This is a genomic window from Marinobacter sp. RI1 (assembly GCF_041155085.1).
Taxonomy (GTDB): domain Bacteria; phylum Pseudomonadota; class Gammaproteobacteria; order Pseudomonadales; family Oleiphilaceae; genus Marinobacter; species Marinobacter nauticus.
Genome location: NZ_AP031605.1, coordinates 2922948 through 3153633, shown reverse-complemented (window position 1 = coordinate 3153633; position 230686 = coordinate 2922948). Strand labels below are relative to the sequence as shown.

Here is a 230686-nt window from a genome sequence, read left to right as displayed (position 1 = left end):
AGTCTTCCGATACCGAGTACGTGTTCCTTGTGATGGCTCTGTTTGCGCTGGTCTCGGGCGTTGTAACACTCCGCCTGACCGGGCAGGCGAGGGAGCGTATTCACGTTACCCGAAAGCAGGCGGGTTTCCGGGCGCAATGGCAGCTTGTCGGCAGTAACCGTGGGGTGCAGTTGTCGATTCTGGTCACGGTATTGGGGATGTTCGCACTCGGGGTCTACGGAAGCTATTTGCCAGTGTACCTGGAGAGCCTGGCCATCAGCCCGTTGATTATTGGAGTTCTGGTCAGTCTTCGAGCCGGTGTGTCCATGCTGGTTCGGCCGTTTATGGCGCGCATTATTGCACTTGCCGGAGGCCGCGTGCCGACAGTGTTACTCTCGCTCGGTACCCTTGCCGCTGGCCTGGCTTTTCTGGGGGCGTCTGAGCAGTTGCTGCTGATGGCTGCCCTGGCCATGCTGGTCGGTATCGGTTCAGGTCTTACCCAGCCTTTATCCATGGTGATCCTGGCGGAATCTGTGGAACGTGAGCGGCGTGCAGGGGCATTGGGTATGCGTTTGATGGCAAACCGGGCGGTGCACTTTCTGGCGCCCCTGTTCTTTGGTCTGCTACTTGAACTGAGCGGCTTTACACTGGCTTTCGCTGCTTCAGGTATACTGATTGGCTTCGCGCTTATCGTGGCGCACCGACTGTTCAGCTCCGGGAATCTGTAACCATGTCTGGCACGGCCTCCGGCACCTATGATCGACTGATCAACCCTGTACTTGTCGCAGGCTGTATTATTATTCTGGTTGGTTTTTCCGTGCGGGCCTCTTTTGGTCTGTTTCAACTGCCGATTGCCCTGGAATTTGCCTGGCCAAGGGAGTCGTTTTCTCTGGCCATCGCCATTCAGAACCTGTTCTGGGGCATCGGGCAGCCGATCTTTGGAGCTTTTGCCGAACGCTACGGTGATCGCAAAGCTATCCTGGTGGGCGGTATCTGTTACGTGGTCGGGCTGGTTGCCTCGGCATTCGCCATTACCCCGGGCCAGCACCAGCTTCTGGAAATGCTGGTTGGGTTCGGGATTGCCGGAACCGGATTCGGGGTCATCCTCGCTGTCGTAGGGCGCTCTGCCCCGGAAAAGCATCGCTCCATGGCGCTGGGCATTGCAACCGCAGCCGGTTCTGCAGGGCAGATCATTGGCCCGCCCGTCGCGCAGGCGCTGCTGAGCCAGATGCCCTGGCAAAGCGTGTTCATGGTGCTGGCCGGTTTCATTACGGTGTCGATGCTTGCCCTTCTGTTCATGCGGGCACCCAAGGCGGCACCCTCGGTCTCGACCGATGAACCGATGGGAGTGGTGCTGAAGCGAGCGGTGAAAGACCCCTCGTTCCTGTTCATTTTTATCGGCTTTTTCTCTTGCGGGTACCAACTGGCGTTCATCACCGCGCATTTTCCGGCGTTTATTACGGAAATGTGTGGGCCAATTACGCCGGACAGCCTGATCTACGTGCTGGGGGTAACGTCAGCGTCCGGGCTCGGCGCCATCTCAATTGCCCTGATCGGTCTGTTCAATATCGGTGGCACACTGATGGCCGGCTGGTTGGGTAACCGATACTCGCGCAAGTACCTTCTGGCGACGATTTACCTGTTACGAACAATCGTCTCTGCCGCCTTTATCATGGCGCCAATCACTCCTGAAAGCGTTGTGCTCTTCTCGGTGGCGATGGGTTCGTTGTGGTTGGCAACGGTACCGCTGACGTCTGGCCTGGTTGCGCACATCTACGGGTTGAAGTACATGGGCACGCTCTATGGCCTGGTATTCTTTTCGCACCAGCTTGGCGGTTTTCTTGGTGTCTGGCTGGGTGGAGCCCTGTACGACCTCTACCATAACTACACGCTGGTGTGGTGGATCGGTGTTGGCGTCGGGGCCTTGTCGGCACTGATTCACCTGCCGATTCGGGAATACCCCTGGGAGAAGCGCGGGCAGGCGGTCGCTGCCTGATAGAACGACAAAGCCCGGACCTTTCGGCCCGGGCTTTGTGTAGGGAATTCTGGTCGGGACGGTAGGATTTGAACCTACGACCCCTTGCACCCCATGCGCTTAAAAAGTGGATTTCGCAAGACATTAAAAGACCGCCAAAGACTCATAAAATAATAGAATAAATAATGGGTTACGGTTATTATTCATCCATAGTTGTCCATTAAGAAACACTGAGAGCTAGCCGATCCGGTGGGGCAAAAAGTGGGGCAAAAATGGACTTTGGTGAATATGACCTTGGGGTGGATAGATAATGGCCAAGCTGACTGTTCGGCAGTTGGAGTCCCTGACTGAGGCTGACGATGGAAAGACATTGCGCGAGGACGGAGGAATTGTCGGGAAGGTTCGCGCAGGAGTTCGCGGCATCACGGTGTTGTTCCGTTACGAATTCAAACTCGATGGCCACAAGCATGACCACCGGCTAGGTTCCTGGCCAAAGAAGTCCCTGGCTGAACTGCGGGCTGAGCGTGATGTAGCCAAAACGACAGTTGCCAAAGGCATTGACCCCACCAAAGCAAACAAAGCCGCAAAAATCGAAGCCCAGGCTGCTATAGCGGCCACCATTGCCGAGGCTGAGCGCCAGGCTACCGACAACCTGACCGTAGCGGATCTTTTCGCGGAGTGGGTGAAAGACGGTGTTGCCCGGCAAGATGGCAATGCCGAATTGAAGCGCACCTTTAACAAGGATGTGCTGCCAAAGATCGGCAAGAAAAAGATCCGGGAACTCTCCGAGAAAGACCTTCTCTCCGTCTTGCGCGCAGTTAGGGCGCGAGGCCTGAATCGAACGGTCGTGATTCTGAACAACGATATGGGCCAGATGTTGCGCTGGGGAGAGAAACGGAAGCCGTGGCGTGGCCTCATGGTTGATGGTAACCCGGCTGATTTAGTGGACGTTGAGAAACTGCTGGACGCGGACTACCACGAAGAACGTGATCGCATTCTATCCGCTGATGAGATTCGGGAGCTGCGCGATGCCTTCGCCAAACTCGAGTCCGATTATTCTGAATTGCCCGCCGGGGAGAAGTATTCTGGTATACGCCCCGTCACTACCAGGGTTCAATGTGCTATATGGCTTTGCCTGAGCACCCTCTGCCGGATTGGAGAGCTCCTGAAAGCCGAGTGGAAGCATGTTGATTTGGATGCTGGCACCTGGTTTATTCCGGCAGAGAACACCAAGGGCAAGCGCGGAAAGCGTCAGGATCACCATGTGTTCCTATCCCCCTTCGCTCTGTCCCAGTTCAAGCAGCTTCATGCTGAAACCGGGGACACCCCATTCTGTTTCCCGTCAAAGTCCAAAACTAGCCATGTATGCGTCAAAACGGTCAGTAAACAGATCGGTGACCGTCAATCCCAGTTCAAGAACCGCAAAAAGCCACTGCCAGGGCGCCAGCATAACGACACGCTGGTTCTTGCCGGGGGCAACAATGGAGAGTGGACACCACACGACCTGAGACGCACAGGCGCCACGATGATGCAAAGCCTGGGTGTCGCCCTGGATATTATTGATCGCTGCCAGAATCACGTTATGAAAGGCAAGGTGCGTCGTCATTACCTTCACCATGATTATGCCACGGAAAAAGCCGAGGCCTGGCGACTGCTAGGGGAGAGGATCGAGGCGATTTTGACAGCTGACAATGTTGTTCAAGGGCAATTTAGGCGAGCTTAGATTGAATCGTATGGTTCGTCTGATGATTTTATGTCCAAAGGGTGGCGCGGGCCACCGCAAGGTGCGACTGAATGGGGCATTACCGGAGAGATAAAGGATTTCCTGACTGGTTCCAGCTGGAGAAGTATTCGGAAACTCTGCAATTTAAGGCCTCTGACTGGTTGGCTGCTCTTCGTATTCGCAAGAGCATCCTGGATGCGCTCTCGGGGCTTGAGAAAGCCGGGTTGGAGCCCTGCTATGCGTATCAAATCATGCCCGAAACTCAAGCCGAACTGACCGCATTGAGGGAAGCGCCTCTGGATAACATGGGCTGTGGTAGTTGGGCTGTTATTGCCGGGGAATTCTCTGATGCCAGTCTCTCATTGCCAGTACGTGAGATGAAGTTTGTCGATATTGCCCGGCTCAAGCAGGAAGCTGCTCTGAATGCTGAGAATGGCGAATGCCCATTTGACCCGTGGAAAGAATTGGAAAAATGGCCGAACCTGCCGGATGAGATCATGAGAGTGCCGCTTCGAGGCAAAGAACAATCATTCGAGCCCCTTCTGGTAGACATGAGGGCGACCAATGCTGTGCTAATCAAATCATTTGAGGCTTGGCTGAAAAAGGCGAGGTCTGAGCAACGGGGGCGGAGCAAACAGAAGAGGCCGAACTACACCTCTTGGTCAGGATATGGGCTGCTTCCTTATCTTGATCTCTTGATCTGGCGAAAGGAAGAGCGAGTTCGGAGATCAAGCGAGGAAATGGCTCAAGCTGTTGGTTACGATCAGACTGACGAAAATTTTCAGGCAACGGTTATGGCGTTAGCCAGGCGGTTGATGAATGACTTGGGTGAGCTTGAGGCTTTGGCTGCCGAGGAAGAATATAGGCTTTGAGCATTTCGAGGGTAACTATTCTAACCAGAAATCGTTGTGTTCAATTGCCGCTTTCCGATCTAAATAATAGCTAGCGAAATCCATAAAGCGCCAGGGTGCGCAAAGGAGATTTTGCTATGTATGCCTCAGATAAAACCCGCCGCATCATGCGCCTACCTGAAGTCAAAGCCGCCACTGGCTTTGGTCGGGCGCATATCTACAACCTGATGAAAGAAGGCAGATTCCCCAAAGCCCGTAAGATCGGTGCCCGTGCCGTTGGCTGGGACAGTCAGCAGGTAGAAAGCTGGGTGGCCGCTCAGCTGGATGGGGAGGCCTGATATGAAAATGGCGACCCATTCCGAAGAACAAAGCCGCCTTCGTAAGGCCAATATCAACGCGAGGCCGATTAGCAAGATTGCCCGGATACTGTCCGTATTTCTGACCGGTGCCAGCTTCAATCGGTTTGAAGCCGAGCGCATTGGCGATCACTGCTTGCACAGCACCATTTCAGATCTCACGAATCGACACGGTCTGAATTTCAAACGCCAGAATGAGCGAGTTCCAAATCATTGGGGCAAGCCTTGTACCGTGGTTCGCTACAGCCTCCCGGAATCCGAGCGCCAGAAGGCCATGGCCGTGATGAAGTGGCTCACCCGCAAAAGCGATATCAGCGATGGGGAAGAAGGCGATGAATAAGAAACCTTCAACCCGAAATCTGCTTATTAAAGCTGCCGCCTGGCTCCAAAGCCGGCCCGCAATTATGGATCTTTTAGTAGTCGTGGCTGCCGTTGCCTTGATTCTGGTGGGGGGCTACCTATGAGCGCTTCTGTCACTGCGTTTGCCGATGTACTCCAAGAAGCGTTCGGCCCGCTTGGATGGATGCCAATCCCAGATGGAGAGCTTCACCGGTTTTATGTGCCGGGCGATAGCCGTGGGACCATTAACGGTTGGTATGTTCTGTTCCTGGATGGTATCCCGGCTGGGGTTTATGGAACCTGGAAGGATGGTGAAACCAAAAAATGGTGCGCGCGACAGCCTGCTAGCCGGGGTGAGGCCAGGCAAGTTTCTAAGCTAGTACGCCAGGCCATTCGTTTTCGTGAAGCGGCGAAGGCGAGGGAACAGCGGCTTGCGGCGGAGCGTGCCAATCGACTGTGGAGTGAAGCCCGGAAGGCAAATAGCCAACACCGCTACCTCGCTCGAAAACGGATCGAGCCCTACACCCTGCGCCAAACTGGCGAGACTCTGTATGTACCGCTTTACGGTGAGGGTTTGTTGATCAACCTCCAACAGATCCCGCCATACGGGAAAAAGCGCTTTCTGAAGGGAGGCCGAATAAAGGGGTGTTACTCACCCCTCGGCCAACCAGAACCCGGAAAACCGCTTTACGTCTGCGAGGGCTTTGCCACTGGGGCCACCATCCATGCGGAGACAGGTGCGACGGTAGCGTGCGCTATGAGTGCGTACAACCTGTTGAGTGTGGGGCGTTATCTTCAGCACCGTTACCCAAGAAGCTCACTGATTATCGCCGGTGATGACGACCGTAAAACGGCTTCGGAGGGCAAGAGTAACGCTGGTGTTGAATACGCTACCAAAGCTGCTCAGGAGCTGGGATGCGCCATGGTATTCCCCGACTTTCCGCCGGAGGCCCCGCTGGATCTCTCGGACTTTAACGACCTGGCGGTTTGGAGGGCGACAAAGTGAACGCAGTGACGATGCCGCCTTTGATACCAACGCCCATGTATCCACAACCGGAGACTCCCTTTAGCTTTGTGGCGGCTGCCAATATGGCGGTAAACCCCATCGCCTGGTTGGTTGAGGGGTATATCGAAGAAGATGCGATTGCCGTGATGTATGGGGCTCCGGGCAAGGGGAAGTCATTCCTTGCCTTGGATGTCTCCTGCTGTATCGCCAGCAAAACGCAGTTCCATGGGCGCCAAGTGAAGCCTGGGGCGGTGTTCTATATCGCGGGTGAAGGCCACAACGGCCTGGCACGAAGGCTGCGGGCCTGGGCCCAGCTCAACCAGCAAGAGATGCCAGAGCTGTTATTCATCTCAGAGGCTGCTGCTGAGCTTTCCAGTAGCACCAGCGCCGCAATCGTGGCCCAGGCTGTCCAACAGCTGGCGGACGCGACGGGTGAAACTCCAGTACTGATTGTTATCGACACGCTGGCCCGGAACTTTGGAGGGGATGAGAACAGCGCGACCGATATGGGTCAGTTTGTTCGCAACGCAGACACGCTGCGCCGGCGCTGGAACGCCACAGTGCTCATAGTTCATCACAGCGGGAAGGATGGCGACAGAGGAGCCCGGGGTTCTTCCGCCTTGAAAGGTGCTGCGGATGCCGAGTATGAGGTGAATCGCGGTAATGAGGACAAACTGATCCGCCTGATCCCCAGGAAGATGAAAGATGCGGAGGAGCCGGAGCCGCTTGCCTTTGAGTTAGTCGGTGTGCCAATTCAGGATGATTCGGGGAACCCCATCATGGGAGCGGCCTTGAAGTCCGCTGAATACACAATGCCAGAGCCAGATACCGTAAAGCTCGGTAAGCAGCAGAAGGCTGCCCTGGATGTTCTGAAACGGCTCCACAATGACATAGCGGAGAGGCTTGCGAGCCAGGGCAGGGAGGATCACCCAGTCAACGTCACCACCAAGCAATGGAAACAGGCTTGCGAAGACGAGGGCGTGCCCCGGCAACGGTTCCACGATGCCAAGAATACCCTGGTTGAGAGGGGGAAGATTCGGATTGATGGGCCACATGTCTACCTTGTCCGTCCGGATTGGAGCCCCTTAGGGACACCGGACAGGACGGACAGTACGAATAGCTCCAAAAACGGACAAAGCGGACGGGAACCGGACAATATCCGGACAGTGACCGGACAAAATACCCAGCCAGGAAAACAGGGGAGGGAATGACCATGGCAGACCTTATGCCCCAGAAACAGCAGGAAGTGGTGTCTGACCAGAGGCGTGCGGAACAGTCTCTCGCTCAAACCATAACCACCCCGGAATGTCTCAGCGCCTCAGTGCTGACCATCTGCCAGAACGTAGATCACTCCAACGTGACTGAACTGGTGGCTGAGCTCAAAAGGCAGTCGAGTGCCATTAACGCGGATGACCTATCCCGGGCTGAAGCTATGTTAATCGCCCAGTCGCACACCCTGGATGGTCTGTTTGCCAAGTTAACCACCGACGCGCTCGCAAGCGGCAACCTTGAGAAACTGGAACGCTATATGAAGCTGGCGCTCAAAGCCCAGAACCAGGCCAGGGCGACCCTGCAAACACTGGTTGAGCTGAAGGCACCAAAGAGAGTTGCCTTCGTTCAGCAGGCCAACATTGGTAACCAGGTACAGGTTAACAACGAAGGACAACGCGCGCGCACGCGGAAAAAACGAAAAGCGCCAAACAAACTATTGGAGGCAAACCATGGCGAATGGCTGGACACCAGAGCGGCGGGCAAAACAGGCGGAGCTGATCCGGCAATGGCAACCTTGGAGAGGCAGCACCGGCCCCACAAGCGATGACGGCAAAGCACGGGTCTCACGCAATGCCTGGAAAGGCGGTGTTAGGCCGCAGCTTAGGGAGCTGTCGAAGGCGCTCAGGGAGGTGGAACAACAGCGGCGGGAGCTTTTATAGGCCCCGCCGGCCTTGTTGGTGGTTGGCATTTTAGTGTTGTTCGTGGTTTCTAATGGCCATAGGGCGCGTCATCGCGGGCAGGTCGATATCCGAGCAAACTAATCGTGCGCCCTACGATGTTCATGTAGTTTGAGCGTAAACGCCTGTTGGATAGGTCAGTGGCGGCACTTAGAACGGGCATCCAGTAGTCCACTTCGTCCTGCGGGGTGTCGTCCTGCTCTACGCGCTGCTTGGCGCTCTGCTGGAGGCTTGATATGCCTGTTTGTCCTTCGAGTAAGAGCGTCAGCACCGCCCTGAAATAACCTTCCTCATGGAAAGACTCACCGAAAATCAGTTTTGCATGAGGGCGGATAAGCTCCCAGGCTTCCGTTGCTGGCACCTTCTGCTTGAGAAGAGATTCAAAAACGCTGGTGTCTCTTTGCTTTTGTACCAACAACCATAGAATTGCTCGGGAGAGTAACGGTGCGAGTTCGGAGTTCGCGGAGTAAACAGCTCCAGCCTCTAGTAAAAGACGTTCAATCTCGCGCAGTGAAAGGTTGTAGGATATAGCCAGTCGGGCAATAAAATCTGCTGAGAATGCGTTCCGTTCAGAATTGGAAAGGCCGCGCCCCTCGAAAACACCCTCCATTCCAAGGCGTTTGATCGTATTCAGGCAAAACGCCATAAGGTCGGGCTCGGGTAGCTTCAGTTGAAGGTGGAAGAACTTATTGAGATATCGGTGTCCATCATAACCCTGGCCATAGTGGCCCTTAATCGTTTCTCCCAGCTGGTCGATATCCACACCGATCACGAAGACGACGCCATCGACGTTGAAGAAGTGTTTGATTGATTCTAGGAGTTCCACCGCATAGTTCGGGCGGCAGCGATCCAGCTCATCCACGATTATGACGAGAGGAAACTCGTTGCCTTCATCCTCAAGCTTCTTGGCGAACTCGGTGAGCGAGTCCCTGAATCGGGCTGCCGAGTGTTTAGCATTCTCGTGATCTGCCAGTTTCTTCTCGACCAGCTTTGCTGCGAGATCGTCAACGCCGTTGAGGTCTACTATCCCACCAGTCAGAGCCCTCACTGCGAGTGGAGCCACGTGCCGCAGAAGTTCTCCGCCCTTGGCCTTAATCTGTTCGATCGACGCGGACTGGCGTTCGTCATCGTCGATTAGTTGCCCGCTCAATTCCTGAATCAGAGCAACAAGCGCATCGTGGGTGTAATCAACCTCCCAGGCGCTGAACTTGACCACCTTGGCGCCCTGTAACCGGAGCGATGCTGACCACATATCCAGAAAGCTGGTCTTTCCCGTTCCCCACGGGGCTGTGAGGGAAATTACAGCTGGCCCCTCAGCTTGCTTAACGAGATTGGTAAGCCGTTCCCCGGTATCGCTGAGCTGGAAAGCACTGGAGGCCCAGGGGTCGCTGTCGTCAATTACCAGTTTCTGTGGCTCGAATCGCATTAGTCCATATGCTCCGTAATGGTGGGTTTCTAATAGCTGGTGCCGAGCTAAACGCCGGTGGTTAGGTAGGTTGCTCGTTTGTCTTGGCCCTTTTCTATCACTTCTCCGGAGCGGCTGGTAGACTTTCCTGTTGATCACTTTTCTGGTTTCAATTAAATCAGCACCTTACGAGATTGTTGAAGGCGTATAGTCAATGAACGCAGTAGAAATCGAAGAAGCAATATCCGATCTCGCCCTGGAGGCATTCGATAAAGACGAATTCCCCTTCGCCTTCCTGCGCGCCTTTGGCAATAAAGAAACCACCATCAAGCGGCTGAAAGCTGGCACCACCAACAAGTCGGACGCTGGTGGCGTGTTACAGACCAACAACATCCACATTGCAGTGGCCGATGCCGGAGAGGTTGCTCATAAGCTGGGTGAGCTCAGGGAGAGCCCAGCGACTGCCCGGGCTAAGGCCCGGTTCATACTATCTACGGATGGCGCGGATTTTGAAGCTGAGGATTTGGAGACGGGTGAAACGGTTGCCTGTGAGTACCAACAGTTCCCTGACCATTTCGGTTTCTTTCTGCCTCTGGCCGGCATTTCTACCATTAAGCAGCTGCGTGACAGCTCCTTTGATATACGGGCCACCAGCCGCCTGAACCGCCTTTATGTTGAGCTGCTGAAAGACAATCCGGACTGGGGTGGCAGTGAGCAGCGCCATGAAATGAACCATTTCATGGCCAGGCTGATCTTCTGCTTCTTTGCTGAGGACACCGATATCTTTGCCGGCGAAAGCCTTTTTACAGACACTGTCGAGCAGATGAGTGCCCGGGATTCCTCCAATACCCATGAAGTGATTAGCGAAGTCTTCCGGGCTATGAATACCCGGGCGGCTGACCGACAGGCTGAGAGGCTGCCAAGGTGGACAGAGCGGTTCCCCTATGTGAATGGCGGTTTGTTCTCTGGCAGTGTTCAGGTGCCGAGGTTCAGCAAGATCGCCCGCTCCTACCTCCTTCACATCGGCAAACTGGATTGGACTCAGATTAACCCAGATATCTTCGGTTCGATGATCCAGGCCGTTGCCGATGATGAGGAGCGGGGCTCGCTGGGAATGCATTACACCAGCGTTCCAAACATCCTCAAGGTACTAAACCCGCTGTTTTTGGATGACCTTCGAGAGAAGCTGGAGGAGGCTGGTGATAGCCCTCGCAAGCTTCTGAATCTCCGTAATCGAATGGCCCGGATTCGGGTGTTTGATCCGGCCTGTGGCTCCGGAAACTTCCTGGTCATCGCGTACAAGCAGATGCGCGCGATTGAGAATGATATTAATGAGCGACGGGGTGAGCCGGGGCGGAAAAGCGATATTCCACTCACGAATTTCCGGGGTATAGAGCTGCGCGATTTCTCGGCAGAAATTGCCCGCTTGGCACTGATTATTGCGGAGTATCAGTGCGATGTCCTATACAGGGGGCAGAAAGAGGCTCTTCAGGAATTTCTCCCGCTCGACGCAGAGAACTGGATTACTTGCGGCAATGCGCTGAGATTAGACTGGCTGACGGTGTGCTCTCCCACCGGTAGCGGCATCAAGCTCAGTTCGGACGATCTTTTTGAGACGCCCCTGGATCAAGCGGTAATTGATTTCGAGAATGAGGGGGGCGAAACATACCTCTGTGGCAACCCCCCGTATCTGGGGTCAACGTGGCAGAGTAAGGAGCAGAAAGAAGATCTGCGAAGACTTTTTGACGGTCGAGTGAAAGGTTGGAAATCGCTTGATTATGTGGCTGGATGGTTTGTCAAAGCAGCGGACTACGGGCGCCATACTCCCAGTGCCGCAGCATTTGTATCGACAAATTCAATCTGCCAAGGACAGCAGGTGCCAATCCTCTGGCCTTTGATTTTTGATACCGGCCATCGAATTACCTTCGCTCATACGAGTTTTAAATGGGCAAACCTGGCGAGTCACAATGCTGGGGTAACCGTTGCTATTGTGGGTATCTCCAATCTCATAAGCCCAAAATGCCAGTTGTATACACAGTCCACAGAAGATCTGACCAGCAATAGTGATCCGCTTGAGTCGGTGGCATATGACGGTACAGTCTGTCGAACAGTGCCGAACATAAATGCCTATTTGATTGCGGCACCTGATGTCATTGTAAATAAATCCTCTAAGCCCTTGTCTGGTTTGCCTGAAATGAGTTTTGGTAATAAGCCAGTGGATGGAGGTCATTTGCTTTTGACGAAGTCTGAGGTCAATCAGCTTGGGTTGACAGCTCAACAACGTGAAACATTCATTCGCAAGATATACGGCTCAGCTGAGTTTATTCGTGGACTGGAGCGTTATTGCCTGTGGATTGATGATCAAAATCTGGATGAAGCCTTGGCTATTGGCCCCATCCGATTGCGGATAGAGGGTGTCCGCTCTGTTCGGGAGGCAAGTCGGGACAAGAGTGCAAATGAGATGGCGAAACGTGCTCATCAAATGCGAGAGATGAATATTGGTAAATCACACGCAGTTGCATTGCCATGTGTTTCGTCAGAGAACAGAAGATACCTACCTGTTGGCCTCATAGATGGAAGGTCTACAGTGACAAACCTTTGTTTTGCAATTTACGATGCCCCCGTTTGGACTTTGGCGCTTTTGGCTTCTCGTCTTCATTTGGTATGGATTACCACTATCTGCGGGAAGTTAGAGACTCGCTATCGTTACTCAAATACTATGGGCTGGAATACTTTCCCGCTGCCTCCGTTGACAGAGAAAAACAGGATTGATCTGACGAAATGCGCAGAAGAAATCCTTTTGGCCCGTGAGTCTCATTTCCCCGCCACTATTGCTGAGCTTTACAACCCGAAAAGCATGCCTACTGACTTGCGGGAGGCTCATGAGCGCAATGATGAAGTTCTTGAGCGTATCTACATAGGTCGCCGGTTTAAAAACGACACTGAGCGGCTGGAAAAATTGTTCGATCTCTACACAAAGATGACATCAAAACAGCTTGGTCAAGCAAAAGGCGTGAAGCCTAAACAAGGACGTAACCAGTGAGCGAACTGATCCTCTATACCTCTGATGATGGCCGAACCCAACTCCACCTGCGAGCAGAGAGTGGCAGCGTTTGGCTGAGCCAGCTTGAGACAGCCGAGTTGTTCCAAACCACAAAACAGAATGTGTCACTCCATGCCAAGAACATCTTTGAAGATGGTGAGTTAACTCCGGAGGCAACTGTCAAGGAATCCTTGACAGTTCGAACCGAGGGGCCCCGGCAGGTTCAACGCAAAATAGCTCATTACAATCTGGATCTGATTCTGGCTATTGGCTACCGCGTGCGCTCTCCTCGAGGCGTTCAGTTCCGCCAGTGGGCAAGTACCCATCTGAAAGAGTTCTTGCTGAAAGGCTTCGTTATGGACGACGAACGCCTGAAGAATCCCGGCGGCTGGGATTACTTCGATGAACTGCTCGAGCGTATCCGCGAGATTCGGGCGTCGGAGAAGCGCTTCTACCAAAAGGTGCGTGATCTCTTTGCGCTCAGTTCGGATTACCGGGTTCGGGAGCGGGAAACCTCGATCTTCTTTGCCGAGGTTCAGAACAAGCTGATTTACGCCGTAACCGGTTACACAGCCGCTGAGCTGGTGTTGAAGCGTTCAGATCCGGATCAGCCGAACATGGCGCTAACTAGCTGGACAGGCTCCCGGGTGCGCAAGAAGGATGTGCTCACGGCGAAAAACTACCTGACCGCCGATGAAATGGACAGCCTCAATCGGCTGGTGGTGATCTTCCTCGAGCAGGCGGAGCTGCGGGTGAAGAATCAGAAAGAGCTTACGTTGGATTTCTGGCGGAACAACGTAGACCGAATGTTGGCGTTCAACGATCACCCGATTCTGCAAGGGGCGGGCTCTGTAAGTCACGACAGGATGGAGAAGATCGCTCACCAGCGTTATGACGAGTTCGACCAGAAGCGTAAGACCAACGAAGCCAGGTTGGCTGATGAGGAGGATCTGAAGGAGCTTGAGCAGCTCGAGGAACAGATAAAGCGCCAGGCCCGCACACCAGATAACCGTCCAGATAACCCCACAGACCGGGATTAAAGCAGGAAGTACCCAATGACCAAAACCGTTCCGTCCGTTTCAGTCTCTTATGCCAGCAACGGCAGCTCTACTAAGTCCAATGAGCTGGGTATGCGGCCAATGCAAGAGCGTGCCTTTGAGCGGCGCGGAGAGCAGTACCTGCTGATTAAATCGCCACCGGCTTCAGGTAAAAGCCGAGCGTTGATGTTCATCGCGTTGGACAAGCTACACAACCAGGGCCTGAAACAGGCCATTATTGTGGTGCCGGAGAAGTCCATAGGCTCCAGTTTCGCCGATGAGCCCCTGAGTAAGTTTGGTTTCTGGGCTGATTGGCACGTAGAGCCGAAGTGGAACCTGTGTAACGCACCTGGTTCAGACAACGGCGGCAAGGTGAAGTCGGTGGGTGCCTTCCTGGCCAGCGATGACCGGGTGTTGGTGTGTACTCACGCCACGTTCCGCTTTGCCGTGGATCAGTTTGGTATCGAGGCGTTCGATGACCGGCTGATTGCGGTGGATGAGTTCCATCATGTTTCTTCAAATCCGGATAACCGGCTGGGTGCCCAGTTGGGCCAGTTCATTGCCCGGGACAAGGTTCACATTGTAGCCATGACGGGCTCTTACTTCCGGGGCGATGCGGAGGCAGTGCTGGCTCCCACCGATGAATCACGGTTCGATACCGTCACCTACACCTACTATGAGCAGCTAAATGGCTACGAGTACCTGAAGCAGCTCGATATCGGGTACTTCTTCTATTCCGGCCCTTACTCGGAAAGCATTCTGGAAGTGTTAGATCCGAATGAGAAAACCATCGTTCACATTCCCAACGTGAATTCCCGGGAAAGCACCAAAGACAAGATCCGGGAGGTTGAGCACATCATTGAAGAGCTGGGGGAGTGGCAGGGCACAGACCCGGATACCGGGTTCCAGTTGGTGAAAACGTCAGCCGGGAAGGTGTTGCGCATTGCTGACTTGGTGGATGACGATTCTGCCAAACGAGACCGTGTATCCGCGGCTCTGAAAGATCCTGCTCAGAAGAACAACCATGACCATGTGGATATCATCATTGCCCTGGGCATGGCCAAAGAGGGCTTTGACTGGATCTGGTGCGAACACGCGCTGACGGTTGGCTACCGCTCGAGCCTTACGGAAATTGTTCAGATCATTGGCCGTTCTACCCGCGATGCGCCGGGCAAAACCCGGGCGCGCTTTACCAACCTGATTGCTGAGCCGGATGCTTCGGAGCAGGCTGTAGCGGAGGCGGTTAACGATACCTTGAAAGCGATTGCTGCCAGTTTGTTGATGGAGCAAGTATTGGCACCCCGCTTTGAGTTCAAGCCCAAGGCAGAGGCCACAGGCCCGGTCGAAGGCTATGACTACGGTGAGGGCGGCTATGATCCTGAGAAATGTAACGTCGGGATTAACGAAGAAACCGGCCAGTTCCAGATTGAGATCAAAGGCCTGGCAGAGCCCAAAAGCGATGAAGCCAGCCGAATCTGTACCGAAGATCTGAATGAAGTGATCGCCAGCTTTGTCCAAGACAAGACCACGATAGAGCGGGGGCTGTTCGATGAGGAGATGATTCCCGAGGAGCTGACTCAGGTTCGTATGGGCAAAATCATCAAAGACCGTTACCCGGAGTTGGATGCCGAGGATCAGGAGGCGGTTCGCCAGCACGCGATTGCCGCTCTCAATATGACTCAGCAAGCAAAGCAGGCGCTGCTTGAGACCATCGGTGGTGAGGAAGGTGATGGCACAGGTGCTGGCGGTGAACCCAGCTTGAAGCCGAACACGGCGTTAATTGCCGGCGTGCGCAAGTTCGCCATGGATGTGACAGAGCTGGATATCGATCTGATCGACCGAATCAACCCGTTCAGCGAAGCCTACGCCATCCTGGCCAAAACCATGAGTGAGGACAGCCTGAAACAGATTGCCTCCATCATCTCCGCCAAGCGCACCACGCTTTCACCAGAGGAAGCCAAGGAGCTGGCGGTTCGCGCAGTGAAGTTCAAGCGTGAGCGTGGCCGGGCACCCTCCGATACGTCTCAGGATGCCTGGGAGCGTCGAATGGCCGAGGGAGCGGCTGCTTTTATGAGATACAAAGAAGAGGGCCGTTACGATGGATCTTGATGAGCTGAGTGCTGAGCTACAGGAATTTGCCCAGCCCAAGACAGAAAAGACTCTGACCGCCCGGGAAGAACGGATTATTGCCGGCTTTGAGGAGATCCAGCGCTTCGTAGAAGAGCATGGTCGAATCCCTGAGCACGGCGAAGACCGGGATATCTTTGAGCGTTTGTATGCTGTTCGTCTGGATCGCATTCGTGCGCTCGAGGAATGCCGGGAACTTGTCGCTGAGTTGGATCATCAGGGGCTACTGGAGGGCGGTGCTGGTATTCAGGATGAGTCTGCGGAGGCCATGGATGATGATGAGCTTCTGGCGGAGCTCAGTGATATGGCGCCAGGTGGTGAGCTGACAGAATTGCGCCACGTTCGTTCTACCGCTGAAAAGCGGGCTGTGGATGAGATTGCGAACCGAACCCTCTGTGAAGACTTTGAACAGTTCAGGCCGCTGTTCCGCCAGGTAGAGGCGGAGCTCAAGGCTGGCATTCGCGAAACCCGGCGCTTTGGCCAGGATGCCAGCATCGAGCAGGGTAACTTCTTTATCCTGAATGGCCAGATGGTGTACGTCGCGGAAGTAGGGGAGGCATTCAAGGCGCCCAATGGCGAGAGAGATGCCAGGCTGCGGGTGATCTACTCCAATGAAACGGAGAGTGACATCCTGCTGCGTTCTCTTCAGCGCGCTCTATATAAAGACGAAACCGGCCGCAGGATTACTGAGCACGATGCCGGGCCGCTGTTTCGGGATACCTGGGAGGAGGATGACGTAGAGACGGGCACTATCTATGTGCTCCGGAGCAAGTCCCAGAACCCGTTTGTGGCTGAGCACCGGGAACTGATCCATAAGATCGGGGTGACTGGCGGCAAAGTGGAGACCCGCATAGCGAATGCCGAGCACGATGCCACGTATCTGCTGGCAGAAGTGGAAGTGGTTGCCACCTACAAACTGGCAGGGATCAACCGCACAAAACTTGAGGCGCTACTCCACAGAGTGTTTGCCCCCGCCCAGCTGGATCTTCAGATCAAAGACCGATTCGGGCACCCCGTTAAGCCCAGGGAATGGTTTCTGGTTCCGTTGTCGGCGATTGATGAGGCCGTTGATCGGATTCGGGATGGTTCCATCACTCAGGCAGCATACGATCCGGAAACCGCTTCCCTGGTTAACCTATCTTCCTGAATTCTTGGGAAGGTAGGTTTCGAATTCGGTGGGGCAAAAAGTGGGGCAAAAACGAAGAGCCGGAAAAATCTCCAGACATAAAAAAATCCAACCACCGCTAAGTGATTGGATTTTTAGGGGAATTCTGGTCGGGACGGTAGGATTTGAACCTACGACCCCTTGCACCCCATGCAAGTGCGCTACCAAGCTGCGCTACGCCCCGTAAACTGCAAACCGCCGAGAAACAAGGTTTATCTCAGTGGCTTAGCGGGAGCGAAGTCTACACCAGCCCAAACTAAAAATAAACACCGGGCTGGCGAATTTCTCTCGAAATCAACGTAACTTGGTCTCCCGCAGCGCCAGGATGAATTCCGGCGGCTCGAAGGTATCCGGTTGGGCGCTTTCCCAGTACTTATCGAACACCCGAAGGCCGGTTTTGCCTTCCAGTAGTGCTCCCGGTTCGAGGATCGGAAACAGGTCCAGATAGCTATGCACTTCGGTTTTGGAGATGCGGCGAACTATGTGCTCCGGGCCAAGCTCAGAGGGATGCCGGAGACCCGAGGCCTCAAGCAGATTCTGCAGGGCATCCAGAGTGTTCTTGTGGAAGTTGAATACCCGCTCGCTTTTCAAGGGCACGTCCAGTTTATTGCCACGACGGGGATCTTGCGTTGCGACCCCGCTGGGACAGCGGCCGGTATGACAATTCAATGCCTGGATGCAGCCCAGGGAAAACATGTAGCCCCTGGCGGAATTACACCAGTCCGCTCCCAGAGCAAGGGTGCGGGCAATATTGAACGCCGACGTAATCTTGCCTGCGGCGCCAATGGCGATGTCTTCGCGCAGGTGAGTGCCCACCAGTGTGTTATGAACCAGAAGCAGAGCCTCTGTCATCGGCATGCCAAGGCGATTGATGAACTCCAGTGGCGCCGCACCGGTGCCGCCTTCGCCGCCATCAACCACGATGAAATCGGGCTTTTTGCCTGTCTTCAGCATGGCCTTAACGATGGCGAACCATTCCCAGGGGTGGCCAATGGCGAGCTTGAAGCCGACCGGTTTGCCGCCGGAGAGGCTTCGCAGCTGTTCGAGGAATTCCAGCAGTTCAATGGGGGTGGAAAAGGCGGAATGGCTGGCGGGTGAAATGCAGTCTTCGCCAACCTGAACGCCTCGGGCTTCAGCGATTTCGGGGGTCACTTTTGCACCAGGCAAAATGCCACCGTGGCCTGGTTTTGCCCCTTGAGATAGTTTGACCTCTATCATTTTGACCTGGTCCAGGGTGGCATTCCTTTCGAACATCTCGGCATTGAAGGAGCCGTCGGGATGCCGGCAACCGAAATAGCCGGAACCGATTTCCCAGACCAGATCTCCGCCGGGTTCCCGGTGGTAGCGGGAGATCGATCCTTCCCCTGTGTCGTGGTAGAAGCCTCCTTTTTTTGCGCCGGTATTCAGGCTCAGAATGGCGTTGGCGGAAAGTGAGCCAAAGCTCATGGCGGAGATGTTGAAAACGCTGGCACTGTAAGGTTTCTCGCAGTTTTTGCCGATCAGAATCCGGAAGTTACTGCTGTCGAGTCGGGTTGGGGTGAGCGAGTGGTTCATCCATTCAAAGCCCTCGTCGTACATGCCTAACTGTGAGCCGAATGGTCGCTTGTCGAGCACGTTCTTCGCCCGCTGGTAGATAATAGTGCGCTGTTCCCGCGAGAACGGCCGCTCCTCCGTATCGGACTGGATAAAGTACTGCCTGATCTCCGGGCCGATCGACTCAAACAGATACCGCAAGTTGGCCATGATGGGATAGTTTCGGCTAACAGTATGCTTTCGCTGCAGTAAATCCCAGGTGCCGAGGGCTGTGAGCGCACCAAAAATCACCGGAAACAGATAGCCTGCTCCAAGCCAAAGCGTTACCGGTAAAGACACCAGCAGCCCGGCGATGCTGAGCACATAAGCGGAATAGCGCAAAGGGAAGGTGGTGGTTTTTTCCATGAATACCTCTGGGTGCTGTCGGGCGGGTGTCGGCGAAACCTTGTAGTATAACTACGTCACTTGTTCGGGTAGTAGACCTGTTTCAGGAAACAATCGTTGCCTCTGCAAAATCTGGACTATGCTGATGTAGATAAAAAAGGCATTTTTTTTGCTTTTGATGTTTTGAGTTCAAAGTAATAAAATGACCGGCTTGTAACGTATGAATGATTGTTCATTGCGTTATCCATTCACTCAGCATATTCAGTGATCACACCAGACCAGGAGGCGCCAACGTGGGCGAGGTAGTGAAAGACGAATATCAGACGGATTACGTCGCAGGCCAGGATAATATCAATCCGTTCGGCCTGGATCTTCATAACTGGGTTTTCCCGGTAGCGGCCATCATTGTGGTTCTGTTTGTTATCGGAACATTGATGTTTCCGGTAGCGGCGAAGGAGACTCTTGATGGGGCCAAGTGGGACATTATTGCCAGTTTTGACTGGTTCTTCCTGCTCAGCGCCAACATTTTCGTGGTTGTCAGCCTTGCGCTGATCTTCATGCCGGTAGGCAAGATCCGGCTGGGTGGACAGGATGCAACGCCCGAATTCTCAACCATGTCATGGTTTGCCATGCTGTTCGCAGCCGGGATGGGGATCGGCCTGATGTTCTGGGCCGTGGCCGAGCCGGTGGCCTACTACACAGGCTGGTACGAAACCCCGTTCAATGTGGCTGCCAACTCTCCCGAAGCGCGTGATCTGGCGATGGGGGCAACCCTTTATCACTGGGGGCTGCACCCCTGGGCAATCTACGCCATTGTGGCTCTGTCTCTGGCGTTCTTTGCGTTTAACAAGAACATGCCACTGACCATCCGTTCCGCGTTTTTCCCACTGCTGAAAGACAAGGTGTGGGGCTGGCCGGGGCACATCATTGATGTCCTCGCGGTTGTGGCCACTATCTTTGGTCTGGCCACGTCACTTGGCTTTGGTGCCCAACAGGCTGCCTCCGGCCTGGATTACCTGTTTCAGGTAGGTTCTGGCACCAATGTGCAGATGGCTATCATTGTTGGCGTTACGGCCTTGGCGCTCATTTCCGTGCTGCGAGGTCTGGACGGCGGCGTTAAGGTGCTCAGTAACATCAACATGGCGACTGCGGGCATCGTGTTGTTCTTCGTGATCTTCGCCGGTCCGACCATGACCATTCTGGAGACCATCTGGGTAACCTCTTCCACCTACGTGGCCAACATTGTGCCGCTGAGTAATCCGTTTGGTCGTGAAGACGAGGCGTGGTTCCAGGGCTGGACTGTATTCTACTGGGCCTGGTGGATTTCCTGGTCACCGTTCGTAGGTATGTTTATCGCGCGGGTTTCAAAAGGCCGGACAGTACGTGAGTTCGTCACTGCGGTTCTGATTATCCCGACCTTGATCACCACCGTATGGATGAGTGGTTTCGGTGGCACGGCACTGGAACAGATCCAGCAAGGCGTTGGTGTGCTCGCAGACAAAGGGCTGACCGAGGTTTCTCTGGCGACCTTCCAGATGTTTGAGCAGCTGCCCTGGACCGGCATTGTCTCGTTCGTCGGTATTATCCTGGTGCTGGTGTTCTTCGTAACCTCGTCGGATTCCGGCTCGCTGGTGATCGACAGCATCACCGCTGGCGGCAAAACCGATGCCCCGACGGCTCAGCGTGTATTCTGGGTGGTCATGGAAGGTGCCATTGCGGCGGCGTTGATCTTCGGCGGTGGCGAAGACGCTCTGGGCGCGATCCAGGCCGTGGCCATCAGTGCCGGGTTGCCCTTCACGGCAATACTTCTGCTGATGACCTGGGGCTTGTTGAAAGGCCTCACCCATGAGAGGAAGTTGCTCCTGCAAAGGGGTGAGCTGACCTCCTGATCAGCGGGTCTGAACAAAAAACCGGAGCTACACCAGCTCCGGTTTTTTTATGCCCAAACACTGATTGTCAGCGCCGGGCAAAGCTTTCCATGGCAAACAGCGCTCGCTCTCTGGGGCTGAAATGTGGGCGCTTGAGGCTCTCGATCGCGTTGAGCCTGGGCAGCAGGCCGCAGCCGTTGGCCATCTGAATGGCCAGACCGGGTCGGGCGTTCAGTTCGAGCAGCAGTGGGCCTTCGTTGGCGTCCACCACCAGGTCTACCCCCATATATCCCAGGCCGGTGGCCTCATAGCATCGGGCTGCCATTTCCAGCATGTTTTCCCAGTCTTCAATCCGGATATTCTCCAGAGCCAGTCCGGTGTCCGGGTGCAGGGTAATCGGCCGATTGAACTGAACTGCGTTCAGGCTCTGGCCAGAGCCGATATCCAGCCCGACGCCAACAGCCCCCTGGTGCAGGTTGGCTTTACCGTCGGACGCGGTGGTTGCCAGCCGGAGCATAGCCATGACGGGATATCCCTGAAACACCACGATCCGGATGTCGGGTACGCCCTGGAAGGAGTACTTGGCGAGTGCCGGGGAGGACTGAACCAGGTTTTCAACAATGGCAACATCCGGGGTACCGGCAAGGGAATACAGGCCAGCCAGAATGTTGGTGAGGTGACGCTCCAGCATGGCGACGGAAATGCGGGCGCTGGAGGCCTTGATAAAGTCGTCGCCGTCTCGCCCCGTAATCACGGTAATGCCCTTGCCGCCAGAGCCTTTTGCTGGCTTGATGGCGAAACCGGCCAGATCCTCTGCCATTTCCCGAAAATGGGAGATTTCGTGTTGTTGGCGAACCACCTGCAGCAGCTTGGGGGTTTTTACGCCGTATTCGCTGACCGCCAGCTTGGTTTTCAGCTTGTTGTCCACCAGCGGGTAGGAGGTGCGATCATTGTACCGGGCAATGTAATCTACATTGCGCCGGTTCATGTTCAGCATCCCGAGATTTTTCAGCCTGCGTGGAGAGATCCAGTCCATATCAGTCGTAGGCCTTCATCGGGGTAAACCGCTTGAGCTCGCTGAGCTTGTAGCCGGTGTACTGACCCATCAGCAGGATCAGCCCGAGAATAACCAGATGTAACTCCGGGAAGTTGAAGGTGAGGTGGCCAGCCAGCGGTGTACTCATGGCCAGGTAGGCGCAGATGGCCACAAACAGACTGCCTGACCCCTGCACAAGCACTTCGCGGGCGCCTTCCTCTTCCCAGAGAATGGACATACGTTCGATGGTCCAGGCGATGATCACCATGGGGAAGAAGGTGACGGTCATGCCGGTGTTAAAGCCCATCTGGTAGCCAATGATGCTGAGCCCTGCGGTGATGAAGATCACCAGAATGATCAACGCCGATATGCGTGATACCAGCAGCAGGTTCAGGCTGGAAAGATAGCCGCGCAACAGCAGGCCAATGGCTACAACGGACAGAAAGGCGATCAGCCCTGGCACCAGAGTGGTCTGTACAAAGGCCACGGCGATCAGGACCGGCATGAAGGTGCCCGATGTCCGGATGCCAATGACAATCCGCATGAAGGCGACAATGAGAGCGCCGATGGGGAGCAACAGCAGCATTCGGAACATGCTCTGTTCTTCGATGGGTAGCTGGTAGAAACCGAGCACACTCAGCCCATTGGCGTTGGACTCCAGCGTTGCCAGTTGCAGCGCCGGCACGGTCTGCCGCAGCATGGAAAAGCTTACCTGGGAGTCGTCGCCACCCACCACGTCGAGGAGGGAATCTGCCCCCTGTCTCCAGAGCAACAGGTTTTCCGGTACACCTTGTTCTGCGGTGCGCGGGTCGAAGGTAAGCCAGCGCTTGCCGTTGTATATCTGTAGAAATGGAACCAGTTGTTGGCGACGGCGGGCATCCTCAAGCTTCAGGGCATCTGCGGTGCGCGCAGCGATGCCAGCGTGGTTCAGCATCTTCACCAGCAGTTGCAGATAGTTGTCGTCAGATACCAGTAATGTTGTGTTCTGGGTGCGATTGTCTGGCTGCATCAGGCGGATCAGCTCGCGGGTCATGCTCTCCGGGGAACTGGATCGCTCGGAAGCCTGGGTCAGGAGCTCTCTTACGGCGGTGGCCTGGGGCTCTTCCCAGAAAACCGTCAATGCCCGGGGTTTACGCACTGGCGGAGTGTGAATCACGTCTTCATCGGGCACAAACTGTGCTTTGAAATAGAGAGTCTGAGGACCGGCGACGTCTCGTTTTGTCCACTGGGCCCTGCGCCCGCTGTTGCTATCCAGAATTGAGAAGCCGTAGCCGGGCGAGGCGGCCTGCTCCGTCAGGATACGGAAGCCGGGCGGTTGCTCCGGGATGTGCAGGCTCACTTCAGCCGGGCTGTTCTGGCCCTCAAAATCGACTCGCGCCTCAATCATCCAGACCGGACGTTGTTCACCGGTCATCCACGGAATACCCAGTTCCAGATGGCGCCAGGTGGCGATCGCTATCCCTGCCGCAATCAACAGGAAGACAAACACGTAAAACGGGACCCGGGAGCGTACCGTCATTCTTCCTCTCCGTTTGCCGCTTGTTCAAGGTAGGATTCGGGCAACTCGGTTGCGAATTCCTTGCCGACATCGATCAACATGACGTCTCGCAATACGTTGCGGCCAATCAGGACTTCGTAAGTCAGATTTGTCCGGTCGGCCAACGTAAACTCAGCCACCTGCTGGTGGTCGCCGATGGCAAACTGAAGCTCCACCACCACCCGGCGCTCTGACTCATCGGCACTGGACTGGATAATCTTCACTCGCCTGGAGATTTCTTTCTCCATGGCTACCCACTCGGCATCCTCAGTACCGGGAACGGGCACTTCAAAGCGTACCCAGTTGCTGCCATCCCGTTCAAAACGCTGAACGTTACGGGCGTGTATGGAAGAGGTTTCCGCGCCACTGTCGATTCGGGCGGTATAGACATGGTCGGGGCCAGCCAGGAAAAACTTTTCGACCTCACCGACAACGACTTTGCCTTTGAGGCGATCCGCCCGGCCTTTATCTTCGCGGGAAGCGGGGCAGGTAGGTGCCGCCTTTGGTGGTGGGCACGATGGCTTTTCAACCTGAGTGGCAATGGCCTGGAGAATGGTCTGGGTAGAATCCTGATTCTGCTGCAGGAGCTTTTCGTGCCTTACACCGGCATTCTGCTCCATGGTAACAAGGGTCGCACGCTGGCTTTGGACCGAGGCTCGCACCTCTTCAATATTCTCTTTCGGTACCATGAAATAACGATCGGAAGCGCAACCAGAAAGTGCGACTGCCAGCCCTGTTAAGGCAACTGCGAACAATGAGCGGGTTTGCGAAACACTGGACCCCATGAATATCCCCTGAACCGGCCGTGAGAATTATTGGCACTGGATGCCTCAGCCATTGGATGTGTTGTCAATCAGGCGGGAGAGTATACTACAACGTACCTGTGTGGTGACTTTACAGATGGTTAAGGCGCATCTTTACCGGCCCAGGAAAGGCCCCTGGCCCAGTGGCGTCTCGGATCTCAGGTACTCCTGGATGACCGGGGAACAATTCAGGTAGAACAGTAGCAGCTCCCGCTGAATATCCTGGTCCTGAATGCGCGCAGCAAAGGAAATGACTTCTTTGAGCGCACGGTCGCTGGAGGTGGTGTCTGTCGGCACCGTGAAGCTCTTTCCATAACGGCTTTTCAGCAACTGGGTCAGTCGCTCAAGGTGAAACTCGCCCGTATGGGTGATGTGAGGCAAAACCCGCACATGCTTTTCCGCCGAGCGCTGATTTTCCGAAGACAATGTCTGTTCGTCTTCCACACAGGTAGCCTGCAGGAAATCGGACCCGAATTTTCTCCACAATTCCTTGAACATGCTCCGACCTGCCAGTCAGCTTTCCGTTTACGGCTTTAGCACTCCGGTTGGGTGCTTTTTAACCGTTGTAGAGCAATTTACGCTCTGCGTCCATAGGTGGATTGACGCAATGTTGATAAATGCCAAACAGTCGAGGCCGGCCTGGTGGCACCGTTCCGCCAACAAGAAAAAAGGGTGAGCATTGCGGTAGACTGTCAGGCTTTGATCCCGGGGCCATGCCCTGAACTGACCAACGAAGACCAAGGAGAATATGCTGGTGCTAGATGCGCTTACCCTCACCATGGCTGAACGTCCGGAATGGCTGGCAGGTTGGTTCCTTGCTCTGGTGGCGAGTGCCGCCTTGTGTCTGGCGGGCATGATCTGGCTGCTGTGGCGTCGGCGTCAGGATAGAGCCACCGAGTCTGCCTTGCGCGAGGAACTGGACGCCCGGGACAGGCAGCTGAGAGATAGCGAGCAGGTGCGGGCGTTGCATGAACAGGAAGTTGAACATCTGCAGACCGCACTCGAGGAGCAGAAAGCCCGCTCCGGGCAGCTGGAGCAGAGCATCGAACACTGGCGACAACAGTCTGCGGCCCTGGAAAACCGATTGGCGGCACTGGCCTCGGAGTTGACAGCAAAACAGGATCGGGTTGCGCAACTGGCAAGTGAGAGCAGTCAATACCAGCAGCGGGCTGAAACGCTCTCAGAAGAGCTAGGCCAGTTGAAGGTCGAGTTACGCGAGCAGCAGGTCACTCTGGATAAAGAGCGCCGTAGTGCCTCGGAAAAACTGGAGTTGCTGGAAAAGAATCGAGATGCACTGAAACAGGAATTCGAGAACCTGGCGAACCGGATTTTCGAGCAGAAAAGTGAGCGCTTCAGCCAGCAATCCAAAACCAGCCTGGACTCCTTGCTTAACCCCTTCCGCGACCAGCTGCAGGATTTCCGCAAACGGGTTGAGGATGTCTACACCACGGAAACCCGGGATCGTCAGGCGCTTCGCAGCGAAATAAAATCGTTGCAGGAGCTGAACCGGCAAATTACCGAAGAAGCCGCCAATCTGACCCGCGCTCTCAAAGGTGACAAGAAAATTCAGGGCAACTGGGGTGAGTTGATCCTGGAGCGGGTGCTGGAACGGTCGGGCCTGCGCAAAGGGGTCGAGTACGAAACCCAGGGGAGTTACCGGGACGAAGATAATCAGTTGCTGAGGCCCGATGTCATCGTGCATTTGCCGGACCAGCGAAATCTGGTGATTGATTCCAAAGTATCGTTGGTGGCCTATCAGCAGTGGGTGACCGCAGATCAGGAGGAAGAACGCGCTGCGGCGCTGAAGCAGCATGTTGAGGCGGTTCGCAATCACATCCGTGCATTGAGCGAGAAAGATTACAGTCAGCTTAACGGGCTGCATTCTCCCGATTTCGTGCTGCTGTTCATGCCCATTGAGCCGGCATTTGTGGCAGCATTCCAGCAGGACGAGAATCTCTTCGCAGAAGCATTTGAGCGGAAGATTATTGTGGTGACGCCTACCACCCTGCTGGCGACACTGAGAACCATTGAGAATATCTGGCGTTATGAACGCCAGAGCCAGAATGCCCGCCGCATTGCCGATCGCGCCGGCGCGGTCTACGACAAGCTGCGGGTGTTTGTCGAGGCTATGGAAAAGCTGGGAAGCCAGTTACACACGGCCCAGGGCACCTACGATAATGCCATGAATACCCTGACCCGGGGCCGTGGTAATCTGATTTCCCAGGCCAATCGGTTTGTGGAGCTGGGGGTCAGGGTTAAAAAAGAGTTGCCCAAGTCGATAGTGGATCAGGCCGAGGTCGATTCTGAAGACGCCGATGAGCCGGGAGATACGCCCGCCATCGACAGGGAGCCTACGGACGCCGGGGAAGCCCGTGCAGAGGACCAACAGGAGTAGCGGTATGTTGTCATCCATGAAAAAAAGGCGTTTGCCTGGTCACAAGGCATTTGCGGGCCTGGTGTTGTCTTCTGTTCTTGCCCTGCAGGCGGGGTTCGCCCAGGCATTGGCTCCGGAACACGAGATTCGCCGCTTGATGCTGGCGACCGAAGAAGCCGTTGCAGCAGAGAACTGGAGTGAGGCAGGGGAGTACCTGAACCGCCTTCAGGCCATGGAGGGAGATAAGCCCGCCGAGTATTACTACTATCGCGGCCGGGCCATGTTGCAGGCCAATCATCTGAATGAGGCACGTTCAGCACTGGAGCAATACATTACCCGGGCCGGGGCAGAGGGCACGCATTACCAGCAAAGCCTGAAGCTGATTACCGACATAGAGAAGGCCAGCCGTGCCAGTGTTCGCGCTCTGGCCGAAGGGCAGGCCAATGCCAACGAGCCCGTGGCCGTGATTGAGCCGGCGAATGAACAGGATATGAAGACGCTGCGCCAGCTGTATCTGGCAGGCTCGGACAGGGAGGCTCTGGTCATCCATCTGAATACTCTGCTTGAGACCGCTGGCTGGCGGCGTGACAAAACGGTGGTGCGCCTGGACAGGCCAGCAGATCGCCAGTACCAGGTGGCTCTGGATGATGGCAATATCAGTATTCAGGACATCGAGCGCAATCCCGATGGCACCACCGTTCGCAGAACCCTGTCTCTGTCGGTATTCGGTGTGAATCCTCAGTTGCGTTGGGATTGTGAACCGGTGGTCGGAGCCTGCTGGGTTTATGATCCGCGGGACGGCTCCCGGCTTTTCCAGTTGGCGGAGAATCGCGATCAGGCCCGGGACATTGCCCGAACTCTGGGGCGCTTGATCCGGAACCTGCAGCAGGGAAGTTCGTAAGGCCGGGTGTTCAGACCAGATCGCCCCGTTCGCCTTCCCGCCAGGCGCCCGGGGTGACCCCCGTCCACTTCTTGAAGGCCCGATGGAAAGTGGATGGTTCGGTAAAGCCTACCCGTTCGGCAATATCGTTGATGGGCATCTCCGGATGGGCCAGATAGTAGATGGCCATATCCCGCCGCAATAGATCCTTGATCTCCTGAAACGACGTGTTCTCCTGCTTCAGGCGGCGCCTGAGGGTTTGCGGGCTGGTGTGCAGCTCTTGTGCTATCCAGTCGAAATCCGGCATGGGTTTGGAGAAGTCTCGGCCAATCAGGCCCCGAATACGACCGGTCCAGGTGTTGCTCTCATCCGGTCGTGACAGCAGGTCTGCCGGGGAGGTTTTCAGGAATTGTCGCATTTCCGGTTTGTCCCGAATCACCGGGGCGGAGAGGAAACGTTTGCTGAAGGTCAATGCCGTACAGTCGGACTCGAACGCCAGCGGACAATGAAAAATGTGCCGGTATTCGTCCCCGTGATCTGGCCTCGGGTAATCGAACTCAGCTTTCTCCAGTTCCACGGGCTGGCCAATGAGCCAGCTGCCCAGCCGGTGCCAGATCACCAGAATGCTCTCGCGCAGAAAATAGTCCGGGTCGTGGATGCTGCCTTCAATTCGCGTGACCAGGCGCACACGGTCATCGAGGATTTCAAGCTCCATGGACACCATCGGTTCGAACAGCCGAGAGAACCGGAAGGCCTGTTGATATACCTCTTCCAGCGTCTGGCAACCGACCACCAACGCACACATGGTGGCGAACGTTCCGGAGCGGGCACGGCGTGGCCCCATGCCCATAAACTCATCGCCAGTGCGCTGCCAGATTACCTGCATCAGCTTGCTGAACTGATCACTGCTCACCCTTGCCATTTCAATGCGAAGAAGATCTGGAGAGATCCCGGCTTCCTGGAGCAACGCACGGCTGTCCAGGCCCAGGCGTTCGGCGCCTGACAGGGAAGCTTCAACAAAATGTCGTGAGACTGTCAGTGTTGACATAGAGGCAGCCAGAAGAAAGAACGAACTTCATCATAAGTACCCGGCTCAACATTGCAAGCCCATGATTTGCCAACGGATGGAAGAAACGGTCAATAGGAATGAAGGAACCGGTAGTTGGCCCGGGCTGCAAAACCCGTCAGCATGAGTCAGAGTCATTGCCGCCGATCAAAAACAAGGAGATGCTTTATGGCAGCCCCGCTCGCCAACCTGAAAATTCTGGATTTCAGTACCTTGCTGCCCGGACCCTACGCCACCATGATGCTCGCCGATATGGGCGCGGAAGTGCTCAGAATTGAAGCCCCGGATCGCGTGGATCTGGCCAAGGTAATGCCACCTTTTGATGGTAAATTCAGCACCACTTTTTCCTACCTCGGTCGCGGCAAGCAAACCTTGCAACTGAACCTGAAGCAGCCCGAGAGTGTTGAAAAGGTCAAGCAGCTGGTTCAGGACTATGACATTGTGGTGGAGCAGTTTCGCCCGGGCGTCATGGATCGCCTCGGGATAGGCTATGAGGTACTCAAAGCCATCAATTCCAAGCTGATTTACTGTGCCATTACGGGCTATGGCCAGACCGGTCCCTACAAGGACAGGGCAGGCCACGATATCAACTATCTTGCTATTTCCGGTGTTGCCAGCCACTGCGGTCGCGCTGACAGCGGTCCATCACCCATGGGCATTCAGATTGCCGACGTGGCCGGAGGCTCCCATCACGCCGTGATGGGCATCCTCGCTGCCGTCATCAAACGCCAGGAAACCGGAGAGGGCGCCTTTATCGACATCAGCATGACCGATGCCGCCTTCGCCCTGAATGCCATGGCGGGTGCTGCTGCCCTGGCAGGCGGACAGCCTCAGAAGCCCGAAAGCGGCATGCTCAATGGTGGCACCTTCTACGACTATTACCAGACCAGAGATGGCCGCTGGTTGTCTGTCGGGAGCCTGGAGCCGCAGTTCTCTTCGCGCCTGTGTGACACCCTTGAGTTGGGCGAACTGAAAAGCTATGCCCTGAGTCAGAAGCCCGAACATCAGCAGGAGCTGAAAGCCGCTATCAAACAGAAGATCGCGGAGCGTTCACTGGCTGAGTGGCGGGAGGTGTTTGCCGATGTGGATGCCTGTGTAGAGCCGGTATTGACGATTGAGGAGGCGGCAGAGCATCCGCAGTTGAAGGCCAGGGGGATGGTTGTTGAAAGGGATCGAGGGGATGGAAATCTGCAGAAGCAGATTGGTTCCGTTTTCAGCTAGAGGCACAGACAAAAAAGGGCTCCCGTTGAGGGAGCCCTTTGTCATTCTGCCTGCCTGAGTTTATCAGGGCGCGGTGCAGAATGCGGGCAGTTCCGCCAAAGTAACACCGAAGGTCACCAGTGTCTCGCAGACCATGCCGCCAAATACGGCATTATTATTAGCCGATACCGGGGTTCCGTGATCACCTGCCTGATAAGTCGTCAACAGATCATCGCCGAGTCCAATGGTCAGCGGTTTTGTGCCGGCCAATGGTGCACTGAAGCTGTTCACAGTGACTGGTACAGGCAGACCTGTAACTTCTGGTCCGAATGTGCCGGACAGTGCGTCAATACCCCACTGTTCCTGGTCAGCAGCATTCGGGATAACGGTATCTCCTGCAACCTCGGACAGCAGGATAGGCGTTCCACCCGCTGCAAGGGAGGCGGTGAAGTTCACAGGATCTGCTGAGTCGATCGCAGCCTGGAAAATATTAAAGAACGTCTCGAGATTGGCGTCGCCTTGTTCCAGTCCAGCAGCTTGCTGCAGGCCAAACAGAATGCGAGGCGCGAACGACGGTGAGTTCTCCAGCAGTCGAACCACGCCACCGCCCGGCGTCAGCAGGCTGGCAGACTGGATATTGTTGAACGCTGATGGCAATGAGCTGCTGCCGTCAGGTGCGGTGAAGATGGTATCCGCGATCTGATCCTCGTTGGCGGCAGCCAGGAACGGCATACCGGTGATGGTGCCGAGCGAGTGGCCAACAAAGTAGACCGGATCATTGATGTCGATGGTCAGCGTGCCGTCATCTCCGCCCGCTGCCGCCGGTTTCTGAAGCGTCATGCCTGCACGACCTGCCGCCGGACTGCCGGCCAGGGTGGCGCGAAGGTTCAACTGGTCAACAACGCTCTGACGGATATTGTCCCTGCCAGCCAGGAAATTCTGAAGGTTGATGAAGAAACTGCCGGAGCCATCGGTACCGGCGGCGTTAGCTGGATCGAAAACCATTGGCGCCGGTGTGCCTGCGGGGGTGGCGTACAGGCCGTAATGGCGTTCAAACGTATCCGGCGCGAGGCCGGGGATGGTACTGCCAGCATTCGCTACGGTGTTGACGAGCGACTGAGCGGTTGCTGCAGACAAGCCCAGCTCGTTAACGAGACGTGTAGTATCGCCCGCTACAACGACCGGGGCATATACGGGAATTGCCGCTTCCGGAGCTCCGCCGGCTGCCAGCAGGTCACCTGCCAGCTCGAGCTGAGCCTCCTCGGAGAATGGCGTGATGCCATGCAGTGGCTGGTCGATAGCGACTACAACGTAACCCTGAGCCGCCAACGCCGTGCCAAAGGTCAGGGCTGCGCTACGATCCGTGGTGATGCCGTGCTGGTACATGACCACACCGCGTTCGTTGCCGCTGTTCGGGTAGAGAACGAGCATCGGGACTTCCTGAGTGCTCTGTTCCAGCGGGAAAGGGAAGATGTAGTTGACCGCTGTCGATACGGAAGCATCGGCCTGCGGCAGGCTCAGGCCAAGCGCCGAGAAGGTGGTATTCAGAGATTCGGCCAGGGGTTGGTCTGCAACCCAGTTCACTGCGTTGCCGCCTGCGATGCCCGCGGGAGTATTGCCCAGATAGTAGGGGAGCGAGATGCTGCCCTGAACGGCCAGCACACCGGAAGCTCCGGGAATGCTTCCAGCAACTGCTGATACCAGGCCAACAGGCTGAATGGTGCCGTTGTCGATGGTGATCGCATCCGTAAAGCCGGCGCCATCGAATACGTTACGGTTAACACCAGGCAACGGTGTTGGGAGTTCCTCCCGGAACTGCGATGCGAGGGAGGTTGCCAGGCAGTCGATGGCTCCTGAGCCCAGATCCCCGGCGCCTGCGATCGGGCAGGGCCCAGTGGGCGCGAATACGGCGTTCAGAGGCGAGGCCGGATTCTCGGGAAGCGATTGTGGGAACTGTGCGACGGCAGCGTCCGCAGCGGCTGCAAGATCCGCGTACGCGGAGGCGCCCCCTTGACGAGCGGCCGTCACCGCACTGGTGCGTACGAACGTAGTGATCTGATCCGCGAACCAGGCCGCTGGCTCAGCAATGTATTGCAGTACTTTCGCATCATTTGACGTTGTGAAGCTGTAGGTCAGAGCTATCTCGCTTTCATTCAGCGAGCCACCCAGCGCCTTGATGTAGTTGGTAGCGATTGGCTCCCAAAGGTTGTTAACGAGAGTTCTGACAGGCAGAAGAGCCCCGTTGACGAGCCCTTTGCCGGGATCATCCTCTGTTCCCTCGCCGGTGATGTTCGTATACAGCGGATCCTGAATGATCGAATCGCCATTGATGTCCTTGACCCCTGTCGTGACAAGAACCACGTAGCGCTTCTGCGGGTTCAGGGGTTCGAGCGGCAGGATTCGAATGGCCGAATTGCCGTCGAGAGATTCAACCTCTGCGCGAATCTTCGGCATGTTCTGGGGGCCGCTGATTGCGAGTTCGAGAGTTGGTGGCTCTCCAGCAGACAGCGCCCGTACCGGGTCGCCGCTGGCGTAAGCCAATTCAATGAGGTGAACTGTTTTTCCGGCAATAACGGTTGACGCATCAAGCTGCCCGCTGGTCTGAATTACAGCAGGGGCAATGGTAGAAGCACCGGACAGCTCATTGAGCGCTGTGGTAACCGGCGGAGTAGTGTCATCAACACCAAAGGTTCCGTCTTTCTGCGTGGAGTCAAAAATCAAATCGTTGGGCAGAGGCAACTGGCCCTTCGCAGGGTTAAAGATGGGGTAGGTTTTTCCCAGTGAATCAGCAGAATACTGGGGCTTGGGATTATCATTACCCCCACTGTTAGAGCCACTGAAACAGCCCGTCAACCCAAGGGAAGAAGCCACGGCAAGACTTATTAGAGTTTTCTTGAACATGGGTGGAACCTTTTCCTGTTGTTGTGTCGTTATATCCGGCGTTGACGGAACCGGTCGGCCCCAGGATTCCGCGCACAGCCTTTTCTGATTTGTTGGTTGTCTGAAATTGTAGCCAGCACTTAAAAGCCAATTTCTGTAGCTTCGACTATAGCGACAGAGTAGCAAGTGTTGATCAGCCAAAAGTGTGATTCTGCGTCTGGAAACCCTCCTCGCACCCTTGGAGTGGCCCTCAATCAAAAATAGTGGTCGGTCCGCGGTTTGTCGAGTTCCAGTGGCCGGGTAATGCCTGTTTTAACAAATTGTTGCGAATTGGTTTTACCGTCATAGCTAATTTCGCTGGCGTACATAGCATTTGCGCCTTCTGTCGCATCAACCGCTGTGTCGAATTTCTGGTAAACTCTCGCTTCCTTATATAAGCAGGGGGCTGCTTTGGTGGCTCCGCATACTTCCGATAATCAGAAAGCTGATGAGGCCACTATGACCACCGTGATCCGCCAGGACGACCTGATCGAAAGCGTAGCCGATGCGCTGCAGTTCATTTCCTACTATCACCCGAAGGATTTCATTCAGGCCGTGTACGAGGCCTACCAGAAGGAAGAGTCCCAGGCGGCCAAGGATGCCATGGCCCAGATTCTGATTAACTCCCGTATGTGTGCCCAGGGCCACCGTCCGATCTGTCAGGACACCGGTATCGTCACCGTGTTCGTGAACATCGGTATGGACGTGAAGTTCGAGTGCGACATGGCGCTGGACGACGTGATCAACGAAGGTGTACGCCGCGCCTACACCCATCCGGACAACGTGCTGCGGGCCTCTGTGCTGGCAGATCCGGACGGCAAACGCCAGAACACCAAAGACAACACCCCCGCCATCATTCACTACAAGATGGTGCCGGGTAACACCGTAGACGTGCACGTGGCAGCCAAGGGCGGCGGCTCTGAAGCCAAGTCCAAGTTTGCCATGCTGAACCCGTCCGACTCGGTTGTGGACTGGGTGTTGAAGATGGTGCCGCAGATGGGTGCCGGCTGGTGTCCGCCTGGCATGCTGGGTATTGGTATTGGTGGTACCGCTGAGAAGGCGATGGAGCTGGCGAAAGAGGCTCTGTTGGATCCAATCGATATTCACGATCTGCAGGCCCGCGGTGCCTCCAATCGTGCCGAGGAATTGCGCCTGGAGCTGTTCGAGAAGGTGAACGAGCTGGGCATCGGCGCTCAGGGGCTGGGTGGCCTGACCACCGTTCTGGATGTAAAAGTCAAGGATTACCCCACCCACGCGGCCAACAAGCCGGTGGCGATCATCCCGAACTGCGCAGCAACCCGCCACGCACACTTTGTGCTGGATGGTACGGGCCCGTCCCTGCAGACCCCGCCGAGCCTGGACGACTGGCCGGAAATCACCTGGGAAGTAGGCGAGAATGTTCGCCGTGTGAATCTGGACACTGTAACTCCGGAAGACGTGAAAGACTGGCAACCGGGTGAAACCGTTCTGCTGTCCGGCAAGATGCTGACCGGCCGTGATGCTGCCCACAAGAAGATGGTGGATATGATCGAGCGCGGCGAAGAGCTGCCGGTAGATCTGAAAGGCCGCTTCATTTACTACGTGGGCCCGGTTGATCCGGTACGCGAAGAAGTGGTTGGCCCCGCTGGCCCTACTACTGCAACCCGCATGGACAAGTTCACTGACACCATGCTGGAAAAAACCGGCCTGACTGGCATGATCGGCAAAGCCGAGCGTGGCCAGGTTGCCATCGACGCCATCAAGAAGCACGGCGCGGTGTATCTGATGGCGGTGGGCGGTGCGGCCTACCTGGTCTCCAAGGCCATCAAGGGCGCCAAGGTGGTGGCCTTTGAAGAGCTGGGTATGGAAGCCATTTACGAGTTTGAAGTGCAGGATATGCCGGTAACTGTAGCGGTGGATTCCCGTGGCAGTTCCGTGCACCAGACCGGCCCGGTGGAGTGGCACGACAAGATCATTGCTGCCAAGGCGGTTTGATCTGAGTCTTTGTTAGTCCGGTGGCAGCCTTGGGTGTTCGGCTCAAGGCTGCCACTGAAAGTCCTTCATCTTTACCTTTCCTTTATACACTTCCACCCCTTCCAGCCTCAGTTTCTCTGTTTGAAGCTGGCATGTTTCCGTGCCTTCAGGAAAGGCGATCTGGCCGTTGCTCCGGATAACCCGATACCAGGGAATGCAGTGGCCGGCGGGCAGTTTGCCCAGGGCCCGGCCAACGAAACGCGCCTGGCGTCCGAGGCCGGCCATGGCGGCTACCTGACCGTAGCTGGCCACTTTCCCTTTCGGAATCGCGGCCACTACCTGCCAGATTTTCTGCTCCTTTGTCGGTTCCTTTTCGGACTCGTTCATTCAGAGCTCCGGTATTGGCCGGGTTACAGGCGCAGGGCGCCGTCCACCTCGATCATGCGGCCAGAAACGTAGTCGTTCTCGAAGATAAACGCTACCGCTGAGGCGATTTCCTCTGGCTTGCCCATGCGTTTCAGGGGGATGCCGGCGGTCATTTTCTCCAGGGCTTCCGGTTTCATGGAAGCCGTCATTTCGGTTTCGATAAACCCTGGGGCGATGCCCATGCAGCGGATGCCGTAGCGGGCGAGTTCTTTGGCCCACACTGGCACCAGGGCAGATACGCCGGCTTTGGCGGCGGAGTAGTTGCTCTGGCCCATGTTTCCGGCGCGGGAGATAGAGGCGATGTTGATGATCGCGCCCTGGTCGCCGTTTTCGATCATGCGGGTGGCCGCTTCACGGCCGCACAGGAAAACGCCGGTGAGGTTAACGTCGATCACGGACTGCCACTGGGCCAGCTCCATGCGCTTCTCGAGCTTGCCGTCCTTGAATTTCACCATCAGGCCGTCGCGCAGGATGCCGGCGTTGTTCACCAGGCCGTTGAGGTGGCCAAAGTCATTGATGATTGCCTGAAAGGTTGCCTCAACGTCTTCTTCTTTGGCGACGTTGCAGACATAGGTTTTGGCGTCGCCACCGGCCAGTTTGCAGGCCTCAGCGGCTTCAGCCAGCTTGTCTTCCATCAGGTCGATGAGTGCCAGCCTGGCGCCTTTGGCTGCCAGGTATTCAGCCATTGCGCGGCCGAGGCCCTGGCCGCCACCAGTGATTGCGATAACAGAATCTTGAAGTTTCATGGTTTGCCCTAATTAAGTTCAGAGGTGTTTTACGTTCTCTGTGTGTCTGCATCGTTTTTATGGGGAGGCATTTTGCCCGTTTTCTTTTTTCTTTTCATCGTTATGCCCATTGCCGAACTGGCGGTATTGATTCAGGTCGGTAGCGTTATCGGCGTGTTGAATACGGTAGGGCTGGTGTTTCTGACGGCTGTAATCGGGGCCTGGTTGCTGCGCCAGCAGGGGCTGGCGACCTTGTTGCGGGCGAATGAACGGCTCAACAGCGGTGAGTTGCCGGCGAAAGAAGTGGCCGAGGGGCTGATTCTTGCGGTCGGCGGCGCCATGTTGCTCACGCCGGGGTTTATCACCGACACCTTCGGCTTTCTGTGTTTGTTGCCGGGCTCGCGACATTGGCTGGCATCGCAGGCGCTGAAGAGAATGACGGTGGCGGGGCAGAATCGCGGCCGGAGTTTCTTTTTCAGCGCTGGAGGCGGTGCAGGGCCCTTCGGACAAGGCCCATTTGGCCAGCAGCGACCATTCGATCGTGATGCCAACGGCAACATCATTGAAGGCGAGTACCAGGATCAGACCCGGAATGATCGGGGCCAGCTCCAGCAGGGGCAGTCTGATCAGGATGAGCAGGAAAAAAAGTGAAATTTTTTTCGTTGCGGGTGTTGAAAACCTTTCGCTCAACCCCATTAACACAGCACAGATTCGCTTCAGGCTGAAAATCGCTGTCTATCAGTGGCTTGGATGCCGGGGCAATTTGTCGGGTCCGGGTCTCCGGCCAGACATTTTTAACATGCAATTGTCATTGCCACATTAATCTGACTATTGGAGAAACAGAGCAATGAAAATTCGTCCGCTACACGATCGTGTTGTCGTACGCCGTAAGGAAGAAGAAGAGAAAACTGCGGGTGGCATCGTGCTGCCGGGTAATGCCAAAGAAAAGCCTTCCCAGGGCGAAGTGATCGCTGTGGGTAATGGCCGCATTCTGGATAACGGCGAAACCCGTGCACTGGCGGTCAAGGTGGGTGACACCGTGGTCTTCGGTCAGTACGCCGGTAACACCGTTAAGGTTGACGGTGAAGAGCTGCTCATCATGAGTGAGAACGATATTTACGGCGTGCTTGAGTGATCGCAACAGCGATAGGCACGAACGCTCATTAATCCGATTGGTTCAATTTTCGGTTTAACGAACAGGAATAGAAGACATGGCAGCAAAAGACGTTAAATTCGGTGATAGCGCCCGTAAGCGCATGGTAGCAGGTGTTAACATCCTGGCGGACGCGGTCAAGGTAACACTGGGCCCCAAAGGTCGTAACGTGGTTCTGGAGAAGTCTTTCGGCGCTCCGACTGTGACCAAGGACGGCGTGTCTGTGGCCAAGGAAATCGAGCTGAAAGACAAGTTCGAGAACATGGGCGCGCAGATGGTGAAGGAAGTCGCTTCCCAGGCCAACGAAACTGCTGGTGACGGTACCACGACGGCGACCGTACTGGCCCAGTCCATCGTGAATGAGGGTATCAAGGCCGTGACTGCCGGCATGAACCCGATGGACCTGAAGCGTGGTATCGACAAAGGTACCGCCGAAGCTGTTAAAGCCATCCGTGAAATGGCCAAGCCCTGCGACGACAGCCGCATGATCGCCCAGGTTGGCACTATCTCCGCCAACGGTGACGAAACCATCGGTAAGATCATCGCAGACGCGATGGAAAAAGTGGGTAAAGAAGGCGTCATTACCGTTGAGGAAGGCCGTGGCCTGGAAGACGAGCTGGACGTGGTTGAAGGCATGCAGTTTGACCGCGGTTTCCTGAGCCCGTACTTCATCAACAACCAGGACAACATGTCTGCCGAGCTGGAAGACCCGTACATCCTGTTGGTCGACAAGAAGATCTCCAACATCCGCGAACTGCTGCCGGTGCTGGAAGCAGTTGCCAAGGCTGGCAAACCGCTCCAGATCATTGCTGAAGACATCGAAGGCGAAGCCCTGGCTACTCTGGTGGTCAACAACATGCGCGGCATTGTGAAAGTCAACGCTGTGAAGGCGCCTGGCTTTGGTGACCGTCGCAAGGAAATGCTGCAGGATATCGCCATTCTGACTGGCGGTACGGTGATTTCCGAAGAAGTCGGCCTGACCCTGGAAAACACCACTCTGGATGACCTGGGTACTGCCAAGCGTGTCAACGTGACCAAGGAAAACACCACGATCATCGGTGGCGCTGGTGCCGAGGCTGATATCAGCGCTCGCGTTGAGCAGATTCGCAAGCAGATCGAAGACAGCAGCTCTGATTACGACAAAGAGAAGCTGCAAGAGCGCGTCGCCAAGCTGGCTGGCGGTGTCGCCGTCATCAAAGTGGGCGCCGGCTCTGAAGTTGAAATGAAAGAGAAGAAGGCCCGCGTTGAAGACGCTCTTCACTCCACCCGCGCTGCCGTTGAAGAAGGCATCGTAGCTGGTGGTGGTGTTACCCTCATCCGCGCCATTGCGGCTCTGGACAAGGTAGACGCCATCAACGACGAGCAGAAAGCCGGTGTGAACATTCTGCGTCGCGCCATGGAAGCTCCCCTGCGTCAGATTGTATTCAACGCAGGCGGTGAGTCTTCTGTGGTGGTTGCCAAGGTAAAAGAAGGCGAAGGCTCCTTCGGCTTCAACGCTGCTACCGAGCAGTACGGCGACATGCTGGAAATGGGTATCCTGGATCCCGCCAAGGTAACCCGTTCTTCCCTGCAGGCAGCGGCTTCTGTCGCTTCTCTGATCATCACCACCGAGGCGATGGTTGCAGACGAGCCGGAAGACGAGAAAGCCGGCGGTGGTATGCCGGATATGGGTGGCATGGGCGGAATGGGAGGCATGGGCGGCATGATGTAATGCCGGCCAGATCCCGAACAGGTCTCAGTTTCTGAGGCTTGGCCCGATCTACCCCTGAAAACCCCGCGCTGGTTCACACTGGTGCGGGGTTTTTCGTTTTTTTGTCATGAACTTGCCCAATGGCTTTGTTAGACTCGGCTACCGGTTTTTAAATGTGCCAATTGCAATGACTGAATCCCGACCAAAATCCTTTCTCGGCCCTGGCAAAGTGGTTCTGCTGCTGTTGCTCGGTCTGCTGGTTTACGGGATCACGCTGATTGTTCTGGTTCCGGCTGGCTGGCTCTGGCAGCAGGCCTCGGCCCAGGTGCAGCTGCCAGAGCAGGTTCGGGTGCAGCAGGTATCCGGGCGTCTCTGGAATGGGGCCGCAGGGGTTGTTGTGGCTGGTTTTCCGGCGCGCCTGGAATGGCAATTTGGCTGGCCATCGCTGTCCGGGGTGACATTACCGCTGCAATTTTCTGTGTCTTCATCACAATCCCGCGTGGAAGGGGTTGCCCGTGCCGGTTGGCAGGGTAATTTTGAGGTCAGTGCCAATGGGGTGGTAGCGGTTGCCGAGTTCGAGCAACTGATACGCCAGAGCGGTGGCGCCATGATTGAGGGAACCGTGTCTGTGGATCGCTTCGAGATGTCCTGGGCAGACGGTCGCCTGAAGTCAGCAGACGGGCTCGGGCGCTGGGATGGTGGCAGGGTTACCTGGCCTATGGGCAATCAGGTGGGCCAGGCCGTGTTTCCACCCATGCAGGCAGATCTGGACACCGTGGACGGAGGCGTTTCACTGGTAGTGGCAGAGCAGGGTGCAAGCGGGCCGGCGGCTGATGCCAGCATACTCTGGGATGGCATGATGGAACTGCGGGTGTACAAGCGCATGGTCGATCTGGCGCAACAGCCCTGGCCAGATTCTGCAAGGCCGGGTGACGTAGTGTTCCGGGTCCGGCAGCCATTGCTGCCCGGAGGCCTGTAATATGATGAAGCTGTCGGTGGGGCGTCAGGAGCGGTTCTCGCGTACATTGGCGAATCTGCTGTTGCTTGCGCTGGTGCTGTACCTTGCGGTCGAGCTGGCGAAACTAACCTGGTTGGTTGCCTGGAACGACCGGCCTGTGACGGAAATCTTCGGGCAGACGGCCGCCGGCGCTGAAGTCCGTAGCCGAGTATCGGGGGCTCCGATCGCCGGTTATGAATTCTTCGGGAGACCGGATAATCAGAAGGGTGTGGCCGACGTGGTGCGCCGCTCTGCACCGGAAACCGGGCTGCGCCTGAGGCTGGAGGGTGTGCTTGTCGGGCAGCGTCCGGAGGACTCCGGTGCTATAGTTGCCGGAAGTAACGGCGAAACCGAATACTATCGGGTTGGCGACCAGTTACCGGGCAACGCTGAGCTGGCGGAGGTCGAGGCTGGAAGAATTCTGCTACGCAGGGGGGGGAGGTACGAATCCCTGGCGTTTGAGGAACAGATAGAGACCGGAGCGCTGGTTGCGGAAGAGCCGGTGCAAACGGCAGAATCGCCGGATACCTACCTGGAAGACGCCAGAGCGCGGTTGGACAGTGAAGGCGTGGCTGCACTGGCAACCTACGGTCTGCAGCCTGCAGAGGATCGCAGTGGGTATGTGTATGATGGCTCCAACGCCATGCTGAACGCCGTGAATCTGCGTCCGGGAGATATCATTACCTCGGTGAACGGTCAGCCTCTGGGCGACATCGAGCAGGACAAGCAGTTGCTGGACAGTTGGCGCAGCCAGCCGCAGCTGGATATAGAAATTGAACGTGACGGAACCCTGCTGACGGTCAGTTACGCCATACCCGAACAATGGCGCTGACAGGGTACTCAAAATAACAGGACGATATCGCCAGATGTATAACCACAAGATCAACCTCCTCCAGGCAATCATGTTCGCGCTTTTATTGCCGCTGGCTTCGCTGGCGCAGGCGCAGGAAGAAACCTGGAGGCTGAACCTCAAGGATGCGGACATTCGGGCCTTTGTCACCCAGGTGGCAGACATAACTGGCTACAGCTTTGTGGTGGATCCCCGGGTTAAAGGGAAAGTGACGGTATTGTCCAGTGCCCCCATGAACAAGGACGAAATATACGATCTTTTCCTGGCAGTGCTGAATGTGCACGGTTTTACTGCGATCCCCGGAGAGGAAGTCGTCAAAATTGTCCAGCAGGTCGATGCCAAACAGTCTGCAGAGAACCTGAACAGGTTTCCGCAAACGCCTTCCGAGCAATTGATTACCCGTGTTATCCAGATTGATAATGCCAACGCCCTGGAACTGGTTCCGATTCTGCGTCCCCTGGTCGCCAAATACGGCCATCTGGCGGGTGTGGCTGCGGCAAACGCCCTGATTGTCAGTGATCATGCCTCTAACATCGCTCGCATTGAACAGATCGTGCGGGAACTGGACAGCCCCTCTAAATACGAAGTGGAAGTGATTCAGCTGCAGGAAGCCTGGGTTGGTGACATGGTGACCCTGCTGCAGGAGCTGGCACCGGAAGAGCTTGGCCGCGCTGGCGGTGAGAATGCCGCACGCAAATACAGCGTGACAGCCGACGAGCGCAGCAATCGATTGATTCTGCGGGGCGACGAAACCTTTCGGGACAAGATGCGCGGTTTGATTCTCCAACTGGACCAACCGTCTGCCAGTGGCGGAACCACCAAGGTGATTCGTCTTCGTCATGCCGATGCCAAGACCCTGACCGAAATACTCAAAGGTGTGATGGGTGAGGTAGTGAAAGAGGGTAGCGCTGGCGGCAGTTCGGGTGGCTCTGCCGGGAATCCGGGCAGCAGCTTTTCAGTTTTTGCCGACGAAGGGCTGAATGCTCTCGTCGTCCGGGGGGACCCCTCCCTGATGCAGGAAGCCGAGCAGATTGTGGCACAGCTGGATGTGCGCCGTGCCCAGGTTATGATTGAAGCGGCCATTGTGGAAATCAGTGATGAGCTGGGCGATCAGCTCGGGGTGCAATTGGCGGCTGGCGATGAGTCTGCAGGTTCATTTCCGGTGCTGGGTACAAACCTGACCAGTGGCCAGGGTATGGTTGGCCTGAACTCCGTGATTGGAGCTCTGGTGGGTGACACTATTCCGCAGCTAGCCGGCGGGTTGACCGTCGGTGCCGGGCAGCGTGATGAGGATGGTGTTACCTGGGGCTTACTGATTCAGGCACTGTCCTCTTCTTCCGCGGCGAACCTGTTGTCTACGCCCAGCATTATTACCCTCGACAATCAGGAATCTGAAATTATCGTTGGCCAGAACGTACCGTTCCGTACTGGCCAGTCTACCGTGACCGGAGACGGGACCACCAACCCGTTTACCACCATCGAGCGGCGCGATGTGGGGTTGTCGCTGAAAGTCACGCCTACGATCAGTGCCGATGGCCTGGTGCGTCTGGTGGTTGAGCAAACGACCGAGGACATTTCCACAACCAGCGTTGATGGTGCATCCGATCTGATCACCAACAAACGTGAGATTAAAACCACCGTGCTGGCGGATGACGGTGAGACCGTGGTACTGGGCGGTCTGATCAAGGACGATTACCAGGTCAGCAAGAGCAAGGTGCCGCTGCTGGGCGATATCCCGGTGCTTGGTCGCTTGTTCTCTTCTGAATCCGAGACCCGCGTTAAGCGCAACCTGCTGGTTTTCCTGCGCCCCACGATTATGCTGGGCAAGGCAGATGCTGTGGCGGCGACCACTGAAAAGTTCAACCGCCTCTGGGATGTGAACCTGGAAGTGCGGGAAAAGCTTGGCTTGCCGCAGGAAGAATCTGATCCGTCGGTTGATATGCTGTTTGAAGGGCGCCGGCAGTAGGGAGTTGTGCTGGCGAGACAGCGTGGATAACCGCGCTGTCTGATCATCGCCCTGGCGAGCAGGACTGGGGCGGTGCTTCGAGTGCTCTCAGAGTGGCGGCATCGGGCAGTCCAGCTGATCCGCCACCAGCCTCATTAATTCGTATTCCTTAACTTCCACCTTTCCGTCGTGACTGATGCAATGTCCGCAGGCATCAATAATGGCAGGCTTCAGCAGTGGAGAGAGCTTGCTGAGAACATTCAGAGCAGCTCTCAGGTTCTGCATGGTGATCTTGCTGTGCATGGTTTCGTCGTTTCCGTTGCCAAACCCGGAAATAGCTTCCTGATAGAGCGCTTGAGCCTTTTCCGGTGCTTCGGTGCCGGCCCGGGCGAACAGGCTCAGCACCTGTTCAATGGCGGGTTTGACTTGCCGGAAGCTTCGGTATTTCACGGGCACCACCTGCCCGGAGCCACGGCCTAGATGCCGCCACAGGAAGGTGGTGAGTGCGAGCTCGAAGAGGGTCACCCGGTTGTCCGCCTGAACCAGCGTCTGAATGTTTGCGAGAAGGGTATCCCGCTCCTCCGGGTCGAGCTTTCGCAACGCCGGCATGGCCAGTTCAAGCATTGGAAAACGTGCGCGTTCGCCAAGTTCTTTTAGGGATGGCAGTAGTTTGCCAAGCAACTCGGGTTGGGCGCCCAGCACGGAGTGCTCTGGTATGAGAGCAAGCCTCTCGGTTTGCTCGGGGTCCGTCAGTTCGTAAATCACCAGGCCATAGCAAAGCTGAACGGCCCCAGCCCGGGTATATAACAGGTTGCGAAAGGTCGATGGCAGTTTCTTCAGGAGACTGCTGGCGAAGCGCTCGCTGTCCGCGGAAACCGTGCCAACGCGGCTGGACAGCGCAGGGGTTGCCGTCGGAGATTCGTTGGTCAGGGAGCTCGCCAGAGGCGATAGGCTGTACTTTCGGGTGCCTTGAGCGGGTTCGACTACCTGGCTCACCAGGTCTCCAATGGCTGCCTTATCCGGATTGCGGCCTTGTCCCTGCAAGCGTGAGCCCGGTTCGGTATCCCGTAGCCTGCTGCGCAGGCGTGCCATCAGCCCTGGCTGGATGGCGTTGATTCGTTCGTCAATGGGAGGGTGGGATGCCAGCAGGGAGGTGAATTTCATCCTTGCTGCCTCGCCGAAACACATGTGGTTCATGTCGCTGGCATGGCTGGTAGTGTCCAGATACCCGCCTTTCATCCCGATTTTGAACAGGGCGGCGCCAATGCCTTCGGGGTTACGAGTGAACTGAACGGATGACGCGTCGGCCAGCATCTCCCGCTGACGTGAGACGGCCGACTGAATGAGCCGGCCAAAGAACACGCCGACATAACCGATCACCATCAAGGCCAGCCCGATCAGCCCCATGGCGGCCTGTGCCCGGCCGTCCCGGTTTCGGCTACGACCGCTGCTGTAGAAGCCGGCCCTCAGGAGAAACTGGCCAATCTGGCCGATCATCAGTATACCGGCCAGCAGGGCGATCAACCTGACATTGATGCGCATATCGCCGTTGAGGATGTGGCTGAATTCGTGGCCTACCACGCCCTGGAGTTCGTCCCGGTTCAATTGGGTCAGGGCTCCGTGGGTAACCACCATCACCGCTTCACCAGGGGTGTAACCGGCCACAAAGGCGTTGATGCCGGTTTCATGGTCCATCACGTAGAGCTCCGGTACCGGAACACCACTGGCAATTGACATTTCCTCGACGATATTGCGCAGTTTGCGTTCTTCCGGGTCGCGGGTGTCCGGATCGATAGCCCTGGCACCAACCATTCGCGCGACGCGGGTGCCGCCTCCGGCGAGGTCCACCCAGCGTACCAGGGAGCCGATGCCAATCAGCGCGACCACCGCACCGGCGGTTGTCAGGCCATGGCTGGACAGTAGCCAGTAATGAAATGGCAGGGCCGAGGTCTGGCTGCGGGTCACCATGTAACCCACCAGACAGACCGCCAGAGTAATCAGGGTGACTGCGGTGAGAAACAGCACAACCAACAAGCCAGTGTTGCGCCGGGCACTGGCCTGGCGCTGGAAGAATCCGGGGCTCGCCATGAATCAGGCCTCAGAAACTGACTTTCGGAGCCTGGCGGGCCTCTGGAGATTCAAGCTGGAGCTGGGCGGTTTCCTTGAACGCAAACAGGCCAGCGACCAGATTGTTGGGGAACTTCTCGCGGAAGATGTTGTAGTTCATCACGCCATCGTTATACGCCTGGCGCGCGAACGCGACACGGTTCTCGGTGCTGGAGAGTTCTTCCATCAGTTGCTGGATGGTCTCGTTGGCTTTCAGCTCAGGGTAGTTCTCGGCCACGGCGTAGAAATTGGCGAGGGCTTTGGTCAGCAGGTTCTCGGCGCTGCCAAGGCGTTGGATCTTGGTGCTGTCGCCTGGGTCACGGGCTGCATCTTTCTGAGCACTGACCGCGTTATTGCGTGCTTCCATTACCTGGGTCAGGGTGGACTTTTCATGGTCCAGATAGGCTTTGGCGGACTCCACCAGGTTGGGGATCAGATCGTGGCGGCGCTGAAGCTGGACATCAATCTGGGCGAAGCCATTCTTGAACTGGTTGCGCAAAGAAACAAGCTGGTTGTAGATAAACACCAGATAGAGGATGACAACGGCAATTACTACAAGACCGATGACAGTCGTTCCCATGACTACTCCTAAGGGCTAAAGGTTCAGGCGTTATTTTCCACGATCCGGGCGTGGAAAGTCTGTACGAAATTCTCAAAATCTCTGGGTAACAGGGGTTTGGAGAAGAAATACCCCTGAGCAAGCGCACAGCCACGCTGGCTGAGGTAATACTCCTGCTCTGCTGTTTCCACACCTTCTGCGACGACGGTCAGATTCAGGCTCTTGCCAAGGTCGATGATGGTGTTGGCAATTCGGGTATCTTCCTCGTTGATCAGCAGGTCCCGAATGAACTGCTTGTCGATCTTCAGATGCTGTACCGGCATCTGCTTCAGATAGGTCAGCGATGAATAGCCCGTGCCGAAATCATCAACCGCAATACTGATGCCGGCCCGATGCAGCCGATGCAGCTTGGCGACCGCATCGGTGAGGTTGGTCATAAAGCTGGTTTCGGTCACTTCCAGTTCCAGGCGTCCCGCCGGAATATTATGACGTTTCAGGGTGTTGAGAATATCGTCAACAATGGATTCCTGGCGTAGCTGAACGGCGGAAAGGTTCACGGCGATTCTGAGGTGAGTACCTTCGGATGCCCAGCGAGCGGCCTGCCAGCAAGCCTGATCCAGGACCCATTGACCAATCTCGACGATGGAACCATTCGCTTCCGCTACCGGAATGAAAAGGTCCGGGGGAATCATGCCGTGTTCAGGGTGTTCCCACCGCAGCAGTGCTTCTGCACCAATAACGCGCCGTGTCTCCAGATTGATCTGTGGCTGGTAGACCAGATGGAATTCGTGGTTTGCGAGGGCCTGGGCCAGGTCCTTTTCCATCTGTTTGCGTTCGCGAATTTCCTTATCGATGCTGGCCACATAGAACTGGAAGTGGTTGTGCCCGGTCTGCTTCGCCAGTGCCATGGTTTGTTCGGCGCTCTGGAGCAAGCGATCGGCCTGGTCGGCATCTGACGGAAACAGGGAAATCCCCAGGGTGGCGGTCATGGAAATCCGGTGGTTGCCCGAATTGATGGGAGAGCCGATGGTAGCGAGTACCTTCTCGGCGGTTTCCGCCGCCTGGAATCCATCGCGCAGATGTTTCTCAACAATGACGAACTGGTCGCTGCCCAGCCGCGCGACATTGAATCTGTCGGATGAGAGGTTGGCGGTCAGGCGACTGGCCACCGTTTGAAGGATGGTGTCGCCGGTGCGGAAACCGCACTGCTCATTGACGGATTTGAAGTCGTCAATACCGCAGACCATCAGAGCGATAGAGCTGTGGCCTTCCTGGGCTCGTTCAATAGCGCCCTGAAGATCTTCCATAAAGGCATCGCGGCTGGGCAGGCCTGTCAGTGTGTCGTAACGGGCCAGTCGGGTGACCCGGTCTTCTGCTTCCCGATGTTTTTTCTGGGTATCTCCGATGGCTACGAGCAGATTGTTGGTGGCGTTAACCCAGAGGCCAAGTTCGTCGGCCCGGTGTCCTTCCGGGATCGAAACCAGGCGATCGTCCGGGTGTGCCGGGTCTACCTTTTTGACCGACTGCACAATGCGCAGCAGCGGGCGGGTCAGCAGCAAATGGAACACCACGAACAGTACGATGCCAAGAATGAGTGCCAGGGCAATGCCTGATGCAAACGTCACCAGTGCTCGGCCGAGCCAGGTTCGAGCATAGGGGGCGGTGTCGTAGTGAACCTCAAGATAGCCGTAGACAAGATCCGGATTGCTGCCTCGCGTGAGACTCTCGCGATATTCGCGAACCTGGCCGAATATCGGATCAGTTAAAGGGCGAAACGGGGAGTCCTGCAGAGGCCGTAGCCGATCACCCAGTTCATCACCGTCGGGATGGGTGATTTTGGCCATGTGAATGGGTTCCAGGGCGAACAGTCCATCCACCACCTGTTGGGCGAGCGTGTCATCAATGCTGAAAACGGCCTGGGTGGCAGAGTCTTCTACCATGGCAAGGGTCTGGGCTGCATCACGCTCCAGTTCAGCGGATACCCTCTTTGCATCCAGCACCACCTGTACCGCGCTCATCAGAATACCGCTCAGCAACGCGACGAGCAGTACCCATCGGAGAATGCGGTATCCGAGGTGGTTCTCTACTTCAAAGGTTTTTTGCATCCGCTGTTCTTGGCTCATCTGTCTGATTGGTTCTGTCGGACCCTGCGACAGGATCTATCACGCGGCACATGACAGTATGGTTCAGATTCCTTTCAACTTCATGGAGTATGGACGATTTTTTCAGAGTTTCTTGTGGATGCGTGTGTCGATTTGTTTCGGTTTCGTCGCATTCAGATACAGAAACGCCCGCAGGGGTTCCCGTGCGGGCGTTTGGTCATCGGTCAGGTTGTTGCTACCTACCGTTGTTCCGGCTGGATCAGGCCAGGTTTTCGTTCACGAAATCCCAGTTGACCAGGTTCCAGAATGCTTCCAGGTAATTCGGACGGCTGTTCCGGTAGTCGATGTAGTAGGCGTGCTCCCATACATCAACGGTCAGTACCGGCTTGTCGGCGCCGGTCAGCGGAGTTTCGGCGTTGCTGGTATTGGCGATGGCAACACTGCCGTCAGCTTTTTTCACCAGCCAGGTCCAGCCAGAACCAAAGTTGTTGGCGGCCTTGTCGTTGAATTCTTTCTTGAAGTCTTCGAAGGAGCCAAAGGCCTTCTCGATGGCTTCTTTGGCGGCGCCGGTGGGTTCACCACCACCGTTCGGGCTCAGGCAGTGCCAGTAGAAGGTGTGGTTCCATACCTGGGCTGCGTTGTTGAACAGCGGGCCGCTGGCGCTCTTGATGATGTCTTCCAGAGACTTGTTGGCATTCTCAGTACCTTCAACCAGACCGTTCAGCTTGGTTACGTAGGTGTTGTGATGTTTGCCGTAGTGGTACTCAAGGGTTTCCTGAGAGATATGCGGTTCCAGTGCGTTTTTTTCGTAAGGCAGTGCGGGAAGTTCAAATGCCATGAGGTCGTTCTCCCTGGTTCTCTCTGTTTATGTGAGTTGACACTCTCGCAATATAAGGGCGGTTTGAGTTAAATCAACCCTTTGTTGTGAGAGAGCTTTTAAACTCGGGGCTGCCGGGCAGAAACTGAGCGCAGTTCCGGACCCGCCAGACCAGCTCTTCATAACTGTCTGCCAGAATGTTCACATGCCCGAGCTTGCGCCCTGGGCGCTCCCCTTTATTGTAGAGGTGAAGGTGAGCGTAGGGCAGTTCCAGTATCCGTTCAATGTCGCCGTGCTCGCCGATGATATTAATCATGCAGCTCAGGCCGCGTGCCTGAACATTGCCCAGAGCGTGTCCGCTGACCGCGCGAATGTGATTCTCGAACTGGCTGGTCATGGAACCCTCAATGGTCCAGTGCCCGGAATTGTGGACCCGTGGAGCCATCTCGTTTGCTACCAGGCCGTCCCCGGTCTCAAACAGTTCCAGAGTCAGTACGCCCACATAGTTCAATTCGTTCAATAGTGCTTTGATGTACTTTTCAGCATCTTGCTGGATGTGGAGTTGCAGTCCGGGTGCCGGGGCAATGGAGTAGCGCAGAATGCCCTCGTGGTGGGTGTTCTCGGCAATGGGGTAAAAGGCGACATCGCCATCCTCACCGCGAACAGCGATTATGGACACTTCGCGTTTGAAGTTAACGAACTTCTCCACGATTACCCTGGGGTGGCCGATGGCGGTCCAGGCTTCTTCTGCCTGTTCCGGATCTCTCAGGACAGCCTGGCCTTTGCCGTCGTAGCCCTCAGTGATGGATTTGGCTACCACCGGACAGCCAAGTGCCTCGGCAGCGGCTTTCAGGGAAGCAGCGCTATCGGCGATTTTCCATTCCGGCGTTGGAATGCCAAGCTGGCCGAACAGGGTTTTCTCTGCCTCCCGGTTCTGGCAAACCTGAAGCGCCCGGGGGCAGGGGTGAACCGGCTTGTGTTGGGCCAGCTTCTCCGCCACTTCAACGGGCAGGTGCTCGAATTCGTAGGTTACGCGGTCGACGCGGGAGAGGAAGTCGTCCAGGTAGCTGCCGTCGCGATCCACAATGACTTCCCCCAGACCGGCGCTGGGGCTGCCGGACATGTCGTAGAAGACAAATTCCTTTGCGAGGGGGTATCCGGCAAGGGCCAGCATGCGCCCGAGTTGGCCGGCTCCTAGTACACCGATTCTCATCTGGTTCTCCTGATCAAAAGAAAGCTGCTTCGGTGCCTGAGCGGGCCGGGGAAGACTTTCCAAAACACGCTACGGGCACATCCCTGTGCGCTTGTTTCGGGCCGTCCTTGGCCCTCAACAGTTTTGGAAAGTCTTCCCCGGCCCGCTCACCTGGCTTTGGCTTGGTGCTACTGATCCCTGGGATCAGGGTTATCCAGAATCGTCTGGGTCTGGTTTTTCCTGAAGTCTTCCACCGCCTGGCGAACCTTGTCGTCGAACGTGCCAACGATCTGTGCTGCCAGCAGGCCTGCGTTGGTGGCGCCAGCCTTGCCAATCGCCAATGTGCCAACAGCAATGCCGCCTGGCATCTGCACGATGGAAAGCAGCGAATCCAGGCCATTCAGTGCTTTTGATTGTACGGGCACGCCCAGCACCGGCAAAGACGTTTGTGAGGCAACCATGCCCGGCAGGTGCGCCGCGCCGCCGGCGCCACCGATGATGACTTTCAGGCCGCGATCGGCCGCGGTCTTGGCGTAATCAAAAAGCAGATCCGGTGTGCGATGGGCGGAGACAACCCGGGTTTCGTAGGGCACGCCGAGTTTGTCGAGCATATCGGCAGCGTGTTCCATGGTGGGCCAGTCAGATTTGGAGCCCATGATGAGTCCAACAAGCGGCTGCATAAGCAACAGTCCTGTGATAATTGGAAAGCCGGCCATTGTATGTTCTGGCCAGTTGCCGTGCAACACGGCAAGCCCGGGCGTCCGGGTGCCGGAGCGCTTTCTTTAAAAGCCTTCATTTTAACCTGTCCGTAACTGCAGGTATTATCGTCGGTTATACAATTAAACCATCCATTTCCAGGAGCTGTAATGGAATCCATCCGCCCGGACGAAGATGAGCTGAGAGCAGACCCCCCGATCGGCGCCGGGGAAGCGCGAACCCCTCGTGCCAGTAAAGAGCGTGAGACTGGGCGTGGGGCTCCCAAAGCCAGGCCGCCAGGTGCAGCTGCGGGCTCTGGCGGAGGCGGTGGTCGTGGTGGACGAGTTCTTGTCTGGGGAGCGATTTTCGGGCTTGCGGTGGCTGCTGGCGCAGGGTGGTATAGCCAGAGTCAGCGCATCGCGGCGCTGGAGAGTCAACTGGAAGAGGCGGATTACTGGGCGCGGCAAAGTAAGCTGGCGCTGGCCCGTTTTGAGGGCGAGCTTTCGGAAACCGGGGAATCCTTGCAGGAGCGGGGTGCCTCTCTGGAGGAAAAGATAGCGGCCAATGCGGAAAAGGTTGAGACCGCCAACAGTGAAATCCGCAAGCTCTGGGTGGTTGCCAATGAGCGTAACCGGAAACAGCTTGAAGAGCATGGTCAGCGGCTCTCGGTGCTGGATCAGAATCTGGCCGAGACCGGCAAATCGGTGTCAGATCTGGAAACCACGCTCGAGCAGGTTCGTACCACGTTTGCTGGAGATATCGCCCAACTGAGCCAGAAGCTGGAGACGTCTGTGGCTGCGCTGGAGCAGGCAAATAGTGAGGCGACGTCGCAACTGACCAGGCTGAGTCGGCAGATCGGTGATATCGATCAGGTGGTAGAGAGCCGTATCCGTCGGTTTGAGCAGGAGCAGAAACTGGGGATCGATGGTATTGAAAGCCGGCTGTCCTCCGTTGAGGCTCGAACGGACGGCCTCGCAGGAGCCGGTGATGTTCAGGCGCTGCGGAATCGGCTGGCAGAACTGGCCCGGACCGTGGAATCCATCGATGCTTCCCGTGCCCAACTTACCTCGCGCCTCGTGCGCCTGTCGGAGGAGGTCAATCAGCTCAGGGCGTCGAACTCAGGGCAGTAACGGTTGCCGGGGGTGAATGTAACGGTTTGTATTCATCCCTTGCGGTAGCTCTCATTTCTTGTGGTGGCCAGTTGTTATGATCGTCCCTACTCGATAAGGGATGAAGAGTGCATAACAATGAAAATCCGAGTGCCTTTCGTTAAGAGTGTCGCCGTTGTGGCATGCTTTCTGGTGTTGTCTGGTTGCACCGTTTATCAGTCTATCGGCAAGAGTGTGGGTGGCTTTCTGCATCCGGTGTCGGGCCATGATTTCGTGCATATCGACACCGATCAGTGGGACCAGAGCAATGCCTTGTTGTATTTCTACCGTACCCACTCCCAGTGGGCGGCGGATGAGATCGAGTCTCCCAGCGTCTATATTGACGACAAGCACTATTTCAACATCCGCAATAACAGCTTTACCTGGCTGGAAGTGAGCCCCGGTGAACGGCACATCGCCATGCGTCGGCCTTTGCTTGGGCTTGAAGGCCTGAACTCCTTCAGTTTGAGCCTGATTGCGGATGCCTCTCTGAAGGTGGAGCCTGGCAAGATCTACTACCTGAGATACAACGAACTGGAGGAGCCCTCGCGTCCTCATCCGGACCTGGACCCGGAGCACCCGCTGGCCTCCGGCGAGCTGCAGCTGGTTACCCGTGAATACGCCATGCAGTCGGACGAAATTGTGTCCACGCTGTTCCTGAACAGCGATCTACTGGCGCCGAACCATGCCGCAACGTCGATTGTCGAAGTTAACGAAGATACCGACTACGAGAAGCGGAAGCTGGCTCTTGAGCAGGAGCGCGAGCTGGAGATTGAGCGCCTGCAGCAGCAGGGTAAATATGAGGAGACCTCCTGGTTCTGGCCATTCGGGGGTGGGCCAACGGTGCCGCTGGAAGCCGATCGCAAGCTGAAGGCGCTGGAGCAGGAGTATGCCCAACTGGAACTTGAGCGCGAGCGCAGGGAAGAGGCGGAATCGGGAGGCTGGTGGATATTCTAGGCAATGTCTACACTGGGATTGGTGTAGTGAAGAGAGATAAAAATAATGTCCTTCAAAGATACGTTCCGGCTGCGTATTGACAGGCTGGCCAGGCAGGTTGGTCCGTTGCTTGAAGAGTCCTGGCGGGAGGCTCGGCAACGCCTTGATGACCTTAACCAGGCGCTTGCCAGTCAGGCGGTGCCTGGCGAGCGCCGGGCGCGAGTGAGTGAGCTGGCTCTGAAGCGAAAGTGGCAGCAGGCAGGTCAGAAGTCTGCGGAAATACGGCCCTTCCCTGAACAGGGTAAAACAGTACAACGTTCTGATTTTGATCAATAAATGTTCGCCTGAGAGCGTCTCGGAAAAAAGTTCAGTATTTTTCGGAAAAACATTTGACACAGTGAGCGAAATGCTTAAAATGCGCGTCTCACTTGGTTGAGACAGCAACGCTGACTCAGCAGGCGCCAAGCGCAGCAAGTGACTGTTTTGAGCCTGAAATAAAGTAAGGCAGCGAAAGTGGGTGGTTAGCTCAGCTGGGAGAGCATCGCCCTTACAAGGCGAGGGTCGCAGGTTCGATCCCTGCACCACCCACCACTTTCAAAACAGAGTTCAGATTCGGCAAAGCTGAATCGATGCGGAGCGGTAGTTCAGTTGGTTAGAATACCGGCCTGTCACGCCGGGGGTCGCGGGTTCGAGTCCCGTCCGCTCCGCCACCTTACCCTGGGTGGTTAGCTCAGCTGGGAGAGCATCGCCCTTACAAGGCGAGGGTCGCAGGTTCGATCCCTGCACCACCCACCAGATTCTAAAAAGCAGACCAATCTGGTCTGCTTTTTTTATGCCCTCAGAAAACGCCAAGCTCCTTTGGTGAGCCGCAAAAAGGCCGGGCAGGGTTACCCTGACCGGCCTCTTCCTGTAGTGCCTTTTCTGAATTACTTGCCGATCAGGGACTGGCCACATACCCTAACCACGTTCCCGTTCACGCCCGCAGACGCTGGGTTGCAGTACCAGGCGATAGCCTCGGCCACATCAACCGGTTGCCCGCCCTGAGACAGGCTGTTCATGCGTCGACCGGCCTCACGGATGGTAAACGGCATGGCGGCGGTCATCTGGGTCTCAATAAAGCCCGGGGCAATGGCATTGATGGTGATGCCGTTCTTCAGATGACGGGCCATGGCTTCGACATAGCCGATCACGCCGCTTTTGGCGCAGGAGTAGTTGGTCTGGCCGAAATTGCCTGCGATGCCGCTGATCGAAGAAATGCAGACGATGCGGCCGTTTTCCCGCATCAGTTTGCGCTCCGCCAGTTCCTCGTCAATCAGCTCTTCTGCAGTCAGGTTGACGGCAATGGTCATATCCCAGAAATGTTCGGGCATGTTGCCTAGGGTTTTGTCTCTGGTGATGCCGGCGTTGTGGATGACGAAGTCGACACCGCCGGTTTCCTTTTCGATAAAGTCTGCGATCAGCTTTGGCGCCTTTTCATCGGTGATGTCGCAGGCGAGCGCCTTGCCTTTCAGAGCGCCGGTTACTTTCTCCAATTCCTCGAGTGCCGGCGGAATGTCGAGCCCGATGACGGTTGCCCCATCTCTGGCGAGGGTTGCAGCGATAGCGGCGCCAATGCCTCGGGACGCGCCGGTCACCAGGGCCACTTTGCCTGCCAATGGTGCGACCGGATTGGTGGCTTTGGCTTCGTCGGCTTTGCCGATGCGAACCACCTGCCCGGAGACGTAGGCTGAGCGTGGCGACAGGAAGAACCGAACCGAGGAATCCAGCTGGTTTTCAGCATTGGGTGCTATCCAGACCAGGTTCGCGGTAGCGCCCTTTTTGCCGATCTCTTTGCCAACGGCTCGTACGAAGCCTTCCAGTGCCTGTTGTGCAGCGGCCTGGGGCGCCTTACGGCAGGTGTGCGGGTCCTGGCCAATCACCAGAACCCGGCCATTCGTCGCCAGTTTTCGGATAGTGGGGTGGAAAAAGTCATACAGGGCGCGCAATTCATCCGGTTTCTGCAGGCCGGACGCATCGAAAATCAGTGCCGAGAACTTGCCGGAGACCTCGCCGGTGATATCCAGTGCCTGAGCCTTGTTGCTTGTCTTGGCCGATTCGGCCAGGGTTTCCGGCCCGGTGGCGTGGTGCAGGGTGGCCGGGCTGGCGCCAACAATGCTGCCAAGGGTGGCGATGGCGCGGGCACCATTGCCGGCTCCAATGAGGACGTCGCCCTCAATAAAAGGCTGATCCACTCGCTTGAGGCGTTTCAGCGGGGCCGGTGACGGCAAGCCAAGAGACTGGGCGGCGGTTTTTCCCACCGGGGTATTCACGAGTTTGAGGTAGAGGTCAGACATGTTTTCTTCCTTGTGCATCTGGTTGATTGCAAATTAGCCTAAAGGGTAAGGAATCTTCCAGCTATTGTATTGACTGAACGCAGGTTGTGCGTTGTCAGAGTTGCCAATGAGAGACTGCCGTCAGGCGCTAGACTCATCAACAGTATCGGTGAACCGAAACAGAATCATCTGACTCACAAGGAAACACAGCGATGGCACAGGCAAAGAAAACCTCAGCACCCGTGAAAGGGGCAAGCCAGGGCATTCGACGGGTTGCCGTTATTGGCGGTAACCGTATTCCGTTTGCCCGCTCCAATACTGCCTACAGCAAGATCAGTAACCAGGAATTGTTGACTTCGGCGCTTCGTGGGCTGGTGGATCGCTTTAATCTGGACGGCATGAAAATGGGCGAAGTGGTCGCGGGCGCCGTGATCAAGCATTCCAGGGACTTCAACCTGACTCGTGAATCGGTTCTCAGCTGTGGTCTGGCACCTGAAACACCGGCCTACGATATCCAGCAAGCCTGCGGAACCGGCCTGGAAGCCGCGATTCTGGTGGCGAACAAAATCGCGTTGGGACAGATCGAGTGCGGCATTGCCGGCGGCACCGATACCACGTCTGATGCGCCGATCGGGGTGGGCGAAGGGCTCCGGGAAATCCTGCTGGACCTCAACCGTGCCAAGACCACCAAGGAGCGCCTGAAAATTCTTGGCCGTTTCCGGCCGAGCCATCTGGTGCCGGAGATTCCGGAGAACGGCGAGCCCCGTACAGGCATGTCCATGGGGGACCACTGCCAGGTGACTGCCAAAGAATGGAGTATCGCCCGTGAAGATCAGGATCGCCTGGCCTGGGAGAGTCATCAGAAGCTGGCAAAGGCCTACGAGGAGGGCTTTTTCGACGATCTGATGACTCCCATGGCCGGTCTCGATAAAGATAATATCCTGCGTCCGGACACCACGCTGGAAAAACTGGCCACCCTCAAGCCCTGTTTTGATCGGGAAAACGGCACCATGACTGCAGCCAACAGCACGGCGCTGACCGATGGCGCGTCGGCAGTGCTGTTGGCCAGCGAAGAGTGGGCAAAGGCCCATAACATGGATGTCAAAGCCTGGCTGACCTTCTCCGAAGTGGCTGCTGTGGATTTCGTCGACAAGAAAGAGGGCCTGCTGATGGCGCCAGCCTATGCCGTACCCCGGATGCTGGAAAGGGCCGGCCTGACCCTTCAGGATTTCGACTTCTATGAGATTCACGAGGCATTTGCGGCACAGGTTTTATCTACCCTGAAAGCCTGGGAAGATCCGGGATTCTGCAGGGAGCGCCTCGGGCTGGAAAAACCATTGGGCACCATTGATCGCGACAAGCTGAACGTGAAGGGTTCGAGTCTGGCCACGGGGCATCCGTTTGCCGCGACCGGAGGCCGTATTGTCGCCACGCTGGCCAAGCTGCTGGAGCAGAAAGGTAGTGGTCGTGGCCTGATCTCAATCTGCGCCGCTGGCGGCCAGGGCGTGACGGCAATTCTGGAGCGCTGATCCGGGCGGGATAGGTAATAACCGAAATGCGCTTTGACAGCTGGCGGCCAGAGCTATAGTATTCGCGCCACGTTGATCGGGCCTCTACCTGATTGATGAAAAGTTTGATGCGGGATGGAGCAGTCTGGTAGCTCGTCGGGCTCATAACCCGAAGGTCGTTGGTTCGAATCCAGCTCCCGCTACCAAAAAAGAAAAAGGCAGGTCAGTTACCTTCACTGATCTGCCTTTTTTGCTTTCTGGGCGGCAGATTATTCCCATGGCCATTATTGCCGGGTGATGCCCCTTTCTGACCAAGCAAAAGGAGCCCAAAGATGTCTTCCCGGCGACTTGGCGTTGTACGCCCCCTGCTGCAGATGGGGTTGATACCCCAGATTACCATCGGAATCATTGCCGGCGTTTTGCTGGCCGTGATTTGGCCTGATACTGCCCAATCGGTTTCTCTGCTTGGCCAACTGTTTATATCCGCCCTGAAAGCGGTTGCGCCTATCCTGGTGTTTGCGCTGGTGACGGCAGCCATTGCCAATCACCAGCAGGGACAGCCAACCCACATTCGTGGGGTGTTGCTGCTCTATGTGATCGGTACGCTGGTGGCGGCTGTGGTAGCGGTGATCGCCAGCTTTGTCTTCCCCACGGAACTCACTCTGGAGCTTCCGGAAGTCAGCGGCAACCCGCCTGGCGGGGTCGTCGAGATCCTGCGCAATCTTCTGCTGAGCGCGGTGACGAATCCGGTCAGCGCCCTGATGGAGGGGAACTTCATTGCTATTCTGGCCTGGGCCGTTGGTCTGGGATTAATGCTGCGCCAGGGCCGTGACGCCACCCGGCAAGTGGTGAACGACCTGTCCGATGCAATTTCCGGCATTGTCCGGGCCGTTATCCGGTTTGCGCCCCTGGGAATCTTCGGGCTGGTTGCCAATACCCTGGCCGATGCCGGCATCGGCGCGCTGCTGGAATACGGCCGCCTTCTGGCCGTCATTGTTGGCTGTATGCTGTTTGTGGCTCTGGTGACCAATCCGTTGATTGTCTTCCTCCACACCCGCCAGAATCCTTACCCCCTGGTATTCGCCTGTTTAAGGGGCAGTGCCATCACCGCCTTTTTTACCCGCAGTTCCGCTGCCAATATCCCGGTTAACCTTAACCTGTGTGACCGGCTGGGGCTGGACCCGGATACTTACGCTATTTCCATCCCGCTTGGTGCCACTATCAATATGGCCGGTGCCGCCATCACCATCTCCGTGATTACCCTGGCGGCTGCGAATACCCTGGGTATTCCGGTGGATTTCCCGACCGCACTGCTGCTTTGTGTGGTGTCGTCTATTGCGGCCTGCGGGGTTTCCGGCGTGGCTGGAGGTTCACTGCTGCTTATTCCGCTGGCGACCAGTCTGTTTGGTATCTCCACGGAAGTGGCCATGCAGGTGGTTGCCATTGGTTTTGTCATCAGCGTGGTTCAGGATTCCACCGAAACCGCATTGAACTCATCAACCGATGTTCTGTTCACCGCGGCGGCCTGTCGTTCGGCAGAGGCTCGTGAATCAGCATGACCACCGGGCGCAGAAATCTGGTGTTTATCGGCATGCCTGGCAGCGGCAAAAGCACCGTCGGGGTGTTGGTGGCAAAACGCCTGGGCCTGGGGTTTATCGATACCGATCTGCTGATACAGGAGCAGGCCGGGCGAACGCTGCAGGAGATCGTTGACCAGGACGGCTATCTGGCCCTGCGCCGGATTGAAGAGCAGGTACTGCTGGCTCTTGAGGTTGAAGGTCAGGTCATCAGCACCGGTGGTAGCGCGGTGTACAGTGAGGCCGCGATGACACACCTGAGGCAGAAGGGCACCGTAGTGTTTCTCGACATTTCTCTGGATGAGGTGCGCAGACGTATCGGCAATTACAGCCTCCGCGGTATCTCCCGTCGGCCCGACCAGTCGCTGGAAGCGTTATTTGAAGAGCGTTTCGCCCTTTATACCCGCTACGCGGACCTGGCCATCAAGGGCCAGGGGTTGAACCAGGAACAGGTCTGTCAGGCGGTCATCGATGGGTTGCCACAGTAACGAGCAATTCCTGTCAGGGCAGATTCTCGCGCCAGTGTTTGACCCGGACCTGGTCCTTGATGGCGTCGACCACCTCCAGTATCAGGTTGATTAGCGCTTCGTTTTCGGCCTCTTCCTGTTGTTGGCCAGGTTCGGGCAGGAACACGTTGACGATATCTTCAATAAACGCATGGTTAGAAGTGGAGGCCAGGTCTTCGAGAATCTGGTGAATCACATTGGCGACAATGTCACCCACCGCATTCTCCAGTGTGTCCTGGATGGTTGGCCCCACCACAGGCAGGTATTTCAACCGGGACAGCTCAAGATTCTGCTTCAAGGCCTGGTCCACCCGGTTTTCCAGGTAGGCCCTCAATGCGCCGCGATTTGGTACGTAACCCTCCTTGGCTGCCACTGCCACCCGCTCTGAAATCCAGTCTGACAGCATTTCCCGCCGCGGATAAAGAATATCCTGCTGGATACGCTCAAACAGAGGCGAGCCCCGTCGAACTTCTTCCTGAACACCGCTGAGTACTTTCAGGACAATCCGGTCAGACAACTCCTCCATGAAAGCTTCGTAGTAGAAATTAACGAACCGGAACAGCCGGGTGTTGGTGAAATCGATGATCTTGTACTGATGCAGCCGGTAGATAATAGAGATCACCCTCAGGATTCTCAGAAACCGGAGGCTGCCAACCGGAATGCAGCCCACCAGATCGTACCAGTGGATGAACGGATAGAAGTACCAGCGGTCATAGACTTTTGCCCTGATTGAATAACCCCAGCGCAGTACAAATTCGCTCAGGAAAATGGCCACGAAGATCAGGTCGTAGAAGATGAAGCGTTCATGAATGGGGTGGTAGGCAGATTGCAGTGCCGGCGCGTAGTCTTTTAGGAGATTCTGCACAGCCACAAAGTTGTAGATGGAATCCCAGATGATGAACGAAAGGTTGATGATCAACAGGCCAAGCATCAGAAAGTCGATCAGGAACCAGATCAACTGATGACTGGATTTCAGGTTTTCGCGGTTTACATGAAGCATCCGTAGGACCTGTCTATGACTCTATAAGTGTCTGACAGGTTAGCCTATTTCTGGATCAGGTACGAGGCTGACGGTGGCAACGGCGATGGCGTTATGCTGCTAATCTTAATACGGCGGGCATGGATAGCGCCCCGGTCTTGCGGGTAAACTCTCGCCCCTGTGACAGGGAATACTCACTTTATCTGGTCAGGGCAGCCATCCTTTGATGCGGTTATTCGGCACTCACATTCAAACAGCGATCAGGCCGATGATATGGCTGCTGTTATGGCAGGCGAGTTCAGGATTGGCCAACCAGGTACGGGTGGAGGTCGAGGGGGATTACGACCAATTGCAGGAGAACGCGGAAATCCTGCTGGGCGAGGTTGAGGACAGAACCGCCGACGGTCTGCGCCGCTATGCCTCCAGCGCCGTCTCCCAGGTGGAAGAAGCGGTCCGGGCCCTCGGATACTACAATCCGACCATACGCTGGCAAGTGAATGAACAGGATGAAGCGCCAGCGGAGCTGGTGCTGACCATCGTTCCCGGCGAGCCCGTGCGCGTGCGATCCCGGCAGGTGGATATCCAGGGGCCCGGGGCCGACGATCCGGACCTGGTGCAAAGCCTCCCGGAGCGTCCCCGGGAAGGTGATATTCTGAATCATGGTGAATATGACGGTTTGCGGCAGGCGATCCAGAACCGGGCAGGGCGCCTGGGCTACTTTGACGGCGAGTATGAGACCCGAAAGCTGAAGGTCGACCCGGACGCCAACGCCGCGGATATCCTGCTTACCTATCGCACCGGTGAACGCTACCAACTGGGTGAAGTCACCTTTCTGGAAGGCCATGGTTTTGATGAGCAGTTGCTGCGGCAATTTGTAACCACAGAGCCGGGCGAGCCGTTTCATGCCGATAAGGTGGCCCGGTTGAACCGGGATCTCTCCAACAGCGGCTATTTTTCTGGCGTCGACATTGATGCCTCTCCTTCCCAGGCAGAGGATCGTGTTATTCCAGTGACAATCGGTCTCACTCCCAGGCCTCCCAGATCGGTGTCTGCGGGCGTCGGGTTCTCGACCGATGTGGGGCCGCGTTTCCGCGGCAACTGGCGTGAGCACTATATTAACTCCATGGGGCACAAGAGAGGGGCAGATACCGAGCTCTCTGAACTGCGCCAGAGTGTCAGTGGTTGGTACGAACTGCCTCTTGACCCGCCCATGACCGATTCCATCCGCCTGGGCACCGGGTATCAGCGGGAACATGTGGAAGACGTTGAGTCCGAACGCCTGACCTTCGGTCAGCAATGGAACCATCAATTGGACAACGGTTGGATGCAGGTGTTGTCGATGCGCTGGGAAGGCGAGCGCTTTCGCATTGGTGACGGTGAGCGAGGGACCTCCAGCCTGCTTCTGCCGGGTGTGAGCTATTCGAAGCTGCAGGCGGATTCGCCACTGGATCCGTCCCGGGGATTTCGTTTACAGCTGGATGTCACCGGGGCCCACCGGGCGGTGCTTTCAGATGCGGATATTCTGCATGTCAATCTGCTTGCCAAGGGTCTGTATACCCTGGCCGACAACCATCGTTTTCTTGCCCGGTTCAACTTTGGCGGTGTAGCCACCAACAATTTTTCCGATGTGCCGCCCTCTCTGCGGTTCTTTGCCGGCGGTGACCAGAGCGTACGAGGGTATGGTTATGAGACGCTTTCACCGGAGGACAGCGATGGTGTGGCCGTTGGCGGTCGATATCTCATTGTGGGGAGTGCTGAGTACCAGTATGAGTTTGCCAGGAACTGGCGTGTGGCTGCCTTTGTGGATGAGGGTAATGCCGTGAACGATGTCTTTGATCCGCTGGCGACCGGTGTTGGGGTGGGGATTCGTTGGGTCAGCCCCGTGGGGCCGCTTCGCCTGGATGTTGCCAGGGGGTTGAATGAGGAGCTTGGCGGTGGCTGGCGGATTCACTTTTCCATGGGGCCGGAACTGTGACCGAGGTGCAATCCAGAAATACACAGGCCCCGGATGCCGAACCGGAAACCCGAAAATCCCTGCATTGGTGGTTCTGGCCGCTGGTGATTGTCCTGGTACTGCTGCTGGTGCCCCTGTTGCTGGTGGTTGCAGTTCTGCTGGCCCTGCGCAGTGAGACGGGAACCGCCTGGGTCATTGAACAGGTACCAGGCCTGCGGACGGAAGCTGCCGAGGGCTCGATGCTGGGGCAGTGGCGGGCCGATGGCCTGGTCTGGCAGGGCTATGGTGTTGGCGTTCAGGTGAGCGAACCGGAAATTGACTGGTCACCGTCGTGCCTTCTTGAGCTGACGGTATGTCTGGACACGCTCAAGGCGGCCAGTATCGCGGTTACTGTGCAAGAAACCCCCGGCCAGGCTGATCAGCCACGAGGTGATATCCGGTTGCCTTCCGTCAATCTGCCCCTGGGTGTGAATATCCGTGAAGTCCGGCTCGGGGCACTAACGGTAAATGACAACCTGGTCTGGAATCGGGTCGAGCTGGATTCCCGGGCGTCGGGTGCCACCCTGAACATTGACCACCTTCTGTATGAACGCGGTGATATTCTGGTGACCGCCGATGGCCGAGCCGAGATGCGTCGGGACTGGCCATTGAATCTTTCAGTCAACGTTACCTTGCCACCACCGAGCGGAGACGACTGGCAGATTGCCCTGGATCTGTCCGGCAGCGCCCGGGATCTTCGTGTGGCAGGCGCCAGCAGCGGCTACCTCGATGCCCGCCTTGAGGGGGAGATGGATCCGCTTGATGCCGATTTGCCGGCTACCCTGAAGCTTCAGTCGCCGGAATTTCGGCCGCACAGCGCCGTGCCTGAAACCCTGACGCTGGACCAATGGCGGCTGGAACTCGATGGTAGCCTGGCTCGGGGCTTCGATACCCGAACCCGGGCGATGCTCCCGGCGTCCACCGGGCCGGTGGAGGCGTCAGTTCAGGGCCTGGTGACCCTCCAAGGTGCTTCCGGCGTCGAGGTTACGATGATCGCGCGGGATCGGGAGGGCAATTCCGATGGCCGCTTCGGTGCGAACGGCAAGGTATCCTGGCGTGACGGTATTGATGCCAGCGCAGACATAACCCTGGAGGAGTTTCCCTGGTACGGCCTGATTCCGGGCCTGGAGCCGCCACCGGTTGTGCTGAAACGTCTGGATGGCCAGGTTCAGTATGGTAATGGTCGTTATCAGGCAGCGCTGGATGCTTCAGTGGCGGGGCCCCTGGGTGAAGCCGAACTGACATCCCGGCTGATAGGGGATCTGCAATCGGTGAGCCTTAGCCAGCTGGACATGACCACCGGTGCCGGCGCGCTTTCCGGACAGGCAGAACTGGTGTTTTCCGGGCCGCTGAGCTGGGAGGCGCAGTTTGAGCTCGATCGATTCAATCCGGGCTTTTGGGTGCCGCAACTGGAAGCGCGTTTGAATGGAACGGCGGCTACCCGAGGCCAGTTGCGGGAGGGGGCGCTGCCCGAATTATTCGCAGATCTGGATCTCAGCGGCCAATGGCGGCAGCAGCCGGCACAGGCAAAAGGAACCTTGTCCACCCAGGGGCGAGACTGGGTTGTGCAAAACTTCAACCTGTCCGTCGGGGATAACCGGCTTGAGGGCAGTGGACGGTATGGCGAATCTCTGGCGGGCGACCTGCGCTTTGATCTTGCCGCACCGCAACAACTGTTGGCTGGTCTGGGTGGGGAGGCTGCCGGACGGCTTCGGCTGGCTGGCTCGCCGGAAGCTCCGGAAGCTGAGCTCTCACTGACGGCGGGCAATCTGGCCTGGCAGGATCAATTCCTGGTTACCGAGGCGCAGCTTGAGGCGGGACTTGATAGTGACGGGGTGCTGGACCTTGATCTGTCGGGCACTGAGCTGCGTCTCGCTGGCCAGGAACTCGACAAGGTTGTAGCGTCCCTCAGCGGTACCCGGGAGCGCCACACCCTGGCTTTGCAAGTCGATCATCCTGAAGCTTCGGTTGAGCTGGAATTCGCGGGCGGGCTGGGAGAGAAACTACCGGATTGGCGCGGACAGCTGACCCGGGGCCGGATTTCCGTACCAGAGCCAGGGCAGATCTGGCAGCTGGATACGAGAGCGGATCTCACCTACGTGGCCGGGACTCTTGAACTTGGCAGTCACTGCTGGCGCTGGCAGCAAAGCTCGGTCTGTGCGGCTGACCAGAGACTGTGGCCAGACTCCCGCATTGCTTATGAAGTGCGAGGTTTCCCGGCCAGTGCTTTGGCACCGTTGTTTCCAGAGACTTTTCGGTGGCAATCGACTATAGACGCAGACATTGCCGTAGCACTCACGGATGCGGGTCCTGATGGCACTATCCGGATTGATGCTGGCGCCGGCGAGTTCGGGGTTCTGGTGCTGGACGACTGGCAGCCCATCACTCATGACCAGCTAGTGGTTGAGGCTAATCTTAAACCGGATGAGGCCAATGTCAGCCTGGATTTCAGCGGCCCGGAACTTGGCCAGTTTGACCTGGATCTTGCTGTGGATCCTCTGGCCAGTGACCGCACGGTTGATGGTGAATTCCGGCTCCAGGCCCTTAATCTTGCCTTCCTCTCGGCATTTACCGGTATTGAAGACATTCAGGGGCGGGTTAATGGCAGTGGTCGTTTGAACGGTCCCTTGATGAAGCCTGACGTCACCGGCGAGCTGGTGCTTAGTGAAGGGCGAGTGTTTGATCCTGGCCTTCCCCTGCCACTGGAGGAATTGCTTGTAGTGCTTGAGTTTAGGGGGCAGTCGGCCGATATCAGCGGGCGCTGGAAAAGCAATGATCGCAGTAAGGGCCAGGTCTCCGGGAGCTTGGAGTGGGCACAGTCGCCGCAAGTCGCGATCAACCTGAAAGGCGAACGGCTGCCGGTGACGCTGGAACCTTATGCCCGGTTGGAGGTGGCGCCGGATCTGGATATTGCCTTCAAATCTGGAGAGCTGTCGGTCTCCGGCCGCGTTGAGGTGCCCAGAGGCGAAATCGAAGTCCAGAGCGTCCCCCCATCGGCGGTATCGGTTTCCGAGGATGAAGTCATCGTGGGTGTCGAACGGGAAGAACCTGCCATTCGGTCGATGCTGATGGATGTGACTGTGGTGGTCGGTGAGGATGAGGTGTCGTTTGCCGCGTTTGGTGTCACCGGCAACCTCGAAGGCACGTTGCGCATTGGCAACAACATGGATACGCGGGGTGCGCTGCAGTTAGTGAATGGTCGCTATGAAGCCTTTGGCCAGGAACTGGACCTGCGCCGGGCACGGATTCTCTTTGTAGGTGCGCTGACCCGACCGTATTTGGACATTGAGGCAGTCCGTGAAGTTGATACGGTGGTCGCCGGGATCCGGTTGTCCGGCCCGGTGGATGAGCCGGAAACGGAAGTGTTCTCGGAACCGTCGATGCCGCAGAGTGATGCCTTGTCGTACGTTATTCTTGGCCGTCCGCCCCGGGGCCAGGGGGATGAGGGGCAGATGAGCCGGGCTGCGTTGTCACTGGGTCTTACCCAGGCCAGCAAGATCACACAAGGTATTGGAAACGAGCTGGGTATCCGTAACCTGACATTGGAGGCGGAGGGTTCAGGGGAGCAGGCCTCCGTGGTGGCGAGCGGCTATATCACAGACGAACTAAGCCTCCGTTATGGTGTTGGCATATTTGAACCCATTACCACGGTAGCTCTGCGCTACGATTTGGGCCGCTACTTCTATCTGGAGGCCGCCAGTGGTCTGGCGGCCTCACTGGATATTTTCTATACACGGAACTTCTGAGTGGCCAGGTCAGTCCAGCTCGAAGGTGGCGCTGACGGTGGCCTGGATTTCCCTGGGGCCCACGCTTGAAACGGCGTCACCGACCATTTTCGATTCCGCTTGCATCATCGGTACCGGACGATGGCCGCCGTTCACATTCAGACTGACCACTTCGCCACAACGTTGCTCGAGTTGCTTGGCGACAAACTCGCAGCGGCTTCTGGCATCGGCGATGGCCCTTGCCAGAGCTTCGCGTTCGAGCCCCTGCTCGTCTGAGTGGAAAAACTGGTGGCTGCCAAGATGATATTGCAGCCCCAGCTTGTTGGCTTCACCAATCAACGGATTCAGCAGCTCCAGATCGTTGATCGAGAAGCTGACGGTCTGGCTTGCCACCGATACTCGCTTGGGATCCTGGCCTTGTTCCCGTACAGGAAGCATGCGAGTGTAAACACTGAGATCGGCATCAGAATAGTCGTCCAGCTCATTACGATAGGCCGCAATGGCCTGGCGCCATTCGTCCATGGTGTCGGACACCTGTTCAGAGGCCTTGGCGGCATCCGGGTGCTCGGCCGTGACTGAGAACTGCAGTCTGGCGCTGTCTGGTTCGTAACGAACAATACCTTCACCATTCAGGCTCACTTCTCCGGCACTGGCTGCCGCGGGTATCACGGTGATGGCGGCGGCGAGCGCAAGTGGCAGTCGACGTTTGATCATGGTCATTCTCCTTATGAGTGGAACTCCGGGCCTTCCCGGTTATCCAGTCGTTCCAGTTTCCGAGCCCGGGCGGCGTGCACAAAGTGGCTGAAGATGCGACGGTGCCCGGTGTGGTAAAGCAGGTATTCGGGGTGCCATTGCACTCCCATCAACCATTGTCGGCCGGTGTTTTCGATGGCCTGCACAAACAGGTCGTTGTCCACGGCCGTCACTCTGAGATTCTGTCCAAGGCGCTTGATGGCCTGGCTGTGAATGCGGTTGGCGCCAATCACGTGGCTGTACATCAGGCCTCCCAGACGGCTGTCCCGGACCAGGCGAACCGTTTGGAGGGGTAATAACAAAGGTCGATGTCGGGTATGTACCCGCAACGGGGTAACGTTCTGGCACAGGGACCCGCCGTGAAAGACGTTGATAAACTGTGCACCGCGGCAGATACCCAGCACCGGAATGTTAATCGCCTCCGCCTGGCGGAGAAGCTCGGTGTCGGTAGCATCCCGTTTTAGGTCATACCTGGCCGTCACCTGGGGTTGTTGACCATAGCGGCCCGGATGCACGTGGGTGCCGCCCGAGAGTACCAGCCCGTCCAGTAGTTCGACGTTGGTTCGGTCGCCCGGGCGGATGTAGTGTGTTCTGGCGCCATGCAGGCGCAGGCCCAGGCTGATCAGCCGATGGGCCATACTTCGCCGGGCCGGGCCACTGATGCCGATGGTGAGGCCGGGGATGTCCGTTTCGCTTTCCCAGTCAGACATAACCGTGCTGATGCAGCCATTCATCAGTGGTCTCACGCCAGGAGCGGGTGAGATTGCGGAAGCTGAACTTCCGGGAGTCGTGGAATTCGCCCCGCAGGGCATCAAGATCCTGACGGTTGTTGGCAAGCTGCTCCAGCACTACCCAATCGTTCCAGACTGTGGAGAAGTGCCAATTGGGATTGTCGATATCACAATCCGGCAGCCGGTAGTGCAGAGTAGGACGACTTTTGATCCTGGGATCCTGAACGTATTCGGACAACAGCGATTCGTTCAGATGAGCGAACAGTGGCAGAAGATCCAATGCCTTGTTCCGGGTAGGGTTGTAGTGCAGATAGTCCCTCATCAGTGTGTCCAGGTCAGGACGGTAATCGTCCGCCATCAGCTTGTCTGTGTAGCGGCTGCTCCAGGGCTCGATGTAGGTGGTGAACTTCCGGCTGATATCCAGCTGATGCCGGGACTTGAGCCAGTCATACAGCAGTGCGAACGCCTGCAGATAACGTACCAGGGTCTCGGGTTCAAGATCGGGTAGTTCCGGGTTAAGTTGAAGCCCGAACGCAAAGTAGATGGCCTCCCGGCTGCCTTCAGCACCCAGGTCTCGCAGCTCGTCTACCAGATTCTCGATCATGCCCAGAGCCGACATTGCGAGCGGTGGTCCCACAATCTCTAATGGCACAATCTTCTCGGCGGCAAAATCAATGACGTCCATGGCGTGGTTGCCGAGTTCCCGAATGGATTCCGGGAGCCGCTCGTCGGCAAGATCCAGGTCTTTGATAGGATCAGAGTCCAGCTCAATGGTGAAAGCCCCGGCGTCCGTATCCAGTCGGGTGACATAACGGGATGTCAGCTCCGGCTCTCCCCCAAGCAGTCGGGCAGCATGCTGGACCAGGGCCTCGTAGGTCAGGCCGGACAGTTCAATCTCAACCCCGACTTTTCGTTCCTGGCCGTCCCGGTTTGTCGTTTGTTCCGGCATCTTGCAGCGGTCGTGTGCGGTCATGGTTGTGTGTGGCTTCCCTGTGTCTGGTTTGCGTCACCATAACATACAGGCTGTTGGTCGCCCGTTACAGGAAGGAAACGAAACGGAGAGGGCTTTACACTGGATAAAACACTGTATATAGTCAGTTCACTGTATAAAAAAACAGGATCGAAATTCCGGAGCCCGACTGATGAAACTGACTGCAAGACAATCCCAGGTGCTGGACATTATCCGACGTTACGTGGATGAAACCGGCTACCCGCCCACCAGGGCTGAAATTGCCGCAGAGCTGGGATTCCGTTCCGCCAACGCGGCGGAAGAACATCTGAGGGCTCTGGCAAGGAAAGGCGCCATCGAGATGGTCCCGGGAGCCAGTCGGGGCATTCGCCTGCCGGAGGCCGAAGAAGATCTGGGCCTCCCTGTCATCGGGCAGGTTGCCGCCGGTAGCCCGATTCTGGCGCAGGAACATATTGAAGATCACTGCACGCTGCAGCCGGGCTTCTTCTCTCCTTCAGCAGATTACCTTTTGCGGGTACGGGGGATGAGCATGAGAGACATCGGGATTCTGGATGGTGATTTACTGGCGGTGCACAGTACCCAGGATGTCCATAACGGTCAGATCGTTGTCGCTCGTGTCGGAGAGGAGGTCACCGTCAAGCGTTTCCGCAGGGAAGGCAACAAGGTCTGGCTGATTGCAGAGAATGAGGAGTTTGCTCCGATTGAGGTCGATCTTGCGGAGCAGGAATTGTTTATTGAAGGTCTCGGCGTAGGCGTTATCCGCCGCTCCGATCTTCACTGAGTACCGTATTCGGCAGCGCATGGCGCAGGTAGGTGAGTAATGGAACAGTTGAGCTTCACTCAGAACATGGCATTTCAGCCGGCAGCTGTTGTTGCGGCTGGCGCGGTTTCTTCCTCTGGCCCAAAGGTGCCGGCGGCCAGGGCGACAGCGTCCGGTTCGGAGCGACGTTCAGCGTCTGGCTTCGGTGGCAATGTTACCGAGATTATTCTTCCGGAGGAGCAGGTGGAGAATTTCCAGTTGCTACTGCCAATGCTCACACAACTCAACCAGGAGAAACGTTGGCTGGCGTGGATTGATCCTCCCCAGTCCCTGGTGGCCAAGTGGCAGAAAATGCACGGCATTGTGGCCAGTGAGATTCTGGTATTGCGGTCAACGGCAGAATTCCCGGCACAAGAGTTGGCTGAGCGAGCGCTGGGCGCAGGCACCTGCCATGCCGTTGTGCTCTGGACTCACAAGCTGGGCCGTGCGGCGCTGGAAACGTTGCAAAAGGCATCTGCCAAGGGTAATAGCCACGGTGTGGTGTTGCGCCAGAGATAACGGGTGCTCAATGCAAGGTGTAGTGGGGCTGATTGTCGGCGAACTCGCCTTCGTCCTCTTCCCAGTCAATGTCGTGGCTGATGTTGCCAGCGGCCTCGATGCCAGCGGCAATCATCGCCTTGGCGACGTTCATGTCCCGGTCTTCCAGCATTTCTCTGGCCTCGTCAGAGAATGAGATGCGCACAAGTGGAGCTGCGTCGTCATCAATCCGGCGAAGCGCGTAGTCGCCGTCGGCGAGTTGTACAATTTCAAAAAACGAAGGTGACATTCATTCAACCTATATCTGCTGTCAGCGTATGTTAATGGATTGGCTCCGGCAGGCGGATTACCACTCGCTGTGTTGCTCGTCTATCTCTCTGGTCAATACGGTCATGGCAGCCAGTATCTTGTTCAGAGCCTGAATGGACCGATCTGGCCCCTGATCCGCCGAAACCGCAATGATGTTTTCTTCCGTCACGGTTTTCCGTGTCTTGGGCGGTTCTCCAGCGGCAGCCTCCAACTGATTCAGCTGTTGCCACCAGCTCCCTGGTGTTTCAGCCAGTTCCTTCAACATCCCGCCTTCCGCAATCGCATAGGGAAACAGCGCCTCCAGCTCGTCAATGGAGGCCGGTCTGTCGACCTTGTTCTGGTGACATCGGGCAATCATTACCAGCAGGAGTCCGCGAGCCCGCAGCAACAACTCAATGGCACCTTGCAGTTGGGCTTCTCGTTCTGGCGCAGTCGCCGCTTCGTCTTGCTCAACCCGGACTAGTAACGTTTTGGCCAGAAACAGCTTTTGCGAAACCAGGGTGTGCCATTGTGATGCCATGAGGAAACCTGCGAACGAAAAACCAGAGAAACAGGGCCGGTAAAACTTTGGGAGTTTATCATTTTTGGCTGTTTATTTCTCGCTCTATCCGCTTTGTGGAAATGCTCTTGTCACAAGAAACTACAAACAACCACTTGAAACGGGCGTTTGAAACTGGCACAAAGAGCGTCAAATTGGGTGAGTATTGACCACTCATGTGACTCACGCTGGAGGTTGAGGATGCGAAACCGATTTATTGCTGCCATCGCAGTTGCTGTTATGGGGGCGTCCAGTCCGCTGCTGGCAAAGGTAACACAGGCTGAAGCCGCGCGCCTGAACAATGAGCTGACACCGGTTGGTGCCGAGCGCGCGGGCAACGCGGCGGGCACCATTCCAGCCTGGGATGGCGGGCTTGCCACGCCACCGGCGAATTGGCGCGAGGGGTCTGTAGAAATCAATCCGTTCCCTGGCGATGACGCCCTGTATGTGGTGACGGGGGATAACCTTGATCTTTACCGGGATAAGTTGTCGGACGGCCACATCCGGATGCTGGAGCAATATGGTCCGGCATTTTTCATGCCGGTGTATGAAACCCGTCGGACAGCGGCGTTTCCCGAACATGTATACGAGAAGTTTCGCCAGAATGCCCTGACCGCCGAGCTTTTGGATAATGGTAACGGGGTAAGAGACACCATCATGACCAGCCCGTTCCCCATTCCACAGAATGGTCTGGAAGCGATCTGGAACCACATTCTCCGGTATCGCGGTGAGGAAGTGTCCTTCCGAAGTGCTTCAGCCACCCCTCAGGAAGACGGTTCTTTCAACCCGGTGGTCAACCACTACGATTATTTTTTCGCGTACAGTCAGGTAGGCGCGGATCTTGCCGATATCGACAACAAGATCTTCTACCTGAAAACCGAGACGATCGCCCCAACCACGCTGGCGGGCACCATCACCCTGGTGCACGAGACTCTGGATCAGGTTCGTTCACCTCGCCTTGCATGGCGTTATGACGCCGGCTCCCGACGCCTGCGCCGTTCTCCGAACCTGGCCTACGAGACAGACCTGCCGAATTCGTCCTCTCTGCGTTCGGTAGACCAGAAAGATATGTATAACGGCGCTCCAAACCAGTATGACTGGGAACTCAAAGGTAAACGGGAGCTGCTGGTTCCCTACAACGGATACAAGCTTCACGATTCCAGTGTTCGCCCTGAGGACGTCATCCGCCCCAACCACATCAACCAGAGTCTTGCTCGCTATGAGCTGCATCGGGTGTGGGTGGTAGAGGCCAAGCGTCGTACCGGTATCGGCCACATTTATGAGCGCCGTGTATTCTACATTGACGAAGATAGCTGGCAGATTCTGGTTTCTGAGGAGTACAACGAGAAGGGCGAGCTATGGCGCGTTTCCGAGGCTCACAATATCAGCTACTACAGCGAGCCGGTCTTCTGGACCACCATGGAAATGACGTATGATCTGAAGGCAAATCGTTATTACATTGATGGTCTGGACAATGGTTACCCCGCCTATGATTTCGCGCCGGGGTATCGTGGTAACGAGTTTACCGCCTCTGCGGCCCGTCGCGCTGCACGGCGTTAACCGTCCGCTTGCGGGGCGCCATTGTTTCCGGTGGCGCCCTTTCGTTGGCCAGTCTGTCCCGCAGACCACGGAGATTGCTGATGGCCAACCCTGAAAACCTCCTTTCCGATCTGGATCAGCTTCAAGACGAATTAACCCTGGCCCTGGACAACCAGGATTGGGAACGATTGGGCCAGCTTAATGCCCGGGTTCGACCGACGGTGGAACCGTTGATGGCTGAGCTCGAGAAGGGCTGCCTTGATGCCACACTGGTGCGAGAGCGACTGGAAGCGCTGAATCGTTTTGTGGCCGAGGCCGATGCCGCCGCTGTGAAGGCCCGCGACGAGGCGAAAGCCTCATTGAAGGGGGTCAGCCAGAACCGTAACGCCGCCAAAACCTATCAGAACGTCTCCTCGAATCGTCAAAGATAGCGTCATAAAATTGACTCGGGCCGACATACGGTCTTAAATACCGCACAAATCCATGAAGAGATTCCTGTGAATGTCCAAAAATAACAAAGTGCTGGTGCTGAGTGAGGATGAAACCAGACGGCGAGATCTGGTCACCATTCTGGAGTTTGTCGGTGAAGAGCAGGTGATTTCCGGCGACGAGGCTTTGGCGCTTTTGGCGAGTGACGATGATCAGGCCTGGGATAGTGTTTCGGTAGCGGTCGTCAACGGCACCGAATCCGGCGCCTGTTCCGCCATAGAGCAGGTGTGCCGGGCCATGACCGGTGTACCAGTGTTGCTGGTTGGCGACCCTGAGCTCAAGGGTTTGTCAGAGGACGATGCGGCACGAGTGATTGCGCGGATGGAATGGCCGCTGAACTACACCAAGTTCGTGGATTCCCTGTACCGCGCACAGATCTATCGGGACCAGTTCAGCCGCAACCAGCAGCGCGGCCAGCAGCGTGGTGTGCAGCTGTTCCGCAGCCTTGTGGGAACCAGTCGTAAAGTCCAGCAAGTGCGCCAGTTGATGGAGCAGGTGGCCGACAAGGATGTGAGCGTGCTGATTACCGGAGAGTCCGGTACTGGGAAGGAAGTAGTTGCTCGCAATCTGCATTACCATTCTTCCCGCCGCGATAAGCCCTTCGTGCCGGTGAACTGTGGTGCTATTCCGGCAGAGCTGCTGGAGAGCGAGCTCTTTGGCCATGAGAAAGGCGCGTTTACCGGTGCCATTACGGCGAGGGTAGGGCGCTTTGAGATGGCGGAAGGCGGCACCTTGTTCCTGGATGAAATTGGCGATATGCCCCTGAACATGCAGGTGAAGATACTGCGGGTACTGCAGGAACGCACCTTTGAAAAAGTGGGCAGTAACCGCACCCAGACCGCTGACGTACGGGTGATTGCGGCGACCCACAAGCATCTTGAGGACATGATTGAATCCGGTGATTTCCGGGAGGACCTGTACTACCGGCTGAACGTGTTCCCCATCGAAATGCCGGCACTCCGGGAGCGAGTCGAAGACATTCCACTGCTGATCAACGAGCTGATTTCCCGGATGGAAAAAGAGAAGCGTGGTTCATTGCGGATGAACTCGGCGGCCATCATGAGCCTGTGTCGTCATGATTGGCCGGGCAATGTCCGTGAGCTGGCGAACCTGGTGGAGCGTCTTGCCATCATGCATCCTTATGGCGTGATCGGAGTGCAGGAATTGCCGAAGAAGTTCCGCTATGTGGATGATTACGACGAGAATCGCCCGGTAGAGGATTCAGGTATGCCCTCTTCCATACCAGGCCTGGTGGGGCTGGATGCGCCAGCGTTGCTTCCGGTGAACGGCATTGATCTGAAGGATTATCTCTCCAATCTCGAAAAGCAATTGATTCAGCAGGCTCTCGATGAAGCCAGCGGCGTAGTCGCCCGCGCCGCCGAGAAGCTGCGGATACGGCGCACGACGCTGGTGGAGAAAGTGCGAAAGTATGGTCTGAGGGACGACTCAGAAGAAGCCTGATGACACCGGGGTTGCCGGTAAAAGGTGGCGTCAAAGGTTTGTAACCTGCGACGCCATTGTTGTTTCTGGCCGACGGTAATTCGTCACCCTGGGTATCGTTGATTTCGTTACTATCTGAAAATAAACAATAAATACTAATTGGCACGCTGTTAGCTTTAACCTTTCCGAACAAAAGTATTGATGGCCCCGCCGGGCCTGTCAGGGGGAAAGGTTATGAGCCACGCACATGTCGTTATGGAGTCCCGCCACCAGCCGGATGCCAACGCTGCGGCTGATGTCAACGACAAGGTGACAGCACTGTTTCCACAGCAGGACGATGAGGCTGTAGATTCTGCGCTGGAACTGTTCAATCGCATGTCTCGTCAGATTACCGATTCCTATCGCACACTCGAGTCTCGGGTGAACCAGCTGTCCGGTGAGCTGTCTTATGAATCGCGACAGCGCCAGCAGGAGCTGGAGCAGAAAGAGCAGCTGGCAGATCGCCTGTCTACCTTGCTCAATGCCCTGCCTGCGGGTGTGGTGGTGCTGGACAAACATGGCACTGTCAGTCAGAGCAACCCGGCCGCCATTGCCTTGCTGGGCGAGCCGCTTGAGGGCGAGCGCTGGATCGACGTTATCCGCCGCTGTTTCGCGCCCCGTAACGATGATGGCCATGAGGTGTCCCTGAAGGATGGTCGCCGGGTCAGCATTGAGATTCGTACCATGGAGAATCAGCCGGGTCAGTTGATCCTGCTGACCGATCTGACTGAAACGCGCCAGCTCCAGTCGCAACTGGCTCATGCCCAGCGCCTCTCTGCCATGGGTAAGATGGTTGCGTCCCTGGCCCACCAGATTCGCACACCGCTGTCCGCCGCCATTCTCTATGGTGGTCATCTGAGCCAGCCGGATCTCGATGAGGAGCTACGTCAACGTTGCGCTTCCCGGCTGATGTCCCGCCTGACCCATCTGGAACAGCAGGTTCGCGACATGTTGATCTTCGCCCGCGGTGAAACCCGACTGGCGGAAGAGCTGGATTCGTCGCGCCTGGTGGAAGCGCTCGAGTCTGCTGTTGATGGACTCAAGCTTGCGCCAGGTGTGCAGGTGACCCTGGACAACCAGGTGCAGACGCCTTGCCGGCTGATGTGCAATCGCGATGCCCTGGTCGGCGCCTGTACCAATCTTGTGAATAACAGTCTGGAGGCGGGGGCAGCCGACGTTTCAATCGTCGTTTCCGCTACCTCTGGCCGCCTGGAAATCCGGGTTTCCGATAATGGACCCGGGTTCGAGCCTGGTGAGGCAGGTCGGATTATGGAAGCCTTCTACACCACCAAGTCCCATGGCACCGGCCTCGGGCTGGCCGTGGTGCAGGCTGTGGTCAAGGCCCATCAGGGCGAGTTTTCGATTTCATCCCCCGGACAGCAAGGCGCCGACGCGATAGTTCGGCTGCCTATTCTGACAGCCCGGTTTTAAAGAACAGGTTGGAGGTGCATAGCATGGCAAAGGCCCAGATTCTGATTGTGGAAGATGACCACGACCTGCGCGAAGCTTTGGTAACGACGCTGGAACTGGCGAAATTCCAGGTGCGGGAAGCGGCCAGCGCTGAAGATGCGCTGGCAAGCCTGGCCCGGGCGCCGGTCGATATGGTGGTCAGCGATGTCAATATGCCCGGCATGTCCGGCCATGATTTGTTGGCGGAAGTTCAGCGCTTGTATCCGGGGCTGCCCATGATGCTGATTACCGCGTACGGCCAGATCAGCCACGCGGTGTCTGCCATGCAATCTGGTGCCATCGATTATCTGGTCAAGCCGTTTGAGCCTCAGGTTCTGGTGGAAGCGGTCAGTCGGGTCGTGGGCGGAAGCCGCCAGAAGGCTGGCGATGAGCCGGTGGCTGAGGATCCTGTCAGCAAACGCATGTTCCAGTTGGCCGCGAAAGTGGCGGCCAGTGATTCCACAGTGATGATTTCCGGTGAGAGTGGTACCGGTAAAGAAGTGTTGGCCCGCTATATCCATCAGCAGTCACCCCGAGCGGATGAGCCGTTTGTCGCGATCAACTGTGCCGCTATTCCGGAGAATATGTTGGAAGCCATTCTGTTCGGTCACGAGAAAGGTGCATTCACGGGTGCCGTTGCAGCCTCCCCAGGTAAATTCGAGCAGGCCAATGGCGGAACCATCCTGTTGGACGAGATTTCCGAAATGGATCTTGGTTTGCAGTCCAAGCTGCTGCGAGTGTTGCAGGAGCGGGAAGTGGAGCGCGTCGGTGGTCGCAAGACCATTCAGCTGGATGTTCGTGTGCTGGCGACCACAAACCGTGATCTGGCGGACTACGTGCGCGAGGGCAAGTTCCGCGAAGACCTTTATTATCGATTGACGGTGTTCCCGATGCGGTGGCAGCCCCTGCGGGAGCGGCCGCTGGATATTCTGCCCCTGGCCCGCTCACTGCTGAAAAAACATTGCCGCAAGATGAAGCTGACCGGCATCACCCTGGCCGAGGATGCCCGTAAGGCACTGATGGCTCATGCCTGGCCGGGTAATGTCCGGGAACTGGACAATGCCATTCAGCGGGCGCTGGTGTTGCATCAGGGTAATGTAATCCACGCCGGCGACCTTTGTCTGGAGCTTGGGATTACCGGTGCCGCTGACTTTGGTGCACCCGCCGAGCCGGCCATTTCCGCCAGGTCCATGGAGGTCCCTGCGGCTGACGTGCCAGACCCCGAGGCCGGGCTGGAAGCGGATTCAGCGGCTGATGAGGCGATTGGCTCACTCGGAGATGATCTGCGCCAACAGGAGTTCCGTATTATTATCCAGACCCTCAAGAAAGAGCGTGGCAGGCGCAACCGGGCAGCGGAGCAGTTGGGCATCAGCCCGCGAACGCTTCGTTACAAACTGGCCCAGATGCGAGATGCCGGTATCGATCTTGATGCGGAGCTGGCCATGGCCTGAGTCAGGGCCTTTGTTGTCGACCTTATACTCCTTCGGGCACCCTTCGGGGTGCCGTTTTTTTACCCGCCTGCCTGGTCTTCTTTTTCGGTCTGGTTTCACTCCTGTCAATTCTTTGTCACGTAGACGCCTTCCACTGTAAAATGCTTTATTAACCCGTTGAAATAAATGGTTTAATTGTTTCTGGCCTGTTGCTTGCTTTCAGTTCATTTGAGTTAGCAACAAGTACAGGCCCGACTGGGCCGCCGGGAGAGTGTGATGGTTCAACGTGCCGACATAAACAATGTTCTGTCTGAGATCCGGAATCTGCGTACCCAGATGATGCAGAACCAGAGGATTGAACAGGATCAGTCCGTACGTGGCCGCATCGATGGCCCACGACAGGTTCAGGAAACCCAGGAAGTTCCCAGCTTCAGCGATATGCTGGGCAAGGCCGTCAACAATGTACACGAGGTCCAGAGTCAGGCCAGTGAACTCAGGACGGCCTACGAAATGGGCGATCCGAACGTGGACATTACCCGGGTAATGATTGCTGCCCAGAAATCTTCGGTGTCTTTTGAGGCTCTGACCCAGGTGCGTAACCGGGTTGTGCGAGCCTATGAAGACATCATGAATATGCCGATCTGATAACGGAGCAACAGCATGGCAAGCGTACCTGCGGAAACCGCCGCCTCTGACCTGCCGGCTACTCAGGAGTCTGATACTCCGGAGAGCCGTAGCAATCTTTTGCTCGGATTCAACCGATTGAATCTGCTGCGCCAGGTCGGGCTTATGGTCGGGCTGGCCGCCAGCGTGGCACTGGGTGTGGCTGTGGTGCTCTGGGCCCAGGAGCCCAATTACCAGCCGGTGGTGGGGGATCTGTCTGCCTACAACCCGCAGGACGTGACCACCATCCTCGACAGCAACGGTATCGATTACAAGATGGACCCCCGCACCGGAGCATTGCTGGTGCCGTCTGAACAGGTCTATAGCGCGCGCCTCAAGCTTGCTGCTGAAGGCGTAACCGACCAGAAGACCATGGGTTATGAGTTGCTGGACCAGGAACGTGGTCTGGGAACGTCCCAGTTCATGGAAACCATCAGCTACCGGCGCGGACTGGAGGGCGAACTGGCCCGGACCATCGCCGCCATGCGTGGTGTTCGAAATGCCCGGGTGCACCTGGCCATTCCCGAGCGTTCGGTGTTTATCCGGGATGCCCGTGAACCGACCGCCTCGGTATTCCTTGAAGTGTTTGCGGGCCGTCGCCCTGAGCCTGAACAGATTCGGGCCATCGTCAACCTGGTGGCCGGCAGCATTCCGATGATGAACCGGGATCAGGTGACCGTGGTTGACCAGAACGGCAATCTGTTGACGGGCGATGAGGTTCAGGCCGAAACAGACCGGATGAAAGACCAGTATGAATACACGTCCAGGGTTGAAGAGCGGCTGACCCGCCGTGTCGCCTCATTGATTGGCCCGATTGTCGGGGAAGGGCGTTACCGCGCGGAAGTCACCGCCGACCTCGACTTCTCTGCGGTCGAGCGTGCCGAGGAGTTATACAATCCGGAGCAACAGGCGGTGCGCAGTGAGCGCGAGTTGTCTGAGCAGCGTGTGGCGGGAGCCCAGGGTGGCATTCCCGGTGCGCTGGCCAATCAGCCGCCAGGGGCTGCGACGGTTCCGGAGCAGGCCACTGCCGCCCTAGGGGAAGATGGCGCTCCTGCAGCTCCGCCGGTGAATGTCCGGAGTGAATCCACCCGGAACTATGAACTGGATCGTACCGTCAGCTACACCCGTCAGGAGCTGGGTGCGGTCAAGCGGGTGACCGTGGCCCTTGCCGTGGATGACATGAAAGTGGTCGACCCGGAAACCGGCGAGGTGAGCTATCAACCCTGGCCAGAGGCCGAACTGCAACGGCTGAGCATGCTGGTGCGTGATGCGGTTGGCTATTCCGCGTCCCGCGGAGACAGCGTTACCGTCATGAATACGGCGTTTGCCCCAGAGGAAGCGGTGGAGTTTGAAGCTCCGGGCTTCTGGGAGCAGCCCTGGTTCTGGGATTTGATGAAGCAGGTATTGGCAGGACTGGTCATTCTGATTCTGGTTCTTGGCTTGCTGCGCCCCACCCTGAAGACGCTGTCCGGTGGCGGCCGCCGCGAGCGTGGTGAAGGCGGAGAAGAGGGGGAGTATGGTGGCCTTGCTGATATCGAAGGCGGGCAGGCACTACGCGATGCCATGTCGTCTCAGGATGACCTGCTTTTGCCGGGCGCCACAGACAGCTATGATAGACAGTTGAATGCACTCAAAGGCCTGATTGCGGAAGATCCCGCCAGGGTTGCACAGGTTATGCGCCAGTGGGTGAACGTCGATGACTGAAGAAAACGGCCAGTTGCAGGGGGATGCCCCGAAAAAGCCGCAGCGCAAGATTCCGCGAGTGGAGCAGGCAGCGATCCTGCTGATGTCTCTGGGTGAAGCGGACGCTGCTGAGGTGCTCAAGCACATGGGGCCGAAAGAGGTTCAGCGGGTTGGCGTCGCCATGGCGCAGATGAAAGACGTCAGCAAGGACGACGTCACCTACGTGCTTAACCAGTTTGTGGACGCTGTCGGCGGCCAGACCGGTTTGGGGGTTGGTAATGACGATTATATCCGGGCGATGCTCACCCAGGCGCTGGGTGATGACAAGGCCGCGAGCCTGATTGACCGAATCCTGATTGGCGGCAATACCACCGGCCTGGATACTCTTAAGTGGATGGAGCCCCGGGCTGTGGGCGATATTATCCGTTACGAGCATCCCCAGATTCAGGCCATTGTTATCTCCTACCTAGACCCGGACCAGGCCGCTGAAATTCTTGGCACACTTGATGAAAAAGTGCGACTGGATGTGATGATGCGGGTGGCGTCGCTGGAAAGCATTCAGCCACAGGCCCTGCAGGAACTGAACGACATCCTTGAGAAGCAGTTCTCCGGTGGCGCGGCCTCCCAGACCAGTCGGATTGGTGGTGTGAAGCGAGCGGCCGATATCATGAACTTCATGGATCGCGGGATTGAGGGCTCGTTGATGGATTCCATCAAAGACATGGATCCTGATCTGGCGTCCACCATTGAAGACCTCATGTTCGTGTTTGATAACCTCAAGGATATCGATGATCGGGGTATTCAGGCGCTGCTTCGAGAGGTGTCCTCCGAGGTGCTGGTGGTTGCGCTCAAAGGTGCCGACGAAGCCGTCAAGGAGAAGATCTTCAAGAACATGTCCAAGCGTGCTGCGGAGTTGCTGCAGGATGATCTGGAAGCCAAGGGGCCGGTCAAGGTCAGCGAAGTCGAAGCGGCCCAGAAAGACATTATCACCGTTGCTCGCCGTATGGCTGAAGCCGGCGAGATCTCGCTGGGTGGTAGTGGCGAAGAAATGATGTGATGAAAGATTCCGATCAGGACAGCAAGCGCATACCGAAAGAACAGATGACCGCCTGGGAACGGTGGGAATTGCCTCTGCTTGATGAGCGCGGAAACCAGGTTGTCGAGGAAGAGGAAGTCAAGCCGCTGACCGCGGCCGACCTGGAAGAGATTCGCCAGGCTGCCCGCGAGGACGGTTTTCAGGAGGGCCGGCAGGCTGGTTACGCGGAAGGCTTTGAGCAGGGTCGCGCAGACGGGCACAAAGATGGCTACGCCGCAGGCGAGGCGGAGGGTCGGAGCGAGGGTGAGCAGCAGGCAGCGGAGCAGACGCGTCAGGAAGTTGCCTCCCGGATGGAACGGCTGGAGCATCTGATGGGTGAGCTGTTGTTGCCCATCGAACGCCATGAAGACGAGCTGGAAGCGGTGCTGGTCAACCTCACTACCGTATTGGCCCGGGCGGTGGTCTTCCGTGAGCTCAGCATTGATTCCTCCCAGATTCGCCAGGTGGTGCGTCGGGCTCTGTCGTCACTGCCCTCTACCGCCGACAATCTACGCATTCATATTCACCCCGACGATATCGAGCCGGTACGGGAAGTCACAGAGCGCCTGGAATCACCGGCGGTTCTCATTGAGGATGACTCTCTCATGCCTGGTGGCTGTAAAGTGGAATCGCGCCATAGTCTGGTGGATTACACCGTGGAGAAGCGCTTCCAGCGGGTGGTTCAGGGTATGCTGGAAGAACAGCTGGCGGAGCCTGCCGGTCCGGATCAGGAGGAGCTGGCACCCAGTATGGGGGAGCTGACCGATTTTCACCGGGATGTGCTGAGTGATTCGGGCATGACATCACCGCCAGAATCCGAGTCTGACGAATTCAACGACCAGGGCCAGGACGATGACATCACGCCTGGCTGAACGGTTACGGCAGCTTCAGGGGGCCATCAGCGACGAGCCTGCGCCAGAATTGTCTGGCCGGCTCACCCGCATGGTGGGTCTCACGCTGGAGTGCGTGGGTTGCCCGATGGTGGTGGGGGACCGTTGTCTGATTCAGGGTGATAGCGCCACCAGTGTTGAAGCGGAAGTGGTGGGGTTTGAGGAAGATAAGGTTTACCTGATGCCGCTGACCGCCATCGAAGGTCTCAAGCCCGGAGCTCGGGTGATTCCTCTGGCCTCGGCCAGCAGGGTACCGGTTGGCCCGCAAATGCTGGGGCGAGTGGTGAATGGTGCCGGCGACCCGCTGGACGGCAAGGGACCGTTGCAGGCAGAGGCCAGAGTGCAGCTGACCGGCGATATCATCAACCCATTGAACCGGGCTCCGGTGCGCCAGTCCATGGATGTGGGAATCCGTGCAATCAACGCGTTGCTGACCGTAGGGCAGGGGCAGCGTCTCGGCCTGTTTGCCGGCAGTGGTGTCGGTAAGAGTATGCTGCTGGGAATGATGACCCGGTTCACGGATGCAGACATTACCGTGGTTGGGTTGATTGGTGAACGGGGCCGGGAGGTCAAGGAATTCATCGAGGACATTCTCGGCGATGAAGGCCTGGCTCGTTCCGTGGTTGTAGCCGCTCCGGCAGATGACTCGCCGTTGATGCGCCTGCGCGCTGCCATGCTCACCACCCGAATTGCCGAATACTACCGCGATCAGGGTAAGCGCGTTCTTCTTTTAATGGATTCTCTCACCCGCTATGCCCAGGCACAGCGGGAGATCGCCCTGGCCGTAGGCGAACCACCGGCGACCAAGGGTTATCCGCCCTCGGTTTTTGCCAAGCTGCCGCAACTGGTTGAGCGAACAGGTAACGGCCGTCCCGGCGGCGGTTCCATTACTGCATTTTATACCGTTCTGACGGAAGGCGACGATCAGCAGGATCCCATTGCCGACGCAGCCAGGGCCATCCTTGATGGTCACATCGTCTTATCCCGGCGGCTGGCGGAAGAAGGCCATTATCCGGCGATTGATGTGGAAGCCTCTATCAGCCGGGTAATGCCCCAGGTGACTGATTCTGAGCATTTCTCCCGGGCCCAGAGATTCAAGCAGGTTTACTCCCGTTACCAGCAGGCCCGTGATCTGATCAGTGTGGGTGCCTATGTGAAAGGTTCCGACCCGGAGACTGACTTTGCCATTCAGCACATAGGCAATATGAGCCAGTTTCTGCAGCAGGGGCTGAATGAAAGTGCTCCTCTCACGGAGGCGATTGAGCAACTGATGGCGGTAGTGCCGGAACGACGTTCACCGGAACGAAGAAAGACGGCGGTGCCGAACCCCGCCGGCAATCGGGATAATGTCTGATGCTGCGATCGAAACGGCTTGAAGTTGTCCTCTCCCTTGAAGAGCGGAAAGAACAGGAAGCGTTGGAACGCCTTGGTGAGGCCCGAAAGCAGGTGGAGGCGCACCGCGAACAGGTGGAGAACCTGGAGCGCTATCAGCAGGAGTATCGTGACCAGATCCGCGCGAGCCAGCAGGGTGTTGTTCCTGTGGCGCGACTGCAGGCCTGGCAGGCTTTTATCGCCCAGCTGGACCAGGTGATTGCCCAGCAACAGCGGCAGCTGCAACAGGCTGAACAGGTGTTTGAAGCCAGGCGCCGGGAGTGGCAACAGGCCTGGGAACGTCGCCGTGGTATGGAAAAATACATTGAGTCCTGCCGGCAACAGGAACAACGGGAACAGGATCTCAGAGACCAGAAACTGGCGGACGAAGCTGCCGGTCGGGCCTTTGCCCGGCGACAGCGATAATTGAAGTCCCCGGTGATCTGCATCAGATAACCCGGATGCAATTTCCGTTTATTTGACTATCCTTTACCAGATAAGCTTGCCATCAATGGCTGGCAGCGAAGGAAAGTCATTGGTGGAATGTGCCGGGAGGTTCAGGAATGCCTATAGAGACACGCCGGAGCGATGACGGCAAGACCCTCACGATCTGCGTGGAGGGTCGGTTCGATTTCAGTACCCATCAATCCTTTCGGGATGCCTACGAGCACAGCGAACCCACCGTCAGCCACTACGTCATTGATCTTTCAGACACCACTTACCTCGACAGCTCTGCTCTGGGCATGTTGCTTCTGTTAAGGGATCATGCTGGCGGAGATGGCGCCCGCATCTCAATCGAGAACTGCAACAGCGATGTCCGGCGAATTCTCTCCATTTCCAACTTCGAGCAGTTGTTCAGCATTCGCTGAGGCGATTCCCTTGAAGGTACTTCTTGCCGAGGACAGTGCCAGCGACAGGTTGATTCTGGCGCGGCTGGTAAAGCGCCTGGGCCATACCGTGATTGAAGCCGAAGACGGTACCGAGGCGGTGGATCTGTTCCGGGAGACCCAGCCGGATCTGGTGTTGCTGGACGCCCTGATGCCGCGGATGGACGGAATGGAGGCCGCTCGTCAAATCAAGGCTCTGGCAGGCGAGCGCCTGGTGCCGCTCATCTTTCTCACCTCCCTGTCGGGGGCGGGTGATCTGGCCCGGTGTCTTGAGGCCGGCGGCGACGACTTTCTCGTCAAACCCTACAATCGCGTGATTCTGGAAGCGAAGATTAACGCGTTTAATCGTATGAGGGGGTTGCACCAGGCATTGTCGGACCAGCGTGACCATATTCGGCGCCAGAATCAGCAGATGCTGGACGAGCAGCGCACGGCGCGGCGGGTGTTTGATAATATTGCCCATACCGGTTGTCTGGATGCCCCCAACATCCGCCACCATGCATCCCCCCTCTCGGTTTTCAACGGTGATGTATTGTTTGCTGCTCAGCGCCCCGGGGGCGGCACTCTGGTGTTTCTGGGTGATTTCACCGGGCACGGATTACCTGCCGCCATTGGCGCCATGCCGGTTGCTGAAATCTTCTACGGGATGGCGGCCAAAGGCTTTGGCGCCCCGGATGTCCTCCGGGAAATTAACCGCAAGCTTCGGCGAATACTGCCGGTAGGCATGTTCTGTTGTGGTTTGATGGTTGAGGCTGACTTCAAACACAACAGCCTGCGTGTCTGGAATGGTGGCTTGCCGGATGGCTGGCTGTTGCGTGCCGCAGGCGACCGTGTCGCCATTCCGTCCCGGCATCTGCCGCTGGGTGTCCGGGAGCCGGACCAGTTTTCGGCCTCCATGACCGTGCTGGATGCGGCACCGGGCGACTGGCTGGTGATGATGACCGACGGGCTCCCCGAGGCGCCCAATAGTGGCGGTGAAAGCCTGGGCGAGGAAGGTGTCTTGAGCGTTCTGGCGGGTCTGGAACCAGGGCAGGAGCCGTTCGAGGCCCTGCTGGAGAGAATGCAGCAGCACACCGGGAAGCCAGAGCTGGCTGATGACCTGACGCTCTGCTGCCTGCAAATGGTCCGGGCCGAGGCGCCAGAAGCAATGCCCGACAAGATTCCTGAATCGGCGTTGACGGGCCCGGCGGACTGGCGCTGCGTCTATGAGCTGAGGGAACAGACACTGGCAGACTTCAACCCCCTGCCGCTTTTACTGCATATCTGTATGGAGGTGCCCGGACTGAGGAGCCGAAGCGGCGAGGTCTACACCCTGTTGTCGGAACTCTACAACAATGCTCTTGAGCACGGTGTTCTGGCCCTGTCCTCAGAGTGGAAAACGTCACCTGGCGGTTTCAGCCGCTATTACCAGGAGCGAACGCGCAGACTGGGGAACACCGATGGGCATTTCATACGGTTTTCTCTTGAGCATCAGCCCAGGGAGGGTGGAGGTACCCTTACCGTTGTCTGTGAAGACAGTGGTGATGGTTTTGATTTCACTGAATATTCTGACACAGTGATGCAACAGCAGGCGGCTTCAACCGGCCGATACGCGGGCCGGGGACTTGAGATCCTCCGGCGTATGACGCGAAATCTCAAGGTTCACGGCCGGGGCAATCGCGTGGAAATCGTCTATGATTGGTGGTTCCCCGACGCGGCCATAATCAGTGGCGCCTGAGTGCCGACAAACGAGGATAGCGAATGAACGACAAACCCCATCTTGACGTGGAGGCGCTGGCCGAACTGCAGGATGTGATGGAAGACGAGTTTGATGTCCTGATCCAGACCTACCTGGCAGACTCCCGTTCACGCATTGACGGCCTGAAAGAGGCGCTGGCAACGGCCGACCCGGAGCACTTCGCCAAGACCGCGCACAGCTTCAAGGGCAGTTGCATCAATATCGGTGCTCCCAGGCTCGGAGGCCTGTGTTTTGAGGCCGAGCAACTGGGCAAGGACGCCACTCTGGAACAGGCCCCTGCAGTGCTTGAACGGATTGAGGCCGAGTTTTCGGAGGTGGCTAGACGTTTGCAAAACTTTGGCCAGGAGGCCTGAACGTCAGCCCGTGTGAAGGTTTGGCACCGCTTTTGCAGCTCTCAGGAAAACGCTCCGAACAGGGGCTACCTGAGATCTAAAGCGGCAAGAGGTTGCCATGCAACAGACCATACTTCCCCAGGCACCGGCGAAAACGAGTCAGCCAGAGGTCGGTGCAGCGAAATCGCAAGGCCGGAAGGACCCGGAGGCCGGTGACAGTCGTTTTGACGAGCTGTCCAGGGCCGAGCAGAAGCGGATGGATGCCAAGCGCGCCGAACGTCGGGATCAGGCTGATGCCGCGCAGGAACGCAAGGCGGCCGACCGGGCCGATGAGAAAGCCGAAGCCTCCGGTACCCGGCCAGAAAAAAATGATACGCCCACTGACCAAAAGCAGGTAGCGGACTCCGATTCACCGGCCCGTCCTTCCTCGGCCAGTGACACCAGCAATACCGGCGATACTGAGGCAGACGATGCCCTGGTCGTTGCCGAACCGCTGATGCCCCTGACATTCGCCAATCTTCAGTCGCTGTATCCTGCAGCCGCCAACCAATCCGGTACGGGCGGACCTGAGAGCCTGGCATCAAATATGGCGCTCACAGGAACTCAGGCCACTCCCGGACTGATCAAGGGCCTGCCGGGGCAAACATCTGCCGGGGGAGGCAGCACCGCTCTGGCTCCGGGCATGCAGCTAACCGACCTGCTTGCCGGTGCGACAAGCGCTGAGAGCGCCCGTCCCGTTGATCCGACCAGTCTGCTCTCCAATCCCAGATTCCAGAGTGTAATGGATACCGCAGCGCAGCAGGCAGCACAGCCCGGAAAACTGGCTGCGGACGCCAACATTCCGCTCCGGGGCTACACCACCTCGGTGGATGTGCCGGTTGGACAGGCGGAGTGGGGCGACAAGGTCATGGGCAAGCTCAGTTGGCTGACCGCCCGCAATATGTCGGTTGCCGAAATACACCTCACGCCTCCGGATATGGGGCCAATGGAAGTCAAGGTAAAAGTCCACAACGATCAGGCCAGCGTCACCGTGCATGCGGCCAACCCGGTGGTGAGGGAGCAGCTCGAACAGCACTCCCACCGGCTCCGCGACATGCTGGGTGAACAGGGGTTGTCCCTGGGGCAGTTTGATGTCTCTGACCAGGGCGGTCAGCAGGCCGGTGGCGAGAGTGGTGAGGCCGGTGAGGGCGATGGTCGGTCTTCTGGTGGATCATCCCTGGCCAGCCACGATGCTGATGCAGAGTCGTTGAGCACCGGCCAGCTTGATCTGGGCTGGCGGGGTGAAGTGGACGTCTTTGCCTGAGTCCGGATGATTTCTGACCAATTCAGCCTGCTGTCTTCCGACTTCTTTGCCCATCCCCTCCGGCAACGCTAAACTGCGGTTCTGAATACAGGGGATGGGCTGTCTGGCCCGGCCTTTGCATCACATCAGCGAAAGGTTGTTCGGAGCTTTCCGGACGCCAAAAAAGTGACAAGCGAGTGTTATGGCCGAAAATACTGCGACCGAAGCGCCTGCCAAAAAAGGCAAGCTGAAACTGATCATCATGCTGGTGATCATCATTATCCTGGCGGTGGGCCTTTCCGTGGTCGGGACACTCTGGTTCCTGGGCGGAGGATTGCCCGGCGCAGATGACGCCGAAACCACGACTTCGGCAGAGCCCGCGTTTGTCGCCAGCAGTTATACCGAAATTGAGAAAGCCCTGGTGACCACCGTTCAGGCTCAGGGTCGACAGCGCTATGCCCAGGTCTATGTATCATTCGAAGCCAAAGATCCTGCTGCACTGGCCGCCGCTGACGTTCATATGCCGCTTATCCGCAGCCAACTGGTGATGGTGCTGGGCAGCAGCGACTTCATGCAGTTGCAAACGCCGGAAGGTCGTCAGACGCTGGCCGACAGCATGCTGCAGACTGTGAATCAGGTGCTGGAGCAGGAAGGGGAGCCGGCAATCGACCGGGTATTGTTCCGGAATTTTGTGGTTCAGTAATCATACCGGGCGGATAACCAACAGTTAGGGGCAGGAACAGGTATGCAGGATTTACTGTCACAGGACGAGATCGATGCCCTCCTCCACGGGGTGGATGATGGTGACATCGATACCTATGAAGAGACCGATGATACCGGCGTAAAGAACTACGACCTCGCCAGTCAGGATCGGATCGTCCGTGGCCGCATGCCAACGCTCGAGATGATCAACGAGCGTTTTGCCCGCTATACCCGTATCAGTCTGTTCAACCTGCTGCGCCGCAATGCCGATGTCTCCACCGGCGGCGTCCAGATCATGAAGTTCGGTGAGTACATCCATACCCTGTACGTACCCACCAGCCTTAACCTGTGCAAGGTTCGCCCGTTACGCGGTACATCCCTGTTCGTGCTGGACGCCAAGCTGGTGTTCAAACTGGTGGACAACTTCTTCGGTGGTGAGGGCCGCCATGCCAAGATCGAGGGGCGGGAATTCACACCGACCGAAACCCGAATTGTGCAAATGGTACTGAATCAGGTCTTCCACGATATGAAAGAAGCCTGGCACGCAGTCTTGCAGGTGGAATTCGAATACCTCAGTTCGGAAGTCAACCCGGCCATGGCCAACATCGTCAGCCCGAGCGAAGTGGTCGTGGTCAGCACCTTCCATATTGAACTCGATGGGGGGGGCGGCGAACTTCATTTCGCACTGCCGTACTCCATGATTGAGCCAATCCGCGATGTGCTGGATGCGGGTGTGCAGAGTGATATTGATGATGTCGACGAACGCTGGGTAAACGCCTTGCAGGAGGACATCAAAGAGGTCAATGTGCCCATCAATACCACCGTCTGCCGGCGCCGCATATCGTTGCGTGACATTGCCCGGATGAAAGCTGGCGATGTGATTCCGGTAGAGATTCCCGAGCACCTGACGGTGACCGCCAATGGTATTCCAATCTACAAGGCAACGCTGGGCACCCGCGACGGTAAGCTGGCGCTGAGGATTCACGACCGGGCCAAGTTGCCCAAGGTAAAGAAACAACTGAAGGTGGGACGCAATGGCTGACGACGACAAGAGAGACGAGCAGGAACTCAGCGAAGACGAAAAGCTGGCGGCCGAGTGGGAAGCGGCAATGGACGAGTCTGGCGATGCAGAGGGCTCCCGGGAAGACGAGTGGGCAGCGGCTATGGCTGAGGCTGAAGGTGGCGACGACCAGCCTGAAGCCGAACGCCAGGACGTGCGCACCGCGCCCATGGAGGAGTTTGGCGCGGACCAGGGCGCTGGTGGTGGCGAGTCTCCGAACATCGACGTGATCCTGGATATCCCCGTCACTATCTCCATGGAAGTGGGCAACACCCAGATTCCGATACGCAATCTGCTCCAGCTGAACCAGGGCTCGGTGATCGAACTGGACCGGCTGGCGGGCGAGCCTCTGGACGTGCTGGTTAATGGCACCCTGATCGCCCACGGTGAGGTGGTCATGGTCAATGAGAAGTTTGGTATCCGGTTGACGGACGTGATCAGTCCGGGTGAGCGAATCAAACGGCTGCAGAAATAATATGGCAAGACTGACGGGCTGGTTGCTGTTGTGGGCTCCGCTGCCGCTGTTGGCCGAGGAAACGGCAAAGGCGGGCGAAATCGCTGCCTCTGGCGGGCGTGCCCCGGATACTGTAGCGACGATACTGAGCCTGGGAGCGGGCCTGTTGGCGGTGGTGGCCATCATTTACGGTTGTGCCTGGCTGATCCGTCGGATGGGCGGCATGACCGGTATGAACAACAACGCTATCAAGGTGGTGTCTGTGCTGGCCATCGGTGCCAGGGAACGTATTGCGCTGGTGGAAGTGGGTCAGCAGCAGATTCTGCTTGGTATTACTCCCAGCACGATCAGGACCCTGCATGTATTTGATCAGCCGGTGGTGGATGCCGGCAATGCCGGCTCCAGTGACTTCGCCCGCAAGCTGCAGTCCATGATTGGCAAATCCTGGTCAGCGCCAGAGAGGAAAGACTAACGTCATGGTGGTGGCCATTCTCAAACGCGGTTTTCCCTGGCTTGCGCTGATTGCCGGCCTTTGTCTTCCCGCCCTGGCCCAGGCTGATCTGCCCGGCATCCCCGCATTTACAGTTGAACCAGGTGAGAACGGCACCGAGGAATATTCGGTAACCCTGCAGATCCTGGCGCTGATGACCGCGCTGACCTTCCTGCCGGCCATGCTGATGATGATGACCTCGTTTACCCGGATCATCGTGGTCTTTGCGATTCTTCGTCAGGCTCTGGGGCTACAGGCCACACCCTCCAACCAGATCTTGCTGGGGCTGGCGCTGTTTCTGAGCATTTTTATCATGAAGCCGGTGCTGGAAGAGGCGAACCGGGTGGGCCTGCAACCATACCTGCAGGAAGAGGTGACTTCACTGGAGGCGGTGGAACTGGCCAGCCAGCCGTTTCGCAAGTTTATGCTGGAGCAGACTCGAGAAGACGACCTGGCGCTGTTCATGAGGATTGCCGATGTTCAGTATGAAACACCGCAGGACGTGTCTTTCTGGATTCTGATGCCGGCGTTTGTCACCAGTGAACTGAAGACGGCGTTCCAGATCGGGTTTATTCTGTTTATACCATTCCTGATCATCGACATGGTGGTGGCCAGTGTTCTGATGGCCATGGGTATGATGATGCTGTCACCCATTATCATCTCGCTGCCGTTTAAAATCATGCTGTTTGTGCTGGTGGATGGCTGGGCCCTGATCATGGGAACCCTGGCCGCCAGTTACGGGATCTAGGAGGTATCATGACTCCGGAAACGGTTATCGACATACTGCGAGAAGCGCTCTGGCTGATTGTTTTGCTGTCTGCCGTCATCATCGGGCCGGGGCTGGCGATTGGTCTTGTGGTCAGTACCTTCCAGGCTGCCACCCAGATCAACGAGCAGACCCTCAGTTTCCTGCCTCGCCTCCTGATAACACTGATCGTGATCATTGCCGCCGGGCCCTGGATGCTGACCACCTTGCTGGACCACGCCAACGGGCTGATCTCCCGCATTCCCTATCTGATCGGCTGAGCCCATGCTGCCGGCGGAGTTCAGTGCAGATCTGATCGGCCAGTGGGTGGGGCAGCATATCTGGCCATTGTTCCGGCTGGCCAGTTTTCTCATGGTCATCCCTGTTTTCGGTACTCAACTGGTGCCGGCGAGGGTGCGGCTGGGACTGGCGTTACTGATGACCATCCTGATTGTGCCCATGATCCCTCCCGTTCCCCAGGTGGAAGCGCTCAGTGCCGACGCGGTCGTCATCACGCTGCAGCAGATCCTGATTGGTGTCGGCCTGGGCTTCGCGCTGACCGCACTCTGGCAGTTATTTGTGATCGCCGGGCAGATGATTGCCATGCAGATGGGCCTGGGCTTTGCCTCCATGGTAGACCCCGCCAATGGTGTTAACGTGCCAGTGCTGGCTCAGATCTACACCATCACCATTACTTTGCTGTTTCTGGTGATGAATGGCCATCTGGTGGCCTTCGAGGTGTTCATCGAGAGTTTCTACACCTTGCCTATTGGCCTGGAAGGGCTGGGGCAGGATGGTGTGTGGGCGCTGGCCCATCGCATTTCATGGATGTTTGCCTCTGCCATGTTGCTGGCATTGCCGGCCGTGACTGCGGTTCTGATTGTGAACATCTCTTTCGGTGTAATGACCCGTGCGGCGCCTCAGATGAACATCTTCGCCCTCGGCTTTCCGATTGGCCTGATTTTTGGGTTGTTTGCTATCTGGGTCTTACACGCCAATTTCCTGCCACACTTCGATCAGTACACGCGGGAAACGTTTGATTTCATGCGCGCTCTGCAAGGGCAACCCTGACCATGGCCGAAGAGAACGACAACAGTCAGGAAAAAACCGAAGAGCCTACCCCCCGACGCCTGGAGAAGGCCAAGGAGGAAGGCCAGACGGCTCGTTCCAAGGAACTCGCCACCATGGCGGTATTGCTGGCCGGTGCTGGCGGGCTTCTGATTTTTGGTACGTCGCTTGGCGCTTCTATTGAGTCCATCATGCGCGACTCCTTCGTAATCGAGCGCTCAGCGATTTTTGATACCCGGCATATGAGTGTTCAACTGATACTGGCGGCCAAAGAGGCGGCCTGGGCGCTGTCACCGATACTGGTGATGTTGCTGATTGCCGCCATTGCCGGCTCCGTTGGCATCGGCGGTCTGCTGTTCAGTGCCAAGGCCATCGCACCGAAATTCAACCGGATGGATCCGATCAAGGGCCTGGGACGAATGTTCTCCATGCGCTCCCTGATCGAGCTGGTCAAGGCGATTGCCAAGGTGGGCCTGGTGATGGCGGTCGCCATCCTGATTCTGAACCTTCGCACCGAAGACTTGCTTGCGATTGCCGAAGAGCCGACCGTACCTGCCATGGAGCACGTGCTGTGGACGCTGGGCTGGAGTTTCTTCTTCCTGTCCTGCGCCACCATTGCTATTGCCGCCATCGATGTGCCTTTCCAGATCTACGATCACCAGAAAAAGCTCCGTATGACCAAGCAGGAGGTCAAGGACGAGTACAAGGACACCGAGGGCAAGCCGGAGGTCAAAGGCAAGATTCGCCAGCTCCAGCGGGAGATGGCCCAGCGCCGGATGATGCAGGACGTTCCCAAGGCCGATGTGGTGATTACCAACCCGACCCACTATGCCGTGGCATTGAAGTACGATCAGAAAACCATGGGCGCGCCAGTGGTGGTGGCCAAGGGGGCAGACGAGGTGGCCTTCAAGATTATGGAAATTGCCAGGGAGAACAAGGTCGAGGTCCTGCGAACACCGCCACTGACACGGGCGGTGTATCACAATACCGATATTGGTGAAGAGATTCCGGACGGCCTGTACATGGCCATTGCTCAGGTGCTGGCCTACGTCTTCCAGCTGCGTCAGTTCCGCAAGGGCCGTGGGCCGAAGCCCGGCATGCCGGACTTCCCGATTCCGCCCGATATGCGGCGCGATATCTGAAGCCCTCTATTCCGGGGATCGGAATAGAGGCAGGATATTGCTTTCCGCGGGGTCAGCTGGATTCGTGCTCGTGAATCCGCTTGCCCCAGGCTTCCCGTTCGCCCGGCAGGATCAGGTTAAGGATGATGGCAACCACTGCGCACAGGGCGATGCCTTCCAGTTGGCCCAGCGCCATGTTGCCGATACCAAAGACCAGGGTCACGCCTACGATCACCAGATTACGGGACTGGGACAGATCCACCTGATGTCGGATCAGGGTATTCAGGCCCACAACGGCGATTGAACCGAACAGCAGGCAGAGGATGCCGCCCATAACCGGTACCGGAATGGTCTGCAACGCGGCGCCGAACTTGCCGACAAACGCCAGAACAATGGCAACCACCGCCGCCCACCACATAACTTTCGGGTTGAAGTTCTTGGTCAGCATCACCGCACCGGTTACCTCGGAATACGTGGTGTTGGGAGGACCGCCAAGCAGCGAGGCAGCGCTGGTGGCCAGACCATCACCCAGCAGGGTACGGTGCAAGCCCGGTTTTTCCAGATAGTTCTTGCGGGTAACGTTACCGATGGCCAGAACGTCGCCGATGTGTTCGATGGCTGGTGCGATGGCGACCGGAATCATGAACAGGATAGCGCCCCAGCTGAACGCCGGTGCTACGAAGTTTGGCATTGCCAGCCAATCAGCCTGCTGGATCGGCGTTGTGTCAACAATGCCCATGATGGCAGAGAGAAGGTAACCCACGAGGACACCGAACATGATCGGGATCAGCCGGAAAATGCCCTTGGCCCAGACCGACATGATGATGGTCACGGCCAAAGAGATCATGGCAATCCATATGGCAGTGTTGTAGGGCACCAGCTGAGTCTGGCCGTCACCGGTTTTGCCTGTAGCCATAAACACGGCTACCGGAGCCAACCCCAGGCCGATGGTCATGATGACCGGTGCAATCACCACCGGAGGCAGCAGCCGGGTAATGAAGCCGGTGCCACGCAGGCGAATCGCCCCGGACAGAATGATATACAGAATGCCTGCGGCCATCAGGCCACCGAGGGTTTCTTCCAGGCCAAAGCGGCCTTTGGAGGCCAGCACCGGCGCGATAAACGCGAACGATGAAGCCAGGAAGATCGGGATCTGGCCACCGGTGACAATGTGAAAAATCAGAGTGCCCAGGCCGGCAGTGAACAGCGCGACGTTCGGGTCCAGGCCGGTAATCAGTGGCATCAGTACCAGGGCGCCAAAAGCCACCAGCAGCATCTGGGAACCGGCAATAGCCTGTTTCCATACCGGATCGTTGTTATGGTCCTGCATGCTCAGACGTCCTTCTGCTTGGTGCCGAAGATCTTGTCGCCGGCATCACCCAGGCCCGGCAGAATGTAGCCTTTCTCGTTCAGGCGCTCATCCACCGATGCGGTGTAGATGGACACGTCCGGGTGTTTTTCCAGAACCTTTTCCACGCCCTCCGGCGCAGCCACCAGAACCAGAGCCCGGATTTCGGTGCTACCGGCCTTTTTGAGCAAATCGATGGTGGAAATCATGGAGCCGCCGGTAGCCAGCATCGGATCGATGATCAGGGCCATGCGCTGATCCAACTCGCCTACCAGTTTTTCCAGGTAGGTTTCCGCTTCGAGGGTGTCTTCGTTGCGGATCTGGCCAACCACGCTCACCCGGGCCACCGGAATCAGGCTCAGGACACCGTCCAGCATGCCCAGACCGGCACGTAGGATGGGCACGATGGTTACCTTCTTGCCGTGGATCTGCTCCACGGAGACCGGGCCGGCCCAGCCCTCAATGGTTTTTTCCTGAAGATTGAAGTCTTTGGTGGCCTCGTAAGTCAGCAACGCGCCAACTTCCTGTGCCAGCTCTCGGAAGTTTTTGGTACTGATGTCGGCGCGGCGCATGAGGCCGAGCTTGTGGCGGATCAGAGGGTGCTTCACTTCATGGATCGGCATGGGGTCACCTGTGTGTTCTGGTTTCTGGCTTGAATCGGGATAATGCAAATGGCGAAAGGATACCGTATCTGGGCCGCTGCGTCAGGCGTTGAAAGGTGCTCAGACGTCAAATTTTGCAAGGGCTGGTACGGTTCTTGCGATACCACCCGGAAAGCGACCCCCGGTGTCAGATTTTCGACCCGGAAAATGCCCGCAGGCACAGATACGTGGAGACAGACCCGGCATGGACAGAGCTCTAGTCCTTAACAACGTCAAATCCCTGACGCGGGGGAACCTCGGCATCCCCCTGATGCTGATGGGGCTGCTTGGCATGATGATTCTGCCCATGCCGGCGTTCCTGCTGGATGTGTTCTTCACCTTCAACATCACTCTGTCCATCGTCATTCTGCTGGTCTGTGTGTACGCCATGCGGCCGATGGAATTTGCCTCCTTCCCCACGGTATTGCTGGTGGCCACCCTGTTGCGGCTGGGCCTGAACGTGGCGTCCACCCGGATTGTATTGCTGAATGGCCATGAGGGCGGCGATGCTGCCGGTAAGGTGATCGAGTCCTTTGGTGAAGTCCTGATTGGGGGGAACTACGCTGTTGGCCTGGTGGTCTTCGCCATCCTTATGATCATCAACTTCCTGGTTGTCACCAAAGGTGCCGGCCGGGTGTCTGAGGTCAGTGCCCGCTTCACCCTGGATGCCATGCCTGGCAAGCAAATGGCGATTGACGCCGATCTGAACGCCGGGCTGATCAATCAGGACGAGGCGAAGTCACGCCGTTCGGAAATCGCTCAGGAAGCGGACTTTTACGGTTCCATGGACGGCGCCTCGAAGTTTGTGAAAGGCGATGCCGTTGCAGGCTTGCTGATCCTGGCGATCAACATCGTTGGTGGTGTGGCTATCGGCATGATGCAGCACGGGTTGGATTTTGGTCTGGCAATGGAGCGTTATGCCCTGCTGACCATCGGTGATGGTCTGGTTGCCCAGATTCCCTCGCTGTTGCTCTCCACGTCGGCCGCCATCATGGTTACCCGGGTAACGTCCAGCCAGGACATGGGTGGCCAGATCATTCAGCAGATGTTCAGCGCTCCCAAAGCGTTGGGCATTGCGGCCGGTATCCTGATTCTGCTTGGCCTGATTCCGGGGATGCCCCACATCGCGTTTCTCGGCCTTGGTTTGCTGGCCGCTGGCGCAGCCTGGTTTATCTGGAAGAAACAGCAGCAAACGGTTGAGGATGAAGGTGGTTTTGTTGGCCGCGGCGGCATGGCTGGTGGTGCGGCCCGGCAGGGTGCGGAAATTTCTCCGGATCGTCCGGGCGGCGAGGGGCAGGCACTGCCGGCGCCGGGGGAAACCCGCGAGCTCGGATGGGATGACGTGGCCACGGTGGACATTGTCGGGCTGGAAGTGGGTTACCGGCTGATCCCGCTGGTAGACAAATCCCAGGGTGGACAATTGCTCAGTCGGATCAAAGGGGTTCGTAAGAAGCTTTCGCAGGATCTGGGCTTCCTCATGCCTTCGGTGCACATTCGCGACAACCTGGATCTTATGCCGAACGTCTACCGGATTACCCTGATGGGCGTGACCATTGCCGAGGCCGAGATCCATCCGGAGCGGGAGCTGGCCATTGATCCGGGGCAGGTGTTTGGCAAAGTTGAAGGCATTGCCGGCAAGGACCCCGCCTTCGGCCTGGACGCCATCTGGATTGAGTCCGACAGGAAGGATCAGGCTCAGACCCTGGGTTACACCGTGGTGGATGCGAGTACCGTGGTGGCGACACATCTGAATCAGATCCTGCAGAAACACGCTCATGAACTGATTGGCCACGAAGAAGCCCAGAAGTGGCTGGACCAGTTGGAGAAGATTTCGCCCAAGCTGGCGGAGGAACTGGTGCCGACCACGATTTCCATCAGCATCCTGTTGAAAGTTTTGCAGAACCTGTTGAAAGAAGAAGTGCCGGTGCGGGATATGCGCTCCATTGCCGAGGCCATCGTGAACGTGCATCCAAAGAGTCAGGACCCGAAAGTACTGACCACGGTAGCCCGCCAGGCGCTGCGCCGGATGATTGTTCAGAGTATTTGTGGCAACGACGCCGAAATCCCTGTTATCACGTTGGATCCAGACCTGGAACAGTTATTGCTGAAGTCTGTTCAGCAGAGTCAACAATCCGGCGGTCAGGATGACATTGGTCTGGTGCTTGAGCCCAACATGGTGGAAAAGCTGCAACGATCCCTTCAGGACAGCGTGCAGCGCCAGGAAATGCTCGGCAAGCCCGCCATCCTGCTGGTTTCGGGGCCCTTGCGGCCAGTACTGGCGAAGTTTGCCAGCTACGGGGTAGAGCGTTTGCATGTGCTCTCTTACCAGGAAATCCCGGATAACAAACAGATCACGATAGTCGCTTCTGTGGGTCAATAAACCGACGGAGCATCGCGGGGAGCCAGAGTGCTTGCCGGTGGGAGGATGAAACAGCATGAAAGTAAAACGGTTTTTTGCGCAGTCCATGGCTGAGGCCCTGAAGCAGGTAAGCCACGAAATGGGGCCGGATGCCGTTATTCTGTCTAACCGCCGGGTTGATGGTGGTGTTGAGATCGTGACGGCACTCGACTACGACGAAAACATGGCGCGTCAGCGTCTTGGCGATAGGGCGGTTGAAGCCACCAACGGCTCCCGGCTGGCAGAGATGCAGGCCGAGCAGCATCGTCGGCTGGAAGAGGAGCTGAACCGGTCCCGCAGTCGCATTCGTGAGGTTCGGGAAAAGCGCGCAGGAAGTGGCGCCTCAGGTGGCGTGGCGTCGTCCTTGTCTTTCGAGACTGCCGATTTTCCGGCGTCACGTCCCAGTGATGAAGCGCTGGCAAAGCCGTTTGCGGGTAGCGAATCCGGCGCCGGTGGCTATGCCGATGAACTGGCCAGTATGCGTGCCGAAATCAGCTCTCTGCGTGATCTGGTCAGTGGTAAGGCTGCAACTGCCACGCCGACCGGCAACAGCGCAGTTCAGCAACGATTGGCCGAGCGCCTGCAGGAGTTCGGTTTGGGCGCGGAGCTGGCCGGCTCTCTGTCCCGTCGGCACCGGGCCGGGCGTCTGGAGGACGGCTGGAAGCAGTCACTGAAAATGCTGGCGACCGGCGTTCGTACCGGTCGCGAAGACTGGCTTGATGCCGGCGGTATCTATGCCCTGGTCGGGCCAACCGGGTCTGGCAAAACCACCACCATTGGCAAGCTGGCGGCCCGCTACGTCCTTGAGCATGGTCCGGATTCGTTGGCACTGGTGACCACCGACCGCTATCGTGTGGCCGCTCATGAGCAGCTCTTCGTGTTCGGCCGCATCCTGAATGTGCCCGTGCGTGTGGTGGATGAGAGCCATTCCCTGGATGACATTCTTGATGAGTTATCGGATCGACACCTGGTGCTGATTGACACTGCCGGCCTGACCAGTGCCGACCGCGGTTACCAGGAACAACTGGCGGAGTTGGCTCGCAGCGATCACAATATCCGTACACATCTGGTGGTCTCCGCCACCAGTCAGCCACGTATCATGAAATCCGTGTGGCATTGCTATAAGATGGCAAGCCTTGCAGGCTGCATCATGACCAAGATTGATGAGGCCCTGACCCTGGGCGAAGCGCTCGGGTTCGTTATGGAGACCAGCTTACCGGTGGCCTGGTACACCGATGGCCAGAAGATACCGGAAGATCTCCAGAGGGCGGAGGCCATTCCGTTAGTGCGCCTGGGCGTAGAACGGCTTAAGGCCGTGCAGAGCGCACAGACAGTCGCCGAAGGTGCCTGAGCCTCGTTGGCGACCAGAATAAAACACCGGCACGCGTGCCCGTACAAGAACGTAGTAAGAGACTGATAACAGTATGAGCAGACCACATCCGGTTCAGGTGATTGCGGTTTCCGGCGGCAAGGGCGGTGTCGGCAAGAGCAATGTTTCGGTCAATCTCGGTATCGCCCTGGCCCAGAAGGGGCGCCGGGTTGTCTTGCTGGACGCGGATCTCGGGCTCGCCAACATCGATGTGTTGCTCGGCATTACCGCCAATCGAAATCTTCAAGACGTACTCAGCGGCGATTGTGATCTGAAAGACGTGCTGGTGAATGGCCCTGGTGGTATCAAGATTGTACCGGCTTCCTCCGGCACCCAGCGTATGACCCAGCTCAGCGCCATGGAACATGCCGGCCTGATCAACGCTTTCAGTGAGCTGGGCGACCAGATTGACGTTCTGATTGTGGATACCGCCGCAGGTATTTCTGAATCGGTGGTCAGCTTCCTCAGGGCCTCGCAGGAACTTCTGCTGGTGGTCTGCGACGAACCTACTTCCATTACCGATGCCTACGCGTTGATCAAGCTGATGAACCGGGATTATGGCACCAACCGCTTCCGTATCTTGGCAAACCAAGTCCGCAATGAGCAGGAAGGCCGCCATCTGTTTGAAAAACTGACCCGGGTCACCGAGCGTTTTCTGGATGTGGCACTACAATATGTAGGTATCGTGCCTTACGACGAGGCCGTCAAGAAAGCCGTCCAAAGACAGAAAGCGGTATTGGATGCCTATCCGAGGGCGAAAGCCTCGCTGGCTATCCGGGCTCTGGCCGAAAAAGTGGACAGTTGGCCTTTGCCGTCCTCTCCCAGGGGGCATCTCGAATTCTTCGTGGAGCGGCTCGTCGAAGTCTGATCTGAATCCAGTCCTACAAGAAAACCGGATACATGACATTGGCGAAAAATCTGGGAATTTACCATCAGGCCGGCGCCAGGAGCCCTTCAGCCCTGATTGAAGAGCATGCGCCGCTGGTCAAGAAAATCGCCCTTCATCTCATGGCCCGGCTGCCGCCATCAGTGCAGCTGGAAGACCTTATGCAGGCCGGTATGATTGGCCTGCTGGAGGCCGCGCAGCGCTATTCTTCCGGCAAAGGTGCCACCTTTGAAACCTACGCAGGGATTCGCATCCGCGGCGCCATGGTGGATGAGATCCGCAAAGGCGACTGGGTGCCCCGCTCAGTGCATCGCAACGCCCGGCGAATCGCCAGTGCTATCAAGCAGGTGGAAGATCGTACCGGGCGCGAGGCCCAGGATGCCGAAGTAGCTGAAGAGCTTGGCATTGGTCTGGACGAGTATCATGCCTCACTCGCCGACGCTAACAGCGGTAGACTTTTTAGTCTTGATGAGCTCAATGAATCCGGCGAGCTGCCGATAGAAGAAGCAGAAGCGAGTGATAATCCGCTGGACGGTATTGCTTCAGGCGCTTTCCAGCGAAGTCTCGCAGACGCCATTGAGCAGTTGCCTGAGCGTGAAAAGCTGGTATTGAGCCTGTATTACCAGGAAGAGCTCAACCTCAAGGAAATCGGTGCGGTGCTAGGGGTCAGTGAGAGCCGGGTAAGCCAGATTCACAGCCAGGCGGCGTTGCGACTTCGCAGCCGGCTGGCCGAGTGGCGGGATGGTGACAACGACTGATCGGCCAGGTGCTGTGTTTCTCTTTCAGCAAGCTGTGTAGCTTTTGGTAAACGATGCTTTACAACGTGCGCAAACACCACACAATAAGCGCTTAAGGTAGCAGCCTGCTAGACTTCCAAAAGGCTGAATGAATTCCGGGTGTTACTGACTGGAGGTCCCATTGGACAAGAACATGAAAATTCTCATTGTGGATGACTTCTCCACAATGCGACGCATCATCAAAAACCTGCTGCGAGATCTCGGCTTCACCAATACGGATGAAGCAGACGATGGCAACACCGCGTTGCCCATGCTCCGAAGCGGCAAGTATGACTTCCTGGTGACTGACTGGAACATGCCCGGCATGTCGGGCTTTGACCTTCTGAAGGCTGTCCGTGCTGATGAAAACCTGAAGAACCTGCCGGTTCTGATGGTAACGGCAGAGGCCAAGCGGGACCAGATCGTGGCTGCGGCTCAGGCCGGGGTGAACGGGTATGTGGTCAAGCCTTTCACGGCAGCCGTGCTGAAGGAAAAGATCGAGAAAATCTTCGAACGAATCCAGTAACCAGAGGTCGGATGGCTCGCCATGAGTGATACCAAACAGAACCATCAGGGCCTTGATCCGGAGGTGGCGGAGAAGCTTCAAAAGCAGGCCTCCGACCTGGCCGAGAATGTAAACGCCGGGAATTATGCCAAGGCGATGACCCTGATCAATGAACTGAGCGAGGTTCGCGATCAGAGTCTGTATCGGGAAGTGGGGCGACTGACCCGCAGCCTCCATGAGGCAATCCGGAACTTCCAGATAGACCCGCGTAATGCCGAGCAGAAAGAAGTGCTGTCGAAGATGAGCGACGCTTCTGACCGTCTGGCCTATGTGGTTCAGATGACCAGCCAGGCGGCGAACCGCACCATGGATCTGGTTGAGGAAAGCATGCCGGTGGCTCACGCCATGCGGGATGAAGCGGTTTCCCTGCGGGATGAGTGGCAGCGTCTGCGCCGTCGTGAAATGGAGCCTGCGGAGTTTCGGGAGCTTTACGGTCGCATCGACAAGTTCTTCGCTGGCCTGACGACAGACTCCGACAGTCTGTACCAGAACCTGTCGGAAATCCTTCTGGCTCAGGATTTTCAGGATCTTACCGGTCAGGTTATCCAGAAGGTCACCGCGTTGGTGAAAGAGGTGGAAGACAACCTTCTTGGTCTGGTGGTGATGGCCAGCCACGTTGATCAACTGACCGGCACAGTGCATCAGATTGAAGAAAAAGAAGAATCGGCCGAAAAAGGGGTAGGGCCCCAGATCAAGGCCGATGAGCGGGAAGATGTAGTTTCGGGACAGGACGATGTGGACGATCTGCTGTCCAGTCTCGGATTCTGATAATAAAGAGGGTGACGCATGGCGTTAGATGCTGATGAAGAGATCCTGCAGGACTTCCTGGTAGAAGCCGGCGAGATACTCGAAAAGTTGTCGGAGCAGCTGGTGGATCTGGAGCAGCATCCCGATGACAGCGATCTGCTGAACGCCATTTTCCGTGGCTTCCATACCGTGAAAGGGGGCGCAGGCTTCCTTCAGCTGGAGGCACTGGTTAATTGCTGCCACTCTGCGGAGAACGTGTTTGATATTCTCCGGAATCACAAGCGCAAGGTAACACCGGACCTGATGGACGTGGTGCTGGAGGCGCTGGACAACGTTAATGCCATGTTCGAAGAAGTCCGCAACCGGGAAGAACCGACGCCCGCGCCGGACGAACTGATTGAAGCTCTGGATGCACTCGCCAAACCCGAGTCCGAGGATGCACCGGCGGTGGAAGCACCAACCCCGGCACAGGAGCCGTCGTCTGCGGATGTCGGACAGCAAGGGGATCAGGGCGATATCACTGACGAAGAGTTCGAGCAGCTGCTGGACGCGTTGGCGGATGAAAAATCCGATGGCCAGAAACCGGTCGGCAACGAGCAGGTGAGCACCCCGGCAGAATCCGCCGGCGGCTCAGACAGTGATGAGATTACCGACGATGAATTTGAGGCCCTGCTGGATCAACTCCACGGCAAGGGCCAGTTTGCCGGCGCGCCTGCGGAAGATGAAGCGCCCAAGGCAGATATCGACACCAGCGGTGGCTCGGAGAAATCATCCGGTGACGCCGATCTGATTTCCGACGACGAATTCGAGAACCTGCTGGACGAACTGCATGGCAAGGGTGCAGGCCCAAGCGCGGGGGCTGCCGCAGGTGAGCCCAAGCCTGCGCCGGCTCCATCAAGCAAGGCCGAACCAGCCCCGGAACCAAAGAAAGCGGAAGCCAAAGCCGAGAGCAAGGCCGCTTCCAAGCCGGCCCCTGCACCTGCCCGTGAGGCCGCACCAGCGGGCGAAACCACGGTTCGGGTTGATACCAAACGCCTGGACGACATCATGAACATGGTGGGCGAACTGGTGCTGGTGCGTAACCGCCTGCAGCGTCTGGGTTCCGAAAGCGAAGACGAACACATGCACAAGGCAGTGGCCAATCTCGATGTGGTGACCACGGATCTGCAGGCTGCCGTCATGCAAACACGGATGCAGCCGATCAAGAAAGTTTTCGGCCGTTTCCCCAGAGTGGTGCGCGACCTGGCCCGCAGTCTGAAGAAAGAAGTGAATCTGGTCATGCACGGTGAGGAAACCGACCTGGATAAAAACCTGGTTGAAGCTCTGGCCGATCCCCTGGTGCACCTGGTGAGAAATTCCGTGGATCATGGTGTCGAGGCACCGGACGTACGGGAAAAGGCCGGCAAACCTCGCGCTGGAACCGTGACTCTGTCGGCGGAGCAGGAAGGCGACCATATTCTGCTGTCCATTGTCGACGACGGCGCCGGTATGAATCCTGATGTCTTGCGCCGCAAGGCGGTCGAGAAGGGCCTGTACGATCAGGATGCGGCAGACCGCCTTACCGATAACGAATGCTTCAATCTGATTTTTGCGGCCGGTTTCTCCACCAAGGACCAGATTTCCGATGTCTCTGGTCGGGGTGTCGGCATGGACGTGGTGAAAACCAAGATCGGCCAGCTCAATGGGCAGATCAATATCATGTCCGAACAGGGTAAGGGCACCAGCATTATCATCAAGGTGCCGCTGACTCTGGCCATTATGCCAACGTTGATGATCATGCTTGGTGACCAGTCTTTCGCGCTGCCGCTGGTGAATGTGGTGGAGATTTTCCACCTGGATCTGACCAAGACCAACATTGTCGACGGCAAAGAGTGTATTGTCGTGCGGGACAAAGTGTTCCCACTGTTCCACATCAAGCGCTGGCTGGTGCACGGTGCGGCAGGTCAGGCCGAGCCGGAGAATGCGCACGTGGTGATTGTGGCCATGGGGACCAAACAGGTCGGCTTTGTCGTTGATCAGCTGATTGGCCAGGAAGAGGTGGTGATCAAACCTCTGGGCCGGGCCCTGCAGGGGACGCCAGGAATGGCCGGCGCCACCATCACCGGTGATGGCCGTATCGCCCTGATTATTGATGTGCCGAGCCTCCTGCAGCACTACGGCTGAGCAGGAATTTCCGGGATTGTGTAGGAGAAATGGATGACAGTTTCTGTCCTGGTCGTGGATGATTCGGGCTTTTTTCGCAAACGGCTGACGGAAATCCTGACGGCCTCGGGCCAGATTAAAGTGGTAGGCGCCGCCACCAACGGGCGGGAAGGTGTCGAGCTGGCAGAAAAACTGCGCCCCGATGTGATCACCATGGATTACGAGATGCCGGTGATGGACGGCATCTCTGCCGTGCGCGAGATCATGCGCAAACATCCCACCCCGGTTTTGATGTTCTCGTCCCTGACCTATGAAGGTGCCCGCGTTACCCTGGATGCCCTGGAAGCCGGGGCAGTGGATTTCCTGCCCAAGAACTTCGAGGAAATTGCCAGGGACACCAGTCAACTTCAGAAAATCCTTATCCAGCGTATTCTGGATGTGGCTGGTAGCCGCCCGGGCGCCCGATCGGCGCCTGTGGCCCCGAGGCCGGCGGCACCGGCTGCGGAACCTCGCCGTGAACCTGTCGAGCGCGCCGGTTCGCGCCTGCACCGCCCGGTAACGACGGAACCCCGTAAAGACCCTGCGAGCTCCGAGCCGGTTCGTAAACCCGCCAGAAAAACGGCCGCCAGGCACTACAGTGTGGTAGCCATCGGCACTTCCACCGGTGGCCCCGTTGCGCTGCAAAAGGTGCTAACGGCGTTACCGGCTTCGTTTCCCGCGCCTATTGTGCTGGTTCAGCACATGCCCGCCAGCTTCACTCCGGCCTTTGCCGAGCGGCTCAACAAGTTGTGTCGCATTGAGGTGCGCCAGGCCGAGGACGGCGACGTGCTTCGTCCGGGACTGGCCCTGCTGGCGCCCGGTGGCAAGCAGATGATGATTGAAAGTCGCGGCGGGCAGGCAAAAGTGCGGATTCTTCCGGGCGATGACCGCTTGAATTATAAACCCTGTGTGGATGTTACCTTCGGCTCTCTGGCCAGGAGCTTCCCAGGCAAAACCCTGGGCCTGATCCTCACTGGTATGGGTTCCGACGGCAAGGAAGGCTGCAGGATGATGAAGCAGTCCGGTTCCGTGATCTGGTCCCAGGATGAGAAATCCTCCGTCATCTATGGCATGCCGATGGCTGTGGCCAAAGCCGGACTGAGCGACGAGATTCTGGCGCTGGAGGATATTGGCGCGCGGCTGGTTGAAGGTGTGAGCTGATGGATATTCTGAGCCTGCTCGGAATCATCCTGGCGTTCGTGGCCATCCTGGGTGGCAATCTGCTGGAAGGAGGCGCTGTCAGTTCGCTGTTCAACGGCCCGGCCGGGTTGATCGTGGTGGGCGGAACTCTGGCGGCGACCATCCTGCAAACCTCCTGGCCGATGCTCAAGCGTGCCTTCGGTCAGGTTCGCTGGGTGTTTATTCCGCCCTACATCTCGCTGGAAGATGGCATTGGCAAGGTCATCGACTGGAGCGTCAAAGCCCGCAAACAGGGCCTGCTGGGCCTGGAAGGGCTTGCGGAGAGAGAGCCCGAGCCGTTTGCCCGGAAAGGGCTGCAGTTGCTGGTTGATGGTGCCGAGCCCGAGTCCATTCGCAGTATCATGGAAGTCGACCTGGAAACCCGGGAGCAGCGCGATCTGGAGTCGGCCAGAGTCTATGAGGCCATGGGTGGGTATTCCCCCACTATCGGTATTATTGGCGCGGTGATGGGCCTGATTCAGGTCATGACCAATCTGGAAGATCCCCAATCACTGGGTGGCGGCATCGCCACGGCCTTTGTGGCGACCATCTACGGCGTTGCCCTGGCCAACCTGTTGTTCTTTCCGGTGGCCAATAAATTGCGGGGCATCATCAAGGAACGCACCCGTTATGAGGACATGATGATCGATGGCATTATCGCCATTGCCGAGGGCGAAAACCCGAAATCCATCGAATTGAGACTGCGGGGCTTCCTGCAGTAATTCCGGGCCAGGGCTTCCTATGCGCCGTCGCAGACCACCCCAGGATGATCTCCACAACAAGGAACGCTGGCTGATTTCCTACGCGGATTTCATCACGCTTCTGTTTGCCTTTTTCGTGGTGATGTACTCGGTATCGTCCGTGAATGAGGGCAAGTACAAGGTGCTGTCGGAAACCTTCACCGGTGTCTTTAACGCCCCGCAGCGCTCATTACAACCGGTCACCGTGGGCGGCCAGCCGGTCCGGGCGCCGCAACAACAGCATGAAGATGTTATTCCGCCGCCGGTTACCGAGGCGCCCCGTAATCCGGAGCTGGATGCCGAGGGCCGCACCGAGGCTTTGCGAACCATGGCCAACCAGCTTGCCATGGAATTCGACGAATTGATCAATCAGGGGGTGGTGAGTCTGGAAACCAGCAGCGAGTGGATTGAACTCAATCTGCCGAACAGCATGCTCTTTGGTAGTGGTGATGCTGAGCCCCATTACGACTCTTTTGAAGTCATTGAAAAGATCGCCAGTGTACTGCGCAACCGCGACAATGCGGTCAAGGTGGAAGGCTTTACCGATAACCAACCCATTCGTACCAGCCGCTTTCCGTCCAACTGGGAACTTTCGACCGCCCGTGCAGCGGCTGTCGCCCGGATGTTGATGATGGAGGGCATCGAGCCAGAGCGCCTGGCAGCGGTGGGTTATGGTCAATACCAGCCCGTGGCCCGCAACGACACCGAGGAGGGCCGGCGGCGTAACCGCCGGGTGGTTCTGCTGATCTCCCGGGATGCAAGCATCCGGGGGGCGGTGCGCTGATCACCTGCAGGTGGCAGATGCGTATGGCTGAGCTGGCACACTTCCTGTATTACCTGTTGTTCATCGTCCGAATCGGCAAGGGGTTGCCGCAAAACCATCGATTCGGCTTTCAAGTTACCCGTATCCTTGCCGATAAGTTGAACAGAGGCCGGCGCATGACGCCAGGCTGAGCCGTTACCGGAGAACAAAACGTGCGTATCTGGGCTGTAGCCAATCAAAAAGGTGGAGTGGGGAAGACAACCTCTGTGGTCGCCCTGGGCGGACTGCTGGCCCAACGTGGCAAGCGTGTGCTGGTGGTTGATCTGGATCCGCACGGATCGCTGACCAGCTGGTTTGGTTATGACCCGGATACCATCGCCCACAGCGTATTTGATCTGTTTCAGCATCAGGGCAAGGTTCCTGAAGGCCTGCCGGCGCAACTGATCACCGATACCGGTTGCCCCGGGCTGTCGCTGCTGCCTGCCAGTACTGCACTGGCCACCCTGGAGCGTCGGATGATTGGCGTTGAGGGTATGGGGCTGATTGTCTCCCGTGCCCTGGCCCAGTTGTGGGATGATTTTGACTACGTGATTCTCGACAACACGCCGTCACTGGGTGTGCTCATGGTGAATGCACTGGCCGCTGCCCAGTACCTGGTGATTCCGGTACAGACCGAGTTTCTGGCCATCAAGGGCCTGGAACGAATGCTGCACACCCTGCAAATGATCATGCGCTCCCAGAAGAACGAATTACCGTACATGATCGTTCCCACACTCTATGATCGCCGGACGCAGGCTTCGGTCAAGAGCCTTAATCTGTTGCGCAAGACCTATCAGGATACCCTCTGGCGTTTCGCCGTACCGGTTGATACCAAATTCCGGGATGCCAGCCAGGCCGGGGTTATTCCCTCGCAACTGGATGCGGAAACCCACGGTGTCCGGGCCTACGATCATTTGTTGGACGACCTCCTGAAGCGAACCGGTTCGGTGAAGGAGCGTCAGCATGGCTGACAGAAAAATGACGCAACTGGCTGCGCCGGAAGCGGCCATTGCCAGTTATCTGGATGAGTTGCTGCACACCGCCACCAGCACTGCGTTGCAGGAAGAGCAGGTACAGCCTGAGCCGGAGGCGTTAGAGGCGCAACCGGAGCCGGAGCCGGAGCCGCCGAAACCGGTAAAAACCGAAGCAAAGCCTGTCACCAGAGCCCGTCCTCGCCCAATCGTTCAGGCACCTGTGGTGGAACAGAAAGCGCCGGAGCCGGTTCAGACGGAGGCGCCGGTCACGGCCCCGGGCAACGATGGCGAGGTGCCACCGGCGCGCCCGGACTGGTCGAAAGAGCCGTTCGAGTGCCTGATTTTTACGGTGGCCGGGCTGCAGTTGGCGGTGCCGCTGGTTCTGTTGGGCGCCATTCATCGTATTGAAGAAGAGATCCGGCCAATTCCTGGCAGTCCCCGGTGGTACATGGGGATACGGCCGGATCGGGACCACAACCTGCGGGTTGTGGACACCGCCGAGTGGATTATGGCTGGCCGGGTACCGGCTGGTGCCCGGGACAATTACCGGTTTGTGATCCGGCTGGATGACAGTGAGTGGGGGCTGGCCTGTGACGATGTGGCCCAGTCTTTCACGCTGCGACCGGATGAAGTGCGCTGGCGCACAGCGCGCAGCAAGCGCCCCTGGCTGGCGGGCACCGTGGTTGACCACATGTGTGCGTTGATCGATGTGCGCACCATGGCGCATCTGCTGGTGCGGGCAGAGCGTGAACACCATCTGGATCTGAGTTAAACAGGTCCGTTACTCAATGAAACCGTGTGAGGCTGGCACGGTTTGTGCCCTTAACTATAGTATTGGGCACTGATGATGAATTTTTGACGATCAGGTTGCCCGCCGGGCAGCCGAGAAGGAGAGAGTGCTATGGCATCCCCGAGCGGACAGCAAAATCAGGCCCAGGACGATCAGGTACTGCAGTACGTGACTTTCCGCCTGGATGACGAAACCTATGGCATCAACGTGATGCAGATCCAGGAAGTGCTGCGTTACACGGAAATCGCGCCGGTTCCCGGAGCCCCGGATTATGTGCTGGGGATCATCAACCTGCGGGGTAACGTGGTTACGGTCATCGATACCCGTCGCCGGTTCGGGTTGGCGGACGCGGAAGTGACCGATGCCACCCGGATTGTGGTCATGGAGTCGTCCAGCCAGGTGATGGGCATTCTGGTGGATTCTGTGGCAGAGGTGGTCTATCTCAAGGCCAGTGAAATTGAAACTGCACCGAACGTGGGGAACGAGGAAAGTGCCAAGTTCATCCAGGGCGTGTGCAACAAGAACGGCGAGCTGATCATTCTCGTCGAATTCGACAAGATGCTGTCAGACCACGAGTGGGCTGAAATCGCGTCGCTGTAACCGGCTTTTCACAGCGCAGTGATGGACGTCTCCCGTGGTCACCAACAACGGAGACGTCCATTATGAGTTTCACCATTCCCTCCTGGCTCCCCTGGGGCCTGACCGCTGCAGCCATCACTCTGGTTCTGGTTCAGGGTGTTATCCATGGCCGGCGTATCCGGGCCTTACAGGCTTCTGTCAAGCAGCGTTGCGATACCCTTGGCCGTGAACTGCATGCCACTACCAGTGGCAGCCTCGGCGTGGGGCAGCGCCTGGTAGCCTGTGAGCGGCAGATTCATGAGCTCAAGAACACTCTGGAAGAAATGCGGCAGAATGATCCGTTGCGAATTTCCTACGACGAAGCCGCGCGACTGGTTGATCTTGGCGCGGATATCGACGATCTTATGAATACCTGCGGAATTTCCCGTCCGGAGGCCGAACTGGTATCTGCCCTGAAGCGGCGACAGGCGGCCTGATCTGGCGTTTTATCGGATGCTGCTGAATGAAGAAGCTCTATCAGAGGGCCGTTGAGGCCCTCGCTGTTGTTTCCCGCCCTGATTTTGTTTCTGGTGCCGATCTCGTCCCCTCCATCACCGGCCACTCAATACCCAGAGAAGAAACGGTTCGCCACCTGCTGAGCCTGATGCCAGAGATCGAGCCTGACCAGGTCGTCATGCACGTTGGGGGCGGCTCAGGTTATGTGACCGCCGTGCTGGCGGATCTGGCTCACCGGGTGGTTTATGTTGACCGCAACCCGGCACTGGTGGAAAAAGCCCGCGAGCGCTTTTTCAAGCACGGCGTCCATAATGTGGATGTTGTTCAGGCCTCGGCAGATACCGGGCTGGAACTGGACGCGCCCTGTGACCTGATTCTGTGTACGACCTTCATCCAGGATCCCAAGGCGCTTCTGCCGAACCTGCGCGAGGGCGGGAACCTGGTGTGCCTGGAGGGTCGGGCGGGGCCGGTGCCCAGTGTCGCCATGTTCCAGCGCAGGGGCGACAAGCTGGAGCGGGTCAGAACCCTGGGCTGGGTGGATTTCAACCGTAACTCTGAACAGATTCTGATTGATCTTGGCGTGGTCTCCGAAGCGGCACTGGCGGATGCCCGCACCGAGGCGGCGACCAAAAACGAACGGGTACTGGATGTCCTGCGTCGCCGGTTGAATCTGGAAGAGATTGATCTCTACCGGTCTCTTGCCCAGCAGCGGGGCATGACGTTTACCGATGGTGATGACGTACTCAGTCATCTGAATACGGACCTGTTCCGGCGTTTTTCCCGAACCTTTCTGGATCTCTCCCGCGTGATCCCGGTGTCGGAAGAGGACAGCACGTTGACCGTGGTCACCGACGACCCGGATGCACGCACCGATCAGATGGAACGGCTGACACCCAAGCATCGAATTGTCTGTCTGCTGGTGACACCGACGGACTTCCGGCGGATCTGGTCGGCGCTGGATCTGACTGTCAAAGGCAGCCGCTTTGTGGCGGAGCATGGCGTGTCGGTGGGCAGCACCGAAAAACCGGATACATCGGGCAAGGATCTGCTCGGCAAGGACAGCAACAAACACATCAGCCCGTATCTGGTGTCTGTGTATGAGGCTATTCTGCTGGATGCCGTCAGCGAGAAGGCCAGCGATATTCATATCGAACAGTATGAGAACCGGGTGCGTATTCGCTTGCGGGTGGATGGCGATCTGCACGATTTACCGCAATACCAGTTGTCTGCCCGGGAAATTCGTGGCGTTATCAACGTCATCAAGCTCCGGGCGGAGTTGAATATCGCTGAGCACCGGTTGCCTCAGGGTGGGCGTTCCAGGCTGCAGCTCGGAGACACCTCCTACGATTTGCGGATCCAGACCCAGCCCTCACTGCACGGTGAGAATGCGATTATCCGCCTGTTGCCGCAAACCGGTCGAGCAATGACCATCGCTGAGTTGGGGATGTCATCGGCCATTGGTTTCCGTTATCAGCGCCTGCTGGATAACCCGGCTGGACTGGTGCTGGTGGTCGGGCCGACCGGATCTGGTAAATCCACCACACTCTATGCGGGCCTGCAGACCCTGGCTGATGATGGCCGCCGTAAGGTGATTACCGTGGAGGATCCCATTGAGTACTCCATCGACAACATCCAGCAAACCCGCGTACGTTCTGAAATCGGATTCAGTTTTGCCGATGCCATGCGGGCGTTTGTTCGGGAAGACCCGGATGTCATCCTTGTCGGTGAAATCCGGGATCAGGAGACCGCACTGGAAGCCATTCGCGCCTCTCAGACCGGTCACGTGGTGCTCTCCACGCTGCACTGTAATGACGCCGTGGATTCCCTGCAGAGACTTTACGACCTGGGCGTTCATCCCAACTCCATCGCCGGCGAATTGCTGGCAGTGATTGCGCAACGGTTGGCGAAGCGAATTTGCAAGCATTGCCGCAAGCCGGCCAGGCCCGATCCTGCCATTCTGGCGGAGGTTTTCCCGGACGGTGCGCCAGCGGATTTCCGGTGTTTTGAAGGGGAGGGTTGCGACAAGTGTAACGGCCGGGGTACCCAGGGCCGGGTTGCGATTGTGGAGTACATGGAGGTGGACTCGGACATCCGTAATGCCATCTCCAGTCAGCCTCCCATTGGTGAGCTGCGTTGGCGAGCGCTGGATGCCGGCCTCGTGACCATGCGGGATAGTGCCCTGGATCATGTCATCGAGGGCATCATTCCGCTGGCTGAGTTGCCCCGCATTCTGCCCAGGGAGCGCATGGCTCCGGAAGTTCGTGGTGGCCGCAGGAGTATCGGATGAAAAATACCAGATCCAAGAACAAGGCAGCCCAGCGCGAGCCGGCAGAAGTAACCTATCGCGAGGAACTGGACAAACTGATGTCCATGGATCCGGGCCCGATGCCTCCTGGCTGGCTGATGTCGCCCCGGGGCGTCGAGAAGTTTCTGTTGGGCGATGAAAAACTGGGTATAGAGCGTAAGTTTGTCGCCGACCGGGCTATGGTGGTCCGGATCATCATTTCCCTGTGTACGTCCCGGGGATGCTTGCTGGTGGGGGAGCCGGGTACGGCCAAATCCTGGCTGTCGGAGCTGCTCGCTGCGGCCATATCGGGTAATTCCACGCTGACCTTGCAGGGCGGTGCCATCAGCCAGGTCAGTCAGTTGCTCTACAGTTGGAATGAAGCGCTGCTTCGCACGGAGGGCCCCAGCCGAAAGGCGCTGGTGCCAACCCCGCTGTTGCGGGGCATGATGGAGGGGCAACTGGTCCGGTTTGAAGAAATCGCCCGCTGCCCGCAGGCGCTGCAGGATGCCATGCTGTCTGTATTGTCCGACAGGGTCGTGGTGATCCCGGAATTGCCGGGGGAAGACGGCGTTATTCTGGCACGGGAAGGCTTTAACCTGGTGGCCACCTCAAACAGTGTTGATGAGGGTGTTCACAGCATGAGTGCGGCCCTGAAACGACGGATGGACTTTGAGGAAATCCGGCCGATACGGCACCTGAACGATGAGATCGATGTGGTTCTTCGGGAAGTGGCCAGAGCCAACCGGCGTGCCGGAATCGATGTGGCGCTGGAGCAGTCGGTGGTGGAAGTGCTGGTGACCATCTTCCACGAATTGCGTAACGGGCAGACTCTGGACGGGCGAAGCACCGACCGGCTGGCAGGGGCGGCCCTGTCCACCGCCGAGGCCGTATCCGTGGCCCACGCCGCCAGCCTGAATGCGTGGTATTACGGTGGCGGCGCCATGACCGTTGAACACATGATGCACCACGTTATAGGCTCGGCCCTGAAGGATCAGCCGGAGGACCGCCGACGCCTGAAGCATTACTTCGATACCACTGTGGCGCCACGCAAAGGTGAGCATTGGCAACAGGCCTGGGCGTTACGTTCCCTGATCCACTGACGGGTTATCTTCTTCTGGCCGGGCATCTCCGGGTGTCCGGCCCCGGATGTGGAAAGCAAACGCCAGAATCTCCGCGATCACCCGGTACAACTCTTCCGGAATCTCTTCATTCAGCGACAGACGCGCCAGAATGCCGGCAAGCTCGGCATTCTCGTACAACGGAACATTGTTGTCGCGGGCAATCCGGATGATTTCCTCGGCCAGTTCCCACGTGCCGGTTGCCGAGATAACCGGTGCCCGTTCACCGTCGTACTTGAGGGCGACTGCGGCCGGGATATTGTTCTGTGCGTTTTCGGTCATGCCTTGGTATCCACCAATCGGTGCTCCAGCCGGGTTTGCATCTGCTGAGGGCTGCCCCTGCGACAATCGAGGTCAGCAACTTCCAGCCCGAGGTCGTTCAGGCTCTGGCGCAGCAGCGGCAGCTCGCGATGCACGGTTCTCAGCGTGGCCTGATTTTCAGCCCAGACCATAGCGCTCACGGACGGCGGCCGAAAGGTGACATCGAAATGCAGCGGGCCCGCATCGTCCAGATCCATAGACAGGGACAGTCGCCACTCACTGGCACTGGTCCGTTCCGGTCGTTTGTTGCCGTCTTTCTCCTGTGCGTACTGTTCCAGTCGCAATTGTGCCGTTCGGGGTTCCTGTTGCGGCGTTAACCATGGCAGTTCAATCAGCAGAGTGTTCACGGGCACGCCAGGTTCGCCGCCGGCCCTGGCATTCAAGGTCTGGCTGTGCAACTGGTTTACCGTAATCCGGTTCAACATGCCTGCAAGCAGTCGCAGGGTCTGCCCGACCGTGGCAGGTTCCCCGGTGTTCTGAGAGGCCGCGGGCGCTGGTGCCCTGGGAAACTGTAATGGGGCCTGTAGCAAATCCTGGCTGGCCAGGGGGGGCAGCCGGTTGAATTGCTCCGGCCCCTGGTTCTGGCTGGTGAGCAAAGCCGACACCACCTTTGCGAGTACCAGTTTAAGATCCGGTTGGCTGGCGGCGGAAGGGCCGGTCTGTAGCAATCGAGCCTCGGAAAACAGGCCGCTTTCAGACAACCACTGCCGCACCTGAGTGGCCATGGATTCGGTCTTGCCGGCGCCTGGCGCCAGGGCGTCAGCCTTGGGTAACTGGTTGATCAGCTTTTGCAAGGCCTGCTGTGCGGGCACTGGCAGAGGCTGTGCGCTGGTGGTAGATGGCAATTGCCCGGGTGGGGGTGGCAGTTTCAGGCCCTGACTCATGGCACTGAACAGTTGTGTCAGGCCAGCCTGAAGGCTCTGTTGCCAGGGTAGTCGCTGGGCCAGGGCCCGGGCAACGGCACTCTCCTGGCCCGGCGCCAGCTTGCCTATCAGCTGCAATTCGTTACCGGCCCGCATGACCTTGATCAGATCGCCCACGGACAGATCCGGTGGCTGATTGCCGGCAGCGACTTTCAGGGATTGTCCGCGCAGTTCCAGCAACAGCTCATGGCCCCCGCCTTTCTGCCTCAGGATCTCGGCCACTTTGGCCAACGCTGTCTCCCGATCAGCCAGCTGTAACTGGGCCAGTTGTTGTCTGGCCGAAAGCGCAGCCCCGGGCGCCGTGCTGGTGCCGGGAGTAACCGTGGCCGGACTCCGGGGGGGCTGGTCCGGCGCGGGCTGTTTCGGGGGTAAGGGTGGTGGTCCGCCGTTCAGTTTCATTGGTGTCGATTTGATGTCGGGCAAGAGTAATATGCTGGCGCTTTCGTTATAATACGCCGCGCTGGCAGTGAATGCCCTGATTTCATGTTGGCACCCGTGTGTCCTTCATTACATGCACCTGATGCCTGCTGCGCATCCATCGCTCTGAAACGGAGCCCTGATGTCCGAGCCGTTACTACAGGCGATAGATCTTGAGTGTGAACGGGACGAGCGCCTGTTGTTCCAGAATCTGTCCTTTTCCATACTGCCCGGTACGGTTACCCGTGTCGAGGGCCCCAACGGTACCGGTAAGACAACATTGCTGCGAATCCTTGCTGGCCTGAACGACGCCTGGTCGGGTCAATTGCTGTGGTGCGGCGAGCCCAGGGCCCGGCAACGCGAGTCTTTTCTTCGTAACACCCTTTACATTGGCCATCGGCCCGGCATCAAACCATTGCTTACCCCGGTCGAGAACCTGAAAGCGCTGATGGCCGGCCGTCGGGAGGTGAGCGACGAGGTGCTGGTTCAGGCACTGGCAGGTACCGGGCTGGCAGGATTTGAAAACGTACCATGCCGGAATCTGTCTGCCGGGCAGCAACGCCGTGTGGCATTAGCCAGGTTGCTGATTGCCGACGAGCCACTCTGGCTGCTGGACGAAGTCTTTACTGCGATTGATGCAGACGGTGTCCGAGCGATTGAGTCGATGCTACAGCAACGTGCCGCGGAAGGGGGGGCGGTGCTAGTGACGACCCACCATGAACTCCAGTTGCCGGGTATGAAAAGCATCACCCTGGGTGCCGGAGGTGTGCATGAATGCTGATCGGCGGCCGGCACTGAAGCCGGTGTCTGAATCGGTTGGCCCGATAGCCGCCATGGCGGCAGTTTTTGCCCGGGATGTCCGGGTGGCTTTCCGGCAGCGGCAGGATCTGCTGAACCCGTTGCTGTTTTTCATCATGGTAGTAACCCTTTTTCCCCTGGGAGTCAGCCCGGAAGTGGCATTTCTGAAACAGTCCGGAGCCGGTATCCTTTGGGTAGCGGCTTTGCTGTCGGTGTTGCTGTCGCTGGACCATCTGTTTCGTCACGATTTTGACGATGGGACCCTGGAGCAGCTGGTACTGCAGCCTCAGCCTCTGTTCCTGCTGGTGCTGGCCAAAACAGCCGCACACTGGGTTTTGACGGGCCTGCCACTGGTGCTGTTAGCGCCGGTTTTAGGCGTTATGGTGCACCTGGACGGGAACTCTATTGCAATTCTGTGTCTAACGCTCCTGATCGGCACCCCGGTACTGAGCATGATCGGAGCTATTGGCGCAGCTTTGACCCTGGGATTGCGCTCGGCAGGCGTGCTCTTGTCACTGCTGATCATTCCGCTGTACATTCCCGTGCTGATTTTTGGTACCGGCACGGTAGCGGCGGCAGCTGAAGGCGCGCCGGTTGGCGGATACCTGGCTCTGATGGGCGCGTTTCTGGTTCTGGCGGTAACCCTGTCGCCTTTCGCCTCGGCAGCGGCCCTGAGAATCAGTCTTTCGAACAGCTGATCGGTTCTTTGGGGCCGGCAACCAACCAAACGATAACAGTGAAGATGGTGACCAACTGATGTGGCAATTCTTTCACAAACTGGGTTCTCCCAAATGGTTCTTCGGGATTGCAACCCGGTTTATGCCGTGGTTGCTGGCGATCGGTATCATTCTGCTCCTTGCCGGCCTGGTCTGGGGGCTGGCGTTTGCTCCCAAAGACTATCTGCAGGGCAACAGCTATCGCATCATTTTTATCCACGTTCCCACTGCCTTTCTCGCCCAATCCATTTACATCATGATGGCGTCCGCCGCCGTGGTTACGCTGGTCTGGCGTATGAAGCTGGCGGATGTCTTCGTGAAGGCCGTGGCGCCGGTTGGCCTGGTGTTTACTTTTCTGTCGCTATTTACCGGTGCCGTCTGGGGTAAGCCGACCTGGGGAACCTGGTGGGTATGGGATGCCCGGCTGACCTCCATGCTTATTCTGCTTTTCCTCTACGGCGGTGCCATCGCCCTTGACCGGGCCATCAATGACGAGAAATCCGCCGCCAGGGCGGTGGCGGTGCTGGTGCTGGTGGGGGTGGTGAATATCCCGATTATCAAATACTCCGTGGAGTGGTGGAATACACTGCATCAGCCGGCTACGTTCAAGCTTACCGAGAAGCCCTCAATGCCCGTCGAGATGTGGGTTCCGTTGCTGCTTTCGGTGCTTGGGCTTTACCTGTTGTTTGGCTGGCTGGCGTGCCTGCGCATGAAAACCGAAATTGTTATGCGGGAGCAGAAAACCCGCTGGGTGAAAGAGCTGGTGATGGCGGGGAGAGGCTGACCGATGGCGTTTGATTCCTTTTCAGCATTTATCGCAATGGAAGGCCATGGTCCCTATGTCTGGGCCTGTTATGCCGTGTTCGCCGTTCTGCTGGTGGGGCTGATGATCTGGTCGTCCCGGCATCATCAGGCGGTTATGGCCAGCTGCAAACGCCGTTACCAGCAGCAGGAAAGCAGCACCAGTGCCCGGCCAAAACAGGCCGCTACGTTCGCCCGTGTCGAAGTTTCCCAGGAATAAACAGCAGGTAATCCATGCATCCGATCCGAAAAAAACGACTGACCATTGTGCTCTTTCTGGTGGCCGGTATCGCCATTGCGGTAGGCCTGACCACCTATGCCCTCCGACAGAACATCAACCTGTTCTACGATCCTACGGAAATTGCAGCGGGTAACGCGCCGGTTGACGTCCGGATCCGCGCCGGCGGTATGGTTGAAGAGGGCAGTGTGTCGAGGGATACCGACAGTCTGAAGGTGAACTTCCGGGTGACCGACTATGCGGCGTCGGTGCCGGTACAGTATGAGGGCATACTGCCGGATCTGTTTGCGGAAGGGCAGGGCGTTGTGGCCATGGGGCGTCTGAACGAACAGGGCGTGTTCGTGGCCGATCAGGTACTGGCCAAGCACGATGAGAATTATATGCCACCGGAAGTGGCCGAGGCGCTGGAGCGCTCTTCCAAAGGGCAGCACAAGTCTGCGGATGTGGAAAAGGCAGCGGAAACCACGGCGTACTGAGCGCTCAATTCATTTCTGACGTTGGAGAAACCCGATGTATCCGGAACTCGGACAGCTCGCACTGATTCTTACGTTGCTGCTGGCAGTACTTCTCTCCGTGGTGCCGCTTGCGGGCGCTCTGACCGGGCGTGACAGTCTGCAGGCATTTGCCCGGCCACTGGCCTCCGGCATGTTTGTATTCACCGCCCTGGCGTTTGCCATCCTCACCCATGCCTTTTTGGTGGATGATTTCTCGGTCGCGTACGTAGCCAACAACAGCAACAGCATGTTGCCCTGGTACTACAAGTTCAGTGCGGTCTGGGGTGGGCACGAAGGCTCGTTGCTCTTGTGGATACTGATGCTCATAGGCTGGACGCTGGCCGTGGCCATCTTCAGCCGGAAACTGCCTTCGGTGATGGTCTCCCAGGTGTTGTCGGTTCTGGGCATGGTCTCCGTTGGCTTCCTTCTGTTCATCATTCTGACCTCCAACCCGTTTGACCGCCTGCTGCCGAACGTACCGGCAGATGGACAGGATCTGAACCCGCTGCTGCAGGACATCGGCCTGATCATGCACCCGCCCATGCTCTATATGGGCTACGTCGGTTTCTCGGTGGCCTTTGCGTTTGCCATTGCGGCCTTGATCAATGGCCGGCTGGATGCGGCCTGGGCTCGCTGGTCGCGCCCCTGGACCACGGTTGCCTGGTCCTTCCTGACGGTGGGCATCGCTCTGGGCAGCTGGTGGGCCTATTACGAGCTTGGCTGGGGCGGCTGGTGGTTCTGGGATCCGGTTGAAAATGCCTCCCTGTTGCCCTGGCTTTCGGGTACCGCCTTGATGCACTCGCTGGCAGTCACGGAAAAACGCGGGGTCTTCAAGAGCTGGACCGTGTTGCTGGCTATTGTCACTTTCGCACTGAGCCTGCTGGGTACCTTCCTGGTTCGTTCCGGTGTGCTCACCTCCGTCCATGCCTTCGCGTCGGATCCGGAGCGAGGCAGTTTCCTGCTGGCGCTGCTGGGCATTACCATTCTGGCCAGCCTGACCCTCTATGCCTTCCGGGCACCAGTGGTGCATGTTCGCTCCCGTTATGGTTCCCTGTCCCGGGAAATCTTCCTGCTCCTGAACAATGTCTTGCTGGTATCTGCCACAATGCTGGTGGCCATCGGCACACTTTATCCGCTGGTGCTGGATTATCTGGATCTTGGCAAGCTATCCATTGGTGAGCCGTTCTTCAATACCACCTTCAGCCCGCTGGCGGTGGCAACCGGTTTGCTGCTGGGCGCGGGGATTTTCTCGCGCTGGAAGAAAACCGACGGCGGCTGGCTGGCCCGAAAACTGCTGTGGCCGCTGGCGGTCAGCCTGATCGCCAGTGCCGCGGTGATGATCGGTTACGGTGGGTTTGCGCCTTGGGCCTTCCTGGGTGTGTTTGCCGCCATGTGGGTGACTGTTGCCACCGTCTGGGATATTTGGGATAAATCGACATCCCGCAAAGGGCGCTGGCATGGCCTGAAGCGCCAGTCTCGCAGTTACTGGGGCATGGTGCTCGGGCACCTGGGGCTTGCTATGGTAATGGCCGGTGCGACGGTGGTTTCCAACTACGGCATCGAGCGTGATGTGCGCATGCAGCCGGGTGACCGCGCCATGGTGGGGGATTACGAGATTGTCTTTACTGACATCGGTGAGCGTCGTGGTGCCAACTTTACCGCCCAGTACGGCAGCTTCAATGTCTACCTGGATGGGGAGCTGGTGACCGACCTGCATCCGGAAAAACGGCAGTATCCGGTTGGCATGAGTGTGATGACCGAAGCGGATATTGATGCCGGTCTGTTCCGGGATGTGTTTGTGGCCATTGGTGAACGCATCAGTGACGATGCCTGGGCTATCCGCCTGCAATATAAACCTTTGGTGCGCTGGTTGTGGCTCGGTTCGCTGGTGATGGCCATCGGTGGTTTCCTGGCGATTGCTGACAAGCGCTACCGCATCCGTGTGCGCGACGAGGAAGCGGTGAAAAGCGGCGAGCCGGCAGCTCCGGGTAAAGTGGCGGAGGCGTCCTCATGAAGCGGGTGTTGCTGTTTCTGCCGCTGCTGATTGCCGTCGGTGTGGGGGTATTCCTGTTTGCCGGCCTGGGCAAGGACCCCACCAAACTGGAATCCGTGCTGGTCGGCAAGCCCGTTCCCGAATTCAGCCTGGAAGCTCTGGATAATCCGGATGTTCAGCTGGATCCTTCCGTGTTCCAGGGTGAGGTGTCCCTGTTGAATGTGTGGGCCGAGTGGTGCCCCTCGTGCTGGGATGAACACGAATACCTGACATATCTGGCCCGGGAACAGGGCGTTCGCATTGTGGGTTTGAACTACAAGGATCAGCGGGAAAACGCTTTCCGCTTCCTGAACCGGCTGGGCAACCCCTATGAGACGATCATCTTTGACCCCAAGGGAACGCTGGGTTTTGACCTGGGCGTTTACGGCGCCCCGGAAACCTTTGTTATCGACGCGGATGGTGTGGTGCGCTATCGCCACGTAGGTGTAGTGAATCAGAAAGTCTGGGATGAAGTGCTGCTGCCTGTTATTGCCCAGGCCAGGGGGAACAGCTGATGCGTTTGTTGCCTGCTTTCTTAGCCGTGTTGATGATGCTCTCGGGGCCGGCAATTGCCGAGGTGCCAGAAGTCTATGACTTTGATACCAGGGCTGAAGAACAGCGTTATCAGCAACTGATCTCTGAATTGCGCTGTCCCAAGTGTCAAAACCAGAACATCGCCGATTCCAATGCGCCGATCTCCAAGGATATGCGAGACGAGGTCTACCGCATGATGCAGGATGGGGCCTCCAATGAACAGATCGTCGGTGCTCTGGTCGACCGTTTCGGCGAGTTCGTTCAGTACAAACCGCCGGTGGATAACCGCACCATTCTACTCTGGGCCTTTCCGGCGATTGCCACCATTGGCGGTTTTCTGATTGTGGCCGGTGTGGTGTGGCGTGCCCGCAAACGTGAAGACGAACCGCCCCTGAGTGCGGAAGACCGCGCCCGGGCAGAGCAAATTCTGGCCAGTCAAAGTGACAAGGCTGATCGCCGATAACTCCCATTCATTTCGAGACGTGACGATATTTCCATGACCGATACCTTCTGGATTGCCGGGACCGTACTCATTCTGGTGGCCCTGGCCTTTGTGCTTTATCCAGTCTTTTTCCATAAACCCCGGGCTCGCCTGGAGGCGGATCTGCGAAATCAGAATCTTCTGGCCTACCGCACCCGGCTCAAAGAGCTGGAGAACGAGCACGAGGCCGGCATACTGGATGACGAGAGCTACAAGCAGCTGAAGGAAGAGCTGGCGGGCGCCATGCTCGATGATGTACCGGAGGAGCCCGTTACCCAGCGACGAGTACCCGGGCGGCGTAGCGCCATGGTTGTCGCCTTGCTGGCGATCCTGGTATTACCGGTGGGCACCTATTTCGGGTATCAGGAATGGGGTTCCATGGATCAGGTGGAGCAGTTCCTTGCGATGCAGGAAATGAGTGCCACGCAGGGCGACCAGGCGGCCCGCATGGCGGAATTGGCCGACCAACTGCGCAAGCGACTTGAAGAAAGCCCGGACAATGCCGATGGTTGGGCGATGTTGGGGCAGACCTACATGCGTCTTGAGCGCTATGAGCAAGCGGCCGAGGCCTATCGCCGTCTTGCCGATGTGGTATCCGAGGACCGAAACGCCAGCGCGGTGGCCCTGGGGCTGGCTGCACAGGCTAACTATTTTGCCAGCGAAGGCGAGATGACCCCGGCGGTTACCGATGCCATTGCGGCTGCCCGGGCCCTGAACCCGGATGAGGTCAATGCACTGGGGCTGATGGGCATCAATGCCTTCGGTCAGCAAAACTACCGGGAAGCCATTGAATACTGGCAGCGTATTACCGAGGTAGCGCCGGACCATCCACAGCTCGGGGCCATCCGTGGAGGTATCGAGGAGGCCTACCGACGCCTGGGCGAGACCCCGCCTGAGGGAGTTGCCTCCGAGCCTCAGCAGGCTGCTGGACCGGGCGTGTCCTTACGGGTATCGCTGGACGAAGGTTTGCGCCAGCAAGTGGCTGACAATACCGTGCTGTTCATCTTTGCGCGGCCAGCGGCTGCGGCGGGCGGTGCGCCGGTTGCTGTTGCCAGGATGACAGCCGGCGATTTGCCCGCCGAGATCCGGCTGGATGATCGTTATGCCATGTCCCCTGAATCTGCGATTTCTGCACAGCAAGATGTGGTGGTGGTCGCCCGTTTGAGCCGCTCAGGCAGTGTTAATCCGCAGCCGGGAGACTGGGAAGGCCGGGTTGAGGCAGAGGTGCTGCCCCCGGCGGAAGCGGAACCACCTGTCGAGTTGGTGATTAACCAGGAACTGACCAACTGAAATTGAAAAGCCCGTCACTTCGACGGGCTTTTTTCTGGGCCGGAATCAGCGCGAGAGAGACGCGGGATACAGCGGCGGTAGGTCTGGCGATGACGCTTCGTTGTCCCAGGCGGTGTTCCGGCGCAGGCTATCCAGTGCCTGTTGCAGTTGTTGCCTCGCATTCTCTTCGTGGGTATGGTGCTGGCCCGAATACAGTCCGGCCTGAAAGCGGTCAAAGGCGGTTTTCAGTGCGCGGTCTTCTGTCAGTTTGAACAGATCCGAAACGGAATCAAATGAGAGCCTTGGGAAGCGCAGTCGGGCCCAGCGCAGCAGCAGCGTAGACGTTTCCCCGGAGCCTCGTTTGACCGCAGCCTGAAGTGCTTCAAACGCTTCACGTTCGTTGTCGATGCCGCCATCGACGGGTTCTTTGGAGCCCGGTGCTGAGGTTTGACGAGCCCGCCACCAGAGCGCCAGGGTCAGCAACCAAAGGGCCGCAAACACAACCGTAGCCCAAAGCCAGAGGCGGTTTCCGTATGGTTCTGAGCCCTCGGTTGTCTCCGGGGTTACCGGTGAACCTGTGGGCCCCGCTGAATCGTCCGTTATCTGTGCGGGCGGCGCGGAGGTGGCGTTATCGCCGGTAATCCGGAAACGGCGCTCCGGCAACACGGCGTGCTCCAACTGGTCGGTGTCGGTGTTCCACCAGGGTACACGAAGCGCGGGCAGGGTGGTTTCGCCCGCCTGGACAGGCACCAGGGCGGTCACCTGCTGCAGTGTGGCGCGAAGTCCCTCCGGAGTGGTTTCGGTATTGCGCAGGGGCTGTTCCGGGTAGCTGCGGATGGCGTCCGGTAGCTCCCGGGATATAGGCGGCAGGGCTTCGGCGGGCAATCCTAGCGCCTGTAGGGTCACTTTCCGGCTGAGATTGCTGCCGACGGCGAGTTCCTGGGTAGAGGGCAGGCCTTCGTCGCTCAGGGTCAGACTTCGTGCTGGTAACCAGGGCTGATTGTCCGGATATCCGGCAGGTACGGGTTTGACCGGAACGTCATAGAGTTGCTGCCGGTCGCGAAGGAAGCGCAACTGGCCCGAGGCATCCCTGGCCTGGCCCTCAAACCGGATAGGCTCCAGGCTGAGAGTGCCCGGTGTTTGGGGAAAGATGGCGTAACGCCGCTCAACCACCCGATACCGGATTCCGTCGCGATAGCGGGTAAACTCACGCTGTTTGCCCAGTGACTCGATGATGGCGTCCGGGTGCTCAGGCTCCGACAGCTCTCCCCGGATCAGGTTGCCGGAGAAGAACAACTGTATGGTCAGTACCAGCTGTTCCTGAACGTACACTTCCGCCTTGTCTGCGGACAGCTCGATAAAGCTGTCACGGCTGGCCGCCGGTTGATCCGGAGGGGTGCCGGAAATAACCTCGATGTCGACCGGGTCGGAAATGGAATCCTTGAACGTCAGTTCGGGAATTGTCAGTGTACCGGTGCTGGTCGGGGCGAGCTGATAGGTCCAGGTTATTTCGCCTACCATTTCGTTGTTGACGGTTTGCACGCTGTAGCGCTGGTTGCGGGCCAGGATTTCGAAATCCGGCTCGACCTTTTCGATATCTGGCGAAGGCAACTGTGACAGATCGAAGCTGAACAAATTGCTCAGATTAATGTCGATTTTCATGGAGCCCTTGACGGTCAGGGTCAGTACCTCACCTTCGTAGAGCTGGGTTCGATCCGGTTCCACCACCAGTCTGTCGGCAGCGTGACTGACGGCTGACAGGAGCAAAAGAATGAGTGTCGCGGCAAGGGAGAGAACGCGCGTTACCATGGTGTGTCGCCCTCATCGGGTGTTGTCTGTCGTTGTTGGTACTGTTGCAGGAACTTGCGTTGCAGTAACCCGCCGGGGTTGTCCGGTATACGGCGCAGCCACTGTTCCTGGCCCTGGCTCAGGGGCTGTTCTGATATTTCGGCGGGCGCACTGGCACCACTCTGGCGCTCTCCGGCAGGCCCGTCCGGGCCTGCCTGGGCATTCCGCTGTTGCTCCTGTGAGCCGTCCTCTGGTTGTGTCTCTCCGGCGTTATCCTGTGAACTTTCGCCGTTCTCGGAGGGCTGCTGTTGCTCGCCAGGCCGGGGATCCTGATTCTCGCCATTGTTGTTTGCAGAATCCTGCCTGGCGCTGTCCTGGCTGTCATTGCCCTGGCCCTGGCCGCTGGAGCCATTCTGCTGTCCGGGATTCTGATCGTTGCTTTCCTGGTTGTTGTCGCCTTCTCCCTCGCCCTGAGACTTCTGTTGCTGGTTCAGGAGTTGCTTAACCAGTTGCTGGTTGAAGCGCGCATCTTCGAAATCCGGCTGCTGTTCCAGTGCCTGTTGATAGGCGTCAATGGCCTGTTCCAGTTGGCCGGCCCGGGCCAGGGCGTTGCCCCGGTTGTAGTCGCCGGCGGCCCCCGGTTGATTGGCAAAGGCTTCCGCAGCGTCACTGTACTGGCCATCGCGATAGAGCGCTGAGCCGCGCCAACCCGGCTGCTCCAGAATGGTAGCGGCCCTGGACGGATCCTGCTGGATAAGATTTGGCCCACGCTGGTCTTCTCGCAGCCACAGGCTGCCCCAGTCCAGAGCCTGAACCGGGCGCGGAGCGCCTGCCAGCGGAATCAGCGCGAAGGCCAGAATGGCAAAGGCTCCCCGACGCCAGCCCAGAATGAGTAACGGCAGCACCAGCCACAGCAGCCAGTAGCCGTCGTCCTGCCAGCGATTAACGGTCATGCCGTCCTGTTCGTTCTGCCATTCATCGGTTTGTGATGGCTCCAGGGCCAGGGCGCGAATATCCCGGTCATCCAGGGTCAGTTCGTGGCTGGTTCCGCCGTTGATGCTGGCCAGTTGGGCCAGGGAGTCTGGTTCGGCCTGGCTGATGACAATCCTGCCGTTGTCCCGAATGAATCCGCGCTTTGCCAGGGGAATGGGACCGCCTTCGCGGGTGCCCACCACCAAGGTGTTCAGGGGATAGGGAGTATCTGCCAGTTGCTGACGGATTGCACTGTATTGCTGTTCCGGTACCGCCTCGGAGATCAGCAGTATGCGACCCTGGCCCGGTGCGCCCTGGTCCAGCAGGTCGACCGCCTGACGCACGGCCAGATCGGCGCGGTTGCCCTGGGCAGGCATGATGGTGGGGGCCAGCACGCTGAGCATGGCCTCAATGGTGCGGGTGTCGCCGGTAAGTGGCGTTACCGTGTGGGCGTCGCCGGAGTAAACCACCAGCGCCGTCAAACCGCCTTTTCGCTGCGTGAGGATGTCGCGGACCTTGCGCTTGGCCAGCGTCAGCCTGTCTGGTTCTACGTCGGTGGCCAGCATCGAAAGCGACAGATCCAGAAGAATGACCAGGCTGTCCTGGGTTTGTTTCAGGGGGGTGGGTGCCTGTCGCCAGCTTGGGCCGGCGAGGGCAATTGCGAGCAAAACCAGAGCCAGACTCAGGGGCAACAGGGGCGATCGGGTGGTGCCAGTGGTCTCGTTGGTTCGGGAACGAATCAAGGGCTGTAACAGGTGAGTGGGGATGTATCGGGCCCATCCGGTCTCACCCTGGCGAAGTTGATGTCGGGCCATAAACAGGACCGGAACCGCCAGCAACAGAATTAACCACAAGGGGCGCAGAAAATGGAAGTCAGCCATGGCCAGCCTCCGTAGCGGTGTTTTCCTGATAGCGGTTGGATGCCAGTCGCAGGGCAATCAATAGCAGCCAAAGCCCGGCGGCCATGCCGGCCGGCCAGGCGTAGAGTTCTGTCACCGGCCGGTAGAACTGGCCTTCCTGTTCTATCGGTTCGAGCTGATTGATGCTGTCGTAGATCATTTCCAGCTCTGGCAGGCTTCGGGCCCGGAAATACCGGCCACCGGTCTGTTCTGCCATGCGCGTGAGCAGTTCCTCATCAAGGTCCCTTGAGGGGTTGACCCGCCTTGAACCCAGCAGCCCGCGCTGGATCATGGTATCGGCGCCGATGCCGATGGTGTAAAGCCGCACGCCGGCTGCCTGGGCAATTTCCGTGGCCTTGTCCGGGCTGACCTGGCCAGCGGTATTTGCCCCGTCTGTCAGCAGGATCACCACTCGCTGTTCCTGCGGGCGTTCGCGCAGACGTTTCACCGATAATCCGATGGCGTCCCCGATGGCGGTGGCCCGGCCTGCCATGCCCAGGCCTGCCTCGAACAGGAGGGTCCGTACCGTTTCCCGGTCGAAGGTCAGTGGCGCCTGAACGTAAGGTTCGGTGCCGAACAGAATGAGCCCCAGCCGGTCGCCCTCACGCTGGTCTATGAAATCATCCAGCACCCGTTTCACCGCCTGCAAGCGGTTGATGCTGCGGCCCTGAAGCACCATGTCCTGTTCGTCCATGCTGGGAGAAATATCGACCACTAACATCAGATCGCGGCCGGTTACGGGCATCTGGATTTCTTCGCCAACATGCTGAGGGCGGGCCAGGGCTACCACCAGGCACAGCCAGGCCAGCAATAGCAGAAGCTGGCGCCAGAGCGGCGTTGATCTTCCCCGGGAGCTCACGCCCGGCATTCCGGACAACCAGTGCCCGACGGGAATGACCGGAGCATCCACCGGTTCGCTCTGGCGCTTGCGGTTACCAAGCAGCAGCGGCAGCAATGCCAGTAACAGCACCCACGGGTAAGCCAGACTGATCATGACTGGGCCTCCAACCAGGTTCTGGCGAACGCCAGCGCCTGTTCAGTCTGTGCGCCGGGCCGTGGTTGCCAGGTGCTTGTGACCATGGCCTCAACGACGGGGCGGGAGGCGATGCGGTCTTTCGGCGCGGTTGCCAGGAGAAAGTCGATCCACTGCTGCCCGGTCATGGCCTCTGGATGCTTTTCCGGATGGCTCTGCCGTGCCGCTCGTTTGAGCAGGGCATTGAGCGCCGCGAACCATTCCGGCGCAGGCCGGGCCTTGGTTTCAAGCTGTTGCAGTTCGGACCAGGCGCTGCGTTTCCAGCGAAGCTTTCGGCGCTCACGGCGCCACAGCCACGCAAATGCCAACACAGCGGCAATCGTCAGTATCACCAGCAGCCACCAGCCAGGGGCCGGGGGCCACCAACCACCGGTAGCTGGTAACTGGATATCACGAAGTTGTGCCAGGGGATCCTGAGGGTTCATCCGATGCGACCTCCCGGGCCCAGCAGCAGGCGCAGGGCCTTAGCCGGATCCTCTGCGGTCGACAGCGTTGCAGAAGCCACGCCGGATGCCCGAAAACAGTCGGCCAGACGTTGCTCATGGGCGTCGATTTTGCCTTGCCAGGCCTGCTGGAAGCGAGGATTAGAGGCATCGAACCAGATCGGGCCGTCCGGGCCGGCAACGGCAAACCGGCCGGAAGAAGGCAGTGCCTTTTCCAGCGGGTCCTGAATGCGGATGGCACTGACCGAGTTGTGCCGGCTCATGGCGCCCAGCAGGGTAGTGGTCTGCTCGGTGATATTCATGAAGTCACTGATGATAAAAACGCGGGAACCGGTGTGTGTGACCCGGCGGGCTTCTGCCAGCGCTGTGTCCAGCCCATGGCTGGAGTCCGTTGCAGGGGGCGGTGGTGTTTTGCCCTGGTGCTGGTGGTTGGCCAGGTGATCCAGAAGGCGCAAGACGGACTTACGGCGCCGGGCGGGCCGGAGTACGGCCAGGTCCCGGTCATTGAATACCAGGCCCCCCACCTGGTCACCTGCCCAGAGTGCCAGCCAGGCCAGCAGAGCCGCAACCTGGGCACCCCGGACCTGTTTGTAGGCGCCGGCACTGGCAAAGAACAGGGTCGGCCCGAGATCGACAATCAACAGTACAGGTCGCTCCCGCTCTTCCTCGTACAGCTTGGTGTGTGGTGCCTGGCGCCGGGCCGTTACCCGCCAGTCTATGCTGCGAATGTCATCGCCGGGTTGGTACTGGCGCACTTCGGAAAACGTCATTCCGCGCCCTTTCTGGCGTGACTGGCGTAGCCCGGCCTGGCGTGACCGGACCGGTTTTACCGATGGCAGCTTCAGAGCTCGTGCATCTGCCTGCAGGCGCACCAGCTCTGGCAGGGTAATGAGAGTGGCTGGGCTGGAATCTGCCATGACGCTGTGATGGTCTCCTGTCAGCAACACCTCAGGCGGCAACCGGAACCCGGTCGATCAGCCTCTGCAACACGGAATCGGCGGTCATGCCTTCGGCCTCGGCTTCAAAGGTCAACAGAATCCGGTGGCGCAGCACATCGTAAGCCATGGTCTGGACATCGTCCGGTGTCACGTAATCCCGTCCATCGAGCCAGGCCAGTGCCCGGGCGCATCGGTCCAGTGCGATAGTGCCGCGGGGGCTGGCGCCGAAGGCGGTCCATCGAGCCAGTTCAGGGTCCAGGGTCGCGGCATCGCGGGTGGCCAGAATCAACGCCAGCAGGTACTGCTCCACAGGTTCCGCCATGTAGATATCCGAAACCGCCTGCCGGGCGGCCATCACCTGTTCCTGGGTTAGACGAATGTCTACGTTCGGGATTCCCTGACGGTAGTCGCTGCGCGCAAGGTGCAGAATCTCACGCTCGGCATCGGCAGAGGGATAGTCGATCACCACATGCATGAGGAAGCGATCAAGCTGGGCTTCCGGCAGCGGGTAGGTGCCTTCCTGTTCAATCGGGTTCTGGGTCGCCATCACCATGAACAGTTTGGGCAGGGGAAAGGTTCTCATGCCAACACTGATCTGGCGTTCGCCCATGGCTTCGAGCAGGGCCGACTGGACTTTCGCCGGTGCCCGGTTGATTTCATCGGCCAGCACCAGGTTGTGGAAAATGGGGCCGCGCTGGAATTCAAAGGTACCGGTCTCGGCGCGGTAGATCTCGCTGCCGGTGACATCAGAGGGCAGCAGATCCGGAGTGAACTGGATCCGGTGGAAGTCGCCCTCCAGATGGTCGGCCAGTGCTTTCACCGCGGTGGTTTTGGCCAGCCCCGGCGCGCCCTCAACCAGAAGATGGCCATCGGCCAGAAGGGCAATCAGTAGCCGGTCGACCAGTTTGTCCTGGCCAATAATACGCTTGGCCAGTTGTGCTCTGAGATCACCGAACGTTTGCTGTAACGACATGAAATAACTGCTCTTGATGTATGAATGCCTGCGTAAGTGATTGCCGCAGTTTTGGCGTCTGGCCGGCAAAAATCAAGGGTTTGACTATGCTTATGTGACGATACCCTGATTACGTTTCTTTCACACAAACCAGAGGTCGGATATGAATGCGCTGACAATCGCCAGCAAGGATCAGTTTTTCGAACAGTTGGCCGATGCGTTCTCAGAAAAGATTGCAAAAACCGAGGCAAAGAAGATCGCGGATTTTGCCAGACAGCATTATGCTCATATTCCTCTGGAGGAGCTGGTCAGTCGCCGCTTCTCGGATACCTACGGTGCCGTCCTGGCGGCGTGGCAATTCCTGCAAAAACGCAGTGCCGATGAAACCCCGGTTTCGGTGTTCAACCCGGACCTGGAAAGCGACGGCTGGCAGTCCACCCACAGCGTTGTTTTCATTCTCCATCCCAATATTCCGTTCCTGATTGATTCCCTGCGCATGGCCATCAATCAGCGGGAAATCGGCACCCACTCCATTCAGCATTCCATCCTGAGAGTGGAGCGGGATGACAATGGTAAGCTGAAGAAACTGCACACCACCAAAAAGGCATCGAAGGACGCAAGCTACGAAGCGTTCATCGTGCTTGAAATCGACCGCCACAGTGCCCCGGAAGACCTGCGCGACCTGGAGCAGACTCTGCAGAAAGTGCTGCATGAGGTACGCATTGCGGTGGGTGATTTCCCGATTGTGAAAGAGAAGGTCAGCGAGATCGTCAAGGAGCTGGATGCCACCACGGCTGGAATCAGTGAGGAAGGTAAGGAAGAAGCCCGGGCTTTTCTGTCTTGGCTGGTGGATGACCACTTCACATTCCTGGGGTACGACGAATACGACTTTGCCAAGGACAAGCAGGGCATGGTGGTACGCCGGGTGGAGAACTCGGAGCTGGGTATTCTTCGGGTCAACAACGAACGCCCGGATCGGGTTCGGCTGAATGAGCTGCCACAGCGTACCCGCCATGAAATGACCCGTTCCGATGACATCTTCATCTTCGCCAAATCGGCGCAGCGGTCTCGCGTGCACCGGCCGGCCTATCCGGATTACATTGCGGTCAAGAAATTCAACAGCAAGGGCGAAGTGGTGGGTGAGCGCCGCTTCCTCGGTCTATACACCGCTCGAGTCTACAACGAGCGTCCCGATGAGATTCCGCTGTTACGGCGCAAGTTCCAGAGCGTGATGAAGCGATCCGGCTTCCTGACCGACGATTACGCTGGCAAGGAGCTGGAGCAGATCCTGACGCTGTATCCGCGGGACGAGCTGTTCCAGATTGAAACCGACGAACTGCTGCGTGTTGCCAAGAACATTCTGTACATCCAGGAACGTCGCCGGATTGAGCTGTTCATGCGGGAGGATGTTTACGGCCAGTTTGTAACCTGTCTGGCCTTCTTCCCCAGGGACATCTACAACACGGAGCTGCGCCTGAAGGTGGAACAGGTGCTGCTGGATCGCCTGGAGGCCGAGGACATTGAGTTTGTTACTCATTTTTCCGAGTCGGTGCTTGCCCGGGTACAGTTCACCATCCGGGTGCCACAGGTGGAAAACCGCCAGTTGCCGCTGGCGGAGATCCGCGACAAGGTTATTGAGCTCGCCCAATCCTGGCGAGACGGCCTCTACGAGGCATTAAGCGAAGCCTATGGCGAAGAGCAGGGCAATGAGCTGTATCGCGTCTGGGCAGGCGGTTTCCCGGCCAGCTACACTGACATGTTTTCACCCCGCCGGGCGGCCATCGACCTGGAGCACATCACTGCCTCTGCCCGCGACGATGATCTGGCCATGAGCTTCTATCGGGCCCTGGAAGAAGACGAGAACACGCTGCATTTCAAACTGTTTTATCCGGACGAGCCGCTGCCACTGTCGGATGTGATGCCGATTTTCGACAATCTCGGTTTCCGGGTGATTGGCGAGCACCCGTTTGAGGTGATTGATCGAACGGGTAAAACGGTTTGGATTCATGACTTTACCCTGCAATCCCACACCGGCAATATGGTGGATATTCACCGTATTCGCCCGATTTTCGAAGAGTTGTTCCGCCGGGTCTGGCACGGTGAAGCCGAAAACGACGCCTTTAACCGCCTGTTGTTGTCCTCCTACATGAGCTGGCGTGAGATCGCGTTGCTGCGTACTTACGCCCGCTACATGCGCCAGATCCGGTTCTCCAACAGTCAGACGTTCATTTCCAACACGTTGGTCAACCACGTCAACCTGACACGGATCCTGCTGGAATACTTTGAGATCCGATTCAACCCTGAGCGTTTCAAGAGTAAGGGTAAAAGCGAGGCGGCTCAGCAGAAACTGGAAATCGAATTCAACGCCGGCCTGGATGAAGTGGAGAACCTCAGTGAGGATCGCGTGCTACGGCTGTATCTGGAGCTGATGCAGGCGACGTTGCGCACCAACTACTACCAGCCGGATGGCGAGGGCCAGCCCAAGCCCTACATCAGTGTGAAATTTGACCCGTCGCAGATTCCGGACATGCCGCTGCCCTTACCCATGTTCGAGATCTTTGTGTATTCCCCTCGTGTGGAGGGGGTTCACCTGCGTGGTGGCAAAGTGGCCCGTGGTGGTTTGCGCTGGTCGGATCGGTTCGAGGACTACCGCACAGAAATTCTGGGCCTGGTAAAAGCGCAGCAAGTGAAAAACGCCGTCATTGTGCCGGTGGGCGCGAAGGGTGGCTTTGTGGCCAAGCGTCTGCCCGATCCGTCTGACCGGGAGGCATTCCAGGCAGAGGGTATTGCGGCCTACAAAACATTCATCCGGGGCTTGCTGGATATCACAGATAACCTGGTGGATTCCGGCATCCAGCCGCCGGAGCGGGTAATCCGCCATGACGAAGACGATCACTATCTCGTGGTGGCGGCTGACAAAGGCACCGCCACCTTCTCCGACATCGCTAATGGCCTGGCCGCGGAATATGGCTTCTGGATGGGAGATGCCTTCGCCTCCGGTGGCAGTAACGGTTATGACCACAAGAAAATGGGCATTACTGCCCGGGGCGCCTGGGTCTCGGTGGAACGGCATTTCCGTGAGATGGGCATCAACCCGGCCGTGGATGAATTTACCGCCATCGGCATCGGTGACATGGGGGGCGATGTGTTTGGTAATGGCCTGCTGTGCTCGGAAAAAACCCGGCTGGTGGCCGCTTTCAACCATATCCACATCTTCATTGACCCGACCCCGGACGCCGAACGCAGCTACAAGGAGCGTAAGCGCCTGTTTGAACTGCCGCGTTCCGCCTGGACCGATTACGACAGCAAGTTGATTTCAAAGGGCGGCGGCGTATTCAGCCGTAATGCCAAGTCCATTCCGGTCAGCCCGGAAATGAAAAAGCTGCTGGGCATCAAGGCGGACCGCGTTCCGCCCAATATGCTGATCAGTCACATACTCAAGGCCGAAGTGGACCTGCTCTGGATTGGTGGTATTGGCACTTACGTGAAGGGCAGCGGTGAAAGCCACTCCGACGTGGGCGACAAGGCCAATGATGGCCTGCGGATCAATGGTGCCGAGCTGCGTTGCAGGGTTGTAGGCGAGGGCGGTAACCTCGGCTTCACCCAGATGGGGCGGATTGAATACGCTCTGAAGGGTGGTCGCCTGAATACCGACTTCATCGACAACTCGGGCGGCGTCGACTGCTCTGACCATGAAGTGAACATGAAGATCCTGCTCAACCGGGCGGTAGCCATGGGCGATCTGACTGGCAAGCAGCGCAACATCATGCTGGAGGAAATGACTGATGATGTTGCCTCGCTGGTGTTGAAGAACAACTACCGTCAGACCCAGGCCATCAGTATTGCCAGCGAGGATGCCGCCACCCGGCTGGAAGAGTATCGTCGGCTGATGAATACCTTCGAGAGCGAAGGCAAGCTCAACCGGGCACTGGAGTTCCTGCCGGATGACGAAACCCTGTCAGAGCGCAAGCTGGCCAAGAAAGGGCTGACGCGGCCGGAACTGTCGGTGCTGATCTCCTACGTCAAAGGGGATCTGAAGCAGGTGCTGATCGACAGTAATCTGCCGGACAATCCTCTGCTGGCTGGTGAGATGTACAAGGTCTTTCCGCGGGATCTGACCAAGCGTTTCTCGAAAGAGCTGGGTGAACACCAACTGCGACGGGAGATCATCGCAACCCAGATCGCCAACGACATGGTTAACCACATGGGCATTACCTTTGTGGAGCGCCTGAACCAGTCTACCGGGGCGGACGCAGCATCCATTGCCCTGGCCTGGATTATTGCCCGGGATGTGTTCCGCATCGACAGCTGGTGGGACAAGATTGAAGCGCTGGATTTCCACGTTTCCGCGGATCTGCAGATGGAGTTGATGCAGGATCTGATGCGTCTGATGCGTCGGGCTGTGCGCTGGTTGCTTCGTAATCGCCGGGCAGAACTCAATATCCAGAGTCACATGGAGCGGTTTGCCGACAGCGTCTGGGCCATTACCTCGGGTCTGCCGGAATACCTTGGCGACCAGGCTCGTGCCAATTGGGAAAAACGCAATGATCAGCTGATGGCTGCGGGTTTGCCGAAGGAACTGGCGTCGGTGCTGGCAGGAACCGGCTATCTGTATTCCTCTCTTGGTATTATCGAGGCACAGGAAGCCACAGGCATGCCGCTGAAAACGGTGGCCAACCTGTACTACGATCTGGGTGACCGTCTCGACCTGACCTGGTTCGCCAATGCCATCGCAGCGTTGACGCCAAGTTCCCATTGGCAGGCCCTGGCGCGGGAAAGCTTCCGGGAGGATCTGGACTGGCAGCAACGGGCCCTGACCACCGGTGTGCTGAAAACCGCTGAAAGCCCGGAGAAAGTCACCGATAGTGTGAACGCCTGGGAGCAGCGCAACCAGCACATGATTGATCGCTGGAACGCGATGCTGGCGGAACTCAAAGGCGTAAGGGAACCGGAATACGCCATGTTCTCGGTCGCACTGCGGGAGCTGCTGGACCTGGCACAAAGCACTATGCACCAGAGCCCGGAAGACGTAACGACCAACTGACTATTGCGTTATGTCGTTGATTCCCGTTCAATCCCGCAGCGGGAATCAATGGCAGGAGCAACAAGATAATGGCACCACTGAAACATCTACTGGACAAGAATCGGGCCTGGGCCAATGGCATCAAGTCGGTGGACCCGAAGTTTTTTGACCGGCTCTCGAACCAGCAGGCACCGGAGTACCTGTGGATCGGCTGTGCCGACAGTCGGGTACCTGCGAACCAGATTGTGGACTTGCTCCCCGGTGAACTTTTCGTGCACAGAAACGTGGCCAACGTGGTTGTGCATACGGATTTCAACTGCCTGTCGGTGCTCCAGTTCGCCATCGAAGTGTTGAAGGTCAAACACGTATTGGTGGTGGGGCATTACGGTTGTGGTGGCGTGCGCGCGGCATTGCTGAACGAAGGCTTTGGCCTGATTTCAAATTGGCTGCGCCATGTTCAGGACGTGCGTGACCGTCACCAGTCCGTACTGGACGCCATTCCCAATGTGCAGGACCGGGTAGACCGCCTGTGTGAGCTGAACGTGGTAGAGCAGGTAGGGCATGTGTGCCAGAACAACATCGTTCAGGAAGCCTGGCGTCGCGGCCAGCCATTGACCGTGCACGGTTTCGTTTACGACGTGGCCGACGGGTTGTTGAGGGATATGGGGCTCTCGATCGCCAGTGAGGCAGACCGGGAAACGATTCGTCAGTCCAGTCTGGATGAGCTGATCGAACGACCGGTCCGCTCCGGGCGCCAAAAAATATAATGCGAAGATTGTCAAAAACTGTCAAAAAATCGTGATGTCCGTCACTTCCTGACCCGTGGCGTCATCACAGTAGTGACCTTCTGCGTCTGTTACAGTAGCAACTGTAAGCAGTAAGGGAGGTAAACCATGAAAGAACTGATGCAGAAAGCCCTGCAGGCACTGGGAACCCGCAGAAACGAAAGTTCTGCCATGGATAGCGCAAGGGCTGAGGCCAAGCGCACCGAAGCACGCACCCCGGAAGATTGGGGAATGTCACCTGAAGACGCCCTGCGTGTGGGTACGGTTGCACGTTACAAATAATATCTGGCTCTTCCCGGGCGGCCCCAGAGGCCGACCCCGATAGCGACAGCCCCGACTGATGCCACAGGGCAGACTCGGGGCTTTTTTCCGGTTAGCATACGCGGCTCATGATTCTGGCAATGGTCCGCTACCCATGTCTGCACTGCCCAATACCCACGAAGTTCTGCTCCGCAATGCGCATCTGTTGAATGGACGCCCAGCGCTGTTAGGCGTCTCGGATGCATCGCTTTTGCCCCGATGCCCGGTTCCCGGTATCGCGATGACCGAGCACGCCGGTCTTTGGCAAATCCTGTCCCATGACACTGACTGGGCTGGCTGTTTTGGTTACGAGCCTGATCGGCAGCAGCAGGGCTCTTGCGATACCGTGGTGGTATTTTTGCCTAAAGCCCGGGCTGAGTGTGAGCTCCGCCTGGCTTTGGCCCGTTACCTCGGCAAACCAGGTGCGGCACTGGTGGTTATTGGCGAGAAGAAGGAAGGCATTGCCGGTGCCATAAAGCAGTTTTCCGTCGTCGCCGGGGAGGTTGTAAAGGTCGACAGCGCCCGCCATTGCCAGGTCTGGTGCGGCAGAAATACCCAACCCCTGACCGAATTCCGGTTGACTGACTGGCTCAGCTGGACGGAGCTTTCCTGCGCTGGCGTGGCGCTCTCTGTTGCCGGCTTGCCAGGCGTTTTCAGTCTGGGTCGACTGGACGATGGCACCCGGATGTTGTTGGAAACCCTGGCTGAGTCACCCCTGGGTGTCGATCGGGTGCTCGATTTCGCTTGCGGTGCAGGCGTTATCGGATCCTGGTTGCATGGTTTTCATCAGTTGGCGGGGAAGAAGCCGATTCGAGTAGATGGGACCGATGTTCAGGCGCAGGCCGTGTTCTGTGCCCGGGAAAGTTACCGTAAGGCAGGGGTAAACGGTGAGATTTTTGCCGCTGATGGCCTGGCTGCCGTTCAAGGCAACTGGCCGGCTGTGATCAGCAACCCGCCTTTCCACACCGGTGTAAAAACCGATACATCCATGACCGAGCAGTTCCTGGCCCAGGTGGCCGCGCATCTCGCGCACGGCGGCGAGCTGAGGCTGGTGGCCAACAGTTTTCTGCCGTATGAAGCCCTGATTCGACAACACATCGGCCCGGTTGAGAAACTTGCGCAGGACCGGCGGTTTACCGTTTACCGGGCATTTCGGAAAAAGTCGGGCTGAAAAACAGACAGAAAAAAGCCCCTGGGGTAAGGGGCAAAAGATCTTGTCCGGAAAAATGCGGCCGGCCAGCCGGGTCAGGGCTGGGGCATGACCGGAAAGGTGTTCGGCGTGAACACCCCTAACTTAGGTTTAATTTCTAGAATAAACAGCCTAAAAGTGTTTATTTTCCCGAAAGCTGCCAACGGAAGCCCAAAATGACAACTGCCAGACTCCAGACACCTGCCGGTGAACTCCGCCTGATCCGGCCTGGCGGAACGGCTGGGCTGCGCGCCTGGGACGCTGCCGACGAGTTGTTGTTGTCGGCTGCGGAGCCTTATCTGGCAGACGGTTTGCGCGTGCTGGTGGTGGACGACCAGTTTGGTGCGCTGACCCTCGGGCTTGCCTGCTATCAGCCGCAGACAGTTGCCGACAGCGCGACGCTCGCCCACTCCCTGTTGACGAACGCTTCGCTCAATCCGGCGTTGCCCGACTGCCCCGCGGTTTTGAACTGGCGTCGGCCACCCTCAGGGCCCTTTGATCTGGTGCTGCTCCGTATTCCCCGTCAGGCCGGTTATCTGGCCTGGTTGTTACGGTGGCTCAACAGCGTGCTGGCGGAAGACGGGCGCATACTGGCGGGCGGGATGATCAAGCATCTGCCCGATCGTAGTGTTGATGTGTTCGCCAGTGCGGTGGTCACCGAACAGGTGTTGCCTGCCCGCAAAAAGGCGCGGGTAGTGGTGTGTCGTGGTGGCTCGGCCACATTGCCGGAATGGCAGGAGCAATGGCGCGGGTACCCGGTGGCAGGATTGCCTGGGCCGGTCGAGGCACTGCCCGCAGTGTTTGCCAGAGAAAAGCTGGATATTGGCACGCGGGAGTTGTTACCGCTGATTCCTCAGACGGTTAGTCGAGTGCCCCCGGCCGGGCGGATTCTGGACCTGGCGTGTGGAAATGGCGTGCTCGGGTTGTCTGCGCTTGCCGGCAGACCGGGTGCCGAAGTGCATTTCAGTGACGTATCCAGCCAGGCCGTTGCCAGTGTTGAGCATAACCTGAGCAGGTACGAGGGCGGCGATTGCGTACGCTTATGGCATCAGGACGGCATTGCAGATGATTTGCCTGACTACCAGCTTATTCTATTGAACCCACCCTTCCATGAAGGTGGGGTGGTGGGCGATCACATCGCACTGAGACTGTTCAGGGATGCCGCCCGGCATCTGGCGCCGGGCGGTCGCGTATTGATGGTGGGCAATCGCCACCTGGGGTATCACCGTTCCCTGAAACAGTACTTCAGCAGCGTTGAACAGAGAGCTGCAAGCCCGAAATTCGTGGTGTTCGAAGCCCGGAATGGCGCGGTGTGAGTCTCAGACCGTCGCCGGGCGATCGTAGCCGAGGCGCGCGAGGGTATCCACGATGGTCTGGGTTTGACTATCAATCTCGATGTTGACCTTTTGCCCCTTGGTGGCCTTCCCGAACGTGGTGGCACGCAGGGTCTCCGGGATAAGGTGGACGTTGAAGCGGTTACCTTCCACCTCGCCAATGGTCAGGCTGGCGCCATTGACGGCAATGTAGCCTTTGGGGAAGATGTACTTCGCCCAGGTTTCCGGTAGTTCGAACCAGAGGGTCACGTTGTTTTCCGGCCGCAGAATATCGACGATGGTTGCGGTAGTGTGGATATGGCCACTGAGCAGATGGCCGCCGATTTCATCGCCGATTCGGGCGGCGCGCTCGAAGTTGATTTCGTCGCCGGGTTTCAGGTCGCCGAGGGTGGTCAGGCGCAGGGTTTCCTGCATGGCGTCGAAGTACAGCCGTTGGCCTTCCTGGCGGGTAACCGTCAGGCAGGTGCCGTTGATGGCAACCGAGGCACCGATGGTTACGCCCTGAACCCGATCTTCCGGGAAATCGATCAAAAAGGTACTCAGGCCCGGCGCCGCGATCACGTTTTCGACCCGTGCAATGCCCTGAACGATACCGGTAAACATACATAATCTCCTGAAACCCGTTGATTGGCGCAAGCATACCGGTGCCTGTCAGTGTTGCCAAGAAGCCAGCAAGCCGCGTATGCCGGCAAAGCCGACATTCAAGAATTGTTCGTAAAGGTCGATACTTGCATAAAGAACCTGAAGAACAGTGAGCTCAATGGCGGAAAATACAGCAGTAGACAAGACAGATCCGGCCAATGCATCCGGAGCGGTCCTTCGCCCCGGTCGGGCCGCTGATCCGGTGCCGGCAACACCGGAATCTGCCCTCAATGCCGCGCAAAGAACCGCTGCCCTGCAGGCTGACGATGACCAGGGCCCGAACGCTGAATCTGGCAGCGAGCAGCCCGGGGCGCAGGAGTCGCAGGATCGGACTGCCGAGACCGGGTCGGAGAATCCGGATATCGAGCAGGCGCTGGCGGAGTCGCGACAGCGCAAGCTGCGTCTTATGCTAAGGCAGTGTGACCGGGTTCTGCTGATGGACTTCAACTTGCTGGCTATGTCGGACTGGCCGGATAACTATCAGATGGCAGCTGCGCGGCGTAGCCGGGACCTGTGGATCTTCAGTGCCCTTTTGGCTGCGACGTTTTTCCTCAGTGGTTTGACCGGTTTTGTGCCGGCCTGGGTAGCCGGTGGAGGTTTTGGTGCTTTCGTGATTATTCTGTTGCTGGGAGTGCCGTTTATCCGTCGGATTTACACGTCCAGCCCCTCCTATATGGATTTAATCATTCGCCGTCAGCGCATGCTTCGGGATGCCCGCAAACATGCGGCCCACCTGGAGGGAAAGGACGGACTGATATGGCAGTGTGCGCGTATGGCAGAGTACAACCCGACACTGCGTCATACCCGCTTCAGTGAATTGCTCAGACTGTCTGAGCAACGGGTGTTGCCGCGTTATCTTACCCGGCGGGAACATGTTCGGCTGTATCTTATCTATCTGCTGGAAGCCGAGAAAGCCTATGGCAAAGTCCAGCAAGCGTTTTTCGACGGCAATCAGGACGCGATAGACCGGGGTTGGCAGGCGGTGGCGGCGGTTCCTGAAGACCGAGCTTGACATGACAGGCCTTCAAACGTATGTTTCAAACAGACGTTTGCTAGAGGCTCTGACGACAAAATGGCGCAGTCTGATACCGTTGACCGCATTCTTGACGCTGCCGAAGAGCTGTTTGCCGAGCGTGGGTTCTCGGAAACATCGCTTCGTATGATTACCAGCAAGGCTAAGGTAAATCTGGCCGCTGTCAATTATCACTTTGGGTCAAAGAATGCCCTGATCCACGCCGTGTTCGCCCGGTTCCTGACGCCGTTTTCGGCCACCCTGGATACCGCCTTTGATGAACTCGAAGAGCGTTGTGATGGCCAGCCGCCCACGCTGAACCAGACCCTGTGGGCGCTTACGGAGAGTGCCGTGCGCATGCCTCAGCGTAATGAGAAAGGCATATCCATCTTCATGCGCTTGCTCGGTCTTGCCTATACCCAGTCTCAGGGCCACCTGCGTAAATTCCTCGAACAGGAATACAGTGAGCCATTTGGTCGTTTCATGCGCTTGCTCAAAGAGGCCACGCCCGAGTTGTCCTCGGTTGATCGCTACTGGCGCATCCAGTTCATGTTGGGAGCGACGGCCTTCACCATGTCCAGCAGTGATGCCCTGATTGATATTCTCGAAAACAAGCTGGGCGTTGAAACCACGGTTCAGGAAATTGCCGCACGCCTGGTGCCGTTCCTGGCCGCAGGCATGAAGGCGCCAGACAAAATGCTGGTGCCGCCTACCGCTTCAGGCGTTTCGGTTGCCTGAACTCCCCCGCCTCGGGTAGTCTTCCCTCTGGTTCGCAGCCGGAGGGAAGTCGTTACCAATGCCCGATAACAAGCCCCCCGGGGTTACCCTGTCCATTGATATCGCCAATCAGTTCCTGACACTGGCTACTCAATCGGGTGATATCATTGCCCGCTACCCGGTATCCACTGGCCTGAATGGCCCCGGCCAGGCCGACGGCAGTGGCTGTACCCCTGTTGGCAAGCATTATGTCCGCGCCCGAATCGGGGCAGGGCAGCCATTAAATACGGTGTATCGCGGGCGCCGTCCCACTGGCGAGATCTACAGCCAGAGTTTGGCATCAGCGAATCCGGGGCGCGACTGGATTCTTACCCGTATACTTTGGCTTTGTGGCTGTGAATGGGGGCGAAACCGTGGGCCGGGGGTAGACACCTTTCGTCGTTTTATCTATATCCACGGCACGCCGGACAGTGAACCTATGGGGGTTGCCAGATCCCATGGCTGCATCCGGATGCGCAATACCGATATTGTTGAGCTTTTTGACCGGGTTCCAGCGGGGACCCCGGTCAGTATCTATTAACCCGCATAATTCAGAGGGACAGGATGATTGGCGAAGTTTTGGGTGTACTGAATGGCTGGATAGAGCAGTTCGGGTTGCTGTCTGAGGGTTGGCGGGCCGGTGTGCTCGTCTTCCTGCTCGTGCTGGGTACGGCGGCGGTTGCCTACATTGCCAGTCATGTGATTTCTGCGCTGGAGCGCAAATTCGCCAGCACTCATAACCTGTGGGACGATGCTATTCTGCACGCGGTCCGTCGGCCTGTCGTGGCTTTCGTATGGCTCCAGGGGGTGTATTGGGCTGCCGAAGTGGCACACCATTTTTCCGAGGCTGAGGTCTTCAAGGCCAACGGAACGTTGCTTCAGATCGGTTTTGTCTGGGTGGTGGTCTGGTTTTTTATCCGGCTGATCAAACAGTTCGAGAACATCCTCACCTCTCCGATCAAGATGCGCAAGCCGATGGATTACACCACGGTCAATGCCATCAGCAAGCTGTCGCGAGCGGTCGTGATTATTACCGCCGCGCTGACCGCCCTGCAAACCCTGGGCTTCAGTATTTCAGGCGTGCTGGCATTTGGTGGTGTCGGGGGCATCGCGGTTGGTTTTGCCGCGAAAGATCTCCTGGCGAACTTTTTCGGTGGGTTCATTATCCATTTGGACCGTCCGTTCAAGGTGGGGGATTGGGTTCGATCCCCGGATCGGAGCATTGAGGGTACGGTTGAGCATATCGGATGGCGACTGACCACCATTCGCACCTTCGACAAGCGCCCGCTTTATGTCCCCAATGCGGCGTTTACCACTATTGCAGTGGAAAACCCATCACGTATGACCAATCGCCGGATCTACGAGACCATCGGCATTCGCTATGCCGACGTGCATTCCATGAAAACCATCGTGGACGAAATCCGGGAGATGCTGAAGAATCATGAAGAGATTGATGCCAACGAGACCTTGATTGTTAATTTTCTGGCATTCAATTCATCGTCACTGGATATCATGGTGTACACCTTTACCAAAACCACCCAGTGGGTGCGTTTCCATGAGGTGAAGGAAGATGTGTTACTGAAAATTAGTGACATCATCGAAAACCATGGTGCCGAGGTGGCCTTCCCGACGCGCACGCTGCATCTGCCGGATGGGGTGCGGGTAGACGGGCGTGATTCCTCAAAACGTGAGGACTCAAACGACAAGTCCTCGGACAAGGATGCTGATTCCGGAAAATCCGGAAAAAACATCGATCATGATGGCGGTTACGGTGAAGCCGATTCAGATTCCGGAGACGGGGAATGACAGTAACGAATGACAATGTACCGGTAGGCATTATCGGTGGTACGGGGCTGACCAGCCTGAGCAATATCCAGATCACCGGAGAAGAGACCGTGACAACTGCGTGGGGTGAGCCCTCCTCCACGCTGGTGCGGGGGCAACTGGGTGATCAGCCTGTTATCTTTCTGGCGCGTCATGGTAACCCGCACCGCATTCCGCCCCATCAGGTCAATTACCGGGCCAACATTCAGGCGTTGCATGATGCCGGCGCTCGGGTGCTGGTGGGAGTAAACGCGGTTGGTGGCATACATGCCAATATGGGGCCGGCCCACATCGTGATCCCGGATCAACTGATCGACTACACCTGGGGCCGGGCCAGCACTTTCTTCGAAGGCGAGCTGGAGGAAGTTACACACATTGATTTTACCTGGCCCTACGATCAGGAAGCGCGTCAGGTGTTGATTGATGCTGCTCGCGCGGCGTCGCTGTCATTTTCCGGGTTTGGCGTCTATGGCGCGACGCAGGGGCCCAGGCTGGAGACGGCGGCGGAAATCCGCAGGATGGAGCGGGATGGCTGTGACATCGTTGGTATGACCGGCATGCCCGAGGCAGTGCTGGCGGCAGAGCTGGGCTTGCGGTACGTCAGCCTCGGGCTGGTGGTGAACTGGGCTGCGGGTAAAACCGACCACATTATTACCATGGCCGAGATTGAAGAAGCGATTGCCCAGGGCATGTCCGGCGTTCGGCAGATTCTGGAGCGTTCAATGGCAAGTCTGGGGCAGCTTGCGCTTACCCCTCAATCTTCTTGAAGAAAACCAGGACGCCGACGGTGGGGGAGTCGATGAAGTGGATTTCCTCACTGCGCATCCGCCGCGTTTCACGAATCCAGGTCACCAGTTCTACTGGTGCCGGACGAAGTTGGTAAGCGGTACCGGTGCCTTCTGATGCTGAACCACCGGTTTCGCTATCAAGTGTATTGCCCGAGTCCTGATCGGAAAATTCTGCAACCGCTTCGGTCTGAGGCGGTGTTTCAGGCTCTGCTGGCACAGCCTCGGGATGGTCGCTGACGGCCCAGTGGTTAAGCTGCACATTAACGTGCAAGTAGCGTTGGCGGTCAATGGTGATCTGGCCTTCCACCGCTCGCTGGCCGGACTCGGCCAGCCAGTCACCGATTGCGACACGCAGAGGTTCGCCCTCGTAGTCGGGCGGAAAAGCTTCATACCAGCCGGCACTCGCCAGTACCCGGTAGTTACCGCTTCGCTCGAGCCGGTTGGCCGCCTCGCCCAGGTGCAGTTGGTTGCGGGGTACCAGGTTGAGTTCGGTTACCCGCTCCCCGGATTCCTGCTCCACCCAAAGGGTTTTGCCGGCCTCTTCGACAGGTTCCACCGACTTGTTCGCCATCTGCTCTTCAATGCCGGCCGGGTCCACCAGACGCTGTAAAATCACCAGCTCTGCCCGGTAGTAGTCGTTCGGGACATTGCCTGAAGCGCCCTGGGCCCAAAGGGTAGCCGGTGTGAATGCAACTGAGGCGAACAGCGCCGCACTGGCCAGGGTTTGCCGGGAGCATAAAATGTGAGCTTGCAAGGGCGTTACTCCACCTGAATCCTTTTTTATCACGATGCCTTTGCCGGGGCCTTGCCGGGCGCCAGTTCTTCGAGCATCGCTGCGATGGCGTCGAGTTTACCATCGGTTGAGTCATCATTCAGCCGGAAGCGAAAGCTGTTGGCGCCTTCGAGCCGGTATCGATCCGGAGCGGATTGCACTTTTTTAACCAGTTCGAGAGGGTCGACCGGTGTCGTTGCCCCGAACTCAAGCCGCACCCATTCCTTACCGGCATCCACTTTCACGATGCCTAGAGTCTCTGCCTGCAAACGTAGCTGTGCCTGGCGCATGAGGTTCTTGGCCGGGGCTGGTAATAATCCGAAGCGGTCAATCATCTCAACCTGAAGTTCTTTTAATGCCTCACGATCCTTCACGCTGGCAATGCGCTTGTACAGCATCAGGCGGTTGTGGACATCTGGCAGGTAGTCGTCCGGAATCAGGGCCGGAATGCGCAGGTTCATCTCGGTGCCGTGGCTGAGAGGCAATTCGGCGTTGGGCGTGCGGCCGTCGCGAATCGCTTTTACGGCTTCGTCCAGCAGCTGCATGTAGAGGGTAAAGCCGATGCTTTCGATCTGACCGCTCTGTTCTTCACCCAGCAGCTCGCCAGCGCCCCGGATTTCCAGGTCGTGGGTGGCCAGCATGAAGCCTGCGCCCAGGTCCTGGGATTCGGAAATCGCATCCAGTCGCTTCCTGGCATCGGCGGAAATGGCCTTTGGCGGTGGTGTCAGCAGATAGGCGTACGCCTGGTGATGAGACCTGCCCACGCGACCCCGAAGCTGGTGCAGCTGCGCCAGGCCAAATTTGTCTGCCCGTTCAATAATAATGGTGTTGGCGCTGGGGATGTCGATGCCGGTTTCCACAATAGTGGTGCACACCAGTACGTTGAAACGTTTGTGGTAGAAATCCGACATGATCTGTTCCAGCTGGCGCTCGCGCATCTGGCCGTGTGCCACACCCACCCGCGCCTCTGGAATCAGTTTGCGCAGATCTTCCGCGGTTTTCTCGATGGTGGCGACATCATTGTGCAGGAAATAGACCTGACCGCCCCGCAGGATTTCCCGGAGAATAGCTTCTTTCACCATGGCGTCGTCGCGCTGGCGCACAAAGGTTTTCACCGACAGCCGGCGGGCTGGTGGGGTGGCGATAATGGACAGGTCGCGCAGGTGGCCCATGGCCATGTTCAGGGTTCTGGGAATCGGTGTGGCGGTGAGGGTCAGCATATCCACCTCGGCCCGCAGGGATTTCAGTTTTTCCTTCTGCTGAACGCCAAACCGGTGTTCTTCGTCGATAATCACCAGCCCCAGATTCTTGAAGTTGATATCGCCTTGCAGAAGCTTGTGGGTGCCAATGACGATATCTGCCTTGCCTTCCTCTATGGCAGTGATGGCCTTGCTGGTCTGGCTGCCGCTGCGGAAGCGACTCAGAAGCTCTACAGTTACCGGCGTATCCGAGAACCGGTCACGGAACGACTCGTAATGTTGCTGGGCCAGAAGAGTAGTGGGTACCAGCACGGCCACCTGTTTGCCAGACCAGGTGGCCAGAAAAGCCGCGCGCATGGCGACTTCGGTTTTACCGAAGCCGACATCGCCGCATACCAGCCGGTCCATCGGGCGTTCGCTGGTCATATCCTCGAACACCGATTCGATGGCCACCTGCTGGTCCGGCGTCTCCTCAAACGGGAAGCCGGCGGCAAAGGCTCGATAGGCCTCTTTCGGGTCTTCAAACTGGAAGCCTTTCCGGGCTTCCCGGCGGGCGTAAACATCCAGCAGTTCTGCGGCGGTGTCGCGGATTTTTTCCAGCGCTTTTTGCTTGGCGTTGCTCCAGCGTTCCGTTCCAAGCTTGTGGAGTGGTGCATGTTCCTCATCGGTGCCGGCGTAACGGGAAATCAGGTGCAGGCTGGACACCGGTACATAGAGTTTGGAGCCCCCGGCGTATTCCAGGGTCAGGAATTCGTCGGATTGGCCGCCGGCGGTGAGTGTCTCCAGCCCCTTGTAGCGGCCCACGCCATGGTCGATATGCACGACCGGTGCGCCAATTCTCAGTTCAGACAGGTCCCGGTAGCCGGCATCGTCGGTTTCGGTTGGTTTCTGGCGTCTGCGACGCTGCAGCACCCGCTCGCCAAACAACGCCGTTTCGGTAATCAGTGCCAGATTCTGGCCGGGCAACACCATGCCCTGTTCCAGTGGGGCAATGGTGATGGCCAGAGTGGTGTTCTCGTTTTCGAGGAATTCCGACCAGCTCTGCACGGTTGCCAGCTTGAGCTTGTGATCGGCCAGGTTGTCGATCAGCGCCTCCCGGCGCCCGGACGATTCAGCACAGATCAGGATGCGCCCGTGGAACTCCTGGATGAACCGTTTGAGGCGCCCTGCCGGATCAGCGGCGCGCCCGTCCATGGCGACATCCGGGAGAGATTCGGTACCGCAGTTGCTGGCACCCGCGCCGTCTTCGGGCTGACTGCTGCAGGTAATGCGCGGGTAGTGTTTGAGTTGCCCGAACACTTCATCCGGCTGCAGAAACAGCTCGGTGGGGGGCAGAATAGGGCGCAGTCGATCGTGGCGGCGGTCTTCGTAACGGGCCCGCGTTTCCGCATCAAAGGCATTGACGGCATCATTGAGGCCGTTGGCAGTAAACACCAGAGTGTTGCCCGGCAGATAATCAAATAACGTGGCGGTTGCATCGAAAAACAGTGGAAGATAGTACTCAATGCCAGGCGGTGTGATGCCGTGGGTAACATCCTGGTAAACCGGCGCGTCTTTGTCGGCATTGGGGAAATATTCAAACCAGCGATTGCGAAAGCCTGAGCGGGCTTCCTTGTGCCAGGGAAATTCGTTGGCCGGCAGAAGTTCGATGCGTTCGGTTTTATCGATGGATCTCTGGGTTTCCGGGTCAAAGGTCCGGAGGGTTTCGATTTCGTCATCGAACAGATCAATGCGGTAGGGCAGGTTAGAGCCCATGGGATAAATGTCGAGGATGGCCCCTCGTACCGCATACTCGCCGTGTTCATACACGTTGTCGGTATGATGATAACCGGCTGCCTCCAGTTGCATTCGCCAGCTGTCGATATCCAGGGTCTGGCCCACTTCCAGCAGCAGGGTGTTACCCTGCAGATAGCTTGGGGGGGCAAGCCGGTGCATCAGGGTGCGCGCCGGTACTACCAGAATGCCGTGGCGTGTGCCGGGTAACCGGTGCAGGGAGCGAATCCGCCTCGAGGTAATGTCCTGGTGTGGCGAAAACAGATCGTAGGGCAGTGTTTCCCAGTCGGGGAGCGACAAAAGCTCAATGCCATCGGAGGAAACGGTGGCGCCGTCTTCATCCGTGGGCAGCCCCAGGAAAAACCGGATGGATTGCTCCAGCTGGATGGCTTCGCTGGTACTTTGGGTGATGACCAGTGTCAGACCTTTATGGGCGCGGGCGCTCTCGCAGATGGCCAGGGCGTCGGCACAGCCATTCAGTTGCCCCCATTTTCTGTGGTCGGCGGCCTTTTCAGGGGCAGCGGGGGCGATAAGCGGGGCGTGGGCCTGGCCTTTGGTCATGGGGCAAGCGTTCTCCTGAATAAATGCATCATTTGCCGGGGCGGCGCTATTCTATCGCCCGGTTGTGACAGTGTCATGGTCGGGGCAGACAAACGGCTATTTGCCGTATCGCCTTTTAAGTTGGATAATGTGCGCCCCAAATTATTTCCAGTGCTATACGAGGTTCCAACCGTGAGTCACGAACAGATCAACCAGCACCTGTCCAACTGGACTGACCGGGAGTCTACCGCAGAAGCGATGATCCCGTTGATCGGCCGCCTGTACCGTAAAAACAACGTTGTTACGTCCGTATACGGCCGTGCGATCATCAACCAGTCTGTTATCGATATCATCCGCGCCCATCGTTTTGTGCGTCAGGTTGAGGACAGCGAGCTGTCTGTTCACGATACGCTGCCCATTCTCGAGGCGATGGACAAGCTGGAGCTTGGCCGCGCTCACGTGGATATTGGCAAGCTGGCGGTCAAATTCAAGGCAGAGGGCGGTGACCTCACCGAGTTCCTGAAAAAGGAAATTGGCCCGGTGGTTGGCAAGTACGCCGAAGAGGCGGCCAAGGATGCCAAGGAAGAAACGAAGGATGTGGTGCTTTACGGCTTTGGCCGGATCGGCCGACTGCTGGCGCGGATCCTGGTTGAAAAAGCCGGTGGCGGCAACAACCTGCGCCTGCGTGCGATCGTTGTTCGCCAGGGTGGTGCTGACAACGATCTGGAAAAGCGTGCCAGCCTGCTGCGTCGTGACTCCGTGCATGGTCCTTTCGATGGCACCATCACGGTCGATGCCGAGAACTCTGCGCTGATCGCCAACGGCAACTTTATCAAGGTGATCTACTCCGATGGCCCGGACAAGGTGGACTACACCGAGTACGGCATCAACAACGCCATCGTGGTCGACAATACCGGTAAGTGGCGCGATGAAGCGGGTCTGGGCCTGCATCTGAAGTCCAAGGGTGTCAGTCGAGTGATTCTGACTGCGCCGGGCAAGGGCGACATCAAGAACATCGTTTATGGCATCAACAACGACTGGATCACCGACGAAGACAAGATCCTGTCTGCTGCTTCCTGTACCACCAACGCCATCACTCCGGTACTGAAGGCCATCAATGACGAGTACGGTATTGAGGATGGTCACGTTGAAACCGTTCACTCCTACACCAACGACCAGAACCTGATCGACAACTACCACAAGGGCAGTCGTCGTGGCCGCAGCGCCCCGTTGAACATGGTTATTACCGAAACCGGCGCGGCCAAAGCTGTTGCCAAAGCACTGCCGGAGCTGAAAGGCAAGCTGAGCGGTAATGCGATCCGGGTGCCGACACCGAATGTGTCCATGGCGATCCTGAATCTGAACCTGAAAAGCGATGTGGATGCCGAGCAGGTAAACGAATATCTGCGCGATATGGCGCTTCACTCCGAGCTGCAGAAGCAGATCGACTTCGTGAACTCTCCGGAAGTGGTTTCCACCGATTTCGTGGGCTCCCGCCATGCCGGTATCGTCGATGCCCAGGCTACCATCGCCAATGGCAAGCGTTTGATCCTGTACGTGTGGTACGACAACGAATTCGGCTACAGCGCCCAGGTTGTGCGTTGTGTGAACCAGATGGCCGGCGTAACCTATCCGATTTTCCCGAAGCGCGCCCGCGACTAAAGTCGTAGGCCGGTCTCGGCAGTTGATTGACAGAAAGCCCCGGTAGCGCCAGCTGCCGGGGTTTTTTGTTACTTTGGCCGTACAAAACCATTTTTGTTACCGGTGGAAATAGGTTTCCTTAATCTCTATAATTGGCGCGATTTTGGGTATGTCTGGCACCCCGTTTCTCATCTTTTCCTGCGTCAAATGGCAAACAGCAGCAACTGCTATGGCATTTGAACCTCAAGGTGCAGCCGTTCGGCGCAATCCGGACAGGAAACCAGGGCCGCAGGGGCCGGGCGTTACAAATCCACAGAATAGTTTCTGATGATTGGATGAGGCTAATGATCAAGATCAAAAAAGGCCTGGATCTTCCCATCAGCGGCGCTCCCGAACAGACCATTACTGACGGCAAGCCGGTTCGCCACGTGGCGCTCATCGGTTTTGACTATCACGGCATGAAGCCGACGATGGCTGTGAAAGAGGGAGACCGTGTCAAGCGCGGTACGCTGCTGTTCACGGACAAGAAGACCGAAGGCGTTCGTTATACTTCCCCCGCTGCAGGCGTGGTGAAAGAAATCAATCGCGGTGAGCGTCGCGTTTTCCAGTCTGTCGTGATCGAAATTGATGGCGACGATGCGGAAACCTATGCCCGCTACAGCGATTCCGACCTCGCCGGCCTGGAACGCCAGCAGGTGGTTGATAACCTGGTAGAGTCTGGCCTGTGGACAGCTTTCCGTACGCGCCCCTACAGCAAGGTTCCTGAAATCGATTCTGCGCCGAATTCGATTTTTGTATCCGTTATGGACACCAATCCGCTGGCGGCAGATCCCACCGTTATCATTGGCGAAAATAGCAAGGCTTTTGAAAAGGGCCTGACTATTATCTCTCGCCTGACCAACGGCAAAGTGTTTGTGACTGGCAAGCCCGGCTCTAACGTTGCCGTGCCCAAGGCTGACAATATTGAAGTGCATCAGTTTGATGGCGTGCATCCGGCAGGCAATGTCGGTACCCATATCCATCACCTGGATCCGGTGTCGGCCAGCAAGACTGTCTGGTCTATCAACTACCAGGATGTGATTGATATCTCCAAGCTGTTTGAAACCGGTGAAGTGCCGGTCGAGCGCATTGTTGCTATTGGTGGCCCCAAGGCTGTGAAGCCGCGCCTGGTCCGTACCCGTCTGGGTGCCAGCCTGCCGGAACTTCTGGACGGGGAGGTTGCCACAGACTGTGAAGTCCGTGCAATCTCCGGTTCCGTGTTCGGTGGTCGTCGCGGTGATGGCCCCTGTGCCTATCTGGGGCGGTTCGCCAACCAGATTACCGTTCTGGAAGAACAAAGTAAGCGCGAGTTCATGGGCTGGTTGTCGCCGGGTCCCAACAAGTTCTCCGTGCTGAACATCTACCTGTCCAAGCTCAATCCCGGCAAGCTGTTCAACTTCACGACCACGACCAACGGTAGTGAGCGTGCGATGGTGCCGGTGGGTGCCTATGAGCAGGTGATGCCTCTGGATATTCTGCCAACGCAGCTGCTGCGCTCTCTGATTGTGGGCGACACTGAAATGGCACAGAAACTGGGTGCCCTGGAGCTGGACGAAGAAGATCTGGCGCTGTGCACCTTCGTGTGCCCCGGCAAATATGAATACGGTCCGATTCTCCGTGAGAACCTGACCCGAATCGAGATCGAGGGCTAATACGATGGCAATCCGACAGTTTCTCGATGGAATCGAGCACCACTTTGAAAAGGGCGGCAAGTACGAACGCTGGTATGCGCTGTACGAAGCCGTTGATACCATTTTCTACTCGCCTGCGAGCGTGACCAAAACCACCGCTCATGTGCGTGACGGCATAGACCTCAAGCGCATCATGATCACGGTGTGGCTGTGTACGTTCCCGGCCATGTTCTTCGGCATGTGGAACATTGGCTTCCAGGCCAACAACTTCCTGGCTTCCAACCCGGATGCGATGATTGCCGACGGTGGACTGCGTGAGGCATTCATTACCGCACTGGCGGTAACCGGAGCCGGCGCTGGCTTGTGGGATAACTTCGTGTATGGCATGGCTTATTTCGTGCCCATTTACGCGGTTACCTTTATTGTAGGTGGCTTCTGGGAAGTCCTGTTCGCGACCGTACGCAAGCACGAGGTGAACGAAGGTTTCTTCGTCACTTCCGTTCTGTTCGCGCTGATCTGCCCGCCGACCATCCCGCTCTGGCAGGTGGCGCTGGGTATCACCTTCGGTGTGGTTATCGGTAAGGAAGTGTTCGGCGGTACCGGCAAGAACTTCCTGAACCCGGCACTGACCGGCCGTGCTTTCCTGTACTTCGCTTATCCGGCACAGATCTCCGGCGATACCGTCTGGACGGCGGTAGACGGCTTCAGTGGCGCTACGGCCCTGAGCTGGGCTGCCTCTGGTGGTCTCGAAGCACTGGAAGCCCAGATTGGCTGGATGAACGCTTTTGTAGGCACCATTCAGGGCTCCATGGGTGAAACTTCCACTATCGCCATTCTGATTGGTGGCCTGATCCTGTTGGGCATGAAGATCGCCTCCTACCGGATTGTCGGTGGTGTGCTGATCGGCATGATCGGTATGTCGCTGCTGCTGAATCTTATTGGTTCAGAAACCAATCCGATGTTCGGCGTACCGGCACACTGGCACCTGGTTATGGGCGGCTTTGCCTTCGGTATGATGTTCATGGCAACGGATCCGGTATCTGCCGCCATGACCAACACCGGTCGCTGGTGCTTCGGCATCCTGGTGGGCGTGATGACGGTGCTGATCCGTGTGATCAACCCGGCCTTCCCTGAAGGCATCATGCTGGCGATCCTGTTCGCTAACCTGTTTGCGCCGCTGATGGACCACTACGTGGTTCAGGCCAACATCAAACGGAGGCTTGCTCGTGGCTAAAGCAAAAGATACCGTCTCCAGAACCCTGATGGTGGCGCTGGTACTGAGTATTGTGTTCTCGGTTGTGGTTTCCACGGCTGCGGTCATGCTCCGTCCCGCGCAGATCCAGAACCAGAATCTGGACATCAAAACCAACATCCTTTCTGCCGCCGGCATGCTTGAGCCAGGCTCAACCGCGCAGGACATTGAAGAGACGTTTGCACGCTTCGATGTCCGCCTGGTCGACCTCGACAAGGGCGATTTTGTAGAGCCGTCTGCTGTGGGTGTTCAGGATCCCATGAAGTACGACATGTACAAGGCTGCTTCCGATCCGGAGATGTCGACCAACATCCCGTCGTCTGAAGACAAAGCTGGCATCAAGCGTCGTCCGAACGTTGCCAAGGTCTACACCCTGAGCGAGAACGGCGAGCTGGTTCGTGTGGTGCTTCCGATTCACGGCTACGGTCTGTGGTCTACCCTGTACGGCTTCGTTTCCCTTGAAGGCGACCTCAATACTATTGAAGGTTTGGGTTTCTACGCCCACGCGGAAACGCCGGGCCTGGGTGGTGAAGTTGATAACCCGCGCTGGAAACAGCAGTGGGTAGGCAAGGAACTCTACAGTGACGATCCGACCGAACCCCAGATCCGTCTGGTGAAAGGTGGGGTCAGCGCCGATGCCAAGGACAAGGAACACAAGATTGACGCGCTCTCTGGTGCCACACTGACCAGTCGTGGTGTCGAGCAGCTCGTGAACTACTGGATGGGTGAGCGCGGCTTCGCCCCGTTCCTGAAAAAACTTCGTGAAGGGGAGGTCTGATCATGGCAGGCTCAACAGCCAAACAGGTTCTCTTCGAACCAATCTTCAGTAACAACCCGATCGCCCTTCAGATCCTTGGTATCTGTTCGGCGCTGGCGGTAACCACCAGCATGAGCGTGAGTATCGTCATGTGTCTGGCGGTTACAGCCGTTACCGCATTTTCCAACCTGGCGGTCTCTCTGGTAAGAACCCAGATCCCGGGAAGTATCCGGATCATCGTGCAGATGACCATCATTGCTTCCCTGGTCATCGTGGTAGACCAGATTCTCAAGGCCTATGCCTATGAAATCTCCAAGCAGCTATCGGTATTCGTTGGTCTGATCATCACCAACTGTATCGTTATGGGCCGCGCGGAAGGTTTCGCCATGACCAATCCGCCGCTGATGAGCTTCCTGGATGGTATCGGTAACGGCCTGGGTTATTCGGTTATTCTGCTGTTCGTGGCGTTCTTCCGTGAGCTGCTGGGTGCCGGTTCGCTGTTCGGCGTAAGCCTGATGCCTGTCGTTAACGAAGGCGGCTGGTACGTACCGAATGGTCTGCTGCTGCTGCCGCCGAGTGCGTTCTTCATCATCGGCCTGGCGATCTGGGGCCTGCGTACCTGGAAGCCGGAGCAAGTAGAAGAGCCTGACTACAAACTGTCTCGCCATACCGTCAAGGAGGCCTTCTGATGGAACACTATCTGAGCCTCCTGCTTAAGGCGATCTTTGTTGAAAACATGGCGTTGGCGTTCTTCCTGGGGATGTGTACCTTCCTGGCCATCTCCAAGAAGATCGAAGCGGCGACTGGTCTGGGTATCGCCGTTGTGGTGGTACTGACGGTCACCGTACCGGTGAATAACCTGCTTTATAACACCATCCTGCGTGAAGGTGCCCTGGACTGGGCCGGTCTGCCGAATGTGGACCTGAGCTTCCTGGGCCTGCTGACATACATCGGTGTTATCGCCGCGATCGTACAGATCATGGAAATGGTGCTGGATAAATACATTCCGGCCCTGTACGCGGCGCTGGGTGTGTTCCTGCCGCTGATTACGGTTAACTGCGCCATCCTTGGTGCGTCACTGTTCATGGTTGAGCGTGACTACACCTTTGGCGAGAGTCTGGTGTATGGCTTCGGCGCTGGCGTTGGCTGGGCTCTGGCCATCATTGCTCTGGCGGGTATCCGTGAAAAGCTCAAGTACAGCGATGTTCCGAACGGACTGCGTGGCCTTGGCATCACCTTCATTACCGTTGGTCTGATGTCACTGGGTTTCATGTCGTTCTCAGGCATCTCCCTGTAATTCACCCGGTGATTCGGTTTAACGAAAAGGCGAGACCATGAATACAGAAATTATTCTCGGCGTGGTCATGTTCACCGTTATCGTTCTGGCGCTGGTTGCGGTTATCCTCGCAGCCCGCTCCAAGCTGGTAAGCACCGGTGACGTGACCATTGAGATCAACGACGACCCCGAGCACACGCTCAAGACCGCCGCTGGCGGCAAGCTGCTGGGTACTCTGGCCAACAGCGGCATCTACCTGTCCTCTGCCTGTGGCGGTGGCGGTACCTGTGCCCAGTGCAAGTGCAAGGTTCTGGACGGCGGTGGCGCCATGCTGCCCACGGAAAAGACCCACTTCACCAACCGCGAAGAAAAAGAAGGCTGGCGTCTGTCCTGCCAGGTTCCTGTGAAGCAGGACATGAAGATCGAAGTGCCTGAAGAGTTCTTCGGTGTGAAGAAGTGGGAATGTGAGGTTATCTCCAACCACAACGTGGCCACCTTCATCAAGGAACTGGTACTGAAGCTGCCGGAAGGCGAGGAAGTGGACTTCCGCGCCGGCGGTTACGTGCAGCTGGAGTGTCCTCCGTATGAAATTCCGTTCAAGGATTTCAACATCGAGGAAGAGTTCCACGAAGACTGGGACAAGCACGATATCTGGCGCTACAAGGGCGTGAACAAGGAAGAAACCATCCGGGCCTACTCCATGGCGAACTACCCGGAAGAAAAAGGTCTTCTCAAGTTCAACATCCGTATTGCCACGCCACCTCCTGGTACCGACCATCCGCCAGGCATCATGTCTACCTTTGTGTTCAACCTGAAGCCGGGTGACAAGGTAACCGTGATGGGGCCGTTTGGTGAGTTCTTCGCCAAGGATACCGATGCGGAAATGGTATTCATCGGTGGTGGTGCCGGTATGGCGCCGATGCGTTCTCACATCTTCGACCAGCTCAAGCGCCTGAACTCCAAGCGCAAGATCAGCTTCTGGTACGGTGCGCGTAGCGTACGCGAAATGTTCTATGTGGAAGACTTCGACGGTCTGGCTGCAGAGAACGACAACTTCGAGTGGCACGTGGCGCTTTCAGACCCCCTGCCAACCGATGACTGGAACGGCCCTACGGGCTTTATCCACAACGTGTTGTACGAAAACTATCTGAAGGACCATCCTGCTCCGGAAGACTGTGAGTTCTACATGTGTGGACCCCCAATCATGAACGCGTCTGTGATCAAGATGTTGAAAGATCTTGGTGTAGAGGACGAGAACATCATGCTGGATGACTTCGGAGGTTAATCAGACCGCATGACATCCCGCATGTTCCGACCCGCCAGGGTAGCCGTGGTCAGCGTCTTTATGGCGCTGGCTCTGGCCACCCTGGCGGGTTGTTCGTTTCAGGAAGAAGAAAAAGTCTGGGAGATCTCTGGCGGGATTTTCGGGACGACCTATCACATTAACGTCGTATTGCCAGAAGATGAGCAACGGCTTCAGACTCTGGCCAAGGGCATCGAGAGCACGCTGGATCAGGTGGACAATGCCATGTCGACCTGGAAGCCGGATTCCGAGCTGTCTCAGTTGAACAGTCTGCGGGACCAGTCGGAGTGGGTTGAGCTTTCGCCGGCATTGTTCGAGGTTATCCGGCGGTCAGTCGAGATTGCTGAACTGACGGGTGGGGCGTTCGACGTGACCATTGGCCCGGTAGTGAATCTCTGGGGGTTTGGGCCCAAGGCGCGGCCTGAACAGATACCCTCCGACGATGAACTGAACACCGTACTTGGTGGCACCGGTTGGGAGCACCTGGAGTTCGATGAATTGGCCAGTGCCATTCGCAGCGAGAAACCCCAGTACATTGATTTGTCGGGTATTGCCAAGGGCTATGGCGTGGATGCGGTGGCCCGTTATCTCGACAGTGAAGGTGTTGGCGCTTACCTTGTGGAAGTGGGCGGCGAAGTGCGTACCAATGGACGCAAGCCGGACGGTACCGCCTGGCGTCTGGCTATTGAGCAACCGATAGAGCAGGGCCGGGAAGTAAATAGTGTGGTGGCGCTGGATGCTCAGGCCATGGCCACGTCCGGCGATTATCGTAACTATTACGAATCGAACGGCCAGCGGTACTCCCATACAATAGACCCTGAGACGGGAAAGCCGATTGGTCATCGACTGGCCTCGGTTACGGTTATTGCAGATGACTGTATGACGGCAGATGCTCTGGCAACCGGCTTTAATGTGATGGGTTTTGACAAGGCCATGGGCCTGGCAACCCGTGAAAACATTCCCGCATTTTTTATTGTGAGGGGAGACAACGGCTTTGAAACCCATCAGACACCGGCGTTCTCGTCTTACCTTGTCCAGTAAAGGAGGGCAGTAATGGGTACCTTTCTTTTGGTGTTGTTTATTGTGGTGCTGCTGATTGCCGGTATGTCGATCGGTGTGATTTTCGGTCGAAAGCCGATCAGCGGAACCTGCGGTGGTATTGGCGCTCTGGGAATCAGTACTTCCTGTGAGATTTGCGGTGGCAATACCCAGAAATGCGAAGAGAGCCGGAGCGGCTCGGATGAGCCAGTAAAAGCGGAAGACCTGGCATACGATGCCACCAAGGCCGAAAAATAACCGCTCCCGGCCAACAATACATTAATAACTATAGCTACGCTCTCAGAGTGTAGATAAGGAGTCAGTGCGCGCATGGCAGAGCATCATTACGACGTGGTGGTTATTGGCGCCGGTCCTTCGGGAGAAGGGGCGGCAATGAATGCGGCGAAGCACAACAGACGTGTCGCCATCATTGAAGACAAGCCTACGGTTGGCGGTAACTGCACCCACTGGGGCACCATTCCGTCCAAGGCGCTGCGTCACTCGGTCAAGCAGATCATCACCTTCAACACCAACCAGATGTTCCGGGACATTGGTGAACCGCGCTGGTTCTCTTTTCCGCGGGTATTGCAGAACGCCCAGAAGGTGATTGGCAAACAGGTGAAGCTGCGCACTCAATTCTATTCCCGTAACCGGGTAGACCTTATCAACGGCCGTGCCGCATTTGTCGACAAGCACCGGTTGGAAATCCGTGGCAACAAATCCGTGGAAACCATCCATTTCAAGCAGGCCATCATTGCCACCGGTTCCCGCCCGTACCTGCCGCCCGATGTCGACTTCCGTCATCATCGGATCTACAACTCAGACTCCATTCTGAATCTGTCCCACACCCCGCGTACCCTGATTATCTACGGTGCCGGTGTCATTGGGTCGGAATACGCCTCCATCTTTGCTGGACTGGGTGTGAAGGTAGACCTGATCAACCCGGGCAGTCGCTTGCTGTCGTTCCTGGATGATGAAATTTCCGATGCCCTGAGTTACCACCTGCGTAACAACGGTGTATTGGTTCGCCACAATGAGCAGTATGAATCCGTGAAAGGTGACGATCACGGCGTTGTACTGTCACTGCAATCCGGCAAGAAGATTCGGGCCGATGCCTTCCTGTGGTGTAATGGCCGTAGCGGCAATACCGAGAATCTGGGGCTTGAGAACGTGGGCCTGACACCGAACAGCCGGGGCCAGCTGGCGGTAGACGAGCATTACCGCACGGAAGTCGAGCATATCTATGCTGCCGGCGATGTGATTGGCTGGCCAAGCCTGGCCAGTGCCGCTTACGACCAGGGGCGGGCGGCCTCGTCTGACATTACCCAGGACGAGTATTTCCGCTTTGTGGACGACGTGCCTACCGGCATTTATACCATTCCGGAAATCAGCTCTGTTGGTAAAACCGAGCGCGAACTGACCGAAGCCAAAGTGCCATACGATGTCGGCCAGGCGTTCTTCAAGGATCTGGCGAGGGCGCAGATTACGGGCGAAGCCGTGGGCATGCTGAAGATTCTGTTCCACCGGGAAACCCGGGAAATTCTGGGGATACACTGCTTTGGTGACCAGGCTGCCGAGATTGTTCACATCGGCCAGGCCATTATGAATCAGGAAGGGGAAGCCAATTCCCTGAACTACTTCATCAATACCACCTTCAACTATCCGACCATGGCGGAAGCCTATCGGGTAGCTGCCCTCAACGGCCTGAACCGTATCTTCTGATCAGACCGTTGCCCACCAGAGCCTTGCTTCAGGCGGGCTCTGGTGAGGTTTCCCGGATCGGCAGATTCAACACTGCCTTGGCCCGGTTGTCGAAAAACATACGGGTGCTGGTGGGGTAATCGGTGATAATACTGTCGACCCCCATCTCTTCCAGAAGCAGCATGTCGTGGATACGGTTAACCGTCCAGGTAGAGACATGCATGTTCCGTCGATGTGCCGTCTCGACCATGCCTTTGGTCAGAATTTTCCAGTTCACACAGAAATATTCGCAGCCCAGCCGGGTGGCCAGGTTCAGTGGCTTGGGAAACTTGCGCTCGGCTACCAGGCCGATGCGTATGTTTTTGTCGCGTCGCCGGATTTCACGCAGAAACCAGGGATCGGACGAGGTGATGGCGGCCGTCTGGTACAAATCCCGGCGCTGGATGATCTCGGTCAGGCGATTGCACAGGATGTTCAGCCTGTGCCGTGCATCCTTTTTCACTTCCAGTTGAAGGTGCTCAATGTCATCAAACTGATCGAGCAGATTCTCCAGCGAGGGAATACCGGTTTTCCGGGACCATGAGCTGGTATTGCGGCGCGCATCCATCTCGGCCAGTTCGGCGGCGGTATACTTGCCGACACTGCCTTTCTGGCCGGTGGTACGGTCCACGGTCAGATCGTGCACCAGTACAGGGATGCCGTCTTTAGACAGCACCAGATCCAGCTCAAAATGCCGGATACCATGCCGGTGGGCATGGATGAAGCCAGGCATGGTGTTTTCCGGAGCCTCTCCTTTGGCTCCACGGTGACCATAAACGATCATTCTGCTGTAGTTTCCCTGAGGCGTTGGTAGATGGCCTGGCGTTTCTTCCAGGTCTCGTGGCACAGGCGAATATCTTCCAGGTAGGCCGGTAATTCGCTCATCAGAAGCGCCTGCGGGCCGTCTACCAGAGCTTTCTCCGGTTTCGGGTGGAAGTCCACCAGCACCATGTTGGCGCCGGCAATGACCCCCTGTGCGGTCGCGTGCATCACATCAAGAATACCATCCGGTGACTGGTCCCGGCTGCCCACGGAGTGTGATGGGTCCACACACACCGGCATGCGGGTCAGGCGTTTTACCGCAGGCACATGGGCAAAATCTACCATATTGCGGTGGGGCAGGCCGGCCTCGGTTTTCATACCGCGTAAACAGAAAATGACGTTGGCGTTGCCCTCGCTGGCCAGATACTCGGCTGCGTTCAGGGATTCATTCAGGGTGATACCGAAACCACGCTTGAGGAGCACCGGGTAGGTGCTCTGCCGGCCAATGGCCTTGAGCAGTTCGAAGTTCTGGGTGTTGCGGGTGCCTACCTGCAGCATCACGCCGGTTGGCCGGCCGAGTTTTTCCAGGCAAGTGTCGATTTCCTCGATATGGCTTTCGTGGGTGATTTCCATGGCAATCACTTTGATACCATGCTTGCCTGCTTTCTCGAACACCCAGGGTAGACAGCCCTTGCCGTGGCCCTGGAAAGAGTAAGGGTTGGTGCGCGGCTTGTAGGCCCCCATTCGAGTACATACCTCGCCGTTGTCTTCCAGCGCCTGCAGCATCATTTCCACATGCTCGGGCACGTCCACCGCGCAAAGGCCGGCGAAAATGTTCAGGTTGTTCTGGCTGAACTCCACGCCGTTATAAGTAAACCCACTCTGGCGTTGGTCATCCTTGTGGCGCCCAAGAATCCGGTAATCCTCGGAAATCCGGATGGCGCGTTCCACCGCCGGCAGGGCTTCAATTTCTGCTTTTTCCAGGGATTTGGTGTCGCCCAGCAGGTAGATTTCGGTCAGTCGCTGGCTGGCACCCTGAATTTCGTGTACCCGGATGCTGACGCCCGGAAGGTTTTCCAGGTATTCCATGGTCTGGCGATAGGCTTCACTATCGAGCGCGGTATTGGGGTGAAGAATGGCTAACATGGAATCTCCTTGAATCAGGATGCGGATTCTTCCGCCCGGTGCCGGGCCTGCATGAACTCGCGATGATTAAGATGCAGCAGGTCTGCCATGCGGCGAATAAGGTGTTCCTCGTATTTGTCGATACGACCGTCGGCAAAGGCTACCCGCCAGATGCTCTCCAACAGGGACTGCTTCTGTTGCTGATCCAGATGATCGTTAATCTGCCCGGTAAACTGATACAGCGATGTGGCGTCTTCGGCGTGGGCGAGGGCATCGTGCAGGATTTCCTCAGCTTCTTCCCGGGTAATCTGGTGAGCCTTCACCGCACAGTCGACAATGGTCTTCAGTTCCCGCTCATCTTCCTGGTTGTCTACCCGCGAAAGTTGCACCATCAGGGCGGTGGCTGCCACGGCCAGTTGATGTGTATCCGGCTCGACCGGTTCTGACTCGGCAACGGAAAACAGTTTCTTCAGGCGTTCGATCATGGTCAGTTACTTCGTTTCAACAAATGTCAGGCCGCCTGCGCAAGCTGGCGGACCCGGTGCTCCAGTTCGATCTGGTCTGCCGCAAAACGGCGAATGCCATCAGCCAGCTTCTCGGTGGCCATGGCGTCTTCGTTGGATTCCCAGCGGAACTGCTTCTCGTTAATCTGACCCGGCTTGTCGGGCGAGGAAGCCGTCTCCGGGTTGAGTTTCCTGGCCAGAGTGCCCTGATCATCCTTCAGCTCCTGCAGCAGTGCCGGACTAATGGTGAGCCGGTCGCACCCGGCCAGCATTTCGATTTCGCCGGTGTTGCGGAAGCTGGCACCCATCACTACGGTATTGAAGCCATTGGCCTTGTAGTAATTGTAGATGCGTGAAACCGAAAGTACGCCAGGATCTTCCTCGGCCGGATAGTTGTCGCGCCCGGAGCTGGCCAGGTGCCAGTCGAGGATACGGCCCACGAACGGTGAGATCAGATGGGCGCCGGCCTGGGCACACGCCACTGCTTGCACAAAAGAGAAAAGCAGCGTCAGGTTGCAACGGATGCCTTCCTTCTCAAGCTGCTCTGCTGCGCGGATACCCTCCCAGGTGGAGGCAATCTTGATCAGAACACGACTGGTATCCACACCCTGGCGGTCGTAAAAATCCACCAGCCGGCGGGCACGTTCCAGAGTGGCTGAGGTGTCGAAGGACAACCGGGCATCTACCTCGGTGGAGACCACGCCCGGAATCAGCCCGAGAATTTCCTTGCCGGCCAGCACCGCCAACATGTCTGTTGCGACCGTCAGTTGTTCGGCATCTGACCCGCCGTGGTTGGCAGCGTAGGCCACGGCCTTTTCCAGCATGGGCCGATACGCCTCAGAGGCCGCGGCCTTCAGCAACAGAGAAGGGTTGGTGGTGGCGTCTTCCGGGCGCCACTGCCGGATAGCTTCGATATCGCCGGTGTCGGCCACAACCGTGGTCATGGTTTTAAGCTGTTCGAGTTTGCTGTTCATTCGTCCTGTCATCCCGATGGTTCGGTGTTATCCGGGCATTCATCCACAATGCCCTTTTAACTCCTACAATAACGGCAGCTTACGACAGTAACAAGACAACAAAAGGTATGGTGGCGATCAGGTTTCCAAACTGGGTTCCGGTTCTCTGACTTTCGCCAGCGCCTGTTCGACCACTTCCAGCCCGGAGCCGGGTTTGTTGGCATTCTCACTCAGATGACGGCGGAACTGCCGTCCCCCCGGCTGCCCGAGGAACAGGCCCATGATATGGCGGGTAATGTGTGTGAGGTACACGCCCCGGTCCAGCTCCTGCTGAATGAACGGGAACATGGCCCGGAGCGCCTCATGGCGACTGGTAACGGCCGGCGGCTCGCCGAAAAGCTCAGCGTCTACCTCGGCCAGCAGCCAGGGATTGTGGTAGGCCTCTCGCCCCAGCATCACGCCATCGGTGTGGGTCAGGTGCTCGTGGCACTCCCCGAAGGTTTTGATGCCGCCGTTGATGATGATTTCCAGGTGCGGATAGGCCTGTTTCAGACGATACACCCAGTCGTATTTGAGGGGTGGAATATCGCGGTTCTCCTTCGGGCTCAAGCCTTCAAGAACGGCGATGCGGGCATGCACAATGAACGTTTTGCAGCCGGCTGCTGACACGGTTTCAATAAACTCGCACAGCTCCTCCCAGGATTCCCGGTCGTTAATACCAATGCGGTGCTTTACCGTAACCGGAAGGTCGGTGGCCTCAATCATTGCGGCCACGCCCTCTGCTACCTTGTCTGGATGACCCATCAGGCAGGCGCCGATCATGTTGTTCTGCACCCGGTCGCTGGGGCAACCCACGTTCAGGTTAACCTCGCTGAATCCGAACTGTTGCGCCAGCCGCGCGCAATGGGCCAACTCGTTAGCGTCGCTGCCGCCAAGCTGAAGCGCCAGCGGATACTCTGAAACATCGTGGCGCAGAAAGCGCTCGGTATCGCCATGGATGAGCGCACCTGTGGTGACCATTTCTGTATAAAGCAGCGCCCGCTTGCTGAGGATGCGGGCCAGGTAACGAAAGTGCGGGGTGGTCCAGTCCATCATGGGGGCAACGCAGAAGCGACGGGACAGGGCCTTGGTGGTGGCTTGTTCAGAAGTCATCGTATTCCGGATACAGAAAAATTCGGAGTGGAGTCTAACACGAAATATTATCAGCCCTGCCTCCGTAGTATCCTAAATCCGGCTCTCTATACCTGCATGGAGTAATCCAATTTATCGGAACGACTGGATGATACTGCCACCGCCAAGATCCCCAGCCAGCTTCTTTCGGGCCCTCTGGTTCTGTTTGGTTGCTGTGGTGGCTGGTGCCCTGACACTCTCTCAGGCAAATGCCACGCCATGGACGTTCTCGCTCCAGCAAGGTCGGATGGACCTGGCGCTGCCTGACTATGAAATCGCCGGCTGGACAGCGATGGGCATTCACGCAGATATCGTCAATTCCGTTGAAGCAAGTAACAAGCAGGTCGGCGTTACCTTCCGCCCGGGGTCCCGGCTGACAATAGCCCGCATTGCCCGGCAATCCGGAAGCACCCCCGCAGAGTTAATTGATGTCCAGCTGAATCTCGCGGATACCGAGGTAACCGTTGATCTTGGCGCCCCGGGTGCTATGCCGGAACGCACCCGCATCTCCGGAAATGTGCGCATCGACGTAGCGGAAGTCCGCCACCCGAGCCTGAAGCCCCAACGCTGGTGGTTTCAGGGCAAGGCGAGCGGAACGCTGGCAGATCTGGAACTTGAAGGGACGCTGAATGCCAGCTTCGGCCTGACAGCCAATCTCGTCTTGCGTAGCGGGTCGGAGAGCAACTTTACAGCCGACATCCGCACGACCATGGCTGCGCAGAAAGCCGGAGAGGCGCTTGCGGCCACGCTCCTGAACTGGCCGGAATTGCTCTCGCTGGACAATGGTGAACTGACACTTCAGGCAAATCTCAGGGTGGAGTCCAATGAACCACTGGCGGCGGATGCCTGGTTGGAATTTAAGGATGTGTCCGGGGTAATGGACCGTACGGCGCTCACCAACCTGAGTGGGCGCCTGTTGTTTGCCCTGGAAGCGGACATATTAACCGCCGCCCTGCGAGACATCCGGATAGGCGAAGTCGATTCCGGAATCGGCATCGGGCCGATTCAGCTCCTGGCGGATTACGAAGCGAACCTGGCTGCGCCGCTCAGGGGGCAGCTTGCCGTTCAGCAGGCAACCGCCGAGTTTCTGGGTGGCCGGCTTCGGGTAGCGCCGCGCACTGTGGACCTCTCGAATCGGCCCTGGCATGTTCCCATTGATGTCTACGATCTTTCGCTGGAGCGACTGCTGCAGGTGTATCCGGCGGAGGGCTTTTCTGGAACCGGCACGTTAACGGGCAGGATTCCGGTCGCGGTGACCGACGCCGGTGTGAGAGTAGACCAGGGCGCATTGGAAGCTATATCTCCAGGCGGCAAGCTCATCATGCCGGCCGAGCGACTGCAGACCATGTTGGGCAGCAGTGATGCCATGGAGCTGGTGGTGCAAGCTTTGCAAAACTTTCACTATTCGGTGCTGGATAGCACGATAGACTACGATGAAGAGGGCAAGCTGGCACTCGGCCTGAGGCTGGAAGGTGAGAATCCGGATCTTCGTGGCGGGCAGCCGGTTGTGCTCAACATCAATCTCGAAGAGGATATCCCCGCCCTGTTAACCAGCCTCCAGCTGAGTGGCAGAGTGAACGAAGCCGTGACCGAAAGGGTTCGGGAGCGGTTACAACAATCCGGGCAGGAGGCAGTGCCATGACAAACCTATGGCGTTGGTGCCGGCCACTGGCGGCCAGAACATTGCTGGTTTTAATGTTGCCGCTGGCGCTATTTGCGTGCACACCCACTGTGCAGATGGCGGCACCAAAAGAACCGATTACCGTCAACCTGAACGTAAAGATTCAGCACGAGATCTACGTGAAGGTGGACAAAGAAGTAGACGAGCTGTTCAGCGAACAGGGGCTGTTCTGAGCGACACCGGACAATGCCAACGGCTGACCAAGGGGTTGAATATGAAACGACTGATACAACTGGGCGCCTTTGTGTTGGCGCTCGCCGTAGCAATACCGGCGCTGGCCATGGGGCTGGAAGAAGCGAAACAGAAACTGGACACGGCTAAACAGCAGGGCCTGGTGGGGGAAACGCCAACCGGCTACCTGGACGTAGTGCGTGCAGAAGGCGATGCCCAGGCTGTGGTGAAAGCCATTAACCAGGCCCGCCGGGATGAATACACCCGCATTGCTGAAAAACACGACATTCCGGTGACACAGGTTGAGACCGTGGCCGGTCAGAAAGCCATGGAAAAAACGCCCGCAGGCCAGTTTGTGTTGATCAACGGCAAATGGGTGAAGAAGTAAGTCTCAATCGGCCGCTGGGGCCTGCTGCCGAATGGGAGCGGAACCCGTGCTGGCCGACCAGAGCGGATAGGGAATACCTGCCAGCCGGTTCATCACAAAGGCATGGGCCAACAGCAACGCCACCCCCGCCATGAGCACTGGCAACTGCGCCGGATTGGGCATCAGACCCAGGGAAACGATCAGTGCCGTGGCACCGGCCGGAGGGTGAGCAACCCGAAAAACTACCATCAGACAGCTGGTAAGCCCCAGCGATAATGCCGCCGCACCCACCCTGGGCAGATCAACACCGGTCATAAATGCCGATGCCTGCCCCTGAAGCCCGAAGATATACAGAGCCAGCAAGCCCATCAGCGCGCCGATCAGGTGCCCGCAGAGTGTATTTCTGGGAGACGCCGGTTGCGCCATGGGCACATAGAACAGAATAAAAGCCGTGGCGCCCAGGGAGGGGAAAATGAAGGCCTCCTGGGTAACCAGCGCCACAAACGACACCAAAGCAATGCTGAACCCGCCATTAACCAGGTTGAACACCGCCATCACCGTGGTACGGCTGTACTTGCTCGCCATGCGCTCCAGGTGCAGTGCCTGAACCAGGCCTTTGGTCAGTTGCCAGCGGATTTGCTCGTTCCTGCGTCCCATACTGCCTGTTCATGCCCTTATTTGGTGCGTTCAAGGGGGCGGGATGATAGGCACTGACGAATATCAAGGCAAACAGGGATTTTCGATAATGGTTAAGAGCTTGATGAATAACCTGTGCTTTTATCAGAAAGAAAACGCATAAAAATACCGGGTTCCCTTTCTGCGAATAACACCGTATTTTCTGGGAAACCGTTGAACAAAGAGTGCGGCATGGGAAGCAACTGGCTGATAGGCATTGATCTGGGAGGCACCAAAACCGAAGTCATCCTGATGGACCGGCATAGCCAGGAGCATTTTCGCCAACGCGTACCGACCAGCGTCGGCAACTATCAAGCCACCCTGCAAACCATCCACGCCTTGGTACAAAAGGCTGAAGCCCACGCCGGTACCACCGGAATACCCGTGGGCATAGGCATACCCGGCAGCGTTTCGGGCAAAACCGGCCGCATTAAAAACGCCAACTCCACCTGGCTGAACGGCCAGCCCATGCAGCAACACCTGCGTGAACTCCTGCAACGGCCCGTAACCCTGACCAACGATGCTAACTGCCTGGCGCTTTCCGAAGCCACAGACGGAGTAGGGCGCAACCACCACACGGTATTCGCCGCCATACTGGGCACGGGCTGTGGCGCCGGCATCAGCGTGAACGGCAAGCTGCTGACCGGCCCCAACGGCGTAGCCGGCGAATGGGGCCATAACCCGTTACCCTGGACACCGGAAGCCGAACTTCAAAAGCGCCCCTGCTTTTGTGGCCGGTACGGCTGCAACGAAACCTTTCTTTCCGGAACCGGGCTGTCACTCACCCACAAACTGCACACCGGACAGCAACTGCCCGCCCACAACATTGTTGAAAACGCCCGAAATGGCGACTCGCAAGCCACCGAAACCCTGCAGCAATACCTGAAGCACCTGGCCCGGGGCCTGGCCGCCGTTTTCAACGTGCTGGATCCGGACATCATTGTGCTGGGTGGCGGCATGAGTAATGCGGAACAGATCTATCGGGAACTGCCGGGAAGGCTTTCGAGCTATGTGTTTGGGGGTGAGAGTGATACGTCGATTGTGAAAGCCGCCCATGGAGATTCCAGTGGGGTGAGGGGGGCGGCTTGGTTGTCCGATTTGCTATAGGCTATCGCAACCTGCAGAGGAAATTGGCGGCATCCATATGGCAATGATCGCTGATTGAACCCTTCAATGAGAATAGCTTGGGAGATCTCCGAAATTCGAAAAGGCGGTATAGCTGAAACTGGCTTTGGAAGTCGGACGAAAACGAAACTTCATTGCGAGATGCATAAAACGGAGTTTCTTTCGCAAATGCCGTAGTTTTGACCTCAATGAATCGTTCTTTCCCAGATGTTTCGAACGATAGGATATCGTAACCCAGTCCGTCTCCCTTAGATTGAGAAACGTGTTCTATACGATTTGCTAAAGTGATTTCGCCCGCAGATCTGAGGCGATACTCTTCGTATTCAAGTACCAGTAACTCGCCCGCGTTTCCTAGAGCTGAGTTTCTGGCCTCCTGCGCAACATAGTCTCTTCGGGAGGCTGCGCGCTGTGGATGGTACGCGGATGATGGCTCCCTGATTTCTGCAGCTGTCGACGGTGCCTCAACGACAAGTCTAGAAAACTCTACTGAGCTCGGAACGGTTGCTGGCTGTTCGACAGCTGCTTGGGAGATACGATCGAATTCTGGATGTGAAGCAATCCAGTCCTCAACGTAAATCGCGAGCGCTTCTTGATAGTTACTTCTGGGTTTGTAGCCAGGTATCCAAAAGCAATTCAAATCCCGGAGTACTGCGCTAATGTTCTGGTGCTTCAGCTCAACAGCAGCATTGCTGCGATTATTGAGGTTCTCTAGTAGCTTTCGGCGGTGGGCACTTTTGTTATACCGCTGACCTGCAAGCTCGAGGGTCAACATCTTCATGTAATCTGCCACTGTAAGTGCTATTTCTTCGTTGCTCCAACGATCTGCCCTTGGCATAAAGAATCCTCTAAGACTGCAAGCTCAAGTAGGTGGAGCTATCTTGACCGAGTAATATTCATATGACAATTCGCGAAATAAAACGCTCTCAGTTATTCCAAGCCAAGCTGCTTTCTCATTGAGTCGACCGCGGAGGTCGCGTTAATGACCGTTGTTACATACAACATAAACGCCCAAAAATTCTTCACCCAATACCAGTCCCTGACCTTCGAACAGGTCCATAGCCACTGGCTCCCTCATTTGGATAATGTAACCGGCCTCGCGCTGGATGTGGGCGCCGGCAGTGGCCGCGATGCGCTGGCATTGGCGGAGCTTGGCTGGGACGTGGTGGCGGTGGAACCCGCTGCAGAGTTGCGCCGGCTGAGCGAGTCGGCAACGGCTCACCGCAGTATCCAGTGGGTGGATGATGCCCTGCCGGATCTGAGCGAGATCCGCAAACTCAGTTACCGGTTTGATCTGGTGCTAGTGTCTGCCGTTTGGATGCACCTGCCCCCCACACACCGGGAGCGGGCGTTCTGGATTCTGACTGAGCTGCTGGCGCCGTCCGGCATGCTGGTGATCACCCTGCGCCATGGGCCGGGGGATGGTGAACGGCAGTTTTATGAAGTCACCAAGGCCGAGCTGGACAGCTTTGCTCTTCGTCGCGCGGTTATGTCGGTGCCTTTGGCGGATTCACCTCGGGCCGATCAGTTAAACCGTTCCGATGTGTGGTGGGAGACCGCCGTTTACCTGGCTGCAGAAAAACCTTCCAGTTAAAGCATAAGCTGTTTCACCAACTCCCCCGCCGAAACCTCCCTGCACCCACTTACATTCTGTCCGCTCCATAACGGTGAAAAATCACCGGATCCTGCGGCTTCAGCCGCTGCCCTGAGTGGTGCGATGGCGTTGGTTGCCAGTGGAAATGCCGGTGCGAGCTCTGATATTGGCCCGAGTTCTCGCATTATCCGGTTAACAATGCCCCGTGCAGGGCCTCCGGAAAACAGGTTTGTTAGGGCGGTATGCCTGGCCTGCGGGCTTTTGAGTGCCTGCCGGTGCAGGGGGCGGGTGGTTGCCTCGGGACACAGCATAAACGCCGTGCCAATCTGCGCTGCCGCTGCGCCAAGCTTCAACGCGGCCTGTACTCCCTCTGCAGTTGCAATGCCACCGGCCGCGATAACGGGAATGTTCACGGCGTCCACAATCTGAGGCAACAGGGCGAAGGTGCCCATCTGGGTGCTCATGTCTTTTGTAAGAAAAATTCCTCGATGACCGCCCGCTTCCAACCCTTGGGCGATAATTGCGTCTGCGCCGTGTTGTTCCAGCCAGATGGCTTCCTCCACAGTCGTGGCGGTAGAGAATATCTTTGCCCCGGCTTGCCGGACTCTATCCAGCAATGCCGGCTCTGGTAGCCCGAAGTGGAAGCTCACCACTGCCGGGCGGGAGGCTTCAACAATAGCTGCGGATTCTTCGTTGAAAGGCATGCGGCCGGGGCCGTTGCTGATGGTGGCTGGATCTATCTGGAATTCTTGGTAATAGGGCGCCAGTGCCTGCCTCCATCCGGCCTCCTGCGAGTCATTCGGGGCGGGCGGTGTATGGGCGAAAAAATTGAGGTTATAGGGGCCACCCTGGGTGGCTTCATTCAGTGCCTGAAGTTCTGTTTTCAGTGCATCGGGGCCGAGCATGGCGCAGGGCAGAGAGCCGAGGCCGCCGGCGTTGGTAACTGCGGCTGCCAGGCGGTAATCCTGAACGCCGGCCATAGGGGCCTGGATGATGGGTTTTTCTACGTGCAGTATGTCCAACAGTGGATGCGGCCATGATCGGGGCATAATGTGGGATCCTTAAAGGCGGTTTTCCGATGCTGAGTCAGCTTTTGCTGTGTTGATGTCGACGGAGGGACTCCAGTACTTCGGCTTTGATTCCTTCGCGTTCAAGTTGTTCGAGCACCTTGGCGAGTTGATCAGCGAGCACAGCATGTCGCTGGTTAAGGTAGTGGTAGAACGTAAAAGTCGTCACGGGCTTTCGGATCGGCTTTAGCCGATGCCAATGTTCGTTTGTCAGCGGTGATATGCCCTCAACATCCGAGACGAAAGCCACGTCAACTCTCCCTAGCTCCAGAAGGGAGCGGACCTGATCGTAATCGTCTGCAAGGATAGGCTCCATGCCGAGCTCTCTGGCTTTGTCCTCGGCGATGATGGCCCCCCGGAGTACAGATACCCGAAGAGGTTGATTCTTGGGTGAGTGTGGCAGGTCGTGGGTTTCTGTCTCCCGGACAACGGCCAGAAGCTTGCCCTGGAGAAGAGGGAACTCAACCCTCACGAGGTTTGGGTAATTCGATGCGACGGCATCAACCCGGTAGAGGTCGCCATCCAGGCCGCCATTGTCGGCCAGCAGAAGAGCGCGTTTGGTGGGCACCTCCATCACGGAGACACCGACACCCAAACGTTGGTAGGCGATTTCCAGGATTTGCCTTGCGGCTGTTGCGCTGGGCACACCCTCAATGGTTGCCAGTCTGACTTCTGCCGGCAACCCGTTGGCCGTCGTATGGGGCGCAACGAATGCCAGAGAGGCAAGCACTGCGATCAGTAATCGGCGTATTGCTTCCATAGTCTTTCCCCTCGGCTCCTTTCAAGGGTGTCCCTTCATTTTAGTTCCGATCTGGACGTCTGGCTGTTTTTTTCGGTTACTGAACTTTGCGACCAGTGTATTCCGAGAAGTCCGGCTTCTGTGGCTGGTGCTGGTCGTCGGTCATATAGGCAGAGGTCAGCACGAACTCTGCGGTGGCCCGGTTGCAGGCAACGGGGATGTTCCAGAGGGCGGCTATGCGCAGCAGGGCCTTGATGTCCGGGTCGTGGGGCTGAGGTTCGAGAGGGTCCCAGAAGAATACCAGCAGGTCGATTTCACCTTCAGCAATCTTGGCGCCGATCTGTTGGTCGCCCCCCAAAGGCCCGCTCAGCAGACAGTTGAGATCGGTTCGTCCGAGGCTTTCACTCAGTAGCCGGCCAGTGGTGCCGGTGGCGTACAAACGCAACGGGGCAAGGCGGGTGCGGTTCTCGTTCGCCCAGTCCACCAGTTCCTTCTTCTTGTTGTCGTGTGCCACCAGGGCAACGGATTTTACGGCCATGTTGCGTCCTTAATCTGTGAGGTTCCGTCAAAAGGGGCAGAGTGTTTCATAAACGCGTGGCCCGGGAAATAGGACGATGGCGGCATCACACCGGCACCGGCTACGTCAATAGCCAAACACGGGGCATTGGCCGGCATTGAAGGCATGGAGGATTATGCTGGCCGGGGGTACGCTGGCGGGATAACAAGGATTTGCGGAGCGTGTGGTATGGCGGGTGGTAATGTACAGAAGAAGTCTGCGAGGAAGGTATACATCACCGGTGGTGCCAGCGGAATTGGCTTTGAACTGGCGCGGTCTTATCTGCGTTCAGGGGCAGAGGTTACCCTGTTTGATATCCAGCCCATGGAATCCGCTGTGGAGGGGTTGGCAGCCATAGCGGGGCCGGCATCCATTCGAACATTCGCCATGGATGTGACCAAACCGGGCGGAGTGAGAGAGGCCTTTGCCTCCGCGGCGGAGTCTTCACCGCCAGATCTGGTCATTCACTGCGCGGGAATTGCCATTGCGGCCGATTTCGAGGCCATAGACGACGATGCCTATGCCCGGGTGATCAACATCAACCTGGTCGGTACGCGCAATGTGGTGGCCGGTGTCCTGCCCCATTTGAAAGCAGGTTCGCAGCTGGTTCTGGTTGCATCCATGGCCGGATTGGTGGGGTGTTATGGCTACGCGGCTTATTGTGCTTCCAAATACGGAGTGGTGGGGTTAGCTGAGGTGTTGCGCATCGAGCTGGCAACGCGGGGCATTGATGTCTCTGTGGTGTGCCCTCCGGAAGTGGAAACGCCGATGGTAGAGGCGGAGCGCTTGAATCGCCCCAGGCAAACCGAAGCGCTGAAGTTGATGGCCGGCACCTTGCCTTTGAATGATGCCGTGGCGCAGATCCGCAAAGGTATCGATCGCCGCCGGTTTATGATTATCCCGGGTTGGCGGGCCAGGGGGCTTTGGTTCACCAACAAGCTGCTCCCGGGGTACTGGACGAGAACCCTGGCCGATTATCTTGTCAGCAGGTCGTCGCACTCGTAGGTTGTTGATGCGGGTGATCATTTTTTGGCCGTTTAATGTATGACCTTTGTCAAGCCCATGGTACCCTAGGCACCTTCTTTATCTGCTGCCTGTTTGGCTTGTTGGTTGCGCTGCCTCCATGATGTTTTTCAGAGTTCTGACGGTTCTTTCACTCCTTTTCCATGTGCCGGTTTTATCCGCCGAGAGCCCGAGAAATGTTGGCTTTTACTATGGCCACGAGTCACCGATAGGGCCACTGTTTGCCTACGACTGGCTGGTGTTGCAACCGGATCAGGCCACAGATGCCCGGCTGTCTCTGCTTTCCCGCGGCGGAACCGCACCCCTGGCGTACGTTGCGGTTGACGAGATTGCCAAATCTCACGCGCTTTTCCCGCAAGTAGATCCGGCCTGGATCGTTGGTCGCAACAAGGCCTGGGGGAGCGTGATTCTGGATATCCGCAAACCCGAAGTCCGGCGGTTTCTCGTGGATAAGCGCGTTGTGCCGGCGTTGATGCGAGGCTTTGAAGGGGTTTTTCTCGACACGCTCGATAGTCACCTGATGGTGGAGGCCGGCAAGGTAGACGCATTGAGCTTCGCGCAAGCGCAGGCTGATCTGATCGCCGATATCCGTGATAAGTACCCTGAAGCTGTCATGATCATTAACCGCGGCTTTCATCTGCCAGTCCGGGCGCTTGATCAGGTGGATGCGCTGGCGTTCGAGTCCTACTTCGAGGGCTTTGATCCTGAGTCGGGTCGCTATCGCCCGGTTCCTGAGGAGCATCGGGAATGGCTGGATGCTCGTATTGCCGAGTGGTCGGCTCGATATCCCGAAAAGCCCGTTATTGCCATTGATTACACAGCGACGCCACAGTTGGCTGAAGAAACGGCCGATCGTCTTCGCGATCGGGGCCTTTTGCCGGTGGTCAGCAACCAGGCGCTGGATCGATTAGGCCCGACGTCGCCAGAGACGATACGCCGACAAGTGCTGGTGTTGCATGATCTGCCGCCGCAGCAAGCGGATCAGAGTCAGGCCCACAGCCGTCTGGGCGTTATTCTGGAATACCTCGGGTTTGTACCGGTATACCGCTCTGCTCTGGAACCTCCCTTATCCGAACCCGTGCTCGACCGGTATCACGGCGTGGTTGTCTGGTGGGAAGCGGGCACGGCTCATAACCGCCTGTGTCAGTGGCTGGGTAATAGCGTCCGAGACCAGTTGCCGTTGGTTTTAATGGGGTTAATGCCCGCAGCTCCTGCCTGTCAGCGACTCGTTTCTGGCCAGCGCATGCGGGTCCCGGAGGGGATGCTGCAGGTTTCTGCAGTTCAGGAGACGGTTGGCAGGTTTGAAGGTAATCGTCTGCCGGCGCGGGTTCCTCTGGCGATGCCGCCCGCCATGGATACCTATGAGCCATGGATTCTGATAGAGGACAAGAACGCGCGATCCTACTCCCCGGTATTTATTCGCCCGGAAGGGGGCGTTGCGCTGAGCCCGTTTTTGTTTGAGCCAGGGCCAGACAATGCGGCGTATTGGCTGTTTGACCCGGTACGGTTTATGGCCGATGCATTGAAGCCGGAGATTCACCCTGGCGTGGATGCAACGACGGAAGCCGGTCGACGCATCGTCACGGCCCACATCGACGGCGATGGAGCGGTTTCCCGGGCTAACCTGCCTGGAACCCCGCAAGCCATCAAGGTGATCCTGGACAAGATCATCCGCCACTATCCCATTCCCCATACGGTTTCCGTCATCGAAGCGGAAGTCTCGGAGCGCGGGGTCTATCCGGCAGAGAGTCGGGAGGCGTTGGAGACTACGAGGCAGATTTTCCGGGAGCCGAATGTCGAGGTGGCTTCTCATACGTTCAGTCACCCGTTTTTCTGGCGCATGATGGAAGGTGGGGAAGCGCCGACGGCCGAACAGGCCGCCTACGGATATGCCATGGAAGTGCCGGGTTACGAACCGGATCTGAAAAGGGAAATCCCGGGTTCGGTGGCCTTTGTTAACGAGCTGACTCCTGACGATAAAGCGGTTCGTGTCTTTCTGTGGAGTGGTGATGCCCGGCCCGGTAAAACGGCGTTGCGAATGGTGAGGGAGTTGGGTCTGGTCAACGTCAACGGTGGCAATACCCGGCCGTTGAAATATGATTCTACCCTCGCGGCGGTCTGGCCGGATGCCCGCCTGGTGGGGGACGAGCTACAGGTTCATGCGCCCGTGCTGAACGAAAATGTCTACACCGATCTCTGGACAGGCCCGTTCTATGGTTATCGTAACGCCCGGGAGAGCTTCGACCTGCTGGATGCCCCATACCGGTTGAAACCCAGCGGAATCTATTATCACTTTTACTCCGGCACCTACCCGGAGTCGATCAAGGCCCTTCATGAGGTCTATCAGCATGCGCTGGACAAACCAAATTCACCGCTATACCTGAGCGAATACGCAACGCGGGTCCAGGCCCGCTATTACAGCGTTACGACCAGGGACGACGATGGCGTATACCGCTGGAAAGGGGTATACACGCCAACGACCGTAACACTGCCCGATTCTCTGTATCCGGATATGAAAAATAGCACCGGAGTTGCCGGTTTCATCAGGCATGGTCAGCGACATTACGTTCACCTCACCGGCCCCGGCGCAGCGCTGGCGGTGAGTGAGGTCGCCCCTCAGGGTGTATATCTGGAGTCTGCCAACGCCAGGTTGACGCGTTGGGAGCGTGAGCAGGTTTCCGGGGCGACTTCGCGCGTTACTGTCTCGGCAAATGGCCATGTGCCGGTGGAGTTCCGTTTTGGTGGCGCTGAAACCTGTCGAGTGGTAAGTGATCACCCGGCCACCCGCCTGAGCCCGGTTGCTTTCAGGTTGTCCGGTAAAGCGGTCTCGAACGTTGTGGTGGAGTGTAGCTGAGTGAGGCGAAGCTCTTCCCGTCCCAATCTGTTCGGGGTTCAGGCGTTGGCGGTGATGGGCGTGCTGGCCATTGCGTTGCTGTACGTAGTACACCCGAGGGAGGCGTTTTTTGACCAGATCGGCAGCCTTGAGAAGCCGGATGCGCTCTCCCTGGCTTACCTCACCGTGTTGCTGAATTCTGATTCCGATAATAAAGAGTTGCGCTATCGGCTTGCACAGATGCAATCGGATGTTGGTGAATCCGAACAGGCCATGGCAACGTTGAGACCCTTGCTCCATGAGCCGACAGTGTCGCCGAAAGCCGTGGAGCTGGCCTTGACATTGGCCATTCAGAAACTGGCGGCTGCGACTGATGAACATACCCGCGCTGAGCGAAAGGCTGACCTGCTGGTTCTGGTTGAGCGGCTGATTGGGGGCGCAGGTGCCCATCCCCGAGTACACAGAAGCGTAGAGACGGTGCTAAGTTGGCTCACGCCGGATGAGCAATTGAGTTTGCTGCCGACGTTGATCTCATCAGCGGAGGGGCAAGACCGGTTGTGGTTAGTGATGTCGCTAGGACATGCTCAGGTCGCTGCAGGGAACCCGGCAGACGCTGCGGAAACCCTTGCCGGAATTATCGACCAGTTACCCGCTGAGGAGCAGGGCAAAGCGGCCAGGGAACTGGTGCGACTATACCTTGCCTCAGGTCAACCCGTCCGCGCGCTGGATACCTTTCAGGCCCGGAATCTGATGTCTCCCGGAGCCGAGGGACTGCAAGAGGCCATTCAGTTGGCCCGATTGGCGGGCAAAGACGTTCTCGAACGACAATGGCTAGAGTCGTTGATGCGACAGTATACGGCCGATATCACCGAACTCCGTCGTTTGCGAGTCCTGCAGTTGGGCCAGGGAGATCTGGCCCAGGCGGCAATGACGGCTGAGCGCGTTGCCGGGATGCCGACGGCCGTGGTTGAGGATCGAATCTGGGCCGCAAGGGTGTGGGAGTGGCGAGGGCAGCCGGAGAAAGCCCTGGCCCGCTGGCAGTCGCTTTATCTTTCTGCCGGTCACCCCGAGGCAAAGCAGCGCGCGACCGCGCTTGCTCAGGAACTGTTTCGTTGGCCTGAACTGGTGAAAACTCTCGAGACGGCGAGGGCAAGAGGTGAGCTTGGGGCCGATGGTTACCTTGTGCTTGGTGATGCCTATACCAGAGCGGTGGAGCTGGACAAGGCAGTTGCGGTTCTTGAGGAGGGACAGCGAAAGTATCCCTCCGTCGCCGGGTTCAAGGACCGCCTGTATCAGTTGTACGTTAACAACAATCGTTATCTCGACGCCATTGCCCTGTTTGAGCGGCAGGATGTGCTCAGTGAGGGAGACCGATTGGTTCTGGCCAATCTGTATTGGCGAACCCGGCGCGTAGAGCGGGCGTTCGAAACCCTGTCGGTATCGTTCCAGAATCCGGAGTTCGCTGCAGAGGCAGAGCTGATGCGGCTGGACCTTCTGACTATGCTGGGGGATGTCGACAAGATCCGGGCTGAGTATTCGCAATTGATGGCTGGTTCCTGGCGGCAGCATGGACCTGGTGTGGCGGATCGGCTAATCGGCCTGGCCGCACAGTTCGGGGATTATGAGCGTGTTGCGGAACTCGCCCGTTACCGGTTTCAACGTACCGGGGATGCCCGTTACATTCCCATTCTTGCCGATGCACAGGCGAATACGGGGCAGTGGGAGGCGTTGGAGCGCACGCTGGCGCAGTGGCAGTCAGACCCGGCCCACCGTCAGGATGGCCTTTACTGGACATTCCGGGGGCGACTGTTTGAGCAGCGGGGCAAGGCTGATGACGCAGAGAAGGCCTATCGACAGGCGCTGCGCCTGAATCCTGGAAGCGAGGACATCCTCAGCGCGTGGGGCTGGCTGCTGGTGGCAGAACCTCAGCGCAAGAGCGATAAACTGAATGCCGTTCTGACAGAACTGTCATCGCAATCGGGGCAGCGACAGTATGCGTTGCTTGCGTATGGATACTCGGCGCTTGGGCAGGATAAGCGGTCCAGGTACTGGTTACAGAAGTGGCGAACGGAGAATGCCGTTGAGCCCCGCGCCCTTGAGGAGCAGGCGGGTCTCGCCCAGAGTCTTGGCGATCAGGCGAGTGCTTTTCATCTCAGACGTCTCGCCGCTCGACAGGTTCCTCGACGTGTCGAGCCAAGAACCCCGTCACGGCAAAGAAGCCCTGATGAGTTGTCCTCCGGATACAGGGCGCAACCGGTGTTTGGTTCCGAGAACCGTGCTGCCCAGTTGGGCTGGCAGCAGGAGCGCATCAGCGACATGGCTGTGAATCATTGGTTCGGCGCGTGGGACTACAGTTCGGAACGCTATCGGCTGACCGGGCGAGCGGCCCGCGTTGATACCAGCGACGACACGAGATTCACGAAGGCTCCCGAACCGTCCAGCGAGGCCATGATTGAACTTCAGAATAACGCCACAGATTGGTTGTTTACCGCTGGGCTTGGGCACGTGGGGCGTCTTGACGGCGATGAACTGAGTACCAGGTTTGAGGCCCGGTTCCAACCACTGGGCCGGTGGCAGATGGCAGTGGGGTATCATTCGGGAGAGCGCTCGACCGATTCGGCAGAAGCCTGGTGGCTGGTTTCCAGGGACAGCACTTCGTTTGAGGGCCTTTACCAGCCAGACAGCCGAACAACCGTTGGGGCGCGGTTAGCATCACTGTCATTTGATGCCGGTTCACAAAGCAGTGTGGCGGAGGGACAACGGCTCGAGGTGTTCGGTAGTCATCTCGTGGCTCGCCGTTATCCGGACTGGAGTGTACGGGCGGAATATGTGTTGCAGGATCTGAATCGACTAGAGCGCCTGGAAGGCGCAGTGCAATCGCTGTTTGAACGACCACTCCAGACCGGTGAATTGCTCACCGAACACTACGAGCGCGTGTCTTTCGGTATGCGGTGGCAAGAGCATTCACCTCACTCGTTGCTCGAGCAACAGGCTCAGCCAGGCTGGTTCCTGGATGTGAACACCGGCTATGTTCTTTCCACCGATACCGTCGAGTACGGGCTTGGCGGCGGTCTAAGCTGGTCGCTATTCGGGGATGACGAGATCGCGCTATCTGCCGGCTATGCGTCGGATAGTCTGAGTGGAGCCAGCTCGCTGGACGCACGTGTTACCTATACCTTGTTTTTTAAAACTGCGGGAGAAAACCGATGATTCTTTTTCGATCTCTGCTGCTGGGGCTACTGTTTGTCGCCCTGAGCGGTTGTTCTACCCTGATCACGGAATCGGGCGACACGCCTGTCAGCCTGGCGGAGCAAGTGGCGGTTGTGCCTTTTGTGAATCTCTCGGAGACCCCTCAGGCTGGTGACCGGGCCGCCAGTATCGCGGTTGCCATTCTGCGGGCGGAGGGGGCTGGCCGGGTAGAACTGTACTTGCCCGAAGACCAGAACCCACTGATGTATGAGAGTCAGGCTCGTCAGGCTGAAGCGATGGACATGGCGGATCGGGACGGGGCTGATCTTATCGTCACGGGAACGGTGGAAGAATGGCGTTATAAGGCGGGTTTCGACAGCGAACCCGCGGTTGGCGTGACAATGATTGTCAGACGCTCTGGCAGTAACGCTATCGTCTGGTCCGGAACAGCAGCTCGCACGGGATGGGGGCGGGAGAGTCTCGGAACGGTTGGGCGTGAGGTGCTTCAGGATCTCATTGATGCCATGCCTTTGGTTCGCGGCGAAGACTGATACTGATGCAGGACACCCGGGCAACTACGACAGTGGCACAATCGGGGCCCGCCACCGAGGTGCATGGCTGGCTGAAATGGCTGGAAGTCGTTCTGGTCTCAGGCCTGTTTCTCGCGGCAGGCTTCTGGCTGCGACCTGACGACCCGCTCCACGTTGGCAATACGTTTGCGTGGCCGGTTCTGGCGCCCTTGTTGATTGGCCTGCGCTACGGCTTTTTCCCTGCTCTGATGTCGAGTCTGTTGGTGCTGCTTGTGGCTGGGTGGCACTATGACAAGGCCGCTGCCACGGCTTATCCGTGGGGATGGGCCGCCGGCATGCTGGCATGTGGGCTGCTGGCCGGGGAGTTCCGGGACTACTGGGAACGTCAGTTGCGCCGGGCCAACGCAGTTAACGAATACAGTCTCCAGCGCCTGGAAGAATTTACCCGCAACTTCTACCTGATGAAGGTGTCCCATGATCGTCTCGAGCAACAGTTAGCCGGGAGCTCCGGCAGCCTGCGGGAAGCACTGAGACGACTGTATGGCGAACTGTCCCAGACCCGCTCTGAGGGTTTGAATGAAGAAAGCGCGGCCCTGATGTTGCGGGTTCTGGCTCGATACGGCCAGCTCCAGACGGCCGCCATACTGGCAGTGGAAGGAAACCGAAACATTGAACCGAAGGCGCTGGCAACGGTTGGTGACTATGAGGCGGTTTCGGAGTCCGATCCGCTGATTCGATATGCCATGCAGGAAAGAACACTGGTGTCGGTGCAGACAGAGTTCCGCAAACACCTGAAAAAACTGGATACCGATCTGCTGGTTGTGATCCCCCTCATTAGTTCTACCGATGACCTGGTGGCGCTCTGTGTGGTGGAGTCCATTCCATTCTTCAGTTTCCAGAACCGGACGCTTCGTTTGATGGCGATTCTTGCCGGGCATATGGCGGATATGCTGTGCCAACGGGATCAGACGATGGCAGGTTCTCATGAGTGGCAGAGCCTGTGTTCCCAGGCGCGTCGCGCAGCTAGAGATGCAGAGGCCTTTGGCTTGCCTTCCGTGCTGCTTAAGCTGCAGGTGAACGAGCAGGATCTGGCAACCCTCGCGGACAGGATGACCGGCTTGCTGCGGGGGCTTGATGTGATTGCCGTTAACCGAGCGAACGAGAGCCCCAGCGTGGTCCTGTTGATGCCACTGACCGATGAATTGGGGCTTGCCGGGTATCTGCATCGACTGGAACTGGATATCCGGGAAAATGCGGGCCGTTCACTGTGGGATTTTGCCAGTCAGCAGTCACTGGTGGTAAAGACGGAAGCCCAGGTCGCCGAGTGGCTGGCTCGCGAAGGTGGCGCGATTGACTAGCTACTGGTTGTTACCGTTTGGACTGGTCTCAGAACTGGGCGGTGCGGTTGCACTGTTTACCGGTGAGGATTCGGTTCGGGCAGTGGGTGGTTATGTCGTTGCCCATGCTTTGTCCTGCGTGGTGTTTACGCTTGCTCTGCTGGTCCTCATGCCTCAACGTTACCGAAAACAGCGCTGGCGGCCCGCAGTCTTTCTGTTTTCGCTGCAGTTTGCGATTCCCCTGGTGGGCAGTCTTGGCGTGTTTGTCGGTATTCTGCTCGCGCTGTATCTCCCGCGCTCGAACCGGGAACTCCCGTGGCAGCAGGTGCCCATCCCTGAGTTGCCTTTCCGGCCTACCGATATGGGCAGTCAGGTTGTCTATACCGAGGGTGGTTTGCGCCAGGTTCTGAGAGAGGCGAGTGATCCGGGTAAACGCCTGAAAGCTTTGTTGGCCAGCCGACAGATGGAAGGCCGGGAGGGAGTTGATATTCTCCGGGAGGCACTCAAGGATCCGGTTGATGATGTCCGGCTGCTGGCGTATTCCATGCTGGAGCAGAAGGAAAAGGCACTGGTGCAGGAGGCTGAGCGCCTGCAGAGCCAGGTGACGGAAGCCGCTGACCCCAAAGCGCTCGAGCGCATGAATCGCCGTCTGGCACAAACCTGGTGGGAAACCGCCTATCTTGGATTGGCTCAGGGCAGTCTCAGGCAGTACTACCTGGAAAAGTCGCGGGACCTCCTGGTGAAACTGGTTGCCACCTATGACGAGCCCTCGGACTGGCAGCTCCTGGGGCGGGTGGAACTGGCGTTGGGGCGGCCCGAAGAAGCACGTGATGCGTTCGAAGTCGCTATTGATAATGGCGCCCGTCAGGAACACATCCTGCCTTATCTTGCTGAAATCGCGTTTCTGGCCAGGGACTACCAGCGGGTCAGGTTCTATCTGGCCCGGTGCGCCCATGGTCACAATCATCCGGCGATCACTCCTCTTCTCGAAGCCTGGTTATGAGTTTGTTCAAACGAAAGCAGCCGTATATCGCGGACATCGCATTGCTGTTGGAAGGCACCTATCCGTTTATACGGGGAGGCGTGTCTTCCTGGGTACACCAGATGATCTCGGGACTTCCGGAATACCGGTTTGCCCTGGTTTTTCTGGGGGGCGATCCCAGCCATTACGGAAAGCAGCAATACACCCTGCCGGATAATGTCACCCATCTGGAGTGCCACTACCTGATGGACACCCAGGTTCGGGAAAAGCCGAGGCCGAGGGACGGAAACAAGCGGGCCTTCCAGAGTCAGCGGCGGCTGCACGAGAGTTTCAAGGCCAATGAGGCGGTGCCCGAGGAGGTGCTCACGCAGGTATTCAGAGACCTGGGTGAGACCGGGGGGATTACCCGCAAGGATTTTTTGTACAGCCGGGAGAGCTGGCAGGTCATTGAGGACAGTTTCCGTGCCTATTGCACCGAACCCTCTTTTGTTGACTATTTCTGGACTATCCGGACGATGCACGCGCCGCTGTTTACGCTGGCAGAGATTGCGAAGAACATGCCCAGGGTAAAGATGGTGCACTCTATCTCAACCGGGTATGCCGGTCTCCTCGGTGCAATGGTGAGCGACCGATACCGTATACCTTACCTGATCAGTGAGCATGGCATTTACACCAAAGAACGAAAGATCGATCTATCCCAGGCACAATGGATTGACGATCCGGAGGACCAGGTGAGTGCGGCACTTAACGACCAGTTGGGCTATATCCGGCGTCTCTGGATACGCTTCTTCGAGGTGGTGGGAAGGCTGGCTTACCAGAAGGCCGACAGCATTGTCTCGCTGTATTCCGGTAACCAGGCTCGCCAGCACCAGGACGGGGCTTCGCCGGAAAAAACCTGCATTATCCCGAACGGGATCGATCCTGAGCGTTTCCGGGAACCACGGGAGCAGCGGTCGGAGGCCATTCCCAAGGTGCTTGGGCTGGTTGGCCGCGTCGTCCCGATCAAGGACATTAAAACCTTCATCCGGGCGATGAGAAGCGTCTCGGAGCAAGTGCCCGAGGCTGAAGGATGGATCGTCGGGCCGGAGGATGAAGACCCCGCCTATGTGGCTGAGTGTCGCAATCTTGTGACCAGCCTGGGATTGGAAGGCCGCGTTAAATTCCTGGGTTTTCAGAATGTCAGCGAGATTTTGCCCCAACTGGGTTTGATGGTGCTTACCTCGATCTCCGAGGCGTTGCCGTTGGTCATACTTGAGGCCAATGCCGCGGGGCTGCCGTGCCTTGCCACGGATGTCGGCGCCTGCCGCGAACTCATTGAGGGAATGAGTGATGAGGATCGGGCTTTGGGTGCCTCGGGCGCTGTCGTTCCGATCGCCGACCCTGAAGCGACAGCCAGGGAAGCGATTCATCTGCTGACGGACAGTGAGGCCTGGCGGGCAGCCCAGGCCGCGGGGTTGGAGCGGGTATCACGCTATTACACTTTGGACAGTATGTTTGATCAATACCGCCGCCTCTATGAGGCGTCGTTAGAGACGGCGAGTGGGGGAGAGCGCTAGTGGCGGGTATCGGTTTTGAGCTTAGGCGAATACTCCGGCGGGAAAGCTTTGTGAACCTCCTGGGTGCCTATGGTCTGGCGGGCATCATCAGTTCGGGGCCCTGGGTACTGTCGGTACTCGGGGTTATGATCATCGGGGTGCTGAGTTTTGCGCTCGAGGCAAACCAGGGATTCGTGGTCCAGTTTCTGGTGTCGGTCACCTATCTGATGGCGTTCTCGCTGATTCTCTCCGGGGTATTTCAGCACGTTTTCACGCGTTGGGTCGCAGACAGGCTCTACGAGTCCAAGCGTAACCTGATACTGCCCAACCTCATGGGGGTTATCTGGGTCTCAACCGCGGCGTCTTTCATGCTCGGCGTTGTTGCTGCTATCTGGTTTATGCCGGGCACCAGTTATCTATACCGGCTCCTGATGCTGGCGAATTTTGTGGTGCTGTGTAACCTCTGGCCGGTTACCATTTTTCTCTCCAGCATGAAGTCCTATCGTCGTATTGTTGTTGTTTTCGCGCTTGGGTATCTGGTCGCTATCGTTGCCTCGGTGCAGCTGCGTGATTTCGGCATTGAAGGGTTTTTGCTCGGATTGCTGCTGGGCCACAGCCTTTTGTTTTTCAGTTTCTTTTACACCATCATCCGCCAGTACCCGGGCACCACGCTCATCCGGTTTGACTTCGCCAGGCGTGCCCAGATCTTTCCCACCCTGATCTTTACCGGGCTGCTCTTCAATGCTGCGGTATGGGCCGACAAGCTGATCTTCTGGTTCGTGCCGGAAACCTCAGAGCCGATTATCGGGCTTTTGAGAGCGTCGATTATCTATGACATTCCCATTTTTCTTGCCTACCTTTCGATCATCCCCGGTATGGCTGTTTTTCTGGTGCGAATGGAAACCGATTTTTCCGAAGCATACGACCGGTTTTATAACGCCGTCCGTGAGGGCGATACTCTGGAGCGAATCAACCGTTTTCGGGATGACATGGTTCTGGTCGCCAGAAACGGCATTTATGAGATCATCAAAGTGCAGGGAATGACGGTGATCATTCTGTTCCTGTGGGGAGAGGAGATTCTCTCCGCCCTGGGTATCTCCACACTGTACCTTCCACTGTTCCACATTTTCCTGATTGCGGTGGCCATGCAGTTGATTCTTCTTGCGATACAGAATGTGCTGTTTTACCTCGATGCCCGGGGGATAAACCTGATTCTTTGCGCCCTGTTCCTCGGTACCAATATCGTGTTCACGCTGATCACCATTGAGTTGGGCGCCGCCTTTTACGGATACGGCTATGCGGCGGCTACCCTGGTCTCAGCTCTGGTTGGACTGGCGCTGCTGTCTCGCAAGTTCGATGAACTTGAGTACGAAACCTTCATGCTACAGGGGCGTTAACACACTTGTGTAAGGGCATCATTCAGGTCCTGTATCAGATCGGCTGCATCCTCAAGCCCCACTGACAGGCGCAGCATGCCATCGTCAATGCCCCGTTTGAGGCGCTCTTCCCGGCTCAGGCCGTGATGGCTGGTGGCGCTCGGTTGGCTCACCAGGCTTTCTACTCCGCCCAGGCTGGTGGCAAGCAGGAAGACTTTCAGGGAGTCCGCCACTTTTTCGGCTGCCTGCTGGCCACCGTCCACTTCAATACTGAGCATGCCGCCGAAGCCGGTCATCTGCTGTTTGGCCAGGTCGTGGCCTTCGAAGGAAGGCAGGCCGGGGTAGTGTACTTTGGTGACTTTCGGATGTTGTTCCATCGCTTGAGCGACTGCCATGGCGTTCTCGTTGTGTTGGCGTACTCGTAATGGCAGCGTGCGCAAGCTGCGGGAGAGCAGGGCGGCGGTTTCCGGGGCAATCAGCTGGCCCAGGTTCTTGCGCCAGGCGACCACGGGTTTTGCCAGGCTTGCAGAGGTCATCAGGGCACCGGCGGTCAGGTCGCTGTGGCCACCCAGGTATTTTGTGGCGCTGTGCAAGACGAGGTCTGCGCCCAGTTCCAGCGGTTTCTGGTTGATGGGGCTGGCGAACGTATTGTCCACCGCCACCAGTGCGCCGTGCTGGTGGGCTGTTTCAGCGATGGCGCGAATGTCCAGGATCGCCATGTTCGGGTTGGCCGGGGTTTCGAAATAGACCAGCTTGCCCGGTTCGTTCAGTGTTTCCGCCAGTTGGTTCTGCTCTTCACGGAACAGGAAGGTCACTGGAATGCCCAGCGCCTGGCAGTGATTCTTCAGTAGTTCCTGTGTGCCCCCATAAAGATCGCCTACGCACACAATCCCATTACGGCCATGGGCCAGCAGGGTTGCCGAAATTGCCGCCATGCCGGAGGCAAACCCCAATGCTGCTTCAGCATTTTCGAGCCCGGCCAGTCCCTGTTCCAGTTCCTGGATGCTCGGGTTGGTGCCCCAGCGAGTGTACAGGTTACCGTCGCTTCGCCCCTCAATCACATCCAGCAAGTCTGCCGTGTTTTCAAACCGGTAGGTGGTTGTGTTGTAAACCGGCGAGTAGGGGCTGCCGAAGGCATCCTTATGGCGGCGATTGTGGATGATGCGAGTCGCGGGGCCTTGGTTGTTCGGGGTGGTCATGGTGGTTCCTACGCATTTGGTGGCCGGAGAGTGAGCTGCATTGTAGACTGTTGCGTATCCTGACGATAATCGAGTTGCTCAACCGAAAGAAGGAAGACGCTTTGTCCATCAAATTGACCCAGTTCAGCCACGGTGCCGGATGTGGCTGCAAGATTGCTCCGGACGTTCTGGACCGCATCCTTCACACTGATGCTCCCGAATTTCATGATCCGCGACTGCTGGTGGGCAACAGCAGCCGAGACGATGCTGCGGTTGCCGATGTGGGTAACGGCCTTGGCATTATCAGCACCACGGATTTCTTTATGCCGGTGGTGGACGACCCGTTCGATTTCGGCCGTATTGCTGCCACCAATGCCATCAGCGATGTCTATGCCATGGGCGGAAAGCCCGTGATGGCTATTGCCATTCTGGGCTGGCCGGTCAATGAGCTGGAACCGGAAATTGCCGCCAAGGTAATCGATGGTGGGCGTGCCGTGTGTGCCGAGGCAGGTATCGCCCTGGCCGGTGGTCACAGCATTGACTCACCGGAGCCGATTTTCGGGCTGGCGGTGACTGGCCAGGTTTCCGTTGACCGTATTATCCGCAACGACACCGCTCAGGCGGGCGATTTGCTGTATCTCACCAAGCCACTGGGCGTCGGCATTCTCACCAGTGCTTCCAAGAAAGGCAAGGTTACTCCTGAAGACCTGGCCGTGGCGGTGGAGAACATGGCGACCCTCAATAAGGTTGGCGAAGTGTTTGCTGAGGTGGATGGTGTCAATGCCATGACCGATGTAACCGGCTTTGGTCTTGCCGGGCACTTGCTGGAAATCTGCCGGGGCAGCGGCTTGAAGGCAACGGTAAGTCGCAAGGCTGTGCCTGTGCTGCCAAACCTGAAGCCATATATTGATGCCGATTGCATCCCTGGTGGCACCCACCGCAACGCGGCGGCGTTCGGCAAGGCGATTTCCGGTATGACCGACGCCGACAAACTGTTGTTCTGTGATCCGCAAACCAGCGGTGGCTTGATGGTTAGCGTGGCCGAAAAGAGCCGGGAAGCCTTTGAGGCCCTCGCCCGAAAGCATGGGCTGGATCTGCAGCCTCTCGGGCGTCTTGAAGCCGCGGGGTCCGACGAAAGCCTGGTGTTTATCGAAGACTGATCCCGTCGCAATATAAAGCCGCACCGGAGGTTCTCCGCTGCGGCTTTTGTTTTTTCTGGAGAAAGCTATCAGCGGAACACCAGTGGCAGATAGTTAAATCCACCCGTGGGAAACATCGCCCGCTCAGGCTGTTCGCCATCAGCCTGCTCGATAGCTTCGATCTGCTTCAACAACTCCTCCATGAAGATCCTGAGTTCCATTCGTGCAAGGGGGGCGCCGGGACAGACATGGATGCCGGCGCCATAGAGCAGGTTCCTGGCTGCGTTCTGACGTGGGCAGAACTGGTCCGGGTTACCGAAAACATCTTCGTCCCGGTTGGCGGATGCCCAAAGAAGGGTGATTTTTTCGCTGGCGGGAATGGTTCTGCCGCCTATCTCGACCTCTCGGGTGGTTACTCGGCGGTTGGAAATGAGTGGGGCGTCCATTCGCAGGATTTCGTCAATGGCTTCGGGGAGCTGCTCTGGCGCGGCCTTAAGGTTGTTCAGCAACTCGTGGTGGTGGGCCAGATAGTTGGTCAGTATCGAGATGCTCGCAGAAATGGTCGCGAGTTCGCCGACTGTCCAGTTGCGCAGGAGGCTGACCAGCTCTTCGTCGGTCATGGGTTGGTCATTGATTTGCTCACGCATTAACCGGGTGGTGACATCATCTGGCGCAGGCTTATTGGGCTGGCGCCGGGAATCCAGCAGGTCGCGGATGTACCCGTCAAACTCTTCAGCAACGTCGGCCATGGCGGCACGGTCGCGGACGAGGGTTGCCCGGTGATTTTTCATCACCCACTCGGCTAGCGGTTGATGCAGGCTATCCGGCCAGCCCATAAACGCGCACTGAATCTGTAGCGCAAAGGGGCGGCTTAGAGCATTGACCACATCCAGCGGCTTGTTTTTGTCCAGGGTCTGTACCAGCGCCCGGGCCACATCCCGGCATACCGGTTCAAAGCGTGCCATGGGCTCGGGGGCAAAATAGGGTTCGATGGCCTTGCGGTAAGGGGTGTGTTCGGGCGGGTCCATGCCATTCGGTACGGACAGGTGCGCGGAGACGGCGTTACTGAAGGTGTGATGATCCTCCAGTGCCCGCATGACATCGGCATGGCGAAACAACGTCCACTGCTGGTAATCACTCCAGGCTACCGGGCATTCCTTGCGCATGGCATCGTAGGCGCGGATCTGGTCCGTCTGAACCTCGGCTGATCTGGGGTCCCAGTCTTCGTGGTGCTGCTCTGCCATACGGCCTCCTGATCTGTCGGTTAGCACTGATGAAATGCTACCACCGGAGGCCGTTCTGCCTTTGGAGAAATATCAAGTCCTGATATTTGTAAAGGAAAGTGCTTATGGGTTTCGGGTAACACCGATCACTTTCAGGTGGATGGGCTTGCGGCCTTTCATGGGCCATTCGATGCTGCTGCCAATGCTCAGCCCCAGCATGGCGGCACCGGCCGGTGCCAGTATCGAGACTTTGTGATCGGCGTCGCCTACTTCATGGGGGTACACCAACGCCACTTCGTGCTCCTCGCCGGTGTCTTCGTTCAGGAAGCGCACTCGTGAGTTCATGGTCACCACGCCCTCTGGCATGTCGGCCAGTGGCTTCATGTCGGCACGGCTGAGTTCGTCTTCCAGCCCATCGGCCACATCAGACTGGCCGGCGACCCGCTCAAGCAAGGTGCTGAGACGGTTATAATCTTCTTCTGCAACAGTGATAGGTGGCAATTCAGCCATAGGAATCTCCAGGTAAACAATCGATTGTTGGTTAGGCGCTGAATCCGGACGGGGAAGAGAGTGGATTCAGCGAAATCAGAGGCGGATGGCAGCCCTGCCGGTGTTCCCGAAGGAGGACCGCAGTGCCAGAGATATCGTGTAATTGCCTGAACGCAGAATGTTCACGGGAATTGCACTTCGCCTTTAGAGTTGAAGAAGCTCTGAATCTACCCCCGGGTGAGCAAAATGGCAACTGCGAACTTGCCGAAGATCTGTGCTAGTGTCTTGCACCTGTGAACGGGCTGGTGTCTGGTAGTCGGGAGGTGGTGATGCCAATGGTGGTTCAGGCTTTGATTCCTGTCTTCGTGCTGATCATGTTGGGCCATGGCTTGCGCCGCGTGGACTTTCCCGGAGGTGATTTCTGGCCCCGTGCAGAGCGCTTCACCTATTACGTACTGTTTCCTGCCATGCTGGTGTTCAAGCTTGGGCAGGCCCGGCTGCCTCCTTCCGCCTACGGTGATACGGCGATGCTGATTATCGCCATGCTGCTGGCGATGACGCTGGTGCTGGTGGCTGCGCAGTGGCTCTGGGGCTGGTCTGGTCCGGTGTTTTCTTCGGTATACCAGGGTGCGATTCGTTTCAATTCCTACGTGGGTCTGGCCGCGGGTGGCATGCTCCTGGGGGATGATGGGCTCTCGCTCACGGCTATCGCCGTGGCCATTATGGTGCCGTTGTTGAACCTGCTGTGTATTCTGATGTTCGCTCTGGTAGCAGGGCGAGAGCAAATCAATCTGGCGGCGGTGATTCGGGCGATTGTCACCAACCCGTTGATCGTCGGTTCGGTCATTGGCGTGCTCTGGAGCTATTTTCAGGTAGGGTTTCATCCCTTGCTGGCGGGCATACTGGAGCCGTTGAGTAATCTGGCGCTGCCGATGGGGCTGATGTGCGTGGGGGCTGGTTTGCAGCTCAGTGCCCTGCGTGGCGGTTCGGTTCCGTTTATTGTCTCCTCGGCTCTTAAACTGGTGGCGTTTCCACTGATGACCGCGGGCCTGGCCTGGATGCTCGGGCTGGAGGGGCTGCTGGTGCAAGTGGCGGTGCTGTTGGCGGCCTTGCCTACTGCCACGTCGGCCTACATTCTGGCGCGCCAGCTTGGCGGGGATGCGCCGCTGATGGCAGGGATCATCAGCGGGCAAACCCTGTTGGCGATGGTCTCTATTCCGGTGCTACTGAGCCTGCTCTGGTAAGCACTTGAGAACCGCATCGGCCACAGATTGCTGAAACTCGATGTAGCCTGCCGGTGTCGATTCAATGTCGGTTGCCAGCGGGTCCCAGGTGCTGAAGGTGACGTTCAGTCCTTCGGTAATGGAACGCCACCACTGGCGGTTGAATTGGGGCTCGGTCAGCAGGCACGGGTGATTGGCAGCTTCGAGCTTGGCCTGAACATCGGCGATGTGTCGGGCGCCAGGGGAAAGTTCCGGGTTCAGGGTCAGAACGCCTTCCAGCGTCAGCCCATAGTGCTCGGCGTAGCGGGTAAAGGCATCGTGATAGGCGAACAGGCTGATGTCATCCAGGCCGGCAAAGCTCGCTCGAATACTCTGCTCTTTGTTGAGCAGTTCGGTTTGAAAACGCTCCAGGTTGGCATTCAGTTCCTCGGGGTTTACGCCCTCAAGTTCGCTCAGTACATTCCGGATGCCTTTCGCCATGTCCAGTGCCAGCATCGGGTCTACCCATATATGTGGGTCTTCGCCGTCGCCGTGATCGTGGTGATGGACATCGGGTTCGTCATGATGCCCGTGATCATCGTGCTCTTCATGCTCAGGCTCATGGTTGTGCTCATCATGATGCTCGTCGTGCTCAGATTCAGCGCCTTCGCTTTCCAGGAAAGCCACCGACCGGCCAGCGAATTCCTTGCCACCGAGCAGACGGTTGAGGAAGGTTTCCATATCCGAGCCGACCCAGAAGATGACATCCGCCTGTTCCAGGGCACGCCGCTGAGAGGGCTTCATGCTGTAGTTATGGGGGCTGGAGCCGGGTGGTACCAGCGTTGATACCTCCACGCTGTCACCCGCGACAGCTTTGACCAGAAGTTCGACAGGTTTAATGGACGCAACCACATTGGTTGCGGCGGCGGGTGTTGCTATAGCCAGGGCTGAGAGTGCAAGGGCCAGGCGGGTGACATTCTGTGGCATGGTGTATCGAATCCTGCGTGTACGTGAAACGTTATAATATAACAGTTTGTGTCGGGGATGCAAAAGCCGCCCATGCGAAACCTCAGGATGGCCGCTATAATGCGCCCTTTATAAATCGGCCACTTATTTTCAGGATGGTTTCATGACAGTACGCACCCGAATTGCCCCGTCGCCCACCGGCGATCCACACGTTGGTACCGCCTACGTGGCCCTGTTTAACCTTTGCTTTGCCCGTCAGCACGGCGGCCAGTTCATTTTGCGCATCGAAGACACCGATCAGGCTCGCAGTACCGCTGAATCCGAGCAGGATATTCTGACAGCGTTGCGGTGGCTGGGTCTGAATTGGGACGAGGGTCCCGACGTTGGCGGCCCCCACGGCCCGTATCGCCAGTCTGAGCGCAAGCACATGTACGGTCAGTATGCCGAGGACCTGGTCACCGCTGGTCATGCGTTCTATTGCTTCCGTACACCGGAAGAGCTGGATGCTATCCGCGAAGAGCGCAAGGCTCAGGGCCTGAATCCCGGCATCAAGGGCGATCTGGAGTTGCCGGAAGAAGAGGTAAAGCGCCGTCTGGATGCGGGTGATCCGTATGTTATCCGCATGAAAGTGCCCGACGAAGGCGTGTGTGAAATTCAGGATATGCTCCGGGGTACCATTGAGATCGATTGGGCTCAGGTGGACTGCCAGATCCTCTTGAAGTCTGATGGGATGCCGACCTATCACCTGGCCAATGTTGTTGATGACCATTTGATGGGCATTACCCACGTGCTGAGAGGTGAGGAATGGATCAATTCTGCGCCCAAGCACAAGCTGCTGTATCAGTACTTTGGCTGGGATATGCCAGAGTTGTGTCACCTGCCGCTGCTGCGTAACCCTGACAAGAGCAAGCTGTCTAAGCGCAAGAACCCGACCAGTATCAACTTTTACGAGCGTATGGGCTTCTTGCCAGAGGCTGTGACCAACTACCTGGGCCGTATGGGCTGGTCCATGCCGGACGAGCGTGAGAAATTCACTCTGGATGAGATGATCGAGAACTTTGATATCCAGCGCGTGTCCCTGGGTGGCCCCGTGTTTGACGTGGAAAAACTGCGTTGGCTCAACGGCCAGTGGATTCGTGAGGAGCTGAGCGACGAGCAGTTCATGGCGCGGATGCAACAGTGGTGGTTTAACCAGGACGACTTGAAAGCCCTGGTGCCCCATATCAAGGGTAGGGCGGAAGTGTTTTCCGATGTGGCGCCAATGGCCCAGTTCATGTTCAGCGGCATGCTGAATCTGAAACCGGAGGACTTTGCCCATAACAAGCTGGATGAGAGCCAGGTCAAACGGGTGCTGCAGTTCGCCCTTTGGAAGCTGGAAGCTCAGCGCCACTGGAGCAAGGACACCATCTTTGCCGACATCAAGGCGTTGGCGAAAGCCATGGACCTGAAGATGGGCGATTTCATGTTCTCGATCTTTGTGGCCATTGCCGGAACGCCCAATTCCTGGTCAGTGATGGACTCCATGGCGTTGCTTGGCCCGGACATGACCCGCTCCCGTTTGCGTCATGCCCTTGAGGTTATGGGTGGTTTTTCCAAGAAAGAAACCAAAAAAGTAGAGAAGGAATACGCCGCTCTGGGTGTTTGATGAGCGGTTTGTTGGTTAATTGAACGATGAGAACAGGGATGTTCAAAAAACTTTAAAAAAAGCGGAATCGGGTGTTGACGCCCCAAGGGCGGATCCTTAATATACGCATCCGTTGAGGGGCCATAGCTCAGCTGGGAGAGCGCAACACTGGCAGTGTTGAGGTCAGCGGTTCGATCCCGCTTGGCTCCACCAATTTCTAGTCCCCTTCGTCTAGTGGCCTAGGACTCCGCCCTTTCACGGCGGCAACAGGGGTTCGAACCCCCTAGGGGACGCCAATTAGGCTTGACGGTTTAGTCCACCGGATAGCCATCAAAAAAACCGCCTTCGGGCGGTTTTTTTGTGTCTGAACGAATGAGCTGCGGGATTCGCGCCGTTTAGGGCGCCAATCCCGGATGGCCGGTTCAGGCTCGTATGGCAATAGCGCCTTTGCCCACTCCCTCGTAGGCTTTTACCCGAATTTCCTCTCCGGAGAACTCCGCTTTCAGTTTGTCCGCAATGTGGGCGGCAATCAGCTCTACGGTTGTGTCCGTTTCCAGCATGTATACCCGGTGCTCAGGCAGTGTCAGGGCAAACTCTCCCTGGTTGGCTTCATACTCGAAGGTGATATAGCCAATGCCATCCTCGCCCACGAACCGGCGAGCCACGTCTTCTTCCGTGCCCACATAGATATCCTGCCAGAGCTTCGCCCAGCGTTCTTCCAGGTCATAGGCCCGGTGTCCGTTGCGGTCAATGCGTATCGGGGAGCGATGCCCATGGGCAATGCGCTGGCAGTTGCCCAGGTGCTTTTTCAGGCCGTGAACATAGTGGTAGTAAGCGCCTTCGATGACTTCTTCGCGCAGGTTGATGTCGACGGAGGTGACATTGCCGGGCAGAACGGCTTTAAGCTCTTTTTCCAGCAGGGCGGCCACAGCAGACGGGACGACCCGGTCCGAGGACAGCCAGACAACGGCTTCGTCCGGCGAGCTGTGCTCGATGTGACCGCCGCCAGAGAGTGCCCAGCGGAAAGTGTTGGGCGCGTCCTCGCTCCATTGCAGGCCTTCGTATCCGCGGGGAATCACCAACCGGTGGTCAACGCGTTCGTCAATCACCCTTTTGATGGTGCGCTTGACGTTGCTGAAGTCAAAGACCATACCCTGTTCGTCCAGTTCTCCTCCCAGCACCACATCGGCAATCCAGCTTTCGCCAACCAGGCCTCGAGCGGAATCCAGATAGGCGAAATCAATCACAGTGAGGTTGTCGACAAAGAGATGGTTCATGGAGGGTCCGGCGTGGTCAGGTTGCATGATGGCGGAATTCTAGCAAAAATCGCTGCATTCAGCAGTTTCAGGGGGCGCATCATAAACGCGAATCATAGCATCAAGGATCCGCAGTTTCCGGCATTGGTGCTGGCAGCCGGCCAGGCGAGACGAATGGGGTGTTACAAGCAGGCCTTGAAACTGCCAGGTGGCGATTCATTGCTGGGGCACGCCATTAGTCAGGCGCGGCAGCTATCGGCGCAGACGTGGGTGGTTGCGGGCGCAGGCTACCCTCTGGTGCGCTTTCGCTGCAATCGGCAACCGGCGCACTGGGTGGTTAACGAGCGTTGGCGGGAGGGCTTGTCGACGTCGTTGATTGCCGGCCTGCAGGCGCTTTCTCCCGCTGCTTTGGGTGTGTTTGTGCTGTTGGCAGACCAGCCCTTACTGGATACCGAAGGGCTCAGACGGCTGTCCGCAAACGCCCGGCGGAAGCCAGAGGTGCCCTGGGCAGCCAGTTATGGCAAGCGGGTAGGCGTGCCAGCCTGGATTCCGAAATCGCTCTGGGGAGATCTGTTATTGCTTAAGGGCGATGCGGGGGCGGGGGTGGTTCTGAACCGGGCCGGAACCCGTCCGGTTGAAATAGCCGGGGTGCAACAGGACGTTGACACCCCTCAGGACTGGCAGCAGGTCCGTGGGCAATTAGCCGAACAGGCCGGATAACCAGGCGATTCCTACGCTGAAAATACCCAGACTGATGGCCAGGCCAACGGTATAGATGCGCGAGTTGGCCGAGCGCTGCTGAGACACGTACAGATCGATGGTGCGCTGGGCAATGTCCTCGGCGGTCTCCCGGGAAATCTCGTGGGCCTGCTGAATGGCTTCCGACTGCAGGGTTTGCCAGAACTCGGTGTCGATGGTCTGTACGCTGGTGATGTGGTCCTTCAGCTCTGCCATATGCTCGGAGGTGAATCCGGCGTTTTTGGAGAGTTCTTTTTTCAGGGAAGTAAGCTCGCGACCCAGGTTCAGGTTAACTTCGGCAGCCACTTCGTCGCGCAGGTTGCGGGTGCGTTCATCCAGCATCTTGCTGAGTGACTCCAGGCGCTCCTCGATAGTGGCTTCCTGCCTGCTGCGGGTTTCGTCCAGCGCACGCTTGAGGTGATCGAACTGTTCATCGAAAAGGGAGCTGAGCAGTTCATGCAGCCGGTTGTTGATATGAGTCTTGACCGCCGAGCGGGCAATCTGCTCAATCAGGTCGCTGGTCAGAGGCACCACATTCGGGGCGCTTTGGCCGTTCAGGCCGCTTTCCGCTTTTGGCGACAGTTGCACAGAGGCATCCTCCGGAAAGTCCATGGGTTCGTCATCTGACTCGCGCAGGTCATGGCCGTTCATTTCAACAGGTGCTTCTGGCACGTTCCCCTGCTCGACGTCACTGGCCAACTGCTCCAGCATCAGGTTGAGACCTTCGTTGTGAGGCGGCTTGGTAAGGATGTTGTAGACACCAAAGTTGCGCGCTTCCTCCATAAAGGAAGAGGATTTCTTGGAGGTACACATGATGATCGGAATGCCGGCCGTTTCCGGGTTGTTCTTGATGGCCTTGGTGGCTTCCACGCCATTCATGCCGGGCATCAGGTGATCCATAAAGATCACGTCTGGCCGGTCGTGGCTCTTCAGGAAATCCAGCGCTTCTTCTGCTGATCCCGCCATGTTCACTTCCATGTCCCGACTCTCGAGCAGTTTGCTTAGCGCAAACCTGGCAACTTTGGAGTCGTCCACCAGCAGAGCATTTTTGATTGCCATGTCACTACCTCAACCTGTTACTGCAAACGCGTGGGTCCTGCGACCGGGTGATTACCAGCCTTCCAGTTGCGGGCACTGGGTTGCCCGATAACTCTTTTCCCGATAACAGACACCGGGTTCCGTGGTGCGGGCGGTAAACACTTCGCCAGCCGCGGTTGTCAGGCGAACCTGTCCATAGGGTTCACCATGGCGGAAAGTGGCCTCGATGGAGCTGCCGTTAGGATTGCGCAGCAGGCCTTTGCCGTGGAACTTGCCTTCCATGTACTGGCCATCGTATTTCTTTCCGTCAGCAAAGACTTCAGAGCCCTTGCCATGAAATTCGCCGTTGGAGAATTCGCCTTCGTAGGAGCGTCCGTCCGGGTAGGTGAGGGCGCCCTGGCCGTGGAATTCATCATTCCGAAAGCCGCCAACGTACAGCATGCCATCGGCGGTGGTCAGGGAACCATGGCCATTCATACGGCCCTGCTCCCAGTTTCCGGTCAATATGTCGCCGTTGGCCAGGGTAAGCGTGCCCTTGCCGTGGAACTGATCGTTCTGGAACTGGCCGGTATAAGTCGTGCCGTCTGCGGAGCGCCAGCGCCCCTCACCGTGCCGCTCGCCCCGTTTCCAGTCGCCCTCGTAGCGGCTTCCATCGGCGTACCAGGCGGTACCGGAACCATCAAACTCGGCGTCCACGAAGTGGCCTTCATAACGCAAGCCGGAGCTATCTTCCCAGGTGCCATCACCAGTGGTGACGCCGCCGCGCCATTCACCATTCCTGTAGTTTACGGTGGTGAAGGCTTCCAGTTTGCCGACCAGCGTGAGTTGGTCGCCGGCTTCCAGTGCCACTGAATTGCTCCAGGACTGGTATCCGGGTTTTTCGATGGTGATGTCATAGCGGCCGGGGTCCAGTTCCAGGTCCAGGCGGGTGGCACCATAGGATTTACCGTTGATCGTAACCTGATCGCCCACCACGTTGGAGCGTAACACCAGGGTGCCGGTTTTCGGAGGCTCGGGCGCCGGTTTTGTCTCCGGCACGTCGCGTTGGGAACGCATAGCCGAAACTGGTTCGGCCATGGCCAGCATTTCCGGGTTTTCGGGCATTGGTTCAACGGTGAACGGTTCGCTGTTTGCTGCTGTTTCGGTCTGTTCGCCGGTGGCCGGAAGCGCGTTGTCGACGGGCTGCGGCGTCTCCGGAGTGTCTGCCAATGGTGTCTCGCGGGTATCAGCAAACAGCGGCTCTTCAGCCACAGATGCGGGTGTTTCGGCTTCAATCCGGGTTGTGGGTGTTTTCGCGGCTGAGGTTTCCGGCGCGGTGGCATGCTCCACGGTTTGCGCCAGAGCCGGAGCTGTGGTGTCGGTGGTATCCAGATCCTTGCGAACCGATGCGAATCCGGCAGTAACCAGAAGCATGAGCGCAAGTGCATTGATGAACAGCAGCGGCCTGAAATCGACCATGACAAAACCTCTTGATCCAAGTGTTCCGGATGCTTTGTTATGGATTCATCTTAACCACTGTCTGCAACGTTATGTAACAGAAAGTGTCTGAACTTGATCAGAATGCCGGTCGTATCACATTTTGTCCGGAAGCCGATCATGGTTAAGTTGCTCCCAGGACTTCATGTAAACATCGGCTTCATATTGATAGGGAGACCGGAACGGGGTCAGAACAAAATCGAATATCAGGAAAAAGGAGCCGATCGACAGCCAGGCGATCGTCAGGGTGCTGATGGTCGTGGCCTGTTCTTCCGGATTGGAGTTGACGAACTCCTGCAGCAGCGGGATCAGGTCGCCGGCCATGACTATCGGGTTGAAGCTGGCCAGGACAAAGGGCAGCCAGAAGGCAATGAAGATGGGGAAGAAGCCGTAAGACCACAGCACGCGCCGTAACAGGTAGATAGCAACTTCCCGCCAGAAACGCTGCCGAATCTCGGGAACTTTGCGGATTCGCTCGAGATACTGGCGCCGTTCGGCCCACCAGGCGGCAACTTCAGGGGCGTCGATGTGGGATTTGTCTGGGCTGCGGTCTGTCATGGATTGGCAGGCTACCTTGTTGAGTCCGTTCCGTGCATGATATCCGATACTACGTGTTACCCTGTAATTCTCCAATTGTTCTATACACAGGATTTTTTAATGGCTGCAGTGACTGACAACGCAATCCATCCGGCTTTTGAGAAACTTCGCAGTCACCGGATCGGCACCCTGAACCTTGAGGTTGAGGAGTATCGCCATAAAAAGACCGGTGCACGCCATCTTCACCTGGCGGCGGATAACGACGAGAACGTATTCTTCGTTGCTTTGCGAACGTTCCCGATGGATTCGACCGGTGTCGCCCACATCCTGGAGCATACCGCCCTGTGCGGCAGTGAGCGTTACCCGGTGCGTGATCCGTTCTTCATGATGATTCGCCGCTCCCTGAACACTTTCATGAACGCGTTCACCAGCAGCGACTGGACTGCTTATCCCTTTGCCAGCATGAACCGCAAGGACTTCGATAATCTGCTGTCGGTGTACCTGGATTCCGTGTTCTTCTCCAAGCTGGACCCGCTGGATTTTGCACAGGAAGGTCATCGCCTGGAATTTGACAAGCCGGATGACCCATCCAGCGACCTGGTCTACCGGGGTGTGGTCTACAACGAGATGAAAGGGGCGATGAGTGCACCTACCTCCCAGCTCTGGCAGAACCTGACCAGCCATCTGTTCCCGACCACGACTTATCACTACAACAGCGGCGGCGAGCCGGACCATATTGTCGATCTGAGTTATGACGACCTGGTGAAGTTCTATCGCCACCACTACCACCCGAGCAATGCGATTTTTGCGACCTACGGCAATATCCCGGCCCGGGAACACCACGAGAAGTTTGAAGAGCTGGCGCTGAAACGGTTCGATCGGCTGGATATTGAACTGCCGGTGAAAGACGAGAAGCGCATGTTCGCGCCGGTCCGGGTAGAGCAGGGCTATGCGGTAAATGAAGGTGAGAGCACCGACAACAAGACCCACATTGTGATGGGGTGGTTGCTGGGCCACAGCTTCGACCTGCAGGAAAATCTTGAAGGCCAGTTATTGTCTGCCGTCTTGCTGGAAAACAGCGCATCGCCGTTGATGCGGGCGCTGGAAACCACAGACCTGGGCCATGCGCCGTCTCCCATGTGCGGGCTGGAGGATTCCAACCGGGAAATGACCTTCGTTTGCGGTATTGAGGGCAGCGAGCCGGAGCGCCGGGCGGATCTGGAACAGCTGATTGAGTCTACGCTGCAGAAGGTGGTGGATGACGGTGTCAGCCAGGAGCGCCTCGAGGCCATCCTGCATCAGCTGGAACTGCACCAGCGGGAGATTGCAGGAGACCAGTTCCCCTACGGCTTGCAACTGATCATGAGCGCGATTGCCCCCATGGTTCATGGTGGTGATCCGGTGGAACTGCTGGATCTCGAGCCGGTATTGGCGACATTGAGGGAAAAGATCAAGGATCCCGAGTATGTGCCCGGGCTGATCCGGCGCAAGTTGCTGGAGAACCCGCACCGGGTAACCCTGACCTTGCGCCCGGATGAAAAACTTGAAGGCCGTCGTCAGCAGGCCATCAAGGAAGCCCTTGCCCGGCGCAAGGCGGAGCTGTCCGACGATGATATCAGCCATATTGTACAGCGTGCCCAGGCACTGGAAGAGCGCCAGATGCGCAAGGATGATGATTCCATACTGCCCAAGGTTGGGCTGGAAGATGTGCCGCTGCAGATGCCGGAGCCGGAGGGGCGGTACGATGCCGAAACCGGTGCGACCGTTTATTCCCGAGGCACTAATGGCCTGGTGTATCAGCAGGTGGTGCTACCGCTGCCGGCTCTGAGCAAAGACGAACTGTTGCTGTTGCCTTATTACACCACTCTGATTTCCGAAGTGGGGTGTGGAGAGCTGGATTACTTGCAAATGCAGGATCGTATTTCTGCGGAATCTGGCGGCATCGGCGCTTCTTTTACTGCCAAGGGGCAGATTGATGATGTTCAGGCCATGACCGGCTATCTGATTTTCAGTGGCAAGGCGCTGAGCCGAAACAGCAAAGCGCTGACCCGCCTGCTGAAGGATGTCTACACCGGGGCCCGTTTTGACGAAAAAGAGCGTGTTCGTGAGATCATTGCCCAGATCCGGGCTCGCCGTGAGCAGGCGGTGACGGGCAGCGGGCATGCCCTGGCCATGGGCGCAGCGGCTCAGGGCGTCAGTTCCGGTGCCTGGTTGTCGTACCGTCTGGGTGGTCTGGCTGGAATTCGTGGTACCAAGGAGCTTGATCAGCAGCTCAAAGATGAAGCCGGCCTGGCCGATTTGTGTGGCAAGCTGGCCGCGCTGCACAACCGTATTCGCAGCCAGAACCGCCAGTTCCTGCTGATTGGTGAGGACGACCAGTTGTCGCCCATGCTGGATGAGTTGGGCACTTGCTGGAGCGGAGTGTCTGCAGAGGGTGAGGGTAACTGGTCCATGGAGCCGGTCAGCTACAACACCCGGGAGGCCTGGCTGACATCTACCCAGGTCAATTTCTGTGCCAAAGCCTATCCGACGGTTGCGGTGGATCATCCCGATGCGGCTGCGCTGACGGTACTGGGAGGCTTTCTCCGGAACGGTTATCTGCACCGGGCCATCCGTGAAAAAGGCGGGGCCTACGGTGGTGGCGCCGGCCAGGACAGCGTGAATGGTGTTTTCCGGTTCTTCTCCTATCGCGATCCCCGCCTTGCGGAAACCCTGGATGACTTCGATGCAGCGCTGAACTGGTTGTACAGCGAAGCGCATGAGCACCAGGCTCTGGAAGAGGCGATCCTGGGTGTGATCGGTCAACTCGACCGGCCCCGCTCGCCAGCCGGAGCGGCTCGCCATGCTTACCACAACAAGCTGTTCGGGCGCACGCCGGAGCAGCGAGCACGTTTCCGAGAGAGGGTTCTTGGTGTCACTCTGGACGAGCTTAAGCGCGTGGCCAAGACCTGGCTTGCGCCTGAAAAGGCCAATGTGGCCGTGGTGACAAGCCCCGACAACCGTGCGGTTGTGGAAGGGCTTGGCATGGACATTCAGGAACTTTGATCTGACTGGCAGAGGGCCATTGGCTCTCTGCCGGGTTTCCTGCCTCAGCGGTGCCGCTTCAGGCCCGTTGTCACCATGATTCTGGTCGAGATTTCCTCAACGGAATACGCCGTAGTATTCAGATAGGGAATCCGCTCCCGCTTGTACATTAATTCGATTTCTTCAATCTCATGCATGCATTGTTGCAGCGACGAGTAGCGGGAGTTTGGCCGGCGCTCGTTACGAATGGTGGCAAGGCGTTCCGGTTCGATGGTCAGGCCAAACAGTTTTTCCTTATGGGGCCGGAGCGCGGCGGGCATCTTCTGGTCGTCCAGATCTTCTTCGGTAATCGGATAGTTGGCGGCCTTGATGCCATACTGCAGGGCCAGGTACAGGCAGGTGGGCGTTTTACCGCTCCGGGATGCCCCGATCAGAATCAGGTCGGCCTCATCGTAATGCCGGGTGCGGGCACCGTCGTCATTGTCCAGCGCGAAGTTGACTGCGTGGATCCGGCGCTCGTAGCTGCCCGCGTTATTGATGGAGTGGGATTTGCCTACGGAGTAGGAGGACGACGAGTTGAGTTCCTGCTCCAGAGGGTTCAGGAAGGTTCCGAAGATATCTACCATAAAGCCGTCGGCCCGGCTGATAATTTCCCTGATGCCGCCATTAACGATGGTGTCGAATACCAGCGGCCGTTCCCCATCGATTTCCGACGCTTTGTTGATGCGGCTGACAAGATCCCGGGCCTTCTCCTCATCGTCGATATAGGGCACGGTAACCCGCTCAAACTCGATTTTTTCAAACTGCGCCAAAAGGGCATGGCCGAGCGCTTCTGCCGTAAGGCCAGTGCCATCAGAGATAAAAAACGCCGTTCTTTTCATGGTCGTATCCGGTCTGGTTTGAACTTGTTCCCGGGAGTCTTTGGTTGCCTCCCTAGGTAATTTCCGCAGCTTACAGTATCATACACGCCAGATTCGAGACTCCGCGCTACACAGACTCAAGGGAGACACGCTTTGGAAGATTACATTATCTGGTTTGACCACCTGGGAATGTCCGACGTAGACCGGGTTGGAGGCAAGAATGCTTCCCTCGGTGAAATGATCAGTAATCTCGCCAATGCTGGTGTTACCGTCCCTGGCGGTTTCGCTACCACTGCTCATGCTTACCGTGAATTCCTGGCCACCGACGGCCTGAAAGACCGCATTGACGAAGCCCTGGATGCCCTGGATGTCAACGACGTTAACGAACTGGCGCGGGTTGGCTCCCAGATTCGCCAGTGGGTAATCGACACCGCGTTTCCGGAAGTGCTGGATAACGCCTTGAAAGAAGCTTATGCCAAGCTTCAGGCCGGTAATGACCAGATGGCTGTCGCGGTGCGTTCCTCCGCCACCGCGGAGGACCTTCCTGATGCCTCTTTCGCCGGCCAGCAGGAAACCTTCCTGAACGTGGTGGGCCTGGAGCAGGTTCGTACCTCGGTGAAAGAGGTGTTTGCCTCGCTGTTCAATGACCGGGCGATCTCCTATCGCGTGCACCATGGTTTTGATCACAAGCTGGTAGCGTTGTCTGCCGGTATCCAGAAGATGGTTCGCAGTGAAACCGCTTCCAGCGGTGTTATGTTCACCCTGGATACCGAGTCCGGTTTCCGCGATGTCGTGTTTATTACCTCCTCATACGGCCTCGGTGAAACCGTGGTGCAGGGTGCCGTGAACCCTGACGAATTCTACGTACACAAGCCGACCCTGGAAGCCGGACGTCCGTCGGTATTGCGCCGTAACCTCGGCAGCAAGGCCATCAAGATGGTTTACCATTCCGAACCGGGTGAAGGTAAGTTTGTTGAAACCGTGAAGGTAGAGCAGGAAGACCGTAATCGTTTTTCCATCACCGATGCGGAAGTGGAAGAACTGGCCAAGCAGGCCATGATTATTGAAAAGCATTACCAGCGCCCGATGGACATTGAGTGGGCCAAAGATGGTGATGACGGCAAGATCTACATCGTTCAGGCCCGGCCGGAAACGGTCAAGAGTCGTGCAGCTGCCAATGTGATGGAACGTTACCTGCTGAAGGAAACCGGCAAAGTACTGGTGGAAGGTCGCAGTATCGGCCACAAGATCGGCAGTGGCCCGGTGAAGATCATCACCAGCATTAACGAAATGGACCGGGTACAGGCCGGCGACGTGCTCGTCACCGATATGACCGACCCGGACTGGGAGCCGGTGATGAAGCGGGCTTCGGCCATTGTTACCGACCGTGGCGGCCGTACCTGCCACGCCGCCATTATTGCCCGGGAGTTGGGTATTCCGGCGGTTGTGGGCTGTGGCGATGCCACCGAGGTGCTCAAGGATGGTCAGGACGTGACCGTCTCCTGCGCCGAAGGTGACACCGGTATGATCTACGAGGGTGCTCTGGACTTCGAGCTGCGTGAGAATACCGTGGACTCCATGCCCAATATTCCGTTCAAGATCATGATGAACGTGGGTAACCCGGACCGCGCCTTTGACTTCCAGGCGCTGCCCAATGAAGGTGTGGGCCTGGCCCGCCTTGAGTTCATCATTAACCGGATGATCGGCGTGCACCCGAAAGCGCTGTTGAACTTCGATGGCCTGCCCCGTGACATCAAACAGACCGTGGAAAAGCGCATTTCCGGCTATGCCTCACCGGTGGATTTCTACGTGGACAAGCTGGTGGAAGGTATTTCCACCTTGGCAGCGGCGTTCGCTCCGAAGAAAGTGATTGTGCGTTTGTCCGACTTCAAATCCAATGAGTACGCCAATCTGATTGGTGGCACCCTGTACGAGCCGGACGAAGAAAACCCGATGCTGGGCTTCCGTGGTGCGTCGCGCTATATCTCCGATACCTTCCGCGACTGTTTCGAGCTTGAGTGTCGGGCTCTGAAGAAGGTCCGTAATGAAATGGGCCTGACCAACGTTGAAGTGATGGTGCCGTTTGTACGGACTGTCGGCGAAGCCGAACAGGTGGTGAACCTGCTGGCGGAAAACGGCTTGAAGCGCGGTGAGAACGGCCTGCGGGTCATCATGATGTGTGAACTGCCGGCCAATGCCATTCTGGCGGAGCAGTTCCTGGAGCACTTTGATGGCTTCTCCATCGGTTCCAACGATCTGACTCAGCTGACGCTCGGTCTTGACCGGGATTCCGGTATCATTGCCCACCTGTTCGATGAGCGTAACGATGCGGTGAAGGCGCTCTTGTCCAACGCTATCCAGGCCTGCAAGAAAACCGGTAAGTATATCGGCATCTGTGGTCAGGGCCCGTCAGATCATCCGGATCTGGCCAAGTGGCTGATGGATGAGGGCATTGATACTGTGTCTCTGAACCCGGATTCGGTACTCGATACCTGGTTCTTCCTGGCCGACGAGAAGATCGACTGATCACCAACACTTGGGAATGGGAAAAGGAGAGCGACAACGTGAGCAAGATTATTACTCCGGATCTGTGTGACGAATTTCCGGAAGTGCAGGTGGTCGAACCTGGCTTCAACAATTACGGTGGCGTGCGCCAGTTCGGCGGTGAGATCGTGACCGTGAAGTGCTTTGAAGACAACTCAGTGGTTAAAGAGCAGGTTGGGCTGCCCGGTAACGGCCGCGTGATGGTGGTTGACGGTGGCGCGTCCAAGCGCAATGCACTGCTGGGGGATATGCTGGCCGAGAAAGCCGCGGAAAACGGCTGGGCTGGCCTGATCATCTATGGCTGCATCCGTGATGTAGATGAGATTGGACAGACTACTCTGGGCGTTCAGGCCCTGGGTACCGTACCGCGCAAGACCGAAAAGCGTGGTATCGGTGATCTGAATATCCCGGTGACATTCCACGGTGTGACGTTCAAGCCCGGGCAGTACGTGTATGCCGATAACAATGGCATCATCGTCTCCGAGAAGCCGCTGGTTTAAGCCGCGGCCTCGGCACAGACAAAAACGGCGGCCTTTGGGCCGCCGTTTTTTATTGGGTTACTTCTATGATGTTGATCCCGAGCAGATAACTATCACCATCCGGCTCACAACGCACCACCTCGCCGAGCGTCTCCAGAGGCGGGAACTGATCTCCAGCGGACTCCATTCGGGTTCTCAGCTCCTCGCCAATCCTGAACGGTCGTTCCACTGCTACTTGCATACCGGCGGCACTGAGATCCCGGCAGATACCGGTGTGGGTTTCACCATCGTTGCCGATAATCGTGATGGTGCTGTTCACCTGCATACGATGGAAGTCGCGCTTCTCAGAGTAATCTTTCATCACCTTTACGCCCAGTTGTCGGTTTTTCTTGTCGGTTTGAGCATGGGAATGATCAGGGCCAGCAGTACGCCGCCAAACACGAGGCCGGCGCCCAGAAGCATGAAATCAGATTCCTTGCTGGCCTCAAGACGCTCGTTTTCCGCTGTCAGTACTTCCAGATCATTCCGCAGTTTCTGGTTTTCTTCGCGCAATTCACGGTTACGACGCTCAAGATTGATGGAGTCAGCGGCAATATTCTTGATGCGTTGTAGTTCAGTTTGCAGGTCTTCCGCTCGATTGGAAAGATTATTCTCGGCATTCTGCAGAGAATTTCGCTCTTCGGTAACGGCGGCCAGTTGCTGACGAGCTTCAGTCAGCTCAGATTGGGTTTCGTCCAGTTGACGACTGACCCGACGAAGCTGATCAGCTGCGATCGGTTCGTTGCTCAGGTATTGGCTCGCAACCCAGCCTTCCGTCCCTTTCGGCGTGCGTACGCGGGTGTAATTGTCACCGGTTTCAAGCACCTCCAGTGGCGTGCCACTGGGGAGGGCATTTTCGATGATACGGTACTGCGTGCCGGCGCCCGAGCGCACAGGCAGGTAGAGTTGATCATCGACCCAGACGGTGCGCGCCTGCGCAACGGAAACGGAGCTGACAATAAGCACAAGGCTGAAAAGGAGACGGAGCGGTGTCACGGAGTACGTTCCCTGATAGTGATATTACTGATGATTTAAACCCGCAATTCTGTCACAAGGTGGCCGCTATTCAAGCACCACAGCGTTACAATCCGCTCATGCTGGCGGCCGCTTTGTTCAGGGCAGCACTACCTTGTAGGGTTTGACGATTACTCTTTCATACACGCCGGCATCGACATAGGGATCGGCATCGGCCCAGGCCTGAGCTTTCTCCAGCGATTCGAACTCAGCGATGACCAAGCTGCCACTGAAGCCTGCTTCGCCCGGATCGGGCGAATCAATGGCCGGATGGGGGCCAGCTACCAGTAACCGGCCTTCGGCCTTGAGCTGTTCCAGTCGGGCCAGGTGGGCAGGCCGGGCTTCTTTGCGCAGGGGCAAGCTGTTGGCAATGTCTTCGCTGATGATGGCGTAATACATGGGTTCTCCGATCGGTGATCAGCTGAGGTTAGGGGCACTGCCTGAAGGCTGATACACTGGTGCCCGTTTCGTTATTCAGGATTGTTCGTGACTATACCCCAAGACTCCAGAACGTGCATTGATCTGCATTGCCATAGCACAGCATCCGATGGCGCGCTGTCTCCAGAGGCCCTGATAGCCAGAGCCGTTGAGCAGGGGGTTAGCCATCTGGCATTGACCGATCATGACACCATCGCAGGTCTCGAGGTGGCGAGAGGTGCGGCGTCAGGTTCCGGTTTGTCCCTGATTAACGGCGTGGAGCTTTCCTGTGTCTGGCGCAGTCATACCATTCATGTGGTCGGGCTCGATTTTGACGAACGTGATCCTGCGTTTCTCGCCGCACTTGAGCGCCAGAACGAAAACCGCTGGCAGCGGGCTCGGATGATCGCCGACAGGCTAAGCCGCCTGAATGTGGACCAGCTTCTTGAGCGGGCGACGAAAGTGGCCGGAGGGGACGTGCCCGGGCGCCCGCATTTTGCCGAAGTTCTGGTGGAAGACGGTGTTGTACCCAAGGTGGCGCACGCGTTTAAACGGTATCTGGGAACTGGCAAGCCAGGAGATGTAAAGGCGTGTTGGCCGGAGTTGCCGGAGGTGGTGCAATGGATCGTGGCGGCCGGCGGGATTGCTGTGCTGGCGCATCCCAGGAAATATCGTCTCACAGCAACCCGTTTACGGGCATTAACTGCGGATTTCGGCCGTGCCGGAGGGCAGGGCATTGAGGTGTCAGTGTCGGGCCAATCCAGTGGCGATCTGGGTTTTGTGGCCGAGCTGGCGCGGCGGGAAAAACTCTGGGCCTCTCAAGGCAGTGATTTTCACTTCCCGGGAGCTCCCTGGTGTGAGCTGGGGCGCATAATGAAAATGCCAGAGGGGCTGGAGCCCGTCTGGCATCATTTTCGGCAACCGATTGAAGCCTGAGGCTTCAATCCGGCGCGTGGAACAACAGGTAGAGGTCGGTCAGCGAGTCCGGGATGGCCTCTGCCATCTTGGCTGACAGCTTCTCGTCATTCCGGACTTTCTGGAAGTCCTCGTCCTCAAACAGGCCAGACAGTGTCAGCATCGGCACCATGAGGTCAGCGACTTCATCCTCATCCGCAGCTTGCAGCCAGGCCTCCTCATGCTCGAGGAAGGTATCGACGAAGCCCGCACACCAGTTTTCCAGAGCATTCATCGGGTCGCCGTCTTCCGGCTCCGGCAGCTCCAGTGGCTGGCCCATATCCAGGGCGTGGGCCATATCCCGTGCAAGCTCATTTACACAATGGGTAAACGTGTCGGGAATGCCGGTATCCGGCAACTGATCTGTGCCTGTGGCAAGGCGGAAGAGGTCTTCCGCCTTCAGGCTGACCGGCCCGATCACGCTGGCACACACCACGCCATGGAACCCGAAAAAGTCCAGGGCATGATCTCCCCAGGGTTCTGCGAACAGAATGTCTTCCAGCGCTTCGATGTCCGAGTTGCTCAGCATGATCAGTTGCTCCCGGCCTGCTTGGCCTCTTCTGCCTTTTTGGCTTCTTCGGCCGCGCGTTGGCGCTTGCGGACCTCTCTTGGGTCATTATAGGCCCGGCCCGGAGTCACCGGGATAGCTTCCGATGCACTGGCTTCCTGAGTCTCTTCTTTCTGCTCCGCTGGCTTTTCGCTGGCCGGAGCTGGCTCGGCTTTTACGGGCTCTGCAGGCTGCTCCGGTTTGTCAGCGGGTTTTTCGCTGCTGGATCCGGCCTGCTTCTCCGGCGCCGTATCTACTTCAGGCTCGGTTTTAGCGGTCTCGGCTTTCTGTTCCGGCGCCTTGTCGGCTTTATCCTCGGCAGCCTTCTGATCAGAAGCCGCGCCGGTTTCCGGCTCAGACGCCTTCGGTGAGTCAGCCTTGGCTTGCCGGGGTGCCTTGGCCTCTGCCTTGACCGGTTCTTTGTCTTCGGCTTTGGCAGGCTCGGCGCTGGCCTTTTCTGCAGGTTGCTCGGCTTCTGTTGCGGTGACCTGCTCGGTACGCTGAGGCTTGGCGGCCTGTTTCTGCTCGGCTTCTGCCGGCAAGCTCTCCTTGTCACCCTTGTCTTCGGCAGCACCGGATTTTTCAGCGCTATCCGCAGAGCGAGGCTTGCGCTGGCGGCCGGAGCTGCGGCCTCTGCGGCCGTCAGACTTCTCTTTGCGGCTGCTTTCATCCTTTGCTTCAGGCTTGTCTTCTGCTGACGGAGCCTCTTTTTGCTCGGCCTGTTCGGTTTTGGTCTCCGGCTTCTCGGCCATTTCCTGTTGTTCAGGCTTGCGGCTCTCTGGCTCAGCCTTGGCTTCAGGCGTTGTTGCGGTCGCTTGCTCGGCTTTATCTACGTGCGGCTCACTGGCTTTAGCGTCCACAGCAGCAGTCTTGTCAGCCGCTTTTTCCGGCTGGGTATCTTTCTGGTGCTTCTCGCTGCGTTCCGCTTTGCGTGCTGCTGGCGTAGATGCCGGAGTCTCGGCGGGGGAGCCGTCCCGGTTACGTTGCCGGCGTGGTTTGCGTTGCTTGTCGTCACCGCCCTGCTTGTCGTTGGAAGGTCCCTTCTGGGACTCCTGCTGTTCCCGGTTGTCCTGCGGGCCTTTCTGGTCACGCTGGGGACGGTTCCGGTTCTGGCCGCGACCCTGTGAGTCCTTGCGGTTGTCCCGGCGGTTGTCATTGCCCTTGCTGTCGCCAGAGCGGTCGTCCCGGTTGGAACGGTTCTGGCCACCGCGTTCACCACGATTCTGATCGTCACCACGGCCACCACGATTGCGGCCCCGGTTGTCGTCGCCACGGTTCTGCTGGCTACCCTGGCGGCGATCGTTGCCGCTGCGGTTGCCGCCGGAGCGTTGGTCATCGCGGGCAACGCGGGATTTGCGGCGATCCTGGCGGGCCTGGTTGCGACGCTCTTCACTCCGGTTGCGGTTGGTGTCGCGGCTGGCTTCCTGCTCCGGTTCTTCGCCCCGGAAGAAGCACGCGATCTTCTTGCCCAGTTTGCGGAACAGGCCTTCTTCCTGCTCAGCAGCAGCCGTTGGTGCAGCGGCTGTCGGTGCTGGGGCTGGCGCAGAGGGGCGGATAGCTTTCACGGCGGCCTGTTCGCGCACCGGTTTCTCGGCACTTGCAACTTCTACGGCTGCCTCTTCCTCGCGCTCGCTGTACTGTTGAGCTACCTGATGGCTGGAGACATGCTCTGGAGAGGTTTCGTCCTGACGCAGGCGCAGAATCTCGAAGTGCGGCGTTTCCATGTTGGGCACAGGTGCGACCACAACCGCTACGCCTTGACGGGCTTCAATGTCGGCCAGCTGCTTGCGTTTTTCGTTCAGCAGGAAGGTGGCCACAGAAACCGGCACCATGGCTCGTACTTCTGCGGTCTTCTCCTTGGAGGATTCTTCGTAGATCAGGCGCATGATGCTCAGCGCCAGAGATTCGATACCCCGGATGGTGCCCTGGCCTTCACAGCGTGGGCAAACCTCGCTGCGGGTCTCGCCCAGTGAGGGACGCAGACGCTGGCGTGACATTTCCAGCAGGCCGAAACGCGAGATCTTGCCAACCTGAACGCGGGCCCTGTCGAGTTCCAGCGCTTCACGCATCTTCTGCTCGACTTCCCGCTGGTGTTTGGCTGGCGTCATGTCGATGAAGTCGATAACGATCAGGCCGCCCATATCCCGCAGGCGTAGTTGCCGCGCGATTTCTTCGGCCGCTTCAAGGTTGGTCTGCAGGGCCGTTTCTTCAATATCCTGACCCTTGGTGGCCCGGGATGAGTTGATGTCAATGGACACCAGGGCTTCGGTCGGGTCGATGACAATCGAGCCGCCGGAGGGCAGTTTCACTTCGCGCTGGAACGCCGTTTCGATCTGGCCTTCGATCTGGTAACGACTGAACAGAGGGATTTCGTCCTTGTACAGCTTGATCTTGTTCTCGAAGGTGGGCATGACCGCCCGAACGAAGCTCAACACGTCTTCGTAAACGTTATCGGCATCGATCAGGACTTCGCCGATATCCTGGCGGAGGTAATCGCGCACGGCGCGGATGATGACATTGCTTTCCTGGTGGATCAGGAAAGGCGCTTTGCGCTCGCCAGCCGCCTGGGTAATGGCTTCCCAGAACTGTACCAGGTAGTCGAGGTCCCACTGGAGCTCTTCGGTGGTGCGGCCAATACCGGCCGTACGCACAATAATGCCCATGGACTTCGGCACCTGGACACCGTTCATGGCCTCTTTCAACTGGGCTCGGTCATCGCCTTCAATCCGGCGTGAGATACCGCCTGCACGGGGATTATTCGGCATCAGCACCAGATAACGTCCAGCCAGGGAGATGAAGGTGGTCAGGGCGGCGCCCTTGTTGCCACGCTCTTCCTTGTCGACCTGAACGATCACTTCCTGACCTTCAGAGACAACATCCTTGATGTTGATTTTGCCCTCAATCTGCCCGGGCGATTTCTTGAAATACTCTTTGGAGATTTCCTTCAGGGGCAGGAAGCCGTGGCGCTCTGCGCCAAAGTCAACGAAAGCCGCTTCAAGGCTGGGTTCTACCCGGGTAATGCGGCCCTTGTAGATGTTGGCCTTTTTCTGTTCGCGGGTACTGGATTCGATATCAAGGTCGAACAGCCGTTGGCCGTCAACCAGCGCGACGCGCAACTCTTCGGGATGAGTTGCATTGATCAGCATTCTTTTCATGGAAAGAAAGGGTTCCTGTCGTTTGTTGGTGACAGAAAACCGGGGGGATTCGCATCAGCGAAGCAGGATGTGCGTGCCGCGGGCCCTTTACAGCAGGCAGGCCGGCGGCCAGACGGATCATACCCTTATGGGGTGCAATCCTGGGTGTCTGAGACCACCGCCGACATCCCGCCTGCCGGTGGGCAGGTCGAGGTCGAATAGGGTGAGAGTCTGTTGACGCATAATATCCGTTTCAGGTTCACACAAGCCCCTGGGTCTCACGTCGTATTGGTTTGCTGGACGGCCCGGGTTTGCGTGGCAATGATTCTTCGCGATGTCGCCCGACGGTTTTCCAGTCGGTTTTCCTCTCCCGGAGCAGGTAACAGCCTTTCTCGGTCTGGCCTGTGATTCCGGGAGTCTGTTTCCCGCTGCATCCGTTAATGATTGGTTTTGCAGCGTTCAAACTCTTAATCAGTATCGGTATACTGCTGCCGCTCCGGCTTCTGACCAGAGTTCGTCAGGCCGTAGGCAAACGGCAGAGCACGCCGGAATATAACAGGTACGGCGTGGCCAGGCAACTCCTCAGTTGCGTCCGTCCCGGTATGCTGGGGCGGCCATACGATGCCGCAATTCATCAACGCAAGGGTTTACATGTCGCGCTCCCCCGATTCCCGTAAGACAAAGGGTCGTCGCCCTGCCACGGACAAAGCCCGTGGTGTCGGAAAATCTGCTGTCAAAGCGGGGTCTGAGCGTGCTCCGGGGAAGGTGGCGACAGAGGTTCAGTGGATTACCGTTGATGAGGATATGGCAGGGCAGCGGGTGGATAATTTCCTGCTTGCACGATTGCGGGGGGTGCCCAAAAGCATTGTCTACCGCATTGTCAGAAAGGGTGAGGTGCGGGTAAACAAGGGGCGTGTAAAGCCTGATACCCGTCTTAATCCGGGGGATGTGGTCAGAATTCCGCCGCTGGTGCAGCAGGCCAGGGCGGAGCAGCCCAAGCCCGGCAGTCGGGTGCAGGGGGTTATGGAGGCTGCGGTCGTTTTCGAAAACGATGAAATGCTGGTGGTGAACAAGCCCTCCGGTATAGCGGTTCATGGCGGAAGCGGACTGAGTTTCGGTTTGATTGAAGTGTTGCGGTCGGCCCGGCCGGAAGCCAGGTTCCTGGAGCTGGTTCATCGTCTGGATCGCGATACGTCTGGTCTGGTAATGGTGGCTAAAAAGCGTTCTGCTTTGCGGTTTTTGCAGGATGAGCTGCGGCAGAAGCGGATTCGCAAGTATTACCACGCTCTGGTGGTCGGCAGTTGGCCGGAAAATGTTGATCGTGTTGCTGAGCCGCTGTTGCGTTTTGAGATGCCTAATGGCGAGCGTCGGGTTCGGGTCAGTGAGGAGGGCAAAAGTTCCCTGACTTTGTTTACCTGTTTGCAGCGATTTCAGGGGTATAGTCTTGTTGAGGCATCGCCGGTGACCGGCAGGACTCACCAGATTCGGGTACACAGTGCCTGGGCGGGTCATCCGATTGCGGGCGATGACAAGTATATGGATGATGCGAGCCTGAAAGCTTTCCGGGCCATTGGTGGGCAGCGCTTGATGTTGCACGCCAAGGCTCTTGAGTTTTCGCTTCCGGGTTCGGGCGAGCCCATGCGGCTGGAAGCAGTATACGACGGGCCCTTTTCCGGGGTGCTCGAAGAATTGACCAAGCGAAGCGGGAAGCGGTCTTGATGAAGGTAAAAGTCGTTATTTTTGACTGGGACGGAACGCTGATTGATTCAGTGGACCATATCGCTGACAGCCTGCACCAGGCGGCAACGGAGCTGGGGTATCCAGAGCTGGAGCGAGAGGCCTATCGCGACATTATTGGTCTGGGCATGATTGAGGCGCTGGAGAAGCTGTATCCGGGTCTGAGTCGTGAGGAGATGGTGCGTATTCGTGAAGGTTATGCCGGTTACTTCTTCAAGAAGGTGACCACGCCCCAGAATGTGTTCGACGGCATGGCCGATGTGGTTGCCGATCTCCGGGGTTCCGGGCGTGGGTGTTCGGTGGCGACTGGCAAGAGTCGGAGGGGTCTTGAATTGGCGTTGACCTCCAGTGGTCTGGGGTCGCATTTTGATATCACGCGCTGTGCGGATGAAACCCGGTCCAAGCCGCATCCGTTGATGCTGGAGGAAATCCTGGCGTTCTACGGCTATGAACCGGAAGAGGCTGTGATGATTGGCGATACCCGTTACGATCTGGAGATGGCTCAGCGTATTGGCATGCCCTCCATCGGTGTGGAGTGGGGGGTGCATAAGCGTGATGTGCTTGAGACCTATGATCCTCATGCAGTGGTGAATTCAGTGGCGGACCTCCGGAAGGTGTTGGGTCTGCGCTAACAGCAGGACGTTGCAAGTAAGGAATACGAATGAGCGAGTGGGATTCGGATAAGCAGTCGGAGTGGGGCGACAAGCCCGTTGAGTCAGAAGCCCGGGGCGCCCGAGGTGGCTTTTTTGGCAGCAGGAAGCCGTCGATGCCGCCGGAGACGGGGCGTGATTGGCGTCTGATTGAAAAGCTGGTGATGTCCTTGCAGGCGGAGCAGCGACGCAGTCGTCGTTGGGGTATTTTCTTCAAGCTGCTCACGTTCGGATATCTGTTTGCGCTGCTGTTCATGATTCGTGCGCCCTTCGGAGAAGGCGTCGGGGCCACAGTGGGAAGCCATACCGCGCTGGTAGAGGTGAATGGCCCGATTGCTGCTGATGAGCTGGCCAGTGCAGATAACCTGGTCGGGGCATTGCGCGCCGCGTTTGAGGCCGAGAGCTCGAAGGCGGTTGTGCTGCGGATTAACAGTCCGGGTGGCAGTCCGGTGCAGTCCGGCTATGTCTATGATGAGATCAAGCGGTTGAGGGAGGAATATCCCGACAAGAAGATCTACGCGGTGATTTCTGATATTGGTGCATCGGGCGCTTATTACATTGCCGCAGCAGCCGATGAGATATACGCCAACCGGGCCAGTCTGGTCGGATCGATTGGTGTAGTGGCCGGTGGTTTTGGCTTCACTGAGGCGATGGAAAAGATTGGCGTGGATCGTCGTCTTTATACCGCAGGTGACAACAAGGCTTTCCTGGACCCGTTCTCGCCGGAGCAGGAGGAAGAGGTTGCGTTCTGGCAAGGCGTGCTTGAAAACACCCACAAGCAGTTCATCGAAGCGGTCAGGCAGGGACGTGGCGATCGCCTGGCGGATGACCCCAGGCTGTTCAGTGGCCTGGTCTGGAGTGGTGAGCAGGCGGTAGAGCTGGGGCTTGTAGATGGTCTGGGCAGTTCATCCTGGGTCGCGCGCCAGTTGGTGGGCGAAGAGGAGCTTGTCGATTACAGTCGCAGCCGTTCTCCTTTTCAGGAGTTTGTGGATCAGCTGGGGGTGGCCGTTGGTGAAGGTGTCGCAACCCGGTTGATGGAGTCACGACTGGAGCTCCGATAAGTTGCCTCGGGCATCAGTCCAGCAATGGATTGATGCCCAGCTCTCTCAGTATACGGGTGAGCGCAATCAGCGGCAGGCCGATCAGGCTGTTGGGATCGTCGCCCTGAAGGCGGCTGAACAGGGCGATGCCAAGACCTTCCATCTTGAAGCTGCCCGCGCAGTCGTAAGGCTGCTCTTTCTGCAGGTAGCCTTCAATTTCCTCTTCCTGTAAGTCCCTGAAGTGCACCTCAAACGGTTCGCAGTGAGTTTGAAGGTTGCCGCTTCGGGTATCCAGAACGGCCAGACCGGTGAGAAAGCGCACCCGGTTGCCACTGCTTCGCATCAATTGCTGTTTTGCTGTGTCGTAGCGGCCGGGTTTGCTCAGCAGGCTGCCATCCGGTAATGCCGCCACCTGGTCGGAGCCGATGATGATATGGTCCTGAAAGCGCGGGGCGAGAGCTTTTGCTTTGCTTTCTGCAAGTCGGACGGCCAGGGCTTCGGCTGCTTCTCCTGGAATGGGTGTTTCGTCGATGTCGGGGCTGGCAGTGTCGAACGCAAGGTTGAGCCGGGCCAGCAATTGCTTTCGGTAGGGTGAGGAAGAGGCCAGTAGCAGCTTGGGAGGAAGCATAGGGTTTCAGGTCCGGTCGGTTGGATATGGGAGTTCTTTCGGGCTGATATCGTAAAATACCCCTATTCCGGGCGAAAGGCCCGGTAGAAAGTCGATTAAGTCTTTGACAGAGGCGGGTCTCGCCCCTAAAATTGCGCGCCTATGTCCAAAGCGCCGATCGTCGAACTGCCCAGATCTGTCGACCCAAACAAGTTGGCAGAGCAGAACACAACGCTTGAAGGGGTGATTCCTTTCAGGGGGCTTTCTCGTTTTCGTGAAGCTGTGCCGGGACTGCCAGAAGATGGTGAGTGCAGCGTAAAGCTGTCTTTCTATCGGGATGGGGAGCGTCGCCGGATAGTGTCGGGTGAGTTGTCTGCGCCGGTCATTCTGGAATGCCAGCGCTGCATGGGCGACATGCAGGTGACTCTGGAATCCCGTTTTGATCTCGGTCTGGTCATCAGTGATGAGCAGGCGCAGCGGTTGCCGAAAGCGTTGGAGCCATTTCTGGTAGAAGATTTCAACGCCGATCTCTGGGCAATGGTGGAAGACGAGTTGCTTCTGGTGCTGCCGCCATTTCCGCTCCACGAGCGGGAGGAGTGTCCGGCAAAAGAAGATCTTGAAGCGCTCGAAGAGCCCGAGGCTGCCGAAGAGCCCGAGACAGAGCAAAGAAAAGAGAACCCGTTCAGTGTTCTGGCGGGACTTAAGACGACAAAGCATTAACGTATTCGAAAATAGGTCAGGAGCATAACCATGGCTGTACAGCAAAATCGCAAAACTCGTTCAAAGCGTGGCATGCGCCGTTCACACGACGCACTGAGTGCTGCTGCTCTGTCTACCGACGCAACAACTGGTGAAGTTCATCGTCGCCATCACGTGTCTCCAGACGGTTTCTACCGTGGCAAGCAGGTAGTTGAGGCTCGCGACGAGTAATTCGTCGGGAATTTCTTCTGACCTGTGCCGCATGGACGAGTGGTGAACACGCCGGTCACCATTGCCATTGATGCTATGAGCGGTGATCGCGGTGCCGCGGTTGTCGTCCATGCTGCGCTGGAAGCAGTGCGTGAAAACGAAGCCTTGAGTCTTGTTCTGGTGGGAATCCGGAGCGAGCTCGAGGCTTTGTTGCATGAGGGGCATGCCCGTATTCGCATTGTTGAGGCTGCCGACGTCGTTCGTATGAACGAGCGGCCTTCCCATGCCCTCCGCCACAAGAAAAACTCCTCTATGGCCATTGCGCTCAGTCTCGTGCGGGACGGAGAAGCGCAGGGCTGTGTCAGTGCCGGAAATACCGGTGCGCTGATGGCATTCGGTCGCTCGATCATTCGGATGTATCCCGGGATTGAACGTCCTGCCATCGCAAAGCTGATCCCCTCTCTGCGTGGCCGTTGCCATGTCCTGGATCTTGGTGCCAACGTCGATTCCACAGCGGAGAATCTCTACCAGTACGCCCTGATGGGGTCCCTGATGGCATCCGCTATCTGCCGCCAGTCCGAGCCACGGGTGGCACTGCTGAATGTCGGTGAGGAAGAAATCAAGGGTAATGAACAGGTCCGGCTCGCATCACACATGCTGGCCCAGTGCGACACCATCAACTACATCGGTTATGTCGAGGGAAGTGACCTTTTTCGCGATGTCGCCGATGTTGTAGTGTGTGATGGTTTCGTGGGCAATATAGCCCTCAAGACCGGAGAGGGGGTTGCCGGCCTGTTGATCGAATTGCTGGAGCAGGCATTCACACGCTCCATGTACGGTCGTTTTGTGGGCTTGCTGGCCAGGCCGATTATCGGGCGACTTCTGCAATTGATGGACCCTTCCAGGCACAATGGCGCCAGTCTGCTCGGGTTGCAGGGTGTGGTCATCAAGAGTCACGGCAACGCCAATGAGCGGGCGATGCTGGCGGCGATCCGGCAGGCCGTTCGTGAGGTTCAGCTGGAAGTGCCACGAAGGATCAACGAAAGACTCGATGATCTGATGTTATGATCCCTCCTCGTTACCGGGAGCGCGACTAAAGTCGTCCCGCATCCCGGCTCTTATTCGCGGATAATTGGCCCTGATTGTACTATTGGCTAATCTTCAGTAACCCTTCAATGACGATAAGATTCCGCTTATGAAATCAGCGTTTGTTTTTCCCGGACAAGGCTCCCAGTCACTCGGCATGTTATCTGCTGCCGCTGAAGCGTGGCCGATGATCACCGAAACGTTTGACGAGGCGTCCAACGTTCTTGGCTATGACCTGTGGCATCTTTGTCAGCATGGCCCCGCCGAAGAGCTCAATAAAACCATGGTTACTCAGCCTGCTCTGCTGACCGCAAGTGTTGGGCTGTGGCGGCAGTGGTGTGTATCTGACGGCCCCCGGCCGGATTTTGTTGCTGGCCACAGTCTGGGTGAATACAGCGCCCTGGTGGCGGCGGAAAGCCTGGATTTTATTGAAGCTGTAAAGCTGGTTCAGCTGCGCGGTGAACTGATGCAGGATGCCGTGCCTGAAGGGCAGGGGCGTATGGCGGCCATTCTGGGTCTTGAGGACTCGGATGTGGTGTCGGCGTGTGAGGAGTCTGCTGAAGGTGATGTGGTTGCCGCAGTGAATTTTAACGCGCCGGGCCAGGTGGTTATTGCCGGTAGCGCAGCGGCCGTTGAAAGGGCCATTGAAGCCTGCAAAGCCAAAGGTGCCCGCAAGGCCATGCCGTTGCCGGTTTCGGTTCCCTCCCACTGTGCGCTCATGAAGGGGGCGGCGGAACAGTTGGCTGAAGCCCTTGAGGATATTCGGTTTAACGATGCTGTCATTCCCGTTGTCCAGAATGTCAATGCTGAGCCGGCAAGGGATGCAGAGGTGCTGAAAGCTAATCTGCTCAAGCAGCTATACTCACCGGTGCTGTGGACAAACTCGGTACAGCGGCTGTCTACCGAAGGGGTGGGTGTGGCTGTTGAGTGTGGCGCCGGCAAGGTACTGGCCGGTTTGATCAAACGTATCGATCGTTCTCTGCCGGTTCACGGCATCGAGAGTCCTGATTCTCTGGCTGAAGCCCTTAAGGCCTTTGGTCAGTCCTGATTACACGGAGTGAATTATGTCTTTGGAAGGCAAAGTTGCATTGGTAACCGGCGCCAGTCGAGGCATTGGCAAAGCCATTGCTCATGAACTTGCCCGGCAGGGAGCCGAAGTGGTGGGTACCGCGACCAGTGCCGAGGGGGCCCAGGCCATTACCTATGGCCTGAAAGAAGCGGGTTTCAGTGGCTATGGCATTGTTATGAATGTGGCAGAGCCCGAGAGCATCGAGGCTGGCCTCAAGCAGCTTGCCGAGCAATCAGGTGCGCCCCTGATTCTGGTCAATAATGCCGGCATCACCCGTGATAACCTTCTGATGCGCTTGAAAGACGATGACTGGTCTGAGGTTCTGGAAACCAACCTGTCCAGCGTCTATCGCACCAGCAAGGCGGTATTGCGTGGTATGGCGAAAGCCCGTTGGGGCAGAATCATCAATATCAGCTCAGTGGTTGCTGGTATGGGAAATCCCGGGCAGGGCAATTACTGTGCGGCGAAGGCCGGTGTTGAGGGTTTTACCCGTAGCCTGGCCAAGGAAATGTCTAACCGCGGTATCACGGCGAACTGCGTGGCACCTGGTTTTATTGACACAGACATGACCAAAAAACTGGACGATAAGCAGCGTGAGGCTATGCTGGAAATCATACCGGCTGGTCGCCTGGGGTCGCCGGAGGAGGTTGCCGCTGTGGTGGCTTTCCTGGCATCGGACGGCGCCGCTTACGTAACCGGAGAAACCATTCATGTGAATGGCGGCATGTACATGGGTTAAGTCCGTTCCGGGCTGGTGTGCAACCCCTTGTCGCACAACATGTTTGACAGAATCCCTGCTTGTTTGCAGGTGGGGTTTAAACTAAACTGGCAGCCATAGAGTTGCTTGGTTGACACATAAAGTGAGGACATTATGAGTACAGTTGAAGAGCGCGTTAAGAAGATTGTTTGTGAGCAGTTGGGCGTGAAAGAGTCCGAAGTTCAGAACACATCTTCTTTTGTAGAGGATCTTGGCGCTGACTCACTGGACACTGTTGAGCTGGTTATGGCCCTGGAAGAGGAATTCGAGACCGAGATTCCTGACGAAGAGGCCGAAAAGCTGGGCACCGTTCAGGACGCGATCGACTACATTGTCGCGCACACCTGATACCCTGCGAATCAGATAGCCAGGCAAAAGCCGTCCTTTGGGCTTATTGAAGGACGGCTTTTTTATTGGTCGGACATTGGCCAGCAGTGAACCATCAGACACGGAACAATCGGGTGATTGGGGATATGAGCAAGCGACGGGTTGTCATCACGGGAATGGGTATGCTTTCTCCGGTGGGGAATGATGTGACGTCTTCCTGGGAAGCCATTCGTGCCGGACGCAGTGGCATCGGACTGATTGACCGCTTTGACGCGTCCGAGTACACCACTCGCATTGGTGGTGCCGTCAAGGATCTTGATATCGAGCCCTGGTTGTCCAGCAAGGAAGCGCGAAAGCTGGATGCCTTTATTCACTATGGCCTGATTGCAGCGCAGCAGGCGGTAGATGACAGCGGCCTTGAGCAATACAGCAAGCTCGACAAGGAGCGGGTAGGGATTGCCATAGGTTCAGGTATCGGTGGCCTGGAATACATCGAAAAGAACGTTCTTCAGATGGATAAGGCCGGCCCGCGCAAGGTTTCGCCGTTTTTTGTGCCGGCATCCGTCATCAATATGATTTCCGGTAATGCGGCGATCCGTTTCGGCTACAAGGGGCCGAATATTGCGATCGTGACCGCCTGTACCACCGGAACACACAATATCGGCTATGCCGCCAGAACCATCGCCTACGGCGATGCCGATGTCATGCTGGCCGGCGGCTCTGAAATGGCGACCACACGCAGCGGCGTGGCGGCATTTTCCTCCGCCCGGGCCCTGTCGACCCGCAATGATGAGCCGGAAAAGGCCAGTCGCCCCTGGGATCGTGACCGTGACGGCTTTGTACTCAGTGATGGCGCCGGCGTTGTGGTTCTGGAAGAGCTGGAACACGCCAGGGCGCGAGGAGCAACCATTTACGGGGAAGTCATCGGCTTTGGCATGAGCGATGATGCCCATCACATCACGGCCCCCCCGGCCGATGGTGAGGGTGCGGCGCGCTCCATGCGAAATGCCATCCGCGATGCCGGCATCAGCCCGGATCTGGTCGGATACATCAATGCCCATGGAACCTCTACTCAGGTTGGCGATGTGGCTGAGGTGGCTGCAGTCAAATCGGTGTTTGGCAGCCATGCGGAAAAACTGGCCATGAGCAGCACCAAATCCATGACCGGACACCTGCTGGGCGCCGCGGGTGCCGTTGAGGCTATATTCTCGGTATTGGCAGTCCGGGACGGGGTGTTGCCGCCCACCATCAACCTTGATCATCCGGATGAAGGTTGTGATCTGGACTTTGTTGCGCACAAATCCAGAGATGCCGATGTGAAGGTCGCGTTGTCGAATTCGTTCGGCTTTGGCGGCACCAACGGGACCCTGATCGTCAGCCGCTACGAGGGTTGAGCCCGGGTGTTGAAGCTCTACTGGGCAGACGATGACTGCCTGCTCCCTGGTGACCGGGGGCTGGCATATGGAGATGGCCTGTTCGAAACCATCAGGGTGAACGGGGATTCCGCGCCTTTGCTGGTCTATCACCTTGACCGGTTGGTGCGGGATGCCGGGCGCCTGGGTATTCGTCTGAGTCGGCCCGAACTGGAGTCAGCGGTTGCCCATGCAATGAAGCGCTATGGCGCCATTCATGGCATCAGCCACTGGGTGCTCAAGCTGGTGGTAACCCGTGGCAGCGGTGGCCGCGGATATCGGCCGGCAGCTGATGTCAGCCCCCATCTGTATCTGTTCCATTCTGTTCTTCCTCCGCTACCGCCCGAAACCGGGGTTATGGTGGACTTCTCCCGGGTACCGTTGACGGTCAATCCACTCCTGTCTGGCATCAAGAGCCTCAATCGGCTGGAGCAGGTCATGGCGGCCCGTGAAATGAAGGATCCAACGTTTGAATTGCTGATGACCAACGCGGCAGGGCATGTGGTTGAAGGTACCAGAACCAATTTATTCCTGCATGGCCCTGATGGTTGGAGAACACCTCCGGCGGCCTCGTTGGCGGTTTCCGGTGTGATGCGCCGAAAGGTGATCGAATGCCTGCACGCGGCGGGTGAGCCGTTCCGGGAATGCGAACTGCAGGTGAAGGACCTGCTGGGCTGCGAATGCCAGGGGCTGTACCTGACCAACAGCGTGCTTGGAGTTGTTCCGGTTCGCAATCTGGCGGGCCATGATTTGCCTGTGGGCAACCGGCTTGCGACAATTTGCGATCCTCATAAGCGACCGGATTGATGCGCGTGTTCAAAAAGCTACTCGTAGGTAATGTTGCTCTTGCTGTCCTGGCGGTTACCGGCAGTGGTCTCTGGCTCTGGCAGGGCTTGAAAACACTTGAGAACCCGGTTGTCCTTGACGAGCCGACGCTGTTTTCTGTTGAGCCCGGTACGGCGTTTGGTCGCGTTGCGCGGGAGCTGGCTGCGAAAGGATTTGTGGATGATCCGCTCTGGCTGCGGATTCACGGGCGCCTGAACCCGGAGCAGACTCTGATCAAGGCTGGGGACTACGAGTTCACCTCTGGTATGACCCCGGTCGACATGATCAACCAGATGGTAGAAGGTAAGGTCAAGCTCTGGTCCGTGCAGTTTATCGAGGGCTGGACCTTTGCCGAGATGCGGGCAGCGCTGGCGCGCACCGACAGGCTCACCAGGCAGACCACCGATTGGACGGATGAGGAGATCATGGCGGCTCTGGGAGCCGAAGGGCAGCATCCCGAGGGCTGGTTTTTCCCGGATACCTACCTGTTTCACGGTGGTGAAACCGATCTCGATATTCTCAAAAGGGCCTACAACATCATGACCGAGGTCCTTGAGGAGGAATGGCAGAACCGTGAGGAAGGGCTTCCGTACGACAACGCCTATGAGGCACTGATCATGGCGTCGATTGTGGAGCGTGAAACCGGAGTGGCCGGCGAGCGACAACAGGTGGCGGGTGTGTTCGTCCGGCGCCTGAAGAAGGGTATGCGCCTGCAGACGGACCCAACGGTTATCTACGGTATGGGTGACAAATATCGGGGCCGGATTGGTCGCAGTGATCTTCGTACCTGGACACCCTATAACACGTATCGCATTGATGGCCTGCCGCCAACGCCTATTGCGTTACCGGGACGAGAATCCATTCATGCCGCGTTGCATCCGGATGACGGCGATGCCCTGTACTTTGTCGCCCGGGGGGATGGCAGTCACAAGTTTTCCCGTACGCTTGCCGAGCACCAGAAAGCCGTGCGTGAGTTCCAGCTGAACCGCCGGGAAGATTACCGTTCATTCCCGGCCCCGGATTCAGAAACCAGCAGTAACGGAGAGCAATGATTTTGGCCAGAGGGCGATTCATTACATTCGAGGGTACCGAAGGGGTTGGCAAGTCAACACAGCTGGATAACGCTGCGAAAACCCTGGAACGGCTTGGTATTGATTACATTGTGACCCGTGAGCCAGGTGGCACCCCTATGGCAGAAAGCATCCGTGAGCTGTTGCTGGCCCCCAGAGAGGAGTCAGTACACGAAACCACCGAGCTGCTGCTGATGTTTGCCGCCAGGGCTCAGCACCTCCATAACAGAATCCTCCCGGCACTTTCCGCCGGTAAGTGGGTTCTCTGTGACCGGTTTACCGATGCCACCTTCGCCTATCAGGGAGGTGGCCGTGGCGTCTCCAGAGAACGGATTGCGTTGCTTGAGGCTCTGGTTCAGGGTGAGATGCGTCCGGACCACGTTATCCTGCTGGATGCACCTGTGGAAACCGGTATGGCTCGTGCTCGAAAGCGCGGTGAGCTTGACCGGTTTGAGCGGGAGGCGCAGGCATTTTTTCAGCGGATACGGGAAACCTATCTGGAGCGCGCGACGGAAATGCCCGGGCGCTACCATGTGGTAAACGCCGCCTTACCCCTCAAGCAGGTATCCGAGAGTGTATCAGCCCTCCTGACCGCACTGGCAAAACTGCCGGTTTCTGACTGACAGCAGACAGATCGCTGGCGAATCCCGGTGTTTTCGTGCACTTTTTGTAATGTTCTGCTTTAATTGAGGAACATTCTCGATAACGGCTTTCAGTAGTAATGCTCAACGCGAAACTTTTGAAGCTACCCACGGCTGCCCAACAGCATCACCATGAACACCACCAGATCGTGGTCGGTGTGCGCGGGCAGGCGGAGCTGAGCATTGATGGATCCGGTGCCTGCCTCGACACCTGGAAAGCCTGTCTGGTACCTACAGAGGCGCGCCACGATTATTGTGGTGATCAGCAAAACCACGTGCTGGTCATCGATGTTGATCCCTTCTGCGCAGCACTGTCGACACCACTGCACTCGGACTACGACAAGTTGATGCGGCTGTTTGAGAAGCCGCGTACGGTACAGATGGATAACCGTATTCAGGGGTTGGTCCAGTTTGCCGCCGGTGAATTCGACCGTTCACCGGATAACCGGGCGCTGCATCAGCACCTCGCCGCCAGTATTCTTCATTGCATGGCTGAGCGCATCGTCGACCGGCCCCCCGTTTCCAGTAACAGAAACAGTCTCAATCCCGAGGACATCCGCCGCTATATCGTCGGCAATCTTCACCGCAAGATAACCGTTCAGGATCTGGCCGGTGTCGCATGCCTGAGTGTGAGCCGGTTTCATGAGATTTTCCGGCAGGTTACCGGGACAACGCCGCATCAGTTTCTGCTGCAAACCCGGCTCGATCAGGCGGTTGGACTACTCTCCTCGACCTCGCTTTCGGTTTCTGAAATCAGCTACCGCACCGGCTTTTCATCGCAAAGTGCGCTGACCAACGCGCTCAGAAAACATCGGGGCATTACACCTTCCAGGCTACAACTGAATGAACATGTGGCCTGATTCAGGCGTGGATTCGTAGGTTTTGACGTCAGTCCCGTAGGATTCTGCAAAATAATCGTAGGATTTTGTAAGCCTCGAATCCGTAGTAATACTAATTTATATCGCCCGAGGACCGAGGCTCCGGAGCTGAGCTGGCTGGTCGCAAAGATCTGGCGATCAGCTATATTCAATGAGGAATCCCGGCAAGTTGATTCTTGCTACAGGTCTGACGAATCCGAGACATACAAAAAAACGGCACACAGTGCCGATCTTTGATCTGGTGTTGTGCCAATCGAGCGGATCTTATCCGACTCATAAAACCGGAGGAGCCATATGGCTATTGGAGTTTGGATCAGTCTATTTGCGTATTTCGCCCTGATGATCGTAATTGGCCTCTGGGCCATGCGCACATCATCAGCCACTGCTGAGGATTACATGCTGGGGGGCCGTGCCCTCAGTCCTAAAGTTGCGGCGTTGTCAGCCGGCGCATCAGATATGAGTGGGTGGTTGCTGCTGGGTTTGCCCGGCGCCCTTTATGTTACCGGTCTGGCCTCGGCCTGGATTGGTATCGGTCTGTTTGTTGGTGCTTTCATTAACTGGGTTGTGGTTGCACCCCGGCTGCGGGAGCAGACCGTGCATTATGGCAATGCACTCACCATCCCGGCGTTTCTGGCCAACCGTTTCCCAACCAAGGCTCTGCCGCTGCGCACAGTATCCGCCATCGTTATCGTGCTGTTCTTCGCGGTTTATACCGCCTCTGGCCTGGTTGCCGGCGGCAAGCTGTTTGAAAGCGCCTTCGCTGGTATCTTTAACTTCGGTGGCATGAGCGACTACGCCGCCGGTATTGTGATCACCCTGGGTGTGGTGCTGGCGTACACCGTGGTCGGCGGCTTCCTCGCGGTGAGCATGACGGACTTCGTGCAGGGCTGCATCATGATGCTCGCTCTGGTCATCATGCCTGCAGTAGTGCTGTTCGGCGAAGGCGGTGGTGGTTTCGCCCAGGCTTCCGAGACCCTGAACAGTGTGGATCCAACGCTCCTGTCGTGGACGGAAGGGCTCACGGTGATTGGCTGGTTGTCGGCAGTTACCTGGGGGCTCGGCTATTTCGGCCAGCCGCACATCATCGTACGTTTCATGGCTATCCGTACCGTGGGTGAGGTAGGGACGGCCCGTAATATCGGTATGTCCTGGATGGGCATCTCCCTGATTGGCGCGATCGCGCTGGGTGTGTTTGGCCGTGCCTACGCTGTACGTAATGGCCTGGACGTTGCTGATCCGGAAACCATTTTCATTGTTCTGTCAGATCTGCTGTTCCACCCGCTGATTACCGGTTTCCTGTACGCCGCGCTGCTGGCGGCAGTCATGAGTACCATCTCCAGTCAGTTGCTGGTTTCCTCCGCCTCGCTGACCGAAGACTTCTACCGTCTGTTCCTGCGCAAGGAAGCCACGGATAAAGAGTGTGTCAATGTTGGCCGGGCCTGTGTTGTGGCGGTTGGCCTGGTGGCAGCCTTTATCGCGTCTGATCCGGATTCCCAGGTTCTGGGACTGGTCAGTAACGCCTGGGCGGGCTTCGGTGCTGCCTTTGGTCCGCTGATCATTCTGGCTCTGACCTGGCCGCGTACCAACGGTGCAGGCGCACTGGCTGGCCTGATTGTGGGTGCAGCCACCGTGATGATCTGGATCTCTCTGGGCTGGAACGGTGAGTTCATGGGTGGCCCCGGTGTGTACGAGATTATTCCGGGCTTTATTGCAGCGTTTGTCGCTATCGTTGTGGTGACTCTGGCCACTTCTGATGCCGGTGAGTACCAGCACATCGAACGGTGATAATTCACCTGCACTGAATAAGGGGCTCCTTCGGGAGCCCTTTTTTTTGTCCTTGAATAATGGAGTGTCGCTGGTCATGGGTTTGTGTGTCAGGACCAAAAAAAACGCCAGCCCGAAGGCTGGCGTTTTCAGATCAGAGGTAGGCTACCTCAGAAGATCTCAGGCTACGGAAGCCTCAGACGCCTTCTGGGTGTACTCTTCCATCTGGTCGAAGTTGAGATACTTGTAGATCTCTTTGGACATGCTGTTCAGGTCCTTGGCGTACTCCATGTACTCCGCCGGAGTCGGGAGTTTGCCCAGTACCGCGCCCACAGCTGCCAGTTCCGCGGAGGTCAGGTACACGTTGGCACCATCACCCAGACGGTTAGGGAAGTTGCGGGTAGAGGTAGACAGAACCGTTGACTTCGGTGCTACACGTGCCTGGTTACCCATGCACAGGGAGCAGCCCGGCATCTCGGTGCGAACACCGGCGGTGCCGTAGGTGTTGAAGTAGCCTTCTTCCATCAGCTGCTGCTGATCCATCTTGGTGGGCGGAGACATCCACAGACGGGTGCTCAGGGCGCCCTTGTGTTGCTCCAGCAGCTTGCCAGCGGCACGGAAATGACCAATGTTGGTCATGCAGGAACCGATGAACACTTCGTCTACCTTGTCACCCGCCACTTCTGACAGGAACTTGGCATCGTCCGGATCGTTCGGGCAGCACACGATCGGCTCTTTGATGTCAGCCAGATCGATTTCGATCACGTGGGCGTATTCCGCGTCTTTATCAGCACGCATCAGCTTCGGATCTTTCAGCCACTCTTCCATTTGCTGGGCGCGACGCTCCAGGGTACGAGGATCGCCGTAACCTTCAGCAATCATCCAGCGCAGCATAACGATGTTGGAACGCAGGTACTCAGCCACGGAGTCTTCCGACAGGTTGATGGTACAACCGGCAGCGGAACGCTCGGCAGAGGCGTCAGACAGTTCGAATGCCTGCTCAACAGTCAGGTGCTCCAGACCTTCGATCTCCAGGATACGGCCGGAGAATTCGTTGATCTTGCCCTTCTTCTCAACAGTCAGCATGCCCTGCTTGATGCCGTACAGCGGGATGGCGTGTACCAGGTCACGCAGGGTGATGCCAGGCTGCATTTCGCCTTTGAAGCGAACCAGAACGGATTCCGGCATATCCAGCGGCATAACGCCGGTAGCAGCGGCAAAGGCCACCAGGCCAGAACCGGCCGGGAAGGAGATGCCCATCGGGAAACGGGTGTGCGAGTCACCACCGGTACCTACGGTGTCCGGCAGCAGCATGCGGTTCAGCCAGGAGTGGATGATGCCGTCGCCCGGACGCAGGGAAACACCGCCACGGGTGCGGATGAAGTCCGGCAGGGTGTGCTGCATTTCAACGTCAACCGGCTTCGGATAAGCGGCGGTGTGACAGAAGGACTGCATCACCAGGTCTGCCTGGAAGCCCAGACACGCCAGGTCTTTCAGCTCGTCACGGGTCATTGGGCCAGTGGTGTCCTGGGAGCCTACGGTCGTCATGTGCGGCTCACAGTAGGTGTTCGGACGAACGCCTTTGCCTTCCGGCAGACCACAAGCCTTGCCAACCATCTTCTGGGCCAGGGTGAAACCCTTGTCGCCAGCTTCAGGATCCTTCGGCAGACGGAAAATGTCGGTAGCGCCCATGCCCAGAGCCTGGCGGGCCTTGTTGGTCAGACCACGGCCGATGATCAGCGGAATACGGCCGCCGGCCTGAACTTCGTCCAGGATCACATCAGATTTGAACTTGAACTCGGAGATGGTTTCGCCGGCTTCGTTCAGGATCTTGCCTTCGTACGGGCGGATTTCGATGACGTCGCCCATGTTCATGTTGTCAACCGGGGCCTCGAATACCAGGGCGCCAGCATCTTCCATGGTGTTGAAGAAGATCGGGGCAACCTTGTTACCGATACAGACACCGCCGGCACGCTTGTTCGGCACGCCCGGGATATCTTCACCGAAGAACCACAGAACAGAGTTGGTGGCAGACTTACGGGAAGAACCGGTACCAACTACGTCGCCAACGAAGGCAACGGGCAGGCCCTTGGCCTTGATTTCGTCGATCTGGCTCATCGGGCCGGTTACGCCGGGCTCTTCCGGCTTCAGGCCGTCACGTTCCATTTTATAGGCAGCGCGGGCGTGCAGCGGGATGTCCGGGCGGGACCAGGCATCCGGGGCCGGAGACAGGTCGTCGGTGTTGGTTTCGCCGGTAACCTTGAACACCACCATCTTGGTGCTCTCGGGAACCTTCTTCTTGTTGGTGAACCACTCGGCGTTGGCCCAGGACTCAACCACAGACTTGGCGACGGCGTTGCCGGCGTCCATCTTTTCCTTCACGTCGTTGAAGGCGTCGAACATCAGCAGGGTTTTCTTCAGCTGCTCACCGGCCAGTTCGGCCAGCTCGCTGTTGTCCAGCAGCTCAACCAGGGTCTCGATGTTGTAACCGCCCTGCATCATGCCCAGCAGCTTCACAGAGTATTCTTTGCTGACCAGCGGGGAAGTCGCTTCGCCCTTGGCGATGGCAGACAGGAAAGCGGCCTTAACGTAGGCAGCTTCGTCTACGCCCGGCGGAATGCGGTTTTCCAGCAGGTAAACCAGGGTTTCTTCTTCACCGGCCGGCGGGTTCTTCAGCAGGTCAACCAGGGCGGCGGTCTGCTCGGCGTTCAGGGGCTTGGGGGGAATACCCAGGGCTTCACGTTCGGCAACGTGTTCACGATAGGCTTCTAACACGATATGGACCCTCATCAGTTGGAATGTTCCGCGCTGTGGGCGTGATGCCCGGCGGGAGTTTTTTGGCGAAAAGGCCGCAGGAGCCTCTGAATAACGCCTCAAATCACTGATGGGGTTTCAGGATTTATTCAGAGACTCCTTGATCTGGCGCTGCATTCTATAGGAAACCCCTTATAAAGTTAAGTTGGACAGAGGTCGGAGGAATCTGTTAAGTGCGCTATACTCCGGCCTCCCGAATTTTCAGCCTGAACCGCGATATGAACGACGCCCTGCAAGAAATTCACGATTTCCTACCGTGCCGTACCCCGCAAACCTGGATTGACAGCGCCCTGGCAAACCAGGACCTGCTGCTGATCGACCATGCGCATTGTGAAAAAAAGGCCGCGTCCACGGCGCTGAGTCTGATGTACCGTTACGTGGACAACACCGAGTTGCTCAACAAGATGTCGCGTCTGGCCCGTGAGGAACTCAGGCACTTCGAGCAGGTACTGGCGATCATGAAAAAGCGGGGGGTTACCTATACCCATCTGTCACCGGCACGGTATGCCGCCGGCCTGAGGGAAGCGGTACGAACAGAAGATCCCGGGCGGCTGGTCGATGTCTTGATCGTCGGCGCCATTATTGAGGCCAGATCCTGTGAGCGTTTTGCGGCACTGGCTCCCTCGCTGGATGAAAAGCTGGCTGAGTTCTACAACAGCCTGCTTAAATCCGAGGCACGTCATTACCAGGATTACCTGAAGCTGGCCGAGCAGGCCAATGGTGGCCCGGTGGATGACCGCGTCGCGGAGTTTCTGGCTATCGAGCAGAAGCTGATCGAATCTCCGGATTCCGAGTTCCGCTTTCACAGCGGCCCGGTTCTGGCAGGTTGAAGCTCCTGGCAAAGTGACATCCAGCGGGCGATTCCGGCGCTGCGGTATTTCTGTTTGTGCAGAATGAAGTAGAACTGACGGTCGAATTTCCGATAGTCGGGGACGCTCAGGGGGACCAGGCTACCGCGTTTGAAAGCGTCGGCCAGGACTACTTTGGACAGACATCCGATGCCCAGATCCGCCTCTACGGCCCGTTTGATGGCCTCGGTATGTTCCAGTTCCAGCAGGATGTTGAGGTCTGGCAACAGGCCGTGCATCCCCCGTTCGAAGCTCTGCCGCGTGCCAGATCCCGGTTCCCTCATAATCCAGACCGCCTGACGAAGGTCCTCGTCGGTCAGAGCCTGTTTTCGGGCCAGGGGGTGTGACGGAGAGCAGAATACCGTCAGTTCGTCTTCCCGCCAGGGAATTACCTCCAGCTCCGGGGACTGTAGCTCGCCTTCAATCAGACCGATATCCAATTCGAAGTCCCGGACTCGGCGGGCTATGGAGCTGGTGTTGGCCACCTCCAGTGAAACTTTCGGGCGGGTAGGGGTATTCATGTATTTGGCCATCACGCCCACGGCCAGATAGTTCCCTATAGTCAGAGTCGCACCGACTTTCAGGGCGCCGACTTCTGAATGTTTACTGAAGGCCTGTTCCAGTTCCGTGGCCTGCGCCAGCAGGGACTCTGCCTTGGGCCGGTAGAGGCGGCCAAGCTCGTTCAATTGCAGCCGTTTGCCCACGCGGTCAAAGAGCTGGATATCGAACTGATTCTCCAGTTCTTTCAGGGCGCTGCTGGCGGCGGACTGGGACATAGCCAGCGATTCGGCAGCCCGGGTGATGTTCTGGAAATGGGCGGCGGCCAGGAAAACTTCGAGCTGACGAAAGCTGTATTTCATGAGGTGTCTTCCGGTGGAAATTGTTTATCGGAAAAATCGAATAGCCTTATGAAAACAGCCCGTTTTGTCGATTTCAAGCAAAAGGTTAAACTATTCTCAATTCCTGATGGACTGACGTTAATAGGCGAGGGCTCCCATGAGCAACCTGATGAAAGAAACCGTAACCAGTGTGCACCACTGGAACGATACGCTGTTCAGCTTCAAGACCAGTCGGGATCCCGGCTTCCGCTTCAAGAACGGTCATTTTGTGATGATTGGTCTGGAGACGGATGGTAAACCGTTGATGCGCGCCTACAGTATCGCCAGTGCGAACTATGAAGAAGAGCTGGAGTTTTTCTCTATCAAAGTTCCTGATGGCCCGCTGACCTCGCGCCTGCAACAGATCAAAGTGGGTGACGAGATTCTGGTCAGCCGCAAGCCGACGGGTACACTGGTACTGGACAATCTTCTGCCGGGCCGAAATCTCTGGCTAATCAGCACCGGCACCGGGTTGGCACCGTTCATGAGCATCATCAAGGATCCGGAAGTTTACGAAGCCTATGACAAGGTGATTCTCACCCACGGTGTGCGCTACATCTCCGAGCTGGCGTACCAGCAAGAGATTGAAGAACTGCCGGAGAACGAATTCTTTGGTGAGATGGTCAGTGGCAAGCTGGTGTATTACCCGACCGTGACCCGGGAGCCCTTCCGCAACCAGGGTCGTCTGACGGATGCCATGGAAACCGGCAAGATCACACGGGATCTGGGGTTGCCGGATTTCGACGTGGAGCAGGACCGCTTCATGATCTGTGGCAGCCCGAGCATGCTGAAGGACACCTGTGCCATTCTCGATAACATGGGCTTCCGCGAAGCCCGTGGTGGCGACATGGGCCACTATGTGATTGAGCGGGCTTTTGTGGAGCAGTAACTGCGACCAAAGTACTAGCGGAAAATCCTGTGGTTAACGCCACAGGATTTTTTTCGCGAGAGAATTTGTGTGTATAGTTTGCGCTCTTTCACAGCAGGACTATGCCCATGTTTACCCTCGACATTCAGCCTCGCTTCAGTGATACCGATGCGCTTGGCCATATCAGCAATACCTCCCTGCCGGTCTGGTTCGAACAGGGACGTACTCCGATATTTCGGATTTTCCACCCGTCGCTGGACGTAAAAACCTGGCCGCTGATCATTGCTCGGCTGGAGATCGACCTGTTGGCCCAGAGTTACTGGCACTTGCCCGTTGAGATCAGAACCGGCGTGGGCAACATTGGTAACAGCTCGTTCCAGGTGGTTCAGGAGGCCTGGCAGAATGGCAAGCAGATCGCCCGTGGTGTCGCGACACTGATTCACTTCGATTACGAAAATGAAAAGTCTGTTCCCATCCCTGACGCCATCAAGGCAGAATTAGCCGAACACAAGGTCAAGGATACCGCGTAACTTCGTCGTGGATGGAAGGCAGCGATCTCAAGGGTCTCTTGCCTGGTGATGGTGCTTGCACGGTCCTGGTCTATAACTGCCTGAATTGCCCAGCCTCGCCCATGGCAGCCTGGATATCTTCCTCGAGATAGGTCGGGTCGAACCTTGCAATTTCCTTGAGACGCTTCAGGTCTTGTAGCTGAACCCCAGAGCTGGGCGAGCTAACCAATCCCTCGTCCTTGAGCTCCTGAAACACCCTGTTTACGTGGACGGCACTAAGGCCAAGAGCGTCGGCAATCAGTGACTGCGTGAGGGGAAGGTGTAGTGGCTGGTTTGGCTGGGTAACGGTCCTGTCCACACGATAGACGGTTTCAACCAGGAAATGAGCAACCTTTTCCCGCGCGGACCGGCGTCCCAGGTTAACCAGGCGCTCAATCAGGATGGCCTGATCTCGTGATCCGATCGTGAAAAAAATGTTGCAAAGCAACAAGGATTCCGCGAAGACTTCTGTCAGACGAGACCGGGGAAAGGCACACAGCACTCCGTCCGTGAGCATCCTCAAGCCGGATACACGACTCCGGAACGCATAGTCCCTCAAACCGATCACATTACCCGGCACGTAGACGTCCAGCACCTGACGGGTGCCGTCCTCCAGGTCTCTGAAGGAGTAAGCCCAGCCTTGCTTCAGCGAGTAGAAATCTCCGGGTGTATCCCCCTGGCACCACACATAGCTGTTCTTGCCGTAGTCTTTGGGATTTTTCTCGAGGGATGCCAGCAGCTCTGCCTCAGAACGGGAGATAGGGGCGTAGCTCTCGAAGTGTTTGATAATGCAGCCGGTTTCCATGTGATTTGCTTCCCTTCGTGCCGCCTATTGAAAAACTATTGATAGCAAAGGTATGAAGTTGGGGCAAGGCTCGGTAGGAGGCTGGCGCATCGCGGTAATCGTCTCGGTTTAACCTATGTTAACGACGCTTAAATGATGGGTTGTTAGGTTGGAGTTACATTTCGAGTGAATTTAAGGAAACTAGAATCAGATTCCCATTCAGAGATCAGAGCGCATCGGGTGCGCTGGTGCGGCGGCCTTGCTCTGCCTCACTAATCACGATTGCCGGAGTGGCAGCGTTGATTGCCCTGGAGTGGACGCTGTTTTCGAACTTCAAAATACGGTTTATTAATTATTGGCTCCCATACCATGCTCCCCTGACGAGTCTTCTGGCGCTGGCACTGATGTTTCTGGCTCTGAGGAGTTGGGTCAGGTTGATGCTTGGTGGGGAGCGCATTTCGACCATTCTGGAAGAGAACCCGGCACCGCGTTCGCCGTCCAGACCGGAGCCCCTGGCGAGTCGACTGGGGTTTTCACTGCCTGTCCGAGTGCTTGTAGTGGATGACGATGCGGGGGTACGGATGGTGATGTGCAAGAAGCTCTCCAACCTGGGCGTTCAGGTGACCGGCGTCTGTGATGGTGTGGAGGCACTCCTGGCCGTTGCGGATGATCGCTGGGACCTGGTCTTGATGGACGGCGAAATGCCTTTTATGGATGGAATCGAAGCCATCAGGGCCATTCGCCATCAGAATCTCCTCCCGGTATACACACCAATAGTGACCATCTCTGCGAACCGCAGCCAGGACTATCGTCAGGCCTGTGTTGATGCCGGAACAACGGCCTGTCGGGCCAAGCCTCGAGATACCCGGGATCTGGAAGCGCTTATGGATGAGTTCTTGTGAAGCTTTTGGGTGGCAGGGGATTTGCGGGGATGCCAGTGAGTGGTGTATATCCGGTGAGGGCGGGTTCAAAGTTACAACTGACTGAAAAGGTCTGAGCAATCCGGTGGCGTATATGCGGCGATCGTTCAGCCTGCTCTTTCACTCTGATTCACCGATAGGTACTGGTTTTGTTGCTGAGAGAGAGTAGCGTGCACAAGTGGCTTGTGGTCGGCCTTATAGTGGCCATTCTCACCGTGGTGTTGGCGGATCAGTTGACTCGGAAGCCGGCCGTGCCAGCGCTTGCGCTCTCCGAGCGGCAACTGGAATGGGTTGGTGAGCAGATATTTCGTAATGAGTGTGCCGGGCGCTATGACTGCCTGGTGCACTGGAATCAGGGAGAGGCCTTTCCATCGCTGGGCATCGGGCATTTTATCTGGTACCCCGAGGGCGTGAACGAGCGTTTTGTGGAGAGTTTCCCTGATCTGATTCGCTTCATGAAAGCCCGCGCAGTGGCGATGCCTGACTGGTTAACGGAAGATCCGGTACCGGATGCCCCATGGCCGGACCAGAACGCGTTTATTGAAGCCGCAGGCAGTCAACGACTGGCGGAACTGCGTGCCTTTCTGGACCGAACCAAAGCCGTTCAGGTGGCCTTCATTTTCAAGCGAGCAGAGCAATCTCTGCACCGGGTTATAGAAGCCGTGCCGGATGATCAGCGGGACACGGTGACAGCACACATTACTGAACTTTCAAAGAGACCTGGCGGCGTCTATGCCCTGATGGATTATGTGAATTTCAAAGGTGAGGGTTTATCGTCACAAGAGGTCTACAGGGGGCAAGGGTGGGGGCTGCGTCAGGTGCTGCTGGAAATGGAACCCGGCAAGGCCGATACGGCCTTGGAGCGCTTTCGCGACGCGGCCGGCCGGGTGCTTACCCGGCGGGCCGAGAACGCAGAGATGCCCATTGAGCGAGAGCGGTGGCTTCCAGGCTGGCTGAAACGCCTTGAAAGCTATCGGGAACCTACCGAAAGCGATGCGTTATAGCCTTACTTTTCAGTAACTTATAGCGGTTTCCCTTTATAACCTATGTTGTAGTTGGGGCATGTTGCGATTGTTACGTTGAAACCTCATTTGCAGAGTAATGAGGTTTCATCATCATGTTACAACGAGCTGACTTTTACCGAAGCAGAGAGGAAAACGCAGGAAACATGTTTCCCCGGCACGAGCCGATCGTTCACAGCGCGGGGGCGCAGCGCGAGCAAGGGCCACTGGCCCAGCAACAGCTGGCACAATTTGAGCGGGATGGGTTCTTGTGGCTCGAGAACTTCTTTACCCCGGAGATGGTGGCGGGTTTTTTCGATGAGCTGCGAGACATGGCTCAGGACAAGGCCTTCTGTGAGCGGGATGAAGTGATCATGGATGCAAATCGCGAGAAAATCCGGTCGGTGTTTGCGATGCATGAGACTTCCGAGGCGTTTCATCGGTTGACTCGTGATCCTGAATTGCTGGGTATAGCGCAGCAGTTGCTGGGCGGAGACGTCTACATCCACCAGTCCCGGATTAACAGCAAGGCGGGATTTTGCGGCAATGGCT

At 57.5% G+C, this 230686-nt stretch carries 209 protein-coding genes and 7 tRNA genes (2 of these 216 only partly in view); 151 read left to right on the top strand and 65 right to left on the bottom strand.

Annotated features, from left to right (window positions below; all coding sequences use genetic code 11):
* The 9 genes from ACAM27_RS14275 to ACAM27_RS14235 all read left to right on the top strand — a co-directional run.
* Positions 1-707, top strand: the 3' portion of a protein-coding gene (locus ACAM27_RS14275) for an MFS transporter (protein ID WP_113878935.1). It extends 505 nt beyond the left edge of the window; only the last 707 of its 1212 coding nucleotides appear in the window; its start codon lies off the left edge, out of view; its stop codon occupies positions 705-707.
* 2 nt (positions 708-709) lie between these two features.
* Positions 710-1975: an MFS transporter gene (locus ACAM27_RS14270; protein WP_011785521.1), complete on the top strand. Its 1266-nt coding sequence runs from the start codon at positions 710-712 to the stop codon at positions 1973-1975.
* Positions 1976-2264: 289 nt separating this feature from the next.
* On the top strand, positions 2265-3677 hold the full coding sequence (locus ACAM27_RS14265) for a tyrosine-type recombinase/integrase (protein ID WP_369612169.1): 1413 nt from the start codon (positions 2265-2267) through the stop codon (positions 3675-3677).
* 71 nt (positions 3678-3748) lie between these two features.
* Positions 3749-4549, top strand: a complete 801-nt coding sequence (locus tag ACAM27_RS14260; RefSeq protein WP_369612168.1) for a DUF6387 family protein — start codon at positions 3749-3751, stop codon at positions 4547-4549.
* Between the two features lie 116 nt (positions 4550-4665).
* Positions 4666-4866, top strand: a complete 201-nt coding sequence (locus tag ACAM27_RS14255; RefSeq protein WP_369612167.1) for an AlpA family transcriptional regulator — start codon at positions 4666-4668, stop codon at positions 4864-4866.
* 1 nt (position 4867) lies between these two features.
* Entirely contained in the window at positions 4868-5224 is a 357-nt protein-coding gene (locus ACAM27_RS14250; RefSeq protein WP_369612166.1) for a hypothetical protein, read from the top strand.
* Positions 5225-5344: 120 nt separating this feature from the next.
* Positions 5345-6229, top strand: coding sequence for a toprim domain-containing protein (locus tag ACAM27_RS14245; protein WP_369612165.1), 885 nt, complete (start codon positions 5345-5347; stop codon positions 6227-6229).
* 35 nt (positions 6230-6264) lie between these two features.
* Positions 6265-7440 carry an AAA family ATPase gene (locus ACAM27_RS14240; RefSeq protein ID WP_369612164.1) on the top strand — a complete coding sequence of 392 codons (1176 nt, stop codon included), beginning with the start codon at positions 6265-6267 and terminating at the stop codon, positions 7438-7440.
* Positions 7437-8048, top strand: coding sequence for a hypothetical protein (locus ACAM27_RS14235; RefSeq protein ID WP_369612163.1), 612 nt, complete (start codon positions 7437-7439; stop codon positions 8046-8048). The genes ACAM27_RS14240 and ACAM27_RS14235 overlap by 4 nt, the downstream gene beginning before the upstream one ends.
* Positions 8049-8209: 161 nt before the next feature.
* Here the strand turns inward: ACAM27_RS14235 and ACAM27_RS14230 are convergent, their stop codons facing one another.
* A complete protein-coding gene (locus ACAM27_RS14230) occupies positions 8210-9604 on the bottom strand; it encodes a P-loop NTPase fold protein (protein ID WP_369612162.1) in 1395 nt (464 codons plus the stop codon).
* Positions 9605-9797: 193 nt separating this feature from the next.
* Here ACAM27_RS14230 and ACAM27_RS14225 point away from each other — a divergent pair, with 193 nt between their 5' ends.
* Genes ACAM27_RS14225 through ACAM27_RS14210 form a run of 4 tightly spaced genes read left to right on the top strand, consistent with a single transcriptional unit; the run spans position 9798 to position 16937 of the window.
* Entirely contained in the window at positions 9798-12626 is a 2829-nt protein-coding gene (locus ACAM27_RS14225) for a class I SAM-dependent DNA methyltransferase (protein WP_369612161.1), read from the top strand.
* Positions 12623-13666, top strand: coding sequence for a virulence RhuM family protein (locus ACAM27_RS14220; RefSeq protein ID WP_369612160.1), 1044 nt, complete (start codon positions 12623-12625; stop codon positions 13664-13666). Before ACAM27_RS14225 ends, ACAM27_RS14220 begins: the two co-directional genes overlap by 4 nt.
* 15 nt (positions 13667-13681) lie before the next feature.
* Positions 13682-15772 carry a DEAD/DEAH box helicase gene (locus tag ACAM27_RS14215; protein WP_369612159.1) on the top strand — a complete coding sequence of 697 codons (2091 nt, stop codon included), beginning with the start codon at positions 13682-13684 and terminating at the stop codon, positions 15770-15772.
* Positions 15762-16937 (top strand): GIY-YIG nuclease family protein, encoded by a 1176-nt coding sequence (locus ACAM27_RS14210; RefSeq protein WP_369612158.1) that lies wholly within the window; start codon positions 15762-15764, stop codon positions 16935-16937. The genes ACAM27_RS14215 and ACAM27_RS14210 overlap by 11 nt, the downstream gene beginning before the upstream one ends.
* Positions 16938-17062: 125 nt before the next feature.
* On the opposite strand, the gene ACAM27_RS14205 is transcribed toward ACAM27_RS14210, so the two are convergent.
* Both ACAM27_RS14205 and ACAM27_RS14200 read right to left on the bottom strand, forming a co-directional pair.
* Positions 17063-17139: transfer RNA gene (locus tag ACAM27_RS14205), tRNA-Pro, on the bottom strand.
* A 110-nt stretch (positions 17140-17249) separates the two neighbouring features.
* Entirely contained in the window at positions 17250-18893 is a 1644-nt protein-coding gene (locus ACAM27_RS14200) for an FMN-binding glutamate synthase family protein (protein ID WP_369612157.1), read from the bottom strand.
* Positions 18894-19165: 272 nt separating this feature from the next.
* Here ACAM27_RS14200 and ACAM27_RS14195 point away from each other — a divergent pair, with 272 nt between their 5' ends.
* Positions 19166-20761 carry a BCCT family transporter gene (locus tag ACAM27_RS14195; RefSeq protein WP_206851348.1) on the top strand — a complete coding sequence of 532 codons (1596 nt, stop codon included), beginning with the start codon at positions 19166-19168 and terminating at the stop codon, positions 20759-20761.
* 67 nt (positions 20762-20828) lie between these two features.
* On the opposite strand, the gene ACAM27_RS14190 is transcribed toward ACAM27_RS14195, so the two are convergent.
* The 4 genes from ACAM27_RS14190 to ACAM27_RS14175 all read right to left on the bottom strand — a co-directional run bounded on the left by ACAM27_RS14190 (position 20829) and on the right by ACAM27_RS14175 (position 24614).
* Positions 20829-21776 (bottom strand): alpha-L-glutamate ligase-like protein, encoded by a 948-nt coding sequence (locus tag ACAM27_RS14190; RefSeq protein ID WP_014420996.1) that lies wholly within the window; start codon positions 21774-21776, stop codon positions 20829-20831.
* Between the two features lies 1 nt (position 21777).
* Entirely contained in the window at positions 21778-23295 is a 1518-nt protein-coding gene (locus tag ACAM27_RS14185; protein ID WP_113878943.1) for an inactive transglutaminase family protein, read from the bottom strand.
* A complete protein-coding gene (locus tag ACAM27_RS14180) occupies positions 23292-24098 on the bottom strand; it encodes a RimK/LysX family protein (RefSeq protein ID WP_022991663.1) in 807 nt (268 codons plus the stop codon). The genes ACAM27_RS14185 and ACAM27_RS14180 overlap by 4 nt, the downstream gene beginning before the upstream one ends.
* Before the next feature lie 132 nt (positions 24099-24230).
* Entirely contained in the window at positions 24231-24614 is a 384-nt protein-coding gene (locus ACAM27_RS14175; RefSeq protein WP_011785515.1) for a hypothetical protein, read from the bottom strand.
* A 250-nt stretch (positions 24615-24864) separates the two neighbouring features.
* Here ACAM27_RS14175 and rmuC point away from each other — a divergent pair, with 250 nt between their 5' ends.
* Both rmuC and ACAM27_RS14165 read left to right on the top strand, forming a co-directional pair.
* Complete coding sequence (rmuC, locus tag ACAM27_RS14170) at positions 24865-26511, top strand: DNA recombination protein RmuC (protein ID WP_288589878.1); 1647 nt, start codon at positions 24865-24867, stop codon at positions 26509-26511.
* A gap of 4 nt (positions 26512-26515) precedes the next feature.
* Positions 26516-27391, top strand: coding sequence for a hypothetical protein (locus ACAM27_RS14165; protein WP_369612156.1), 876 nt, complete (start codon positions 26516-26518; stop codon positions 27389-27391).
* A 10-nt stretch (positions 27392-27401) separates the two neighbouring features.
* Here the strand turns inward: ACAM27_RS14165 and ACAM27_RS14160 are convergent, their stop codons facing one another.
* On the bottom strand, positions 27402-28418 hold the full coding sequence (locus ACAM27_RS14160; RefSeq protein WP_369612155.1) for an AraC family transcriptional regulator: 1017 nt from the start codon (positions 28416-28418) through the stop codon (positions 27402-27404).
* A 186-nt stretch (positions 28419-28604) separates the two neighbouring features.
* Between ACAM27_RS14160 and ACAM27_RS14155 the strand changes: the two genes are divergently transcribed.
* Positions 28605-29657 carry a CaiB/BaiF CoA transferase family protein gene (locus tag ACAM27_RS14155; RefSeq protein WP_369612154.1) on the top strand — a complete coding sequence of 351 codons (1053 nt, stop codon included), beginning with the start codon at positions 28605-28607 and terminating at the stop codon, positions 29655-29657.
* A 63-nt stretch (positions 29658-29720) separates the two neighbouring features.
* Here ACAM27_RS14155 and ACAM27_RS14150 read toward each other — a convergent pair whose 3' ends face one another.
* Complete coding sequence (locus ACAM27_RS14150) at positions 29721-32537, bottom strand: hypothetical protein (RefSeq protein ID WP_369612153.1); 2817 nt, start codon at positions 32535-32537, stop codon at positions 29721-29723.
* Positions 32538-33014: 477 nt separating this feature from the next.
* Here ACAM27_RS14150 and ACAM27_RS14145 point away from each other — a divergent pair, with 477 nt between their 5' ends.
* A complete protein-coding gene (locus tag ACAM27_RS14145; RefSeq protein WP_022991656.1) occupies positions 33015-34529 on the top strand; it encodes a fumarate hydratase in 1515 nt (504 codons plus the stop codon).
* 42 nt (positions 34530-34571) lie between these two features.
* On the opposite strand, the gene ACAM27_RS14140 is transcribed toward ACAM27_RS14145, so the two are convergent.
* Positions 34572-34895 carry an MGMT family protein gene (locus ACAM27_RS14140; protein ID WP_011785508.1) on the bottom strand — a complete coding sequence of 108 codons (324 nt, stop codon included), beginning with the start codon at positions 34893-34895 and terminating at the stop codon, positions 34572-34574.
* Between the two features lie 23 nt (positions 34896-34918).
* A complete protein-coding gene (locus tag ACAM27_RS14135; RefSeq protein ID WP_011785507.1) occupies positions 34919-35680 on the bottom strand; it encodes an SDR family oxidoreductase in 762 nt (253 codons plus the stop codon).
* 72 nt (positions 35681-35752) lie between these two features.
* On the opposite strand from ACAM27_RS14135, the gene ACAM27_RS14130 reads away from it, so the two are divergent.
* From ACAM27_RS14130 to gspD, 6 genes are all read left to right on the top strand, one after another.
* Positions 35753-36310, top strand: coding sequence for an FxsA family protein (locus ACAM27_RS14130; protein ID WP_113878950.1), 558 nt, complete (start codon positions 35753-35755; stop codon positions 36308-36310).
* 196 nt (positions 36311-36506) lie between these two features.
* Complete coding sequence (groES, locus tag ACAM27_RS14125) at positions 36507-36794, top strand: co-chaperone GroES (protein ID WP_011785505.1); 288 nt, start codon at positions 36507-36509, stop codon at positions 36792-36794.
* 76 nt (positions 36795-36870) lie between these two features.
* Positions 36871-38523, top strand: a complete 1653-nt coding sequence (gene groL, locus ACAM27_RS14120; protein ID WP_014421008.1) for a chaperonin GroEL — start codon at positions 36871-36873, stop codon at positions 38521-38523.
* Positions 38524-38689: 166 nt separating this feature from the next.
* Positions 38690-39481, top strand: a complete 792-nt coding sequence (gene gspN, locus ACAM27_RS14115; protein ID WP_041654614.1) for a type II secretion system protein N — start codon at positions 38690-38692, stop codon at positions 39479-39481.
* Between the two features lies 1 nt (position 39482).
* On the top strand, positions 39483-40331 hold the full coding sequence (locus tag ACAM27_RS14110) for a type II secretion system protein N (protein WP_369612152.1): 849 nt from the start codon (positions 39483-39485) through the stop codon (positions 40329-40331).
* A gap of 34 nt (positions 40332-40365) precedes the next feature.
* On the top strand, positions 40366-42315 hold the full coding sequence (gene gspD, locus ACAM27_RS14105; RefSeq protein ID WP_011785501.1) for a type II secretion system secretin GspD: 1950 nt from the start codon (positions 40366-40368) through the stop codon (positions 42313-42315).
* 87 nt (positions 42316-42402) lie between these two features.
* Here the strand turns inward: gspD and ACAM27_RS14100 are convergent, their stop codons facing one another.
* The 6 genes from ACAM27_RS14100 to purE form a co-directional block, all read right to left on the bottom strand.
* Positions 42403-44382: a M48 family metallopeptidase gene (locus ACAM27_RS14100; RefSeq protein WP_121206873.1), complete on the bottom strand. Its 1980-nt coding sequence runs from the start codon at positions 44380-44382 to the stop codon at positions 42403-42405.
* Positions 44383-44392: 10 nt separating this feature from the next.
* Positions 44393-44980 (bottom strand): LemA family protein, encoded by a 588-nt coding sequence (locus ACAM27_RS14095; RefSeq protein ID WP_011785499.1) that lies wholly within the window; start codon positions 44978-44980, stop codon positions 44393-44395.
* Between the two features lie 23 nt (positions 44981-45003).
* Entirely contained in the window at positions 45004-47064 is a 2061-nt protein-coding gene (locus ACAM27_RS14090; RefSeq protein ID WP_022991646.1) for a bifunctional diguanylate cyclase/phosphodiesterase, read from the bottom strand.
* A 256-nt stretch (positions 47065-47320) separates the two neighbouring features.
* Positions 47321-47899, bottom strand: coding sequence for a superoxide dismutase [Fe] (sodB, locus tag ACAM27_RS14085; protein ID WP_011785497.1), 579 nt, complete (start codon positions 47897-47899; stop codon positions 47321-47323).
* 73 nt (positions 47900-47972) lie between these two features.
* On the bottom strand, positions 47973-49091 hold the full coding sequence (locus ACAM27_RS14080) for a 5-(carboxyamino)imidazole ribonucleotide synthase (RefSeq protein ID WP_153740471.1): 1119 nt from the start codon (positions 49089-49091) through the stop codon (positions 47973-47975).
* 167 nt (positions 49092-49258) lie between these two features.
* Positions 49259-49750, bottom strand: a complete 492-nt coding sequence (gene purE, locus ACAM27_RS14075) for a 5-(carboxyamino)imidazole ribonucleotide mutase (RefSeq protein WP_011785495.1) — start codon at positions 49748-49750, stop codon at positions 49259-49261.
* A 186-nt stretch (positions 49751-49936) separates the two neighbouring features.
* On the opposite strand from purE, the gene ACAM27_RS14070 reads away from it, so the two are divergent.
* From ACAM27_RS14070 to ACAM27_RS14045, 6 genes are all read left to right on the top strand, one after another.
* Positions 49937-50896, top strand: coding sequence for a hypothetical protein (locus tag ACAM27_RS14070; protein ID WP_369612151.1), 960 nt, complete (start codon positions 49937-49939; stop codon positions 50894-50896).
* A gap of 117 nt (positions 50897-51013) precedes the next feature.
* The gene (locus tag ACAM27_RS14065) at positions 51014-51871 is read left to right on the top strand and encodes a DUF2846 domain-containing protein (RefSeq protein WP_369612150.1); all 858 of its coding nucleotides are present in this window, start codon (positions 51014-51016) and stop codon (positions 51869-51871) included.
* A gap of 45 nt (positions 51872-51916) precedes the next feature.
* Positions 51917-52186: a hypothetical protein gene (locus ACAM27_RS14060; protein ID WP_369612149.1), complete on the top strand. Its 270-nt coding sequence runs from the start codon at positions 51917-51919 to the stop codon at positions 52184-52186.
* A 179-nt stretch (positions 52187-52365) separates the two neighbouring features.
* Positions 52366-52441, top strand: a tRNA-Val gene (locus ACAM27_RS14055).
* A gap of 42 nt (positions 52442-52483) precedes the next feature.
* A tRNA-Asp gene (locus tag ACAM27_RS14050) sits at positions 52484-52560 on the top strand.
* A 9-nt stretch (positions 52561-52569) separates the two neighbouring features.
* Positions 52570-52645: transfer RNA gene (locus ACAM27_RS14045), tRNA-Val, on the top strand.
* Between the two features lie 131 nt (positions 52646-52776).
* On the opposite strand, the gene ACAM27_RS14040 is transcribed toward ACAM27_RS14045, so the two are convergent.
* The gene (locus tag ACAM27_RS14040) at positions 52777-54183 is read right to left on the bottom strand and encodes a 3-oxoacyl-ACP reductase (RefSeq protein WP_369612148.1); all 1407 of its coding nucleotides are present in this window, start codon (positions 54181-54183) and stop codon (positions 52777-52779) included.
* 191 nt (positions 54184-54374) lie between these two features.
* Here ACAM27_RS14040 and ACAM27_RS14035 point away from each other — a divergent pair, with 191 nt between their 5' ends.
* The 4 genes from ACAM27_RS14035 to ACAM27_RS14020 all read left to right on the top strand — a co-directional run bounded on the left by ACAM27_RS14035 (position 54375) and on the right by ACAM27_RS14020 (position 57735).
* Entirely contained in the window at positions 54375-55691 is a 1317-nt protein-coding gene (locus ACAM27_RS14035; RefSeq protein ID WP_022991639.1) for an acetyl-CoA C-acetyltransferase, read from the top strand.
* Positions 55692-55799: 108 nt separating this feature from the next.
* Positions 55800-55876, top strand: a tRNA-Met gene (locus ACAM27_RS14030).
* 126 nt (positions 55877-56002) lie between these two features.
* Entirely contained in the window at positions 56003-57229 is a 1227-nt protein-coding gene (sstT, locus tag ACAM27_RS14025) for a serine/threonine transporter SstT (RefSeq protein ID WP_113878956.1), read from the top strand.
* Entirely contained in the window at positions 57226-57735 is a 510-nt protein-coding gene (locus ACAM27_RS14020; protein WP_121206868.1) for a shikimate kinase, read from the top strand. The genes sstT and ACAM27_RS14020 overlap by 4 nt, the downstream gene beginning before the upstream one ends.
* A 13-nt stretch (positions 57736-57748) precedes the next feature.
* Here ACAM27_RS14020 and ACAM27_RS14015 read toward each other — a convergent pair whose 3' ends face one another.
* Positions 57749-58753, bottom strand: a complete 1005-nt coding sequence (locus ACAM27_RS14015) for a hypothetical protein (RefSeq protein WP_113878958.1) — start codon at positions 58751-58753, stop codon at positions 57749-57751.
* 247 nt (positions 58754-59000) lie between these two features.
* Between ACAM27_RS14015 and ACAM27_RS14010 the strand changes: the two genes are divergently transcribed.
* The gene (locus tag ACAM27_RS14010; RefSeq protein ID WP_278351300.1) at positions 59001-60707 is read left to right on the top strand and encodes an autotransporter assembly complex family protein; all 1707 of its coding nucleotides are present in this window, start codon (positions 59001-59003) and stop codon (positions 60705-60707) included.
* Positions 60704-64471: a translocation/assembly module TamB domain-containing protein gene (locus ACAM27_RS14005; RefSeq protein WP_374730289.1), complete on the top strand. Its 3768-nt coding sequence runs from the start codon at positions 60704-60706 to the stop codon at positions 64469-64471. The genes ACAM27_RS14010 and ACAM27_RS14005 overlap by 4 nt, the downstream gene beginning before the upstream one ends.
* Before the next feature lie 9 nt (positions 64472-64480).
* On the opposite strand, the gene ACAM27_RS14000 is transcribed toward ACAM27_RS14005, so the two are convergent.
* Genes ACAM27_RS14000 through ACAM27_RS13990 form a run of 3 tightly spaced genes read right to left on the bottom strand, consistent with a single transcriptional unit; the run spans position 64481 to position 66907 of the window.
* Complete coding sequence (locus ACAM27_RS14000; protein WP_369612146.1) at positions 64481-65164, bottom strand: SIMPL domain-containing protein; 684 nt, start codon at positions 65162-65164, stop codon at positions 64481-64483.
* A gap of 11 nt (positions 65165-65175) precedes the next feature.
* Positions 65176-65913: a gamma-glutamyl-gamma-aminobutyrate hydrolase family protein gene (locus ACAM27_RS13995; protein ID WP_011785483.1), complete on the bottom strand. Its 738-nt coding sequence runs from the start codon at positions 65911-65913 to the stop codon at positions 65176-65178.
* Positions 65906-66907 carry an amidoligase family protein gene (locus ACAM27_RS13990; protein ID WP_022991632.1) on the bottom strand — a complete coding sequence of 334 codons (1002 nt, stop codon included), beginning with the start codon at positions 66905-66907 and terminating at the stop codon, positions 65906-65908. The genes ACAM27_RS13995 and ACAM27_RS13990 overlap by 8 nt, the downstream gene beginning before the upstream one ends.
* A 166-nt stretch (positions 66908-67073) precedes the next feature.
* Here ACAM27_RS13990 and lexA point away from each other — a divergent pair, with 166 nt between their 5' ends.
* Together lexA and ACAM27_RS13980 are read left to right on the top strand one after the other, a co-directional pair.
* Complete coding sequence (gene lexA, locus ACAM27_RS13985; protein ID WP_181800034.1) at positions 67074-67685, top strand: transcriptional repressor LexA; 612 nt, start codon at positions 67074-67076, stop codon at positions 67683-67685.
* Positions 67686-67724: 39 nt separating this feature from the next.
* Positions 67725-68222, top strand: a complete 498-nt coding sequence (locus ACAM27_RS13980) for a cell division inhibitor SulA (protein WP_113878963.1) — start codon at positions 67725-67727, stop codon at positions 68220-68222.
* 7 nt (positions 68223-68229) lie between these two features.
* Here the strand turns inward: ACAM27_RS13980 and ACAM27_RS13975 are convergent, their stop codons facing one another.
* Together ACAM27_RS13975 and ACAM27_RS13970 are read right to left on the bottom strand one after the other, a co-directional pair.
* Positions 68230-68490, bottom strand: a complete 261-nt coding sequence (locus ACAM27_RS13975) for a hypothetical protein (protein WP_011785479.1) — start codon at positions 68488-68490, stop codon at positions 68230-68232.
* Positions 68491-68547: 57 nt separating this feature from the next.
* Complete coding sequence (locus ACAM27_RS13970; RefSeq protein ID WP_022991631.1) at positions 68548-69030, bottom strand: DUF6586 family protein; 483 nt, start codon at positions 69028-69030, stop codon at positions 68548-68550.
* Positions 69031-69249: 219 nt separating this feature from the next.
* Here ACAM27_RS13970 and ACAM27_RS13965 point away from each other — a divergent pair, with 219 nt between their 5' ends.
* The 23 genes from ACAM27_RS13965 to flhB all read left to right on the top strand — a co-directional run bounded on the left by ACAM27_RS13965 (position 69250) and on the right by flhB (position 91016).
* The gene (locus tag ACAM27_RS13965) at positions 69250-70608 is read left to right on the top strand and encodes a DUF1329 domain-containing protein (RefSeq protein WP_023009852.1); all 1359 of its coding nucleotides are present in this window, start codon (positions 69250-69252) and stop codon (positions 70606-70608) included.
* 80 nt (positions 70609-70688) lie between these two features.
* Positions 70689-71018 carry a hypothetical protein gene (locus tag ACAM27_RS13960; protein ID WP_014421030.1) on the top strand — a complete coding sequence of 110 codons (330 nt, stop codon included), beginning with the start codon at positions 70689-70691 and terminating at the stop codon, positions 71016-71018.
* 70 nt (positions 71019-71088) lie between these two features.
* Positions 71089-72537, top strand: coding sequence for a sigma-54 dependent transcriptional regulator (locus ACAM27_RS13955; RefSeq protein WP_011785475.1), 1449 nt, complete (start codon positions 71089-71091; stop codon positions 72535-72537).
* Between the two features lie 213 nt (positions 72538-72750).
* The gene (locus tag ACAM27_RS13950) at positions 72751-73986 is read left to right on the top strand and encodes a PAS domain-containing sensor histidine kinase (protein WP_011785474.1); all 1236 of its coding nucleotides are present in this window, start codon (positions 72751-72753) and stop codon (positions 73984-73986) included.
* A 23-nt stretch (positions 73987-74009) separates the two neighbouring features.
* Positions 74010-75455, top strand: coding sequence for a sigma-54 dependent transcriptional regulator (locus ACAM27_RS13945; protein WP_199452238.1), 1446 nt, complete (start codon positions 74010-74012; stop codon positions 75453-75455).
* A gap of 255 nt (positions 75456-75710) precedes the next feature.
* A complete protein-coding gene (fliE, locus tag ACAM27_RS13940) occupies positions 75711-76079 on the top strand; it encodes a flagellar hook-basal body complex protein FliE (protein ID WP_011785472.1) in 369 nt (122 codons plus the stop codon).
* Between the two features lie 15 nt (positions 76080-76094).
* Positions 76095-77801, top strand: coding sequence for a flagellar basal-body MS-ring/collar protein FliF (fliF, locus tag ACAM27_RS13935; RefSeq protein ID WP_369612145.1), 1707 nt, complete (start codon positions 76095-76097; stop codon positions 77799-77801).
* A complete protein-coding gene (fliG, locus tag ACAM27_RS13930; protein ID WP_011785470.1) occupies positions 77794-78837 on the top strand; it encodes a flagellar motor switch protein FliG in 1044 nt (347 codons plus the stop codon). Before fliF ends, fliG begins: the two co-directional genes overlap by 8 nt.
* A complete protein-coding gene (locus tag ACAM27_RS13925; protein ID WP_011785469.1) occupies positions 78837-79727 on the top strand; it encodes a flagellar assembly protein FliH in 891 nt (296 codons plus the stop codon). The genes fliG and ACAM27_RS13925 overlap by 1 nt, the downstream gene beginning before the upstream one ends.
* Positions 79708-81099, top strand: a complete 1392-nt coding sequence (fliI, locus tag ACAM27_RS13920; RefSeq protein ID WP_011785468.1) for a flagellar protein export ATPase FliI — start codon at positions 79708-79710, stop codon at positions 81097-81099. Before ACAM27_RS13925 ends, fliI begins: the two co-directional genes overlap by 20 nt.
* Entirely contained in the window at positions 81099-81542 is a 444-nt protein-coding gene (gene fliJ, locus ACAM27_RS13915; RefSeq protein ID WP_011785467.1) for a flagellar export protein FliJ, read from the top strand. The genes fliI and fliJ overlap by 1 nt, the downstream gene beginning before the upstream one ends.
* Positions 81543-81679: 137 nt before the next feature.
* Positions 81680-81985, top strand: coding sequence for an STAS domain-containing protein (locus ACAM27_RS13910; protein WP_014421036.1), 306 nt, complete (start codon positions 81680-81682; stop codon positions 81983-81985).
* A gap of 10 nt (positions 81986-81995) precedes the next feature.
* Positions 81996-83720, top strand: coding sequence for a fused response regulator/phosphatase (locus ACAM27_RS13905; protein WP_199452237.1), 1725 nt, complete (start codon positions 81996-81998; stop codon positions 83718-83720).
* A 23-nt stretch (positions 83721-83743) separates the two neighbouring features.
* A complete protein-coding gene (locus ACAM27_RS13900; RefSeq protein WP_011785464.1) occupies positions 83744-84094 on the top strand; it encodes an Hpt domain-containing protein in 351 nt (116 codons plus the stop codon).
* A gap of 97 nt (positions 84095-84191) precedes the next feature.
* Positions 84192-85376: a flagellar hook-length control protein FliK gene (locus tag ACAM27_RS13895; RefSeq protein WP_011785463.1), complete on the top strand. Its 1185-nt coding sequence runs from the start codon at positions 84192-84194 to the stop codon at positions 85374-85376.
* Between the two features lie 181 nt (positions 85377-85557).
* Positions 85558-86058 carry a flagellar basal body-associated protein FliL gene (gene fliL / locus ACAM27_RS13890; protein WP_011785462.1) on the top strand — a complete coding sequence of 167 codons (501 nt, stop codon included), beginning with the start codon at positions 85558-85560 and terminating at the stop codon, positions 86056-86058.
* Between the two features lie 42 nt (positions 86059-86100).
* Entirely contained in the window at positions 86101-87099 is a 999-nt protein-coding gene (fliM, locus tag ACAM27_RS13885; protein ID WP_011785461.1) for a flagellar motor switch protein FliM, read from the top strand.
* Entirely contained in the window at positions 87092-87592 is a 501-nt protein-coding gene (fliN, locus tag ACAM27_RS13880; protein ID WP_369612144.1) for a flagellar motor switch protein FliN, read from the top strand. The genes fliM and fliN overlap by 8 nt, the downstream gene beginning before the upstream one ends.
* 1 nt (position 87593) lies before the next feature.
* Positions 87594-88043, top strand: a complete 450-nt coding sequence (gene fliO / locus ACAM27_RS13875; RefSeq protein ID WP_023010594.1) for a flagellar biosynthetic protein FliO — start codon at positions 87594-87596, stop codon at positions 88041-88043.
* A gap of 4 nt (positions 88044-88047) precedes the next feature.
* The gene (gene fliP, locus ACAM27_RS13870) at positions 88048-88809 is read left to right on the top strand and encodes a flagellar type III secretion system pore protein FliP (protein ID WP_011785458.1); all 762 of its coding nucleotides are present in this window, start codon (positions 88048-88050) and stop codon (positions 88807-88809) included.
* An 8-nt stretch (positions 88810-88817) separates the two neighbouring features.
* Positions 88818-89087 carry a flagellar biosynthesis protein FliQ gene (fliQ, locus tag ACAM27_RS13865; RefSeq protein ID WP_014421042.1) on the top strand — a complete coding sequence of 90 codons (270 nt, stop codon included), beginning with the start codon at positions 88818-88820 and terminating at the stop codon, positions 89085-89087.
* Between the two features lie 4 nt (positions 89088-89091).
* Positions 89092-89877: a flagellar biosynthetic protein FliR gene (fliR, locus tag ACAM27_RS13860; protein ID WP_369612143.1), complete on the top strand. Its 786-nt coding sequence runs from the start codon at positions 89092-89094 to the stop codon at positions 89875-89877.
* Between the two features lie 2 nt (positions 89878-89879).
* Positions 89880-91016, top strand: coding sequence for a flagellar biosynthesis protein FlhB (gene flhB / locus ACAM27_RS13855; protein ID WP_113878972.1), 1137 nt, complete (start codon positions 89880-89882; stop codon positions 91014-91016).
* A gap of 52 nt (positions 91017-91068) precedes the next feature.
* On the opposite strand, the gene ACAM27_RS13850 is transcribed toward flhB, so the two are convergent.
* Positions 91069-92325: a uracil-xanthine permease family protein gene (locus tag ACAM27_RS13850; RefSeq protein ID WP_369612142.1), complete on the bottom strand. Its 1257-nt coding sequence runs from the start codon at positions 92323-92325 to the stop codon at positions 91069-91071.
* A gap of 2 nt (positions 92326-92327) precedes the next feature.
* Entirely contained in the window at positions 92328-92966 is a 639-nt protein-coding gene (upp, locus tag ACAM27_RS13845; protein WP_011785453.1) for a uracil phosphoribosyltransferase, read from the bottom strand.
* Positions 92967-93189: 223 nt separating this feature from the next.
* Between upp and flhA the strand changes: the two genes are divergently transcribed.
* The 17 genes from flhA (at position 93190) to ACAM27_RS13760 (ending at position 110852) form a co-directional block, all read left to right on the top strand.
* Positions 93190-95364, top strand: a complete 2175-nt coding sequence (gene flhA / locus ACAM27_RS13840; RefSeq protein ID WP_014421044.1) for a flagellar biosynthesis protein FlhA — start codon at positions 93190-93192, stop codon at positions 95362-95364.
* A 55-nt stretch (positions 95365-95419) separates the two neighbouring features.
* Positions 95420-96733: a flagellar biosynthesis protein FlhF gene (flhF, locus tag ACAM27_RS13835; RefSeq protein ID WP_023010592.1), complete on the top strand. Its 1314-nt coding sequence runs from the start codon at positions 95420-95422 to the stop codon at positions 96731-96733.
* Positions 96734-96806: 73 nt separating this feature from the next.
* Positions 96807-97619 (top strand): MinD/ParA family protein, encoded by an 813-nt coding sequence (locus ACAM27_RS13830; protein WP_011785450.1) that lies wholly within the window; start codon positions 96807-96809, stop codon positions 97617-97619.
* A gap of 32 nt (positions 97620-97651) precedes the next feature.
* A complete protein-coding gene (locus ACAM27_RS13825) occupies positions 97652-98395 on the top strand; it encodes an RNA polymerase sigma factor FliA (RefSeq protein WP_022991610.1) in 744 nt (247 codons plus the stop codon).
* A 160-nt stretch (positions 98396-98555) separates the two neighbouring features.
* Entirely contained in the window at positions 98556-98939 is a 384-nt protein-coding gene (gene cheY / locus ACAM27_RS13820; protein WP_011785448.1) for a chemotaxis response regulator CheY, read from the top strand.
* Between the two features lie 21 nt (positions 98940-98960).
* A complete protein-coding gene (locus ACAM27_RS13815; RefSeq protein WP_014421047.1) occupies positions 98961-99746 on the top strand; it encodes a protein phosphatase CheZ in 786 nt (261 codons plus the stop codon).
* Between the two features lie 18 nt (positions 99747-99764).
* The gene (locus ACAM27_RS13810) at positions 99765-101888 is read left to right on the top strand and encodes a chemotaxis protein CheA (protein WP_369612141.1); all 2124 of its coding nucleotides are present in this window, start codon (positions 99765-99767) and stop codon (positions 101886-101888) included.
* Positions 101889-101921: 33 nt separating this feature from the next.
* The gene (locus ACAM27_RS13805; protein WP_369612140.1) at positions 101922-103067 is read left to right on the top strand and encodes a chemotaxis response regulator protein-glutamate methylesterase; all 1146 of its coding nucleotides are present in this window, start codon (positions 101922-101924) and stop codon (positions 103065-103067) included.
* Complete coding sequence (locus tag ACAM27_RS13800) at positions 103067-103807, top strand: flagellar motor protein (protein WP_011785444.1); 741 nt, start codon at positions 103067-103069, stop codon at positions 103805-103807. Before ACAM27_RS13805 ends, ACAM27_RS13800 begins: the two co-directional genes overlap by 1 nt.
* 19 nt (positions 103808-103826) lie before the next feature.
* Positions 103827-104609: a flagellar motor protein MotD gene (gene motD / locus ACAM27_RS13795; RefSeq protein WP_011785443.1), complete on the top strand. Its 783-nt coding sequence runs from the start codon at positions 103827-103829 to the stop codon at positions 104607-104609.
* Between the two features lie 23 nt (positions 104610-104632).
* On the top strand, positions 104633-104779 hold the full coding sequence (locus ACAM27_RS13790) for a hypothetical protein (protein ID WP_157680627.1): 147 nt from the start codon (positions 104633-104635) through the stop codon (positions 104777-104779).
* 21 nt (positions 104780-104800) lie between these two features.
* Entirely contained in the window at positions 104801-105598 is a 798-nt protein-coding gene (locus tag ACAM27_RS13785; protein ID WP_011785442.1) for a ParA family protein, read from the top strand.
* The gene (locus tag ACAM27_RS13780) at positions 105591-106373 is read left to right on the top strand and encodes a chemotaxis protein CheW (protein ID WP_369612139.1); all 783 of its coding nucleotides are present in this window, start codon (positions 105591-105593) and stop codon (positions 106371-106373) included. Before ACAM27_RS13785 ends, ACAM27_RS13780 begins: the two co-directional genes overlap by 8 nt.
* A gap of 129 nt (positions 106374-106502) precedes the next feature.
* Positions 106503-106991 carry a chemotaxis protein CheW gene (locus tag ACAM27_RS13775; RefSeq protein WP_011785440.1) on the top strand — a complete coding sequence of 163 codons (489 nt, stop codon included), beginning with the start codon at positions 106503-106505 and terminating at the stop codon, positions 106989-106991.
* Between the two features lie 62 nt (positions 106992-107053).
* Positions 107054-107446, top strand: coding sequence for a DUF2802 domain-containing protein (locus ACAM27_RS13770; RefSeq protein ID WP_011785439.1), 393 nt, complete (start codon positions 107054-107056; stop codon positions 107444-107446).
* A gap of 26 nt (positions 107447-107472) precedes the next feature.
* Positions 107473-109752, top strand: a complete 2280-nt coding sequence (locus ACAM27_RS13765; RefSeq protein WP_369612138.1) for an ATPase, T2SS/T4P/T4SS family — start codon at positions 107473-107475, stop codon at positions 109750-109752.
* Entirely contained in the window at positions 109749-110852 is a 1104-nt protein-coding gene (locus ACAM27_RS13760) for an AAA family ATPase (RefSeq protein ID WP_113878976.1), read from the top strand. Before ACAM27_RS13765 ends, ACAM27_RS13760 begins: the two co-directional genes overlap by 4 nt.
* On the opposite strand, the gene ACAM27_RS13755 is transcribed toward ACAM27_RS13760, so the two are convergent.
* The gene (locus ACAM27_RS13755) at positions 110832-111152 is read right to left on the bottom strand and encodes an EscU/YscU/HrcU family type III secretion system export apparatus switch protein (RefSeq protein WP_011785436.1); all 321 of its coding nucleotides are present in this window, start codon (positions 111150-111152) and stop codon (positions 110832-110834) included. The two genes, ACAM27_RS13760 and ACAM27_RS13755, sit on opposite strands and share 21 nt — an antisense overlap.
* Complete coding sequence (locus tag ACAM27_RS13750; RefSeq protein ID WP_374730308.1) at positions 111149-112513, bottom strand: flagellar hook-length control protein FliK; 1365 nt, start codon at positions 112511-112513, stop codon at positions 111149-111151. Before ACAM27_RS13750 ends, ACAM27_RS13755 begins: the two co-directional genes overlap by 4 nt.
* Before the next feature lie 160 nt (positions 112514-112673).
* On the opposite strand from ACAM27_RS13750, the gene ccmA reads away from it, so the two are divergent.
* Genes ccmA through ccmI form a run of 9 tightly spaced genes read left to right on the top strand, consistent with a single transcriptional unit; the run spans position 112674 to position 119915 of the window.
* Positions 112674-113312, top strand: a complete 639-nt coding sequence (gene ccmA, locus ACAM27_RS13745) for a cytochrome c biogenesis heme-transporting ATPase CcmA (protein ID WP_011785434.1) — start codon at positions 112674-112676, stop codon at positions 113310-113312.
* Positions 113302-114027 carry a heme exporter protein CcmB gene (gene ccmB, locus ACAM27_RS13740; RefSeq protein ID WP_011785433.1) on the top strand — a complete coding sequence of 242 codons (726 nt, stop codon included), beginning with the start codon at positions 113302-113304 and terminating at the stop codon, positions 114025-114027. Before ccmA ends, ccmB begins: the two co-directional genes overlap by 11 nt.
* 58 nt (positions 114028-114085) lie before the next feature.
* Positions 114086-114829: a heme ABC transporter permease gene (locus ACAM27_RS13735; RefSeq protein ID WP_011785432.1), complete on the top strand. Its 744-nt coding sequence runs from the start codon at positions 114086-114088 to the stop codon at positions 114827-114829.
* A gap of 3 nt (positions 114830-114832) precedes the next feature.
* Positions 114833-115066 carry a heme exporter protein CcmD gene (gene ccmD / locus ACAM27_RS13730; RefSeq protein WP_011785431.1) on the top strand — a complete coding sequence of 78 codons (234 nt, stop codon included), beginning with the start codon at positions 114833-114835 and terminating at the stop codon, positions 115064-115066.
* A gap of 14 nt (positions 115067-115080) precedes the next feature.
* Positions 115081-115560, top strand: a complete 480-nt coding sequence (ccmE, locus tag ACAM27_RS13725; protein ID WP_011785430.1) for a cytochrome c maturation protein CcmE — start codon at positions 115081-115083, stop codon at positions 115558-115560.
* Between the two features lie 34 nt (positions 115561-115594).
* Positions 115595-117592: a heme lyase CcmF/NrfE family subunit gene (locus ACAM27_RS13720; protein ID WP_011785429.1), complete on the top strand. Its 1998-nt coding sequence runs from the start codon at positions 115595-115597 to the stop codon at positions 117590-117592.
* Positions 117589-118125, top strand: a complete 537-nt coding sequence (locus tag ACAM27_RS13715) for a DsbE family thiol:disulfide interchange protein (protein WP_011785428.1) — start codon at positions 117589-117591, stop codon at positions 118123-118125. The genes ACAM27_RS13720 and ACAM27_RS13715 overlap by 4 nt, the downstream gene beginning before the upstream one ends.
* Positions 118125-118607: a cytochrome c-type biogenesis protein gene (locus ACAM27_RS13710; protein WP_011785427.1), complete on the top strand. Its 483-nt coding sequence runs from the start codon at positions 118125-118127 to the stop codon at positions 118605-118607. The genes ACAM27_RS13715 and ACAM27_RS13710 overlap by 1 nt, the downstream gene beginning before the upstream one ends.
* Before the next feature lie 33 nt (positions 118608-118640).
* Positions 118641-119915: a c-type cytochrome biogenesis protein CcmI gene (gene ccmI, locus ACAM27_RS13705; RefSeq protein ID WP_222534641.1), complete on the top strand. Its 1275-nt coding sequence runs from the start codon at positions 118641-118643 to the stop codon at positions 119913-119915.
* 45 nt (positions 119916-119960) lie between these two features.
* On the opposite strand, the gene ACAM27_RS13700 is transcribed toward ccmI, so the two are convergent.
* The 6 genes from ACAM27_RS13700 to ACAM27_RS13675 are packed head-to-tail and all read right to left on the bottom strand — an operon-like array spanning position 119961 to position 126940.
* Positions 119961-121703 (bottom strand): BatD family protein, encoded by a 1743-nt coding sequence (locus ACAM27_RS13700; RefSeq protein ID WP_222534642.1) that lies wholly within the window; start codon positions 121701-121703, stop codon positions 119961-119963.
* Positions 121697-123535, bottom strand: coding sequence for a VWA domain-containing protein (locus tag ACAM27_RS13695; protein WP_222534643.1), 1839 nt, complete (start codon positions 123533-123535; stop codon positions 121697-121699). The genes ACAM27_RS13700 and ACAM27_RS13695 overlap by 7 nt, the downstream gene beginning before the upstream one ends.
* Entirely contained in the window at positions 123528-124547 is a 1020-nt protein-coding gene (locus tag ACAM27_RS13690; protein ID WP_222534644.1) for a VWA domain-containing protein, read from the bottom strand. The genes ACAM27_RS13695 and ACAM27_RS13690 overlap by 8 nt, the downstream gene beginning before the upstream one ends.
* Positions 124544-125011, bottom strand: a complete 468-nt coding sequence (locus ACAM27_RS13685) for a DUF4381 domain-containing protein (RefSeq protein ID WP_369612136.1) — start codon at positions 125009-125011, stop codon at positions 124544-124546. Before ACAM27_RS13685 ends, ACAM27_RS13690 begins: the two co-directional genes overlap by 4 nt.
* Positions 125008-125946, bottom strand: a complete 939-nt coding sequence (locus ACAM27_RS13680) for a DUF58 domain-containing protein (RefSeq protein WP_222179995.1) — start codon at positions 125944-125946, stop codon at positions 125008-125010. The genes ACAM27_RS13685 and ACAM27_RS13680 overlap by 4 nt, the downstream gene beginning before the upstream one ends.
* Before the next feature lie 31 nt (positions 125947-125977).
* Positions 125978-126940, bottom strand: coding sequence for a MoxR family ATPase (locus ACAM27_RS13675; RefSeq protein WP_011785419.1), 963 nt, complete (start codon positions 126938-126940; stop codon positions 125978-125980).
* A 142-nt stretch (positions 126941-127082) separates the two neighbouring features.
* Between ACAM27_RS13675 and ACAM27_RS13670 the strand changes: the two genes are divergently transcribed.
* The 5 genes from ACAM27_RS13670 to ACAM27_RS13650 all read left to right on the top strand — a co-directional run bounded on the left by ACAM27_RS13670 (position 127083) and on the right by ACAM27_RS13650 (position 135532).
* Positions 127083-131963 carry an NAD-glutamate dehydrogenase gene (locus tag ACAM27_RS13670; protein WP_113878987.1) on the top strand — a complete coding sequence of 1627 codons (4881 nt, stop codon included), beginning with the start codon at positions 127083-127085 and terminating at the stop codon, positions 131961-131963.
* A 68-nt stretch (positions 131964-132031) separates the two neighbouring features.
* Complete coding sequence (can, locus tag ACAM27_RS13665) at positions 132032-132709, top strand: carbonate dehydratase (RefSeq protein WP_011785417.1); 678 nt, start codon at positions 132032-132034, stop codon at positions 132707-132709.
* 126 nt (positions 132710-132835) lie between these two features.
* Entirely contained in the window at positions 132836-133009 is a 174-nt protein-coding gene (locus ACAM27_RS13660; RefSeq protein WP_014421070.1) for a hypothetical protein, read from the top strand.
* Between the two features lie 133 nt (positions 133010-133142).
* A complete protein-coding gene (locus tag ACAM27_RS13655) occupies positions 133143-134198 on the top strand; it encodes a class I SAM-dependent methyltransferase (RefSeq protein ID WP_031210457.1) in 1056 nt (351 codons plus the stop codon).
* Between the two features lie 194 nt (positions 134199-134392).
* Positions 134393-135532 (top strand): class I SAM-dependent methyltransferase, encoded by a 1140-nt coding sequence (locus tag ACAM27_RS13650; RefSeq protein ID WP_222534646.1) that lies wholly within the window; start codon positions 134393-134395, stop codon positions 135530-135532.
* 3 nt (positions 135533-135535) lie between these two features.
* Here ACAM27_RS13650 and ACAM27_RS13645 read toward each other — a convergent pair whose 3' ends face one another.
* Complete coding sequence (locus tag ACAM27_RS13645) at positions 135536-136153, bottom strand: riboflavin synthase subunit alpha (protein ID WP_199452216.1); 618 nt, start codon at positions 136151-136153, stop codon at positions 135536-135538.
* A gap of 157 nt (positions 136154-136310) precedes the next feature.
* Between ACAM27_RS13645 and ACAM27_RS13640 the strand changes: the two genes are divergently transcribed.
* Genes ACAM27_RS13640 through ACAM27_RS13620 form a run of 5 tightly spaced genes read left to right on the top strand, consistent with a single transcriptional unit; the run spans position 136311 to position 140551 of the window.
* Entirely contained in the window at positions 136311-137204 is an 894-nt protein-coding gene (locus tag ACAM27_RS13640; RefSeq protein WP_022991586.1) for a hypothetical protein, read from the top strand.
* 60 nt (positions 137205-137264) lie between these two features.
* Positions 137265-137942 carry a TetR/AcrR family transcriptional regulator gene (locus ACAM27_RS13635; protein ID WP_011785412.1) on the top strand — a complete coding sequence of 226 codons (678 nt, stop codon included), beginning with the start codon at positions 137265-137267 and terminating at the stop codon, positions 137940-137942.
* 58 nt (positions 137943-138000) lie between these two features.
* The gene (locus tag ACAM27_RS13630; protein ID WP_022991585.1) at positions 138001-138501 is read left to right on the top strand and encodes a L,D-transpeptidase; all 501 of its coding nucleotides are present in this window, start codon (positions 138001-138003) and stop codon (positions 138499-138501) included.
* 23 nt (positions 138502-138524) lie between these two features.
* Complete coding sequence (locus tag ACAM27_RS13625; RefSeq protein WP_014421076.1) at positions 138525-139766, top strand: mechanosensitive ion channel family protein; 1242 nt, start codon at positions 138525-138527, stop codon at positions 139764-139766.
* Positions 139763-140551, top strand: coding sequence for an S-methyl-5'-thioinosine phosphorylase (locus ACAM27_RS13620; RefSeq protein ID WP_023009890.1), 789 nt, complete (start codon positions 139763-139765; stop codon positions 140549-140551). Before ACAM27_RS13625 ends, ACAM27_RS13620 begins: the two co-directional genes overlap by 4 nt.
* Here the strand turns inward: ACAM27_RS13620 and ACAM27_RS13615 are convergent.
* Both ACAM27_RS13615 and mfd read right to left on the bottom strand, forming a co-directional pair.
* Positions 140532-141326: a CsiV family protein gene (locus ACAM27_RS13615; protein ID WP_113879073.1), complete on the bottom strand. Its 795-nt coding sequence runs from the start codon at positions 141324-141326 to the stop codon at positions 140532-140534. The two genes, ACAM27_RS13620 and ACAM27_RS13615, sit on opposite strands and share 20 nt — an antisense overlap.
* A gap of 29 nt (positions 141327-141355) precedes the next feature.
* Entirely contained in the window at positions 141356-144877 is a 3522-nt protein-coding gene (mfd, locus tag ACAM27_RS13610) for a transcription-repair coupling factor (RefSeq protein ID WP_369612135.1), read from the bottom strand.
* Positions 144878-145114: 237 nt separating this feature from the next.
* Here mfd and ACAM27_RS13605 point away from each other — a divergent pair, with 237 nt between their 5' ends.
* From ACAM27_RS13605 to sthA, 10 genes are all read left to right on the top strand, one after another.
* Positions 145115-146518, top strand: coding sequence for a glyceraldehyde-3-phosphate dehydrogenase (locus tag ACAM27_RS13605; RefSeq protein WP_370258753.1), 1404 nt, complete (start codon positions 145115-145117; stop codon positions 146516-146518).
* A 323-nt stretch (positions 146519-146841) separates the two neighbouring features.
* Positions 146842-148188, top strand: coding sequence for a Na(+)-translocating NADH-quinone reductase subunit A (locus ACAM27_RS13600; protein WP_369612134.1), 1347 nt, complete (start codon positions 146842-146844; stop codon positions 148186-148188).
* Between the two features lie 4 nt (positions 148189-148192).
* Positions 148193-149401 (top strand): NADH:ubiquinone reductase (Na(+)-transporting) subunit B, encoded by a 1209-nt coding sequence (locus ACAM27_RS13595; protein WP_288034904.1) that lies wholly within the window; start codon positions 148193-148195, stop codon positions 149399-149401.
* Entirely contained in the window at positions 149394-150197 is an 804-nt protein-coding gene (locus ACAM27_RS13590) for a Na(+)-translocating NADH-quinone reductase subunit C (protein ID WP_022991580.1), read from the top strand. The genes ACAM27_RS13595 and ACAM27_RS13590 overlap by 8 nt, the downstream gene beginning before the upstream one ends.
* A gap of 2 nt (positions 150198-150199) precedes the next feature.
* Entirely contained in the window at positions 150200-150865 is a 666-nt protein-coding gene (locus tag ACAM27_RS13585; protein ID WP_014421083.1) for an NADH:ubiquinone reductase (Na(+)-transporting) subunit D, read from the top strand.
* Positions 150865-151473, top strand: coding sequence for an NADH:ubiquinone reductase (Na(+)-transporting) subunit E (nqrE, locus tag ACAM27_RS13580; RefSeq protein WP_011785401.1), 609 nt, complete (start codon positions 150865-150867; stop codon positions 151471-151473). The genes ACAM27_RS13585 and nqrE overlap by 1 nt, the downstream gene beginning before the upstream one ends.
* Before the next feature lie 37 nt (positions 151474-151510).
* Positions 151511-152737 (top strand): NADH:ubiquinone reductase (Na(+)-transporting) subunit F, encoded by a 1227-nt coding sequence (gene nqrF, locus ACAM27_RS13575; protein WP_141067583.1) that lies wholly within the window; start codon positions 151511-151513, stop codon positions 152735-152737.
* A gap of 9 nt (positions 152738-152746) precedes the next feature.
* The gene (locus ACAM27_RS13570) at positions 152747-153796 is read left to right on the top strand and encodes an FAD:protein FMN transferase (protein WP_226611101.1); all 1050 of its coding nucleotides are present in this window, start codon (positions 152747-152749) and stop codon (positions 153794-153796) included.
* 12 nt (positions 153797-153808) lie between these two features.
* The gene (gene nqrM / locus ACAM27_RS13565) at positions 153809-154051 is read left to right on the top strand and encodes a (Na+)-NQR maturation NqrM (RefSeq protein WP_014421086.1); all 243 of its coding nucleotides are present in this window, start codon (positions 153809-153811) and stop codon (positions 154049-154051) included.
* Positions 154052-154123: 72 nt separating this feature from the next.
* A complete protein-coding gene (gene sthA, locus ACAM27_RS13560; protein WP_011785397.1) occupies positions 154124-155515 on the top strand; it encodes a Si-specific NAD(P)(+) transhydrogenase in 1392 nt (463 codons plus the stop codon).
* Between the two features lie 28 nt (positions 155516-155543).
* On the opposite strand, the gene ACAM27_RS13555 is transcribed toward sthA, so the two are convergent.
* The 5 genes from ACAM27_RS13555 to dusA all read right to left on the bottom strand — a co-directional run bounded on the left by ACAM27_RS13555 (position 155544) and on the right by dusA (position 160028).
* Entirely contained in the window at positions 155544-156317 is a 774-nt protein-coding gene (locus ACAM27_RS13555; RefSeq protein WP_011785396.1) for a glycerophosphodiester phosphodiesterase, read from the bottom strand.
* The gene (locus tag ACAM27_RS13550; protein ID WP_014421087.1) at positions 156314-157441 is read right to left on the bottom strand and encodes a 3-deoxy-7-phosphoheptulonate synthase; all 1128 of its coding nucleotides are present in this window, start codon (positions 157439-157441) and stop codon (positions 156314-156316) included. The genes ACAM27_RS13555 and ACAM27_RS13550 overlap by 4 nt, the downstream gene beginning before the upstream one ends.
* Before the next feature lie 14 nt (positions 157442-157455).
* On the bottom strand, positions 157456-157905 hold the full coding sequence (locus ACAM27_RS13545; protein WP_011785394.1) for a TerB family tellurite resistance protein: 450 nt from the start codon (positions 157903-157905) through the stop codon (positions 157456-157458).
* A gap of 26 nt (positions 157906-157931) precedes the next feature.
* Positions 157932-158897, bottom strand: a complete 966-nt coding sequence (gene tal / locus ACAM27_RS13540; protein WP_369612133.1) for a transaldolase — start codon at positions 158895-158897, stop codon at positions 157932-157934.
* A 117-nt stretch (positions 158898-159014) separates the two neighbouring features.
* Positions 159015-160028, bottom strand: a complete 1014-nt coding sequence (dusA, locus tag ACAM27_RS13535; RefSeq protein ID WP_369612132.1) for a tRNA dihydrouridine(20/20a) synthase DusA — start codon at positions 160026-160028, stop codon at positions 159015-159017.
* 127 nt (positions 160029-160155) lie between these two features.
* Here dusA and ACAM27_RS13530 point away from each other — a divergent pair, with 127 nt between their 5' ends.
* Genes ACAM27_RS13530 through ACAM27_RS13520 form a run of 3 tightly spaced genes read left to right on the top strand, consistent with a single transcriptional unit; the run spans position 160156 to position 162286 of the window.
* Positions 160156-161688, top strand: a complete 1533-nt coding sequence (locus ACAM27_RS13530) for a YdbH domain-containing protein (protein ID WP_369612131.1) — start codon at positions 160156-160158, stop codon at positions 161686-161688.
* Positions 161685-161900: a YnbE family lipoprotein gene (locus ACAM27_RS13525; RefSeq protein ID WP_022992281.1), complete on the top strand. Its 216-nt coding sequence runs from the start codon at positions 161685-161687 to the stop codon at positions 161898-161900. Before ACAM27_RS13530 ends, ACAM27_RS13525 begins: the two co-directional genes overlap by 4 nt.
* Positions 161901-161941: 41 nt before the next feature.
* Positions 161942-162286, top strand: a complete 345-nt coding sequence (locus ACAM27_RS13520) for a YdbL family protein (protein ID WP_023010501.1) — start codon at positions 161942-161944, stop codon at positions 162284-162286.
* A 3-nt stretch (positions 162287-162289) separates the two neighbouring features.
* Here ACAM27_RS13520 and ACAM27_RS13515 read toward each other — a convergent pair whose 3' ends face one another.
* Positions 162290-162922: an HPP family protein gene (locus ACAM27_RS13515; RefSeq protein ID WP_023010500.1), complete on the bottom strand. Its 633-nt coding sequence runs from the start codon at positions 162920-162922 to the stop codon at positions 162290-162292.
* A gap of 210 nt (positions 162923-163132) precedes the next feature.
* Here ACAM27_RS13515 and ACAM27_RS13510 point away from each other — a divergent pair, with 210 nt between their 5' ends.
* Positions 163133-164047, top strand: a complete 915-nt coding sequence (locus ACAM27_RS13510; RefSeq protein ID WP_369612130.1) for an ROK family protein — start codon at positions 163133-163135, stop codon at positions 164045-164047.
* A gap of 1 nt (position 164048) precedes the next feature.
* Here the strand turns inward: ACAM27_RS13510 and ACAM27_RS13505 are convergent, their stop codons facing one another.
* On the bottom strand, positions 164049-164900 hold the full coding sequence (locus tag ACAM27_RS13505) for a DUF3883 domain-containing protein (protein ID WP_023010498.1): 852 nt from the start codon (positions 164898-164900) through the stop codon (positions 164049-164051).
* 144 nt (positions 164901-165044) lie between these two features.
* On the opposite strand from ACAM27_RS13505, the gene ACAM27_RS13500 reads away from it, so the two are divergent.
* Positions 165045-165656: a bifunctional 2-polyprenyl-6-hydroxyphenol methylase/3-demethylubiquinol 3-O-methyltransferase UbiG gene (locus ACAM27_RS13500; protein WP_023010497.1), complete on the top strand. Its 612-nt coding sequence runs from the start codon at positions 165045-165047 to the stop codon at positions 165654-165656.
* Here the strand turns inward: ACAM27_RS13500 and ACAM27_RS13495 are convergent.
* From ACAM27_RS13495 to ACAM27_RS13485, 3 genes are all read right to left on the bottom strand, one after another.
* Positions 165653-166705 (bottom strand): NAD(P)H-dependent flavin oxidoreductase, encoded by a 1053-nt coding sequence (locus ACAM27_RS13495; RefSeq protein WP_369612129.1) that lies wholly within the window; start codon positions 166703-166705, stop codon positions 165653-165655. The genes ACAM27_RS13500 and ACAM27_RS13495 overlap by 4 nt on opposite strands.
* Positions 166706-166742: 37 nt before the next feature.
* Complete coding sequence (locus tag ACAM27_RS13490) at positions 166743-167483, bottom strand: hypothetical protein (RefSeq protein ID WP_023009904.1); 741 nt, start codon at positions 167481-167483, stop codon at positions 166743-166745.
* Positions 167484-167559: 76 nt separating this feature from the next.
* Positions 167560-168000, bottom strand: a complete 441-nt coding sequence (locus tag ACAM27_RS13485; protein WP_014421098.1) for a methylglyoxal synthase — start codon at positions 167998-168000, stop codon at positions 167560-167562.
* Between the two features lie 207 nt (positions 168001-168207).
* Here ACAM27_RS13485 and ACAM27_RS13480 point away from each other — a divergent pair, with 207 nt between their 5' ends.
* From ACAM27_RS13480 to pelG, 8 genes are all read left to right on the top strand, one after another.
* Complete coding sequence (locus ACAM27_RS13480) at positions 168208-169023, top strand: SDR family oxidoreductase (protein ID WP_222800873.1); 816 nt, start codon at positions 168208-168210, stop codon at positions 169021-169023.
* A gap of 118 nt (positions 169024-169141) precedes the next feature.
* Positions 169142-171895 carry a bifunctional glycoside hydrolase 114/ polysaccharide deacetylase family protein gene (locus tag ACAM27_RS13475; RefSeq protein ID WP_369612128.1) on the top strand — a complete coding sequence of 918 codons (2754 nt, stop codon included), beginning with the start codon at positions 169142-169144 and terminating at the stop codon, positions 171893-171895.
* Positions 171896-175084 (top strand): tetratricopeptide repeat protein, encoded by a 3189-nt coding sequence (locus tag ACAM27_RS13470; protein ID WP_369612127.1) that lies wholly within the window; start codon positions 171896-171898, stop codon positions 175082-175084.
* Entirely contained in the window at positions 175081-175614 is a 534-nt protein-coding gene (locus ACAM27_RS13465; RefSeq protein ID WP_369612126.1) for a hypothetical protein, read from the top strand. Before ACAM27_RS13470 ends, ACAM27_RS13465 begins: the two co-directional genes overlap by 4 nt.
* Positions 175615-175619: 5 nt before the next feature.
* Positions 175620-176951 (top strand): PelD GGDEF domain-containing protein, encoded by a 1332-nt coding sequence (locus ACAM27_RS13460; protein WP_113879007.1) that lies wholly within the window; start codon positions 175620-175622, stop codon positions 176949-176951.
* The gene (locus tag ACAM27_RS13455; protein WP_226611120.1) at positions 176935-177933 is read left to right on the top strand and encodes a lipopolysaccharide assembly protein LapB; all 999 of its coding nucleotides are present in this window, start codon (positions 176935-176937) and stop codon (positions 177931-177933) included. The genes ACAM27_RS13460 and ACAM27_RS13455 overlap by 17 nt, the downstream gene beginning before the upstream one ends.
* The gene (gene pelF / locus ACAM27_RS13450; protein ID WP_369612125.1) at positions 177930-179468 is read left to right on the top strand and encodes a GT4 family glycosyltransferase PelF; all 1539 of its coding nucleotides are present in this window, start codon (positions 177930-177932) and stop codon (positions 179466-179468) included. The genes ACAM27_RS13455 and pelF overlap by 4 nt, the downstream gene beginning before the upstream one ends.
* Positions 179468-180844 carry an exopolysaccharide Pel transporter PelG gene (gene pelG / locus ACAM27_RS13445; protein WP_023009912.1) on the top strand — a complete coding sequence of 459 codons (1377 nt, stop codon included), beginning with the start codon at positions 179468-179470 and terminating at the stop codon, positions 180842-180844. The genes pelF and pelG overlap by 1 nt, the downstream gene beginning before the upstream one ends.
* Here pelG and ACAM27_RS13440 read toward each other — a convergent pair.
* On the bottom strand, positions 180841-182022 hold the full coding sequence (locus tag ACAM27_RS13440; protein ID WP_369612124.1) for a PLP-dependent aspartate aminotransferase family protein: 1182 nt from the start codon (positions 182020-182022) through the stop codon (positions 180841-180843). The two genes, pelG and ACAM27_RS13440, sit on opposite strands and share 4 nt — an antisense overlap.
* A 101-nt stretch (positions 182023-182123) precedes the next feature.
* On the opposite strand from ACAM27_RS13440, the gene selD reads away from it, so the two are divergent.
* Entirely contained in the window at positions 182124-183161 is a 1038-nt protein-coding gene (gene selD / locus ACAM27_RS13435; RefSeq protein ID WP_036148853.1) for a selenide, water dikinase SelD, read from the top strand.
* Positions 183162-183229: 68 nt separating this feature from the next.
* Here the strand turns inward: selD and ACAM27_RS13430 are convergent, their stop codons facing one another.
* Positions 183230-184384 (bottom strand): cytochrome P450, encoded by a 1155-nt coding sequence (locus tag ACAM27_RS13430; RefSeq protein WP_369612123.1) that lies wholly within the window; start codon positions 184382-184384, stop codon positions 183230-183232.
* Positions 184385-184486: 102 nt separating this feature from the next.
* Positions 184487-184873, bottom strand: a complete 387-nt coding sequence (gene rnk / locus ACAM27_RS13425; RefSeq protein ID WP_014421109.1) for a nucleoside diphosphate kinase regulator — start codon at positions 184871-184873, stop codon at positions 184487-184489.
* A gap of 308 nt (positions 184874-185181) precedes the next feature.
* Between rnk and ACAM27_RS13420 the strand changes: the two genes are divergently transcribed.
* Positions 185182-186096 carry an AEC family transporter gene (locus ACAM27_RS13420; RefSeq protein ID WP_121206816.1) on the top strand — a complete coding sequence of 305 codons (915 nt, stop codon included), beginning with the start codon at positions 185182-185184 and terminating at the stop codon, positions 186094-186096.
* Here the strand turns inward: ACAM27_RS13420 and ACAM27_RS13415 are convergent.
* Positions 186076-187041 (bottom strand): zinc ABC transporter substrate-binding protein, encoded by a 966-nt coding sequence (locus tag ACAM27_RS13415; protein ID WP_369612122.1) that lies wholly within the window; start codon positions 187039-187041, stop codon positions 186076-186078. The two genes, ACAM27_RS13420 and ACAM27_RS13415, sit on opposite strands and share 21 nt — an antisense overlap.
* A 142-nt stretch (positions 187042-187183) precedes the next feature.
* On the opposite strand from ACAM27_RS13415, the gene gltX reads away from it, so the two are divergent.
* From gltX to ACAM27_RS13400, 3 genes are all read left to right on the top strand, one after another.
* On the top strand, positions 187184-188665 hold the full coding sequence (gltX, locus tag ACAM27_RS13410; protein WP_023010485.1) for a glutamate--tRNA ligase: 1482 nt from the start codon (positions 187184-187186) through the stop codon (positions 188663-188665).
* Between the two features lie 116 nt (positions 188666-188781).
* Positions 188782-188857 (top strand) — tRNA-Ala (locus ACAM27_RS13405).
* 7 nt (positions 188858-188864) lie between these two features.
* A tRNA-Glu gene (locus ACAM27_RS13400) sits at positions 188865-188940 on the top strand.
* Between the two features lie 126 nt (positions 188941-189066).
* Here ACAM27_RS13400 and ACAM27_RS13395 read toward each other — a convergent pair.
* On the bottom strand, positions 189067-189921 hold the full coding sequence (locus ACAM27_RS13395; RefSeq protein WP_113879012.1) for a 6-carboxytetrahydropterin synthase: 855 nt from the start codon (positions 189919-189921) through the stop codon (positions 189067-189069).
* Between the two features lie 12 nt (positions 189922-189933).
* Between ACAM27_RS13395 and ACAM27_RS13390 the strand changes: the two genes are divergently transcribed.
* Positions 189934-190620 carry an NTP transferase domain-containing protein gene (locus ACAM27_RS13390; RefSeq protein ID WP_160170553.1) on the top strand — a complete coding sequence of 229 codons (687 nt, stop codon included), beginning with the start codon at positions 189934-189936 and terminating at the stop codon, positions 190618-190620.
* Here ACAM27_RS13390 and ACAM27_RS13385 read toward each other — a convergent pair.
* The 3 genes from ACAM27_RS13385 to ACAM27_RS13375 form a co-directional block, all read right to left on the bottom strand.
* A complete protein-coding gene (locus tag ACAM27_RS13385) occupies positions 190600-191697 on the bottom strand; it encodes a response regulator (protein ID WP_023010482.1) in 1098 nt (365 codons plus the stop codon). The two genes, ACAM27_RS13390 and ACAM27_RS13385, sit on opposite strands and share 21 nt — an antisense overlap.
* 51 nt (positions 191698-191748) lie before the next feature.
* Entirely contained in the window at positions 191749-193134 is a 1386-nt protein-coding gene (locus ACAM27_RS13380) for a PEGA domain-containing protein (protein WP_369612121.1), read from the bottom strand.
* A gap of 114 nt (positions 193135-193248) precedes the next feature.
* Positions 193249-193710, bottom strand: coding sequence for a hypothetical protein (locus ACAM27_RS13375; RefSeq protein WP_369612120.1), 462 nt, complete (start codon positions 193708-193710; stop codon positions 193249-193251).
* Positions 193711-193809: 99 nt separating this feature from the next.
* Between ACAM27_RS13375 and ACAM27_RS13370 the strand changes: the two genes are divergently transcribed.
* Positions 193810-196734, top strand: coding sequence for an insulinase family protein (locus tag ACAM27_RS13370; protein ID WP_369612119.1), 2925 nt, complete (start codon positions 193810-193812; stop codon positions 196732-196734).
* Positions 196735-196778: 44 nt separating this feature from the next.
* On the opposite strand, the gene ACAM27_RS13365 is transcribed toward ACAM27_RS13370, so the two are convergent.
* Positions 196779-197594 carry a pyruvate, water dikinase regulatory protein gene (locus tag ACAM27_RS13365; RefSeq protein ID WP_011785359.1) on the bottom strand — a complete coding sequence of 272 codons (816 nt, stop codon included), beginning with the start codon at positions 197592-197594 and terminating at the stop codon, positions 196779-196781.
* Between the two features lie 132 nt (positions 197595-197726).
* Between ACAM27_RS13365 and ppsA the strand changes: the two genes are divergently transcribed.
* Both ppsA and rraA read left to right on the top strand, forming a co-directional pair.
* A complete protein-coding gene (gene ppsA / locus ACAM27_RS13360; protein ID WP_014421120.1) occupies positions 197727-200099 on the top strand; it encodes a phosphoenolpyruvate synthase in 2373 nt (790 codons plus the stop codon).
* Positions 200100-200137: 38 nt separating this feature from the next.
* Positions 200138-200617, top strand: a complete 480-nt coding sequence (rraA, locus tag ACAM27_RS13355) for a ribonuclease E activity regulator RraA (RefSeq protein ID WP_011785357.1) — start codon at positions 200138-200140, stop codon at positions 200615-200617.
* 49 nt (positions 200618-200666) lie between these two features.
* Here rraA and ACAM27_RS13350 read toward each other — a convergent pair whose 3' ends face one another.
* The 3 genes from ACAM27_RS13350 to ACAM27_RS13340 form a co-directional block, all read right to left on the bottom strand.
* Positions 200667-200957, bottom strand: coding sequence for a PilZ domain-containing protein (locus ACAM27_RS13350; RefSeq protein ID WP_278802602.1), 291 nt, complete (start codon positions 200955-200957; stop codon positions 200667-200669).
* A 5-nt stretch (positions 200958-200962) separates the two neighbouring features.
* Positions 200963-201631 carry a TIGR04211 family SH3 domain-containing protein gene (locus ACAM27_RS13345; RefSeq protein ID WP_014421123.1) on the bottom strand — a complete coding sequence of 223 codons (669 nt, stop codon included), beginning with the start codon at positions 201629-201631 and terminating at the stop codon, positions 200963-200965.
* 117 nt (positions 201632-201748) lie between these two features.
* The gene (locus ACAM27_RS13340) at positions 201749-202048 is read right to left on the bottom strand and encodes a YciI family protein (RefSeq protein ID WP_369612118.1); all 300 of its coding nucleotides are present in this window, start codon (positions 202046-202048) and stop codon (positions 201749-201751) included.
* A gap of 87 nt (positions 202049-202135) precedes the next feature.
* Between ACAM27_RS13340 and ACAM27_RS13335 the strand changes: the two genes are divergently transcribed.
* Complete coding sequence (locus ACAM27_RS13335) at positions 202136-203002, top strand: PHP domain-containing protein (protein WP_031210468.1); 867 nt, start codon at positions 202136-202138, stop codon at positions 203000-203002.
* 4 nt (positions 203003-203006) lie between these two features.
* On the opposite strand, the gene ACAM27_RS13330 is transcribed toward ACAM27_RS13335, so the two are convergent.
* Complete coding sequence (locus tag ACAM27_RS13330; protein WP_014421126.1) at positions 203007-203549, bottom strand: YecA family protein; 543 nt, start codon at positions 203547-203549, stop codon at positions 203007-203009.
* Positions 203550-203551: 2 nt separating this feature from the next.
* Positions 203552-206722, bottom strand: a complete 3171-nt coding sequence (gene rne / locus ACAM27_RS13325; protein ID WP_369612117.1) for a ribonuclease E — start codon at positions 206720-206722, stop codon at positions 203552-203554.
* A gap of 630 nt (positions 206723-207352) precedes the next feature.
* Here rne and rluC point away from each other — a divergent pair.
* The 3 genes from rluC to ACAM27_RS13310 are packed head-to-tail and all read left to right on the top strand — an operon-like array spanning position 207353 to position 210149.
* Positions 207353-208420: a 23S rRNA pseudouridine(955/2504/2580) synthase RluC gene (gene rluC, locus ACAM27_RS13320; protein WP_369612116.1), complete on the top strand. Its 1068-nt coding sequence runs from the start codon at positions 207353-207355 to the stop codon at positions 208418-208420.
* Positions 208420-209070 carry an HAD family hydrolase gene (locus ACAM27_RS13315; RefSeq protein ID WP_023009931.1) on the top strand — a complete coding sequence of 217 codons (651 nt, stop codon included), beginning with the start codon at positions 208420-208422 and terminating at the stop codon, positions 209068-209070. The genes rluC and ACAM27_RS13315 overlap by 1 nt, the downstream gene beginning before the upstream one ends.
* Before the next feature lie 29 nt (positions 209071-209099).
* The gene (locus ACAM27_RS13310; protein ID WP_113879019.1) at positions 209100-210149 is read left to right on the top strand and encodes a S49 family peptidase; all 1050 of its coding nucleotides are present in this window, start codon (positions 209100-209102) and stop codon (positions 210147-210149) included.
* Positions 210150-210162: 13 nt separating this feature from the next.
* Here the strand turns inward: ACAM27_RS13310 and ACAM27_RS13305 are convergent, their stop codons facing one another.
* Entirely contained in the window at positions 210163-210756 is a 594-nt protein-coding gene (locus ACAM27_RS13305; RefSeq protein ID WP_011785347.1) for a nucleoside triphosphate pyrophosphatase, read from the bottom strand.
* A 141-nt stretch (positions 210757-210897) separates the two neighbouring features.
* Between ACAM27_RS13305 and ACAM27_RS13300 the strand changes: the two genes are divergently transcribed.
* From ACAM27_RS13300 to putP, 12 genes are all read left to right on the top strand, one after another.
* On the top strand, positions 210898-211455 hold the full coding sequence (locus ACAM27_RS13300) for a YceD family protein (protein WP_011785346.1): 558 nt from the start codon (positions 210898-210900) through the stop codon (positions 211453-211455).
* A gap of 30 nt (positions 211456-211485) precedes the next feature.
* On the top strand, positions 211486-211665 hold the full coding sequence (gene rpmF, locus ACAM27_RS13295; protein ID WP_011785345.1) for a 50S ribosomal protein L32: 180 nt from the start codon (positions 211486-211488) through the stop codon (positions 211663-211665).
* Between the two features lie 42 nt (positions 211666-211707).
* The gene (gene plsX / locus ACAM27_RS13290) at positions 211708-212712 is read left to right on the top strand and encodes a phosphate acyltransferase PlsX (protein WP_014421134.1); all 1005 of its coding nucleotides are present in this window, start codon (positions 211708-211710) and stop codon (positions 212710-212712) included.
* Positions 212713-212839: 127 nt separating this feature from the next.
* Positions 212840-213778: an ACP S-malonyltransferase gene (fabD, locus tag ACAM27_RS13285; protein ID WP_011785343.1), complete on the top strand. Its 939-nt coding sequence runs from the start codon at positions 212840-212842 to the stop codon at positions 213776-213778.
* 16 nt (positions 213779-213794) lie between these two features.
* A complete protein-coding gene (gene fabG, locus ACAM27_RS13280; RefSeq protein ID WP_369612115.1) occupies positions 213795-214538 on the top strand; it encodes a 3-oxoacyl-ACP reductase FabG in 744 nt (247 codons plus the stop codon).
* A gap of 132 nt (positions 214539-214670) precedes the next feature.
* Entirely contained in the window at positions 214671-214904 is a 234-nt protein-coding gene (acpP, locus tag ACAM27_RS13275; protein ID WP_008938713.1) for an acyl carrier protein, read from the top strand.
* A 125-nt stretch (positions 214905-215029) separates the two neighbouring features.
* On the top strand, positions 215030-216277 hold the full coding sequence (fabF, locus tag ACAM27_RS13270; RefSeq protein ID WP_011785341.1) for a beta-ketoacyl-ACP synthase II: 1248 nt from the start codon (positions 215030-215032) through the stop codon (positions 216275-216277).
* A gap of 6 nt (positions 216278-216283) precedes the next feature.
* Entirely contained in the window at positions 216284-217102 is an 819-nt protein-coding gene (pabC, locus tag ACAM27_RS13265; protein ID WP_369612114.1) for an aminodeoxychorismate lyase, read from the top strand.
* Positions 217102-218172: an endolytic transglycosylase MltG gene (mltG, locus tag ACAM27_RS13260; protein ID WP_369612113.1), complete on the top strand. Its 1071-nt coding sequence runs from the start codon at positions 217102-217104 to the stop codon at positions 218170-218172. The genes pabC and mltG overlap by 1 nt, the downstream gene beginning before the upstream one ends.
* A complete protein-coding gene (gene tmk, locus ACAM27_RS13255; RefSeq protein WP_369612112.1) occupies positions 218169-218813 on the top strand; it encodes a dTMP kinase in 645 nt (214 codons plus the stop codon). The genes mltG and tmk overlap by 4 nt, the downstream gene beginning before the upstream one ends.
* 98 nt (positions 218814-218911) lie before the next feature.
* A complete protein-coding gene (locus ACAM27_RS13250) occupies positions 218912-219691 on the top strand; it encodes an AraC family transcriptional regulator (RefSeq protein WP_369612111.1) in 780 nt (259 codons plus the stop codon).
* 312 nt (positions 219692-220003) lie between these two features.
* Positions 220004-221494, top strand: a complete 1491-nt coding sequence (gene putP / locus ACAM27_RS13245) for a sodium/proline symporter PutP (protein WP_011785336.1) — start codon at positions 220004-220006, stop codon at positions 221492-221494.
* 159 nt (positions 221495-221653) lie between these two features.
* Here putP and ACAM27_RS13240 read toward each other — a convergent pair whose 3' ends face one another.
* Complete coding sequence (locus ACAM27_RS13240) at positions 221654-224248, bottom strand: bifunctional aconitate hydratase 2/2-methylisocitrate dehydratase (RefSeq protein WP_031210475.1); 2595 nt, start codon at positions 224246-224248, stop codon at positions 221654-221656.
* Positions 224249-224505: 257 nt separating this feature from the next.
* Here ACAM27_RS13240 and ACAM27_RS13235 point away from each other — a divergent pair, with 257 nt between their 5' ends.
* Positions 224506-225117 (top strand): tRNA-(ms[2]io[6]A)-hydroxylase, encoded by a 612-nt coding sequence (locus tag ACAM27_RS13235; protein ID WP_031210476.1) that lies wholly within the window; start codon positions 224506-224508, stop codon positions 225115-225117.
* Here ACAM27_RS13235 and ACAM27_RS13230 read toward each other — a convergent pair.
* Positions 225090-225995, bottom strand: coding sequence for a LysR family transcriptional regulator (locus tag ACAM27_RS13230; RefSeq protein WP_023009938.1), 906 nt, complete (start codon positions 225993-225995; stop codon positions 225090-225092). The two genes, ACAM27_RS13235 and ACAM27_RS13230, sit on opposite strands and share 28 nt — an antisense overlap.
* Before the next feature lie 136 nt (positions 225996-226131).
* Between ACAM27_RS13230 and ACAM27_RS13225 the strand changes: the two genes are divergently transcribed.
* Positions 226132-226902: a ferredoxin--NADP reductase gene (locus tag ACAM27_RS13225; protein WP_011785332.1), complete on the top strand. Its 771-nt coding sequence runs from the start codon at positions 226132-226134 to the stop codon at positions 226900-226902.
* 107 nt (positions 226903-227009) lie between these two features.
* The gene (locus ACAM27_RS13220; protein WP_011785331.1) at positions 227010-227411 is read left to right on the top strand and encodes a thioesterase family protein; all 402 of its coding nucleotides are present in this window, start codon (positions 227010-227012) and stop codon (positions 227409-227411) included.
* A gap of 70 nt (positions 227412-227481) precedes the next feature.
* Here the strand turns inward: ACAM27_RS13220 and ACAM27_RS13215 are convergent, their stop codons facing one another.
* Positions 227482-228234 (bottom strand): Crp/Fnr family transcriptional regulator, encoded by a 753-nt coding sequence (locus ACAM27_RS13215; RefSeq protein ID WP_022991769.1) that lies wholly within the window; start codon positions 228232-228234, stop codon positions 227482-227484.
* Between the two features lie 269 nt (positions 228235-228503).
* Here ACAM27_RS13215 and ACAM27_RS13210 point away from each other — a divergent pair, with 269 nt between their 5' ends.
* From ACAM27_RS13210 to thpD, 3 genes are all read left to right on the top strand, one after another.
* Positions 228504-229115 (top strand): response regulator, encoded by a 612-nt coding sequence (locus tag ACAM27_RS13210; RefSeq protein ID WP_226538085.1) that lies wholly within the window; start codon positions 228504-228506, stop codon positions 229113-229115.
* 188 nt (positions 229116-229303) lie between these two features.
* Positions 229304-230137, top strand: a complete 834-nt coding sequence (locus ACAM27_RS13205) for a hypothetical protein (protein ID WP_023009940.1) — start codon at positions 229304-229306, stop codon at positions 230135-230137.
* A gap of 164 nt (positions 230138-230301) precedes the next feature.
* Positions 230302-230686, top strand: the 5' end (the start) of a protein-coding gene (thpD, locus tag ACAM27_RS13200) for an ectoine hydroxylase (RefSeq protein ID WP_226538086.1). It continues 473 nt past the right edge of the window; 385 of the gene's 858 nt are visible here — the first part of the coding sequence; its start codon is at positions 230302-230304; the stop codon falls past the right edge of the window.

Excerpts from the sequence above, each read along its gene's own strand:
- ACAM27_RS14270 (WP_011785521.1), top strand. The coding sequence starts at position 710 with ATGTCTGGCACGGCCTCCGGCACCTATGATCGACTGATCAACCCTGTA.
- ACAM27_RS14265 (WP_369612169.1), top strand. The coding sequence starts at position 2,265 with ATGGCCAAGCTGACTGTTCGGCAGTTGGAGTCCCTGACTGAGGCTGAC.
- ACAM27_RS14260 (WP_369612168.1), top strand. The coding sequence starts at position 3,749 with ATGGGGCATTACCGGAGAGATAAAGGATTTCCTGACTGGTTCCAGCTG.
- ACAM27_RS14255 (WP_369612167.1), top strand. The coding sequence starts at position 4,666 with ATGTATGCCTCAGATAAAACCCGCCGCATCATGCGCCTACCTGAAGTC.
- ACAM27_RS14250 (WP_369612166.1), top strand. The coding sequence starts at position 4,868 with ATGAAAATGGCGACCCATTCCGAAGAACAAAGCCGCCTTCGTAAGGCC.
- ACAM27_RS14245 (WP_369612165.1), top strand. The coding sequence starts at position 5,345 with ATGAGCGCTTCTGTCACTGCGTTTGCCGATGTACTCCAAGAAGCGTTC.
- ACAM27_RS14240 (WP_369612164.1), top strand. The coding sequence starts at position 6,265 with ATGTATCCACAACCGGAGACTCCCTTTAGCTTTGTGGCGGCTGCCAAT.
- ACAM27_RS14235 (WP_369612163.1), top strand. The coding sequence starts at position 7,437 with ATGACCATGGCAGACCTTATGCCCCAGAAACAGCAGGAAGTGGTGTCT.
- ACAM27_RS14230 (WP_369612162.1), bottom strand. The coding sequence starts at position 9,604 with ATGCGATTCGAGCCACAGAAACTGGTAATTGACGACAGCGACCCCTGG.
- ACAM27_RS14225 (WP_369612161.1), top strand. The coding sequence starts at position 9,798 with ATGAACGCAGTAGAAATCGAAGAAGCAATATCCGATCTCGCCCTGGAG.
- ACAM27_RS14215 (WP_369612159.1), top strand. The coding sequence starts at position 13,682 with ATGACCAAAACCGTTCCGTCCGTTTCAGTCTCTTATGCCAGCAACGGC.
- ACAM27_RS14210 (WP_369612158.1), top strand. The coding sequence starts at position 15,762 with ATGGATCTTGATGAGCTGAGTGCTGAGCTACAGGAATTTGCCCAGCCC.
- ACAM27_RS14200 (WP_369612157.1), bottom strand. The coding sequence starts at position 18,893 with ATGGAAAAAACCACCACCTTCCCTTTGCGCTATTCCGCTTATGTGCTC.
- ACAM27_RS14190 (WP_014420996.1), bottom strand. The coding sequence starts at position 21,776 with ATGGACTGGATCTCTCCACGCAGGCTGAAAAATCTCGGGATGCTGAAC.
- ACAM27_RS14185 (WP_113878943.1), bottom strand. The coding sequence starts at position 23,295 with ATGACGGTACGCTCCCGGGTCCCGTTTTACGTGTTTGTCTTCCTGTTG.
- ACAM27_RS14180 (WP_022991663.1), bottom strand. The coding sequence starts at position 24,098 with ATGGGGTCCAGTGTTTCGCAAACCCGCTCATTGTTCGCAGTTGCCTTA.
- ACAM27_RS14175 (WP_011785515.1), bottom strand. The coding sequence starts at position 24,614 with ATGTTCAAGGAATTGTGGAGAAAATTCGGGTCCGATTTCCTGCAGGCT.
- rmuC (WP_288589878.1), top strand. The coding sequence starts at position 24,865 with ATGCTGGTGCTAGATGCGCTTACCCTCACCATGGCTGAACGTCCGGAA.
- ACAM27_RS14165 (WP_369612156.1), top strand. The coding sequence starts at position 26,516 with ATGTTGTCATCCATGAAAAAAAGGCGTTTGCCTGGTCACAAGGCATTT.
- ACAM27_RS14160 (WP_369612155.1), bottom strand. The coding sequence starts at position 28,418 with ATGTCAACACTGACAGTCTCACGACATTTTGTTGAAGCTTCCCTGTCA.
- ACAM27_RS14155 (WP_369612154.1), top strand. The coding sequence starts at position 28,605 with ATGGCAGCCCCGCTCGCCAACCTGAAAATTCTGGATTTCAGTACCTTG.
- ACAM27_RS14150 (WP_369612153.1), bottom strand. The coding sequence starts at position 32,537 with ATGTTCAAGAAAACTCTAATAAGTCTTGCCGTGGCTTCTTCCCTTGGG.
- ACAM27_RS14145 (WP_022991656.1), top strand. The coding sequence starts at position 33,015 with ATGACCACCGTGATCCGCCAGGACGACCTGATCGAAAGCGTAGCCGAT.
- ACAM27_RS14140 (WP_011785508.1), bottom strand. The coding sequence starts at position 34,895 with ATGAACGAGTCCGAAAAGGAACCGACAAAGGAGCAGAAAATCTGGCAG.
- ACAM27_RS14135 (WP_011785507.1), bottom strand. The coding sequence starts at position 35,680 with ATGAAACTTCAAGATTCTGTTATCGCAATCACTGGTGGCGGCCAGGGC.
- groES (WP_011785505.1), top strand. The coding sequence starts at position 36,507 with ATGAAAATTCGTCCGCTACACGATCGTGTTGTCGTACGCCGTAAGGAA.
- groL (WP_014421008.1), top strand. The coding sequence starts at position 36,871 with ATGGCAGCAAAAGACGTTAAATTCGGTGATAGCGCCCGTAAGCGCATG.
- gspN (WP_041654614.1), top strand. The coding sequence starts at position 38,690 with ATGACTGAATCCCGACCAAAATCCTTTCTCGGCCCTGGCAAAGTGGTT.
- ACAM27_RS14110 (WP_369612152.1), top strand. The coding sequence starts at position 39,483 with ATGATGAAGCTGTCGGTGGGGCGTCAGGAGCGGTTCTCGCGTACATTG.
- gspD (WP_011785501.1), top strand. The coding sequence starts at position 40,366 with ATGTATAACCACAAGATCAACCTCCTCCAGGCAATCATGTTCGCGCTT.
- ACAM27_RS14100 (WP_121206873.1), bottom strand. The coding sequence starts at position 44,382 with ATGGCGAGCCCCGGATTCTTCCAGCGCCAGGCCAGTGCCCGGCGCAAC.
- ACAM27_RS14095 (WP_011785499.1), bottom strand. The coding sequence starts at position 44,980 with ATGGGAACGACTGTCATCGGTCTTGTAGTAATTGCCGTTGTCATCCTC.
- ACAM27_RS14090 (WP_022991646.1), bottom strand. The coding sequence starts at position 47,064 with ATGCAAAAAACCTTTGAAGTAGAGAACCACCTCGGATACCGCATTCTC.
- sodB (WP_011785497.1), bottom strand. The coding sequence starts at position 47,899 with ATGGCATTTGAACTTCCCGCACTGCCTTACGAAAAAAACGCACTGGAA.
- ACAM27_RS14080 (WP_153740471.1), bottom strand. The coding sequence starts at position 49,091 with ATGAGAATCGGTGTACTAGGAGCCGGCCAACTCGGGCGCATGCTGGCC.
- purE (WP_011785495.1), bottom strand. The coding sequence starts at position 49,750 with ATGCAGCCGCTTGTTGGACTCATCATGGGCTCCAAATCTGACTGGCCC.
- ACAM27_RS14070 (WP_369612151.1), top strand. The coding sequence starts at position 49,937 with ATGGAATCCATCCGCCCGGACGAAGATGAGCTGAGAGCAGACCCCCCG.
- ACAM27_RS14065 (WP_369612150.1), top strand. The coding sequence starts at position 51,014 with ATGAAAATCCGAGTGCCTTTCGTTAAGAGTGTCGCCGTTGTGGCATGC.
- ACAM27_RS14060 (WP_369612149.1), top strand. The coding sequence starts at position 51,917 with ATGTCCTTCAAAGATACGTTCCGGCTGCGTATTGACAGGCTGGCCAGG.
- ACAM27_RS14040 (WP_369612148.1), bottom strand. The coding sequence starts at position 54,183 with ATGTCTGACCTCTACCTCAAACTCGTGAATACCCCGGTGGGAAAAACC.
- ACAM27_RS14035 (WP_022991639.1), top strand. The coding sequence starts at position 54,375 with ATGGCACAGGCAAAGAAAACCTCAGCACCCGTGAAAGGGGCAAGCCAG.
- sstT (WP_113878956.1), top strand. The coding sequence starts at position 56,003 with ATGTCTTCCCGGCGACTTGGCGTTGTACGCCCCCTGCTGCAGATGGGG.
- ACAM27_RS14020 (WP_121206868.1), top strand. The coding sequence starts at position 57,226 with ATGACCACCGGGCGCAGAAATCTGGTGTTTATCGGCATGCCTGGCAGC.
- ACAM27_RS14015 (WP_113878958.1), bottom strand. The coding sequence starts at position 58,753 with ATGCTTCATGTAAACCGCGAAAACCTGAAATCCAGTCATCAGTTGATC.
- ACAM27_RS14010 (WP_278351300.1), top strand. The coding sequence starts at position 59,001 with ATGATATGGCTGCTGTTATGGCAGGCGAGTTCAGGATTGGCCAACCAG.
- ACAM27_RS14000 (WP_369612146.1), bottom strand. The coding sequence starts at position 65,164 with ATGATCAAACGTCGACTGCCACTTGCGCTCGCCGCCGCCATCACCGTG.
- ACAM27_RS13995 (WP_011785483.1), bottom strand. The coding sequence starts at position 65,913 with ATGTCTGACTGGGAAAGCGAAACGGACATCCCCGGCCTCACCATCGGC.
- ACAM27_RS13990 (WP_022991632.1), bottom strand. The coding sequence starts at position 66,907 with ATGACCGCACACGACCGCTGCAAGATGCCGGAACAAACGACAAACCGG.
- ACAM27_RS13980 (WP_113878963.1), top strand. The coding sequence starts at position 67,725 with ATGGAACAGTTGAGCTTCACTCAGAACATGGCATTTCAGCCGGCAGCT.
- ACAM27_RS13975 (WP_011785479.1), bottom strand. The coding sequence starts at position 68,490 with ATGTCACCTTCGTTTTTTGAAATTGTACAACTCGCCGACGGCGACTAC.
- ACAM27_RS13970 (WP_022991631.1), bottom strand. The coding sequence starts at position 69,030 with ATGGCATCACAATGGCACACCCTGGTTTCGCAAAAGCTGTTTCTGGCC.
- ACAM27_RS13965 (WP_023009852.1), top strand. The coding sequence starts at position 69,250 with ATGCGAAACCGATTTATTGCTGCCATCGCAGTTGCTGTTATGGGGGCG.
- ACAM27_RS13960 (WP_014421030.1), top strand. The coding sequence starts at position 70,689 with ATGGCCAACCCTGAAAACCTCCTTTCCGATCTGGATCAGCTTCAAGAC.
- ACAM27_RS13955 (WP_011785475.1), top strand. The coding sequence starts at position 71,089 with ATGTCCAAAAATAACAAAGTGCTGGTGCTGAGTGAGGATGAAACCAGA.
- ACAM27_RS13950 (WP_011785474.1), top strand. The coding sequence starts at position 72,751 with ATGAGCCACGCACATGTCGTTATGGAGTCCCGCCACCAGCCGGATGCC.
- ACAM27_RS13945 (WP_199452238.1), top strand. The coding sequence starts at position 74,010 with ATGGCAAAGGCCCAGATTCTGATTGTGGAAGATGACCACGACCTGCGC.
- fliE (WP_011785472.1), top strand. The coding sequence starts at position 75,711 with ATGGTTCAACGTGCCGACATAAACAATGTTCTGTCTGAGATCCGGAAT.
- fliF (WP_369612145.1), top strand. The coding sequence starts at position 76,095 with ATGGCAAGCGTACCTGCGGAAACCGCCGCCTCTGACCTGCCGGCTACT.
- fliG (WP_011785470.1), top strand. The coding sequence starts at position 77,794 with ATGACTGAAGAAAACGGCCAGTTGCAGGGGGATGCCCCGAAAAAGCCG.
- ACAM27_RS13925 (WP_011785469.1), top strand. The coding sequence starts at position 78,837 with ATGAAAGATTCCGATCAGGACAGCAAGCGCATACCGAAAGAACAGATG.
- fliI (WP_011785468.1), top strand. The coding sequence starts at position 79,708 with ATGACATCACGCCTGGCTGAACGGTTACGGCAGCTTCAGGGGGCCATC.
- fliJ (WP_011785467.1), top strand. The coding sequence starts at position 81,099 with ATGCTGCGATCGAAACGGCTTGAAGTTGTCCTCTCCCTTGAAGAGCGG.
- ACAM27_RS13910 (WP_014421036.1), top strand. The coding sequence starts at position 81,680 with ATGCCTATAGAGACACGCCGGAGCGATGACGGCAAGACCCTCACGATC.
- ACAM27_RS13900 (WP_011785464.1), top strand. The coding sequence starts at position 83,744 with ATGAACGACAAACCCCATCTTGACGTGGAGGCGCTGGCCGAACTGCAG.
- ACAM27_RS13895 (WP_011785463.1), top strand. The coding sequence starts at position 84,192 with ATGCAACAGACCATACTTCCCCAGGCACCGGCGAAAACGAGTCAGCCA.
- fliL (WP_011785462.1), top strand. The coding sequence starts at position 85,558 with ATGGCCGAAAATACTGCGACCGAAGCGCCTGCCAAAAAAGGCAAGCTG.
- fliM (WP_011785461.1), top strand. The coding sequence starts at position 86,101 with ATGCAGGATTTACTGTCACAGGACGAGATCGATGCCCTCCTCCACGGG.
- fliN (WP_369612144.1), top strand. The coding sequence starts at position 87,092 with ATGGCTGACGACGACAAGAGAGACGAGCAGGAACTCAGCGAAGACGAA.
- fliO (WP_023010594.1), top strand. The coding sequence starts at position 87,594 with ATGGCAAGACTGACGGGCTGGTTGCTGTTGTGGGCTCCGCTGCCGCTG.
- fliP (WP_011785458.1), top strand. The coding sequence starts at position 88,048 with ATGGTGGTGGCCATTCTCAAACGCGGTTTTCCCTGGCTTGCGCTGATT.
- fliQ (WP_014421042.1), top strand. The coding sequence starts at position 88,818 with ATGACTCCGGAAACGGTTATCGACATACTGCGAGAAGCGCTCTGGCTG.
- fliR (WP_369612143.1), top strand. The coding sequence starts at position 89,092 with ATGCTGCCGGCGGAGTTCAGTGCAGATCTGATCGGCCAGTGGGTGGGG.
- flhB (WP_113878972.1), top strand. The coding sequence starts at position 89,880 with ATGGCCGAAGAGAACGACAACAGTCAGGAAAAAACCGAAGAGCCTACC.
- ACAM27_RS13850 (WP_369612142.1), bottom strand. The coding sequence starts at position 92,325 with ATGCAGGACCATAACAACGATCCGGTATGGAAACAGGCTATTGCCGGT.
- upp (WP_011785453.1), bottom strand. The coding sequence starts at position 92,966 with ATGCCGATCCATGAAGTGAAGCACCCTCTGATCCGCCACAAGCTCGGC.
- flhA (WP_014421044.1), top strand. The coding sequence starts at position 93,190 with ATGGACAGAGCTCTAGTCCTTAACAACGTCAAATCCCTGACGCGGGGG.
- flhF (WP_023010592.1), top strand. The coding sequence starts at position 95,420 with ATGAAAGTAAAACGGTTTTTTGCGCAGTCCATGGCTGAGGCCCTGAAG.
- ACAM27_RS13830 (WP_011785450.1), top strand. The coding sequence starts at position 96,807 with ATGAGCAGACCACATCCGGTTCAGGTGATTGCGGTTTCCGGCGGCAAG.
- ACAM27_RS13825 (WP_022991610.1), top strand. The coding sequence starts at position 97,652 with ATGACATTGGCGAAAAATCTGGGAATTTACCATCAGGCCGGCGCCAGG.
- ACAM27_RS13815 (WP_014421047.1), top strand. The coding sequence starts at position 98,961 with ATGAGTGATACCAAACAGAACCATCAGGGCCTTGATCCGGAGGTGGCG.
- ACAM27_RS13810 (WP_369612141.1), top strand. The coding sequence starts at position 99,765 with ATGGCGTTAGATGCTGATGAAGAGATCCTGCAGGACTTCCTGGTAGAA.
- ACAM27_RS13805 (WP_369612140.1), top strand. The coding sequence starts at position 101,922 with ATGACAGTTTCTGTCCTGGTCGTGGATGATTCGGGCTTTTTTCGCAAA.
- ACAM27_RS13800 (WP_011785444.1), top strand. The coding sequence starts at position 103,067 with ATGGATATTCTGAGCCTGCTCGGAATCATCCTGGCGTTCGTGGCCATC.
- motD (WP_011785443.1), top strand. The coding sequence starts at position 103,827 with ATGCGCCGTCGCAGACCACCCCAGGATGATCTCCACAACAAGGAACGC.
- ACAM27_RS13790 (WP_157680627.1), top strand. The coding sequence starts at position 104,633 with ATGGCTGAGCTGGCACACTTCCTGTATTACCTGTTGTTCATCGTCCGA.
- ACAM27_RS13780 (WP_369612139.1), top strand. The coding sequence starts at position 105,591 with ATGGCTGACAGAAAAATGACGCAACTGGCTGCGCCGGAAGCGGCCATT.
- ACAM27_RS13775 (WP_011785440.1), top strand. The coding sequence starts at position 106,503 with ATGGCATCCCCGAGCGGACAGCAAAATCAGGCCCAGGACGATCAGGTA.
- ACAM27_RS13770 (WP_011785439.1), top strand. The coding sequence starts at position 107,054 with ATGAGTTTCACCATTCCCTCCTGGCTCCCCTGGGGCCTGACCGCTGCA.
- ACAM27_RS13765 (WP_369612138.1), top strand. The coding sequence starts at position 107,473 with ATGAAGAAGCTCTATCAGAGGGCCGTTGAGGCCCTCGCTGTTGTTTCC.
- ACAM27_RS13760 (WP_113878976.1), top strand. The coding sequence starts at position 109,749 with ATGAAAAATACCAGATCCAAGAACAAGGCAGCCCAGCGCGAGCCGGCA.
- ACAM27_RS13755 (WP_011785436.1), bottom strand. The coding sequence starts at position 111,152 with ATGACCGAAAACGCACAGAACAATATCCCGGCCGCAGTCGCCCTCAAG.
- ACAM27_RS13750 (WP_374730308.1), bottom strand. The coding sequence starts at position 112,513 with ATGAAACTGAACGGCGGACCACCACCCTTACCCCCGAAACAGCCCGCG.
- ccmA (WP_011785434.1), top strand. The coding sequence starts at position 112,674 with ATGTCCGAGCCGTTACTACAGGCGATAGATCTTGAGTGTGAACGGGAC.
- ccmB (WP_011785433.1), top strand. The coding sequence starts at position 113,302 with ATGAATGCTGATCGGCGGCCGGCACTGAAGCCGGTGTCTGAATCGGTT.
- ACAM27_RS13735 (WP_011785432.1), top strand. The coding sequence starts at position 114,086 with ATGTGGCAATTCTTTCACAAACTGGGTTCTCCCAAATGGTTCTTCGGG.
- ccmD (WP_011785431.1), top strand. The coding sequence starts at position 114,833 with ATGGCGTTTGATTCCTTTTCAGCATTTATCGCAATGGAAGGCCATGGT.
- ccmE (WP_011785430.1), top strand. The coding sequence starts at position 115,081 with ATGCATCCGATCCGAAAAAAACGACTGACCATTGTGCTCTTTCTGGTG.
- ACAM27_RS13720 (WP_011785429.1), top strand. The coding sequence starts at position 115,595 with ATGTATCCGGAACTCGGACAGCTCGCACTGATTCTTACGTTGCTGCTG.
- ACAM27_RS13715 (WP_011785428.1), top strand. The coding sequence starts at position 117,589 with ATGAAGCGGGTGTTGCTGTTTCTGCCGCTGCTGATTGCCGTCGGTGTG.
- ACAM27_RS13710 (WP_011785427.1), top strand. The coding sequence starts at position 118,125 with ATGCGTTTGTTGCCTGCTTTCTTAGCCGTGTTGATGATGCTCTCGGGG.
- ccmI (WP_222534641.1), top strand. The coding sequence starts at position 118,641 with ATGACCGATACCTTCTGGATTGCCGGGACCGTACTCATTCTGGTGGCC.
- ACAM27_RS13700 (WP_222534642.1), bottom strand. The coding sequence starts at position 121,703 with ATGGTAACGCGCGTTCTCTCCCTTGCCGCGACACTCATTCTTTTGCTC.
- ACAM27_RS13695 (WP_222534643.1), bottom strand. The coding sequence starts at position 123,535 with ATGGCTGACTTCCATTTTCTGCGCCCCTTGTGGTTAATTCTGTTGCTG.
- ACAM27_RS13690 (WP_222534644.1), bottom strand. The coding sequence starts at position 124,547 with ATGATCAGTCTGGCTTACCCGTGGGTGCTGTTACTGGCATTGCTGCCG.
- ACAM27_RS13685 (WP_369612136.1), bottom strand. The coding sequence starts at position 125,011 with ATGAACCCTCAGGATCCCCTGGCACAACTTCGTGATATCCAGTTACCA.
- ACAM27_RS13680 (WP_222179995.1), bottom strand. The coding sequence starts at position 125,946 with ATGGCAGATTCCAGCCCAGCCACTCTCATTACCCTGCCAGAGCTGGTG.
- ACAM27_RS13675 (WP_011785419.1), bottom strand. The coding sequence starts at position 126,940 with ATGTCGTTACAGCAAACGTTCGGTGATCTCAGAGCACAACTGGCCAAG.
- ACAM27_RS13670 (WP_113878987.1), top strand. The coding sequence starts at position 127,083 with ATGAATGCGCTGACAATCGCCAGCAAGGATCAGTTTTTCGAACAGTTG.
- can (WP_011785417.1), top strand. The coding sequence starts at position 132,032 with ATGGCACCACTGAAACATCTACTGGACAAGAATCGGGCCTGGGCCAAT.
- ACAM27_RS13660 (WP_014421070.1), top strand. The coding sequence starts at position 132,836 with ATGAAAGAACTGATGCAGAAAGCCCTGCAGGCACTGGGAACCCGCAGA.
- ACAM27_RS13655 (WP_031210457.1), top strand. The coding sequence starts at position 133,143 with ATGTCTGCACTGCCCAATACCCACGAAGTTCTGCTCCGCAATGCGCAT.
- ACAM27_RS13650 (WP_222534646.1), top strand. The coding sequence starts at position 134,393 with ATGACAACTGCCAGACTCCAGACACCTGCCGGTGAACTCCGCCTGATC.
- ACAM27_RS13645 (WP_199452216.1), bottom strand. The coding sequence starts at position 136,153 with ATGTTTACCGGTATCGTTCAGGGCATTGCACGGGTCGAAAACGTGATC.
- ACAM27_RS13640 (WP_022991586.1), top strand. The coding sequence starts at position 136,311 with ATGGCGGAAAATACAGCAGTAGACAAGACAGATCCGGCCAATGCATCC.
- ACAM27_RS13635 (WP_011785412.1), top strand. The coding sequence starts at position 137,265 with ATGGCGCAGTCTGATACCGTTGACCGCATTCTTGACGCTGCCGAAGAG.
- ACAM27_RS13630 (WP_022991585.1), top strand. The coding sequence starts at position 138,001 with ATGCCCGATAACAAGCCCCCCGGGGTTACCCTGTCCATTGATATCGCC.
- ACAM27_RS13625 (WP_014421076.1), top strand. The coding sequence starts at position 138,525 with ATGATTGGCGAAGTTTTGGGTGTACTGAATGGCTGGATAGAGCAGTTC.
- ACAM27_RS13620 (WP_023009890.1), top strand. The coding sequence starts at position 139,763 with ATGACAGTAACGAATGACAATGTACCGGTAGGCATTATCGGTGGTACG.
- mfd (WP_369612135.1), bottom strand. The coding sequence starts at position 144,877 with ATGACCAAAGGCCAGGCCCACGCCCCGCTTATCGCCCCCGCTGCCCCT.
- ACAM27_RS13605 (WP_370258753.1), top strand. The coding sequence starts at position 145,115 with ATGATCCCGTTGATCGGCCGCCTGTACCGTAAAAACAACGTTGTTACG.
- ACAM27_RS13600 (WP_369612134.1), top strand. The coding sequence starts at position 146,842 with ATGATCAAGATCAAAAAAGGCCTGGATCTTCCCATCAGCGGCGCTCCC.
- ACAM27_RS13595 (WP_288034904.1), top strand. The coding sequence starts at position 148,193 with ATGGCAATCCGACAGTTTCTCGATGGAATCGAGCACCACTTTGAAAAG.
- ACAM27_RS13585 (WP_014421083.1), top strand. The coding sequence starts at position 150,200 with ATGGCAGGCTCAACAGCCAAACAGGTTCTCTTCGAACCAATCTTCAGT.
- nqrE (WP_011785401.1), top strand. The coding sequence starts at position 150,865 with ATGGAACACTATCTGAGCCTCCTGCTTAAGGCGATCTTTGTTGAAAAC.
- nqrF (WP_141067583.1), top strand. The coding sequence starts at position 151,511 with ATGAATACAGAAATTATTCTCGGCGTGGTCATGTTCACCGTTATCGTT.
- ACAM27_RS13570 (WP_226611101.1), top strand. The coding sequence starts at position 152,747 with ATGACATCCCGCATGTTCCGACCCGCCAGGGTAGCCGTGGTCAGCGTC.
- nqrM (WP_014421086.1), top strand. The coding sequence starts at position 153,809 with ATGGGTACCTTTCTTTTGGTGTTGTTTATTGTGGTGCTGCTGATTGCC.
- sthA (WP_011785397.1), top strand. The coding sequence starts at position 154,124 with ATGGCAGAGCATCATTACGACGTGGTGGTTATTGGCGCCGGTCCTTCG.
- ACAM27_RS13555 (WP_011785396.1), bottom strand. The coding sequence starts at position 156,317 with ATGATCGTTTATGGTCACCGTGGAGCCAAAGGAGAGGCTCCGGAAAAC.
- ACAM27_RS13550 (WP_014421087.1), bottom strand. The coding sequence starts at position 157,441 with ATGTTAGCCATTCTTCACCCCAATACCGCGCTCGATAGTGAAGCCTAT.
- ACAM27_RS13545 (WP_011785394.1), bottom strand. The coding sequence starts at position 157,905 with ATGATCGAACGCCTGAAGAAACTGTTTTCCGTTGCCGAGTCAGAACCG.
- tal (WP_369612133.1), bottom strand. The coding sequence starts at position 158,897 with ATGAACAGCAAACTCGAACAGCTTAAAACCATGACCACGGTTGTGGCC.
- dusA (WP_369612132.1), bottom strand. The coding sequence starts at position 160,028 with ATGACTTCTGAACAAGCCACCACCAAGGCCCTGTCCCGTCGCTTCTGC.
- ACAM27_RS13530 (WP_369612131.1), top strand. The coding sequence starts at position 160,156 with ATGATACTGCCACCGCCAAGATCCCCAGCCAGCTTCTTTCGGGCCCTC.
- ACAM27_RS13525 (WP_022992281.1), top strand. The coding sequence starts at position 161,685 with ATGACAAACCTATGGCGTTGGTGCCGGCCACTGGCGGCCAGAACATTG.
- ACAM27_RS13520 (WP_023010501.1), top strand. The coding sequence starts at position 161,942 with ATGAAACGACTGATACAACTGGGCGCCTTTGTGTTGGCGCTCGCCGTA.
- ACAM27_RS13515 (WP_023010500.1), bottom strand. The coding sequence starts at position 162,922 with ATGGGACGCAGGAACGAGCAAATCCGCTGGCAACTGACCAAAGGCCTG.
- ACAM27_RS13510 (WP_369612130.1), top strand. The coding sequence starts at position 163,133 with ATGGGAAGCAACTGGCTGATAGGCATTGATCTGGGAGGCACCAAAACC.
- ACAM27_RS13505 (WP_023010498.1), bottom strand. The coding sequence starts at position 164,900 with ATGCCAAGGGCAGATCGTTGGAGCAACGAAGAAATAGCACTTACAGTG.
- ACAM27_RS13500 (WP_023010497.1), top strand. The coding sequence starts at position 165,045 with ATGACCGTTGTTACATACAACATAAACGCCCAAAAATTCTTCACCCAA.
- ACAM27_RS13495 (WP_369612129.1), bottom strand. The coding sequence starts at position 166,705 with ATGCCCCGATCATGGCCGCATCCACTGTTGGACATACTGCACGTAGAA.
- ACAM27_RS13490 (WP_023009904.1), bottom strand. The coding sequence starts at position 167,483 with ATGGAAGCAATACGCCGATTACTGATCGCAGTGCTTGCCTCTCTGGCA.
- ACAM27_RS13485 (WP_014421098.1), bottom strand. The coding sequence starts at position 168,000 with ATGGCCGTAAAATCCGTTGCCCTGGTGGCACACGACAACAAGAAGAAG.
- ACAM27_RS13480 (WP_222800873.1), top strand. The coding sequence starts at position 168,208 with ATGGCGGGTGGTAATGTACAGAAGAAGTCTGCGAGGAAGGTATACATC.
- ACAM27_RS13475 (WP_369612128.1), top strand. The coding sequence starts at position 169,142 with ATGATGTTTTTCAGAGTTCTGACGGTTCTTTCACTCCTTTTCCATGTG.
- ACAM27_RS13465 (WP_369612126.1), top strand. The coding sequence starts at position 175,081 with ATGATTCTTTTTCGATCTCTGCTGCTGGGGCTACTGTTTGTCGCCCTG.
- ACAM27_RS13460 (WP_113879007.1), top strand. The coding sequence starts at position 175,620 with ATGCAGGACACCCGGGCAACTACGACAGTGGCACAATCGGGGCCCGCC.
- pelF (WP_369612125.1), top strand. The coding sequence starts at position 177,930 with ATGAGTTTGTTCAAACGAAAGCAGCCGTATATCGCGGACATCGCATTG.
- ACAM27_RS13440 (WP_369612124.1), bottom strand. The coding sequence starts at position 182,022 with ATGACCACCCCGAACAACCAAGGCCCCGCGACTCGCATCATCCACAAT.
- ACAM27_RS13430 (WP_369612123.1), bottom strand. The coding sequence starts at position 184,384 with ATGGCAGAGCAGCACCACGAAGACTGGGACCCCAGATCAGCCGAGGTT.
- rnk (WP_014421109.1), bottom strand. The coding sequence starts at position 184,873 with ATGGCTGAATTGCCACCTATCACTGTTGCAGAAGAAGATTATAACCGT.
- ACAM27_RS13420 (WP_121206816.1), top strand. The coding sequence starts at position 185,182 with ATGCCAATGGTGGTTCAGGCTTTGATTCCTGTCTTCGTGCTGATCATG.
- ACAM27_RS13415 (WP_369612122.1), bottom strand. The coding sequence starts at position 187,041 with ATGCCACAGAATGTCACCCGCCTGGCCCTTGCACTCTCAGCCCTGGCT.
- gltX (WP_023010485.1), top strand. The coding sequence starts at position 187,184 with ATGACAGTACGCACCCGAATTGCCCCGTCGCCCACCGGCGATCCACAC.
- ACAM27_RS13395 (WP_113879012.1), bottom strand. The coding sequence starts at position 189,921 with ATGAACCATCTCTTTGTCGACAACCTCACTGTGATTGATTTCGCCTAT.
- ACAM27_RS13385 (WP_023010482.1), bottom strand. The coding sequence starts at position 191,697 with ATGGCAATCAAAAATGCTCTGCTGGTGGACGACTCCAAAGTTGCCAGG.
- ACAM27_RS13380 (WP_369612121.1), bottom strand. The coding sequence starts at position 193,134 with ATGGTCGATTTCAGGCCGCTGCTGTTCATCAATGCACTTGCGCTCATG.
- ACAM27_RS13375 (WP_369612120.1), bottom strand. The coding sequence starts at position 193,710 with ATGACAGACCGCAGCCCAGACAAATCCCACATCGACGCCCCTGAAGTT.
- ACAM27_RS13370 (WP_369612119.1), top strand. The coding sequence starts at position 193,810 with ATGGCTGCAGTGACTGACAACGCAATCCATCCGGCTTTTGAGAAACTT.
- ACAM27_RS13365 (WP_011785359.1), bottom strand. The coding sequence starts at position 197,594 with ATGAAAAGAACGGCGTTTTTTATCTCTGATGGCACTGGCCTTACGGCA.
- ACAM27_RS13350 (WP_278802602.1), bottom strand. The coding sequence starts at position 200,957 with ATGAAAGATTACTCTGAGAAGCGCGACTTCCATCGTATGCAGGTGAAC.
- ACAM27_RS13340 (WP_369612118.1), bottom strand. The coding sequence starts at position 202,048 with ATGTATTACGCCATCATCAGCGAAGACATTGCCAACAGCTTGCCCCTG.
- ACAM27_RS13330 (WP_014421126.1), bottom strand. The coding sequence starts at position 203,549 with ATGCTGAGCAACTCGGACATCGAAGCGCTGGAAGACATTCTGTTCGCA.
- rne (WP_369612117.1), bottom strand. The coding sequence starts at position 206,722 with ATGAAAAGAATGCTGATCAATGCAACTCATCCCGAAGAGTTGCGCGTC.
- rluC (WP_369612116.1), top strand. The coding sequence starts at position 207,353 with ATGTCGCGCTCCCCCGATTCCCGTAAGACAAAGGGTCGTCGCCCTGCC.
- ACAM27_RS13315 (WP_023009931.1), top strand. The coding sequence starts at position 208,420 with ATGAAGGTAAAAGTCGTTATTTTTGACTGGGACGGAACGCTGATTGAT.
- ACAM27_RS13310 (WP_113879019.1), top strand. The coding sequence starts at position 209,100 with ATGAGCGAGTGGGATTCGGATAAGCAGTCGGAGTGGGGCGACAAGCCC.
- ACAM27_RS13305 (WP_011785347.1), bottom strand. The coding sequence starts at position 210,756 with ATGCTTCCTCCCAAGCTGCTACTGGCCTCTTCCTCACCCTACCGAAAG.
- ACAM27_RS13300 (WP_011785346.1), top strand. The coding sequence starts at position 210,898 with ATGTCCAAAGCGCCGATCGTCGAACTGCCCAGATCTGTCGACCCAAAC.
- rpmF (WP_011785345.1), top strand. The coding sequence starts at position 211,486 with ATGGCTGTACAGCAAAATCGCAAAACTCGTTCAAAGCGTGGCATGCGC.
- fabD (WP_011785343.1), top strand. The coding sequence starts at position 212,840 with ATGAAATCAGCGTTTGTTTTTCCCGGACAAGGCTCCCAGTCACTCGGC.
- fabG (WP_369612115.1), top strand. The coding sequence starts at position 213,795 with ATGTCTTTGGAAGGCAAAGTTGCATTGGTAACCGGCGCCAGTCGAGGC.
- acpP (WP_008938713.1), top strand. The coding sequence starts at position 214,671 with ATGAGTACAGTTGAAGAGCGCGTTAAGAAGATTGTTTGTGAGCAGTTG.
- fabF (WP_011785341.1), top strand. The coding sequence starts at position 215,030 with ATGAGCAAGCGACGGGTTGTCATCACGGGAATGGGTATGCTTTCTCCG.
- mltG (WP_369612113.1), top strand. The coding sequence starts at position 217,102 with ATGCGCGTGTTCAAAAAGCTACTCGTAGGTAATGTTGCTCTTGCTGTC.
- tmk (WP_369612112.1), top strand. The coding sequence starts at position 218,169 with ATGATTTTGGCCAGAGGGCGATTCATTACATTCGAGGGTACCGAAGGG.
- ACAM27_RS13250 (WP_369612111.1), top strand. The coding sequence starts at position 218,912 with ATGCTCAACGCGAAACTTTTGAAGCTACCCACGGCTGCCCAACAGCAT.
- putP (WP_011785336.1), top strand. The coding sequence starts at position 220,004 with ATGGCTATTGGAGTTTGGATCAGTCTATTTGCGTATTTCGCCCTGATG.
- ACAM27_RS13235 (WP_031210476.1), top strand. The coding sequence starts at position 224,506 with ATGAACGACGCCCTGCAAGAAATTCACGATTTCCTACCGTGCCGTACC.
- ACAM27_RS13230 (WP_023009938.1), bottom strand. The coding sequence starts at position 225,995 with ATGAAATACAGCTTTCGTCAGCTCGAAGTTTTCCTGGCCGCCGCCCAT.
- ACAM27_RS13225 (WP_011785332.1), top strand. The coding sequence starts at position 226,132 with ATGAGCAACCTGATGAAAGAAACCGTAACCAGTGTGCACCACTGGAAC.
- ACAM27_RS13220 (WP_011785331.1), top strand. The coding sequence starts at position 227,010 with ATGTTTACCCTCGACATTCAGCCTCGCTTCAGTGATACCGATGCGCTT.
- ACAM27_RS13215 (WP_022991769.1), bottom strand. The coding sequence starts at position 228,234 with ATGGAAACCGGCTGCATTATCAAACACTTCGAGAGCTACGCCCCTATC.